General features: G+C 66.6%; 210 protein-coding genes, 1 tRNA gene and 1 pseudogene (1 of these 212 cut by a window edge). 129 read left to right on the top strand and 83 right to left on the bottom strand.

Annotation, left to right across the window (positions count from 1 at the left end; all coding sequences use genetic code 11):
* Positions 1–459 carry the 5' end (the start) of an NAD-dependent epimerase/dehydratase family protein gene (locus ACWFRF_RS10455; RefSeq protein ID WP_452449672.1) on the bottom strand. 468 nt of this gene lie to the left of the window's left edge, so only the first 459 of its 927 coding nucleotides appear in the window; its start codon is at positions 457–459; its stop codon lies off the left edge, out of view.
* A 162-nt stretch (positions 460–621) separates the two neighbouring features.
* Between ACWFRF_RS10455 and ACWFRF_RS10450 the strand changes: the two genes are divergently transcribed.
* Together ACWFRF_RS10450 and ACWFRF_RS10445 are read left to right on the top strand one after the other, a co-directional pair.
* Entirely contained in the window at positions 622–2,994 is a 2,373-nt protein-coding gene (locus ACWFRF_RS10450; RefSeq protein WP_378989284.1) for a lysylphosphatidylglycerol synthase domain-containing protein, read from the top strand.
* A 275-nt stretch (positions 2,995–3,269) separates the two neighbouring features.
* Positions 3,270–4,043: a GntR family transcriptional regulator gene (locus ACWFRF_RS10445; RefSeq protein WP_358185311.1), complete on the top strand. Its 774-nt coding sequence runs from the start codon at positions 3,270–3,272 to the stop codon at positions 4,041–4,043.
* A 10-nt stretch (positions 4,044–4,053) separates the two neighbouring features.
* Here ACWFRF_RS10445 and ACWFRF_RS10440 read toward each other — a convergent pair whose 3' ends face one another.
* The 5 genes from ACWFRF_RS10440 to ACWFRF_RS10420 all read right to left on the bottom strand — a co-directional run bounded on the left by ACWFRF_RS10440 (position 4,054) and on the right by ACWFRF_RS10420 (position 9,944).
* The gene (locus tag ACWFRF_RS10440; protein WP_379312122.1) at positions 4,054–5,490 is read right to left on the bottom strand and encodes a threonine/serine exporter family protein; all 1,437 of its coding nucleotides are present in this window, start codon (positions 5,488–5,490) and stop codon (positions 4,054–4,056) included.
* Positions 5,491–5,751: 261 nt separating this feature from the next.
* Positions 5,752–6,876: an NAD(P)H-dependent flavin oxidoreductase gene (locus tag ACWFRF_RS10435; RefSeq protein WP_379312121.1), complete on the bottom strand. Its 1,125-nt coding sequence runs from the start codon at positions 6,874–6,876 to the stop codon at positions 5,752–5,754.
* Positions 6,877–6,920: 44 nt separating this feature from the next.
* On the bottom strand, positions 6,921–8,273 hold the full coding sequence (locus ACWFRF_RS10430) for a WS/DGAT/MGAT family O-acyltransferase (protein ID WP_379312120.1): 1,353 nt from the start codon (positions 8,271–8,273) through the stop codon (positions 6,921–6,923).
* 287 nt (positions 8,274–8,560) lie between these two features.
* The gene (locus ACWFRF_RS10425; protein ID WP_379312119.1) at positions 8,561–9,427 is read right to left on the bottom strand and encodes a hypothetical protein; all 867 of its coding nucleotides are present in this window, start codon (positions 9,425–9,427) and stop codon (positions 8,561–8,563) included.
* A gap of 67 nt (positions 9,428–9,494) precedes the next feature.
* The gene (locus tag ACWFRF_RS10420; protein WP_379312118.1) at positions 9,495–9,944 is read right to left on the bottom strand and encodes a MarR family winged helix-turn-helix transcriptional regulator; all 450 of its coding nucleotides are present in this window, start codon (positions 9,942–9,944) and stop codon (positions 9,495–9,497) included.
* 106 nt (positions 9,945–10,050) lie between these two features.
* Here ACWFRF_RS10420 and ACWFRF_RS10415 point away from each other — a divergent pair, with 106 nt between their 5' ends.
* Positions 10,051–11,229, top strand: a complete 1,179-nt coding sequence (locus ACWFRF_RS10415; protein WP_379312117.1) for an MFS transporter — start codon at positions 10,051–10,053, stop codon at positions 11,227–11,229.
* 63 nt (positions 11,230–11,292) lie between these two features.
* Here ACWFRF_RS10415 and ACWFRF_RS10410 read toward each other — a convergent pair whose 3' ends face one another.
* Entirely contained in the window at positions 11,293–13,002 is a 1,710-nt protein-coding gene (locus ACWFRF_RS10410) for a cutinase family protein (RefSeq protein ID WP_452449668.1), read from the bottom strand.
* 88 nt (positions 13,003–13,090) lie between these two features.
* Positions 13,091–14,071: a LysR family transcriptional regulator gene (locus tag ACWFRF_RS10405; RefSeq protein WP_452449666.1), complete on the bottom strand. Its 981-nt coding sequence runs from the start codon at positions 14,069–14,071 to the stop codon at positions 13,091–13,093.
* A 79-nt stretch (positions 14,072–14,150) separates the two neighbouring features.
* Here ACWFRF_RS10405 and ACWFRF_RS10400 point away from each other — a divergent pair, with 79 nt between their 5' ends.
* The gene (locus ACWFRF_RS10400) at positions 14,151–15,065 is read left to right on the top strand and encodes an NAD(P)H-binding protein (RefSeq protein ID WP_452449665.1); all 915 of its coding nucleotides are present in this window, start codon (positions 14,151–14,153) and stop codon (positions 15,063–15,065) included.
* Between the two features lie 45 nt (positions 15,066–15,110).
* A complete protein-coding gene (locus ACWFRF_RS10395) occupies positions 15,111–15,476 on the top strand; it encodes a darcynin family protein (protein WP_452449663.1) in 366 nt (121 codons plus the stop codon).
* A gap of 83 nt (positions 15,477–15,559) precedes the next feature.
* Here ACWFRF_RS10395 and ACWFRF_RS10390 read toward each other — a convergent pair whose 3' ends face one another.
* Together ACWFRF_RS10390 and ACWFRF_RS10385 are read right to left on the bottom strand one after the other, a co-directional pair.
* Positions 15,560–16,699: a cation:proton antiporter gene (locus ACWFRF_RS10390; protein ID WP_452449661.1), complete on the bottom strand. Its 1,140-nt coding sequence runs from the start codon at positions 16,697–16,699 to the stop codon at positions 15,560–15,562.
* Positions 16,696–17,073: a hypothetical protein gene (locus tag ACWFRF_RS10385; RefSeq protein ID WP_379312123.1), complete on the bottom strand. Its 378-nt coding sequence runs from the start codon at positions 17,071–17,073 to the stop codon at positions 16,696–16,698. The genes ACWFRF_RS10390 and ACWFRF_RS10385 overlap by 4 nt, the downstream gene beginning before the upstream one ends.
* A gap of 59 nt (positions 17,074–17,132) precedes the next feature.
* Between ACWFRF_RS10385 and ACWFRF_RS10380 the strand changes: the two genes are divergently transcribed.
* Positions 17,133–17,561 carry an SgcJ/EcaC family oxidoreductase gene (locus tag ACWFRF_RS10380; RefSeq protein ID WP_452449659.1) on the top strand — a complete coding sequence of 143 codons (429 nt, stop codon included), beginning with the start codon at positions 17,133–17,135 and terminating at the stop codon, positions 17,559–17,561.
* Positions 17,562–17,584: 23 nt separating this feature from the next.
* Here ACWFRF_RS10380 and dnaB read toward each other — a convergent pair whose 3' ends face one another.
* The 5 genes from dnaB to rpsF form a co-directional block, all read right to left on the bottom strand.
* Positions 17,585–20,179: a replicative DNA helicase gene (gene dnaB / locus ACWFRF_RS10375; RefSeq protein ID WP_452449657.1), complete on the bottom strand. Its 2,595-nt coding sequence runs from the start codon at positions 20,177–20,179 to the stop codon at positions 17,585–17,587.
* Positions 20,180–20,762: 583 nt separating this feature from the next.
* The gene (rplI, locus tag ACWFRF_RS10370) at positions 20,763–21,215 is read right to left on the bottom strand and encodes a 50S ribosomal protein L9 (protein ID WP_378634861.1); all 453 of its coding nucleotides are present in this window, start codon (positions 21,213–21,215) and stop codon (positions 20,763–20,765) included.
* 17 nt (positions 21,216–21,232) lie between these two features.
* Entirely contained in the window at positions 21,233–21,484 is a 252-nt protein-coding gene (gene rpsR / locus ACWFRF_RS10365; protein ID WP_056823934.1) for a 30S ribosomal protein S18, read from the bottom strand.
* Between the two features lie 32 nt (positions 21,485–21,516).
* Positions 21,517–22,092: a single-stranded DNA-binding protein gene (locus ACWFRF_RS10360; protein ID WP_056823931.1), complete on the bottom strand. Its 576-nt coding sequence runs from the start codon at positions 22,090–22,092 to the stop codon at positions 21,517–21,519.
* Between the two features lie 89 nt (positions 22,093–22,181).
* Positions 22,182–22,469 (bottom strand): 30S ribosomal protein S6, encoded by a 288-nt coding sequence (rpsF, locus tag ACWFRF_RS10355; protein ID WP_056823926.1) that lies wholly within the window; start codon positions 22,467–22,469, stop codon positions 22,182–22,184.
* 170 nt (positions 22,470–22,639) lie between these two features.
* Here rpsF and ACWFRF_RS10350 point away from each other — a divergent pair, with 170 nt between their 5' ends.
* Positions 22,640–24,016, top strand: a complete 1,377-nt coding sequence (locus tag ACWFRF_RS10350; protein ID WP_452449654.1) for a hypothetical protein — start codon at positions 22,640–22,642, stop codon at positions 24,014–24,016.
* A gap of 60 nt (positions 24,017–24,076) precedes the next feature.
* Here ACWFRF_RS10350 and ACWFRF_RS10345 read toward each other — a convergent pair whose 3' ends face one another.
* Together ACWFRF_RS10345 and ACWFRF_RS10340 are read right to left on the bottom strand one after the other, a co-directional pair.
* On the bottom strand, positions 24,077–25,186 hold the full coding sequence (locus ACWFRF_RS10345) for a DUF475 domain-containing protein (RefSeq protein ID WP_378634866.1): 1,110 nt from the start codon (positions 25,184–25,186) through the stop codon (positions 24,077–24,079).
* 69 nt (positions 25,187–25,255) lie between these two features.
* Positions 25,256–25,831, bottom strand: a complete 576-nt coding sequence (locus ACWFRF_RS10340) for a TerD family protein (protein ID WP_062990541.1) — start codon at positions 25,829–25,831, stop codon at positions 25,256–25,258.
* Between the two features lie 194 nt (positions 25,832–26,025).
* On the opposite strand from ACWFRF_RS10340, the gene ACWFRF_RS10335 reads away from it, so the two are divergent.
* From ACWFRF_RS10335 to ACWFRF_RS10320, 4 genes are read left to right on the top strand one after another with little or no spacing between them, the layout of a single operon-like run.
* A complete protein-coding gene (locus tag ACWFRF_RS10335; protein WP_452449652.1) occupies positions 26,026–27,237 on the top strand; it encodes a hypothetical protein in 1,212 nt (403 codons plus the stop codon).
* A gap of 33 nt (positions 27,238–27,270) precedes the next feature.
* Positions 27,271–28,482, top strand: a complete 1,212-nt coding sequence (locus tag ACWFRF_RS10330) for an HpcH/HpaI aldolase/citrate lyase family protein (protein WP_378989268.1) — start codon at positions 27,271–27,273, stop codon at positions 28,480–28,482.
* Positions 28,479–31,079, top strand: a complete 2,601-nt coding sequence (locus ACWFRF_RS10325; RefSeq protein ID WP_452449649.1) for a phosphoribosyltransferase — start codon at positions 28,479–28,481, stop codon at positions 31,077–31,079. The genes ACWFRF_RS10330 and ACWFRF_RS10325 overlap by 4 nt, the downstream gene beginning before the upstream one ends.
* A gap of 38 nt (positions 31,080–31,117) precedes the next feature.
* Positions 31,118–31,912: an HAD family hydrolase gene (locus tag ACWFRF_RS10320; protein WP_452449899.1), complete on the top strand. Its 795-nt coding sequence runs from the start codon at positions 31,118–31,120 to the stop codon at positions 31,910–31,912.
* 46 nt (positions 31,913–31,958) lie between these two features.
* Here ACWFRF_RS10320 and ACWFRF_RS10315 read toward each other — a convergent pair whose 3' ends face one another.
* The 3 genes from ACWFRF_RS10315 to ACWFRF_RS10305 are packed head-to-tail and all read right to left on the bottom strand — an operon-like array spanning position 31,959 to position 34,062.
* Positions 31,959–32,723 (bottom strand): AIM24 family protein, encoded by a 765-nt coding sequence (locus tag ACWFRF_RS10315; protein WP_062990545.1) that lies wholly within the window; start codon positions 32,721–32,723, stop codon positions 31,959–31,961.
* Positions 32,724–32,727: 4 nt separating this feature from the next.
* The gene (locus ACWFRF_RS10310; RefSeq protein ID WP_378989266.1) at positions 32,728–33,429 is read right to left on the bottom strand and encodes an AIM24 family protein; all 702 of its coding nucleotides are present in this window, start codon (positions 33,427–33,429) and stop codon (positions 32,728–32,730) included.
* A 9-nt stretch (positions 33,430–33,438) separates the two neighbouring features.
* Complete coding sequence (locus ACWFRF_RS10305; protein ID WP_378989265.1) at positions 33,439–34,062, bottom strand: AIM24 family protein; 624 nt, start codon at positions 34,060–34,062, stop codon at positions 33,439–33,441.
* 184 nt (positions 34,063–34,246) lie between these two features.
* Between ACWFRF_RS10305 and ACWFRF_RS10300 the strand changes: the two genes are divergently transcribed.
* Both ACWFRF_RS10300 and ACWFRF_RS10295 read left to right on the top strand, forming a co-directional pair.
* Positions 34,247–35,602 carry a TerD family protein gene (locus ACWFRF_RS10300; protein ID WP_378989264.1) on the top strand — a complete coding sequence of 452 codons (1,356 nt, stop codon included), beginning with the start codon at positions 34,247–34,249 and terminating at the stop codon, positions 35,600–35,602.
* A gap of 20 nt (positions 35,603–35,622) precedes the next feature.
* Positions 35,623–37,176 carry a TerD family protein gene (locus ACWFRF_RS10295; RefSeq protein WP_452449646.1) on the top strand — a complete coding sequence of 518 codons (1,554 nt, stop codon included), beginning with the start codon at positions 35,623–35,625 and terminating at the stop codon, positions 37,174–37,176.
* A gap of 23 nt (positions 37,177–37,199) precedes the next feature.
* Here the strand turns inward: ACWFRF_RS10295 and ACWFRF_RS10290 are convergent, their stop codons facing one another.
* From ACWFRF_RS10290 to ACWFRF_RS10280, 3 genes are all read right to left on the bottom strand, one after another.
* On the bottom strand, positions 37,200–38,939 hold the full coding sequence (locus ACWFRF_RS10290; RefSeq protein WP_452449645.1) for a glycosyltransferase family 87 protein: 1,740 nt from the start codon (positions 38,937–38,939) through the stop codon (positions 37,200–37,202).
* 21 nt (positions 38,940–38,960) lie between these two features.
* Positions 38,961–41,141, bottom strand: a complete 2,181-nt coding sequence (locus ACWFRF_RS10285; protein ID WP_449967011.1) for a transglycosylase domain-containing protein — start codon at positions 41,139–41,141, stop codon at positions 38,961–38,963.
* A 942-nt stretch (positions 41,142–42,083) separates the two neighbouring features.
* Positions 42,084–42,500 carry a DUF5318 domain-containing protein gene (locus ACWFRF_RS10280; RefSeq protein WP_170112103.1) on the bottom strand — a complete coding sequence of 139 codons (417 nt, stop codon included), beginning with the start codon at positions 42,498–42,500 and terminating at the stop codon, positions 42,084–42,086.
* 123 nt (positions 42,501–42,623) lie between these two features.
* Here ACWFRF_RS10280 and ACWFRF_RS10275 point away from each other — a divergent pair, with 123 nt between their 5' ends.
* The 4 genes from ACWFRF_RS10275 (at position 42,624) to ACWFRF_RS10260 (ending at position 46,275) form a co-directional block, all read left to right on the top strand.
* Positions 42,624–43,682: a DUF1707 SHOCT-like domain-containing protein gene (locus ACWFRF_RS10275; protein WP_452449643.1), complete on the top strand. Its 1,059-nt coding sequence runs from the start codon at positions 42,624–42,626 to the stop codon at positions 43,680–43,682.
* An 8-nt stretch (positions 43,683–43,690) separates the two neighbouring features.
* On the top strand, positions 43,691–44,467 hold the full coding sequence (locus ACWFRF_RS10270) for a DUF1707 SHOCT-like domain-containing protein (protein ID WP_379312126.1): 777 nt from the start codon (positions 43,691–43,693) through the stop codon (positions 44,465–44,467).
* 148 nt (positions 44,468–44,615) lie between these two features.
* The gene (locus ACWFRF_RS10265; protein ID WP_056823890.1) at positions 44,616–45,173 is read left to right on the top strand and encodes a PadR family transcriptional regulator; all 558 of its coding nucleotides are present in this window, start codon (positions 44,616–44,618) and stop codon (positions 45,171–45,173) included.
* Complete coding sequence (locus ACWFRF_RS10260; RefSeq protein WP_378989260.1) at positions 45,166–46,275, top strand: inositol-3-phosphate synthase; 1,110 nt, start codon at positions 45,166–45,168, stop codon at positions 46,273–46,275. Before ACWFRF_RS10265 ends, ACWFRF_RS10260 begins: the two co-directional genes overlap by 8 nt.
* 59 nt (positions 46,276–46,334) lie before the next feature.
* On the opposite strand, the gene ACWFRF_RS10255 is transcribed toward ACWFRF_RS10260, so the two are convergent.
* The 6 genes from ACWFRF_RS10255 to ACWFRF_RS10230 form a co-directional block, all read right to left on the bottom strand.
* Positions 46,335–46,766: a GyrI-like domain-containing protein gene (locus tag ACWFRF_RS10255; RefSeq protein ID WP_452449641.1), complete on the bottom strand. Its 432-nt coding sequence runs from the start codon at positions 46,764–46,766 to the stop codon at positions 46,335–46,337.
* The gene (locus ACWFRF_RS10250; RefSeq protein ID WP_358066940.1) at positions 46,766–47,221 is read right to left on the bottom strand and encodes a GyrI-like domain-containing protein; all 456 of its coding nucleotides are present in this window, start codon (positions 47,219–47,221) and stop codon (positions 46,766–46,768) included. Before ACWFRF_RS10250 ends, ACWFRF_RS10255 begins: the two co-directional genes overlap by 1 nt.
* Before the next feature lie 177 nt (positions 47,222–47,398).
* Positions 47,399–49,672 carry a transglycosylase domain-containing protein gene (locus ACWFRF_RS10245; protein ID WP_452449639.1) on the bottom strand — a complete coding sequence of 758 codons (2,274 nt, stop codon included), beginning with the start codon at positions 49,670–49,672 and terminating at the stop codon, positions 47,399–47,401.
* A gap of 97 nt (positions 49,673–49,769) precedes the next feature.
* Positions 49,770–50,657 carry a carbohydrate ABC transporter permease gene (locus tag ACWFRF_RS10240; protein ID WP_378989257.1) on the bottom strand — a complete coding sequence of 296 codons (888 nt, stop codon included), beginning with the start codon at positions 50,655–50,657 and terminating at the stop codon, positions 49,770–49,772.
* A gap of 11 nt (positions 50,658–50,668) precedes the next feature.
* On the bottom strand, positions 50,669–51,646 hold the full coding sequence (locus ACWFRF_RS10235; RefSeq protein ID WP_378989256.1) for a carbohydrate ABC transporter permease: 978 nt from the start codon (positions 51,644–51,646) through the stop codon (positions 50,669–50,671).
* Between the two features lie 45 nt (positions 51,647–51,691).
* Entirely contained in the window at positions 51,692–52,969 is a 1,278-nt protein-coding gene (locus ACWFRF_RS10230) for an ABC transporter substrate-binding protein (RefSeq protein ID WP_056823877.1), read from the bottom strand.
* Between the two features lie 271 nt (positions 52,970–53,240).
* On the opposite strand from ACWFRF_RS10230, the gene ACWFRF_RS10225 reads away from it, so the two are divergent.
* A complete protein-coding gene (locus ACWFRF_RS10225) occupies positions 53,241–54,041 on the top strand; it encodes a DUF2786 domain-containing protein (RefSeq protein WP_452449897.1) in 801 nt (266 codons plus the stop codon).
* Positions 54,042–54,125: 84 nt separating this feature from the next.
* Positions 54,126–54,656, top strand: a complete 531-nt coding sequence (locus tag ACWFRF_RS10220) for a TIGR04338 family metallohydrolase (protein ID WP_387446098.1) — start codon at positions 54,126–54,128, stop codon at positions 54,654–54,656.
* Between the two features lie 12 nt (positions 54,657–54,668).
* Here ACWFRF_RS10220 and ACWFRF_RS10215 read toward each other — a convergent pair whose 3' ends face one another.
* The gene (locus ACWFRF_RS10215; RefSeq protein ID WP_379314156.1) at positions 54,669–55,634 is read right to left on the bottom strand and encodes an o-succinylbenzoate synthase; all 966 of its coding nucleotides are present in this window, start codon (positions 55,632–55,634) and stop codon (positions 54,669–54,671) included.
* Between the two features lie 73 nt (positions 55,635–55,707).
* The gene (locus ACWFRF_RS10210; protein WP_452449635.1) at positions 55,708–56,877 is read right to left on the bottom strand and encodes a thiolase family protein; all 1,170 of its coding nucleotides are present in this window, start codon (positions 56,875–56,877) and stop codon (positions 55,708–55,710) included.
* 84 nt (positions 56,878–56,961) lie between these two features.
* Here ACWFRF_RS10210 and ACWFRF_RS10205 point away from each other — a divergent pair, with 84 nt between their 5' ends.
* On the top strand, positions 56,962–57,492 hold the full coding sequence (locus tag ACWFRF_RS10205) for a winged helix-turn-helix transcriptional regulator (protein ID WP_378989252.1): 531 nt from the start codon (positions 56,962–56,964) through the stop codon (positions 57,490–57,492).
* On the opposite strand, the gene ACWFRF_RS10200 is transcribed toward ACWFRF_RS10205, so the two are convergent.
* Both ACWFRF_RS10200 and ACWFRF_RS10195 read right to left on the bottom strand, forming a co-directional pair.
* A complete protein-coding gene (locus ACWFRF_RS10200; protein WP_452449633.1) occupies positions 57,489–58,136 on the bottom strand; it encodes an NADPH-dependent F420 reductase in 648 nt (215 codons plus the stop codon). The genes ACWFRF_RS10205 and ACWFRF_RS10200 overlap by 4 nt on opposite strands.
* A gap of 146 nt (positions 58,137–58,282) precedes the next feature.
* Positions 58,283–59,362: an ABC transporter ATP-binding protein gene (locus ACWFRF_RS10195; protein ID WP_379314159.1), complete on the bottom strand. Its 1,080-nt coding sequence runs from the start codon at positions 59,360–59,362 to the stop codon at positions 58,283–58,285.
* A 136-nt stretch (positions 59,363–59,498) separates the two neighbouring features.
* Here ACWFRF_RS10195 and ACWFRF_RS10190 point away from each other — a divergent pair, with 136 nt between their 5' ends.
* From ACWFRF_RS10190 to ACWFRF_RS10170, 5 genes are all read left to right on the top strand, one after another.
* Entirely contained in the window at positions 59,499–60,293 is a 795-nt protein-coding gene (locus tag ACWFRF_RS10190) for an LLM class F420-dependent oxidoreductase (protein ID WP_452449631.1), read from the top strand.
* 122 nt (positions 60,294–60,415) lie between these two features.
* Complete coding sequence (locus ACWFRF_RS10185) at positions 60,416–62,197, top strand: ABC transporter substrate-binding protein/permease (RefSeq protein WP_378989248.1); 1,782 nt, start codon at positions 60,416–60,418, stop codon at positions 62,195–62,197.
* 76 nt (positions 62,198–62,273) lie between these two features.
* The gene (locus ACWFRF_RS10180) at positions 62,274–62,999 is read left to right on the top strand and encodes an amino acid ABC transporter ATP-binding protein (protein ID WP_301904090.1); all 726 of its coding nucleotides are present in this window, start codon (positions 62,274–62,276) and stop codon (positions 62,997–62,999) included.
* A 112-nt stretch (positions 63,000–63,111) separates the two neighbouring features.
* Entirely contained in the window at positions 63,112–63,408 is a 297-nt protein-coding gene (locus ACWFRF_RS10175; protein WP_378989247.1) for a hypothetical protein, read from the top strand.
* Positions 63,409–63,545: 137 nt separating this feature from the next.
* The gene (locus ACWFRF_RS10170; RefSeq protein ID WP_452449628.1) at positions 63,546–64,613 is read left to right on the top strand and encodes an alpha/beta hydrolase; all 1,068 of its coding nucleotides are present in this window, start codon (positions 63,546–63,548) and stop codon (positions 64,611–64,613) included.
* 4 nt (positions 64,614–64,617) lie between these two features.
* Here ACWFRF_RS10170 and ACWFRF_RS10165 read toward each other — a convergent pair whose 3' ends face one another.
* Genes ACWFRF_RS10165 through ACWFRF_RS10150 form a run of 4 tightly spaced genes read right to left on the bottom strand, consistent with a single transcriptional unit; the run spans position 64,618 to position 69,834 of the window.
* Positions 64,618–65,856: a CHAT domain-containing protein gene (locus tag ACWFRF_RS10165; protein WP_449966514.1), complete on the bottom strand. Its 1,239-nt coding sequence runs from the start codon at positions 65,854–65,856 to the stop codon at positions 64,618–64,620.
* Positions 65,857–65,900: 44 nt separating this feature from the next.
* Positions 65,901–67,415 (bottom strand): tetratricopeptide repeat protein, encoded by a 1,515-nt coding sequence (locus tag ACWFRF_RS10160; RefSeq protein WP_452449626.1) that lies wholly within the window; start codon positions 67,413–67,415, stop codon positions 65,901–65,903.
* Positions 67,415–68,524: a hypothetical protein gene (locus ACWFRF_RS10155; RefSeq protein ID WP_452449624.1), complete on the bottom strand. Its 1,110-nt coding sequence runs from the start codon at positions 68,522–68,524 to the stop codon at positions 67,415–67,417. Before ACWFRF_RS10155 ends, ACWFRF_RS10160 begins: the two co-directional genes overlap by 1 nt.
* Positions 68,524–69,834 (bottom strand): hypothetical protein, encoded by a 1,311-nt coding sequence (locus ACWFRF_RS10150; protein ID WP_452449895.1) that lies wholly within the window; start codon positions 69,832–69,834, stop codon positions 68,524–68,526. The genes ACWFRF_RS10155 and ACWFRF_RS10150 overlap by 1 nt, the downstream gene beginning before the upstream one ends.
* 158 nt (positions 69,835–69,992) lie before the next feature.
* Between ACWFRF_RS10150 and ACWFRF_RS10145 the strand changes: the two genes are divergently transcribed.
* From ACWFRF_RS10145 to ACWFRF_RS10070, 16 genes are all read left to right on the top strand, one after another.
* Complete coding sequence (locus tag ACWFRF_RS10145; protein ID WP_379315771.1) at positions 69,993–70,508, top strand: lipoprotein LpqH; 516 nt, start codon at positions 69,993–69,995, stop codon at positions 70,506–70,508.
* Between the two features lie 38 nt (positions 70,509–70,546).
* A complete protein-coding gene (locus tag ACWFRF_RS10140) occupies positions 70,547–71,347 on the top strand; it encodes a hypothetical protein (RefSeq protein WP_378989241.1) in 801 nt (266 codons plus the stop codon).
* Positions 71,348–71,502: 155 nt separating this feature from the next.
* Positions 71,503–73,563, top strand: a complete 2,061-nt coding sequence (locus ACWFRF_RS10135; RefSeq protein WP_449966506.1) for a PhoX family protein — start codon at positions 71,503–71,505, stop codon at positions 73,561–73,563.
* A 771-nt stretch (positions 73,564–74,334) separates the two neighbouring features.
* Positions 74,335–75,399 carry a cytochrome P450 family protein gene (locus tag ACWFRF_RS10130; protein WP_379316603.1) on the top strand — a complete coding sequence of 355 codons (1,065 nt, stop codon included), beginning with the start codon at positions 74,335–74,337 and terminating at the stop codon, positions 75,397–75,399.
* Between the two features lie 10 nt (positions 75,400–75,409).
* On the top strand, positions 75,410–76,648 hold the full coding sequence (locus ACWFRF_RS10125) for a condensation domain-containing protein (protein ID WP_452449621.1): 1,239 nt from the start codon (positions 75,410–75,412) through the stop codon (positions 76,646–76,648).
* A complete protein-coding gene (locus ACWFRF_RS10120; protein ID WP_452449619.1) occupies positions 76,645–77,916 on the top strand; it encodes an AMP-binding protein in 1,272 nt (423 codons plus the stop codon). Before ACWFRF_RS10125 ends, ACWFRF_RS10120 begins: the two co-directional genes overlap by 4 nt.
* Before the next feature lie 45 nt (positions 77,917–77,961).
* Positions 77,962–78,219, top strand: a complete 258-nt coding sequence (locus ACWFRF_RS10115) for an acyl carrier protein (RefSeq protein ID WP_379317822.1) — start codon at positions 77,962–77,964, stop codon at positions 78,217–78,219.
* On the top strand, positions 78,216–80,420 hold the full coding sequence (locus ACWFRF_RS10110) for a peptidase domain-containing ABC transporter (RefSeq protein ID WP_452449617.1): 2,205 nt from the start codon (positions 78,216–78,218) through the stop codon (positions 80,418–80,420). The genes ACWFRF_RS10115 and ACWFRF_RS10110 overlap by 4 nt, the downstream gene beginning before the upstream one ends.
* A gap of 103 nt (positions 80,421–80,523) precedes the next feature.
* Positions 80,524–81,585 (top strand): hypothetical protein, encoded by a 1,062-nt coding sequence (locus tag ACWFRF_RS10105; RefSeq protein ID WP_452449616.1) that lies wholly within the window; start codon positions 80,524–80,526, stop codon positions 81,583–81,585.
* A 3-nt stretch (positions 81,586–81,588) separates the two neighbouring features.
* Positions 81,589–82,260 (top strand): class I SAM-dependent methyltransferase, encoded by a 672-nt coding sequence (locus tag ACWFRF_RS10100; protein ID WP_379314637.1) that lies wholly within the window; start codon positions 81,589–81,591, stop codon positions 82,258–82,260.
* Entirely contained in the window at positions 82,257–83,324 is a 1,068-nt protein-coding gene (locus ACWFRF_RS10095; protein ID WP_379314638.1) for a glycosyltransferase family protein, read from the top strand. Before ACWFRF_RS10100 ends, ACWFRF_RS10095 begins: the two co-directional genes overlap by 4 nt.
* Positions 83,321–84,124, top strand: a complete 804-nt coding sequence (locus ACWFRF_RS10090) for a glycosyltransferase family 2 protein (RefSeq protein ID WP_452449613.1) — start codon at positions 83,321–83,323, stop codon at positions 84,122–84,124. Before ACWFRF_RS10095 ends, ACWFRF_RS10090 begins: the two co-directional genes overlap by 4 nt.
* Positions 84,121–85,152, top strand: a complete 1,032-nt coding sequence (locus ACWFRF_RS10085) for a nucleotidyl transferase family protein (protein ID WP_379314640.1) — start codon at positions 84,121–84,123, stop codon at positions 85,150–85,152. Before ACWFRF_RS10090 ends, ACWFRF_RS10085 begins: the two co-directional genes overlap by 4 nt.
* Positions 85,153–85,219: 67 nt before the next feature.
* Positions 85,220–86,614, top strand: coding sequence for a tyrosine--tRNA ligase (gene tyrS, locus ACWFRF_RS10080; RefSeq protein WP_379314641.1), 1,395 nt, complete (start codon positions 85,220–85,222; stop codon positions 86,612–86,614).
* A complete protein-coding gene (locus tag ACWFRF_RS10075; RefSeq protein WP_379314642.1) occupies positions 86,592–87,302 on the top strand; it encodes an HAD family hydrolase in 711 nt (236 codons plus the stop codon). Before tyrS ends, ACWFRF_RS10075 begins: the two co-directional genes overlap by 23 nt.
* The gene (locus ACWFRF_RS10070) at positions 87,299–88,282 is read left to right on the top strand and encodes a zinc-dependent alcohol dehydrogenase (RefSeq protein WP_452449611.1); all 984 of its coding nucleotides are present in this window, start codon (positions 87,299–87,301) and stop codon (positions 88,280–88,282) included. The genes ACWFRF_RS10075 and ACWFRF_RS10070 overlap by 4 nt, the downstream gene beginning before the upstream one ends.
* A gap of 1,578 nt (positions 88,283–89,860) precedes the next feature.
* Here ACWFRF_RS10070 and ACWFRF_RS10065 read toward each other — a convergent pair.
* A complete protein-coding gene (locus ACWFRF_RS10065; protein WP_387446108.1) occupies positions 89,861–90,595 on the bottom strand; it encodes a glycoside hydrolase family 25 protein in 735 nt (244 codons plus the stop codon).
* A gap of 130 nt (positions 90,596–90,725) precedes the next feature.
* Between ACWFRF_RS10065 and ACWFRF_RS10060 the strand changes: the two genes are divergently transcribed.
* Positions 90,726–91,412 (top strand): pentapeptide repeat-containing protein, encoded by a 687-nt coding sequence (locus ACWFRF_RS10060; RefSeq protein WP_449966503.1) that lies wholly within the window; start codon positions 90,726–90,728, stop codon positions 91,410–91,412.
* Here ACWFRF_RS10060 and ggh read toward each other — a convergent pair.
* Positions 91,409–92,749 (bottom strand): glucosylglycerate hydrolase, encoded by a 1,341-nt coding sequence (ggh, locus tag ACWFRF_RS10055; RefSeq protein WP_378989237.1) that lies wholly within the window; start codon positions 92,747–92,749, stop codon positions 91,409–91,411. The genes ACWFRF_RS10060 and ggh overlap by 4 nt on opposite strands.
* Before the next feature lie 54 nt (positions 92,750–92,803).
* Positions 92,804–93,346 (bottom strand): DUF6069 family protein, encoded by a 543-nt coding sequence (locus ACWFRF_RS10050; RefSeq protein WP_379318613.1) that lies wholly within the window; start codon positions 93,344–93,346, stop codon positions 92,804–92,806.
* Between the two features lie 85 nt (positions 93,347–93,431).
* Here ACWFRF_RS10050 and ACWFRF_RS10045 point away from each other — a divergent pair, with 85 nt between their 5' ends.
* Together ACWFRF_RS10045 and ACWFRF_RS10040 are read left to right on the top strand one after the other, a co-directional pair.
* The gene (locus tag ACWFRF_RS10045; protein WP_452449608.1) at positions 93,432–94,121 is read left to right on the top strand and encodes an SDR family oxidoreductase; all 690 of its coding nucleotides are present in this window, start codon (positions 93,432–93,434) and stop codon (positions 94,119–94,121) included.
* Positions 94,122–94,315: 194 nt separating this feature from the next.
* Positions 94,316–95,104, top strand: a complete 789-nt coding sequence (locus ACWFRF_RS10040; protein ID WP_378989536.1) for a polysaccharide deacetylase family protein — start codon at positions 94,316–94,318, stop codon at positions 95,102–95,104.
* Between the two features lie 116 nt (positions 95,105–95,220).
* Here the strand turns inward: ACWFRF_RS10040 and leuS are convergent, their stop codons facing one another.
* A complete protein-coding gene (gene leuS, locus ACWFRF_RS10035; RefSeq protein ID WP_449966496.1) occupies positions 95,221–98,061 on the bottom strand; it encodes a leucine--tRNA ligase in 2,841 nt (946 codons plus the stop codon).
* A gap of 95 nt (positions 98,062–98,156) precedes the next feature.
* Here leuS and ACWFRF_RS10030 point away from each other — a divergent pair, with 95 nt between their 5' ends.
* From ACWFRF_RS10030 to ACWFRF_RS10005, 6 genes are all read left to right on the top strand, one after another.
* Complete coding sequence (locus tag ACWFRF_RS10030) at positions 98,157–99,572, top strand: RNA-guided endonuclease InsQ/TnpB family protein (protein ID WP_452449606.1); 1,416 nt, start codon at positions 98,157–98,159, stop codon at positions 99,570–99,572.
* Between the two features lie 152 nt (positions 99,573–99,724).
* Entirely contained in the window at positions 99,725–100,132 is a 408-nt protein-coding gene (locus ACWFRF_RS10025) for an SdpI family protein (protein WP_378989233.1), read from the top strand.
* A 613-nt stretch (positions 100,133–100,745) separates the two neighbouring features.
* The gene (locus ACWFRF_RS10020; RefSeq protein ID WP_378989232.1) at positions 100,746–101,039 is read left to right on the top strand and encodes a hypothetical protein; all 294 of its coding nucleotides are present in this window, start codon (positions 100,746–100,748) and stop codon (positions 101,037–101,039) included.
* 75 nt (positions 101,040–101,114) lie between these two features.
* Entirely contained in the window at positions 101,115–101,420 is a 306-nt protein-coding gene (locus ACWFRF_RS10015; protein ID WP_449966488.1) for a hypothetical protein, read from the top strand.
* A gap of 494 nt (positions 101,421–101,914) precedes the next feature.
* Positions 101,915–102,166 (top strand): hypothetical protein, encoded by a 252-nt coding sequence (locus ACWFRF_RS10010; RefSeq protein WP_378989230.1) that lies wholly within the window; start codon positions 101,915–101,917, stop codon positions 102,164–102,166.
* A gap of 112 nt (positions 102,167–102,278) precedes the next feature.
* A complete protein-coding gene (locus tag ACWFRF_RS10005) occupies positions 102,279–102,614 on the top strand; it encodes a hypothetical protein (RefSeq protein WP_378989229.1) in 336 nt (111 codons plus the stop codon).
* A gap of 89 nt (positions 102,615–102,703) precedes the next feature.
* Here ACWFRF_RS10005 and ACWFRF_RS10000 read toward each other — a convergent pair whose 3' ends face one another.
* Genes ACWFRF_RS10000 through ACWFRF_RS09985 form a run of 4 tightly spaced genes read right to left on the bottom strand, consistent with a single transcriptional unit; the run spans position 102,704 to position 107,122 of the window.
* Positions 102,704–103,732 (bottom strand): aminotransferase class I/II-fold pyridoxal phosphate-dependent enzyme, encoded by a 1,029-nt coding sequence (locus tag ACWFRF_RS10000; protein ID WP_449966483.1) that lies wholly within the window; start codon positions 103,730–103,732, stop codon positions 102,704–102,706.
* Positions 103,729–104,742, bottom strand: a complete 1,014-nt coding sequence (locus ACWFRF_RS09995) for a 3-oxoacyl-ACP synthase III family protein (RefSeq protein ID WP_378989534.1) — start codon at positions 104,740–104,742, stop codon at positions 103,729–103,731. The genes ACWFRF_RS10000 and ACWFRF_RS09995 overlap by 4 nt, the downstream gene beginning before the upstream one ends.
* Positions 104,743–104,744: 2 nt before the next feature.
* Entirely contained in the window at positions 104,745–105,404 is a 660-nt protein-coding gene (locus tag ACWFRF_RS09990) for an SRPBCC family protein (protein WP_378989227.1), read from the bottom strand.
* Complete coding sequence (locus ACWFRF_RS09985; RefSeq protein WP_452449603.1) at positions 105,401–107,122, bottom strand: thiamine pyrophosphate-binding protein; 1,722 nt, start codon at positions 107,120–107,122, stop codon at positions 105,401–105,403. Before ACWFRF_RS09985 ends, ACWFRF_RS09990 begins: the two co-directional genes overlap by 4 nt.
* A 140-nt stretch (positions 107,123–107,262) precedes the next feature.
* Here ACWFRF_RS09985 and ACWFRF_RS09980 point away from each other — a divergent pair, with 140 nt between their 5' ends.
* The 3 genes from ACWFRF_RS09980 (at position 107,263) to ACWFRF_RS09970 (ending at position 109,648) form a co-directional block, all read left to right on the top strand.
* Complete coding sequence (locus ACWFRF_RS09980) at positions 107,263–107,790, top strand: EXLDI protein (RefSeq protein ID WP_378989225.1); 528 nt, start codon at positions 107,263–107,265, stop codon at positions 107,788–107,790.
* Positions 107,791–107,909: 119 nt separating this feature from the next.
* The gene (locus ACWFRF_RS09975; RefSeq protein WP_452449600.1) at positions 107,910–108,869 is read left to right on the top strand and encodes an ATP-binding cassette domain-containing protein; all 960 of its coding nucleotides are present in this window, start codon (positions 107,910–107,912) and stop codon (positions 108,867–108,869) included.
* On the top strand, positions 108,866–109,648 hold the full coding sequence (locus ACWFRF_RS09970; protein ID WP_378989223.1) for an ABC transporter permease: 783 nt from the start codon (positions 108,866–108,868) through the stop codon (positions 109,646–109,648). Before ACWFRF_RS09975 ends, ACWFRF_RS09970 begins: the two co-directional genes overlap by 4 nt.
* Before the next feature lie 52 nt (positions 109,649–109,700).
* Here ACWFRF_RS09970 and ACWFRF_RS09965 read toward each other — a convergent pair whose 3' ends face one another.
* The 3 genes from ACWFRF_RS09965 to ACWFRF_RS09955 form a co-directional block, all read right to left on the bottom strand.
* The gene (locus tag ACWFRF_RS09965) at positions 109,701–110,399 is read right to left on the bottom strand and encodes an anti-sigma factor family protein (protein ID WP_387446119.1); all 699 of its coding nucleotides are present in this window, start codon (positions 110,397–110,399) and stop codon (positions 109,701–109,703) included.
* Positions 110,396–110,905 (bottom strand): sigma-70 family RNA polymerase sigma factor, encoded by a 510-nt coding sequence (locus ACWFRF_RS09960; protein ID WP_067455024.1) that lies wholly within the window; start codon positions 110,903–110,905, stop codon positions 110,396–110,398. The genes ACWFRF_RS09965 and ACWFRF_RS09960 overlap by 4 nt, the downstream gene beginning before the upstream one ends.
* Before the next feature lie 67 nt (positions 110,906–110,972).
* Positions 110,973–111,611 (bottom strand): YqgE/AlgH family protein, encoded by a 639-nt coding sequence (locus ACWFRF_RS09955; RefSeq protein ID WP_378989221.1) that lies wholly within the window; start codon positions 111,609–111,611, stop codon positions 110,973–110,975.
* A 105-nt stretch (positions 111,612–111,716) separates the two neighbouring features.
* Here ACWFRF_RS09955 and ACWFRF_RS09950 point away from each other — a divergent pair, with 105 nt between their 5' ends.
* Positions 111,717–112,475: a lysophospholipid acyltransferase family protein gene (locus ACWFRF_RS09950; protein ID WP_378634992.1), complete on the top strand. Its 759-nt coding sequence runs from the start codon at positions 111,717–111,719 to the stop codon at positions 112,473–112,475.
* Here the strand turns inward: ACWFRF_RS09950 and ACWFRF_RS09945 are convergent.
* Positions 112,469–112,780, bottom strand: coding sequence for a GNAT family N-acetyltransferase (locus tag ACWFRF_RS09945; RefSeq protein ID WP_378634994.1), 312 nt, complete (start codon positions 112,778–112,780; stop codon positions 112,469–112,471). The two genes, ACWFRF_RS09950 and ACWFRF_RS09945, sit on opposite strands and share 7 nt — an antisense overlap.
* 158 nt (positions 112,781–112,938) lie before the next feature.
* Between ACWFRF_RS09945 and ACWFRF_RS09940 the strand changes: the two genes are divergently transcribed.
* Positions 112,939–114,075, top strand: coding sequence for a glycerate kinase (locus tag ACWFRF_RS09940; protein WP_452449598.1), 1,137 nt, complete (start codon positions 112,939–112,941; stop codon positions 114,073–114,075).
* A 3-nt stretch (positions 114,076–114,078) separates the two neighbouring features.
* Here ACWFRF_RS09940 and ACWFRF_RS09935 read toward each other — a convergent pair whose 3' ends face one another.
* Complete coding sequence (locus tag ACWFRF_RS09935) at positions 114,079–114,423, bottom strand: winged helix-turn-helix transcriptional regulator (RefSeq protein ID WP_378989533.1); 345 nt, start codon at positions 114,421–114,423, stop codon at positions 114,079–114,081.
* On the opposite strand from ACWFRF_RS09935, the gene ACWFRF_RS09930 reads away from it, so the two are divergent.
* Positions 114,345–115,481: an NAD(P)-dependent oxidoreductase gene (locus tag ACWFRF_RS09930; RefSeq protein WP_452449894.1), complete on the top strand. Its 1,137-nt coding sequence runs from the start codon at positions 114,345–114,347 to the stop codon at positions 115,479–115,481. The genes ACWFRF_RS09935 and ACWFRF_RS09930 overlap by 79 nt on opposite strands.
* Positions 115,481–116,143 carry an NAD(P)-binding domain-containing protein gene (locus ACWFRF_RS09925; RefSeq protein ID WP_452449596.1) on the top strand — a complete coding sequence of 221 codons (663 nt, stop codon included), beginning with the start codon at positions 115,481–115,483 and terminating at the stop codon, positions 116,141–116,143. Before ACWFRF_RS09930 ends, ACWFRF_RS09925 begins: the two co-directional genes overlap by 1 nt.
* A 46-nt stretch (positions 116,144–116,189) precedes the next feature.
* Here the strand turns inward: ACWFRF_RS09925 and ACWFRF_RS09920 are convergent, their stop codons facing one another.
* From ACWFRF_RS09920 to ACWFRF_RS09910, 3 genes are read right to left on the bottom strand one after another with little or no spacing between them, the layout of a single operon-like run.
* Positions 116,190–116,432, bottom strand: coding sequence for a helix-turn-helix transcriptional regulator (locus ACWFRF_RS09920; protein ID WP_056823747.1), 243 nt, complete (start codon positions 116,430–116,432; stop codon positions 116,190–116,192).
* Complete coding sequence (locus ACWFRF_RS09915; RefSeq protein WP_452449593.1) at positions 116,422–117,270, bottom strand: ABC transporter permease; 849 nt, start codon at positions 117,268–117,270, stop codon at positions 116,422–116,424. The genes ACWFRF_RS09920 and ACWFRF_RS09915 overlap by 11 nt, the downstream gene beginning before the upstream one ends.
* Positions 117,267–118,196, bottom strand: a complete 930-nt coding sequence (locus ACWFRF_RS09910) for an ABC transporter ATP-binding protein (RefSeq protein ID WP_379311834.1) — start codon at positions 118,194–118,196, stop codon at positions 117,267–117,269. The genes ACWFRF_RS09915 and ACWFRF_RS09910 overlap by 4 nt, the downstream gene beginning before the upstream one ends.
* Before the next feature lie 180 nt (positions 118,197–118,376).
* On the opposite strand from ACWFRF_RS09910, the gene ACWFRF_RS09905 reads away from it, so the two are divergent.
* On the top strand, positions 118,377–118,823 hold the full coding sequence (locus ACWFRF_RS09905; protein ID WP_387446124.1) for a nitroreductase/quinone reductase family protein: 447 nt from the start codon (positions 118,377–118,379) through the stop codon (positions 118,821–118,823).
* Here the strand turns inward: ACWFRF_RS09905 and aroQ are convergent.
* Both aroQ and ACWFRF_RS09895 read right to left on the bottom strand, forming a co-directional pair.
* Positions 118,820–119,266: a type II 3-dehydroquinate dehydratase gene (aroQ, locus tag ACWFRF_RS09900; RefSeq protein ID WP_449966449.1), complete on the bottom strand. Its 447-nt coding sequence runs from the start codon at positions 119,264–119,266 to the stop codon at positions 118,820–118,822. The two genes, ACWFRF_RS09905 and aroQ, sit on opposite strands and share 4 nt — an antisense overlap.
* A 201-nt stretch (positions 119,267–119,467) precedes the next feature.
* Positions 119,468–120,028, bottom strand: coding sequence for a hypothetical protein (locus ACWFRF_RS09895; protein ID WP_378635010.1), 561 nt, complete (start codon positions 120,026–120,028; stop codon positions 119,468–119,470).
* A gap of 396 nt (positions 120,029–120,424) precedes the next feature.
* On the opposite strand from ACWFRF_RS09895, the gene ACWFRF_RS09890 reads away from it, so the two are divergent.
* Positions 120,425–122,104 carry an NTF2-like N-terminal transpeptidase domain-containing protein gene (locus tag ACWFRF_RS09890; protein WP_378989214.1) on the top strand — a complete coding sequence of 560 codons (1,680 nt, stop codon included), beginning with the start codon at positions 120,425–120,427 and terminating at the stop codon, positions 122,102–122,104.
* Between the two features lie 73 nt (positions 122,105–122,177).
* Positions 122,178–122,534 carry a DUF3054 domain-containing protein gene (locus ACWFRF_RS09885; RefSeq protein WP_378989213.1) on the top strand — a complete coding sequence of 119 codons (357 nt, stop codon included), beginning with the start codon at positions 122,178–122,180 and terminating at the stop codon, positions 122,532–122,534.
* Here the strand turns inward: ACWFRF_RS09885 and ACWFRF_RS09880 are convergent, their stop codons facing one another.
* Both ACWFRF_RS09880 and ACWFRF_RS09875 read right to left on the bottom strand, forming a co-directional pair.
* A complete protein-coding gene (locus ACWFRF_RS09880) occupies positions 122,535–123,608 on the bottom strand; it encodes a lysylphosphatidylglycerol synthase transmembrane domain-containing protein (protein ID WP_378989212.1) in 1,074 nt (357 codons plus the stop codon). It lies immediately after the preceding gene.
* A 9-nt stretch (positions 123,609–123,617) separates the two neighbouring features.
* Positions 123,618–125,234, bottom strand: a complete 1,617-nt coding sequence (locus tag ACWFRF_RS09875; protein WP_449966440.1) for an adenylate/guanylate cyclase domain-containing protein — start codon at positions 125,232–125,234, stop codon at positions 123,618–123,620.
* Positions 125,235–125,273: 39 nt separating this feature from the next.
* Here ACWFRF_RS09875 and ACWFRF_RS09870 point away from each other — a divergent pair, with 39 nt between their 5' ends.
* The 5 genes from ACWFRF_RS09870 (at position 125,274) to ACWFRF_RS09850 (ending at position 131,433) form a co-directional block, all read left to right on the top strand.
* Positions 125,274–126,515, top strand: coding sequence for an AI-2E family transporter (locus ACWFRF_RS09870; RefSeq protein WP_378989211.1), 1,242 nt, complete (start codon positions 125,274–125,276; stop codon positions 126,513–126,515).
* Positions 126,496–127,674 carry a MacS family sensor histidine kinase gene (gene macS / locus ACWFRF_RS09865; RefSeq protein ID WP_378989210.1) on the top strand — a complete coding sequence of 393 codons (1,179 nt, stop codon included), beginning with the start codon at positions 126,496–126,498 and terminating at the stop codon, positions 127,672–127,674. The genes ACWFRF_RS09870 and macS overlap by 20 nt, the downstream gene beginning before the upstream one ends.
* Positions 127,675–127,690: 16 nt before the next feature.
* Complete coding sequence (locus ACWFRF_RS09860; protein WP_378916257.1) at positions 127,691–128,341, top strand: response regulator; 651 nt, start codon at positions 127,691–127,693, stop codon at positions 128,339–128,341.
* Between the two features lie 62 nt (positions 128,342–128,403).
* Complete coding sequence (locus tag ACWFRF_RS09855) at positions 128,404–129,075, top strand: DUF1707 SHOCT-like domain-containing protein (RefSeq protein ID WP_378653837.1); 672 nt, start codon at positions 128,404–128,406, stop codon at positions 129,073–129,075.
* 636 nt (positions 129,076–129,711) lie between these two features.
* Positions 129,712–131,433, top strand: a complete 1,722-nt coding sequence (locus ACWFRF_RS09850) for a DUF2339 domain-containing protein (protein ID WP_452449588.1) — start codon at positions 129,712–129,714, stop codon at positions 131,431–131,433.
* A 1,666-nt stretch (positions 131,434–133,099) separates the two neighbouring features.
* On the opposite strand, the pseudogene ACWFRF_RS09845 reads toward ACWFRF_RS09850, so the two are convergent.
* From ACWFRF_RS09845 to trmB, 3 genes and pseudogenes are all read right to left on the bottom strand, one after another.
* Positions 133,100–135,685 (bottom strand): annotated as a pseudogene (locus ACWFRF_RS09845) (MMPL family transporter); the annotation flags it as partial.
* On the bottom strand, positions 135,686–136,402 hold the full coding sequence (locus ACWFRF_RS09840) for an NYN domain-containing protein (RefSeq protein WP_082844190.1): 717 nt from the start codon (positions 136,400–136,402) through the stop codon (positions 135,686–135,688).
* Entirely contained in the window at positions 136,399–137,202 is an 804-nt protein-coding gene (trmB, locus tag ACWFRF_RS09835; RefSeq protein WP_378635039.1) for a tRNA (guanosine(46)-N7)-methyltransferase TrmB, read from the bottom strand. The genes ACWFRF_RS09840 and trmB overlap by 4 nt, the downstream gene beginning before the upstream one ends.
* A 133-nt stretch (positions 137,203–137,335) precedes the next feature.
* Between trmB and ACWFRF_RS09830 the strand changes: the two genes are divergently transcribed.
* The 4 genes from ACWFRF_RS09830 to ACWFRF_RS09815 all read left to right on the top strand — a co-directional run bounded on the left by ACWFRF_RS09830 (position 137,336) and on the right by ACWFRF_RS09815 (position 142,433).
* Positions 137,336–138,445, top strand: a complete 1,110-nt coding sequence (locus tag ACWFRF_RS09830; RefSeq protein WP_452449586.1) for a hypothetical protein — start codon at positions 137,336–137,338, stop codon at positions 138,443–138,445.
* Complete coding sequence (locus tag ACWFRF_RS09825) at positions 138,432–139,940, top strand: hypothetical protein (protein ID WP_378989206.1); 1,509 nt, start codon at positions 138,432–138,434, stop codon at positions 139,938–139,940. Before ACWFRF_RS09830 ends, ACWFRF_RS09825 begins: the two co-directional genes overlap by 14 nt.
* A gap of 249 nt (positions 139,941–140,189) precedes the next feature.
* Positions 140,190–142,019, top strand: a complete 1,830-nt coding sequence (locus tag ACWFRF_RS09820; protein WP_378989205.1) for a phosphoenolpyruvate carboxykinase (GTP) — start codon at positions 140,190–140,192, stop codon at positions 142,017–142,019.
* Between the two features lie 234 nt (positions 142,020–142,253).
* The gene (locus ACWFRF_RS09815; protein ID WP_378989204.1) at positions 142,254–142,433 is read left to right on the top strand and encodes a hypothetical protein; all 180 of its coding nucleotides are present in this window, start codon (positions 142,254–142,256) and stop codon (positions 142,431–142,433) included.
* On the opposite strand, the gene ACWFRF_RS09810 is transcribed toward ACWFRF_RS09815, so the two are convergent.
* Positions 142,430–143,884: an aldehyde dehydrogenase gene (locus ACWFRF_RS09810; RefSeq protein WP_379311891.1), complete on the bottom strand. Its 1,455-nt coding sequence runs from the start codon at positions 143,882–143,884 to the stop codon at positions 142,430–142,432. The two genes, ACWFRF_RS09815 and ACWFRF_RS09810, sit on opposite strands and share 4 nt — an antisense overlap.
* 211 nt (positions 143,885–144,095) lie before the next feature.
* On the opposite strand from ACWFRF_RS09810, the gene ACWFRF_RS09805 reads away from it, so the two are divergent.
* A complete protein-coding gene (locus ACWFRF_RS09805) occupies positions 144,096–144,392 on the top strand; it encodes a hypothetical protein (RefSeq protein WP_056823697.1) in 297 nt (98 codons plus the stop codon).
* On the opposite strand, the gene ACWFRF_RS09800 is transcribed toward ACWFRF_RS09805, so the two are convergent.
* Positions 144,393–145,193, bottom strand: a complete 801-nt coding sequence (locus ACWFRF_RS09800) for a class I SAM-dependent methyltransferase (protein WP_378989202.1) — start codon at positions 145,191–145,193, stop codon at positions 144,393–144,395.
* Between the two features lie 206 nt (positions 145,194–145,399).
* On the opposite strand from ACWFRF_RS09800, the gene ACWFRF_RS09795 reads away from it, so the two are divergent.
* The gene (locus ACWFRF_RS09795) at positions 145,400–146,566 is read left to right on the top strand and encodes a glycosyltransferase family 4 protein (RefSeq protein WP_452449582.1); all 1,167 of its coding nucleotides are present in this window, start codon (positions 145,400–145,402) and stop codon (positions 146,564–146,566) included.
* Here the strand turns inward: ACWFRF_RS09795 and ACWFRF_RS09790 are convergent.
* Positions 146,563–148,404: a hypothetical protein gene (locus ACWFRF_RS09790; protein ID WP_452449580.1), complete on the bottom strand. Its 1,842-nt coding sequence runs from the start codon at positions 148,402–148,404 to the stop codon at positions 146,563–146,565. The two genes, ACWFRF_RS09795 and ACWFRF_RS09790, sit on opposite strands and share 4 nt — an antisense overlap.
* 209 nt (positions 148,405–148,613) lie before the next feature.
* Here ACWFRF_RS09790 and ACWFRF_RS09785 point away from each other — a divergent pair, with 209 nt between their 5' ends.
* Positions 148,614–149,810, top strand: a complete 1,197-nt coding sequence (locus tag ACWFRF_RS09785; protein WP_452449578.1) for a polysaccharide biosynthesis protein — start codon at positions 148,614–148,616, stop codon at positions 149,808–149,810.
* A gap of 84 nt (positions 149,811–149,894) precedes the next feature.
* On the opposite strand, the gene ACWFRF_RS09780 is transcribed toward ACWFRF_RS09785, so the two are convergent.
* Positions 149,895–151,085 (bottom strand): DUF3068 domain-containing protein, encoded by a 1,191-nt coding sequence (locus ACWFRF_RS09780; protein WP_379311887.1) that lies wholly within the window; start codon positions 151,083–151,085, stop codon positions 149,895–149,897.
* Positions 151,086–151,231: 146 nt separating this feature from the next.
* Here ACWFRF_RS09780 and ACWFRF_RS09775 point away from each other — a divergent pair, with 146 nt between their 5' ends.
* A complete protein-coding gene (locus ACWFRF_RS09775; protein WP_452449576.1) occupies positions 151,232–152,425 on the top strand; it encodes an acyltransferase family protein in 1,194 nt (397 codons plus the stop codon).
* A gap of 7 nt (positions 152,426–152,432) precedes the next feature.
* On the opposite strand, the gene ACWFRF_RS09770 is transcribed toward ACWFRF_RS09775, so the two are convergent.
* The 4 genes from ACWFRF_RS09770 to ACWFRF_RS09755 form a co-directional block, all read right to left on the bottom strand.
* The gene (locus ACWFRF_RS09770; protein ID WP_452449574.1) at positions 152,433–156,770 is read right to left on the bottom strand and encodes an alpha-(1->3)-arabinofuranosyltransferase; all 4,338 of its coding nucleotides are present in this window, start codon (positions 156,768–156,770) and stop codon (positions 152,433–152,435) included.
* Positions 156,721–156,891, bottom strand: coding sequence for a DUF2613 domain-containing protein (locus ACWFRF_RS09765; protein ID WP_022566695.1), 171 nt, complete (start codon positions 156,889–156,891; stop codon positions 156,721–156,723). The genes ACWFRF_RS09770 and ACWFRF_RS09765 overlap by 50 nt, the downstream gene beginning before the upstream one ends.
* A gap of 67 nt (positions 156,892–156,958) precedes the next feature.
* A complete protein-coding gene (locus ACWFRF_RS09760) occupies positions 156,959–158,113 on the bottom strand; it encodes an isochorismate synthase (protein WP_452449572.1) in 1,155 nt (384 codons plus the stop codon).
* Positions 158,114–158,212: 99 nt separating this feature from the next.
* Positions 158,213–158,680, bottom strand: a complete 468-nt coding sequence (locus ACWFRF_RS09755; RefSeq protein ID WP_378989194.1) for a universal stress protein — start codon at positions 158,678–158,680, stop codon at positions 158,213–158,215.
* 114 nt (positions 158,681–158,794) lie between these two features.
* Here ACWFRF_RS09755 and ACWFRF_RS09750 point away from each other — a divergent pair, with 114 nt between their 5' ends.
* The 3 genes from ACWFRF_RS09750 to ACWFRF_RS09740 all read left to right on the top strand — a co-directional run bounded on the left by ACWFRF_RS09750 (position 158,795) and on the right by ACWFRF_RS09740 (position 161,892).
* Positions 158,795–159,973, top strand: coding sequence for a glycoside hydrolase family 3 N-terminal domain-containing protein (locus tag ACWFRF_RS09750; RefSeq protein WP_379311883.1), 1,179 nt, complete (start codon positions 158,795–158,797; stop codon positions 159,971–159,973).
* Between the two features lie 86 nt (positions 159,974–160,059).
* Positions 160,060–160,659: a TetR/AcrR family transcriptional regulator gene (locus ACWFRF_RS09745; protein WP_378989192.1), complete on the top strand. Its 600-nt coding sequence runs from the start codon at positions 160,060–160,062 to the stop codon at positions 160,657–160,659.
* Between the two features lie 60 nt (positions 160,660–160,719).
* A complete protein-coding gene (locus tag ACWFRF_RS09740; protein WP_452449570.1) occupies positions 160,720–161,892 on the top strand; it encodes a DUF5685 family protein in 1,173 nt (390 codons plus the stop codon).
* 60 nt (positions 161,893–161,952) lie between these two features.
* On the opposite strand, the gene ACWFRF_RS09735 is transcribed toward ACWFRF_RS09740, so the two are convergent.
* On the bottom strand, positions 161,953–163,812 hold the full coding sequence (locus ACWFRF_RS09735) for a VanW family protein (RefSeq protein WP_378989190.1): 1,860 nt from the start codon (positions 163,810–163,812) through the stop codon (positions 161,953–161,955).
* A gap of 303 nt (positions 163,813–164,115) precedes the next feature.
* On the opposite strand from ACWFRF_RS09735, the gene gnd reads away from it, so the two are divergent.
* The 4 genes from gnd (at position 164,116) to ACWFRF_RS09715 (ending at position 167,619) form a co-directional block, all read left to right on the top strand.
* Positions 164,116–165,147, top strand: a complete 1,032-nt coding sequence (gene gnd / locus ACWFRF_RS09730) for a phosphogluconate dehydrogenase (NAD(+)-dependent, decarboxylating) (RefSeq protein WP_378653866.1) — start codon at positions 164,116–164,118, stop codon at positions 165,145–165,147.
* Between the two features lie 319 nt (positions 165,148–165,466).
* On the top strand, positions 165,467–166,168 hold the full coding sequence (locus ACWFRF_RS09725; protein WP_378989189.1) for a hypothetical protein: 702 nt from the start codon (positions 165,467–165,469) through the stop codon (positions 166,166–166,168).
* Positions 166,169–166,283: 115 nt separating this feature from the next.
* Positions 166,284–167,252 (top strand): alpha/beta hydrolase, encoded by a 969-nt coding sequence (locus ACWFRF_RS09720; RefSeq protein ID WP_378989531.1) that lies wholly within the window; start codon positions 166,284–166,286, stop codon positions 167,250–167,252.
* A 58-nt stretch (positions 167,253–167,310) separates the two neighbouring features.
* Positions 167,311–167,619 carry a hypothetical protein gene (locus tag ACWFRF_RS09715; protein WP_379317908.1) on the top strand — a complete coding sequence of 103 codons (309 nt, stop codon included), beginning with the start codon at positions 167,311–167,313 and terminating at the stop codon, positions 167,617–167,619.
* Between the two features lie 76 nt (positions 167,620–167,695).
* On the opposite strand, the gene ACWFRF_RS09710 is transcribed toward ACWFRF_RS09715, so the two are convergent.
* The gene (locus ACWFRF_RS09710; RefSeq protein WP_379315042.1) at positions 167,696–169,033 is read right to left on the bottom strand and encodes an acetyl-CoA C-acetyltransferase; all 1,338 of its coding nucleotides are present in this window, start codon (positions 169,031–169,033) and stop codon (positions 167,696–167,698) included.
* 206 nt (positions 169,034–169,239) lie between these two features.
* Between ACWFRF_RS09710 and ACWFRF_RS09705 the strand changes: the two genes are divergently transcribed.
* From ACWFRF_RS09705 to ACWFRF_RS09690, 4 genes are all read left to right on the top strand, one after another.
* Positions 169,240–170,595, top strand: coding sequence for a 3-oxoacyl-ACP reductase (locus ACWFRF_RS09705; RefSeq protein ID WP_378989186.1), 1,356 nt, complete (start codon positions 169,240–169,242; stop codon positions 170,593–170,595).
* Positions 170,595–171,464, top strand: coding sequence for a MaoC family dehydratase (locus ACWFRF_RS09700; RefSeq protein ID WP_452449567.1), 870 nt, complete (start codon positions 170,595–170,597; stop codon positions 171,462–171,464). The genes ACWFRF_RS09705 and ACWFRF_RS09700 overlap by 1 nt, the downstream gene beginning before the upstream one ends.
* Before the next feature lie 494 nt (positions 171,465–171,958).
* Entirely contained in the window at positions 171,959–172,489 is a 531-nt protein-coding gene (locus tag ACWFRF_RS09695) for a hypothetical protein (protein ID WP_379315044.1), read from the top strand.
* A 532-nt stretch (positions 172,490–173,021) separates the two neighbouring features.
* The gene (locus ACWFRF_RS09690; RefSeq protein ID WP_452449564.1) at positions 173,022–173,435 is read left to right on the top strand and encodes a hypothetical protein; all 414 of its coding nucleotides are present in this window, start codon (positions 173,022–173,024) and stop codon (positions 173,433–173,435) included.
* Positions 173,436–173,490: 55 nt separating this feature from the next.
* Here ACWFRF_RS09690 and ACWFRF_RS09685 read toward each other — a convergent pair whose 3' ends face one another.
* Positions 173,491–173,880 (bottom strand): helix-turn-helix domain-containing protein, encoded by a 390-nt coding sequence (locus ACWFRF_RS09685; RefSeq protein ID WP_378989183.1) that lies wholly within the window; start codon positions 173,878–173,880, stop codon positions 173,491–173,493.
* 381 nt (positions 173,881–174,261) lie between these two features.
* Between ACWFRF_RS09685 and ACWFRF_RS09680 the strand changes: the two genes are divergently transcribed.
* The 12 genes from ACWFRF_RS09680 to ACWFRF_RS09625 all read left to right on the top strand — a co-directional run bounded on the left by ACWFRF_RS09680 (position 174,262) and on the right by ACWFRF_RS09625 (position 181,744).
* Positions 174,262–174,954: a hypothetical protein gene (locus ACWFRF_RS09680; protein WP_378989182.1), complete on the top strand. Its 693-nt coding sequence runs from the start codon at positions 174,262–174,264 to the stop codon at positions 174,952–174,954.
* A gap of 750 nt (positions 174,955–175,704) precedes the next feature.
* On the top strand, positions 175,705–176,274 hold the full coding sequence (locus tag ACWFRF_RS09675; protein WP_379316974.1) for an ImmA/IrrE family metallo-endopeptidase: 570 nt from the start codon (positions 175,705–175,707) through the stop codon (positions 176,272–176,274).
* A gap of 276 nt (positions 176,275–176,550) precedes the next feature.
* A complete protein-coding gene (locus tag ACWFRF_RS09670) occupies positions 176,551–177,318 on the top strand; it encodes an alpha/beta fold hydrolase (RefSeq protein ID WP_452449562.1) in 768 nt (255 codons plus the stop codon).
* A gap of 32 nt (positions 177,319–177,350) precedes the next feature.
* Complete coding sequence (locus ACWFRF_RS09665) at positions 177,351–177,581, top strand: hypothetical protein (RefSeq protein WP_452449560.1); 231 nt, start codon at positions 177,351–177,353, stop codon at positions 177,579–177,581.
* Positions 177,582–177,600: 19 nt separating this feature from the next.
* A complete protein-coding gene (locus tag ACWFRF_RS09660) occupies positions 177,601–177,855 on the top strand; it encodes a hypothetical protein (RefSeq protein WP_063005185.1) in 255 nt (84 codons plus the stop codon).
* A gap of 228 nt (positions 177,856–178,083) precedes the next feature.
* Positions 178,084–178,860: a peptidoglycan recognition protein family protein gene (locus ACWFRF_RS09655; protein WP_452449557.1), complete on the top strand. Its 777-nt coding sequence runs from the start codon at positions 178,084–178,086 to the stop codon at positions 178,858–178,860.
* Positions 178,861–179,035: 175 nt separating this feature from the next.
* The gene (locus ACWFRF_RS09650; RefSeq protein ID WP_378870702.1) at positions 179,036–179,176 is read left to right on the top strand and encodes a hypothetical protein; all 141 of its coding nucleotides are present in this window, start codon (positions 179,036–179,038) and stop codon (positions 179,174–179,176) included.
* On the top strand, positions 179,173–179,613 hold the full coding sequence (locus ACWFRF_RS09645; RefSeq protein WP_378989177.1) for a hypothetical protein: 441 nt from the start codon (positions 179,173–179,175) through the stop codon (positions 179,611–179,613). Before ACWFRF_RS09650 ends, ACWFRF_RS09645 begins: the two co-directional genes overlap by 4 nt.
* Positions 179,614–179,706: 93 nt before the next feature.
* Entirely contained in the window at positions 179,707–180,648 is a 942-nt protein-coding gene (locus tag ACWFRF_RS09640) for a hypothetical protein (RefSeq protein ID WP_378989176.1), read from the top strand.
* Between the two features lie 96 nt (positions 180,649–180,744).
* Entirely contained in the window at positions 180,745–180,906 is a 162-nt protein-coding gene (locus ACWFRF_RS09635) for a hypothetical protein (RefSeq protein ID WP_452449555.1), read from the top strand.
* Between the two features lie 35 nt (positions 180,907–180,941).
* On the top strand, positions 180,942–181,286 hold the full coding sequence (locus ACWFRF_RS09630) for a hypothetical protein (protein WP_379314739.1): 345 nt from the start codon (positions 180,942–180,944) through the stop codon (positions 181,284–181,286).
* Between the two features lie 161 nt (positions 181,287–181,447).
* On the top strand, positions 181,448–181,744 hold the full coding sequence (locus tag ACWFRF_RS09625; RefSeq protein ID WP_378989173.1) for a hypothetical protein: 297 nt from the start codon (positions 181,448–181,450) through the stop codon (positions 181,742–181,744).
* Positions 181,745–181,762: 18 nt separating this feature from the next.
* Here ACWFRF_RS09625 and ACWFRF_RS09620 read toward each other — a convergent pair whose 3' ends face one another.
* On the bottom strand, positions 181,763–182,179 hold the full coding sequence (locus ACWFRF_RS09620) for a hypothetical protein (RefSeq protein ID WP_452449552.1): 417 nt from the start codon (positions 182,177–182,179) through the stop codon (positions 181,763–181,765).
* 214 nt (positions 182,180–182,393) lie between these two features.
* Here ACWFRF_RS09620 and ACWFRF_RS09615 point away from each other — a divergent pair, with 214 nt between their 5' ends.
* The 19 genes from ACWFRF_RS09615 to ACWFRF_RS09525 all read left to right on the top strand — a co-directional run bounded on the left by ACWFRF_RS09615 (position 182,394) and on the right by ACWFRF_RS09525 (position 201,654).
* Entirely contained in the window at positions 182,394–182,540 is a 147-nt protein-coding gene (locus ACWFRF_RS09615) for a hypothetical protein (protein WP_379314742.1), read from the top strand.
* Between the two features lie 603 nt (positions 182,541–183,143).
* Positions 183,144–184,112, top strand: coding sequence for a DUF6301 family protein (locus ACWFRF_RS09610; RefSeq protein ID WP_452449551.1), 969 nt, complete (start codon positions 183,144–183,146; stop codon positions 184,110–184,112).
* Positions 184,113–184,887: 775 nt separating this feature from the next.
* Positions 184,888–186,912 carry a hypothetical protein gene (locus ACWFRF_RS09605; RefSeq protein ID WP_452449549.1) on the top strand — a complete coding sequence of 675 codons (2,025 nt, stop codon included), beginning with the start codon at positions 184,888–184,890 and terminating at the stop codon, positions 186,910–186,912.
* Positions 186,913–186,991: 79 nt separating this feature from the next.
* Positions 186,992–188,467 carry a hypothetical protein gene (locus tag ACWFRF_RS09600; RefSeq protein WP_452449547.1) on the top strand — a complete coding sequence of 492 codons (1,476 nt, stop codon included), beginning with the start codon at positions 186,992–186,994 and terminating at the stop codon, positions 188,465–188,467.
* On the top strand, positions 188,454–190,091 hold the full coding sequence (locus tag ACWFRF_RS09595; protein WP_452449545.1) for a hypothetical protein: 1,638 nt from the start codon (positions 188,454–188,456) through the stop codon (positions 190,089–190,091). The genes ACWFRF_RS09600 and ACWFRF_RS09595 overlap by 14 nt, the downstream gene beginning before the upstream one ends.
* 31 nt (positions 190,092–190,122) lie before the next feature.
* Positions 190,123–191,547, top strand: a complete 1,425-nt coding sequence (locus tag ACWFRF_RS09590; protein WP_379315090.1) for a hypothetical protein — start codon at positions 190,123–190,125, stop codon at positions 191,545–191,547.
* A gap of 51 nt (positions 191,548–191,598) precedes the next feature.
* The gene (locus tag ACWFRF_RS09585; RefSeq protein WP_452449543.1) at positions 191,599–191,916 is read left to right on the top strand and encodes a hypothetical protein; all 318 of its coding nucleotides are present in this window, start codon (positions 191,599–191,601) and stop codon (positions 191,914–191,916) included.
* 138 nt (positions 191,917–192,054) lie between these two features.
* Positions 192,055–193,569 carry a hypothetical protein gene (locus ACWFRF_RS09580; RefSeq protein WP_452449541.1) on the top strand — a complete coding sequence of 505 codons (1,515 nt, stop codon included), beginning with the start codon at positions 192,055–192,057 and terminating at the stop codon, positions 193,567–193,569.
* A gap of 34 nt (positions 193,570–193,603) precedes the next feature.
* Entirely contained in the window at positions 193,604–193,993 is a 390-nt protein-coding gene (locus ACWFRF_RS09575) for a hypothetical protein (RefSeq protein ID WP_379315092.1), read from the top strand.
* Between the two features lie 50 nt (positions 193,994–194,043).
* Positions 194,044–194,940: a phage tail protein gene (locus ACWFRF_RS09570; RefSeq protein WP_379315093.1), complete on the top strand. Its 897-nt coding sequence runs from the start codon at positions 194,044–194,046 to the stop codon at positions 194,938–194,940.
* A 5-nt stretch (positions 194,941–194,945) separates the two neighbouring features.
* On the top strand, positions 194,946–196,610 hold the full coding sequence (locus tag ACWFRF_RS09565; RefSeq protein WP_449966326.1) for a Gp37-like protein: 1,665 nt from the start codon (positions 194,946–194,948) through the stop codon (positions 196,608–196,610).
* 14 nt (positions 196,611–196,624) lie between these two features.
* Positions 196,625–197,032 carry a phage gene 29 protein family protein gene (locus ACWFRF_RS09560; protein WP_379315208.1) on the top strand — a complete coding sequence of 136 codons (408 nt, stop codon included), beginning with the start codon at positions 196,625–196,627 and terminating at the stop codon, positions 197,030–197,032.
* Positions 197,019–198,266, top strand: a complete 1,248-nt coding sequence (locus tag ACWFRF_RS09555) for a glycine-rich domain-containing protein (RefSeq protein WP_452449539.1) — start codon at positions 197,019–197,021, stop codon at positions 198,264–198,266. Before ACWFRF_RS09560 ends, ACWFRF_RS09555 begins: the two co-directional genes overlap by 14 nt.
* A complete protein-coding gene (locus ACWFRF_RS09550; RefSeq protein WP_452449537.1) occupies positions 198,266–198,865 on the top strand; it encodes a hypothetical protein in 600 nt (199 codons plus the stop codon). The genes ACWFRF_RS09555 and ACWFRF_RS09550 overlap by 1 nt, the downstream gene beginning before the upstream one ends.
* 16 nt (positions 198,866–198,881) lie before the next feature.
* Positions 198,882–199,157 carry a hypothetical protein gene (locus tag ACWFRF_RS09545; protein ID WP_378869907.1) on the top strand — a complete coding sequence of 92 codons (276 nt, stop codon included), beginning with the start codon at positions 198,882–198,884 and terminating at the stop codon, positions 199,155–199,157.
* Positions 199,154–199,489, top strand: a complete 336-nt coding sequence (locus ACWFRF_RS09540) for an LtfC-like domain-containing protein (RefSeq protein ID WP_364714266.1) — start codon at positions 199,154–199,156, stop codon at positions 199,487–199,489. The genes ACWFRF_RS09545 and ACWFRF_RS09540 overlap by 4 nt, the downstream gene beginning before the upstream one ends.
* Positions 199,490–199,575: 86 nt before the next feature.
* Positions 199,576–199,938, top strand: a complete 363-nt coding sequence (locus ACWFRF_RS09535; protein ID WP_378989152.1) for a phage tail fiber protein — start codon at positions 199,576–199,578, stop codon at positions 199,936–199,938.
* 13 nt (positions 199,939–199,951) lie between these two features.
* Positions 199,952–201,148 carry a hypothetical protein gene (locus ACWFRF_RS09530; protein WP_452449534.1) on the top strand — a complete coding sequence of 399 codons (1,197 nt, stop codon included), beginning with the start codon at positions 199,952–199,954 and terminating at the stop codon, positions 201,146–201,148.
* Between the two features lie 218 nt (positions 201,149–201,366).
* Complete coding sequence (locus tag ACWFRF_RS09525; RefSeq protein WP_452449532.1) at positions 201,367–201,654, top strand: hypothetical protein; 288 nt, start codon at positions 201,367–201,369, stop codon at positions 201,652–201,654.
* Between the two features lie 118 nt (positions 201,655–201,772).
* On the opposite strand, the gene ACWFRF_RS09520 is transcribed toward ACWFRF_RS09525, so the two are convergent.
* A complete protein-coding gene (locus tag ACWFRF_RS09520) occupies positions 201,773–202,354 on the bottom strand; it encodes a cysteine hydrolase family protein (protein WP_449966310.1) in 582 nt (193 codons plus the stop codon).
* A 74-nt stretch (positions 202,355–202,428) separates the two neighbouring features.
* Between ACWFRF_RS09520 and ACWFRF_RS09515 the strand changes: the two genes are divergently transcribed.
* Both ACWFRF_RS09515 and ACWFRF_RS09510 read left to right on the top strand, forming a co-directional pair.
* Positions 202,429–203,403: a GlxA family transcriptional regulator gene (locus ACWFRF_RS09515; protein WP_452449530.1), complete on the top strand. Its 975-nt coding sequence runs from the start codon at positions 202,429–202,431 to the stop codon at positions 203,401–203,403.
* Positions 203,404–203,678: 275 nt separating this feature from the next.
* Positions 203,679–203,942: a hypothetical protein gene (locus ACWFRF_RS09510; RefSeq protein WP_194829395.1), complete on the top strand. Its 264-nt coding sequence runs from the start codon at positions 203,679–203,681 to the stop codon at positions 203,940–203,942.
* A gap of 54 nt (positions 203,943–203,996) precedes the next feature.
* Here the strand turns inward: ACWFRF_RS09510 and ACWFRF_RS09505 are convergent, their stop codons facing one another.
* Together ACWFRF_RS09505 and ACWFRF_RS09500 are read right to left on the bottom strand one after the other, a co-directional pair.
* Positions 203,997–204,710, bottom strand: coding sequence for a helix-turn-helix domain-containing protein (locus tag ACWFRF_RS09505; RefSeq protein WP_378989147.1), 714 nt, complete (start codon positions 204,708–204,710; stop codon positions 203,997–203,999).
* A gap of 404 nt (positions 204,711–205,114) precedes the next feature.
* Positions 205,115–206,950: an acyl-CoA dehydrogenase gene (locus ACWFRF_RS09500; protein ID WP_378989528.1), complete on the bottom strand. Its 1,836-nt coding sequence runs from the start codon at positions 206,948–206,950 to the stop codon at positions 205,115–205,117.
* 211 nt (positions 206,951–207,161) lie between these two features.
* On the opposite strand from ACWFRF_RS09500, the gene ACWFRF_RS09495 reads away from it, so the two are divergent.
* Entirely contained in the window at positions 207,162–207,758 is a 597-nt protein-coding gene (locus ACWFRF_RS09495; RefSeq protein WP_452449527.1) for an alpha/beta hydrolase family protein, read from the top strand.
* Here ACWFRF_RS09495 and ACWFRF_RS09490 read toward each other — a convergent pair whose 3' ends face one another.
* The 3 genes from ACWFRF_RS09490 to ACWFRF_RS09480 all read right to left on the bottom strand — a co-directional run bounded on the left by ACWFRF_RS09490 (position 207,759) and on the right by ACWFRF_RS09480 (position 210,481).
* Positions 207,759–208,430, bottom strand: coding sequence for a class I SAM-dependent methyltransferase (locus tag ACWFRF_RS09490; protein WP_452449525.1), 672 nt, complete (start codon positions 208,428–208,430; stop codon positions 207,759–207,761). It lies immediately after the preceding gene.
* A 28-nt stretch (positions 208,431–208,458) separates the two neighbouring features.
* Positions 208,459–209,508 (bottom strand): DUF4185 domain-containing protein, encoded by a 1,050-nt coding sequence (locus ACWFRF_RS09485; RefSeq protein WP_378989144.1) that lies wholly within the window; start codon positions 209,506–209,508, stop codon positions 208,459–208,461.
* 223 nt (positions 209,509–209,731) lie between these two features.
* On the bottom strand, positions 209,732–210,481 hold the full coding sequence (locus tag ACWFRF_RS09480; protein ID WP_452449523.1) for a crotonase/enoyl-CoA hydratase family protein: 750 nt from the start codon (positions 210,479–210,481) through the stop codon (positions 209,732–209,734).
* A gap of 114 nt (positions 210,482–210,595) precedes the next feature.
* Here ACWFRF_RS09480 and ACWFRF_RS09475 point away from each other — a divergent pair, with 114 nt between their 5' ends.
* The 5 genes from ACWFRF_RS09475 (at position 210,596) to ACWFRF_RS09455 (ending at position 214,492) form a co-directional block, all read left to right on the top strand.
* Positions 210,596–210,913 (top strand): hypothetical protein, encoded by a 318-nt coding sequence (locus ACWFRF_RS09475; protein WP_452449521.1) that lies wholly within the window; start codon positions 210,596–210,598, stop codon positions 210,911–210,913.
* A 93-nt stretch (positions 210,914–211,006) separates the two neighbouring features.
* Complete coding sequence (gene sfnG, locus ACWFRF_RS09470; RefSeq protein ID WP_452449519.1) at positions 211,007–212,122, top strand: dimethylsulfone monooxygenase SfnG; 1,116 nt, start codon at positions 211,007–211,009, stop codon at positions 212,120–212,122.
* Positions 212,122–213,447 (top strand): acyl-CoA dehydrogenase family protein, encoded by a 1,326-nt coding sequence (locus ACWFRF_RS09465; protein WP_452449517.1) that lies wholly within the window; start codon positions 212,122–212,124, stop codon positions 213,445–213,447. Before sfnG ends, ACWFRF_RS09465 begins: the two co-directional genes overlap by 1 nt.
* Before the next feature lie 27 nt (positions 213,448–213,474).
* Complete coding sequence (locus ACWFRF_RS09460) at positions 213,475–214,002, top strand: NADPH-dependent FMN reductase (protein ID WP_378989139.1); 528 nt, start codon at positions 213,475–213,477, stop codon at positions 214,000–214,002.
* The gene (locus tag ACWFRF_RS09455; protein ID WP_194829384.1) at positions 213,995–214,492 is read left to right on the top strand and encodes a flavin reductase family protein; all 498 of its coding nucleotides are present in this window, start codon (positions 213,995–213,997) and stop codon (positions 214,490–214,492) included. Before ACWFRF_RS09460 ends, ACWFRF_RS09455 begins: the two co-directional genes overlap by 8 nt.
* Positions 214,493–214,602: 110 nt before the next feature.
* Here the strand turns inward: ACWFRF_RS09455 and ACWFRF_RS09450 are convergent.
* Positions 214,603–214,673, bottom strand: a tRNA-Gly gene (locus tag ACWFRF_RS09450).
* 157 nt (positions 214,674–214,830) lie between these two features.
* Between ACWFRF_RS09450 and dcd the strand changes: the two genes are divergently transcribed.
* On the top strand, positions 214,831–215,430 hold the full coding sequence (dcd, locus tag ACWFRF_RS09445) for a dCTP deaminase (RefSeq protein WP_067455312.1): 600 nt from the start codon (positions 214,831–214,833) through the stop codon (positions 215,428–215,430).
* On the opposite strand, the gene ACWFRF_RS09440 is transcribed toward dcd, so the two are convergent.
* Entirely contained in the window at positions 215,349–215,858 is a 510-nt protein-coding gene (locus ACWFRF_RS09440) for a hypothetical protein (RefSeq protein ID WP_378635220.1), read from the bottom strand. The genes dcd and ACWFRF_RS09440 overlap by 82 nt on opposite strands.
* Before the next feature lie 202 nt (positions 215,859–216,060).
* Between ACWFRF_RS09440 and ACWFRF_RS09435 the strand changes: the two genes are divergently transcribed.
* From ACWFRF_RS09435 to ACWFRF_RS09425, 3 genes are all read left to right on the top strand, one after another.
* Complete coding sequence (locus ACWFRF_RS09435) at positions 216,061–217,320, top strand: helix-turn-helix domain-containing protein (protein ID WP_378996910.1); 1,260 nt, start codon at positions 216,061–216,063, stop codon at positions 217,318–217,320.
* A gap of 155 nt (positions 217,321–217,475) precedes the next feature.
* A complete protein-coding gene (locus tag ACWFRF_RS09430) occupies positions 217,476–218,720 on the top strand; it encodes a pyridoxal phosphate-dependent aminotransferase (RefSeq protein ID WP_378996913.1) in 1,245 nt (414 codons plus the stop codon).
* Between the two features lie 435 nt (positions 218,721–219,155).
* Entirely contained in the window at positions 219,156–220,427 is a 1,272-nt protein-coding gene (locus ACWFRF_RS09425) for a YibE/F family protein (RefSeq protein ID WP_378996915.1), read from the top strand.
* Between the two features lie 61 nt (positions 220,428–220,488).
* On the opposite strand, the gene ACWFRF_RS09420 is transcribed toward ACWFRF_RS09425, so the two are convergent.
* Entirely contained in the window at positions 220,489–221,847 is a 1,359-nt protein-coding gene (locus ACWFRF_RS09420; protein WP_378996917.1) for an Hsp70 family protein, read from the bottom strand.
* 90 nt (positions 221,848–221,937) lie between these two features.
* Positions 221,938–223,260: a UDP-glucose dehydrogenase family protein gene (locus ACWFRF_RS09415; protein WP_378996920.1), complete on the bottom strand. Its 1,323-nt coding sequence runs from the start codon at positions 223,258–223,260 to the stop codon at positions 221,938–221,940.
* A 247-nt stretch (positions 223,261–223,507) separates the two neighbouring features.
* On the opposite strand from ACWFRF_RS09415, the gene ACWFRF_RS09410 reads away from it, so the two are divergent.
* Positions 223,508–224,038 carry a YdcF family protein gene (locus tag ACWFRF_RS09410; RefSeq protein WP_449966275.1) on the top strand — a complete coding sequence of 177 codons (531 nt, stop codon included), beginning with the start codon at positions 223,508–223,510 and terminating at the stop codon, positions 224,036–224,038.
* 67 nt (positions 224,039–224,105) lie between these two features.
* On the opposite strand, the gene ACWFRF_RS09405 is transcribed toward ACWFRF_RS09410, so the two are convergent.
* Complete coding sequence (locus tag ACWFRF_RS09405; RefSeq protein ID WP_378996925.1) at positions 224,106–224,831, bottom strand: hypothetical protein; 726 nt, start codon at positions 224,829–224,831, stop codon at positions 224,106–224,108.
* A gap of 457 nt (positions 224,832–225,288) precedes the next feature.
* Here ACWFRF_RS09405 and ACWFRF_RS09400 point away from each other — a divergent pair, with 457 nt between their 5' ends.
* Entirely contained in the window at positions 225,289–228,519 is a 3,231-nt protein-coding gene (locus tag ACWFRF_RS09400) for a (Fe-S)-binding protein (protein ID WP_452449513.1), read from the top strand.
* The last annotated feature ends 127 nt before the right edge of the window (positions 228,520–228,646 follow it).

Raw genomic sequence — 228,646 nt, 5'->3', positions numbered from 1 at the left:
ACGGACCACCTCGTCGGCCACCCCACCGTCGTACACCCCGAACTGATCGCGCTCGGTGACCAGCCTGTCACCATGGTCGTGGTACCCGTAGCCGAGGATCAGCGACTGGGTGACGAACCGACCGGCGCCCACCGCCGCCGCGGCGTCGAGCAGGTTGGCGGTGCCGACCGTGCGCAGCAGCCCGGTCGGATCGTCGGCCGGAATCCGGCGCTGCACCTTCGCGTCGCGCAGGGCGGTGGCCTGATGGATGACGGCCTCGGCGCGCAAACCCTCGACGGCGCGCAACAGGCCGTCGCGGTCGAGCACATCGGCGGTGACCGGGGTGGCGCCGAGCTCGCGCACGAGCGGGTGCGCACCCGGATTCCGGACGAGCGCCCACACCGTATGTCCGTTCGCGGTCAACGCGCGGATCAGAGGGCGGCCGATGGCGCCGGTGGCGCCCGCGAGCAGAACCTGCATGATCGTTCCTTCCGGCTGAGTGAGTGTTTCCCTACTTCCTGGACGGGGTACCGCCAGTGTTCGTGACGGCCTGTGATCGGCTTCACGGCACGCGGGAACGGCCGTGCCGATTGGGTGATGTCACGGCGGGTCTGCGGCGTGTCGGTGTGTATCGTGCGGCTCATGCGAGTCGACGGTCGGGAGATCCCGGTCACGGGGAAACTCCTGCAGCCGATGATCCGTCGTACCAGCGATATCGTCCGGGTGGTGCTGGCGGGAATCGGCGTAGCCGTGGTGATCGCGGGCTCGCTGATCACCCGGCCGGAATGGCTGGCGCTGGAACGCTCGGTCGCCAAGATCGTGGACTTCCTCAGCCAGGACCAGGCGACCATGGTCTACCTGATCTACGGAATGCTCATCCTGGCACTGCCGTTCGCCATCTTCATCGAACTCGTGTTGCGCAGGCAATGGAAGCTCCTGTTCGGGTACGGGGCGGCGGGCCTGCTCGCGGTGCTGGCCCTGTCGATCACCGGGGCGGGCATCTCCACGCCGAAATGGCACATGCCGGTCCCGGACCGCTTCGACACCTTCCTCTCCCAATTCCTCGACGATCCACGCTGGATCGCGATGCTCGCGGCGATGCTCACCGTGTCGAGCCCGTGGCTGCCGGTGCGGCCGCGACGCTGGATGTGGTTCCTGCTGTTGATGTTCGCGCCGATCCACCTGGTGGTCAGCTCGGTGGTGCCCGCGCGGGCGATGCTCGGCCTGGTGGTCGGCTGGCTGGTCGGCGCGGTGATCGTCTGGGTGGTCGGCACGCCCGCGCTCGAGGTGCCGCTCGACGGCGCGGTCCGGGTGCTCGCGGGGCGCGGCCACACTGTGAAAGCCTTCCGGGTCGATCGACCGGCCGGGCGCGGACCGCTGTTGCTCGCCACCGAGGTCGACGGGCCCGAAGACGAGATCATGGTCGAGCTGTACGGCAAGAACCAGCGCAGCTTCGGCGCGATCCGGCAGGTGTGGCGCTGGATCACGTTCCGCACCAGTGAGACCGCGCCGCTGCACGGATCGATGCACCGGGCGGTGGAACATCGCGCGCTGCTCGGCATCGCGATCGGTGACCTCGGGATGGCCGACAGCCATCAGGTGGCGGTGGCCGGTCTGAGTCGCGGCTGGATGCTGTACGCGCACACCATGCCTCGCGGTACCCAGATCGCGACGTTGTCCGCGCAGGTGCTGCCCGGGGTGTGGCGGTCGCTGCTGCGGCTGCACGAGAACCAGATCAGCCTCGGCGATCTGCAACCCGACTTCGTGCGAGTCAGCCAGGGCGACACCCTGTTCGGCGGCTTCTCGGCCGCCGAATTCGGCGCGGCCGAGGCGCAACGGCAGACCGATATCGCCCAGCTGCTGGTGACCACCACCTCGCTCTACGGAAAACACGAGGCGGTCTCGGCGGCGATCGAGGTACTCGGCGAGGACAAGGTGGCCTACGCGGCCCGGCGGCTGACGAAATCGGCCATGTCGATCGGCATCCGGAAGTCGGTGCCGCAGTGGACCAAAGTGATGGCCACCGCCCGTGAGGAAGTGCGCAGGCAGACCGGCCACGACCGCATCCAGTCCGAACAGATCACGCGGTTCTCCCGCAACCAGATCATCCAGCTCGTCCTGCTGGTCGCGCTCGTCTATGTGGCGTATCCGTTCTTCAGCCAGGTGCCGACGTTCTTCAGTCAGCTGCGCACGCTCAACTGGTGGTGGGCGCTCGCGGGATTGGCCGTGTCGGGGCTGACCTATGTCGGCGCCGCCGCCGCGCTCGGCGCCTGCGCGGACGGGCTGGTCAAGATGCGCTATCTGCTCGTGGAGCAGCTGGCCAACACCTTCGTGGCGACGACCACCCCCGCCGGTGTCGGCGGGTTGGCGCTGAGTGTGCGGTTCCTGCAGAAGGCGGGCATGACGACCCTGCGCGCGACCGCCGCGGTGGCGATGCAGCAGTCGATGCAGGTGCTCACCCACCTGGTGCTGCTCGTGGTGTTCAGCGTGGTGGCGGGCACCTCGACCAACCTGGCCCACATCGTGCCCGACGCGACCGTGCTGTATCTGATCGCCGGGGTCGGCGTGGGGCTGATCGGCGCGTTCATGTTCGTGCCGACGCTGCGGCGCTGGGTCAATCACTCGGTGCGTCCGCAGGTCAAGGAAGTGCTGGGCGAACTCGCCGACCTCGCCAAGGATCCGATGCGATTCGTGGTCATCGTCGCCGGCTGCGGCGCGATCACGCTCGGCCAGGCGCTGGCCCTGTGGACCAGCGTCGAGGCATTCGGCGGCGGCACGGACTTCGTCGCCGTCACCATCGTCACCATGATCGGCGGCACGCTGGCCTCGGCCGCGCCGACACCCGGTGGCGTCGGCGCGGTCGAGGCGGCCCTGATCGGTGGTCTCGCGGCGTTCGGCGTCCCGGCCGAGATCGCGGTCCCAGCCGTCCTGCTCTACCGCGTGCTGACCTGCTGGATCCCCGTAGGTTTGGGCTGGCCGGTCATGCGGTGGCTCGACAAGAAAGACATGATCTGAATTCTCGGAGGGCCGGCCCGAAGGCCGGCTCGCGCGGTTCCGCCCAAAATGTTTAGCTGCCCCGTTGCCTGCGTATTCAGTCACGGTGTCGCACAGCGCTGTCTGATCCAGCTGAACGGCGCGCCAGAAGGAAAGTCCGCTGATCGGAGGCAGGGCGGCGCATCGATAGCGATGTGATCGCTGAAAGTCTCGATTCGAGCGCACCAGCGCTCCAGGCATTCAGCGCCTAAACTGTCTGGGACGTAGCCGGATCATGACCGAGAGGTGTTGTTTCGATGGGATCCCGGACGGTGGTCGCCGACGTCGCCGATGAGTTGGCGCGCCGCGTAGCCACCGGTGAGTACCGGCCCGGCGAGCTGATGCCGTCGGTTCGCCAGGTCGCCGACGAGTTCGGGATGAACCGCGCTACCGCCCAGCTCATCCTCGGACGCCTCGAGTCCTACGGATTCGTCGAGGCCAGGCGAGGTAAGGGCTTCACCATCCGCGATGTCCGCGTCGAGGGCGGTATGGACGTCTACCGGCATCTGTTCCGGTTCTCGATCACCGCGCCCGCGGTCGCCGCCGAGATGTTCACCGACATCGTCGAGGTCGAACGCGGCATCGTGGGTGAGGCGCTGCTCGCCTATACGGCGGGGGAGAAGGTACTAGATCCGGCCGAGCTCGCCGCCGCCGTCGACGAGCTGGAGGCGATGGCACGTCAGGCCGTGCCCGACCACGCGCGCATCATCGCCGCCGAGATCGCGCTGGTGCGCAAGCTACTCGGCGTGCTCGAGATGAGTATGCAACGCGCGGTACTGAATTCGATCGCCGATATGGTCGTCGAGGTGCCGGAGGCGGTCGCCGCCTATTTCGCCGTCGCGCCCGATCTGCACGTGCTCGTCTGGCGCGCGCTGCTCGCGGTGTGGGATGCCGAATCCGCGCCGAGCGAGGCGCAACTCGCGCTGTTCGGTGACTTGTTCGCGCTGTACCACGAGAAGGTGATCGCCCGCTTCGGGCAACTCGTCGGCGAGACTCCGGTCCACACCGTGCCGCTGAGCTCGGCCGTCTGAACCGCCCCGGCTAGCTGTCTGAGTCGGATTTCTTCGTCGTCTCCGCGGTGTGCACCCACGGCAGATGGTGTGGCACCACCGTGTCGATGATGGTGCTCACGCGCGGTGTGTGCGCGGTGGCCAGACCGGAGCCGACCATCACGCCCAACGCGATCGACATCACCGACAGCAGCGCCGAGACCAGCACCTCCAGCCCGCCGGTCGACACCCCCGACAGCGAATGCGTGACGAGGTCGGAGATCCCGGTGAGGCTGATCCCGCCGGGCACCAGCATCCAGAACGCGGGCAGGAATGCCACCTGGGTCGGTGGCGCGTGCTTGCGGCCCTGGATCAGATACGCGGCGTTCACGGCGACCAGGCCGCCGAGGAACGTGCCGGTCAGCGGACCGGACACATGCTTGCCGAGGACCTGCGCCGCGTAGGTGATGTAGAGGACGAGCAGCAGCCAGCCCACCGTGTTCTGCGGTGCGCTCGACCGCCACGAATGTCCGTACCCGATCAGCAGCACCCCGACTATCGGTGCCCACCACCCCAATTGGGCACTGCTCACCGGCGGATCCGACAGCGGCCCGAGCACGCTGATCCCCACGTAGGAACCCAGCGCGAGCAGGAACAGCATGTTGATGCCGTAGACGACCCGGCTGGCACCGGCCACCATCGACCCGGTCGCCAACTCGATCGTGCCGTTGGTGAGCATCGCACCGGGCAGCAGCGTCGCGACCGCCGGAATCAGCAGTTGCTGCGGCTGCCCACCGGCGAGCGCGCCGGGAAAGCCGTACGCGAGCACCGCGACTACCGCCGACGCGACCACCGGCAACGCCATCGACAGCAGCCGCACCCGATCGGCGAGCTGAGTCAGCACACCGACGACCAGCCCGAGCACCACATAGCCGACCAGCGCCCGTGCGCCCGGGTTGAGCATCATGCCGATGCCGACGGTCAGCACGACCTGCCCGAGCAGGATCAGCCACGGTGGGCTGCCGGGTTTCTGGGTCAGGATCTTGTCGAGATCCCTCGATGCCCGGCTCGGCGGCGGCGCGTCCTGCTCGATCTGGTCGATCAGCCGGTAGAGGCCGTCGATCTGGTCGAGCGGCAGGGTGCCGACGCGGGCGTCGAGCATGTCGATGGCGGAGCTTTCGTCGGTGCGCACCCGGACGAAGACCGCGGTGGGCAGCACCATGAAGTGGATATTGTCGGTGCCGTAGCGCCGCGACAGCTTGTCGAGGATGACCTGCACCCGTGCGGAGGTCTCGCCGGCGCCGACCAGCGCCACGCCGATGCGACACAGCAGATTCAGCAGATCGGCGGGTACGGGCGGGTCGACGGGTTCGTGCTCGGTGGGTCGCGGCGCGGCCTTCGCGTATTGCTCGCGGACCTTGGCGATGGCGTGCGTAACCCGGGTTCTGGCCACGTTCCAGGTCTTGCTCGCGTATTCCTCCGAACCCATGTCACCGCCGTCCGCAACCGCTGGGCAATGCTGCGGGGCGATGTCCGAACACCGCCCCGCAGGGTAGATACGCCGAGTGTAGTGCCTCTTCCGCGCAATGAATGGACCCAGCAAACGGATGGAATCGGACCGCATCCCGAGATCTCGCGACTACATGGGTAACTCACCGGGAACGGGCTCACCGGCGAGGCTGGGAGCCTGCCGCGTCGCCGACTACCCCGCACTCGAGTCTGGCTAGAAGTTCCCGGAGAGGCGGACCAGCTAGGAGTCCCCGGCGAGGCGGACCAGCCGGTCGTAGGCGGTGACGTATTCCTCGACGAGGCGGTTGACCACGTCGGCGCTGCGTTCGACCTTGTTCATCATGCCGACCACCTGGCCGACCGGGTTGAAGTTCACGTCCTTGGCGGCCTCGGGGTAGCGGTGGCCGCGCTTGACGCCGTCGAGGGCCACCATCATCTGCAGCGGCATCGGCAGCGGGTCGGGGGTCTCGGTGGACTCCCAGGCGTCGGTCCAGTCGTTGCGCAGCATGCGGCACGGCTTGCCGGTCCAGGAACGCGAGCGGATGGTGTCGTGGCTGGTCGCCTCGAGGTAGGTGTCCATCTGGGCGGGCGGCACGTTGGCCTCTTCGACGGTGAGCCACAGCGACCCGGTCCACGCGCCCGCCGCGCCCATCGCCAGCGCCGCCGCGACCTGCGCGCCGTTGCCGATGCCACCGGCGGCCAGTACCGGTACGTCGCCGATCGCGTCGATCACCTGCGGCCACAGCACCAGCGAGGACACCTCGCCGCAGTGCCCGCCGCCCTCGGTGCCCTGGCACACCACGAAGTCGAGGCCGGCCGCCTTGTGGTTCATCGCGTGCTTGACCGAACCGCACAGCGCGCCGATCACCCGGCCGGAGTCCTGGATGCGCTTGACCACGTCGTCGGGCGGGGTGCCCAGCGCGTTGGCGACGAGCTTGGCCTTGGGGTGGTTCAGGATGACGTCGACCTGCGGTCCCGCGGTGGTCGCGGTCCAGCCGAGCAGCTCGTTGTGGTGCTCACCGTCGGGCAGCGCGGGCACGTTGTGATCGGTGAGGATCTGCTGGGCGAAGTCGCGATGGCCCTGCGGAACCATCTGCGCCAGCTGCTTTTCCAGCTGTTCGGGGGTGAGCCCGTCGACGCCCTTGCCTTCGTATTTCGACGGGATCACCAGGTCGACGCCGTAGATCCCGGTGACGTGTTCGTCGAGCCAGGCCAGCTCCACCTCGAGCTGTTCGGCGGTGAAGCCGACCGCGCCGAGCACCCCCAATCCGCCCGCGTTGCTCACCGCCGCCACGACGTCGCGGCAGTGGGTGAAGGCGAAGATGGGGAACTCGATGCCGAGCTGTTCGCAGAATTCGGTACGCATACCGAACTGTAACACGTTCTAGTTTGGTCGAGAACGGTTAATTTCTACAGCGCGGCATCCTCCAGCGCGGCCAGCGAATCCTCGAGGTGATCGAGCAGTCGATGCAGGTCGGGCAGCGTGCGACGGCAGCCGACCAGACCGAAATCGAGGTTGTCACCGCTGGAGGTGAGCGTGATGTTCACGGCCTGCCCGTCGAGCGGGATCGACAGCGGATAGGTGGCGTCCAGACGCGAACCGTTCCAGTACAGCGACTCGCGCGCTCCGGGCACATTCGAGATGACGATATTGAACGGCGGCGTCGCCACCGAGGCGAACCCGGGCAGCAGCATCGCCGCCATCGGACTCAACATCACCCCGGCCATCGCCAGCGTCTGCGCCGGGGTGAGCGAGTGGTACACCTCCTTGTTGCGACGCGTCGACTCGCTCACCACCCGCAGGCGTTCCAGCGGGTCCGCGATATCGGTGCCCAGATTGCACAGCAGCGCCGCGACTTTCACGCCCTGGCTGTCGACGTCGTCTTCCTCGCGCAACGACATCGGCACCATCGCGATCATCGGCTTGTCCGGCAAGGCGTCGCGCTCGAGCAGGTAGGCCCGCAGCGCACCCGCCGACATCGCCAGCACCACATCGTTCACGGTGGCCCCGGTCGCCTTCTTCACCTGCTTGACCCGATCCATCGACCAACTGCGCACCGCGCATTTGCGGGCACCGCCGATCGGCACGTTGAACAGCGTGCGCGGCGCCTCGAACGGCAAGGTGAGCTGCTGCTGCACCAGACCGGTGCGGGTGGCCTTCATCAACGCGGTGGTCGACGAACGCGCCGATGTGACGGTATCGATCAGGCTGCCGAGCCGGGATTTGCCGGGGCGCGGCGGGCCGAGCTTGCGCGGCAGGTTCCACGGCCGCCTGAGCTCGGTCGCGAACGGGTCGGTGGTCAGCGTGCGCCGCATGAGGCGCTGGGCCGACACGCCGTCCACCAGTGCGTGATGCATCTTCGAGTAGAGCGCGAAGCGCCCGTCGGCCAAGCCCTCCACGAAGTGCAGCTCCCACATCGGGCGGTGCCGGTCGAGCAGGGCGCTGTGCAAGGTCGACGCGTGGTCGAGCAGCTGGTCGATATGGCCCGGCCCGGGCAGGGCGCTGCGCTGGACGTGATAGTCCAGGTCGACGTCGTCGTCCTGGGTCCACGCCATCTGCGGTGCGCCCAGCCAGGTGGCGGGCCGCTTGCCGAACGTAGGCCGAACGGTCTTGTCGGCCAGCAAGGCCGCGCGGAACTCGCGCAGATAGTCGGGCCCGGCGTCCTCGGGCGGTTCGAATAATTGCAGTGAGCCGACGTGCATCGGGTGCTCACGAGATTCCGCGAGCAAAAACAGCGCATCCAACGGCGCGATGAGATCCATGAAAGATCGCCCCCTGACGAGAGTGGATCGGTGCAAAGTCTTCAGACGATCGACCACGCTGTCGGGTTCGGCACCCCTGCGTGCCGTATATCCAAGTTACCCGTCCGTCCGGGGTCACGTCAGCTGAACGCCCGGACCATCACGAACTCCATGGTGTTCACCGGATGTTCAGCTCGCGGAAGAGTACTGGATGCTCGAGCTGAGCGAACACGGCGCCCCGTGGATGAGTAGAGCTCGACGAAAGCAGGCCGCGACACTACATGTCGCGGCCCGATTTCCTGTTCGGGTCAGACTTTGACGGTCTGCGCTTCGCGCGGGTCGACGGCGTCGCGCGGATCGTCTTCCTGCGGTGTCTCATTCGTGAGCTGCGCCTCGATGAGCTGCGGTGCCTCGGTGGGCTGTTGCGGCTCGGTCGACTGCTCGGGCTCGGCCGTCGGCTCGGACTCGGTGGGTTTTTCGGCGGTGACTTCCTCGAATGCGATTTCTTCCGAACGGGTTTCGGCGACCACCGGCTGCGGCGCCGGAACCGGGTCCGCCCCGCCACCTTTCGAGGCGATCTCGATACCGAGCTCGATGCGCGTCGTCTCGACCAGCGCACGCTCCTGTTCGGCGGCATGGCGCATCGCCTTCTGCCACAGCGACGCCATCTGCTCCAGCTCCTCGACGGTCGCCTCCACGTCGATGTGCAGTTTCAGCCGCTGCATCGTGATGTGCTGGGCGGCGGTGAGGGTGCGCAGCAGGTCTTCGCACTTGTTGGGAATCCGGCGATGCGCCACCACTCGAAGGCGAGTCAGCGTGCCGCCCGGGCGATCCCAGATCACCTTGTGGATCTGCGCGCTGACGCTGTCGATCTCGTCGGTGGTGACCAGATCCCATTCACCGCAGGTGGTCAGGTCGGCGCGCACCGAGGCCGACATCTCCAGGATCGAGGCGACTGCGGCGAGCACCGCCTCGCGGCGCCACGCCTCGTGATCGCGCTGGTCACCCACCATGTTCGACAGTTCGACATTGCGCTGCGCGGCGTCGAGTGCCTGCCTGCCGCGCTCGTCGGCGGCCGCGATTCCTTCCCGGTGGGTTCGGTTGTTGGCGATGACGCCGACCAGAACTGCGCCGGCGACGGGGAGCGAGCCGAGGAGTGGGAGCCACTGAGTCACCCAGCGATCATTGCACCGGTGCTCGCAACAGTCACCATGATCGGCGCGTTGGTATCGATGTCGCGTGTCAGCTCGGCGCCGGAACCCGGTGCAGAAAACCGACCAGGGGGGCGAGTTCCGGGATCTGCTCCGCGTCGGCGAGTGCCTTCTCGAGTGCTCGATCGTGGGTCGGTTTCGCCTTTTCGTAGGCGGCCCTGCCGGTTTCGGTGAGCTCGGTGTAGATGCCGCGGCGGTCGTCGGCGCACAGTACGCGCACCAGGAAGCCGCGGTCTTCCAGCCGGTTGACCAGCCGGGTGGTCGCGCTCGCCGACAGTGCGGCCGCGCGGGCCAGCTGGGAGATCCGCATGTGCCAGCCGTCCTGCCGGGCCAGTGCGTCGAGCACGGTGAACTCGACGATCGACAGCTCGTGTTCGCGCACCAGCTCGCGTTCGAGCGTGGTCTCGATGTGCCCGTGCAGCGCGGCCAGGGTGCGCCAGCCGGTCGCCCGTACCTCGATGGCGTCATCAGCAATACCCATGCGCCGAGTATAGCTGGCGGTTGCAATATAGCGCGTGTGCAACTATCGTCGGTCAGCGTTAGTTGCATACGCGGGTAATCGGCCCCTGATGGAAAGAAGCGTTCACATGCCACTCGGTCTCATCGCTCTCGCGCTCGGGGGCTTCGGCATCGGACTCACCGAATTCGTCATCGCGGGGCTGCTCTCCCCGGTGGCGGCCGACCTCGGCGTCTCGGTGCCCACCGCGGGCTACCTCATCTCCGGGTACGCGCTGGCCGTCGTCATCGGCGCGCTCGCGCTGACCCCACTGGTCAACCGGTGGCAGCCCAAGCGGGCATTGCAGCTGCTCATGGTCCTGTTCACCGTCGGCAACGCGGCCTCGGCGCTGGCTCCCGGCTACGCCGCGCTGCTCGGCGGGAGGGTGCTCGCGGCCCTCGCCCACGGTGCGTTCTTCGGCATCGGGGCCGTGCTGGCCTCCTCGCTCGTCGCGCCCGAGAAGAAGGCCGGAGCCATCTCGATCATGTTCGGCGGGCTCACCGTCGCCAATGTTCTCGGCGTTCCGCTGGGGACGTTCATCGGCCAGCAGTGGGGCTGGCGGGCCACGTTCGTGGTGATCACCGTGGTCGGGCTGGTCGCGCTGGCCGGCATCACCGCGCTCGTCCCCGACGCGCCCGCCACCCGCGAACGCCCGAACCTGCGGGCCGAGTTGTCGGTCTTCCGCAACACCCAGGTCTGGTACTCGCTGGTCATGACCGTGCTCGTGTTCGGCGGGATGTTCGGTGCCTTCATGTACATCGAACCGCTGCTCACCCGCGTCACCGGCTTCTCCGAAGCGATGGTGCCCTGGCTGCTGGTGCTGTTCGGGGTCGGCCTGTTCTTCGGCAATCTGCTCGGCGGCCGCTGGGCCGACCGCGCACTCACCCGCACCCTGCTCGCGCTCACGCTGGCCCTCGCGCTCTCGCTGGCGGCATTCGCACTGCTCGCCGACTACCGGATCGCGGCACTGCTGTTGCTCCCCGCCATGGGATTCTTCGGCTTCGGCGCCACCCCCGGTCTCCAGATGCGGGTGCTCGACAATGCCGGTGCCGCACCGACTCTCGCCTCGTCGGCCAATATCGCAGCCTTCAACGTGGGCAACTTCCTCGGCGTGTGGCTGTCCGGGCTGGCGATCAGCGCCGGGTTCGGCTGGGTGTCGCCGCTGTGGGTCGGGATGGGATTCGCGGTCACCGGGCTGCTGGTGTTGGTCGCCGCGACTCGCGGTGAACGCGCCGTTCGGCCTTCGGTCCCCGAACCCGTCTCGGTCTAGACAGACGAAAATCCCCGGTGCGCAGCGGATAACGCTGCCCACCGGGGATTTCGTGGTTCGTGACTAGTTGGCCGACGGGGTGGTTGTCGGGGCAACGGTGGTGGTCGGCTCGACCGTCGTGGTGGGAGCCACCGTCGTGGTCGGTGCGACCGTCGTGGTGGGGGCCACGGTGGTCGTCGGGGCCGGAGCGGCCGCCTGGTTGGTCGCCGGTTCCGGTGTGGTCGTCGACGGTGTGGTCGTCGACGGGGCCACCGTCGTGGACGGTGCCGTGGTGCTGGTGCCCGTCTTGGACGTGGTGGTCGGCTTGGGGCTCGTCGTCGACTTCGCGGAGGTCTTGGACGTGCTGGTCGGCGCGGTGGTGGTCGTCGCGGGCTTCGTCGGAGCCGCCAGTGCGGCGGTCACCGAGGCATCGTCCGGCGCGGCCTTCGTGTCGATGGTCTCGCCCGCCTGCGCCTGCTTGGCCAGGTGCGTCAGCCAGGCTGCCGCGTACTCCGCCGAGGTCAGCGGCTTGCCGTTCGCGGCGTCGGAGTCACGCCAGTAGTCGAAGTGGTGACCGGTGCCGTTCGGGCCGAGAGTCAGCTGGTACGGATCGTTCATCACCACCGGGATCGTGTTCTGGTTCGTCACGATCAGCCCCACGATCTCGTTGAAGATCTTCTGCGGCAGGTACGCCAGCGGCGAGAGCTGCTCACCGGCGATCACGTCGGCCTTCGCGGGCGTGGTGGTCTGTCCCGGCTTGTAATCCGGGTCCGACACCTTCAGCAGCACGTCGAGGAAGGTTTCGTCGCTGGCCATCCAGTTCGGGTTCGAGCCGATGTCGGAGAACGCGGCCATCGCGATCCGGCCCAGCGTGAACGCCATGTCCTGGCCCATCGCCGGGGTGATCGCCGTGATGCCGTTGCGCTCCAGGTCGGCGCGCTGCAGTTCGTCGATATTGATCTGACGACCCACATTGGCGGCCAGCTGCAGCAGGGAGATGTTGTCCGGTGCCGCGCAGGTGAGGTCGCCCTCGGAGCAGAAGGAGGCGATCTTGCCGTTGAGCGCGCCGAAATCAGCGCCCGTGGTGACGCCCTGGCCCGAGATCGGGGTCTTGCCGTCCTGGTACTTCTGGTCGAAGTTGTCGGGGCGCGCGAACGGGTCGTCCGCACCGAGGAAGGTGCCGTCGCCTGCCTTGCGGCCCGGATCGGCGAACATCACCACGCCGAGCACGTCGTCCGGGTTCACGGTCGCGTACCCGTCGGCAGGGTCGTCGTTGCCGATGCCCTCGGCCACGCGACGCACCACGTCGGCGCCCTCGCTGTAGCCCACGATCGAGAATTTGGTGTCCGGGCAGGCCGCCGAGATCTCGCGCATCACCTGCTGGGTGTTCTCCACACCCCGGTTGACCGCGTCCTCATAGCTCGCCAGATCGGCCGGGTAGGCGATGTACACCGCCGCGTAGTCGCCCTCGGCCACGTCGTCACGCGGGGCGTTCACCACCGGATCCACCCACACACTGCTGTGGTCGCCCGACAGCGCGGCGGGCAGCGGATTCCCGTTGGCATCGAGCAGCATCGCCGTCGTGCCCTCGACCGGGGTGTCGTTGCGTCCGGCCACCGAGATGGTCACCATCTCGCGGCACTCCGTCACCGACGTCGTCAGCTCGTAGCTGGGTGATTTCGGCTGCGACGTCACCGCGAAGGACGCGGCGACAATCGCCGCGACACCCAACGCCGCAGGCGCGGCAACAGCTGAAGCAATGCGATGTTTCGCGAGAAACTCACGCAGATTCATATGTGATCCCGTTCGAATGACCTACAGGTGGGCAGGCCCCCCGACGGGCCGCATGTCACGAACAATGTCGCGCCCACCAGCAAGATCGTTACTGACGCAAACGGGAAGCCCTGCCCCCATTTCCTGGGTCATGCGCGATCGCTCTCACCGAGAAGGCCCGGCGGATGGCGTCGCGGAGCCACTGGTGGGCGCCGTCGGCGGTGTGACGGGGGTGCCAGGCCATGCCGATCGTGAGGGGCGGTAGGGCCAGGGGGATGTCGAGCAGATGCAGGCCGAGGGCGGTCGCGTCGTCGGTGAGGGGCGACGGTTCGGCGCCGGGGAGCGCGGCGGGGACCAGGCAGACGATGTCGGAGCGGGCGGCGAGGGTCATGGCGGCCAGGTGGCTGGGCAGGACGACGCTGACCCGCCGCCGGAGGTTCTGCTCGGCCAGCGCCGCGTCGAGCGGGCCGGTGAATCGGCCACGGCGGCTGACCGCGACGTGCTGGGCGGCAGCGAGCCGGGCCGGGGTCAAGGGTTCTTCGGTCAGGTGGTGGCCCGGTCGGACGGCCGCCACCATGCGCAGCGTCACCAATTCCTCGACCTGGGTTTCGGGATCGACGTGATCGATGGACCCGACCTCCAGATCGATCCGGCCGTCGCGCAGCGCGGATCCCGCCTCCCACTCTTCGGCCAGCAGCCGGAACGAGACCCCCGGCGCCTCCCGTGCGGCCAGCGCCAGCAGCCGGGGCGCCAGCGCCGCGCCGACCAGGTCGGCGGTTTGGAGGGTGAAGGTGCTGCTCAGACCGGCGGGGTCGACGCCGGAACCGGGACTGAGCAGTGCTCCGAGACTCCGCACCACCGCGGCGGCTTCTTCGCGCAGGGCCTCGGCACGTGGGGTGGGGACCATGGTCTGTCCGGCCCGGACCAGGAGGGGATCTTGGAGGATGCGGCGCAACCGGGCGAGGGTGCGGCTCATCGCCGCGGGCGAGGTGTGCAGGCGGGCGGCGGCGCGGGTGACGCTGTTCTCGGCCAGCAAGGCGTCCAGCGCAAGGGCGAGATTGGCGTCGACGACCGGATCAGAGCTGTTCACCAGCATCATTCCATTTCAGTCAATAATTCAGTGCTGAAATTCCTATTGTGGCAATACGTGGTTCTCCGCAGGATGACGGGTGTCCCGATTCACCACTACCTGCGAGGCGAACATGATCGTCATCACCGCTCCCACGGGGAACATCGGCCGTCCCCTACTCGCCCAGCTCCTGGATTCGGAGGAGGAATTGCGGGTGATCGTGCGTGATCCCGCGCGCCTGCCCGACACCCCACGCGGACGCGTCGAGGTGATCACCGGCTCGCACGCGGACGCCCACGTCCTCGATCGAGCCTTCGACGGCGCGGACGCCGTGTTCTGGCTCGTCCCCCCTGATTCCTCCCGACCCCCGCACGACGGCTGGAGCGGTTTCACCAGCCCCGCCGCACGGGCGCTCGCAGCCCACGGTGTCGGCTGGGTCGTCGCGGTGTCGGCACTGGGCCGCGGCACCCCGCTCGCCGACCACGCCGGCTTGGTCACCGCGTCCCTCGCCATGGACGACCTCATCGCCGGGAGCGGCGTCGCCTACCGGGCATTGGCCAATCCGTCCTTCTTCGAGAACCTCCTGGAGGACATCGACTCGATCCGCGACAAGGGCGTGTTCGTCGATGTCGTCGACGTCGACCGCAAGGCCCCGATGGTCGCGGTCGCCGACATCGCGGCCGTCGCCGCCGAGTTGCTGCTCGACCGCTCATGGACCGGTACCGACAGCGTCCCCGTCCTCGGCCCGCAGGACCTGTCACCCAACGACCTGGCCCGCATCATGACCGAACAGCTCGACCGCCCCGTCCGTTACGAACGTCAGTCCCTCGACGAACTACACACCACTCTCGTGGGCTACGGCCTCGACGCGGCGTTCGCCCAGGGAGTCGTCGACATGAAGCGAGCCAAGGACCAGGGCCTCGACGCCGGTGTCGCCCGCACTCCGGAAACAGCGTCTCCCACCAGCTTCGAGCAGTGGTGCGCCACCACCCTGAAGCCCGCTGTCTTCTCCTGAACCCACCCTCCGACCCGTACCACCAAAACCTTTGGAGACATTTTCATGCCCGCTGCGCACACCGAACCCCCGGTCACGGCATTCATGCTCGTCAAGACCACACCCGAATGGCTCGCACTGACCGTCCCGGAACGTGTGGACGCCTTCACCACCCACGTCCTGCCCGCCATCGAAGCCAAGACCACCGGTGTGCGGTCACGCTTCTACGACACCGAGTTCTACTCCGTCCGCGTCACCGATGTCTGGGTATGGGAAGCGGAAAGTCACCACGCCTACCAACTGCTCATCGACGCCCTGCGCGAAACCCCTTTCTGGGACCGCTATTTCGAGGTCGTCGACCTCCTCGTGGGCACCGAGAACGGCTACGCGCGTACTTACGGTCTCGATACCGTCGCCACTATCAGCACCTGAAACCGATTGTCCGACGCAGTGTTCGGGTGCGCAGTGCCGCCGATGCGGTGCTGTGCCACCCGTCCGGGGTGCTCTGGCGCGGCTCATGGACTGCTCGCCGGCGCTTTCGCCGCGAGTCGTCCGGCCGCTACCGTCGCCGCCGCGATGGTGCACAGCGCCGCCAGCATGATCGCCGAGCCCTCACCCGGCACGAGCACCCCCAGCTGACTGCCGACGGTCACCGCCGCGACCGGCACCCCGATCTGTGCCGCGGCGAGTGTGCCGTAGGCGACCGGCTGGCCGAGCAGTCGCGCCGCACAGTGCACGCCGACAGCCCCGAGGCCGAGTACCGAGCCGAGCACGATGAACCGCGGGTGTTCCCCGAACTCGCGCAGATCGAGCCGGGCGCCGAGCCAGACGAAGAACAGCGGAGCGAGCAGCCCATCGCTGATCGCGAACACCTGCTTGGCCACCCGACGTGGTTCGCCGACACCGGCCACGGCCAACCCCGCCGCGAACCCGCCGAGCATGATCGACACGTGCATCGCGCTGGCCACCCCGCACAGCGCGAACACCAGAACCAGACTCACCCGCAGTTCCAGCGTGAATTTCCGGTCCTCGGACACCTCGTGCACCTGACGCTGCGCACCCGATGTCTGGAGATAGCGCAGCACGAAGAACATCACGGTCGCGCAGAGCGCCACGACCACCGCGCCGATCGCGGCTCTGCCTGCGTTCGCCGGATCGATCACCAGCGGCAGCGCGACGATGCAGGCGGTGTCGGCGATGGCCACCTGCGCGGTGAGCGCGAGCACCGGCGGCCCACTCAACCGCATCGAGTCGATGATGGGCAACGCCATCGCCGCGGACGACGACGCCATCAGCACCGCGTAGACCGCCGCGTGCCCGACGTCGAACGCCTGCGCCACCGCCCAGCCCGCCACCGCCGCGACCACGCCGACCAGCACGGCACGCACCACGCCGATACCGAGCGCGGTCCGGACCCGCGGATCACGCACCGGCACATGGGTACCCGCGGCGAACATCACCAGCGCGAACCCCATGTCGGCAAGGAAGACGAAGATCGGATCGGTGGGGTCGAGGATGCGAAGACCGGTGGTGCCGAAGATGATTCCCGCGACGAGTTCGCCGAGCAGCACCGGCAGATACAGCTGTCTCGGCAGGGCGAGCAGTGGCCCGATCAACCCGAGCGCCACCACCAGCGCCAGGGTTGCGAACGTCATGGCATCGCGGCGATCTTGGCGGGGATCTCGACGTTCTCGTCGGCCCAGTACAGCGCGCACACACGGTGATAACCGTCGGCGATCAGCATCGGCACATTCGCGCGGCAGTCACCCCGCACCAGCAGGATCGGCGAGAGCTTCTTGCCCTCGTTCACCTTGAGCAGGTCTCTGCGCACATGCGGATTGTCCGGCGTGAGGGCTTCGAGCTGGGACGCCCGCAGAATGTCCTTCGCCTTCTTGACCACCACCGGCGCGGCCCTGAGCTCGGCCACGATCGCGTCGACCATCGCCTTGTCGCCCAGCAGATCGAGATAGTCGGCGGCAGCGGGATAGTCATGATCTTCCGGAGCGGACTTCCACTCCACCTGCAGAATCTGGTCAGCCATCGACCCATCATCCGCCGCACCCGACCGATTCCCCGGGAGGTCGCCGGATGTCGCCGATCGGTTTCGCGATCGGTATCGGCGTCAGCGAACTCGGGCGGGAAGGCCGGATCATCACCGACACGCAGACCGCCTACAACACCAACGACGCGGAACTCATGACCGCACAGTTCACGACGAACGCGGTGGTCGGCAATGCCGTCGGCATGCTGATCAGCGGACACGACGCGCTGCTCGACGCGAACCGGCGCGGGCTGGCCGGATTCCTGAAGGACGAATACGTCCGATACGACGTCGTCGACGTGACCTTTCTGCGCCCGGATGTGGCCATCGCCCACAAGACCGCACGCGCCACCACCGCCGACGGCACCCTGATCGACACCGAGCCGGCGATGGTCGCGCTGTACGTACTGGTCGAGCAGGACGGGCAGTGGTGGACCGCCGCCCGGCAGAACACCCTGGTCCCGTCAGCGGGGTGATCCCACCGTGGCGCGGCGGCTGGTCAGCCGCGGGCCATATCGACGAAACGGCTGAGGTGCAGCTGGTGGGCGACGGTGATCGTGGCGGTCGGACCATTACGGTGTTTGCCGACGATGAGGTCGGCCTCGCCGCCGCGGGGGTCGTCGCGTTCGATGGCATCCGGCCGGTGGAGCAGGATGACCATGTCCGCATCCTGCTCGAGCGATCCAGATTCACGCAGATCGGACACCATTGGCCGCTTGTCGGTTCGCTGTTCCGGACCACGGTTCAGCTGCGAGATCGCGATCACCGGAACCTCGAGTTCCTTGGCGAGCAGCTTGAGGTGTCGCGAGAATTCCGAGACTTCCTGCTGACGTGATTCGACCTTCTTGCCCGAGCTCATCAGCTGCAGGTAGTCCACCACAACGAGTTTCAGGTCATGACGCTGCTTGAGCCGCCGCGCCTTCGCCCGAATCTCCATCATGGTCAGGTTCGGCGAATCGTCGACGAACAGCGGCGCCTCACTGATCTCACTCATCCGCCGAGCCAACTTGGTCCAGTCGTCATCGCTCATCCGCCCGGACCGCATATCACCGAGCTTGATCTTCGCCTCGGCGGAAAGCAGACGCATCACGATCTCGGTCCGGCTCATTTCGAGCGAGAAAATGACGCTGGCCATGCCGTGCTTGATCGAGCAACTCCGCATGAAATCCATACCGAGCGTGGAATTGTGCGTCGGCACCATCGAGCGACCGGCCAGGTAGAGATGATCGGCATTGTCGACTTCGACGCAGCGCACGGGCACTGACTCGACGCGCCGCACATCGACAATGTAGCGGGAGTTCGAACGAGCCGTGCTCACCGCGGCGCGACGTTCCTTGTGCAGCAGCGCCTTCCGGTACAGACCGAACACCTCGTCATCCGTTGCGAACGTCAGTGTGTAGCACGTCGACGACTGCTCCGAACGGCCGCGCACCCGCTTTGTCGACACACCACAGCGATAGCCGAGGCTGACGACCAGTTCCTGAACATCGCGGAACAGTCGTTCGCTGGTGACCGCGAACTGGGCAGACCCGCCGTGGGTGACGGTCCCGTCGGTGTCGAGCAGACCTGCCAGGAGTGCCCGACGCTGAGATTCGGACGAGCGCAGGTAGGCAGTGGGAATGTGCTTGTCACCGAGTACCCCGAGCGTGCGGAGCCGGGCCTGCACGCTGCCGACCGAATTCCGGCACGACTGGCACAGACGCAAACCGATCGATGGGCCGCCGCACTGCGAGCAGGTCGGCGCGGGAACGGGTTCGGAGACGAATCGTGCCTTACCGCCGCAGGAACGGCCGCAGGTACGGACCTCACTGGTGAACGGAGTGAATTCGGTGCCGCACACCACGCAGGGGCGGGCCGCGACGGGTTCATCAGCGGGGAGCGTGAGCTGGAATCGCCACTGCGCCGATCGTGAAGGAACCGCCACGATGCCTTCGGACTCGATACGCGCGACGATTTCCGGGTCGACGCTGGTGATCTGAGCTGCCGCGGAGGTGCCGTCGCCCAACCAGGCGCCCAGTGTGTAGGGCGGGACGAGAAGCTCGCGCTCAGGTAGTTGCAGTGGCTCCGCGTTGGTGACGGAGTGGTTGATCCTCTTGTCCGCGGTATCGCAACGCACGGTGTCGGCAATCTGTGCCGTGGTGCGGACTTCGGCGAACACCTGCGCTGAACGGCGTGACGCGCGCGTCTCGGTCAACCACTGGTGTTGCTCGTCTGCGACGAGCACTGTCCCATCGGAGAACTCGACCTCGTAGCACGGCCGGTCGACCATGACCTCGGTCGCTGCGACGACGCGCGTCGGACGGCCCTGTGCATCGAGTAGATCCTCACCGACACGAACCTCACCCATGGTGGTCCAACCACCAGGCGTCGGCAGCGGAGTGTCCAGCGCCAGCGCCTTACCCACACCGGGTCGGGCCGCCACGATGATCATCTGCCCGGGATGCAGCCCGTTGGTGAGTTCGTCGAGTTCGGTGAAGCCGGTGGGGACGCCGAGGGAGATGCCGCCACGGGAGGCGATGGAGTCGATTTCGTCCATGGTGGGCTGGAGGAGTTCTTCCAGCGGGGTGAAGTCCTCGGTGGTGCGGCGTTCGGTGACTTCGTAGATTTCGGCCTGGGCGCGGTCGACCACCTCGGCGACGTCCTGGCCGTCGGCGCCGGCGTAGCCGAATTGGACGATGCGGGTGCCCGCTTCGACGAGGCGGCGCAGGATGGCCTTTTCGGCGACGATCTCGGCGTAGAAGCCGGCGTTGGCCGCGGTGGGGACGGTCTGGGTGAGGGTGACCAGGTAGGGCGGGCCACCGATGCGCTTGAGTTCGCCGCGGCGGTCGAGGCCTGCCGAGACGGTGACGGGGTCGGCGGGTTCGCCGCGGCCGTAGAGGTCGAGGATGGTGTCGTAGATCGCCTGGTGCGCGGGGCGGTAGAAGTCGCCGGGGCGCAGCACCTCCACCACATCGGCGATGGCGTCCTTGCTCAGCAGCATGCCGCCGAGGACGGACTGCTCAGCGGCCATATCGTGCGGAGGCTGACGACCGAAGTCCTCGCCGGGGGGTTCAGGCGTGAACTCGGTTTGCGCGCGGTCACCGGTGGTTGTCACCAGGGGAGTCCTCTCTGCCCGCAGAACCGGGGTTTCACATCGATGTTCTCGTTGTACTCCCGGACACCGACACGGATGTCAGCAATCGGTTGCCTGCGTGATTCCCGGGGCCGCGCGCAGGGCAATGCGACGAACCTAGGCGACGTTTTCGGGACTCGCCAACCCGACATGTGCACACAACTGTGGATAACTTGGGGGTAGTTCACCCGTTGTTGTGCAGCGCCTGTGGAAAACATGGGGAAAACCCAGGTCAGTACGGTAAAACGCCCTGCTAGACCCCGGTTTGCCCAACTTCGTCCCTGTGGATGAAAGAAGTTCCGGCGTGTCGGTCGAGGTGAACAGCCGGGCGTGTTGGGTTAACAGCGATGGTGCAGGCTATGACTGGAGTCACAAATCTGCCGGTCGGTTTCCGCAGTCATCCACAGGGTGAATAACCGGAGGTCGAGCGGTACCCGACCGTGAGCCGCGCAACACCACCCATACCGGTCGCGTTATCGGCTACCTACCAGTTATCGCAAAATCGCCCTGAAAAAGGCAAGCAGAAACCACCCCTGCGCACGCACAGGGGTGGTTTCCGGCGAACTCAGTTCGCAGCAACCTCGAGGTTGAACTTCGCGGCCACATCGGGGTGCAGGTGCACCACGATGCCGTGCTTGCCGGTCGCCTTGATGTGCGACTTCGGCAGCTCGATGCTGCGCTTGTCGACCACGGGGCCACCGGCCGCCTTGATGGCCGAAGCCACGTCGGTGGTGGTGACCGAACCGAACAGCTTGCCGCTGTCGGCGGTCTTCACGGTCAGCGAAACCGCGGCGAGGCCCTCGATGGCCTGCTTCAGCTCGTTGGCGTGATCCAGGTCGCGCACCTTGCGGGCGTCCTGGGCGCGACGGATACCGTCGACCTGCTTCTGGGCGCCACGGGTGGCCTGAATGGCCAGACCGCGGGGCAGCAGGAAGTTACGGCCGTAGCCGTCCTTGACCTCGACAAGGTCGCCGGGGGCGCCGAGGTTGTCGACATCAGCGGTGAGGATGAGCTTCATCTGTGTGACTCCCTTTCTCAGCGAGCGGTCGACACGTAAGGAAGCAGAGCCACCTCACGCGAGTTCTTGACGGCGACAGCGATGTCACGCTGGTGCTGCACGCAGTTGCCGGTGACGCGGCGAGCGCGGATCTTGCCGCGATCGCTGACGTACTTACGCAGCAGCGTGGTGTCCTTGTAATCGATATTGACGATTCCGGACTTTGCTTCCTTGCAGAAAGCGCAGGCCTTCTTCTTCAGTACCTTTTCGCGCGCGGGCGCTTTAGGCATGGGTTTCTCTCCGTACTATGAGTGCCGTTCGATCAGAACGGCGGTTCGTCATCCATGCGGCCGCCGCCCCCGAAGGAGCCGGCCGCGGGCGCGCTACCCCACGGATCGTCCTCGCCACCGGCATTGCTGCCGCCGGCCGGACGTCCGCCGCCGTTGTTGGCGTTGTAGCCGCCTGCGCTAGATCCACCACCGGCATTACCGGAACCACCACCACTGAAGCCACCACCGCCGCCTCCGCCACCGCGACCGGCCTTGGAGACCTTCGCCGTCGCGTAACGCAGCGAGGGACCGACTTCGTCGACCTCGAGCTCGACCACAGTGCGCTTCTCACCCTCGCGGGTTTCGTAGGAGCGCTGCTTGAGCCGGCCACTCACGATGACGCGAGCGCCTCGGGTCAGACTTTCGGCGACGTTCTCCGCTGCTTCACGCCAGATGTTGCAGCGCAGGAACAGAGCCTCGCCGTCTTTCCATTCGTTCGAATTGCGATCGAACACACGGGGAGTCGACGCGACGGTGAAATTTGCCACCGCCGCACCTGCGGGCGTGAAACGAAGCTCCGGGTCTGCCGTCAAGTTTCCGATGACGGTAATGACCGTGTCGCCTGCCATGGGGGTTCCTCCTGCTCGGGGTGCAGTCCGCATCTCGGGGATTTGCGCTCGAGCCTAAAGCCAGGCTCTGACAAATTCGAGGGTGCGGACTACTTGTCGTTGCGCAGAACCTTGGTGCGCAGCACCGTCTCGTTCAGGCCCAGCTGGCGGTCGAGTTCGCTCACGGTGGCCGGGGTCGCGGTCAGGTTGACGATCGCGTAAATGCCTTCGGCCTGCTTGGCGATTTCGTAGGCGAGCCGGCGGCGGCCCCAGATGTCGACCTTGTCGACGTTGCCGCCCTCGGTCTTGACGACCGTGAGCAGGGTATCCAGGGACTGCCCGACGATGCGCTCGTCCAGGCTCGGGTCGAGGATGACCATTACTTCATATTGACGCACGGACCAATCACCTCCTGTGGACTAGGAAACGGCCATGGACTCTCCATGGCAGGAGGGTTCGTTGCGTCAGCAACCCGCCAAGGCTACATGAGCGGGTGGTGACCAGCGAAATCGATGCCTGCCGCGGGTGTACCCGGGTGATCGGGACACCGCCGCATAATGTGGTCGCCATGACCACAGTCGGCCCGCGGCAGCGCGCAGCACGACGCGGCGCGACGTGGGCCGCTGCCTTGAGCATCTTCGTGATGCTGCTGTGTGGCCTCACTCTCGCGCTGGCCTATGCCAACAAGGCCCGGTGCGCGGGCGGCGCGATCGATGAATCCGGTCGCAGTCTGGTATTCGAGGAGCGCAAGGATTCGGATGTCTGCTATTCCGACATCCAATTCCTGTGGCTCGGCCGCGATATCGACAATCACGTCTTCCCGTACGTGGACGGCGCGATCACCGAAGACGGTGCGCTGACCGGCGGCGCGGTGGAATACCCGGTGCTCAGCGGCGTGCTGATGTGGGCGGGCGCGATCGGGGTGGACAACGACGCCGACTTCCTGTGGCACTCGGCGCTGCTGCTCGCGCCGTTCGCCCTGCTCACAGCGTGGATGCTGGCCAGGCTCGCCGGCCCGGCGGCGCTGCTGTGGGCGATCGGCCCGCCACTGGTGTTCTATGCCTTCCACAACTGGGAACTGCCGGTGGTGTGCACGGCGGTGGCGGCGGTCTATGTGATGACGATGCTGACCGGCCTGTCCGTGCGCACCCGCGGAATCATCGCCGCGGTGCTGCTCGCGCTGGGTTTCTGTCTCAAGCTCTATCCGGGAATCTTCGTGCTCCCGCTCGCGGTGTTCGTGCTCACCGAGGGGGCACCGCGCGGTCGTCGCCCGATCGGTGAGCTGGACGTGGCGGGTGCCGCGCAGACTCTGCTGGCCGCGATGGGCACGGTGGCGGCCGTGAATCTGCCGTTCGTGCTGGCCGGGGTGGAGGGCTGGCGCGCCTCGATCACGTTCCAGCAGCTGCGTCAGGCCGACATCACCACCAACTCGATCTGGTACTGGGGTCACCAGCTGATCTTCGGCCGCGCGGCGGAAACGACCCAGACCTGGCACGACGCGGTCGCGATCGCCTCGCCCGTCTTGATCTTCGGCGGATTCGGGCTGGCCCTGTGGCTGGGCTGGCGGCGCTGGACCCCCACTTCGGCGTATCCGTGGGTCGGCGTGAGCGCGGCGATGCTGGCCGCTTTCATGCTGTTCCACAAGGTGCATTCACCCCAGTACACCCTGTGGATAATTCCGTTCCTGGTGTTGCTGGAGGTGCCGTGGTCGCTGGTCGCGGCCTACCTGGTGGCCGACGCGGCGGTGGGCGTCGGGGTGTTCCGGTACTTCGCCGCGCTGGGCGAGGGCGAGGGCGTGGAGTTGATGGAAGGGATCGTCCAGTTCGGCGTGTGGTTGCGCACCGCGCTGTTGATCACCCTGTTCTTCCTCTTCCTGCGGGCGAGGGTGCGCGGCCCGCGCGTCGAACCGAGCACCGCGCTCGGTCGCCAACTGCAACCCGCGTGAACGACAGCGGCGGCGAATCCCCGAAGGGACTCGCCGCCGCTGTTGATCTTCGGCTGTGGATCAGCTGACCGGAGCGGACTCCTTGGCGTCCTCCACGGCGTCCGGCTCCGCCTTGCGGTTGCGCAGGACGCTGGAGACGAGCGCCGCGCCGATGAACGCCACGCCGATCAAGCCCGTGATGAGCTCGTTGACGTGCACGCCGATCGAGACGAGCAGGATCGCCGCCAGCGCACCGATCGCCCAGTGGGCGCCGTGCTCGAGGTACACGTAGTCCGACAGCGTGCCCTGGCGAACCAGGTACACCGTGATCGACCGGACGAACATCGCGCCGATCAGGCCGAGGCCCAGCGCGATGATGATCGGGTCGGAGGTGATGGCGAACGCGCCGATGACACCGTCGAAGGAGAACGACGCGTCGAGCACTTCCAGGTAGAGGAACAGGAAGAACGCGGCCTTACCGGTCGCCTTGACCAGCGTGGACGGGCCACCCTGCGGGCCCTCTTCGAACTCCTCGGTGTGGAACATCGAACCGAGGCCGTCGACCAGGATGTAGACGATCATGCCGAGCAGACCGGAGACCAGCACGGTGGAGCGATCGTCGGCGTCGGCCAGGAACTCCGCGACCAGCACCAGACCGGTACCGGCGACGACCACCGACAGCATGTCGAGCTTGCCCGCCTTGGCCAGCGGCTTCTCGAGCCAGCTGAGCCAGGTGATGTCACGCTCTTCGAAGATGAAGTTCAGGAACAGCAGCGCCAGGAACATGCCACCGAACGCCGCGATCTGCGGGTGCGCGTCGGTGAGCAGGGTCTCGTAGCTCGGGCTGCCGTCAGGGAAGTAGGCGGCGTCGTCCACCGGCGGGTTCAGCGCCAGGTCGAAAGCCTCGACCGGGTTCAGTCCCGCGGTGACCCACACGATGGCCAACGGGAAGATCAGACGCATACCGAACACGGCGATCAGCACGCCGACAGTCAGGAAGATCCGCTGCCAGAATTCGCTCATCCGTTCCAGGACGGTGGCGTTGATGACGGCGTTGTCGAACGACAGCGACACCTCGAGAATGCCGAGGATGGCGCACAGTGCGAGAGCGGTCAAGCCACCGTAGAGGTAGGCCACGACCAGCGAGAACACCGTGATGACGATGGACAGGCCGAAGATGCGCGTTATCACGCGGAGGGACCTTTCTGTTTCGCACGAACAGGGGGCCCGATGTGTCGAGCCCCCTGTTCGCGAGGGTGACTAGACGTTGACGCCGTAGTCGCGAGCGATGCCGGACAGACCGGAGGCGTAGCCCTGACCGACGGCGCGGAACTTCCATTCGGCACCATTGCGGTACAGCTCGCCGAAGACCATAGCGGTCTCGGTCGAGGCGTCCTCGGACAGGTCGTAGCGGGCGAGCTCGGTGCCGTTGGCCTTGTTGACCACGCGGATGTAGGCGTTGCGTACCTGACCGAACGACTGTGAGCGAGTCTCGGCATCGTAGATCGATACCGGGAAGAAGATGCTCTCGATGGTCGGCGGGGTGTTGGCGAGGTCGACGTCGATGACCTCGTCGTCGCCTTCGCCCTCACCCGTGGTGTTGTCGCCCTTGTGCTCGATGGCGCCCTCGGGGGACTTCAGGTTGTTGAAGAAGACGAAGTGCTTGTCGGAGACGACCTTCTTGTCGGCGCCGGTCGCGATGGCGCTCGCGTCGAGGTCGAAGTCAGTGCCGGTGGTAGTGCGCACGTCCCAGCCGAGGCCGACCGAGACCGCGGTCAAGCCCGGAGCCTCTTTGCTCAGCGAAACGTTGCCGCCCTTGGACAGACTGACACCCATGCGGGAATCCCTTCGATTAGTCCGGTGTGTCGTTTCCCAGCATGTCCGAATCGCCGGGTACCGCTACGACAGTAATAGGTTTCGTGGATCTTGCGTAGGAACCGTCTGCAGCCCAGGTTAACGGGGTGAATCTCCTACCATCGACGGCAGTGAGTGGGCGAACCGCGGCCGTGGTTCGGAAAGGGGATGTGCCGGTGACACCTCGCAGACGCGGATGGTTCAGATCGGGGGCGGATCATGAGTGGATCAGCGGGGCGCGGGCCGCGGCGTCGGCCGCCTTCCTGGATATGGATCGCAGGCAGACGGCGGCGGAGGCGGGCGTGGTGGCCAGTGAGCAGGTCTTCCCCGACCGCCGGATCGGCGCGGTCTGGGAGCCGGTGCGGGCGCGGTGCTACGCCGCGGCGGGCGCGTATCTGAGTTTCACCGAGGAACTCGACGCCGCCGAGGCCGCGGGCACCCCGATCGCGGACGGTCAGGCCAGGGCGGACGCGTTGGTCCGGCAGCTGAACGAGGCCGCGCGTGGGGTCGACGATTTCTATAACGCGCACCGCGCCGGCCTCGCCGAAGCCGCGACCGTGCGAGCGTCGGTGCCGCAGTTGCTGACACACGTGCGGGCCGAGGCCGAGCAGGTGCTGGCCGCCGCGGCGTCGTCCGGATTCGCGAATTACCCCTCGATCTCCGCGGGTGTAAGGAGGCTGAATGAGGCTCTGATCACAGCCTCTTCCAGCGATCCCGGCACGTCGGTCGCGGCCGCGCGCGAGGCTGCGAATACGGTGCAAGAGGCGACGGCGGAACTATCGAATGCGTTGGCGCAGGCCCCTTCTCGTGCCTCGGCTGCCGCGAACGCGATCGCGTCGGTGACCACCCGCCTTGCTGCCGTCGGCAACCGTGCCGGCGCGCTCGGACCGGCCTACTCCGCGCTGCTGCGTGAGTTCAGTGCTGCGAGTTCGGCGGACTTGACCAACAATGAGCGGGAAAGCCGTCGTGGCATGGACGCCGCCGACGAAGCGCTGGTCGGCGCGCGCGTCGCGGCAGCCGATCGTGATCCGGAGACCGCCCTTGATTTGACCGCCACCGCACGCGCGTACCTCGCCGAGGCCGAGCAGTTGGTCGACGCCGTCACCCGGCGCCTCGAATTGTTACGTGAGGTACGTACCGACCCCGAAGCTCAGGCCCGCACCGTACGATTCCGGCTGCGGGACGCGCAGATGCTGGCGGTAGACCGAGGACTGGTCGCCGAGTGGGGCTCGGTTCTCGATGCACAAGCAGAACGCCTCGATCGCATCACCGCTGGACTTACTGGTCGCCACCCGGACTACTGGGCGTATGTTACCGAGCTGGGTACCGTCGCAGAGTTCATCGCGGGCGTAGTCGAGCGCATCAGAAAACACGCTTCCGAAAAGTAGAAATGACATGGGTCGACAGATGAGGTGGGGGGAATGACCGCGGGCTACGCCATCGCACCGGAAGTTTGCTTGCGTAAGCAGGTACCGCTGCGCCATTTCCAGCAGTTGCAGGGTCCCCGCCGCCGGGAGTTGTTCCTGGTCGAACCGGAGCCGATTCAAGGCCACGACGACCGGGAGCTGCTGGCGACCGCGCTCGGCGCGACCCTGTATGTGCCCGCGACCCGCCCCGATCTGGCCGCCACGATTCGCCGGCGGGCCGCGCGCGGGGTGTGCTCGATGGTGATCGACCTCGAGGACGCGGTCGCCGATCACCAGGTGGAGGCCGCTAAACAGCACGCGGTGGACACCCTGGATCTGCTCGCACGCGGCGAAGACGCGAACCCGATGCTGTTCATCCGGGTCCGCGACGCGGCCTCGGTCGGCGAACTGGTCGCCGCGCTCGGACCGGGCGCCGACGTGCTCACCGGATTCGTCTTCCCCAAGTTCGACGCCGTCAGCGGGCCCGCCTACCTGGCCGCGCTCGACGACGCCAACCGCAGCCTCGGCCGTCCGGTCTACGCGATGCCGGTGCTCGAATCGTCGAACCTGGTGCACCGCCAGACCCGTGACGAGCAGCTCTCGCGCATCGCCGATCTGCTCGCCGGACACCGTGAGCAGCTGCTGGCGGTGCGAATCGGCGCCACCGACATGTGCTCGACCTTCGGCATCCGCCGCGACCGCGACCTCACGATCTACGACGTGCGGGTGGTCGCCGACGTGATCGCCGACATCGTCAATTACCTCGGCCGCGTCGACGGCACCGGCTTCATCATCACCGGACCGGTGTGGGAGTACTTCGCCGATCACGAGCGGATGTTCCGGCCGCAGCTGCGCAGCGCGCCGTTCGAGGAATCCGACGCGGTGAAGTTCCGCCAGTACCTGGTGAGCCGCGACCTCGACGGCCTGCTGCGCGAGATCACCCTCGACCGCGCCAACGGCATTCAGGGCAAAACGGTGATCCACCCCTCGCACGTGGCCGTGGTGCACGCGCTGTCGGTGGTGACCCACGAGGAGTACGCCGACGCGCTCGACATCATGGCGGCCGATGTCGGTGGCGTCGCGGCCTCGGAATACCGCAACAAGATGAACGAGATGCGCCCGCACCGCAGTTGGGCCCGCCAGACGCTGGTTCGGGCCCGTGCGTTCGGGGTCGCGAACAAGGGAGTGTCTTTCGTGGACTTGCTGACAGCGATGATCGCCGAATGAGTGCGTTCGAAACACCATGGGCGACGGTGAATCTCGGGATCGAGCTGCATCACGGTGCGTCCTTCGCCGCGCGCTCGGCCGAGGGCACGGCATCGGGTGAGGTGCTTGCCGCGCCGTCCGTCGATGACGTGTCGACCGACGGCGGATTTGTCGCGTTGTCCGCCGAAAGCGTGCTGACGGGCGAGCTTTCGATCGGCGCGCTGGTGCAGCCGGGGTTGCGCCGCAATCCGCGCCGGGCGCACCTGCTGGTGTCCACGGTGCTGGGCAAGCACCTGCCCACCGATCCGCGCATCGTGATCGGCGCGGGTAACCGCCTGGCCGATCTCGTGCGCGAGGTACTCGGTGATCGTGAAGCCGTCGTGCTCGGATTCGCCGAGACCGCTACCGGTTTGGGCCACTGTGTGGCCGCGCGGATCGACGCGGGCTGCTACCTGCACTCCACCCGCCGGCACGAGTCGCGAGCCACCACGCTGACCGGTTTCGAAGAGGGCCACTCGCACGCCACCTCCCATCTGCTCCAGCCCGCGCCCGCCGCGATCTTCGCCAACGATCTGCCGCTGGTGCTGGTCGACGACGAGATCTCCACCGGCGACACCGCCATCGACGCGGTTCGCGCACTGCACACGTTCGCGCCGCGTTCGCACTATGTGCTCGCCTCGCTGGTGGACATGCGTACCCCTGCCGATCGGATCAAATTCGAAGCTGCCGCAGCCGAACTCGGTGCGCGGATCGACACGGTCTGCCTGGCCTCCGGTCGCACCGAGCTGCCTGCCGGGCTGATCGATACCGTGACCGCCCTGCCTGATCCGCAGCTGAATCCGGTAGGGGTCCGGCCCGGTTCGTACGGTCGCATCGAATTGACCTGGCCTGCTGATGTTCCCGAGGGCGGCAGGCACGGGATCCTTCGTTCGGATGGCGCCGCCTTCGACGTCGCGTTGAAATCCATTGCCGGGGAGGTGAACACCCGCCTCGATGCCGAGTTCGCCGGCCGTCCGGTCATCGTCATCGGCCACGAAGAACTCATGTACCTGCCCCTGCGCCTGGCCGCCGACCTGGCCGATGCCGGCACCCCCACCCGCTTCCAAACCACCACTCGCTCACCGGCATACGTCCTCGACGAACCCGGCTACCCCCTGCGGCGCGGCTTCCGATTCATCGCCCCGGAACCCGACCCCGCCGCCCAGCGCTACCTCTACAACGCCCAGTGGCCTGATGACGACGCAGTGCTGTTGGTCGTCATCGATCCGCCCGCCGACACCCCGGAGCTGGTCGCCCCCGGCGGCCTGGTCGATGTCCTCACCGCGTCGGGCGCCGACGTTCTGATAGCTGTGCTCCCCGGCGCCGATCCCCGTGCGCTGCACGCGGGCCGCACCGCTGAGCCGGTAGCCGTGACAGCGTCACTGTCGGCGCCCGATTCGGCGGACCGGGACGGCCACACCGAACACGGCGGCGAAGCGAGCTCCGGTGCCGGTCCGCTCCCCGTGGCCCTGCACGGACCCGAGTTCGGTTCGTATGCGCCCGAGGATGTTTCGTGGCTGCTCAAGGATCTCTCGGAAGCCGACCTCGAAGCCGATATCGCCGACCGTGAACGGCGCATCCAGGCCGGTGTGGCCCATTACGCCGAGTCGCTGCCGGTCGAGTTCCAGCCGGATGCCGAATACCGTGAGCTCTTCGATCGCGTGCTGGCCGACAGTGCCGAACGTCTGGCGCTGGCCGTCGCGACCGTGGCGGAGCTGGTTGTCGCCGAACGCGGTGAGGATGTTGTCCTGGTCTCGCTGGCCAGGGCGGGTACCCCCGTCGGCGTGCTCATGCGTCGCTGGCTCGTCAGCGGGATCGGCCGCGAGCCTCTCACCGTGCCCCACTACGCGGTCTCGATCGTGCGCGATCGGGGTATCGATGCGGTGGCACTGGACTACCTCGCCCGCCATCATGATCCGTCTTCGATCGTCTTCGTCGACGGCTGGACCGGCAAGGGTGCGATCACCCACGAACTCACCGCCGCCCTCGACGCCTATCACGCCGCCGGCGGCGCCAGATTCAACGACGAGCTCGTGGTTCTGGCCGACCCCGCCAACTGTGTACGCACCTACGGCACCCGTGACGACTTCCTCATCGCCTCGGCCTGCCTCAATTCGACGGTGTCCGGCCTGGTTTCACGCACCGTCTTGAACGGCACCCTGATCGGCCCCGGCGAGTTCCACGGCGCCAAGTTCTACCGCGACCTGATCGACGCCGATGTCTCGAACCAGCTGATCGACACCGTCACAGCGGCTTTCGGCGCGATCAGCGCGAAGGTGCCTGCCGCCGTCGCCGCGATCCGGAATTCCGACCGCACCCCGGACTGGTCCGGGTGGGCGTCGGTGGAGAAGGTCCGCGCCGAATACGGCATCAGCACAGTCAATTACGTGAAGCCCGGCGTCGGCGAGACCACCCGGGTGCTGTTGCGCCGGGTACCGTGGCGAGTGCTGGTCCGTGAGGCAGACGCACCGGAGCACGCCCACATCCGCCTGCTCGCCGCGGCGCGCAATGTCCCGGTGGAAGTGGTCCCCGACCTGGCCTACTCCTGCATGGGCCTGATCAAGGAGCTACCCCGGTGACCGCCGAGTCCCTCTTCGCGACCGATTTGGATCGGACGATGATCTTCTCCCGCAACGGCTTCGGTGGTGCCGAGGCCGTCGCGAAGGAGTGCGTCGAGTACTACGAGGGTGAACCGCTCTCCTACATGACCGTCAGCGCTATCGCGGCCCTGCGCGAGCTCGCGGCAGGCGCTCCGGTGATTCCGGCGACCACCCGCACCATCGAACAGTTCCAGCGCATCGCCCTCCCCGGTGCTCCGTGGCGGTACGCCATCACCAGCAACGGCGGCAACATCCTGGTCGACGGCATCCCCGACCCCGCGTGGCGCGTGGCCATCGACGACCAGGTCAACGCGTCGGGCGCTACCCTCGCCGACGTGGGCGCCGAATTACGCTCCCGCATCGACGATTCCTGGGTCACCAAGTATCGCGAGGCCGACGAGCTGTTCTGCTACCTGGTGGTCCGCCCCGACCTGGTCCCCGCGGGTTTCCTCGCCGAATGGGACACCTGGTGCCGCGCCAACGGCTGGTCGGCGTCCCAGCAGGGCCGCAAGATCTACACGATGCCCGACGCCGTCTGCAAGAGTCTCGCTGTCGCCGAAGTCCGTCGCAGGCTGACCGAATCCGGCGAATTATCCGACGGGGCAACGCTGTTCACCGCGGGCGACGGCGCACTGGACGCCGAGATGCTGAAGGCGGCCGATGCCGCGATCCGCCCCCGCCACGGCGAGCTGGAAGAACTGAACTTCACCGCCCCCAACCTCACGATCACCACGTCCTCGGGAATCCTGGCAGGCGAGGAGATCCTCGGGTGGTTCCACGCGGCGGCTGAGCGCGCCACGGTCCCCGCGTAGGCAACCGAAAACCCGGGCGCAGCAACGGCACCCGGGTTCGACGTGCTCAGTAGTGCTGCTGCTGACCGGCCAGCTGCTGGGCGATCACGCCCTGAATACGCTGGAGACCGCCCACCGTGACGCCGCTCTGGAGCTGCCCCTCGATGGTGCGCACCAGGGCGTTGTCGCTCATGATCTTCTCGGTCGACTGGATCAGCACCGTGCCTGCTCCGGTGAAGTCGAACTGCCGTTCCTCACCGGAGTTGGCGCCCATCCTGGCCGCACCCGCCGCGAGGAAACTGCCGATCCAGCCCTGGTCGTAGTGGTGACTGGGCGACGGGCAATCAGCCCAGCCCACCAGGGATTCGGGGTCGACGCGAAGGGGCGGTTCGGCGAACATCACCGGCCCGTTCGACGACGCGAGGAACTTGCCGGTGCCGATCAGCGTGAGGAATCCGGGCACGATCGACTGCTTGAGCGCCAGTCCGGGCTCGAAGGCCAGCAGGTTCGCGCCGCGGATGGTGAGGTTGCCTTCTTCGAGGTCATAGGAATTGATGTCGTAACCGCGGTCGCCGATGATCAGCTTGCCGTGACCCTGCGCCACCACGTAGTCGCCCGCGAACAGCGGCGCGGAGAACTGGCTGCTCACCATGTGCATCAGGCCGCCCTGCAGCCCGTGCGTGAGCATCTGGAACTCGATCTGCCCGTAGTAGGCGATCATCGCGCCCTTGCGCATGAACCAGGGTCCGGTCAGGTCGATGCAGTAGGCGTAGCTGTTGCCCGGAATGTTGTCGCTGGCACCGAGATTCATCGGCGAGAGGATTTCGCTCATCGGTTCACAACTTCTCTTCGGAGGCCTGCACGTACACCACACCCTGTCCGTGGCAATGCAATTGCATCGCCTCGCCCGCGCCGCGACCCACCGCGTCGCGCCAGCTCATCGCGGACTTCAGCTCGGTCTGCACGTTGCCGTACGCGGCGACGAACGCCTGCGGGTCGACAACGATCGGATTCGGTCCGCCCACTTGCAGTTCCAGGAAGCCGCCGTGCGCGAGCAGCACCGCCGAACCCTGTCCGCTGAGCTGGGTGGTGAACATGCCCTGCCCGGTCGCGACGCCCGCCGCGGCGCCGCGCAGCGCGCCCATCAGACCTCCGCCGCCACCACCGCTACCGCCCGAACTGGCGACCGACACCACCGAAGCCTGCAAACCGGCCGACTGCGCGAGCAGGCGTGAAGCCTCGGCCCGCAACACCGCGCCCGGTTGCATCTGCACCACGTGCACCTCGAGCCCGGCGAATCCGTAATGGACCTCACCGTTGCCCTGCGCCAGCATGGTCCGCTCGTGCTCACCGGCCATCATCTGCCCGGCCATCCGCATCAGACCGCCGCCGCCCATGCCCTGACCGGCGCCGGGAATCTGGTGCGGTGCGAACGCGACCTGACCCGTGTAGAACAGCATCGCGCCGGAACGGGCGACGACGCCACCCGCCTGACCGACGTTGACTTTGACTACCTTGCCGTTGACCTTCTCGAACATCGCCTGTCCCTACCGTTCCGCCGGCTGGATCAGCACGACACCCTGGCCGTCGAACCGCAGCGAGAACGCCTCGCCCGCATCCTGTCCGACCATCGACCGCCAGGAAACGTCGGTGATGAACGACTGGTTGAGATTGCCGCGCGAGGCGACGAACGCGTCGGGATCCACGATCAGCGGAAACTGCGGCGACACTTCGAGGTGGATCAGCGGCCCACCGGCCGACAGCAGCGCCACCTGGCCCTGCCCGCTGACCGTGGTGGTGAACAGCCCGCTGCCCGCCGACATCCCGCCGACCCCGGCGAACCGCACATCGGTACGCAGATTGCCCGCGAAGGCCAGCAGTTGCTGCGACTCGACCTGGAGCGTCTCGTTGTTCAGGTTCACCACGGTGACGTTCTGGCCGTTCACCGCCAAGAACACGCGCCCGTTGCCGGTGCACTCCATCAGTGACAGTTTCTCGCCGGTGGCGCGGCGCTTGAGGCCGTTGAGCACGCCCTCGCCGCCGCCGAACCCGGCCGATTTGAACTGGACATTGCCTTCGTAGGCCACCATCGAGCCGGAGATCGCGCGGATACTCGTCCCCGCGAGCTGCGCCTCGATCACCTTCTTCGACTGTTCGAACAATTGCGCCATGACAGGTGTGTGCCCGTCCCCTCTGCGAAGGCGGTTCTACCGCCCGTTCCGACTGCGACGTCACCCTAACCGATCAGGGGAAAGTACGCCCGGGCCACAGAGCACGGACGCGTGCGGCCGGTTTCTCGTAGAGTGGCAAGCACTGCCGTGGAACACCCACCAAACGACAAGCGAAGGGTCTAACTTGTCTGCAACACTCGCCAAGGGCCAGAACGGCCCGTTGGCCGTCAGTGACGTGGTGATCTCGCTCCAGGTCACCGCACCGGCCGACCTGTCCGCGCTGCTCGTGACCGAGCAGGGCAAGGTCCGCACCGACGCTGATTTCGTCTTCTACAACCAGCCGAGTGGGCCGGGTGTCGATCTGCGGCCCGGGCCGACGGGTCAGCCTGCCTCACTTGCTGTTTCGCTGTCCGCGGTGCCCGCCGACATCGATCAGATCCGCGCGGTGATCACCCTCGACGACGCGACCAGCAATTTCGGCCGCTTCGCGCCGCCCACCGCGCTGGTCTCCGATGCTTCGGGAAACCAGCTGTTCAGCTACCAGATCGACGGCCTGAACGCCGAGTCGATCGTGATCGCGCTCGAGCTGTACCGCCGACAGGGCAGCTGGAAGGTGCGCGCGGTCGGCCAGGGTTACGCCGGTGGTTTCGCCGCGCTGGTCACCGATCACGGTGTGCAGGTGGATGATTCACCCGCCCAGGCCGCCCCGCAGCAGGCCGCGCCCCCGCCGCCTCCGCCGCAGCAGGCCCCGCCCGCCTACCCGCCGCAGTCCGCGCCCAGCTACCCGCAGCAGGCCGCGCCCGCCTACGCGCCGCCCGGCGGTGGCTACCCGCCGCCGCCCGGCCCGGCCCAGCAGCCGCCCGGTGGCGGCTACCCGCCGCCGCCCGGACAGGGTTACCCGCCGCCCGCGCAGGGTGCGCCGCAGCAGCCCGCAGGTGAGATCAGTTTGAGCAAGGATCGCCCGGTCAGCTTGCAGAAGGGGCAGCGGGTCACGCTGCGCAAGGAGGGCGGCGCCGCGCTGACCTTCGTGAAGATGGGCCTCGGCTGGGACCCGGTGCGCACGCGCGGGATGTTCGGCAACCGCACCGTCGACATCGACCTCGACGCCTCGGTCTGCCTGTTCGCCGACCAGAACCTCGTCGACGTGGCCTACTACGGCCAGCTGTCGTCGAAGGACGGGTCGGTGCGCCACCAGGGTGACAACCTCACCGGTGAGGGCGACGGCGACGACGAGATGATCCTCGTCGACCTCACCCGGATCCCGGCGCACATCACCACGCTGCTGTTCATCGTCACCTCGTACAAGGGTCACTCCTTCGAACAGGTGCAGAACGCCTTCAGCCGCCTGATCGACGGCGCCACCAACGGCGAGCTGGCCCGCTACACCCTCGCGGGCGGAATGCCGTTCACCGCGATGGCGATGGCGAAGGTGTACCGCGTCGGCGGCGACTGGAAGATGCAGGCGCTCGGCGAGGGCTTCAATGCCAAGCACCCCGGTGAAGCGGTGCCGCAGCTGGGCCGATTCCTCGGCGGTAATTGAACCAAGACAGGGCAGACACCGTGATTCACCTGAAGGCAGGGCAGAACACTGCGCTGACCGCTGATTCCGTGCGCTTCACCGCGCAGACCACCGGCGCCGTCGAACTCGGGGCGCTGGTGGTCGGCGAGGATCTGCGGGTTCGCGACGTGCACGATCACGTGTGCGCGTCGCGGCCCTCGGCCTCCGGCGTGAGCTTCGCGGGGGCGGCGGTGGAGCTGACGCTGTCGCAGATCAGGTCCGACGCGCATGCTGTGCTGCTGTTCGTCACGGGCGGGCACGCGCTCGGTACGGTGACGGCGTCGCTGCACGAAAACGGTAGTGCCGCCGCGGAATTCGTCATCTCGCCGACCGCCGGTGAGAGTGCGCTGATCTGCCTCGAGGTGTATCGGCGCGGTGGTGGCTGGAAGTTGCGGGCGCTCGGTCAGGGGTACGCCGGCGGCTCGGCTCAGCTGCTCACCGCGCACGGGGTGAGCACACCCGAGCCCGCCCCCGCGCAGGCCTGGCAGGCGGCGCCGCTCGCGCCGCCGAGCGCTCCCACCGAGACGGTCGCGAGACCCGCACCCACATCGGGCATTCCACTCGAAGTCGAGCACGGTCTGCAACGCATGTGGATGATCTTCGAAGACGCCGCTCGCTCGGCCGCCGCCCTGGTCTCGGCTCGCGACTACGCGACCAAACGCCTGGATCAGGAACTCTCCGAAGCGGTGTCGAATCCGGCGACCCGCAACACCCCCGCCGCCGACGCGGCCCGCGCGCAAGCGCAACGTCGCCACGACGACCTGGTTGCCCTCGCCGACGCCGATCATCGCCGCGACAGTGACCAACTCGGCCTCGAGATCGCCGAAGCCGACGCCGCCATGCCCGCCGCGCTGGCCTCCTGGCTCGCTCCCGCGTGGACCACCCGCGCCGCCCGCAGCGACGGCATCCGGCTCGGCGAGCTGTACGCGCTCGACCGCGGTGGCCTGCGGGTGCCGTATTGCGTTCCGGTGCCGCTGAACCGGCCGCTGTGGGTCGACACCGAATCCACCGCCGCGGCCGCGCGCGTGATCGGCGCCCTGGTGGCCCGGCTCGTCGCCGCGATCCCCGACAAGCCGACCAAGGTCGACCTGATCGACCTCACCGGCGGCCTGCGCACCTTGGCCGCCCCGCTCGCCCCGCTGTTGGCGGGCCCGGTGATCGCCGATCACGGCGACATCTCCGCCCGCCTCGCCGAGCTCGCCCACGCGGCCGAGCTGGCCGACATCGCCTACAACAGCGGACAAGCCGTACCCCCGACCGAACACCGCATCCTCGTCGCCGCCGACTTCCCCCACGGCTACCAGGGCAGCGACGTGGTGCGCCTGGGCCAACTGATGGTCCGCGGCGACCTGATCGGCTTGTCCCTGGTCATCGTCGGCAGCGGCGGCGGCGAATTCGGCGACGGCCCGGTAGATCTCCTCGCCCAGTCGTGCAGGCACCTCCCCACGCTGCCCGGCACCCCCCTGTTCGACCCCTGGACCGGCAACGCCTGGGAGCTAGACCTCGACATGCTCCCCGCCGAACCCGAACTCCAGGCCCGCTACCTGCGGATGTAGACCCGCACCTCCGCCCGCTCGGATCAGTTCAGCACCGATATCGGTCGGGCGCTGATCGTGGCCTGTTTCGGGCGCAGGAATTCCGGGAGCCAGGGGAGTAGCGGGTCGAGGGCTCGGTCGAGGACCCCGCCCGCCGGGTCGTCGACGAAGTCGCGGCGGACCACGTCGTTCTGGGGGCGCAGGATCTCGTAGACGATCAGCGCGCACAGGCCGAGGACTGCCAGGTCGCGCAGGACGACGGTGCCGGTGAACCACTGTTCGGGCAGGCCCTTGTTGTCCTCGCCGAGGTAGTAGTACATGCGCGGCACCCAGACCAGTGCGTCGATCGTCATCCAGGCCAGCAGGATTCGTCGATGCGGCAGCGCGAGGACCGCCAGCGGCACCAGCCACAGCGAGTACTGCGGGCTCCACACCTTGTTCGTCAGCAGGAAGGCCGCGACGACGAGGAAGCACAGCTGGGTCAGGCGCGGCCGTCGTGGCGCGGTGAGTGCCAGGTAGGCGATGCCCGCGCAGGCGGCGACGAAGGCCAGCAGCGAGACCGTGTTCAGGACGGTCGGGGGTACACCGTGTCCGATCGGCCCGTCGAAGCCGGTCCAGCCGGTGAACGAGGTGATCACGTTGTAGATCGAATCGGGGTCGGCGTGGCGAGTGGTGTTGAGCCGGAAGAACTCTCGCCAACCCTGCGGGTACAGCGCCGCGATCGGCAGATTCACGGCCGCCCAGGTGCCCACCGCGGCGATGACCGTGAGGGTTGCCGCGCCCAGTGGCCGCAATGCGAAAAGATGTGTCCTCGCGGGCGTTTCACGCAACCAGGTGCGGGCGGAATCGAGACTGTCGACATCGCGCAACCGCAGCCCGGCCCGCGCGGCGGGCTGACGCTGCATCGGATCCACTCGCAGACACAGCACCACGATCGGCCCGAGTAGCAACAGCGGATACAACTTCGCCGCCCCGCCCAGTCCGAGCAGGATGCCCGCGAGCACCGGCTTACGCCGCGCCCACGCCAACAGCCCGGTAGCCGCGAAAGCCGTTGCCAGCGCATCGAAATTCGTGAACATGTGCACGATCACCAACGGCGACACCGCGATCAGCGCGGCATCCCACACCCGTCGCCCGGCTAATCGCGACGAGGCCCAGACGGTGATCAGCCAGCCGACCGAAAGGCCGAGTGCGACCACGTTGAAATACACCACCACCGACATCGCGCCGGGCAACGGCAGGTGATCCCAGACGTTGCCGATCTGCATCGCCGCGTACTGGTACAGGCCCGACAGCACCGGATACTCCATGTATCTGGTCTCGGTGCCGCCGTCGGGCGTCGATTCGGTCCAGGACTTCTTGTACGGGAACGCGCCCTCGTTGAGCCGTTCGGCACCGTAGAGCGGAACGGTGTCGGAGTAGCACATGGCCACGTACTGGCGGCCGTTGTTCCAGTCCAGCATCAGACCGCCGTCGCCATCGCTGGTCTGCTGGATGCAGCCGGCCTTCGCCGACCAGCCCAGCGCCAGGAAGATCACCGTGAAGGCGAACATCACCCGCAGCGGCGTCCAGAACCGCACCCGCCCGATCAGCGCGTGATCGCCGACCGGGCCGCCGACCACGGTGGACAGCTGCGCGGTCAGCGAGTCGTTGCGGCTCGGCCGGTCGCGGGCATCGATCGAGCGCAGGTCGGGCGCCAGCCGGGCGGGCGCCACGTACCCCGCCTCGCGGCCCGGCCGGGTACCACTCGACGCCGGCTGGTCCGCGAGTTGCTGATCGGTCACGACATCCGAGGCTACCGGTGGTTACCGGGATCGGGTCGGCGTGGTTCCCGCGCCGCTGCTCTCGTTGTCGTTGCCGTTGGCGCCATTACCCGGTCTGTTCGACCCGCCGTTGCCGTTTCCGGGGGTCGCGGGCGCGCCGTCCGGCCCCGCCGTCGGCTGGCCGGGCAGCGGGCCCGCACCGGTCTCGGGCGTGGACTGCGACTGCGGCACCGCGGGCTGCTGCTGCACCCCGGGCACCGGAATCCGGATGCCGGGCAGGATCTCGACCTGCGAGGGCACGATCACCGGCGGCACGATCGCGGGCGCGGTGGTCGACGGCGCGGTGTAGGGCGCCGACCATTCCGGCACACCGGCCTGGCCCTTGATCGGGGCGGGCTTGGGGAACGACTCGTTCGACGTGCCCGACAGCGCGCCGTCCATCGTCGCCTTCCAGATGTCGGAAGGCAGACCGGAACCGTAGATGCTGCCGCCGCCGTAGTTCTTGAGCGCGTCGCCCTGCTCGGTACCGACCCACACCGCGGTCGACAGCGACGGGGTGTAGCCGACCATCCAGGCGTCCCGGTTGTTGCCGGTGTCGCCGAGCTGGTGGGTACCGGTCTTGGCGGCGGATTCACGGCCGCCGGCCAGGTTGTGGTTGCGCGAGTAGGCCGCGATCGGCTTCATCGCCGCGGTGACGTTGTCGGCCACGGCCGCGCTGATCCGCTGCTCACCGGCGGGCTCGCCACGATCGAGCAGCACCTCACCCTTGGCGGTGACGACCTTCTGCACGAAATGCGGTGCGTGGTAGACGCCCGAGGCCGCGAAGGTGGCGTACGCCGAGGCCATGTCGAGCGGGCGCGACTGGTACTGGCCGAGCACGATGCCGTTGTTGGGGCCGACGCCGCCGGGCTCGGTCAGCGTGGCGCCGACGCCGGGCAGCTCCGTCGCGATACCGAGCTTGTGGCCCATATCGGCGATCTTCTGCGGACCGTTCTGCATGTCCAGCTGCATGCGGTAGAAGCTGGTGTTCAGCGAACGCTTGAGCGCCTCGGCGATGGTGCACATGCCACAGCCCTCACCCTCGACGTTGCCGATCTTGATGCCGTTGACGGTGATCGGCGAGCTGTCGTAGAGCTGCGAAAGCGGGACGCCCTGTTCGAGATTCGCGGCCAGACCGATCGCCTTGAACGAGGAGCCCGTCGGCAGACCGGCATTGGCGAAGTCGTAGCCCTGCCCGTCGTTGCCGCCGTAGTAGGCGCGCACCGCACCGGTGCGCGGGTCGACGGAGACCACCGCGGTGCGCAGGTTCTCCGGCTCACCGTCGAGCTTGCCCTGTGCGGCCTTGATCGCGGCGTCCTGCGCCTTCTGATCGATCGTGGTGGTGATCTGCAAGCCCTCGGTGTTCAGCTGCTGCTCGCTGATGCCCGCGGTCGAGAGCTCCTGGAGCACCTGGTTCTTCACCAGACCGTTCGGGCCCTCGTCGTTGTTCTTGTCGCCGAGCGAAGCCAGCGACACCACCTGTGGGTACTGCATCCCCTGACGTTCCGTCGCGGGCAGGTTGTTCTCCGCGACCATGCCGTCGAGCACGTAACTCCAGCGGGTCTTGGCGCCCTCGGGGTTCTTCTCCGGATCCAGCATCGAGGGCAGCTGGATGGTCGCGGCCAGCACAGCGCCCTCGGCCACGGTCAGCTCCTGCACCGGCTTGCCGAAGTAGGCCTTGGACGCGGCGTCGATGCCGTACGCGCCACGACCGAAGTAGATGGTGTTCAGGTAGGCGGCGAGGATGTCTTCCTTGCTCCACTGCCGCGCCATCTTGGCCGAGATCACCAGCTCGTGCATCTTGCGCGTCATCGACCGCTCGTCACCGACCAGCGCGTTCTTCACGTACTGCTGGGTGATCGTGGAACCACCACCGGCGCTTTCCTTGCCGAGGACGTTGTCGCGGGCGGCGCGGGCGAAGCCCGAGACCGAGAAGCCGGGGTTGGTGTAGAAGTCGCGGTCCTCGGCGGCGATCACGGCATTGCGCACATGCGGCGGGATCTGATCGATCGAGACCTCGGTGCGGTTGCCCTGCGGCGGGACCACCTTGCTGATCTCGGTGGAGCCGTCGCTGGCGAAGATCGTCGCCACCTGGTTGGTCTCGAGATCGCCCGGCTTGGGCACCGACACCGCCGTGTAGGCGACCAGGAACACCGCGCTCGGCACGACGATGGCCAGGGCCATCAGGACATAGAGTGTCCGGCGCACGATCCGCCACGGCGATTTCTTCACCGCACCATCACTACCGGAGCCGTCGTCGCCCCCGCCACCGTCGCGGCGGTTGCGCGGACCGGTCGGCGGCGGGGTGCCGCCCACGCCGGCGGCGCGACGTTCACCGGTGGTGGGACCACCCGGCGTGGTGGCGCGACGTTCACCGGTGGTGGGCCCACCGGGGCGCCGACCAGCGCCGGCCCGTGTGGCCGCGGCGGCACCGCCCGCGCGAGCCGTCCTGGCTACGTCGTCGTTCGCGCCGCGCACGGTCCGCCCCGGCTGATTCGCCCGCACGGTCGACTCGTCGGGGCTGCCGGGACGCGGCAACTTCTGTGTGGCGCCCGCCGCGGGCGGCGCGGCCCGACCCGGCTGCGGGGGCCTACCCTGCGGCGGCCTGCCCTGACCGGGCACACCCTGCGGAGGCGGTCCGCCCTGCGGACCACCGGGACGCTGGGGCGGCTGACCCGGCCGACGCGGCGGCATCCCACCGGGCGGCGGCCCCTGCTGACGATTCGGCGGCGGTCCCTGCGGACCGCGTCCACCAGGCACCGGGCCGCCACCCTGCGGGCGCCCGCCTTGCGCGGGAGCACCGGGCGCACCCTGCGGGCGCGGACCGGTGGGCGGCATCGGCCGACGCGGCGGGGGACCACCGGGCCGATCACCCGACTGCGGGGGGAGACCTGATTGCGCACCCCGAGCCGGACGGCCGCCGCGCGGATCATCGCCGTGGGGGGAGGACTCGTAGGGCGAACTCACTGACCAGATCTCCATAACTTGTAAGGTTCGGGCACACGACATCCGCGCCGGAGTACCGGCGCGGAGAGGGTGCACCCCGAACAGTGGCGCATCACGCGGTGGCCACCATCACTTGTTCGGGCCGCCCGTCACTGCGCAGCCGCGTCGCTCCACACGCCATCATTCGGCAGCAGAGCGCCGGGCTCGCGAACTCGTCCGTCGCCGGGCGGGGGCGGGCGCCGTGCCGAGCACGTACGACTGCACCAGGTGGTTCCAGCTGCACGAGCGACAGACCTCGACGACATGCACCGAGAATTCTTCGTTCGACTCGGCCATCCGAATCAGTTCCTCGGGCGTCCGCGCCGACCCGGCCGCTTGGCCGAGCCCATCGCCGAACACCCACGAAACCAACGTCAGCTGCTCTTTCCGGCAGATCGGGCAGGTCGCCTCACTACCCCGGCCGTGAAACTTCGCGGCCCGGAGCAGATACGGGTTCGCGTCGCACACCTCGGCGACGCCGACCCGCCCCGCGTAGACATCGGCCAGCAGCGACCGGCGCCGGAGCGCATAGTCCACCACCTGCCGCTGAATTCGCACGATCACCAGAGTAGCGGGGTTCGGATACGCGTGCCCACGGCATCGTTTGATCCGATCTCCCGGACTAAACTCCCGATACCGGGGTTCATCCGGGTGTTTTCGCAGGTGAGGTGACCCACGGCCATGGCTGAATCCGGGCAGCGACGGGCAGCCGTCGATTCGGTGCTGCGCGCACGTGACATCGATCGCGCACAGGCGTCGACCGTGCTTGACGCGGCCTACGCCGAGGGGCAACTCGGCGCGCAGGAGTACCACGACCGCGTCGCGTCGGCGAGCACCGCCCGCACCGTCGGTGACCTCGCCCGCCTCACCGCCGACCTGCAATCACCTGCGGTTTTCAGCGAGAATCCACCCTCCCGGCGCCCGCGTCGCCGGGCTCGCGCCGAGTACCCGGCCCACACGAGAGCCCGATCGAGCGACCGCACCGCGACGATCGAAGCGCTCGACACCGCCCGCGCCGACGGCCAACTCGACGCCGACGAACACGCCGCACTGGCCGAATTGGCCACAGAAGCACGAACATTGGGTGATTTGTCCACTTTGGTGGCAGAACTCCACCAGCGCCCGGACGCGCCGACCAAGCCCCGCGTCCGACGCGACCGCAGGCGACTCGTCGTCATCGCCCTCGCGTCGGTCGCCGCTGTCGCCGCCTTCGTCGTCACGGTGCGAGACCGGGCCGAGCCCCCGCCGGTAACCCACTACAACTCCGCCGCCCCGCTGGTCCTGGCAACCCCGTCCCCGACCACCATCGCCGGATTCCTGCACATCCGCGACGGCCTCGACGCGAAGTTCGGCAACGCCGTCGTCGACGCGATCACCTGCCACCCCGAGTACGCCAGGCTCACGCGCGAGGCCACCGGCCAGGGGTCTTTCTCGGCCGACTACACCTATTACGGCGGCTTCCAGCGCTCTACCGGCGCGATGCCCGTCCGCGCACGCGCCACTGTCTCGATCGACCTGGCCACCGTGAACACCGACGCCCTGGCCGCGACACTGGCCGATGCGGCCACCACCCTGTCCGTCCCGGACGGCAAGGTCCAGCATTTCTCGATCGCCGCCGACACCACCACGAAGCGGCCGGTCATCACCATCCACGTGGGCAACGAACACTCCCAATCCGGCTTCCTGACGACGACCCTGTCGGGTGAGTTGATCCGCGCCCACCCCTACGAAGAGAAGTAGTCGCGCCGATGTCGAAGAAACCCGACCAGCTGCGCGCCCGCGACGCCGACCGCGCCGACGTGTGCGCTGTGATCGACGCGGCCTCGGCCGACGGCCAGCTCACCGCCGACGAACACGCCGCCCGCTCCGCACAGGCGATGCGTGCCGAAACCTTCGCCTCTCTCGATCGGCTGATCGATGACCTCCAGCTCACCGACGAGTTCGCCGCCGCTACGCCGACGCGCGGCGCCGACCGCACCCCACGACGCTGGTGGATTCCGGTGCTCGCGATCCTGACCGCAGGTGTCGTCGGCGCGGTCGCCGGTCTGATCGGCCGTGCCGCTGCCGACGAAGCGCTGCCCGACCTCACCACGGCCGACGGCCTCGCCTATTTCCTCGCCGAATATCGCGCGGAGTTCGGTGCCACCACCCTCGACGAGGCCACGGTCTATCCCGGGTACGTCTCGTTCGAGCGGGTAGGGGCGTCGGGCAAGCAGGACAGCTACGTCTACCGGGGCGATTTCGATTCCAGCGGTACCCCGGCCGCCCGCCCGGCAGGCACCCCCGCGTTCGACCTCGCGGCGATCGACCTGGCCCGCTTCGCCCCGCTCGTCGCGGGCGCGCCGCAGACGACCGAGGTGCCCCGCGGTCGCGTCGCCTACCTCGGCATCGGGTTCGCGCCGGGCGCGGAGGCGGATGCCGAGCCCCTGATCACCGTCTATGTCAGGAACGACGACGACGAGTCCGGCCGTCTCGAACTCGCCTTCGATGGCGAGCCGCGCGCGATCCGTCCGCTGACCCCCTGATTCCTGTCTCCGCGCTGACCTGCGTCGATGACGCATGCGTCACATTCGACTGTGCGTAGATGTATCGCTCCGATATAGTTGGAAGTCGCATCCACGGTTAGGTCTGTTCGGCCTTTCAGGTCGACATAGTCAGGGAGTGAGGTCGGCAGTGCTCGAATTGGCGATTCTCGGCCTGCTCCTCGACGCGCCCATGCACGGTTACGAGCTGCGCAAGCGGTTGACGGGCCTGCTCGGAGCGTTCCGGGCCTTCTCCTACGGTTCGCTCTACCCGACGCTGCGCAGAATGCAGGCCGACGGGTTGATCGCCGAGGAGCTTCCGGACGGCGCGCTCGCGCGCCGTGCGCGCCGCGTCTACCGGCTCACGCCGGTCGGCCGGGAACGGTTCTCCGAACTCCTTGCCGACACCGGTCCGCAGAACTACACCGATGACGGCTTCGGCGTTCACCTTGCCTTCTTCAGCCGCACTCCCGCCGAGGCGAGAATGCGGATTCTGGAGGGCAGACGTCGTCAGGTCGAGGAGCGCCGAGAGGGTCTGCGGGAAGCGATCAAGAAGGCCAGCGGGTCACTGGATCGCTACACCAAGCAGCTCCACCAGCTCGGATTGGAATCAAGCGAGCGCGAAGTGCGCTGGCTCAACGAGTTGATTGCGGCGGAGCAATCGACGAAGGCGGCACCACAGAAAGAGGGAAAGAGCGGCCATGAGTGATGTCAACAAGGTTGGATCCGGCGAAGTTCGCGTCGCGATCGTCGGTGTGGGCAACTGCGCATCGTCGCTGGTGCAGGGCGTGCAGTACTACAAGGATGCCGACGAGAACCAGGTCGTTCCCGGCCTCATGCACGTCAAGTTCGGTAGCTACCACGTCCGTGACGTGAAGTTCGTGGCCGCGTTCGATGTCGACGCCAAGAAGGTCGGCTTCGACCTGGCCGAGGCCATCTTCGCCAGCGAGAACAACACCATCAAGATCTCCGACGTGCCGCCGACCGACGTGACGGTCCTGCGTGGCCCGACCCTCGACGGCATCGGCAAGTACTACGCGCAGACCATCGAGCAGTCCGAGGCGCCCGCGGTCGACGTGGTCAAGGCGCTCAAAGACGCCGAGGTCGACGTGCTGGTCTCGTACCTGCCCGTCGGTTCCGAAGAGGCCGACAAGTTCTACGCGCAGTGCGCGATCGACGCGAACGTCGCCTTCGTCAACGCGCTGCCGGTCTTCATCGCCTCCGACCCGGTCTGGGCGCAGAAGTTCGTCGACGCCGGTGTCCCGATCGTCGGCGACGACATCAAGTCGCAGGTCGGCGCGACCATCACCCACCGCGTGATGGCCAAGCTGTTCGAAGACCGCGGCGTGGTGCTCGATCGCACCTACCAGCTCAATGTCGGCGGCAACATGGACTTCAAGAACATGCTCGAGCGTGAGCGTCTGGAGTCGAAGAAGGTCTCCAAGACCCAGGCCGTCACCTCGAACCTCACCGGGGCGCTCGCGGGCAAGGTCCACGACCGCAACGTCCACATCGGTCCCTCGGACTACGTGGAGTGGCTCGACGACCGCAAGTGGGCCTACGTGCGCCTCGAGGGTCGTGCGTTCGGCGATGCTCCGCTGAACCTGGAGTACAAGCTCGAGGTGTGGGACTCGCCGAACTCGGCGGGCATCATCATCGACGCTGTCCGCGCGGCGAAGATCGCCAAGGACCGCGGCATCGGCGGACCCGTCATCCCGGCCTCGGCCTACCTGATGAAGTCCCCGCCGGTGCAGATCGCCGACGATGTGGCGCGCACACAGCTCGAGGCGTTCATCATCGGTGCCGATTAGTCACTGAACGAAAAGAGCCGGTGCGCACGAACTCTCGTGCACACCGGCTCTTGTCGTCTTCAGTCCAGGGAGACGTACACCTCGACCGAGGTCGGACCGGTGTAGCGCTCCAGCTCGGCCGTGTGCGAGCGGGTGATGGTGCCGGCGTTCTCGGCCTTGATCACCTGCGCCCACGCGGTGCGCAGCAGATCGTAGGGCTTGTCCGCGACCACGAACTTGGCGTAGCGACCCGCGGGAATGCGGGTGAGCACGTCGCCTTCGTCGATGTCGTCCAAGCCGCCGACCTCGTAGCCGAGCACGGCCACCGCATGATCGTTCTGACCGATATAGGCGGCCGCGCGAGGCACCGACTTCTCCCGCGACAGGTACCGATCCCAGGTGAAGTTCACCAGGTCGAGATCGCGCGCGGTCACTTCACGCCCGGCCAACGGCACGGTGAGACCCGCGATCAAACCGTCGGCGAGGGTGACGATTTCGAAATCCACGGCCATCAGCTGTCCTTCTCCTCGGTCAGCGACACGAAGATCTCGACCGTGCGTTCGTCGGGATACTGCTCGCAATCGCCGGTATAGGCACGCACGAATTCACCTGCGGCCTCCGCGTCCCACACCTGGCGCCAGAGCCCGACGATGGTGTCGCCGAGGTTGTCTCCGCTGGCCACGAATCGCGCGTAGCGTCCGGCCGGAATCCGGCCGAGCACGTCGCCTACCTCCAGGTCGGCGAGAGTCTTGCACTCGTAGCCGACGATGTGGGTGAGGTAGGAATTGATCTCCGGCGCGAAATCGACATACCCCGTCGCGACCGGTCCCGGTAACGTTCTCGCCCGCAGGTTCGCCCACGCCTCGACCACTTTGGCGCGGCGCGGCCCCTCGACGGCGAGCGCCGGACTGCGAAGCACCGTGCCCGCGATCAGCGTCTCGGGACGGTCAACGACATTGAAATCCACCTGCGTAGCCCCTATGTCTAGTGTCGTCGCATGTCGGTACCGACCGCACATCCTCCCGTATCGGTCCGACAGGTTCCGCGCCGGGATCATTCGACCCCTGGTCGGGCGGTTCGCGCTCTGGGCAACGATGTTGCCATGTCCTCAGGGTAGTCGGGTCCGGCTGCGCCAACTCGTGATCTATCGCGGCCCTTCGCCGCCGAGTCCGGGGAACAGCTCACCGGGGACGACGGGCGTCGGTGCGGGCGGGATGATGATCAGCGGCGGCGGCGCGGGGCGCGGTGAGTTCGTCGGCGGACCGAAGATGTCGAAGCCGCCGCCCGGTGTCGGCGCCGGTCCGGTGCCCGGCGATGGCACCAGCGGCGGGCTCGGCACCGGCTGCACTTCGAACTGTTCGACCGGCGTTCCGGCCAGCGCGGCGTCCATCGACTGCTTCCAGATGTCGGCGGGCAGCCCTGAACCCCAGACAGCCCCACCGCGACCGGTGCGCAGCGGCTGGGGGTGCTCGGTGCCCACCCACACCGCGGTGGACAGCGAGGGCGTGTACCCCACCATCCACGCGTCCTTGTTGTCCTTGGTCTCGCCGAGCTGGGTGGTTCCGGTCTTGCTCGCCGACTGCCTGCCGTCGGCGAGGCCGTGGCCGTTGGAGTAGTTGGCGATCGGCAGCATCGCGGCGGTGGTGGCATCGGCGATCGCCGGGGTGATCCGCTGTTCAGGCTCCGAATGTCGCTTGCCTGTCGCGGTTTCCCAGGTGCGGTCGAGCAGCACCCGCCCGTCCCCGGTGCTCACCTTCTGCACGAAGTACGGCTGGTGATAGACCCCCGAGGCAGCCAACGTCGCGTACGCCGACGCCATGTCGATGGGTCGCACCAGGTACTGGCCGAGCACGATCCCGTTGAGCGGGTAACCGTCCGGCTCCGACAGGCTCATGCCCTCGACGCCGGGAATGTACTCGGGGATGCCGGCCAGGTGCGCGGCCTCGGCGATCGAGCGCGGGCCGTCGGCCATCGTCATGGTGAGCCGGTAGAAGCTGGTGTTCAGCGAGCGTTTGAGCGCCTCGGCGAGCGAGCAGCGTCCGCACGAGTCACCCTCGACGTTGGTGATCTCGGTACCGCGGTCGGTGATGGGCGAGCTGTCCATCGCCCGCGTCACCGGGATGCCTTGCCGCTGGGCGGCGACGAGCGCGAAAACCTTGAACGCGGAACCGGTTTGGAGCGGCGCCTGCGCGAAATCGAACCCGGTCCCGTCCTCGCCGCCGTAGTAGGCCCGCACGGCCCCGCTGCGCGGATCGATCGACACCACGGCCGAGCGCAGCTCCGGTGGTTGCCACGACAGCCGCTCACGCACCGAATCGACCGCGCCTGCCTGGGCCGCGGCGTCGATGGTGGTGGTGATCTGCAGTGCGCCCGTGTTGATGTCGGCGTCGTCGAGGCCCGCGGCCCGCAGTTCGCGCAGCACCTGGGTGCGGATATGGCCTTCCGGTCCGAGCGCGGCCGACTCCGCGGGCACGTCGTCGAGCGGGATGATCGGCGGGAACACCGTCGCGTCCCGGTCGCCGGGCGCGAGCGCTTTCATCTCGACCATCCCGTCGAGCACGTACTGCCAGCGTGCCCGCAGCTGATCGAGATGGTTCTCCGGGTCCAGCACCGAGGGCGAGCGGATCACCGCCGCCAAGACGGCCCCCTCCGCGAGCGTCAGGTCCGGCACCGGCTTGTCGAAATAGGCCTTCGCCGCGGACGCGATCCCGTACGCCCCGCGCCCGAAGTAGATGGTGTTGAGGTAGGCGGACAGGATCTCGTCCTTGCTCCACTGCCGCGCCATCTTGGCCGCGATGATCAACTCCCGCATCTTGCGGGTGACGGTGCGCTCGGAGCTCAGGAAGGCGTTCTTCACGTACTGCTGGGTGATCGTCGAGCCGCCGCCCGCGTTGTCCTGACCCGTCACATTGTCGCGAGCGGCGCGCAGGAAGCCGCTCGTCGAGTAACCGGCGTTCGTATAGAAGGTGCGGTCTTCGGCCGCCAGCACGGCGTCCCGCACCGGGAACGGCACATCGGTGAGCGGGATGGGAATCCGATTGCCCTGTGGCGGAATGAATTTGGTCAGCACGGTGGTGCCGTCGGCGGCGAGGACGGTCGCGGGCTGTTCGACCGCGACCTCCGCCGGTTCGGGGATCTCCGAACTCCAGTACACCGCGACGAACAGCAGCGCGGGCACACACACGAAGATCACGAAGAGCGCGAGCAGCAACCGCCGGATGCGCTGACCCCTGGTGCGTGGCTTGCGTTCCGGGGGCGGGTCGCCGGACCCGTCGGTGGCGGCCAGTCGGGCGGCCTGTGCCCGTCGCGCCGCGCCCTTGGCCGGCTTCTGCTCTTTCGCCAGCGGATCGCGGAACCCGGCAATCGAGGTATACGGAACGTCCCCATCGGAACGCCCGCGCCCGCGCTGGGAGGCCACACCATCTCCTTTCGGAGCGAGCAGAAGAACTCACCTGCACCGACGTCGATATCGGTGCAGGCGACTCTACCCGGCGTGGGCGGCAGAACCCGGCAGGTCAGCTCTTGACGCCGCCCGCGGTGAGACCGGAGATGATGCGACGCTGGAAAATCAGCACCATGATCACCAGCGGCACGGTGACGATCACGCCCGCCGCCATGATGGCCGCATACGGCTGCACCAGCGGGTCGTTGCCCGAGAAGCTCGCGATGGCGACCGTCACCGGCTTGGTGTCGTCGCCCGAGAGCAACCGGGCCAGCAGGTACTCGTTGATCGAGGCGATGAACGCCAGGATCGCGGTGGTGAACACCGCGGGGGCGGCCAGCGGCAGCATGATCAACCGGAAGGCCTGGAACTTGCTCGCGCCGTCGATGCGCGCGGCCTCTTCGAGCTCCCACGGCAGTTCGGCGAAGAACGAGGCCAGGATGTAGACCGTCATCGGCAGCACGAAGGAGATGTTCGGGATGATCATCGCCTGGTACTGGCCGATCCAGCCGATATCGGTGAACAGCTGGAACAGCGGCGTCACCAGCACGACGGCCGGGAACATCGACGCCGACAGGATCAGTCCCGAGACCAGGTACTTGCCCGCGAAGGCCATCCGGGCCAGCGCGTAGGCCGCGAGCACGCCGAGGATCAGCGCCACGGCGGTGGTCGCCGATCCGATGATCACGCTGTTGAGCAGTGCCTTGCCGAAGTTGTTGCCGCGGCTGGTGTCGAAGGCGTTGCGGAAGTTCTCCAGCGTCACGTGGGTGGGCCACGGGGTGCTGTCGAAGGTGTGGGCCGGGTCGCGGAACGCCACCACGGCCATCCAGTAGAACGGGCCGAGGCCCCACACCAGCACGATGGCGACACCGAGATAGAGCCGCACCGTGCCGATCCGCTTGCGCCACGACACCGGCTGCACCGGCAGCGTCTTCGATTCCGCGACAGGTTCTTTCGTCATCGACATGCTCATCAGTTCGCCTTCCGCTGGTCTTCTTGCGTGCGAACAGCGTTGGCGCCCAGCACCTTCACCAGGATGAACGCGATCGCGAAGACGAGCAGGAAGGTGATCACCGACAGTGCCGCGGCGCTGTTGGGCCCTTGGCGCACCTGCTCGACCACCAGGATCGACAGCGTGTTCGTCGCCGGGTTGCCCAGCGTCATGATCGCGGGCAGGTCGTAGATGCGCAGCGTGTCCATGGTGCGGAACAGGACCGCGACCAGCAGCGCGGGCTTGAGCAACGGCAGCGTGATGTGGACGAACCGCTGCCAGGCAGTCGCGCCGTCGACTTTGGCCGCCTCGTACACGTCGGCCGGAATCACTTGCAGCCCAGCCAGAATCAGCAGGGCCATGAACGGCGTCGTCTTCCACACATCGGCCGCGATCACCGCGAACCGCGACGCCCACATGTCCGAGGTCCACAGGATGTGCGTGCCGAGCACCCGGTTCACCACGCCGTCGTACTGGAACATGAACTCCCACAGTCGCGCTGTGACCGCGGTGGGAATCGCCCACGGGATCAGCACGGCGGCGCGCAACAGCGCCCGGCCGCGGAAGGTCTTGCCCATCACCATGGCCATGCCGAGCCCGAGCAGGGCCTCGATCGACACCATCACCACGGTGAAGAACAGGGTGATCCCGACCGCCGACCAGAACTGCGAGCCGAGCGTGCCGGTGGGGCACGACACCGTGCCGTTCAGCGACCCACACTGCTGCAGCAGCCAATGCGTGTAGTTGCTGAATCCGGCGCTGCCGCCCTCGACGAACATCCCGGTGGCCGGGTCGATGCCGGAGTCCTTCGAGAAGGACATCCAGATCGCCTCGACCACCGGATATCCGATGACCACGGCCAGCGCGACAAGCACGGGCGCGACGAACAGCCACGCCTTGCCGGATTGTCGCAGTTGCAGCGCTAGCCCGCGCTGCTTGGCTCCCGAAGGATCCGACACCGTTACTACTCTCCTACGGTCTGGTCGGGTCCGCTGCGCGTACCGCTACGAACCGGCGGTCTCGATGCCCTTTTGCATGCCGGCGACCGCGTCGTCGACGGACTTCGTGCCGTTAAGGGCAGCATAGGCGTTGTCCTGGATGGCCTTCGACACCGCGGGATAGAACGGGGTCACCGGACGCGGCACGGCGCTGGCGATGGATTCCTTCAGCGTGGGCAGGTACGGCATCTTCGCGATCAGGGCCGGGTCGTCGTAGAGCGAGGAGCGCACCGAGGGCAGCGAGCCCGAGGCGATGATCTGCTGCGCCTCTTCGCTGATCAGGTAGCGAACGAAGTCGGCGGCGGTGGCCTTGTTCTTGGAGAACGCGCTGATCGCGGCGTTGTAGCCGCCGAGGGTGGAGGCGCCGACGCCGGTGTTGCCCGGCAGCGGGGCGACGCCGAACTTGTCCTTCACCGCGGAGCCCTCGGCGGAGGCCTGGGCGAAGAGGTAGGGCCAGTTGCGCAGGAACAGCAGCTTGCCCGACTCGAACGCGCTGGCGCTCTCGCCTTCCTTGAAGGTGATGGCTTCCTTGGGGATGTCACCGTTCTTGTAGGCGTCGACGAGGACCTTCAGGCCCGCCTTCGACTCCGGGCTGTTCACGGTGGGGGTCTTGCCGTCGGCGCCGACGAAGCTGCCGCCGAAGGCGTTGATGACCTCGGAGGTGTTCACGGTCAGGCCCTCGTAGGGGGCGAGCTGACCGGCGTAGCAGCCGATGTTGTTGTCGCGGGCCACCTGGCACTGGCCGAGCATCTCGGTCCAGGTCTTGGGCGGGTTGGGCACCAGGTCCTTGCGGTAGTACAGCAGACCGCCGTTGGTGTTCTTCGGCGCCGCGTACAGCTTGCCGTTGTAGGTGGCGCTGGCCACGGTCGGCGCGAGCAGCGGCGCGGTGTCGATCGCGAAGCTGTCCTCGAGCGGCTGGATCCAGCCCTTGGCCGCGAATTCGGCGGTGTTCGGCACGTCGAGGGCGACCACGTCGTAGCCGTCCTGCTTGGCGCGGAAGTGCTCGGCTAGGTCGTCGTGCTGCTGGGTGCCGTCGGCCGACTGCTCCTTGAACGTCACCTGCTCGTTCGGGTGCGCGGCGTTCCAGCGGTCGATGAGCTGCTTGACCACACCGGTTTCGGTGGTGTCCTTGCCCTCGACGTAGGTGATCGGGCCGCGGCCCGTCAGGTTCTGGTCGAGTGCGTTGCCCCCGTCGTCACTGGAACAACCGCTGGCGAACGTCGCGGTGAGCAACGCGATCGAGGCAGCAGCCATCGTCGCTCTGGGGACAAACTTCAAGGCCATCGCAGACACTCCAGGGTCAAGACGTGAGCAGCAGCACACCGTGCGGTGCAACAGGCAACATACAGGATTCTCGGCGGCGCGGGCGCCGCGTGTTCTCGGCCTGGGAGGCCTCGATCTTCCCTTCCTACGGGCACTCCGTCGTCGCACCCTTCGGTCGGTCCGGATCGAGGCTGCCGAGAACGGGCACAGACTTGCACAGTTTTTCTGTCAGTGTGGTGGCTTAGGGTCATTGCTTGTGACAAGTCCCTCGCCGGCCGCTACGCCCGATCGGATGCTCACCCGCATCGGCGGTTTGCTGCGCAAGGCCGAGTCCACCGACAACGCGCACGAGGCCGAGGCATTCCTCGCCGCGGCGCAGCGACTGGCAACGAAATCCTCGATCGATCTCGCGGTGGCGCGCTCACATGTGGCCTCGCGCGAGCGCAGGTCGGCGCCGGTGCAGCGGATCATCCCGATCGGCGAACCGGGCCGAAAAGGTCTGCGCACCTACGTCCAGCTGTTCGTGGCGATCGCTACGGCCAACGACGTTCGCTGCGATGTCGCCCGTACTTCCGCCCAGGTCTACGCCTACGGCTTCGCCGCCGACATCGACACCTGCGAAGCGCTCTACGCGAGTCTGCTCATCCAGATGGTCCGCGCGTCGGACCACTACATCAAATCCGGCGCCTACCGCGAGGCGACAGTGGTCAAGGTCGTCACCGAGAAGCGTCTCGGCCGTTCTGTCCGCCGCAAGGTGGAGGCGCCGGTCGCGGGCGTCACCGCGCGGCTCAACTTCCAGATGGCCTTCGCCGCCCGCATCGGTGCGCGGTTGGCCGAGGTGAAAGCCGAAGTCGTCGCCGAGGAATCGGTGGCCGAATCGACGGGGACCGCCCTGGCATTGCGGGACAAAGAAGTAGCCCTCACGGACTTCTACACGGCCACCTCCGAGGCGCGCGGAACCTGGCGTGGGCCGCAGACCTCCACCGGGCACTCCGCCGCGGCTCGTCGCGCGGGCGACCGAGCGGGCCGTACCGCCCGCCTCGGCACCTCACCGGAACTGCCTGCCGCACGCGGAAAGCTGTCGGGCCGATGAGATCGACCGGGCTGTCGGCATTCCGCCGGGCCGTCGGCGGCCCGCTCGGCGGTGCGTTCCCGGTGGGGAGCGGCGGGCAGGGCTGTGGCGCCAGGTAGTTCGCCACGGCCGCAGCGCGACAGCCAGCGTGCCAAGGTCTATGACGGTGAGCAGTTGGTGCGTGGGGTATTCGATCGTGCCGACGAGTTCGGCCACCGGACGGTCGAGGTCTACGGTTCGCAACTGACGTTGCCGGTGGAGCGACGCTTCGCCTCCGTGGAGTCGGTACAGAGCTATGCGGACAAGGTGCTGGCACTGAATTGGGTTCGCGCGCAATGGGAGCGAGCCACGGTATCGATCAGGGTCCGGGCCCGGGGTGGCGCTGCGGCCGCTCACTACGAGCCGGAGAGCGCAGTCCTCGCCGTCCCGCTGCACACCGGCTCCACCGCATGGGCGCTTCGCGAACTGGTGGTCCTGCATGAACTCGCCCACCACCTGGCGCCCGATTCGGCGCAGGCACCACACGGACCCGAATTCTGTAGCCGCTATATCGAATTGGTGGACGGTGTGATCGGCCCGGAAGCCGCATTGCTGATCCGGGCCACTTTCGCCGGATGCGGTGTTCGGTTCGGCTAGGGATTTGCTCGCTCAGCGGTCCTCGAGCAAGGCGCTGACTCGCTCGTAGCGTCGCAGCCACCAGTCGGCACGGTCGGGATCGGGGTGTCGGTATTTGTCCAGCAATGTGGGGTCGGGCTCCGGTGGCGAGGCCGGGACCGGCAACCATCCGTCGACCGGCAGCAACGACGCAGTGACGAGATCGCCCTCGAACAGTGCGAGAGTGCCCAATCCACAGGCGAATTCGAGCTCGGGCAGCGCGCCCGCCAACGCCAGCTGCGCCGACAGGCCGACGCTGGTCTCGAGCGCCGACGAGACGACGGTCGGCAGCCCGGCCGCCCCGGCGACCGCCAATGCCCGCCGGACTCCACCCAGCGGCGTGCACTTGAGTACCGCCACGTCAGCGGCGCCGGCCACCGCCACCCGCATCGGGTCCTCGGCCCGGCGAATCGACTCGTCGGCCGCGATCGGCACCGAAACCCGCCGACGCACCTCGGCCAATTCCGTCACGGTCCGGCACGGCTGTTCTACGTATTCCAAACCCCCGGCGGCTTTGTCGATCTCTCCGATATGCCGGACGGCGGTTTCCACGTCCCACACCGCGTTCGCGTCGATCCGAACGGCCCCTGATTCCCCGATCGCTTCGCGCACCGCGGCCACCCGAGCCACATCCTCGCCCAGTGAGTCGGGGTGATCCGCCACTTTCACTTTCGCGGTCGCGCAACCGGATTCCCGAACAATTCGGCGGGCTCGGGTGGGATCCACCGCGGGCACAGTGCAATTCACCGGAATCCGATCACGCACCGGGGCCGGCCACCCCACTGTCACCTGTTCGACGGCGGTCGCCAACCACCCGGCCGCTTCGCGATCGTCGTATTCGGGAAACGGGCAGAACTCGCCCCACCCCAATTCGCCGCGGATCAACATCCCCTCGCGCACAGTGATCCCCCGAAACCGTGTCCGCAACGGAATCGCATAAACAAACAGTTCGGTGCTCACCCGACCGATCGTAGATCTCGCTACGCGGGTCGAGACGAACGGCGGCGCTCACGGTGAGCGCCGCCGTCCGGTGTCACAGGCGCTCGATGATGGTGGCGTTGGCCAGGCCACCCGCTTCGCACATGGTCTGCAGCCCGTAGCGCGCTCCACGCTGCTGCATCGCGTGGACCAGCGTGGTCATCAATCGCGCCCCGGAAGCGCCCAGCGGATGCCCGAGCGCGATCGCCCCACCGTGCACGTTGACCCGGCTCATGTCCACCCCGGTCTCTTTCGCCCACGCCAGCACAACCGGCGAGAATGCCTCGTTGATCTCGAACAGGTCGATGTCGCCGATGTCCAGACCAGCCCGGCGCAGCACCTTCTCGGTGGCCGGAATGACCGCGGTGAGCATCAGCAACGGGTCGTCGCCCGCGACCGAGAAGCTGTGCAGGCGGGCCAGCGGCCGCAGGCCGAGCTGCTCGGCGCGTTCGCCGGACATGATCAGAACGGCGGAACTCCCGTCGCTGACCTGGCTGGCGGAGGCGGCGGTGATCTCCCAGCCGATCTGCGGGAACCGCGCCGCCATCGCGGGGTCGTAGTAGGCGGGCTTCAGTTTCGCGAGGGTGTCGATGGTGCTGCCGACCCGGATTCCCTCATCCGTGGTCAGCCCGTTGATCGGTGCGAGTTCCGCGGTGAAGAGTCCGTCTTTGGTTGCCCGAGCGGCCTTTTCATGGCTACCGAGGGCGAATTCGTCGAGCTGGGTTCGCGTCAGACCCCATTTCGCGGCGATGAGTTCGGCGCTGATTCCCTGTGGGACGAGGTCCTCGGGATATCGCTGCGAGAAGGCGATGCCCGACAGGTCGGTGGCGCCGACCAGGTTGGCGCCCATGGGAACTCGCCCCATCGATTCCACGCCGGCGGCGACCACGATGTCGTACGCGCCCGCGATAACCCCCTGTGCGGCAAAGTGAATCGCCTGCTGACTGCTGCCGCACTGCCGGTCCACTGTCGTGGCGGGCACGGATTCCGGATATCCGGCGGCCAGCGCGGCCCGCCGGGTCATATTCGATCCCTGCTCCCCGACCTGGGTGACGATGCCGCCGATCACATCGTCGATGAGCGCCGGATCGATCCCGCTGCGCTCGACCACCGCCCGCAGGCTGTGGGCCAGCAGATCGACCGGATGAACGTCGTGAAGTGCGCCGTTCGGCTTGCCCCGCCCGATCGGGGTGCGTACCGCTTCGACGATGACCGCGTCTCGCATGGAAGTCCTCTTTCGCCAACGCTGGCTCTATCTGACAATAGCCAGCTTAGATCCTAACTATCATCGACTCAAGTCAGATTGGCTATGATGTCTCTCATGGCAGCCGTGATGGAAGGACCCCTGGCCGATCTCAGCAAATGGGAAACGGCGGGCTGTTCGATCGCCAGAGCCATGGACCTCATCGGCACCCGCTCCGCGATGCTCATCCTGCGCGAGGCCTACTACGGCACCCGCCGCTTCGACGGCTTCGCCCACCGAGTGGGCATCACCGACGCCGCCGCGGCGGCCCAACTCCGCAAACTCACCGCCGCCGGCCTCCTGGAAAAACGCCCCTACCAGGAGGAAGGCAAGCGCACCCGGCACGAATACGCCCTCACCCAGATGGGCCGGGACCTGCTCCCCGCGGTCGTGGCCCTCTGGCAATGGGGCGACGCCTACCTCCAGCCGGGCCCCCCACCCCTGCTGCGGGTAGACGCGGAAACCGGCGAACCGGTCCGCGTCGACCTGCGCACCTCCGACGGCACCGAGATCCCCCTGGAACGCCTGGCGGTCCGAGTCAACGAGGACTACCTCCGCGACCGCGCCGAACGCCGAAGGAAGAACCCGGACAGCTAGGCGCTGAACACGCCGATCGTCACGTCCTCCGTGCCGAGGGCCTGGAACAGGCTGACCCACAGCAGGACGACCGGCTCGGTGCTGCGGGCCGTGTTGAGCGCGCCGAGGTCGATCAGCTGTTCGTCGGCCCAGCCGAAGGAGTTCAGCAGCCGCGCCACCTGCGACTTGGCATCGGCGTCGTCACCGCTGAGAAAGATGGTGTGCTGTCCGGGAATTCGGGCCGGGTCGACCATCACCTGGTTGTTGGTGGTGTTGAGCGTCTTCACCACGCGGGTGGCCGGAAAGGCCCGCTGGATTTCCTCGGCGACGCTGCCCGCCTCGGGGACAACGAGTTTCGGCGGAAAGCCCTGCGAGAAGTCGAGCGCGTTGGAGACGTCGACGATGATCTTGCCCGCGAGATTGTCCGACCCGGCCGCGGTGAGCGCCACCACCGATACCGTGCCCGATGTCGCATTCACGATCAGTTCGGCCGCTGCCGCCGCCTCGGCGAAAGTGCCGTGCGCCCCGCCGGTTTCGGCTGCCCACGCGGTGGCGTCGGCATTGTCGGCGGTCCGCGACCCCATCGTCACCGTGTGCCCGACCTCGACCAGCTTGCTCGCCAGCCGTCGACCGACCTGGCCGGTGCCGAGTACTGCTATGCGCATGTCACTACCCCATGTCGACAAAACCGCCCGGCGATCACCGGGTCCGAGCATCAGCATAGGGCCGCACCGGAATCGAGCCGAGCGTCTACGCGCACAGCGCAATCGTGCGCGGGCGACTCGAGCCACGAGCCGCCCGCGCATCCGAATCAGCGCAGGCGCTTGCCGTCCACGCTGAAGAAGTACACGTGTTCGGGGTCGGTGGTCAGGCAGAGGCGATCGCCCTTGGACGGCGGGTTGCGCCAATCCACGCGCGCCACAATCGTTTCCCCGGTCTGCCCGCCGGCGCCCGCCGAGAGGGCGCGACCGTAGACGTAAGCGTCGGAGCCCAGCTCCTCCACGACGTCGACCTCCAATTCGAGGCCGCCGTCGCCGACCTCGAGATGTTCGGGGCGGATGCCGAGGACCACGGAGCCCTCTCCCGCGTCGGCCACCGCGCGCGGCACCCGTACCGGGTAGCCACCGATGGTGACGGCGCCGTCGGTGACGGGGAGGGTGAACAGGTTCATCGCGGGCGAACCCATGAACCCGGCGACGAACATGTTCGCCGGATCGCGGTAGAGGTCGCGCGGCGAGGCGCACTGCTGGAGCAGGCCGTCCTTGAGGACCGCCACCCGGTCGCCCATCGTCATCGCCTCGACCTGGTCGTGCGTGACGTAGACGGTGGTGGTGCCGAGCCGGCGCTGCAACTGGGCGATCTGGGTACGGGTCTGCACGCGCAGCTTCGCGTCGAGGTTCGACAGCGGCTCGTCCATCAGGAACACCCGCGGCTGCCGCACGATCGCGCGCCCCATCGCCACGCGCTGCCGCTGTCCGCCCGAGAGCGCCTTCGGCTTACGGTCGAGGTACTGCTCGAGGTCGAGGAGCTTGGCTGCCTCGAGCACCCGCTCGTCGCGCTCGGCCTTGGACACCTTGGCCAGCTTCAGCGCGAAGCCCATGTTCTCCGCGACCGACATGTGTGGGTAGAGCGCGTAGTTCTGGAACACCATCGCGATATCGCGATCCTTGGGTTCGGCGTTGGTCACGTCCTTGTCGCCGATCCGGATGCACCCGGCGTTGACCTCTTCGAGGCCGGCCAGCATGCGCAGCGAGGTCGATTTGCCACACCCGGAGGGTCCGACGAGTACGAGGAATTCGCCGTCGGCGATCTCCAGGTCGAGTGCGTCGACCGCGGGTTTGGTGGCACCGGCGTAGAGCCGGGTAGCGCGGTCGAAAGTGACGGTAGCCATGCGTAGATCAACATCCCATCCCGGCAGGAACGTGCCGGACGATCCGAGTAGTGGGTCGCTGGGATCGTAGCGGCCCACAACGGTGCCGGGTAGCCTCGGTCGCGGTGCCAACCCGAGCCATCGAGGAGCCAGCGAGATGAGTCGTCCGGTCCGTATCGGAGTCCAGCTTCAACCGCAGCACGCGCCCGATTACGGTCTGATCCGCGACGCGGTGTTGCGGGCCGAGGACGCCGGAGTCGACATTGTCTTCAACTGGGATCACTTCTTCCCGCTCACCGGCGACCCGGCGGGCGCGCATTTCGAATGCTGGACGATGCTCGGCGCGTGGGCGGAGCAGACCGAGCGAGTCGAGCTCGGCGCGCTGGTCACCGGCGGCGGCTACCGCAATCCCGACCTGCTCGCGGATATGGCGCGCACGGTGGACAACATCAGCGGCGGCAGGCTGATCCTCGGCATCGGCGCGGGCTGGTTCGAGCGTGACTACGACGAGTACGGCTATGAGTTCGGTACGCCGGGCAGCAGGCTGACCCTGTTGAAGGAGAGCATGGCGCGCATCACCGCCAGGCTCGAGAAGCTGAACCCGCCGCCGGTCCGCGACATCCCGATCCTGATCGGCGGCGGTGGTGAGCGCAAGACGCTGCGCCTGGTCGCCGAGTACGCCGACATCTGGCACTCCTTCGCCGACGTGGCGACTCTCGGCCGCAAGAACAAGGTGCTGGCCGAGCACGCGGCCGTCGTCGGTACCGACGAGTCGCGGATCGAGCGTTCGGTGCAGTGGCAGGGTCGCGACGAGGCGAAGGCGCTGCACGATGCGGGCGTCACCCTGTTCACCGTGGGTGTTTCCGGCCCCGGCTACGACCTCACCGAAGTCCGGCGCGCCATCGAATGGCGTGACGAGACGAACCCGGCCGTCCTGGAGGGCCTCGCGTAGTTTCGATCACGCTGCGGCGAACCCGCTTCCGGGCCTCGACCGGCTGTCGCCGTGGATCGACACCGTGAGCCGCAGCGCTGCGTAACCTTCGCTGTGCAAGGTTGCGGCTAGGGTCTATCGGCATGGCAGGTGTACGAACTCGGGCGCGGATCGCTGCCCTCTTGCTCCTCGTCGGCGTCGCGGCGACCGGTTGCGGCGGCTCCGAGAGCAGCTCCGCGCGCGACCTCTGTTCGCCACCGGGACCGAGCGCCGCCGCTGCCGCGCCGACCAATCTGGCCGCGGGCGAAACCGCGGGCGCCGATCGCTACACCACCGCGACAACGGCGCCGGTCGACTCGATCGACACCACGAAGCTCGGCCTGCTCAACCCGGGCACCCTGAGCGTCGGCACCCTGTCCGACGCGCCGCCCAGCATCTGTGTCAACAGCGAGGGCGCCTTCACCGGCTTCGACAACGAACTCCTGACCGCGATCGGCGCGAAACTCGGTCTGCGCGTCGAGTTCTCCGGCACCGAGTTCGCGGGCCTGCTCGCCCAGGTATCGGGCAAGCGTTTCGATGTCGGCTCGTCCAACATCACCACCACCGATGCCCGCCGCGAACTGGTCGGCTTCACCAACGGCTACGACTTCGGCTACTTCTCCCTGGTCGTTCCGCAGGGCAGCGCGGTGAAAGGCTTCGGTGACCTGAACCAGAGCTCGCGCATCGCCGTGGTGCAGGGGACCGTGCAGGACGAGTTCGTGGTGAACCAGCTGAAGCTGGATCCGGTGAAGTTTCCCGACTACAACACCGCCTACGCGAATCTGAAGTCCGGCCAGGTCGACGCCTGGGTCGCACCGTCGGCGCAGGCCGAGGGCGCGATCAAACCGGGCGACGGAATCGTGGTCTCGCAGAACACCTTCAGCCTCGACAACTTCGTCGGCTACGCGGTGGCCAAGAACAACCAGCCGCTGATCGACGCACTCAACTCCGGCTTGGACGCGGTGATCGCGGACGGCACCTATGCCCGTCTGTACGCCGATTGGGTGCCCCGTGAACTCCCGCCGGGGTGGAAGCCGGGCTCCAAAGCGGCGCCCACACCCCAGCTTCCGGACTTCAAAGCGCTCGCGGCCGAAAACCAGCCGGGCGAGACCGAACAGGTCGCGCAGAAGTCGACGCTGCAACAGTTGAAGGACACGTTCTTCGACTGGTCGTTGTACCGCAAGGCTTTTCCCGATCTGATCAAGACCGGTCTGCCGAATACCCTGATCCTGGCCTTGGTCTCGGGTGTCCTCGGCACCGCGATCGGCATGTTGCTCGCGGTGATGGGCATTTCCCGCACCCGCTGGTTGCGCTGGCCCGCCCGCGTCTACACCGACATCTTCCGTGGCCTGCCCGCCGTGGTGATCATCCTGCTCATCGGTCTCGGCATCGGCCCGGTGGTCCGCAATATCACCGGCGGCAACCCGTACTGGCTCGGCGCGGTGGCGCTGGCGCTGCTCTCGTCGGCCTATATCGGCGAGATCTTCCGCTCCGGTATCCAGTCGGTGGAGCCCGGTCAGCTCGAAGCCGCGCGCGCGATCGGCTTCGGGTACCGCCAGTCGATGACGCTGGTGGTGATCCCGCAGGGTGTGCGCCGGGTGCTGCCCGCGCTGATGAATCAGTTCATCGCGCTGATCAAGGACTCGTCGCTGATCTATTTCCTCGGCCTGCTCGCCTCGCAGCGCGAACTGTTCGCCGTCGGCCGCGACCTCAACGCCCAGACCGGCAATCTGTCCCCGCTGGTCGCGGCGGGCCTGATGTATCTGGTGCTCACCATCCCGCTCACCCATCTGGTCAACTACATCGACCAGCGCATGCGCACCGGCAGACCCACTCCCGCCGACCCGATCGAGCAGGCAGTCATCACAGAAGGGCGAGGCGCATGAGCGAGCGTAGCGAGCGGCAGACCAGCACAGCTGCATATGCAGTCATGGCGGAACCGAGCGCCAGCGAGGTGGCGGCATGAGTGCATCGCTGACCGGCACCGGGCTCAACCTGACGCTCGGCAACAACCACATCCTGCGCGGTGTCGACATCCACGTCGAGGCGGGCCACGCCACCACCGTCATCGGCCCGTCCGGCTCGGGCAAGTCGACGCTGCTGCGTGTGCTCAACCGCCTGCACGAACCCGATTCCGGCGATGTGCTGCTCGACGGCAAGTCGGTGCTGAAGGACAACCCCGACAAGCTGCGCCAGCGCATCGGCATGGTCTTCCAGCAGTTCAACCTGTTCCCCCACAAGACCGTCGCCGACAACATCGTGCTCGGCCCCCGCAAACTGCGCGGCCTGTCCGCCGACGAGGCCCGCGCGCTGGCGATCGAACAGCTCGAGATCGTCGGCCTGGCCGACAAGGCCGACGCCCGGCCCGCTTCGCTGTCGGGTGGCCAGCAGCAGCGCGTCGCCATCGCCCGCGCGCTGGCCATGAAACCGGAGCTGATGTTCTTCGACGAGGCCACCTCGGCGCTGGACCCCGAGCTGGTGAAGGGCGTGCTGGCGCTGATGGCCGACCTCGCCTCGGGCGGCATGTCGATGATCGTGGTGACCCACGAGATGGGGTTCGCCCGCGAGGTCTCCGACAGCGTCGTGTTCATGGATCAGGGCGTCGTCGTGGAGACCGGCACCCCCGACGCCCTGTTCGACGACGCCAAGACCCCACGCCTGCGCCGCTTCCTCGATCAGGTCCTCTGACCAGGTAAGGGGCCTCACAGCAACGCATGCGCAACTGCTAATGTCGGAAGTGCTTGGAGCTCCATTCGATCAGTACCGGACCGAGTTCCGGGAAACCGGAAAGAGAGAGCCGATGACCACCACGCACGCCGAACACCCGCAGCACACCCATGTACACGGCCCCACCTGCGGCCACGTCGCCGTTCCGCACGAGGACCACGTCGACTACGTCCACGACGGCCACCTGCACCGCGAACACGACGGCCACTTCGACGAGTGCGAGACCACAGCACACGTCGAGCACACCGCCCACACCCACGAGCACGGCCCCGGTTGTGGTCATGTCGCCGTCCCGCACGGCGACCACGTCGACTACATCCACGACGGCCACCGCCACGCCGCCCACGCGGACCATTACGACGATCACTGACCACCAGGCCGACCCCGCCCCGGCGGGGTCGGCTGCCCGTATTACCTCTGGCTCGACGATCGATCGGTTCCCCGGATAATGTCTGTGCCTGCGGCCTGCGTCATGCCTGCCGATTCACGGATGGGGATTCTCGGTCGATGGGCAGAACAATCAGGCGCACAATGGCTTTCGGTGTCGTCGGCAGCATGCTGGCCGCGTGCGCGGCCACCTTCGGCGCGGGCAACGGCCTGGCCGACGGGCGCGATCCGATCGTCGAAGCCAAGAAGCTCCTCGCGACGCCGACCACCGCGAACGGCTCGAACATCATCTCGAGCAGGGTCGATGATCGAAATCTGACCATGCTGGTCTTCTCCGCCGCGATGAACAAGGGCATCACCGTGAAGGTGCAGCGTCCGAAAGACGCCTCTGTGCCGCGCCCGGCGCTCTACCTCCTCAACGGCGCCGGGGGCGGCGAGGACCGCGCGACCTGGTGGCAGAACACCGATGTCGGCGATTTCCTCGCCACCAAGGACGTCAACGTGGTGATGCCGATCGGCGGCGCCTGGGCGTACTACACCGACTGGCAGCAAGACGACCCCGCGCTCGGCCGCAACAAATGGCGCACCTTCCTCCTCGACGAACTCCCGCCGCTGGTCGACGCGGCACTGGGCACCAACGGCGTCAACGCCATCGCCGCCAACTCGATGACCGCGACGGCCGTCCTGCAATTGGCCGAGGCCAAGCCGGGCTTCTACCAGTCCGTCGCCGGCTACAGCGGCTGCGCGCAGATCTCGGACCCGATCGGCAAGCAGTTCACCAAGCTGGTCGTGGAGACCTACGGCGGCGGTGACGTCGGTAATATGTACGGTGCCGACGACGACCCGGCCTGGGTCGCCAACGACCCGGTCGTCCACGCCGAGAAGTTGCGCGGCACCAGGCTGTTCGTCTCGGATGCCTCCGGCCTGCCGGGCCCGCACGACCGCATCGACGACCCGTACATGATGAATCCGACGCCGTTCGGCCTGGCGAACCAGCTCGTCGTCGGCGGGATCATCGAGGCCGCGGTCAACTGGTGCACCCGCAACCTCGAGTCCCGGCTGGACGAGTTGGGGATTCCCGCCACCTTCGACCGTCAAGCGAGCGGCACGCACTCCTGGGGCTATTGGCGTGATGCGTTCTATCGGTCGTGGCCGGTGCTGGCCGCGGGTTTGGGACTGCCCGAATAGCCGGTCAGTCGGTGACGGTGGCGAAGGCGGCCCAGAGCAGGGGCGAGTTCTCGGCCGCCGGAGCGTCCCGCCATGCGGACAACTGTGATCGCTGCCAGGTCAGCAGGGTGGGGACGGGTGTGGAGGAATCGTGAGCGGTGTCCACGGCGCAGACCGCGGCTTGCAGCGGGTGGCCCGTGGTGGGGGTGAGAGTGTGGAAGGCGTGGTCGGTGGGCAGCGGCCAGCGGGTGGCGGTGACGAGTTCGGCGCCCGCCGAGAGGGCCGCGGTGGTGAGGCCGAGGGCCTCGGTGAAACGCAGATCGCCGCCGCTTTCGCAGGCGATGAGGGCGACGCGGCTCGGCATCGGCCACCGGTCACGTCCGGGGACGGGGGTGGAGTCGAGCGTATGGGTGCCGAGGAGGAGGTCTTTCGCCGAGAGCGGGCGATGGGTGCGGTTCGTCGCCGCGAAGCCCCGGGTGTCGGCGGTGCAGCTGAGGTGGAGCTCGGCGTGTTCGCTGCGGCCCGATTCCGGTGCGGGAGCGGTGACATGGCCGACGTAGACGAGTCGGCTCGCGCCCGCCCGCAGCGCCTCGGACAACCAGTCGCGGTCGGTGTCGGCGCGACGGAAGAGTTCCACCGCGTCGTCGACACGGGGAACCACGCGCTCTCCGTAGCGGCCGAAGTGTTGTGCCACCAGGGTTTCCGCCGACGGCCTGCCGAGTACCGAGCCGAGTTCGGAGTCCGCGCGAAACCCGGGCACGCGCGGATCGAGTACCGCAACCACGGGCAACTCGCGAGTGTCGTTCCAGCGGTGCGCGATTCGATCCGGCGCGTGCACCACCGAGACCGGTGCGAGCAGGCTGATGTCGGCGATGTCCAGCAGCCGAATCCCCGCATCGGGGGCGAGGATCTCCCACGGCACCTGCGCCAGCCTGGGCGAAGGCTGGATCCGCAGATGTGGCCGAATCCCACGCTGCGACAGTTCGTACAGCTGCACGGCGAGCCCATAGGGCAGCAGGGTGCGTGACAAAGCCTGCGCCAGAGCACTTTCCGCCTCGGGATCGACCAGTGCCCCTGCGGTCATGACCCGCCGCAGATCGTCGGGTCGCGCGGGGTCGGGTACCGCGTCGGTCAGCAATCGCAGTGTCTCGCGCACGTGGTCTCGGGGCAGTACCGCTACGCCACGCGCCAACGCGTCGTCGGCCCATCGCCATGACACGTACACGTCACCCGCGTCGGCCAGCCTGATGAAAGCTGTCGGCACACTGCTGAGTTCGGCAGCCGAAGGCGTTCCCGTTGCCGGCTCGTTCACAGCGCGATCACCCGGCTGTCGCGGACGGGGCGTCCGTAGCGCTGCTCGGCGTGGGAGATGAAGTCCGCCAGGACGATGCGGCCGCGGTCGGTCAGCCGGGGTGGTGGCGCGACGGGGATGCCCGCGGCAGCGGCGACATCGGCGAGCGCGGCGCCGAGTTGCAGGGCCGGTGTGGTGATCTGCTCGGCGGGCTCGGGATCGAACAGCTGGAATTCGAGGGTAGGCGCCGTGACGTCGGTGTACGCGGTGGTATCGAGAGTGGTTCCAGCGCACTGCGTCTCGATCAGATCGCTCACCAGTTGACCGTTTCCGGCGAGCGCGGCGCATCGGAAGGCAACGCGCATGGCGGGTTCGGCGACGGTGCGGTGCCAGTGTTCACGCTGGTTGCCGTTGGGGAGGGTGTGGCGGACGGCGTCGATGGCGAGGGCGGCCGGGACCGCCAGGGACACCGCGCGGGCCACCAGGTCCGGATCCGGTTGTGCCGCTTGCTCGATCGAGGCGTGGAGGAGTTCGGCGTGCCAGTAGTCGAGCTGGGCACAGTGCATCCCGAGCCCCTGGGCGGCGTAGGCCGCGAACGAGGTGTCCAGTAGCTGTTCGGCGGCAGCGATATCGCCTTCCGCACAGGCGACGGTGGCCAGGCGCAGCCGCACGTCCGCCGCGTCCACCACCGCGCCGGTGGAGTCGAACCGATCCAGTGCCCGTTCGTAATACGCACGCGCCGTGGCGAAGTCATCGCGGCGTTCGGCGAGAAAACCCATCGTCTTCGACCCGATCCCGGACCAGTGGCCCAGTTCACCGGCCTCGAAGAACTCCTGACTGGCCAGCAATGGTTCCTCGGCCTCGTCGAAATGCCCGGCCCGCACCAGCATCGTGGCCAGATTCTGCTGCGACTCCGCGACCGAGGCGGCCTCGCCCGCCGCGGCGAAGGCGGCTACCCCTTGCCGAGCGAAGTCGATAGCCAGTTCCCAGCGACCGGTCTCGAAGGAACAGGCCGCCAGGTTCATCAACGGGTGACCGGCCAGCTCCGGCGCGAAACGCTCGGTCACACCGAGAGATTCGACCGCCAGCTCACCGGCGCGCGCCCACTGCTGCCGGTGCAGTGCGACCGCCGTCAGCGACAGCAGGCACGCCACCCGCAGCAGCCCCTGATCGATGCTGTCGGCGAGCAGCACACGCGCCTGCTCGAGCACATCCTGCGCGGCATCGAACTCGCCCAGATGCTGGAAGGCCTGCGACAGATTCACCAATGCCGCAGGTCGCTGATGTGCGGCATCGTCGGGCATTTCCGCCAATGCCGTTCGGAACAGCACCACCGAGCGCCGATGCTCACCGAGCTCGTCGGCCATACTCGCGGCGTTGATCAGCGCGGCACTGCGCAATCGCGGCGCCGCACCGTCGGCCGCCCGCTCGAAGATCTCCAGTGCCGCGACCACATCGCCACGCTGATAGGCCGCGTACCCCGCGGTGAGCTGGGCGTCGTCGCGATCGGATGTCCTGCCCGTGGCTGCCATCAGAAGTCCTCGTCTGTTTCGGCGGCCGCTGTTTCGGCGCTCAGGCGCTGGTCGCCGGTGTGTTCGGTGAGCCGGGCGCGGGCGAATCGGCGGATCCGATCCCGGGCGGCCGACTCGTCTTGCGGCGGATCGGCAGGACCGACACCGGGCACGAAAACGGTGATCTCCGGGGTGCTTTCCGGTGTGCCGGGGATTCGCGCGGAGCCGGTCCAGGCATCGCCCCGCAGGTGCAAGGGCATCTCGACATCGGGTCCCGGCCGGTCGTGCTCGGTGTCGGCGGGCAGCCGCACTCGAACCCGCGCGTGCGGCCGAAGGTGTTCGGGGACGAGTCGCCGGCAATCCGGCGCGGCGACCACGCTGACCCGCACCGTCGATACCCCGGCCGCGCGGGACACCTGCCACGACACGGCGTGCTCGCCCGCGTCGAGAATGCCGGGCGGGCACCGTCGCCAGTCCCAGCCACCACTGCCGCGCGCCACGATCAGCCCATCGGAGGAGTCGGCGCCGCCGGCCGCCAAGGCGTAGTCCTGCGCGCGGCCCCGTGATCCTGTCGACTCGCCCAGCGGCCGTCGCTCGTCGGTGGAGTCGGATAACCTGAAGTCTTCCTGCGTGCCCGACCCGCGATTCCCCGAGCCGGCGTCGCGCTCCGTGCCGTGCTCGCCGTCATCGCCGTCGACCGCCATCTCGCATTGCGCGGTGAGCATTCCGATTTCCTCGACCAGCAGCCGTGGATCCAGGGCGGGAATGCCGTCGATGGTCGACGCGGGCCACCACCGGCTCGCCCAGTGCGCGTAGGCGAGTCGCCGCAGGGCCGCCGCCGGCGCGCGTCGAGCGGGCGCGGCTGTCAGCGCTGCGGGCCGGTTGTCCGCGAGCGCCGAGGCGACCTCTTCGCCGTACACCGCCCACACCCAATCCTGTGCGGCATCGACGTCATCGAGTACCGCGGCGGGCACCGATTCGTCGTCGAACAGGCTCCAGCTCAGATGCCCGCCCACGACCTCGAGAACCAGCACATCGAGCCCCGGCGCGGCATTGGTGACCAGTGGCGTCCGCTCCGGAGCGATCACGAGCAAGCCCGGCTCCGCACGGCGAAGGTGGACGACTGTCATCAGCTGGCCCTCGCTTCCACATCGGCCACGGTGTCGGCGGTCAGCGCCTGTTTCACCCGGGTGCGGTGGTCCAGGATCACCGACCGGGCGACACCGTCGAGCAGATCCCACAGCTCACCGGGATCGAACACCGGCAGCTCGCGCACATCCCGACCGTGCAAACGCACCCACAACCTGCGCGAATACGGCCGCCACGGCGCGTGCAACTCGGCGGCCACCGCCGCGAGCGGTCCCGTCTGCCCGTCGACCGCGTGCACCGCGTACCGACGCGCCTGCAGCACATACCCTTCCCGCCGCCAGCGACCGTTGACCACGTCGTGCGCACGCGACGAAGGAGCCGGGTCGACCGACGCCGGGGCACCGAACGGAGAGAGACCCAGCGCCAGTTCGGTACCCGCCGCCGCGGCGACCCGCAGCGATTCGTCGAGCAGTCCCCATGGCGAACAACTGCGCGAGATCTCCCGCGTGACCAGCTCCGCAATCTCGGGGAGGTCGGTCCGATCGATGCTGCCCTGCAACACCGTGAAGACCCGCTCGTACACGGTCCGGTCGAAGGGCAGACCGAGGCTCGCGGTCGACGCGGACGCGCCGAGCTCGGGGCGCTGTGGGCTGGAACAGCTGGTGAGCCCCAGGTCGTCGGCGCCCGCGTCGGGATGCGCGAGCCACAGGGCGATCCCGCGCCGGGTGCCGGCACCGCTGTCGACGATGTCGTCGAACAGCGGCCCCGCATCGGCCGGATCTCCCGAACGGGCGAGCGTGCAGGCTTCGAGCAGCTCGGTCAGTTCGGCCGCCAGATCCCTTGCGCCGTAGGGGGCGAGCGGGCGGCGGGCCCAGGCGATGTCCAGCAGTTGCGCCAGCTCGGCCGCGCGAGCCGGGTCGGTCACATGGTGTTTCAGTGCGGCGGTGGTGCGCCCGCCGGTGCTGTCGTGGACTTCGCGCAGCGTCGCCTCGGCCCTCGCGTGCGCGCGGTCGCCCACAGGCGCACCGTCTACGGTCGCCAGCTCGAAGCAGCGCTGGAAGTACAGATCCTGGGCGTTGCCCTCGGTGATCCGCAGCCTGCGCCGCACCTGCTTCAGGACGACGAACCACGCCGCACACGCCCGCAGTGCATCGGACTGCGCGTGCAGCAGCGCCGTGAGCAGCGCGATCCCGTCCTCGTCGAGCATGCTCGACGACAGCCCGGGATGCTGCATCGGCCGCAGCACCAGCGGATCGAGAATCAACTTCACCGTCCGCCGCAACGGTCCGCCGTCGGCCCCGCTCAGCGCGTCGACTCCGTCGAGCCCCCGCCACACCTCATCGAGCACCATGGCGCGCGGTCTCCGCATCCGACCAGGTTATAGGTATTTTCGGCGGCTGGTGCGGCGGTTGCCGAGCGCGAAAGTTGGGATCGGTAGGCGGGGAAAGATTTCTACCTTTCTCTCAACGGGTTACCAGCCCGGTCACACCGAGAGAAACGGAAACCACCATGAACACCAAGCTGATCGCCGCCCTCGCCGCTTCCGCCGCCGCCACCGCGCTGTTCGTCACCGGTTGCAGCGACGATGCCGGCACCGCCTCCCCGAGCACCGCCGGATCGGCCGCTCCGGCCCCGGCCGCGGGCAAGTCCACCGCCACTGTCGACGGCAAGGAATTCACCGCGAAATTCGACACCACCTGTGCCAAGCAGGGGGGCACCCTCGCCCTGGCGCTCACCGACACGGCCAACGCCACCTACGGCAGCCTCTCGGTCAGCGCGTCGGTCGAAGGCGACAAGGTCCAGGCGGTCGCCATCGGCGGTAGCCAGGGCGGCGCCAACGGCCTGCCCTACGCCGTCGGCTACGGCAACGGCCAGCCCGGCGGTTCCGCGACCCTGGCCAAGGACGGCAACACCTACCGCATCACCGGCGAGGGCATCAGCGCCGACATGACCAACCCGCTGGCGGGCCCGTCGACGGCGAAGTTCGACATCACCTTCGCCTGCTCCACCATCGTCGGTGCCTGACCCTTCGCGACCCGGTCGCATCCATCCAAGGAGAAATCATGAAATCCAAGCTGCGTGCGGCCGCGGTCGCCTTCGGAATCCTCGCCATCGGCTACTACCTCTTCTACGGCCTCACCTACACCCCCGACGAATACACCGGAGCGATGCTCGGCTGGGTCGGTCCCCAGATGGCCCTGCCGATCATCGCGCTCACCATCGTCCCGATCGTCTTCGCCTTCACCGGCGACGGCATCCTCGAAGCCTTCACCGGCCGCAACAGCAGCGAGTTCCGTGACGGCGCGGTCGGTATCGGCACCATTACCTCGTTCCGGCAGACCGGCGTCTCGGTGAACGACCAACCGCAGGTCAAGATCGCTTTCCGGGTCGAGGGGTCCGACGGAAAGGTCTTCGACTCGCACGCCAAGATGATCGTGCCGCTCACCGAACTGGCCCTGCTGCAGCCGGGCGTCGTCCTGCCGGTCCGGTATCTGCCCGGCCGCACCGACAAGGTCGAGGTCGACCGCTCCGGCGACAACGGCGCCGCCCAGCGCGCGATGAACGAATCACTCATCCGCAAGGGCATCACCACCCGCGGCAAGCTCGACATCGCCGAACGCGGGCTGGCCGCCCAGGCCGTGGTCCGCAGCCTGGACGTCCCCGGCCGCATCCGCGGCGGCTATACCGAGATCGCGCTCGGTCTGGTGGTCACCCGCCCGGACGGCACCACGTTCGAGACCCGCGCCGAGAAATACCTGCCGCCCACCGCGGTCGGGCACGTGCAGGTGGGCCGGATCGTGCAGGTGCACTATCTTCCGGGCAACGAGCAGGAAGTGGTGATCTCCCTTCCGGTCAACGCCTGATGACAACTCCCGCGCACTCGGCGCGCGCTGTGGCTGATCCATCCGTGATCGGTCACAGCGCGCGCCGAGTTTTGGTCGTCCGTTCATCTACGCGTTCCCGATGGCTCGCTTGGGCTGCTTACGGTGCCCGGAGTCCGTTCTACTCAGGAGTCACCGTGAGTCCGAAACCGCTCGCCCTGTTCGTCAAGCACGACGGTCAGTCGGCACGCGCCGCCCTGACCTGTGAATACAAGTGCGGCAACGCCTGCTTTCACGAGCCCCCGAACACCTCCGAGGGTGCCTACTTCGGTGACATCGTCAGCGGCCTCAACCGCCGTGGCCTGATCAAGGGCGGCGCGGCCGCGGTGCTGGCCGTCGGCGCCGCGAGCGCGCTGGCCGCCTGTGGTGACGACTCCGAGGCCGCGAAGACCCCGGCCCCGACTCCGGCCGGAACCCCCGGCACCGGAACGGCGTTCACCGCGGTGGCGCCGAACAAGGAAGACGCGCTGACCATTCCGGAGGGCTACGACCAGCAGGTCGTCATCCGCTGGGGTGACCCCCTCTTCGCCGACGCCCCCGCGTTCGACTTCGACAAGCAGACCGCCGCGGCGCAGCTGAAGCAGTTCGGCTACAACAACGACTTCGCCGCGCTGATGCCGATCGAGGGCCAGGCCAACAGCTACCTGCTCGTGGTCAACCACGAGTACACCACCGGTCCGATGATGTTCCGCGGGTACAACAAAGACGCCCCGACCGACGAGCAGATCGCGATCACCAAGGCCGCCCACGGCATGGCCGTGGTCGAGGTCAAGGGCGAAGCGGGCTCGGGCAAGCTCACCCCGGTTTTCGGCAAGTACAACCGCCGCATCACCGCCGACACCGAGTTCCTGCTCACCGGCCCCGCCGCGGGCAGCGCGTTCACCGTCACCGGTGCCGACCCCTCGGGCAAGAAGGTACTCGGCACCTTCGCCAACTGCGCCGGTGGCGTGACCCCTTGGGGCACAGTGCTTTCCGGCGAGGAGAACTTCAACGGCTACTTCGCCAACGGCGACAAGGCCTCCGACCCGCAGGGGCGCGTCAAGCGCTACGGCTTCCCCAAGGGCGGCACGCCGAACCAGTGGGAGCGCACCGACAAGCGCTTCGACCTGAGCCAGGAACCCAACGAGGCCAACCGTTTCGGCTATGTCGTCGAGGTCAACCCCTGGGACGCCGCCGCCACGCCGATCAAGCACTCCGCGATGGGTCGCCTCAAGCACGAGGGCGCGTCGATCTACGTCACCGACTCCGGTGATGTCGTCTCCTACACCGGCGACGACGAGAAGTTCGACTACATGTACAAGTTCGTGTCCTCGCGCAAGATCCAGTCCGGCACCGGCGCTTCCGCGATGCGGCACAACCTGACCATCCTCGACGCGGGCACCCTCTACGTCGCCAAGCTCACCGGCGACCACGCCGACAAGATCGACGGCAGCGGCGCGGTCCCCTCCGACAAGGGCTTCACCGGCAAGGGCCAGTGGATTCCGCTGCTCGAGACCGGCGACGACGGCAAGGGCAAGTCCCTGGTCGACGGCATGTCCGCCGCCGAGGTGGCGGTGTTCACCCGCCTGGCCGCCGACAAGGTCGGCGCCACCAAGATGGACCGCCCCGAGGACTTCGAGGCCAACCCGTTCACCGGCAAGGTCTACGTGGCGCTGACCAACAACGACAACCGCGCCAAGGACGACAAGCCGGGCGTCGACGAGGCCAACCCGCGCAAGCTGAACAAGAACGGCCAGGTCCTCGAGCTCACCGACAACCACACCGGCACCGACTTCACCTGGTCGCTGCTGCTGGTCTGCGGTGACCCCGCCGCCGCCGACACCTACTTCGCCGGCTTCGACAAGACCAAGGTCAGCCCGATCTCCTGCCCGGACAACCTGGCCTTCGACCCGTACGGCAACCTGTGGATCTCCACCGACGGCAACGCCCTCAAGACCAACGACGGCCTGTTCTCGGTGATCCTCGACGGCCCCAACCGCGGTGAGACCAAGCAGTTCCTCACCGTGCCCAAGGGCGCTGAGACCTGCGGTCCGATCGTCACCGAATCCCACGTCATCGTGTCGGTCCAGCACCCCGGCGAGGCCGACGACGCCACCCCCGACAACCCGCAGTCCCACTGGCCCGACGGCGGCACCTCCCAGCCGCGTCCCGCCGTGGCGGTCGTCTGGAAGAAGAACGGCGGACGAATCGGCGTCTAGCCGGCTCCCGATCCGCTGACGAAACCGCTACTCGGCTGGGCGAGTGGCGGTTTTGTCATGTCCGGGGTCCGGCTTAGATCAGTCGACCGCTACTCGCGCCCGGGCCTGCACTCGCTACCCGTGACTTCAACGTCTTCGTCGATGACGCGGAACCCAACCTGAACAAGCTAGAGTCGGCGTTCACCGACTTCCAGAAGTTCGGATAGGTGTCGAGGGCAACACCGTTGCTCGGTTCCGCCTGCGCCGCCACCGAGTCCATCCCGGTCAGCGTTGCGACCACCGCGAGCCATCGAACTCCAGCGCCGTGTCCGAGGTGCACGACCCTACGCGATTGATACCGCGTGTTGTGTGAGGTCGACGAGGTGTCACACTGATCCGCGAAATCAAGCCCGAGCCGCGTCAGACGGCGACCGGTCCACGCGCGAGATCGACGCCCCCGCCATCGTTTTCCCCATCCTGCCGCCGATATCACGCCAGCCGGAGGGCCCGACATCGGCAGTACGGGCATGTCCGGACCGGACAGTAAAATCTATGCGCCCACCAGCTACGTCGATCTGATTCGGCCTCAGGTTCATTGCGACACCGACATGACCACACTTACTGTCGATCGCGAATAGTCGGAAATCCCACGAACAAAGGCCATATCCAGTGGATCAAAGTGTGCGACATTCGGCTGCCACGAAGCACTTCGGTCCGTCCGAATTCGTATCACAGCAACATGAGGTCTTCGCCCAATACCGTCGAGACGGACGTATTGTTTGGAATGGGACGATGGAGGCATGGTATGTCTGTCGCGCGCATGATGTCCAAGACCTCCTGATGGATTCCCGGATAGGTCACCTAGACCATGACAGCGCGCGCGACGATACGCGGGGTAGGCTCCAGAAGCTCATCAGTAGCTGGCCCGTTTTCACCGATGATCCGATGGCGGGTTCGCTCAAGCGCGCCCTCGCCCCGGTTTTCGCGATCGCCGCGATCGCCGAGATCACGCCTCGAATCGAGCAGCAAGCAGCGCGGCTCTGCTACGACACGGATCCAGCCGATTTCATCGCTGGAATAGCACGTCCGGCAGCAATATCAACATTGTCCTTTACTTTCGGAATAGCATACGAGAGGGCGGAATACCTGGCCGCCGCGTCCGACGACATAATGGAATATCTGATGTCGGACGACCGGAACGACCAGGTTGTGGAGATCGCGTATGCCGCGGCTCTACGGATCAGAGCATTTGCCGAAGACGCGATGCGAGCTGCTGATCCCTCCCCGCTCGTCGCCGCGTTGTCTGAATTCGCATCCAATACGGAAAGATGTGAAACCGCGTACGCCATGTTCACCCAATTGGTCACCGGTACAGTAGAACCACTGATCTCAGGTCTGGTTACCGCTGCACTGCACTACCGCTCCGATCCCGAGGCCGATCGAAGCGACCGGGATTGGGTCGAGCTAGGCCTGCTCTACGATGCGCCGTTCCACTACGCTCCGCGCTACGCACTCGACCGCATACCCGAACTGGATCCCGGCATCGAACCGGGGGACCGAATAGCACTGGTCATCGGCTCTGCGGCGCGCGAAGTGCACGGGTGTCGTATCTCAGGCGACACTGCGTCATCATCCAGGTACTCGAAAATCGCCTTCGGTCACGGCAGGCATTTCTGCCTGGGTATGCAGCTTGCCTTCGCTCACCTGGAGGCTCACTTCACCGCCGCGAGAGAGGCCGGAATCCTGCGCAGTATTCAACCGTCGAATCTGGTTCGCAAGTATCAGGACGGCGGTGCCAAGTACGTGGCGCTTCCCGTCGGCGAGAAATCGTCCGACTGCGACGAACCCACCATCTGAGGCAGGCCGGATGAATACCAACGAACATGGCGGCACCTCGGAGCCGTTCGATATCACGCCTGGTCAGGCCGAGGTCATATTCTTGCACACCGCCGTCGCGGATCTCAGCATGCCGATAAGCATCCGTTATCTTCTCCGCGGCAACGTAGATCCCGAGGCGATGATTCGAGCTCTCACCGTGCTCGTCGACTCCAATGAGACATTGAGGGTCAAATTCGAGCGTGACGGCGAATCGGTCCGTCAACGCGTCATGGACAGAGTCTCGGAGCCGAACATAATCGCGCGTGATGTGGGTAGTGCCTCCGTATCGGAAATGATGCGGTACAGCACATTACTACTGCGCACCGATGCGATCTCCTGGAACATTTGGTCAGGTCCTCCTTATCGTTTTCACCTCATTCGCAACGACGCGGGTGTTTATCTACTGCTACTCACCTTTCAACATTCGGTCGTCAATGCCCGAAGCGTCAGCCGCATGGAAACAGAGCTGTTTCGCGCGTACGCCGCGGTCGATGCCGCACCGGCGACACGCGAGCCCCGGCTACGCTCGGCTATCGAGGCCCAGCGCCAAAGCAGCGCAGCTTCGGCGAGCGCCGCAGCTTACTGGTCCGAAACGATGCGAGAACTGGCGAACTCCACGGTCGCTCCTCGAGTTGGAGTGGAGCACCGGAGCGTGGGTGTACGGCTCCATACCGCCGTAAGCGCATCGGTGGATGGCCGGAACAGAATGGACAGACCGGCCGCTGCGCTGAGCTGCTACGCCGACTTCCTCGGTCAGGGACGCACGGGCACACTCGATCGGGTCGCCGTGGATATGCATTTCGAGCATCACACGTCGCGATATCGCGACGTGGCCGGGATGTTCTCGGTGCAACGACCGGTCGTGATCGACCGATCTCCGCACGGTGCGAACCGTCGGGCTGTCGCAGATCGAATCATGGAAACGATGCGCCACAAAGCTGTCGACAGTGCACTGCTGCGAAACCTGGCAGACGAGCATCAGGTGACACGCGAGAATTTCGCCGATTTCAACTATGTACACAGTGAGCCGACTGGCGAGCTGGCACAGCCATTAGGCCTAGAGGTAGAACGATCGTGGTTCACCCCACGTCACCTGTCGACTCGTCCGGCGCGACTACAGGTCAAGGATTACGGCACATCCGCGAGCGTCGTGCTGACCTGGAATCCTGACATATATTCGGACACCGAGGTGGAAACCCTCCTTCGATCGCTGAAGGAAATTTCATGAATCCGTTCGTGTGGTCGCCATGGGAGAGCATACGCAGCTTCCCGGAAGACCTGGCCATCGTCGACTCGTCCGGCGCATACTCTTGGCGCTATTTGGTGGAGCGAGTCGAATCCAGGGAACGGGAGCTTGTTGAAATCGGCGTTGCTCACGATGATCTCGTCTGCGTGGTCGGCACTCCAGGAATCAATACTATTCCGACGATACTGGCATGCCTCAGGCTAGGTCTCGGTGTTTTACCGCTGCTCGATGTCCAGTTGCGGACACAGAGTGATGTCATGGGCGAAACGGCCACCGTGCTCTGTGCTGGGAACGAGGTCACTCGCCTGCGCCCGAATGTGGCAAATAATTCGGTGATGTTCGAGAAGTCTGGCTACATCGTCTACCTGAGTTCGGGTACTACAGGAACGCCGAAGCTCGTGCGGCAGGAGCGTCGACGAGGACGCTATCGGGGCGTCGCGGTATTCGATCGCTATGGGGCAGGTCCCGGCCGAGGTCCCCACATCATGGGCAATCCGGTATTCCACCTGGGCACCCTCGGTCCTGCACTGTATGCCCTCCAAGCGGGAAGCACGGTTCATATCCTGGATCGCTGGTCCGCGGAGCAGTTCCTCGAAACTGCTGCCGATACAGGTGCCACGAGCGGGTTCGTTTCGTCGGGCGATCTTCTCGATCTCGTCGAATGCGACAAGCCTGCTACGCCTGACCTCCGTGCGCTACAGCACGGAGGCAGCAGAACTCCGTCGTGGATCAAGCGCGCGGCGATAGAACGGTTCGGCGGTGGCCTGATCGAATACTACGGAACGTCGCATGGACCGGTGTCCGAGATAACAGGGTCGGAGTGGTTGCGTCATCCGGGATCGGTAGGTCGACCGTATTCCGGAATACAGGTTCGGATCATCGGTGAATCGGAGCCCGGTCCGCTCCTGATCACCCATCGCCGTGGAAACGCCGAGACCTCGGCCGAGGAAAATCCAGGGGATATCGGATGGATCGACGACGACGACTATCTCCATGTGATCGGACGAAGCGGAACGCCGGACGCAGTACGGCTGCAACATGAGCTTTCCGAGCTGCTCGGCGTGTCGAACGCAATCGTCGATGAATCTGGAGATGCGCCGGTCGCTGTCATTGAATTATCGTCGCAGGCGCCGCGCCTCCGGATAGAACAAATGCTCGCCGAGAGTCCGTTGGACGTCGAATGTCGGTTCGTCGAACGCGCATCGCTGCCACGCACCCTGTCGCGCAAAGTATCGCGGTTACCAAAATAGATCCAAGCTTGATAATTCTGCTGGAAAACAATTCTCGAAAGGCACGTGGAGTTGACAGACAACCATTACCTGAGCGCAGTTGTCACGGCGACTGAAGTTGTATTGGAGCATCGTGTCCGCCCCGAAGAGAATTTTTTCGATATCGGCGGAGATTCGGTATCCGCCCTGGAACTGGTCGCCGTGTTGGAGTCCGAGCTGCGCATTACCATTCCGCTCCAAGATGTATTTCATTCAACGAGTCTGACTGATATCGCAGCCAGGCTTTCGGCGCGTACGCCGGGACGAGGTTCAACGGTCAAGTGAGCGAGCAAATAGACACCACTCGGTCCGCCGTACCCAGATTCCGGCCTGCGGCGACGACGAAGCGTGGTGGTGACGGGATATTCGGCGCCCCGACCTTTCTCTGCGGTCGCGACCCGCTGCGCAGCTCCCTGGGGCTGCGTGCGCTACGGTGGGGTACTGCGCGAATTCCGCATTTTCCCCAGGTCGGATACGCGGACTGTGGACCTGCCAGTCTTCGAATGATGCTGGCTTCGCGGGGGATCGACGTCTCGCTTCAACAATTGCGGCAGGAAACCAGCAGTGGGCGCAATGGGACGTCCGCGGTATCCCTGCTGAATGTCGCGCGTCGCCATGGGGTCGATGGTCGTGGAGTTCGCACCAGCCTGGCCGGGCTCGAACATCTCAGCCCCGGAGCCATTCTATTCTGGAAACTCAGCCATTTCGTCGTACTGGAGTCCGCGAATCGTGGCGGTGTAACGATCGTCGATCCGGCGGTCGGGCGCCGCAGGATCAGCTGGCGTCAAGCTGACTCCGAATTCACCGGCGTAGCTCTGGAGTTCACCGAGGGCAATTCTTCGGTCGCCCGACCGAGATACCTCGACCGCCGTATCGGTGAGGCTCGCGCGGTTCTCCAACTCTTGCCGCGAACCACTCGTTGGCTGTGGGCTGCCGGCTTGTCGGCGTCGTTGCTCGCGTTCAACCTGATCTTCCCACTACTGCTGGGGCAGGCAGCTTCACACAGCGAAGCATTCGCTGCTGAGAATCTACCCCGATTCGCCATACTGCTACTCACCGTTGTCGGAGGGTACGGTTTGTTGCAGTTTTCAAGGTCACGCCTCATCGTGACAATTCAGAGTTTCGTCGAGTCCCACGTCGGGCATATGGTGGCCGGACATCTGCTTCGACTTCCGCTCGAATACTTCCTCACTCGCGACCCTGGCGACCTCACCTATCGCACTCGATCCGCTTCCCGGTTGAAACACATTGCATCGGTGACCACCATCGGAGCTGCATTCGACGCGGTTCTCGTAGTCGCGTACATCGCGGTGGTCGCTTCTCGGAACATTTGGCTGTCATTGGTTTCAGGTTTCTGCGTTGCGCTGTTCGCGATCATCATCCGAGCATCCTGGACTCGGCAGCGTGAGTTGTCCGCTGATGCGCTCGAAGCGCAGATCGCCGCATCGAGCAATTCGCAGGAGATCTTGTCGAATATTCAGACAGTCAAGGCTCTCGGGGCGGAGCGCATAGCCCGAGCCAAGTGGTTCAATGCCTTCTCCGACGAACTATCCGCCGGGACCCGAAAGCGACGACATGAAGGCGCGATGTCCGCGTTGATATCGACGTTGCAATTCGCGACGCCGCTGGTGATACTTCTGGCCGGCTGGGTCTCTGCGAGCTATTCGACCGCCGGACTTGCCGATGCGGTGACCCTGAGCGCGGTGAGCGCGGGCCTGTTCGTCTCTCTGAGCAATATTGCGTTCGCGGCGTCCACCCTGGTCGATATGATGCCAGAGCTATCTCGCATCGATGACGTTCTGAGTGCACCGAGCGAGTCGGCGGCAGGCGAGTTCCCCGCCCTCGACATTGCCCCCGAGGTGACAGTATCCGACCTGAAATACACCTACCCGGGCGAGGTTGATCCCGTTATTTCCGGGTTGAACGGGAGATTTGGACGTGGCTCCTTTGTCGCGATCACCGGGCCGTCCGGAGCGGGAAAATCAACATTCGGACTACTGATGGCCGGGCTTCTGCAGCAGCAATCCGGCTTCATTCGCATCGAAGGCGTCAGCCTCGATGAGATCGATCGTATTGCTTTCCGTCGACGCATCGGTTATGTAGATCAGAACAGTGCGGTGCTCGCGGGCAGTATTCTGAATAACATCAAAATGGGTAACGAAAATGCCTCGCTAGAAGAAGTTCGCGAAGCTGCTCGAATAGCGTTGATCGATGAATTCATTATGGCGCTGCCGATGAAATATGAAACTCTGCTCGGATATGGTGGTTCAGGCATATCCGGTGGACAGCGGCAACGCATAGCGCTGGCGCGGGTGCTGGTAAGGAAACCCTCGTACCTGATACTCGATGAGGCTACCAGTGCGGTCGACGCCGAGAGCGAGCGCAGAATTTTCCGAAATCTGAAGTCGCTAGGAATGACGGTGGTCGCGATAGGGCACGGCGAATCAGTAGTCGAGGAAGCTACCGAGATATTTTCCTTTCAATGAACGCGCTCGATCATGTGGAGTAACAACAGTGAAAATCGAGAATACAATGACTGCCGAGAGTTCGAAGATTCGCGCACGCGCATCTGGATCGCGGAGCGTACATATGCTGCATTCCGGAGAACTGCCGGATGAGGTGCGTGCAGTATTGGTGTCGATCGCGGTCGGTGATCAGGTTGCCGCTGAACAGTACGCGGATGCCTTCGCTCGCACCGTTTCTCTGGCTCCCCCGACCAGAGACGTCGTCCTTGGATCGCTGATGACGGCAGTCATGGCCCGAGGTCCGGAGCCAGATGACGTCGAGGCACTGCTGCGGGCGGCCTTGGCGCTCGATGACCGCCCACCGGCTTCGGAAGTCGGCGGTGCGGGCCCTCCGGTGCTACTGCTGGCGGGCAGCGGGAAGAAGGGCGCGCGCACCCTGAATGTGTCGACTCCCGCCGCGCTTGTCGCTGCGACTGCTGGAGCCAAGGTGATCAAGGTCGGTTCCGCGGCGACATCCTCAGCGCTCGGATCGCGTGATCTGGTGCGCGCTCTCGGCGTGCACGAGCGTCGGACAGCTGAGGAGGTCCGCGGTGATCTGTCGCGCACCGGGTTCTCGTTCGTTGCGATCGAGCCGGAAATCCCTGTCCTGGACCAGCTGTACGGGGGACGTTTTCACGCGCCGAACCCGTTTTCGATGGGTTTGGCCGCTCTCGCCAGCCCGGTTCGGGGTGATCGAATGGTGTTCGGCTTGGCGCATCCACGAGTAGACGTAGCGGCGCGGGTGTTGAGGCGATTCGGTATGGCAGATGTCGACGTAATCGGTACGCGTCTGCCCGACGGCCGCTACATCGATGAAGTCGGAGCCTTCGGCGAGTTCCGGCGCTGCCGCGTACGAGATGGTCGTCTCCGACCGGTCGAAATCGAGACGATCACCGGCATTCCGGTGTCCGACTTGCCCGCTCCTGTGGCTCCGGAGGAGGCGATCGCGTTGACCGGTGATCTGCTCGCCGGCGCGGGGCTGGACAGCCACCGAGATCTGGTAGCCGTGAACGCCGCACACCTTCTCGTCCTCGGCGAAATCGTAACTTCCCTGGCTGCCGGGATCCGAATCGCAAACGACATCATTCGAACCGGCGCGGCATCGAAATACATCTCGGAGCCGAACAAGATCGATCGGAGCGCGTGACCAGTGGAACTCGATCATGAAAACCATTTCCTTGCACGTGGATACACCCAGCGTGTTCCTCCCGAGTACTTCGTGGATATTGATGACTCCGGCATCATCTGGCAGCCGGACGTCTACCCCGTGGCGCTGAAGGCTGCATACGATCACGGGTGCGATGTCGTCATAGATTTGGGTTGTGGCCGTGCTGGGAAATTACTCGAGCTCCATGAGTCCGATCTTGATATGGGTATTGTCGGCGTCGATTTCGGCACGAATATCGACTGGTGCCGTGCGAATCTATCGGTGGGGACCTGGCTGGAGGCCGACCTGGAGCATACCGTGACCCTGCCGCTGTCGGCCGAACTTATCGGCCGTGCGGTAGTGGTCTGTTCAGATGTGCTGGAACATCTGATCGATCCGCGTCCGACGATGCAGCTGATCTGCTGGTTGCTCGATCAGGGCGCGGCTTGTGCGGTGCTGAGCACGCCTGCGCGGGACAAGCGCGTCGGCGCACAGCATTTGGGCCCACCGTTCAATCCGTCCCATGTGCGGGAGTGGACCCGAGACGAGTTCCAAGCCTTCTTGCAGAGTTTCCCCATCTCGATCCAGCAGTTCGAACTGACCCGCAGCGATGATGCGGGCGGTGGGCAGACTACTCAACTGGTCGTCTTGGGGCCAGGGCCGGAGCCGACATGACAGCAGTTCGGGTGCTCCACGTCGCCGGCCGCACCCCGTACGCACGCAAACTGCACGACGCGAATATCCGCATAATCAACGGCACCACTGTGGACGGCCTGGAGATTCCTCGGGACGTCACCCTCGACTGGGTCCTGGCGCACCGACCGTGGGAACTGTTGGATGCGGTGCACATGCACCACCCGGACTTCGATACGGTCGAGCACTTACGACTCGCAATGTCAGAATGCCGTCGAGCGGGAAAGCGCTCTATCTTTACAGTTCATGATCTCGATCCGATCTTCGGTAGTCGGGTATCGCACCAACGCAGGCTGCGTGCCCTCGCTAAGTGTTGCGCGCAATTGGTCTGTCTTACACACGAAGCCAACGAGAATGTTCGCCGCAGATTCGGTACGAATACCGTCATGGCGCCGCATGGCTATGTAAGCGCACCTGGGACTTTCGAGCGCCGCCCGGATCGCGAATTCGGTGCGCCGACTCGCTTTCTCGTCTATGGTTCGCTGCGGCAAAACCGGGATGTCGAACTTTTGGTCGCGACATGGCGGTACGCGCGGAATCTGAAGGACACGACGCTGCATCTGTTGTTGCGCGCGCCATCACGTGCGAGCCTGGTCGAGGACCGGGATGCGTGGCGGGCAATTCGCGAGCACTCTGCCGACCCACGGCTGAGCGTGGATGTCCTTCCGTTTCCGAACGACGCCGACGTGAACGAGGCTGTCGCGGCATCGGACTGCCTGGTTCTACCCTATCGGTGGGCGAGTCATTCAGGCCAGCTCGAGCATGCGTTCGACCTCGGGGTGCTGCCGGTCGCTTCCCTCACCGGCTATCTGGCCGAGCAGGTCGCTTTGCACGACGGTCTCGCGCCGGAACCGGTATGGTTCGACTGGACCGCTACCTCCCCGTTCGCTCACGGCGCTGAACTGTTGCGGGCTTTGCAGACAGCGCATGCCATGATCCAGAACGGTTGGCGCGCCGAGTATGCCGACAAATTCGCCGATCATCGTCGTCGCGAGCACCTGGACATAATGGGTATCCATCACGCGGTGTACGAGAGTGTGCGATGAGGAGGAGCAGCGTCGTACCGACCGTATCGATCATCGTGCTGAATTTCAATTACGGTCACTATCTCGGCGAGGCGCTGGCGAGCGCGCTGGCGCAGCGACCGGGAGGCTATCACCTATCGGAGGTGGTGGTGATCGACGATGGATCGACCGACCACAGCCACACCGTGTACGCGGATTTTCCCGAGGTTCGGGTCGTGCGCAAGCAACACGAGGGGTTTCCCGCCACGCTGACGAGAGCCGTCGGTGAGTCGTCGAGCGAATGGTTCGCACCGCTGGATGCCGACGATGCGTTCGTGCCCCACAAATTGCGCACACTTGCGCCCTATCTCAGCGACCCGGACCTCCTCGTTATCCAACACGCGGAGTTCGTAGTAGATTCCGAGGGCCGTCCATTCGGTGCGGGCACACATCCAGGTGGCGCCACGAGCACATTGTTGGTGCGCACCGATGTGGCTCGTGACCTGCTGCCGGTCACGAACGAATTGTTCTTCCATGTGCCAGCGGAGCTCGGGCATGGAATACGCCTTCCGAATCCGCTCACGCGATATCGAGTCCATGACGCGAGCATGACGGATAGGCGGAACCCCGGTGTCTTCGCCGACTATATGGCCGACATACACACCGATGTAGCCGAACGCCTCGAGCGCCTGTCCCTGACCCCGCCGAGCTGGGCGGGACCCACAGAACTCGCCTCACTCGGTCCCGGGCATCGGGAACGAGCTGCGCGATTGCGCGCGGACGCACGAGACCGACGCCAGCACGAAGCAATGACATCCGCCCACAAGGAGAACCTCCGATGAGCCGAGCCGTACTCTTCTCGGAAAACTATTACCGCAGCGTTCTCGACGAGTTCGGCTATCAGCCCTTCGACCTGCGGCAGTTCGACTTCGACCTGTCTGGGTTAGCCTCGGAGACGCTCAACGCCCGATACCTTTGCCACCATCACGCCGAGCGGTTTCTGGATACGCCTGCCGAGCGCCGCATTGTGACAACGGGATTCGGCATGTCCGGCGTACCCCATCTGGCCACCGTGTCACACATACTCAAGATGATCGAACTGCAAGGCGGTGGTGAGCAGTGCCAGATCGTCCTCGGCGATCTCGACGCCTACAATGGGAAAGCGAAGCCGTACAACGAAGTTCACGAACTGGCGGAGCGTTTCCGGGAGTACAGCGTGCGGCTGGGCTTCGACCCCGCGGCCGGCATCCTGCGATTCCAGGAGGGCCAGCTGCGAGCCCTGGAGACGACGTATCTGCTGGGACGCTACGTAGACCAGGCAGACCTGGATGCGGCGGAGGAGGACAATCACCGCTACTACGCGGCCCGAGGACTGGTCGATACCACGATGACCTTCCGTCGAGCGTTGTCGCTGTCGCTGATGGCCGCCGACTTCGTCACGTTGGGGCAAGATTACGATGCCGTACTGGTGATGCTGGGTGTGGACGAGCATCGCTACGTGCGCTTTGCTCAGCAGATCCGCGCGAGGTTGGACGGACACTCGCCACTACGGTCGGAATTCGCGCTGAGCGCGACCTACACGCGCATGGTTCGCGGCTTCGGTGGCCATCCCAAGTTCAGCAAGAGTATCCCAGGTTCGGCAGTCGACGTATCGACACGGCCTGAGGAGGTATACCCGCTGCTGGCCAGCGAACCGCCTGTACCCGAGGAATCGGCAACGTATCAGCTGATGTGCCAGCTGCCGAAGTACGACGGTGAGAGGTTGCGCGAGCTGCATGCCTGCTGCCGAACGGGCGGATCCGCATGGGATCGGTCGGTGCGCGAGCTCAGTGACTACGTCGTCGAAATGATTGCCCTGTGGCCGCGCTGACTGAGCGCGAATCCGCCTGTGCCGACAGATACTATGTAGCGACATCCAGTTGTCAGGAGACTATTTGATGACGCGACTGAGCCAGTCCGTTGAACGCGTTACCGACCTGCTCCAGAACAAGGACCTCGCGACCGAGGTCATCGTTCGCGAGGTGCTGACCGAGACCTGGCAGCGCCGCAACCTCGATCTATCGGATCTGTCACCGGCCGATCAAGCCGACTTGATCGGCTCACGCGCCCAGGAGTTGCAGCCCTCGGTAGGCAGTCTTGCCGAACGTATCGTCGCTGCGCGCGATCAGGGTCGACAGTTCATCGCCAAATTCGGTATCGATCCTACGGGCGCCGACGTTCATCTCGGTCACGCCGTTCCGATGCTGGTCCTCAGCCGCTTCCTGCGAATGGGCCACCACGTGGTCTTCATCGTCGGTGACATGACGGCCAAGATAGGTGACCCTTCGGGCCGGTCCGACGAACGCCCCGCGCTGACCGACGACGATATCGAGCGCAATCTCGCCACCTACCGTGATCAAGTCACCCCTTTCTTTGATTTCGATCGAGCACAGTTCCGCCGCAACGGTGATTGGTTGCGCGCGATCACGCTGCCGGAGATAATCGGGATTACGGCGCAGATCCCGGTATCGATGTCGCTGCAGCGGGATGACTTCCGGAAGCGTCTGGAGGCCGGCCACGGACTGTCACTGGCCGAGTTGTTGTATTCAGTCGTCATGGCTTTGGATTCGGTAGAGATTGCCTGTGATGTAGAGATCGGTGGGATCGACCAGTTCCTCAACATGCAAATGTGTCGAAAGGTCATGGACATCTCTGGTCAGACTCCCGAACTGATTGTTGCCACCTCGCTGGTCGAGGGCACCGACGGGACCGGTGCCAAAATGAGCAAGTCCAAGGGTAACTATGTGCCGCTAACGGCTGCGCCGGGGGAAATTTTTGGAAGGATCATGTCGGTTCCAGATCGCCTCGTGGAGCCCTATTTTCGAGCGCTCTCGGAATGGCAAGATTCCGAGTTGGCAGTTGTTGCGAAGAGCATCGGATCCGATTCGCTGCACCCGATGGAATTGAAGAAGCTGCTGGCCGGGGAGATCACTGCGGCTATTCACGGCGTCGAAGCGGCGATGACTGCGCGCACGGAATTCGTGGCCCGCTTCTCTCGGCGTGCGTTCGGCGAGGTTGCGAATCTGCCCACCATCGATGATCTTTCGCTCCCGGTCATCGAGGTGGTGAAAGCTCTCGGTTTCGCGAAGAGTAACAGTGATGTCCGCAGAATCGCACAGCAGAATGGGCTGAGGCTGGTTTCCGAGTCCGGGGACGGGCAGATTCAGATCACCCTGAGCGAGGACGACGTGCGCACCCAATTGGCGACTATCGTCGAGGGGAAGGCCGAGCACCGCGAGGGGGAGCTCTATCTCAAGGTCGGTCGTAACCTTGCCCGCATCGCCACCGTGTGAGAGGCCCATCGGAGCCATCGTTCTCGATCTGTTCGGCACGCTCGTCGATGCGCCCACACCGATCGAACTCGCCTCCATATCAACTAGATTGGGAGGTCGGCTTGATCGCCGAAGTACGGTGATCGAGGACTACTTTCGCAGTACGTGGCTGGTTCGGCACGACGGAAGGCTGGCCGGCCTGAGCGATCTCGCCGCCCACCTGGTCGAAGCCGTAGCTGCTCCGAAATCGGCGATCGAGATCGTTGTCGACGAACTGTACGCAATTGCCCGGTGTCGGGTGACGCCTCACGAGTCGGTTCTGCGCACCCTGGAATCGCTTCGCGACAATGGAATTCGGCTTGCAGTTCTCAGCGATGCCGATGCTGGCGTGGCTGCGGCGTGGCCCGCGAGTCCCTTGGCGGCGCTGGTCGACACCGCGGTGTTCAGCTGTAGGGCAGGTGCGACGAAACCTGATCCACGGTTGTACGCCCGAGTGTGTACAGACTTGGAGGTCGCACCGAGCCGCGCGCTGTTCGTGGGCGATGGCGGTGGCGACGAGCTACATGGCGCACTGCGCGCAGGTTTGAGCGCGCTAGCGGTACGGCGACGGGGCAGCGAAGACGCCCTCGTCTACGGCGCCGTCGACTGGTTCGGCCCGGTCATCGGTGCCGTCGAGGTGCTACCCGAGTACCTGGGTTGTTCGATATGAGGGCTTGGGAGATTCGTGCGGGCGTGCTCGGGCTGCGAACGGTGCAGCCCGCCGAGCCGAGCGATGATGAGGTCACAATCTCCGTTCATCTGGCCGGTTTGTGCGGAAGTGATGTAGCGAAACTGGTGAATCCCGGCGCATTCCACCTACCGCCTACGTGGCGCCCCGGCCACGAGATCGTGGGCGCCGATCCGACTGGCCGCCTTGTGGTGGTTGATCCGTTGATATCGTGTGCCGATTGTTCTCGATGCCAGGCCGGGGATGTTCACTTATGCTCGTCGCTACGTCGAATCGGGTGGGATCTTCCCGGTGGGTTCGCCGAGGAAGTCGTGGTTCCTCAGCGCAACCTACACGCCGTGCCGACGGGAATGGATCCGCTGTGTGCCGTGCTGACCGACCCCGCCGCGGTTGCGGTCCACGGCCTTCGGTGCAATTCACTCGGAAATTTGGGACGGCTCGCCGTCGTAGGCGCGGGAGTTGTCGGCTTGTTGACTGCGCTCTATGCCGATTCGCTCGGTTGGCAGGTCACGATTCTGGACCGAAACGGCGTTACTCTCTTCCGGCCAGACGATCCGGTGCCCTCGGTCCGAAGTTCGCCGAAGACGTCGGCCATGCAGGCGAGTTTCGACGTCGTGGTCGACGCGGCTTCTGGTGCCGATTCAGCTCCGCTGGAACTCGCGCTGTGGCTGGTGACCGACGGCGGTACGATCATCGTGCAGAACGCTTACCACCCTGCTGTGGGACTACCTATTCCGCTGCGTGACATATTCCGCCGATCGATCCGATTGGTCGGGTCGTTCTCGTATTGCCGACGCGGTGACGATGACTTCGAGGTTGCTCTGCGGCTGTTGCGTTCCCACGCTGCCACCGTTGAGCGCTATGCCACCCGGGTTGCCGGGATCGAAGGGCTACAGACCGCGATCAATGATGACGCGATCCGACTGATTCGGCGAGTACTCGCGATCGGCGATCGTCGTTAACGGCGGTAGCGTTCGTCCTGTATGCGGGTCGGCCGGCGGACCGAGTTGTTACCTCCGTCGAGGACGACCGCTACCGGCCCTCAGACTCATTCGAAGACTCCGAGTCGAAGAGACCGGTACGCGACGGGTGGGTAGATGTTCTCGAACTACGAGGCCGTGAGCCCCTCGAATCGCCCCCCGTATTGATCGCCGATCGCGAGTTTCCAGCGGAAACGACGATACTCGGCCAGCGATTCGCTCAGTAGACCGAGGTCGCGGAGGCCGAGCTCCGCCGTCGAGGCGCGCGGGATCCCGCTTGTCCAGGCGTCACGTCGGCGAGAGCGGAAGGCGGAGGACCACTCGTCGCGATCTGGCCGCGCTGGCATCTGGCGCGATGTTGACCGTATTGGAGCCTTGAGAACGAACCAGCTCGTCGAGCATATCGAGCAGTGACCGGATTGCGGACACCTGTCCGGTGAGAGACGCTGACGTCGGTTGATGCGGATTCGGCCGATCGGAGGGTGTGGGGCGGTCCTCCGCGACCGAGTTTCGCGCCTTCGTCCACAGAATTCGCCAGGCACGGTGACTCATCAGATCTGCGGGTACGTCCACCTGCCTGCGTGCACGCACCGTCAGAAAGCGCAAGACCGGAACCAGGCTTTCGAAACGGGCGGGAAGGCTCCGCCCGGCCTTCCAGTCACTTATTCGCTGGAACGAAGCTGGTGCCGCACGATTTGATCCATCGGCCCTTTCCGCGTGTCGCCGCACTGACAGAGCAACACTTCGCAGCGAAGGGGACCCGGCTGCTCGATGTAGTGAATCGAGTCGATGGGCGAACTCCTCTCGGGCTGAGCGTGTTCCGTTGATCGTCTGCGTCGGTGCAATTGTTGATGCGTCCACTGTGTCTCCCCCAATCTCGACCATCCCGTGGGCTCACGACGCGATCCCACGCATAGTTGGTCTGTTCACTTACCTAGACGCTCGGAAACCCCGGACGGTTCCTCCGGAAAATGTGATCTACGCAATAGTGGATAGCTCCGTCTTGTCGAATCGGCAACCACCCGTCCGTCGTCCGGTACTTGAATCGAAAGGGCGCCGCAGCACGAAAGTGGGCTGCCCACAACTACTTGCGAAGCTGTCGGCCACTGTCCGGCCCGGACAGTCATTTCACCGCCGCGAAGTGCGGTCATGACTGATAGCTATCAACAAAGCGTTGCCGAAGCTGTGGTGGTGAACCTAGCGTGGTGGAAGCACGAACCACTCACACAAGATCTTCCCGAGAATTATCGCCGCAAATCCCCTGCGGGGGTTCGCGGTTCTCGAAGTCTTCCGCCTCGGCTGGTTTCGCGACCACCGAAGGTGGAGTCCATACCCATCTGTGAATACGAGGAGGTGAAACCATGAAGTTCGAAAAGGTGACCATCAACCTGCTGTCCGATGAAGAACTGTTCGACATCGTCGGCGGTGTCGGCGTTCTCAGCGGCCTGTCGGCGGCTTAAGAACACGGATGTGGTCCCGGGTCCGGAGCCGGGACCACATCCGATCCGCTGACGAAACCGCTACCCCGGCTGGGCGAGTAGCGGTTTGTCATATCTGAGTTCAGCTGCTGCCGAACATTCCCGACATGTTGGCGAAGCGGGCGAGGTCGCCTTGCGCGCCGCTGTAGATGTTGACGTCGGTGCCGCCGTGGATGCCGGGGACCGTGCCGCGGTCGGTGGTTTGCCAGAAGGTCCAGGCGGGCCAGTTGCCGGGGACCTCGGGCTGGTCGTTGCCGCTGTAGTCGGCGATCCAGAGCGGGTATCGGGTGAAGGCGCTGGTGTCGGCCATCGCGGTCTTCCAGAAGTGCGGGTAGGTATAGATGATGGGCGTGCGGCCGGTGAGGGTTTGCAGCGCGTTGAGATAGCGGTGGGTCCAGTCGATGAGCGCGGCGGAAGCCAGACCGCCCGAGGTTTCCAGGTCGAGCACCGGGGGCAGGTCGAGGGGTCCGTTCTGGCCGAGGACCGTCGCCGCGTACATCGCGGCCTGCGGTTCGGGCGGCAGTTCGGGTCGCGCGAAGTGGTACGTCCCGCGCGCCACCCCGGCGGTCCGCATGAGAATGCTGTCCTGCACGAAGAACGGATTGATGTAGTGCAGGCCCTCGGTGGCCTTCACCATCGCGAACTGGTGTCCGGCCGCGCGCACCGCGTGCCAGTCGATCATCCGGCCGTCCACATGCTGCCAGGACGACACATCCGGCCCGCTGGGCTCCGCCTGCGCGGTAGCGGGAAGTGCGCAGACCAGGGCGATGAGCGCAACACAACCACGAACCGTCGAACTCCAGCGCTTGGTGTCCATGGCCGTCGACCGTAGTGACTTGTTGCCTGTGTGACCAGTGGTGTTGGTGTGTGTCTGTGAATAGTTACCGAAAGCCTGTCGGCCCGTGCCCGTATCTTGGTGCGGACATCGGCTGACAGGGAGTGGTGGCATGGCGCGCAAGCGTGAGGTGCGGTTCGAACCGGCGGTGGCGAAGCCGGGGGCGCTGCGACCCGCGGTCTCGCCCGGCGACGATCCGATCGACGAACTGACCGTCACCGACGTCGAATATCGTGACGCGGATTTCGCCGAGCGTCACGTCTCCGGCATGAGCGTCGAGGCCTGCCTGTTCGACAGCGTTCGGTTTCCGAGCACCCTGCGCCACAGCACCATCGCCGAATCCACGCTGCGGGTCTGCGATCTGGCCAACGTTCAGGCCGATGACTCCTCGATGATCGAATCCCTGATCGAGCACGGTCGTCTCACCGGATTGTCGTGGACCGCAGGTGTTCTCCGCGACGTCCTGATCGACTCCACGCGCGCCGACCTGTCCTCCTTCGCCCAATCCCGCCTGCGCACAGTGGTGTTCCGGGACTGCGATCTACGTCAAGCCGACTTCCAGAGCGCCGAGTTCCGCAACGTCCGCTTCGAACGCTGCAACCTCGTCGGAGCCCGTTTTGCCGGCGCCCGCATCCAGCAGAACCTGCGCTTCGAAGACTGCGACCTCACCGGCATCTACGGCATCACCGCCCTGCGCGGCGCCACCATCAACGGCGGCGACCCGGAGGGACTGGCGTCGACTCTCGCGCGCGAACTCGGCATCACCGTCGAATGGCACACCGACATCGCGGAGAACTAGCCGAGCCAATCGAGCACCGAAGCGGCAGTCCAGGATTGCTGCATACTCCCCAGTGGAGCGCCGGTGAACGGCTCGTAGTACTCGGCGAAGCTGCCGTCACTGGCTTGGCGCAGGCCTTCGGCGCGGAGCATGTAGGAGCGCTCCGCCCAGCCACGGCGGGCGAAGGCCCAGGAGAACAGCCAGCTCATCACCGGCCAGACGGGGCCGCGCCAGTATTCGCGGGAGCGGAAGTCCTTGGCGACCGGCGAGGTCGACGGTGGCAGGGCGTAGCGCAGGTCGGGGTGGCCGCAGAAGCGTGGGCCCTCGAAGGTGTTGAGGAGGGCGCGCTCGGCGTGGCGGGGCAGGCCACCCGAGATCAGCGGAGCGAACATGGCGAGGGTCTCGGTACTGATCCAGCGTTGCAGGCGGACGTCGTAGTCCTTTGCGGCGCCGGTCCGTTCGTCGGTGGTGGCGACCACGCCCTTGCGGAAACGGTCGGCCCAGCCGTGTAGTTCGCGGACGTCGGCGTGCGGTTGTTTGTACTCCTCGCCGATATCGGCGAGCACCTCGCAGGCCAGTGCGAAGATCGCCGACACGAACACGTCCTCCACGGCGAAACTCATCACCGAGGTGAGCTGGAAATCGTCGTAGTTCGCGCGCCGCATCTGCTCGACCAGCCACAGGTAGCGGTCGTACTCACGGTCGCTCGGCCGCTGGGTGGGGTCGGAGATGATCGAGGTGTCCGCGCGCCGGTACGGCGGAAGATCCGTCCCCGGAACAACATTGGCGTAGGCGCGGTCCCAGCGCGGCGAGTTGTCCATGCCGGATTCCCAGCCGTGATACAGCGTGATCCGCCCGGTTTCCTTCGGGTCGCGGGCATGCGCGAGCCAGCGGTGCCAGCGCACCAGATCAGGCCAGCGGCGGTTCAGGAATTCCTCGGCGACCGCGCGGGTGGAGCGGCCGTGCCTGCGGGAATGATCGAGGATGCGCTGCACGGCGATGGCGTGGACCGGTGGCTGAGTGATGCCGGAGGTGTCGGGCCCGTCGGGGGCGTTGCTGGCCAGCTTGCGACATTCCCACCGCGCGGGCCCGGGAAAGTATCCGTCGACACCGTTGGCGAACACGATGTGCGGGATCATCCCGTTCTTCCACTGCGCCGACAGCAGCGTGTCGAGCTCGACCACCGCCCGCTCCACGCTCAACGGCGCCAGCCCCACCGCCACGAACGCCGCGTCCCAGCTCCACATGTGCGGGTAGAGGCGGGGCGCGGCGCTGGTCATCGTGCCCAGGTCGTTGCCCCGCAGGAGGTAGGCGGCGCGGGCCGCGAGCTGCGTCGAGGTGAAACCTGGGTCGGTCATCTATCTATTCTGCGGTGGAGCAGGCCCGGTGGCATCTCGACGGCACTGTGACGATCAGTACCCGGCTTGACGCGACCCGTTCTGCGCCGCCGACCCGACCGAGCTGAGCATGGTGGTGATGCACAGCCCGACCAGCAGGTTGATCGCCGCGGTCGCGATCTTGGCGTCCAGGTCGGCGACCAGCGTGAACGGCAGAATCACCGCGACGGCCGTCAGGAGCAGGCAGATCCAGGTGAAGAAGGTGAGCGGGCTCGGCATCGCCAGCAAGAGCACCATCAACAGTGCTGTCGCCAGCAGCGCGGCGCCCGCGGCGGCGATGGCGTAGGAGGTGGTGGAGACGGTGCCGTACGCACCCGCGCCCTCGGGCGAGAGGATCGCGATGCCGAGCACACCGCGGATCAGCATGATCGCGACGACCACCAGCAACGCGGCCACGACGGCCGTGCCGATACCGCCTGCCCACAGCTTGCCCACATTGACCTTCGGCTCCGGCTCGCCCTGCGGATACTGGGGCTGGCCCTGGCCGTATTGGGGCTGGCCCTGGTGCTGGGGGTACTGCGGGTCCGCTGGTCCGTAGTTGTACCGGGGATCGGTCATAGTCCGACGGTACTAGTCGGTGCTGTCATCCGCGCGCGGAAACGGCCAGGGTGTCGAGATCTCCGTGCCCGCTAGCGTGGGATGTATGACGGTGACCAGTACTCCCGCCCAGACCGCTCTCATCACCGGCGCGAGCCGTGGACTCGGTGCCGCGATCGCCCGCGAACTCGCGCCCACCCACGACCTGCTGCTCGGTGCCAGATCCGCCGACGCGCTGAAGCCGATTCTCACCGAGCTGCCCGAGGCGACGGGCTGGCCGGTCGCGCTCACCGACTACGCGGCGGTCGCCGCGGCCGCCGAGCCGATCTCGCGACTCGATGTCCTCGTGCACAACGCGGGTATCGCCGACCTCGGAACGGTCGCCGAGTCCTCGGTCGAGCAGTGGCGCGAAACCCTCGAGGTCAACCTGATCGCGGTTGCCGAGCTGACAAGGGTGTTGCTGCCCGCACTGCGTGCCGCGAACGGGCACGTGGTGCTCATCAATTCGGGCGCGGGATTGCGCGCGCATCCCGGCTGGGGCTCCTATGCGGCCGGCAAGTTCGGGCTGCGCGCCTTCGCCGACGCGCTGCGTCAGGAGGAACCCTTGCTGCGGGTGACCTCGCTTTTCCCCGGTCGCATCGACACCGATATGCAGCGGGCGATCGTCGCCGACGAGGGTCGCGAGTACCGGCCGGAGGAGTTCCTCACCGCCGAAACGGTGGCCGGTGCCGTGCGAACGGCCGTCGACACCCCACGGGACGGGCATCCGACCGAGATCGTGTTGCGGCCGCGCTGACCGCGACGGGGCGATTCGGTATGGTCGCCGATAGCTGCGTCCAGGGGGTCGGCGCTGGAATTCGCACAGAGGTATCCGCTGGTTCAGGCGCTCGATGGATTCGGTGGGTACCGTGCCGCTGATTTGATCGTGCCCTGGCTCGTGGCGAGGTGCACCCGGTTCGAGTAGGGGTTCGGTAAGTGGATAGACGTCGAATGCTGGCGATGTTGGCCGCGGGTACCGCCGTGGCGCTGACCGGCTGCGCGACCGCCGAGGGCGAGACCGTCGCGGCGGGTTCCGGCGGCGAGATCCCCACGCCGCCGCCCGCTCCGACCCCCGTCCAGCCACTGCTCCCGCCCCCGCCGGGCGGGCCGAAGTCGATCATTCCCCCGAAGCCCATCACCGCGCTGCCCGGCCAGGGGCTCACCATGGCACTGACGGTCGACGACGGCGCGAGTGCCGAAGTCGTCGGCGCGTACGTGAAATGGGCGAAGGACACCGGCGCCCGCTTCACCTTCTTCGTCACCGGCTACTACGACTCCTGGACCATCCACCGCGACGCGCTGCGCCCGCTGGTGGAATCGGGCCAGATCCAGCTCGGCAACCACACCTGGGACCACGCCGCCCTGACCAAGATCAGTACCACCGAGGTGGCCGACCAGCTCGGTCGCACGAAAACGTTCCTGCGCAACAACTTCGGCGTCGACGGTACCCCGTACTATCGACCGCCGTTCGGATACCACAACGCCACCGTCGACAAAGTGGCCGCCGACCTCGGCTACACCGTCCCCGCCATGTGGTACGGCTCCCTGTCCGACTCGGGTCTCATCACCGAGGAATACCTGATCGAGTGCGCGCACAAATACTTCGCCGCCCAGTCGATCGTCATCGGCCACGCCAACTTCCCACCGGTCACCCACTGCTACGGCCAGCTGGTCGACATCATCAGGTCACGCAACCTGGCGCTGGTCACGCTGAACGACGTCCTGGAAGTACGAAGCTGATCTCGCAATAACATGGGTAACTCACCGGGCACGAGCTGACCCGCCCACCTCACAAAGCTTGCCGCGTCCCCGACTCTCCCCGTACCCGGGTCTGGCCGACAGACCCGGGGAGGCGGCTACGGCACGATGTTGACCATCTTCCCCGGCACCACGATGATCTTGCGGGGCGCCTGACCGTCGAGCAGGGCGATGACCTTCTCGTCGGCCAGGGCGGCGGCCTCGATCGACGCGGGGTCGGCGTCGGCGGGGACCTGGATTCGGCTGCGGACCTTGCCCTTCACCTGGATCGGGTATTCCACCGAGTCCGCCACCAGCAGTGCGGGGTCGGCGGCGGGGAAGGGGCCGTGGGCCAGGGAGGTGGTGTGGCCCAGGCGTTCCCACAGTTCCTCGGCGATGTGGGGAGCCAGCGGAGCGAGCATCAGCACCAGGGGTTCCACGGCGGCGCGGGGGGCGCCGGTGGGGTAGTTCTTGGTGAGATGGTTGGTCAGCTCGATCAGCTTGGCGCCCGCGGTGTTGTCGCGCAGCGCGGCCAGGTCCTCGTCGACGCCGGCGATGGTGCGGTGCACCAGGCGCAGGGTTTCATCCGAGGGTGCGGCGTCGGTGGCCTTCACCGTGCCGGTTTCCTCGTCGACCACCAGGCGCCAGACGCGCTGCAGGAAGCGGTGCGCGCCGACGACGTCCTTGGTCGCCCACGGGCGCGAGGTGTCGAGCGGACCCATCGACATCTCGTAGAAGCGGAAGGTATCGGCGCCGTAGAGGTCGCACATCTCGTCGGGCGAGATGGCGTTCTTCAGCGACTTGCCGATCTTGCCGTACTCCTGGGAGACCTCGATCTCGACGCCATCGGCCCCGGTCCAGAAGAACTTCGCGTCACGTTCGACGACCTCGGCGGCGGGCACATACGCACCGCGCTCGTCGGTGTACGCGTAACCCTGCACGTAACCCTGGTTGTACAGACGGCGGTAGGGCTCGCTGCCCGACACATCGCCCAGGTCGAAGAGCACTTTCTGCCAGAACCGCGCGTACAGCAGGTGCAGCACCGCGTGCTCCACCCCGCCGACGTACAGGTCGACACCGCCCGGATCGTTCGGGCCGTGCTCGGCCGTGCGCGGGCCGAGCCAGTACTTCTCGTTCTCCTCGGCGCAGAACGTCTCGGCGTTGGTCGGGTCGGCGTAGCGCAGCTGGTACCACGACGATCCGGCCCAGTTGGGCATCACATTGGTGTCGCGTCGGTACTGCTTGGGCCCGTCGCCCAGATCCAGCTCCACGTTCACCCAATCGGTGGCCTTGGCCAGCGGCGGGGACGGCTCGGAGTCGGCGTCGTCGGCGTCGAAGGTGACCGGCGCGAAATCTTCCATCTCCGGAAGTTCCACGGGCAGCATGGATTCCGGCAGCGCGTGAGCCACGCCGTCGGCGTCGTAGACGATCGGGAACGGCTCGCCCCAGTACCGCTGACGCGCGAACAGCCAGTCGCGCAGCTTGTACTGGACGGTGCCGGTGCCGTGACCCTCGGCTTCGAGGTGGCCGATCATCGTCGCCTTGGCCTCGTCGACCGAAAGCCCGTTCAGGAAGCCGGAATTCACCAGCTTGCCCTCGCCGGAGTGGACCGCTTCGGCGACGTTCCCACCGTCGATCACCTCGATGATCGGCAGATTCAGCGCTGTCGCGAAATCCCAGTCACGGCTGTCGTGGCCGGGCACCGCCATGATGGCGCCGGTGCCGTAGCCGCTCAGCACGTAGTCGGCGATGAAGATCGGCACCTGCGAGCCGTCGGCCGGGTTGGTGGCGTAGGAGCCGAGGAAGACGCCGGTCTTCTCCTTGTTCTCCTGACGTTCCAGATCCGACTTCGCCGCGATCGACTTGCGGTATGCGGCAACGGCTTCCGCGGGGGTGGCGCTGTCGTTGGTCCAGCGGGCATCCGTATCGGCGGGCCAGGCGGCGGCCGTCAGTTTGTCGACCAGCTCGTGCTCGGGGGCCAGCACCACGTACGTCGCGCCGAACAGGGTGTCGGGGCGGGTGGTGAACACCTCGATGGTCTCGCCGTCGGCGTCGAACCGCACCTGGGCGCCACGCGAGCGCCCGATCCAGTTGCGCTGCATGGACTTCACATTGTCCGGCCAGTCCAGGGTGTCCAGGTCGTCGACCAGGCGGTCGGAGTAGGCGGTGATGCGCATCATCCACTGCCACATGCGCTTACGGAACACGGGGAAGTTCCCGCGCTCGCTGCGCCCGTCGGCGGTGACCTCTTCGTTCGACAGCACGGTGCCGAGTCCCGGGCACCAGTTGACGATCGAATCCGATTGGTACACCAGGCGGTACGAGTCGATCAGCGCGCCTCGCTCAGCCGCCGACATGGTGTTCCAGTCCCCTTCGGGGACCGGCCGCGCGCCGGTGGCGAACTGCTCTTCCAGCTCCGCGATCGGCCGGGCCCGACCGGCTTCCTGGTCGTACCAGGCGTTGTAGATGCGCAGGAAGATCCACTGCGTCCACCGGTAGTACTCGGGGTCGGTGGTGGCGAACGAACGCCGCGGGTCGTGGCCGAGGCCCAGCCGGTCCAGCTGACGCTGCATGGTCGCGATGTTGGCCTCGGTGGTCACCCGCGGGTGCGCGCCGGTCTGTACCGCGTACTGCTCGGCGGGCAGACCGAAGGCGTCGTAGCCGAGCGCGTGCAGCACGTTGCGCCCACGCATGCGGTGGTAGCGGCCGAAGACGTCGGTGGCGATATAGCCCAGCGGGTGGCCGACGTGCAGGCCCGCGCCCGAGGGGAACGGGAACATGTCCTGGATGAACAGCTTGTCGGCCGGCGTCTCCCCGGCGAGCGGCCCGACCGGGTTGGGCGCGTTGAAGGTGCCGCGCTCGGTCCAGTTCTGCTGCCAGCGGCGTTCGATCCGCCCAGCCAGCTCGGCGTTGTACCGGTGCTGAGGTACGTCAGTCTCGGTTGCACGAGTGTCCTGCACGGTCCTGCCTTCTTGTTCTCGCCGATCCCCGGTAAACATCGTCTAACAGAGTATCGGAGCAGTTATTGTCGGTACGTCCTGGCAGACTCCGGCGAATGGCACGCCACACGACGTTCCGATATCGCCTCGAACCGACGGTCGAGCAGCGATCGGTCCTGTCGCGGCATGCCGGCGCTGCGCGGTTTGCGTACAACCATTGCCTGGCCGGGGTGAAAACAGGCATGGACAAGCGCAGTCGAGATCCGGCTGTGAAAGTCCCGTGGTCAGGATTCGACCAGATCAACGCGTTCAATACGTTCAAGCGGTCTGAGCGGGCCGGACGGATGATCGCAGTGGATACGGCTGGTACAGCCGAGGTTGTAGAAATAGGATTGACCTGGCGAACGGCGGTTTGCCAGCAAGTGTTCGAGGAAGCCGCAGTAGACCTCGGCCATGGCCTGGCCGCATGGGCGACGGCCCAGTCCGGTACCGGCAACAAGGTCGGTTTTCCTCGGTTCAAGAAGAAGTCCGGGAAGCGATCGTTTCGTCTGCGCAACAAGTACACCAGCGGCAATCGGCCTCCGATCCGAGTCGGTGCGGACACCACACCGCGGTCGGTGCGGTTGCCCGGGATCGGGGTAGTCGGGGTATCCGAGGACACCAGGCCGTTGCGGCGAATGCTTGCGAAGAACCGGGCGAAGATCGTGTCCGCGACCCTCGTCGAGAAGGTCGGCCGGTGGTCGGTCTCACTGACTGTCGAAGCCTGCGACCGGCACGTCGGATTCAAGCATCCGGCTCGTGGCCAGAACGATGCTGGTGGTTGGGTCGGGGTCGACCGGGGTTTGTCGGCATTGATCGTCGCGGCTACGGCCGACGGCAGCGAGGTGGCGCGGGTTGTCGGCCGGCCCGCTCGCCTTGCAGCCGGGACCCGAAAGCAGCGGCAGCTGGCTCGGGATGTGAATCGCCGGGTGAAAGGATCACACCGCCGTCGAAAAGCTGTCGCGTGCCTTGCACAGCATCATCGCCGTGTCCGCAATACGCGCGCCCACGCGCTGCATCAGGTGTCACATGATCTGGTCAAAACCCACGACCGAATTGTGTTGGAGAACCTGAACATCGACGGGATGCGTCGCAATCGCCACCTCGCACGTGCGATCAGTGACGCTGGATGGGGTGAGTTCGCCCGCCAAGTCCAATACAAGCAACAGTGGTACGGCGGGCAGGTATTGATCGCCGACCGGTGGTTTGCCTCCAGTAAGACCTGCTCGGGCTGTGGATCTCGTGTAGCGGCATTGTCGCTGGCCCAGCGGGTTTTTACCTGCACCGATTGCAAGCACAGTCTTGATCGCGATCTCAACGCCGCGGTCAATCTCGCCGCCTGGGGCGAAAGACAACACCAGGCTCGGGAGCCCGAAGCGCGAGCCCCGGTTATCAATGTCCGTGGACGGGAAGGCTCTGGCCGACACTCTGGTGTCGGTGAAACCAGCCCGGAAGAAGCGGAAACCGACACTGACCCGGCATCAGCCGCGTAAGCGAGGACGTCCGAGAAGGACGGTGCCAGGAATCACCACCGTGATTCTCGGACACGCTGGAACAGCGTAGAACGTCGTAAGGATTGTGTGGGCCGTCACCCTGCCGGGGAGCTCTTGATCAGCCATTCGTACGGGTGCGCTAGCCTGCATGAATGGTCGTCGTCGCTCTCCTGTTGTTCGCGCTGGCCGCGGTCGCGATTGTGACCGGCGTGCTCGGACTGCTCGGCAAACTGCCCCGCAACCGCTTCCTCGGTGTCACCACCGAAGCCGCGCTACACAGTGACGACAATTTCCGCATCGCCAATCGCATCGCCGCCCCCACCTCCGTCGGCGCGGGTGCTCTGCTGTTCGCCGGCGGACTGGTCGTGCTGGTCGCCGGTGGTCTTGCGAGCGTCGGCGTAGCCGCACTCGTCGCGGTCATCGCCATTTTCACCCTCGGCGCAGGCGCCAACGCCGCCGCCCGCACAGTAGAACCCCTCCTCCCGCCCGCCCCCGTCGGCGGCTGCGGCTCCTCCTGCGGCGGCTGCTCACTCCGCGACACCTGCGCCCCCGCCAACTAACCCTCTAGCGGCAGGGTCCTGCGTTCCGGTACAACAGGAGGCAGGACCTTGATCGGGGGGAATTGTGAAGGTTGTTGGGGCTGGGCTTGTTCTTGCGCTGATCGGGGCGATCACTACCGGCTATTCGGCGACCGCGGGGATCGTGCTGATTGTCGTCGGGGCGGTCGCTGTGGTGGTCGGTGGCGTTCTCGCCTTTCGCGATCCCGGAGGTTCTCGGAAGTCGAAGCGGTGGTGGGCCGCGGGGTCGACCGCGGGCGGGGTCAGCTGGTTCGGTGACGGCGGCGGGCAGTCGCACGGCGGCGGTGGGGGAAACAGCGGCAGCGGCGGGCACGGTGGCGGCGGTTGTAGCGGTGGCTGCGGAGGCGGCGGGTGTGGGGGTGGCGGCGGCGAATGATCGCTGACCGCACCCTCGTCAGTGGTTGAACCACAAGGGGATTGCAAGGACGCGCGGTTACGGTCGGCCTCGACATACCGAAGGTAGGGCTCGTGCGTCTCAGCAATGTCGCCGCCACTGTTCTCGTCCTCTTGTCGGAGGGCTCGGCGTGGTGGGAATCGTGGCCTAGGTAATTCGGTGTCGCCGGTCTGCGGCGGCGCTCATCTCGGGGGAGGAACCATGGTCTTTGTCGTGGCGTTCATCGTCGCTGTAGTCGGGCTGTTGCTCGGCGGTGGTATCGGAGCAGTGCTGCTGGCGACCACGATCGTGCTGGTGCTGTTCGGGCTCGTCATGCTCGGTGCCACACCGGAAGCCAGAACCGAACGCGACGCGGCCGCGGTTCGTCGGGCGCGTCGGCGTGCGACGTCGGGGCAGGTGCGGCGTGCGACGAGCCGGAGACGGTCGGCGTGGTCGAGTGGAGGTGGCCGCAGTGATTCGTCGAGCGGTGACTATTCGTCGACCAGTGGTGATTGACGGTCGCTGCTGCGACATCGTTTCGCGCGGAAAGCGTTCGGGTACAACGTAGTAACAACTGATCTGGGGGGAATCATGAAGGTATTCGGGCTCGGACTGGCACTGTTCTTCGTCGGATTGTTCATCGGCGCATTCGAACCGGTGCTCGGTGTGCTGGTCATCTTGGTCTCGGTGGGCTTCATCGCGACCGGTTGTGTCCAGCTCAACCGCGCGTCCGGACATCGACAGACGCACTCCGGCGGCCGCCGCGATCGGGGTTGGGCCGCGGGCGGAGCCGCTGCTGCGGGCACGTACGGCTCCGGCGACAGCGGTAGTAGCGGAAGCAGTTGCGGCGGCGGAGGCGGCGGCGGTTGTGGTGGGGGCGGCGGCGGGGGCTGCTGACCGAGCGTTCTCACCGCTGGTCGACCGCAAGGGGATTGCAAGAACGCGCGGTTACGGTCGGCCTCGACATACCGATCCAGGTAGGGGGTCCCCATGAACTTCATCGATGTGATCGCCACGTTGCTCGCGATCGTCGTAGTCGCGGTATTTGCCGTTCTGGTCATCGGAGGTCCGGTGGTGATCATCGGGATGATCATTCGGGCGACCGATACCCCGGCCGACAGGACCAGGCGCGCGCAGCGGGCCGCGAATCTACAGCGGGCGCGCACCCACTCGCGGGCACGGCGCTCGGGCTCGAGTGGCTGGAGCTCCACTGACAGCAGCTGGTCCAGCGGCAGCGCCTGGTCGGCGAGCAGCGACTCCGGATCCAGCAGCGGCAGCAGTTGCGGCGGCGGCAGTAGCAGCAGTTGCGGTGGGGGAAGTAGCTGCGGTGGGGGAAGTAGCAGTAGTTGCGGCGGCGGAAGTAGCTGCTGATATCTGAACGGACAATCCTCATGCTCTACGCTGCGGGAATTCTGGTAGCTCTGGTCGGGCTGATCGCCGCCGGCCATTCGCCGCTGGCCGGCCTCGGCCTGCTGGGCTTCGCGGTGACACTGCTGACGATCGGCGGTGTGCTGAGTTTCCGGAATTCGCGCCGCTTGCGGTCGAAATACCAGCGTCTGCGGATCGATACCGGCGGCAAGGCCGGTCGACGAGGGATCGACGACGCGGACTCGCTGAGCGCGACCTACGGCGGCGGCGACTGAGGACTGGTTGCCGCGTCGGGCTGCCCGAAAGCGAATTGCAAGGACTCGCGATTACGGTCGGTCCAGACATACCCGGTCGCACCACGCGATCGACATTCGCAGGAGGTTTCCGATGGCAGCTACGCGTTCTGACCTGCGGGGGAGCAGGGAGTACATGGCCGGGGCGCTGGTGCTGCTGATTGTCGGGCTGATCTCCGCGGCATACGGATGGATGTTCACGGCGGCGATCCTGTTCGGCTCGCTGGTGTTCTTCGTCATGGGCGTCACCCGGATCGTGCTGCGGCCGAAGCGGGGCACCGGTGGCGCTGCGCGCAGGTCGGGATGGCTTGCCGCGGGGAGTGCCGGTGCCGGGTTCGCCGGGACCGGTGACGGTGGCAGCGGGGGTAGCTGTGGTGGCGGGAGTGGGTGCGGCGGCGGGGGCGGCTGTGGTGGTGGCGGCGGGTGCTGAACCGCGGATGACCGGGACCTGGTGGAGGGGGCCGGGTCCCGGTCGTGGTGACCCGGCCGGTGGCCGGGTCGGGTTCCGTTGTCGAAGGGTTACCGCAGGTCGACGAGGGCGGCGTGGACGGCGTGCCCGGCGGCGGGATCGCCGACCGTGATGCGAGCGCTGCCGTCCGGGTAGGCCTTCGCTTTGATACCGGCGCGGCGCAGGGCGGTGGCCACGCCGGGTCCGGGTAGGTAGAGGAAGTTCGCGTGACTGGGCGGTACGTCGATTCCGCAGGCACGCAGAGTGATTCGCAGGCTGTCGCGTTCGCGGTTGATGCGGTCCACCCGGTCGCGGAGTTCCGTGCCCGCCGCGTAGGCGGCGCGCACCGCGGCGATGGACGCGGTGGGAGTGCCGAAGGGCAACTGCTGGTGGCGGATTCGTTCGATCAGTTTTCCGCGGCCCACGCAGTAGCCGATCCGCAGCCCGGCCAGTCCGTACGCCTTCGAGAAGGTGCGCAGGATCAACAGATTCGGGTGACGGTGCAGCAGGGTGTGGATATCGAGACGGTCCGCCGGATCGAGGAATTCGACGTAGGCCTCGTCGAGGAGCACCGGTACGCGGTGCGGTATCGCGGCGAGGAAGGAGCGCACCGCCGTCGCGTCGAGGACGGTGCCGGTGGGATTGTGCGGGCGGCACAGCACGACCAGGCAGGTGCGCCGGTTCACCGAGCGGCGCATGGCGGTCAGATCCTGATTGCCGCCGGAGTCGAGGGGGATCGGGACAAGGGTCATCCCGGCCATCTCGGCCATGATCGGGTAGCCGTCGAAAGTGGGTGTGCCGGTCAGAAGTTCACCGGTGCCGAGCGCCCGCATCACCTGCATGGCGACACCGGTGGCCCCCGCGCCGACCACCACATCGTCGGGCGAGACCCCGAGGTGGTCGGCGATCACCCGCGGCAGTTCCTCCGGCAGGAACTCCGGATACCGGTTGGCCTGGGTGAGCGCGGCATTCACCGCTGCCAGCACGGAGGGCAGTGGGGGAAAGGGGTTCTCGCTGAGACCGAGGTCGAACAGCGTGGGTGTCGCCGTGGCATGGAACCGACGGGAGGGGATCGTCGGTTCCACCAGCCGCACAGTCATCGCGCCGCGCCCCAGCGAATAGCCGCCGCACCGGCGAAATCACCCGCGTGCGCGAACGCCGACAGCAGAACCACCGACCCGTTGCGCAACCGGCCTGCTCGGTTCTCCGCATCGAGAGTGACGGGAATGCCCGCGGCGAACAGGTTTCCGCACTCGTCGAAGGTATCGGGATGACGTTCGGCGGGCAGCTCCAGCGCGTCGTGCCAGTTGCGCAGGAACAGCCGGTTGGGCTGATTGGTGACGAAGGTGTCGATATCGCTGCTCTTCACCCCGATCCGCTTGCAGACCTCCAGCGCCACCTCCGGCACCAGCCGATTGCCACGCGCGAACACCTTGGTGATCTTGGATTCGGAGAAGCTCACGCAGCCCTGGCCCTCGCCCGGCTCCCAGTACTTGCGGGGACCGTTCGTGGAAAAGTCCATGTCACCGGCGAATTCGGGATAGGTGCGGGTTTCGATATCGAGGATCGGGCCCGAATCATCCTTGCGCAGCAGGCCGATTCCGCACCCGTCGCCCGGCACCGGCGCCTGCGCCAATTTCCGGATATCGGGCTGGGTGAACACCGGGCCCGCACAATTCTGCGCGGCGACGATCAGCGCGGTCTTCGCCTCGCTGGTGGCCATCATCATCCGGGCCATCGCCATCATCTGGACGAACGCGGCGCACCCGCTGTTGTGCACATCGAGTACCTGCGACGGACGAGCGCCCAGCCGGCGAGCCAGTTCGGGGCCCGCGCCCAGCACCGGATTGTCGGGCAGTTGGGTGTGGGTGATGATGATGTCGATCTCGGACGCGAGGTCGGCGCCGTGGCGTTCGCGCAGCTGGGCGAAAGCCTGCTCGGCCATGTCGACGGCGGTTTCGTCGCGGCCGATGTGATGACGGCCGGTCGGCGAACGGAACATCACGTTCTTCGCCATCCGCTCCGAGCGGGAGAACTGGGTGAAGTAGTCGGTCGGGACGGGGTCGCCGGGCAGATAGCTCGCGACGTCGATCAGACTCACCTGCGGCATGTTCACTGCATCCACTCCGGCTTGATCGGCAGCCCGTTGGCCGCGCGGTATTCACAAATGGCTTTGAGGTTGTCCAGCTCGAGCTGGTGTCCGGCGGAGAACATCTCCCAGAAGTCGCCCACCCAGACGGGCCGCTTCGGCGGCGCGGTTTCGGGGTAGCCGTTCTCGTCGTAGAAGGGGTGCTTGCAGTTGATCCACGTCACCACCGAGCCGGGTTTGTTGAACACCACCTGGGCGTCGACCACCCGCATCAGGTAGATCATCCAGAGGTGCTCGGACTGGTCCCACGCGCAGTGATAGTCGACGGTCATCGCGTCGGGATGGGCGACGGTGCGGGTGAAACACTTGGTCGCGTCACCGAGACGGTCGTAGGACAGCCACAGGCCGGGCTCCTCGGTTTCGGTGAATCCGCGCAGGCTGTAGGTCCATTCCTCGAGCGAGCGGGTGTCGGCGAGGTATTCGTAGACCTCACGCGGCGGGGCCGCGATGTAGGTCTGCACGGGGCAGTAGTCGCCGAAGATCTGGTCGTGCGGATACACCGACCTCAGCATGTCCATGATGATCGGCGTTGTGGTCTCGCGGTCGGAGTTCTCGATGCGGAGGACGCCGGGCACCACCTCCTCGGGGATGTCGGACAGGGCAGGCAGGGCGCTGGTGGTCACGGTGTGCTCCTGGATGATTCGAGGGCTGACAGAAAGGGAAGGAAAGGCGGGACTTCGTCGGGGTCGCAGAGGATTTCGAGGAACGACGGCCCGGTGGCGGCGAAGCTGAGATCCAGTGCGCCGGACAATCGGGGGGCGTCGGAGACGGTGCGGGCGGGCAGCCCGGGGAACATGGCCGCGATGCCTGCTCCCAGATATGACGGCTGAAAACGGTTGAAGCTGTAGCGGTCCCGGTAGTAGAGCTGTTCACGGGTGACGCACATGGCGTGCGCGTTGTTGTTGAACACCACGAAGGTGATGGGCAGGTCGTGTTCGATCGCGGTGTGGATTTCCATGCCGTGCATGAAGAACGAGCCGTCACCGGCGATGACGACGGTGCGGTGCGGGCCGTCGGGCGCGGCGCGGCGGGCGAACGCGGATCCGATACCCGCACCGAACGCGTAGCCCATTCCGCCCATCCCGAGTGCGACCGCGAAACGTCCGCGCTCGGGTACCCGTAGGTAATGCACCACTGAAGCGCCGGTGTTACCCGCGTCGGCGAAAATGTCGGCGCCCTCGGGCAGCGCGCGCTGGATCGCCTCGACGACGGTGCGATAGCGCAGGCCGGGTCCCGCCGCTGCGGGGACGGGCATCGGCGTGAGCTCGGCGGAGCCCCGGCTCGTTGTGGCCCCCGCTCCGATGTCGGCCAGCAGCGTCGCGATGGTTTGCGCGAGATCCGCGCTGGTGGCGTGGGTGGCCGCGAGGTACGGCGCATGTGCGCCGATGCTGAGGACCGGCAGGTCGGCGAGGGCCGCGTCGAGCCCCGCGCGGGCAGTGACCGGGAGGCGGGTGCCGACGAGCAGGCAGGCGCTGGCCGCCGACAGCGCTTCGACCAGCTCGGCATGGCCCATGCTGCCCGCCACACCGCAGTAGCCGGGACCGGTGTTGGAGTACACGTCCTTGGCATCGGGGGCCACACCGATGGCGGCATCGAGTGTGGCGACCAGTTCGGCGAGTTCCGCACGGGCATCGTCGCGGGCGACCTGATCACCGGCGATGATCACCACTTTCCCGGTGCGCTGGGCGTTGGTGAGTTCGGTCGCGATCGTGTGCGGAGACGTCGCTGCCGGCGAAATCGGCGAGGCGCGATCTGGCCGTGCTCCGTCGGATGGGGTCACAACGGCGTCGAACTGTCGCGCGACGATGACCTCCGGCATCAGTTGCTGCTGAACATCTTTCGGTATCAGCAGCACCGCCGGTCCACCACTCTCCGCGGCTGTGATCGCCGCGGCGAGCTGTGCGGGCAGCTCGAGCGGATCGGTCACCCGAGCGCAGTACTTGCTGATCGTCGCGAACAACGCTGCAGCGTCGATGGATTCGGACAAGCCGCTCGAATCCTGAAACGCGCCGAGACCTTCCAAGCTGGTCGGTGGCTGTCCGATCAACGCCAGCACCGGAACCCGGGATGTGAACGATTCGGCTAGTCCGGCAACGAGATTCACCGCACCACCGCCGGACGTGGCGGCCACGACACCCAGCCCGCCGGTGCTGCGCGCATATCCGTCGGCCATGGTCGCCGCGGAGAACTCGTGCTTGGCGACGATGCCGGCCGGTGCGCCGTCCGCCTCGAAGATCGCGTCGTAGAGGTCCTCGATATTGGCGCCGTCGACGCCGAAGATCTGGGTGATTCCCCGGTCGGCTACCGTTCGTACCAGGTAGTCCACCACTCTGTCCGGCATCGGACCTCCTTCTCCGCGACGAAATGTGACGCTGTGGTGCACCGCGTCTGATGGGGTTACGAGGCGCGCCGAGGGGGAGTTCAGAGGGTGGGTGAAAACCACCCCTTGTGTGTACGTACACATATACGTATAGTGGGTTCATGCCCAACAAGACGATCTACGTAGCCGACGACGATCTCCCCGTGTTCCAGCGGGCGCAGGAGCTCGTCGGCGGAAACCTCTCCAGCACCGTGGTCAGCGCGCTGCGCAGGCTCATCGAACTGGAGGAAGGTCGTGAGGCCGGCTTCGAAGAGGTTGTCCTGCAGGTGGGTCGCGACGGTGTCCGGCAGGTGCGCTTCCAGGGCGTGCTGCTGGGTGAATGGCGCGATGTCGGCGACAAGCGGGTGCTGCACCAGCAGGTCTACCGCAGCCGCAAGGGCAAGCTCGTGCTCCACACGCACTCGGCGCTGTGGTCGGAATACCCGACCGGGGACGCCGCGGGCGACATGAAGGACTGGAAGTACTGGCGCCGCATGTTCGGCATCGGTGACCGGCCGTGGGACTGGGGCGACTACGAGTACGAGATCCTCGACGACCTGAAAGCCCTGAAGGATCGCGTGCCCGACAAGCTCTATCGCAAGGTCGAGGACATCACCGCGCACCCGCAGATCGAGGAACTCGACATCTAGCTCCGTCCTCGGACGAACAACCACACACCGCACACATCAACCGCAGCCCCTGGGGGCTGTGTCGATAACTCATGCACTTATTCGCAGCAATGAATGTAATCCTGTGGAAAGGGACGATCATGGTCAACTCGGCCATCACCGCACGCGGTCTCCAAAAGGCCTACGGCGACAAAACAGTTCTCGACGGCATCGACATCACCGTCGCCGAGGGCACCGTGTTCTCGTTGCTCGGCCCCAACGGCGCGGGCAAGACCACCACCGTGCAGATCCTCACCACACTGATCGCCGCCGACGGCGGCGAGTGCACCGTGGGCGGCCACGATGTGGCGACCGACCGAGGCGGGGTGCGCGAGCTGATCGGCGTCACGGGGCAGTTCGCCGCGGTCGACGAGCTACTGACCGGCCGGGAGAACCTGCACATGATGGGGGATCTGAACCATCTGCCGCGCCGCGAGACCCGCACGCTCGCCGACGAATTGCTGCGACGTTTCGACCTGGTCGAGGCAGCCGACAAGCCCGCGAGCACCTACTCCGGCGGCATGACCCGCAGGCTCGATCTGGCGATGACGCTGGTCGGCAATCCACGGGTGATCTTCCTCGACGAACCGACCACCGGCCTCGATCCGCGCAGCCGCCGCTCCATCTGGGAGATCATCCGCGGCCTGGTCGACGATCTCGGCGTCACCGTCTTCCTCACCACGCAGTACCTCGAGGAGGCCGACCAGCTGGCCGATCGCATCGCGGTGCTCGACAACGGCCGGATCGTCGCGGAAGGCACTGCGGCAGAACTGAAGCGCCTGATCCCCGGCGGCCACATCCGCATCGACTTCACCGATCAGCCCGATGTGGACGCCGCTCAGCGCGCGTTCGGCTCGACGGCGAAGGTGGTCGAGGGCACCGACGGGCTGACCCTCGCCGTGCCCAGCGACGGCGGCGTGCGTTCCCTGCGTGCCGTCCTCGACATCCTTGATGCCGAAAACATCGAAGCGGGCGGCATTTCCGTGCACACCCCCAACCTCGACGACGTCTTCCTCACCCTCACCGGCCGCGCCACCACCGAGCAGGAGTCTCTGCGATGACCACTCAGATCAAGTCCAAGTCCTACGCCGTCGCCGACACCATGACGATGCTGCGGCGCAACATGATTCACGTCAAGCGCTATCCCAGCATGACGTTCAGCATCATCATCATGCCGATCGTGCTGATGCTGGTGTTCAAGTACGTCTTCGGCGGGGCGCTCGAGAAGTCCTCGGGCGGTAGCTATATCGACTATCTGGCGCCCGGCATGATGCTGCTGTTGCCCGCCTACCTGACGGTGTCGGTAGCGGTCTCGATCGCCACCGACGCGAGCAAGGGCATCGTGAATCGCTTTCGGGTGATGGCGATCTCGCAGTCGTCGGTGCTCACCGGGCATGTGCTCGGCGCGCTCATCCAGGCGATGGCGGGTGTTGTCGCGATGACCGCCGTCGCGATGCTGGTCGGCTTCCGGCCGAACGCGAACGTCGTGGAGTGGGTCGGCGCGTTCGGGCTGCTCGCCCTGGTGACCTTCGCCTTCACCTGGCTCGCCATCGCGCTCGGCCTGCTCTCGCCCACCCCCGAAAGTGCCAGCAACGCACCGTTTCCCATCGTGCTGCTGCCCTTCCTCGGCAGTGGTCTGGTCGCCACCGACACGATGCCGGTCGGCATGCGTCAGTTCGCCGAATACCAGCCCTTCACCCCGATCACCGAGACGCTGCGCGGACTGCTGATGGGTACCGAGATCGGCGCCAACGGCTGGGTCTCGCTGGTCTGGTGCGCGGTCATCGCCGGCGGCGGCTTCCTGTGGTCGAAGTCGATCTTCCGCAAGCAAGCGAAGTAGCCTGTCGCGCACACGGTCCGGTCTCCCCCGCGGAGACCGGACCGTGTCGCGTTCAGACCTGGGCGACCAAGACCGTCCGGCCGGAATCGACGGACGTGATCTCCACTGTGCTGATCGAATCCGGCGGGGCGTCGATGGTGCGATCCACCGTCAGCTCAGTGCCGGGGCCCGCGGGCCACCGGTCGAGTTCGAAGCGCTGCTCACCCGCGGTCACCACCAGCCCGTAGGTGCGGGTGTAGCCGGAGCCGTAGGCGCTCGGCGCGTAGCTGCAGGTCATCACCAGGCGCGTGCGGTCACCGTCGCGCACCAGCTTCACCTGCGCGCTCACCGGCGTCTGCTCCACCGCCTGCATCTGCTGCTCCGCGACGATCTGCTCGGTCGGCGTCTCCGAGCGCGCCACGGTGACGGTCACCGGAATCGCGATCGCCACCGCTGCCGCGGCAGCCGCCACCGCGCTGCCGATGCTCGTCCAGCGCCGCCGCCGCCTGCGCCGTTCGGCCGCCGCGGCCAGCGACGGGAGCAGATCGGGGACCTGTGACGGAGCCGGCTCGGGCGAGGCGATCATCGACAGCGCGGTATCGCGGTCGACCAGGGCGAGCATGCCCGGCAGCCCGGACAGCTCGGCGACGGCCTGCTGGCAGGGCGCGCAACCGAGCAGATGCGCCTCGTATTCGCGCCGCTCGGCGGCGCCGAGCGAACCGAGGACATAGGCCGCGTCCCAGGTGCTGTACTCGTCGGCGAGGTCGGTCATCGGTTCGTCACCCCCATCTCCTGTAGCGCGAGTCGCATGGCGCGCATGCCGTAGTGCAAGCGCGATTTCACGGTTCCCGGCGGGATGCCCAGCTCGTCGGCGATCTGGGCCATGCCGAGGCCGCGATAGTAGGCCCGCACGATCACCTCGCGATGATCCGGGCTGAGCGTGCTGAGCGCGTCGGCGACCAGCCAGCCGTCGAGCGCCCGATCCGATTGGTCGGGGCTCACCTGCTCGGGTGGGTTGTCGGTGCCGAACTCGCGGCGGTGCCTGGCACTGCGATGCTCGTCGACCGCGAGATTACGAGCCACGGTGAACAACCAGGCGCGCGGTGAGGTCTCGGTCTGCTCCAGCACGGCCGGGCGTTGCCAGGCGCGCAGCAGAGTCTCCTGCACGATATCCTCGGCCCGGCCGGGATCGCGTACCAAGCCGAGGGTGAAACGCCACAGCGCGGGTGCGTGCTCGGCGTAGAGCGCGCGCATCAGTTCGTCGCGACCATCGTTCATCGGCGGCCCTGGTCACTGCTCGTCGAAATTCATATGTCACTCCTGCTCGTGTGAAGGAGTAACGGGATCAGTTGCGTTCGAGTTCAATCGGGTGTGTCGCCAGCAGGGCCAGCGGCAACGGCTGACGGCGCAAGACCGCGGACCACAGGTCGTGGCGGTCGGTGGCGATCGGATCCGACGGCAGCGCCGAGACCACGATCCAATCGTCGTTGTCGAGTTCGCCGTCGAGCTGGCCCATCGACCAGCCCGCGTAGCCGGCGAAGATCCGGATCTTGTCCAGGAGCGGTCCGATCTCGGCGGGATCGGCGTCCAGATCGACCAGCACCACCCGGCCGTCGACCCGGCGCAGGCCGCGGATGTCGGAGATGTCGACGCCGGCGCGCAGCACCCCCAGGCACAGCGCCGCATCGCGTTTGACCGGGCCGCCGATGTAGAGATCGGTCGGGGTGGCGGCCAGGTCCGCCCAGGCGGGCAGCACATCCACGACCGGGGTCTCACTCGGCCGGTTCAGCACCACGCCGAGGCTGCCCGCGTCGTTGTGCTCGATCACATACACGACGGTGCGCCGGAAAGTAGGTTCCACCAGGTCTGTCGCGGACACCAGCAGATTGCCCGCGCGGACGTTCACCGCCGGCTGACCGCGCCGCCGATCGTCGCCGTGCCCGTCGCGAGTCCGGCGCTCGTCCGGGTCGTCTCCGCCTGCCACCGAGCCATCATCGCATTGGAGCGGCGGTGCGCGCTTCCCGCGCAGCGGATCGGAACCGGAATTTCTTCGTGCGTGGACCCCGCGATCGACCGGTAGGGTCGCGCTATGCACTCGCCCGAAGTCCTGCTCGACGACAACGACGCTGTGTACGACTACTACCTGCGGCATCAGCAGAACAGGTGGAAGGCGCTTGCCTCGTACGCGGTGCTGGCCCGGCGGTTCCGGCCGCGCGTGACGTTCGCCGAGGGCGCGAAACAGCAGTTGAAGGCGCTGATCCGTAGCGGTCGGCCGGTGATCTACGCGATCAACCACCTCTCGACCAGCGACCCGTACACGGTCGCGGCGACGGCGTGGCGCTCACCGCTGCGCTCGAAGATCGGGCGGGTGCGGGTGCTGGCGAAGGACGAGCTCTTCCTAGATCCCGAGCAGCGGCGCAAGGTGGACATGATGGGCGGGATCCCGGTGTTCCGCGGCAAGGACCACGGCATTCGCGCGGTCAATGCCGCAGGTCAGCGGATGATGGATGTGTGCGCGCAGCGGTTGGCCGCCGGTGATCACCTCGCGATCTTCCCCGAGGGGACGTGCAATGAGGTAGATCACACCAAGGTGCAGGCGGTCGGCAGCGGAATCGGGCATATCGCGTTCCGCGCGGCCAAACTGGACGCCGCGCCCGCGCTGGTCGCCATGGGGATGAACTACGGGTCCTATGCGGCCGGTGTCGAACCGACCGCGGCCGAGGTGGTGTCGGGCAGCGCCTACTTCCGGGCGCCGATTCTCGAGTTGCCGCAGCGACCCGCCGACATCGCCAGGCTGGTCAAAGACGAGCTGCAACTGGCTGTCGACGGGGCCGTCGCGCGCTACTGAGGTAGACCGAACAACTCTCTGGCTCGTTGCGGGACGTAGGCGATGTAGTCGGGGCGGGTGGTGATGAAATGCAGGACGACCGGGCACATCGGCAGGACGCTGAAACCTTGGTCTCTGCTCGTGTCCAGCGCGGCTTTGACCAGGGTGTTCGCCAGTCCTCGGCCTTCGAATCGGGGGTAGATCTCGGTGTGCACGAGGGCGCGTTCGTCCCCGGTGTCCTGGTATTCGATGTAGCCGGCGGGTTGACCGTCGGCGGTGAGTTCGAACCGCTCGAGCGCGGTGTTGTTGCGGACCTCGGTCGCCATAGGTCGACGCTACCGTGTTCGGGAGGACAACCCACTGAGCAAATGAGAACATGGGTCACTCCCCGACCACCTCCGAGCCGTTGCGCGCCTGACGAAAGGCCGAGAGCGAACGGTCGAGCTCGGAAACGACACTATGAATACACGGAGAGGCGGAACAGATGGCCGGCGAACCGCTTGTCGTGCTCGCTCCCGACAAGTTCAAGGGGTCGTTGACCGCGCCGGAGGTGGCCAGGGCTCTGGCCAGGGGAATCGCTCGGCGTGCGCCGAAGGCGCAGGTGCGGTGTGTGCCGGTGGCCGACGGTGGTGACGGGATGGTCGACGCCTTCGTGGCGTCGGGGTGGAAGCGGGTGGAGGTCGCCGCGCCCGGGCCCACGGGGGAGCAATCGACGGCGGTGTACGCGGTGCGGGGGGATACCGCGGTGGTGGAGTTGGCGGCTGCCGTGGGGCTGGTGAAGTTGCCCGGTGGGCGGCTGGATCCGCTGCGGGCCGATACGTTCGGGCTGGGGGTTGCCATCGTGCACGCGCTCGACGGCGGGGCGCGGGAGATCGTGCTCGGGCTCGGCGGCAGCGCTTCGACCGACGGTGGGTCGGGGTTGCTGCGGGCGCTCGGGTTGCGGTTGCTCGATCAGGAGGGGCGGGAACTGGCGGGCCGCGGGGACGTGGCCGCGTTGCTCGAGCAGGTCGCCTCGGTGGATCGAGGTGGGTTGCATCCGGCGGTCGCGACGACGCTGTTCACGCTGGCCTGCGATGTGGACAATCCGTTGCTCGGGCCGGCTGGTGCGGTAGCGGTGTACGCGCCACAGAAGGGCGCCAGTGCTCGGCAGATGCTGAAACTCGAAGCGGGGCTTACCAACTGGGCGGCCGTGCTGGGCAGGGGCTATGCGGAGATCGGTGGGGCGGGCGCGGCGGGCGGCACCGGGTTCGGGGCGCTCGCGGTGCTGGGCGCGCAGGTGCGCAGCGGGATCGATGTACTGCTCGAGCTGCTGGAATTCCCGGCCCTCATCGGCGGGGCCAGGCTGGTAGTCACCGGTGAGGGCTCACTGGATCACCAGAGCATGCATGGGAAGGCGCCGGTCGGGGTCGCGGCGGCGGCGAAGAAGGCGGGCGTGCCGGTGATCGCGGCGGTAGGGCGAACCCTGTTGTCGCCAGGGGAGATTCGAGCCGCGGGATTCGCCGCGTGTTATCCGCTCAGCGACCTCGAGCCCGATCCCGCGCGCTCGATCATCGCGGCGGCCGACCTACTCGAACGCATCGGCGAGCGGATCGCCATGGAGCACTTGTGCCGGATGCGCTGACGGTTACAGCGCGATTCGGGAGGACGAAGGCTGCGGGGCAGTCGGCCGGGTAGTGGTGGCCAGCGCCTCGCGATTCTCGTCGCCCCAGGTCTCGAGCGGTTCCAGCGCGAGGCGAAGGGCCTCGCCGAGCGGGGTGAGCGAGTACTCCACCCGCGGCGGGATCTCGGGGAAGATCTCGCGGTGCACCACGCCGGTGCTCTCCAGGTGCCGCAGGTTCTCGGCGAGCACCTTCTCGCTCACACCCTCGAGCATCCGCCGGATCTGACCGAATCGCTGCGGCCCGGCGCCGAGCACCCACATCAGGTGCAGCTTCCATTTACCGCCGACGACGTCGATGGCCAGGCTCATACCGCACACATCGTGATCTGCGTCACTGCTCAACGTCGCCACACCCTTCTGACCGTATTTCGAACCTCAGGGTAAGCAACCACACCCGAACGTTCGGTCTTCCCGACGATACTCGCGCCGACCACCATGGAAAGCGGCGCCGAACCAACCAGTATCGAGAATCGAAGGGCCACACCATGTCCGAGCAGACCGCTCCCCGTTCCGTTTCCGTTCTCGGCCTCGGCCCGATGGGCCAGGCGATGACCAGGGCCTTCCTCGAAGCGGGCGTCGAGGTGACGGTGTGGAATCGCAGCACCGCCAAGGTCGATGCCATGGTGGCGCTGGGTGCCGAGCGCGCAGGCACCGTCGCCGAGGCGCTCGATGCCAACGAGGTCTGCGTGCTCAGCCTCACCCATTACGACGCCATGTACGACGTGCTCGGCCAGGCGATCGACCACCTGCCCGGCAAGGTGATCGCCAACCTGTCCTCCGATTCACCGGACAAGGCGCGGGCGGGCGCGCGGTGGGTTCGCGAGCGGGGCGCCGAATTCCTCTCCGGCGGCGTGATGTCGGCGGGCGACAACATCGTCCATCCCTCGTCCTACATCTTCTACAGCGGCCCGAAGACGGTCTTCGACGCGCACGCCGAGCTGCTGCGCCCGCTCAGCCCGCAGGAATACCTGGGCGCGGACGACGGCTTGGCCCAGATCTTCTACCAGGCCCTGCTGATCACCTTCCATCCGTGGTTGCTGGCGTTCGACCAGGCGTCGGCGATGATCGCGAACTCCGGCCACAGCATCGACCAGTTCGTACCGTTCGCCGTCCGCTCCGCCGGCGCCTACCCGTTCTTCATCGAACAGTTCGCCGAGGCGAACAAGGCAGGCGGCTTCGCGGAGCTCTCGCACCTGAAGATGATGGACGCGGGCGCCCAGCACATCATCGACGCCAGCGAAGAGGCAGGCGTCGACGCGAGCCTGTCTCAGCTCGCCCAGTCGTTCTGGCGCAAGGCCGTCACCGCGTCCGAGGCGACAGGCAGGCAGATCTCGCCGTACGCGTTGTTCCGCGGCGAGGCGTCCTGATGTCGGCTTCGGGCCGAGCGGCCGGGGCGGTCACCGTCATCGGCCTCGGCCCGATGGGGCAGCAGATCGTGCGCACCTACCGCGCCGCGGGTTTCACGGTGACGGTCTGGAACCGCACCCCCGGCAAGGCCGACGGCCTGGGTGCCCATCGCGCCGAGACGGTCGCCGACGCGGTGGCGGCGGAGCTCATCGTGCTCAGCCTGACCCACTACGACGCGATGGACGAGATTCTCGGCGGCGCCGATCTGACCGGCAAGGTTGTGGTCAACCTGTCCTCGGATTCGCCGCAGCGGACTCGGCAGGGGGCGGCGTTCGTCCGGGCTCGCGGCGGCGAATTTCTCGCCGGTGGGGTGATGGCTCAGCCGCACGAGCTGGCGCTGGCGATCATCGACCGGTCCGGTTCCGAGATAGCCCGGTTCATGCCCTACGCCCAGCGGTCACTGGGCAGTGTCGGCGCGCTGTACGCCGCGTGGGCGGGAATCGCCGAGGACGGGGGTCCGCCCGATCCGGCGTACCTGCGAATGATGACGGCCGGCGCGCGACATGTGGTGGCGACCGGTGCCGAGGTCGGCGTGGACACCGTTCTGGCCGAATCGGTTTCGTCATATTGGGAGCGAGCTGCCGGTACGCCCGAATCGACGTTCCAGGTATTTCGCGGATGACACGCTGAAACCGTTCGGCACGGTGGTGCCGAACGGTTTTCGGTGGTCACGCGGTCTCGGCGCCCGATCCCAATCTGGGGAACGGCTCGGTGGAGAACACCACTTCCACCGCTACCTCGAAGTAGGCCGCGAGCCGCAGGGCCAGGTGCAGGCTGGGGCTGTATTCGCCGCGTTCGAGGTAGCCGACGGTCTGGTAGTGCACACCGAGCGCTTCGGCCAGGTCCCGCCGCGAGATGCCGCGCTCGGCGCGCAACATCGCGATGCGGTTGTAGATGACCTCAGAAGGCACGCTGCATCGCTTTCTCGCGGCGCACGGCCACGCTGGATCCCGACTCATGGCGGGCCGCCCGCCGCAGCACGATCGGCGCGAGCAACAACCCGACGATCGACCATACGCCGAGTACCGCGGCGGTCTCGAGGTGCCGCCACGACCCGTCGATCTCGATGGCCGCCGCCTCGGCGGGGAGCAGCCCGGAGCGCATGCCCAGGCCGAGCCAATACATCGGGAACAGCTGGGCCAGGCCCTGCACCCAGCCGGGGAGCGCGGTGATCGGGTACCAGATGCCGGAAATGGCGATCAGTCCCATCAGCGGCAGTGTCAGCAGGAAGATGTCGCGGGCGCCGACGATCAGTCCGCCCAGGATGGCGCCGATCGGCAGGGTGGCCAGCAGACCGAGCAGGATCACCCACGCCAGCGTGACCAGGCCGCCGCCGGGCATCGAGAATCCACCGACGATCACGGCACCGATGGTCAGCACCACCACCAGCTGGACGAGTACCGCGGCCGCGGTCGTGCCGATCTTGCCGATGAAGTAGCCGAGGATGCCGTTGGGAATCGTCTTGGCGCGCAGCAAGGTTCCGTCCTCCCGGTCGAGGGCGAGGACCTCGGCGATGCCGTACAGCCCGTTGAACGCGATGATGCTGCCGAGCAGGCCGGGCACCGCGAGTTCACCGAGTGACAGCTCGGTGTCCTGGTAGGTCCGGTCGCGCAGGAAGAAGATCGCTATCAAAAACAGTGTGGGAGTGAGGAACTGGGCCACCAGACTCGTCCCGTTGGTGTAGAGCTGCCGCAGTTCGATCCACATCGCGGCCAGGCCGCCCCTGACCGCTACCAGCGTGGGATTCATCGCGTGACCTCCTGCAGTGAGCGAACGGGTTCGGCGGCCGTGCCGGATTCGAAACGGCGGACCAGCGCCATATAGGTGTCCTCCAGCGACGCGCGCTGCACCTCGAGGTCCTCGATCAGGTCGCCGTGCTGTTTGAACAGTTCGTGGACGTACTTCGTCGACTCGGTCGTCGTGTGGACGAAACGTTGGCCGTCGCGGGTCCAGCGCACCTCGGCCTCGCCCGCGGTGGCGGCGCTGAGCTCCTCCGGCGAGCCGTCGGCGATGATCCGGCCACCGGCCAGGATCAGGATCCGGTCCGCCAGTTTCGCGGCTTCGTCCAGGTCGTGGGTGGTGAGCAGGACGGTGGTCTCGTCCAGATCGGCCAATCGATGGACCAGATCGTGGAAGTCGCGCCGGGCAGCGGGATCGAAGCCCGCGGTCGGCTCGTCCATGAAGAGCAGTTCCGGTCGGCCGACGATGCCGATCGCCACATCGAGTCTGCGTCGCTGCCCGCCGGACAGGGTGGCGATCTTCGCATCGCGCTGATCGGTCAGCCCGACCAACTCGATGAGTTCATCGGTGTCCCACGGTCTTGTCACCCGGGCCGTGGAATAGGGGCTGTAGTACCCACCCAGATGGCCGAGCAGTTCGGCCACTCGCCATTTCGCGTGGTCACGCCAGGATTGGAGCACCACGCCGATGCGGGCGCGCCAGAGTTCGTCACCGTGTTCGGGATCGGCCCCCAGCACCTCGACCTGGCCGGCCGACCTCCTGCGGAACCCCTCGAGGATCTCGATCGTGGTGGTTTTGCCCGCGCCGTTGGGGCCGAGCATGACGAGCACTTCCCCGCGCTCGGCTTGAAATGTCACATCGTGCAGGACGTCGGTCTCGTCGTACCGCATCCGTAGTTGCGCGACATCGAGAACAGCGTTGTTGTTCGAAGCCATGAGTCCTCCCAGTCATCGACCTTCGATGAGTTGTAGCATACGTACTACATTTCATCGTGGCAATGCTTCGCCGAAATGGGACATTCCGAAAATTGTGAGCACTGCTCTTGACTTCGGCTCGTGGAGCGCGCATGCTTGTACTCAACAGAGAGCAGTGCTCACAGTTCAGGAGTGATCAACATGGACAACGCGACCCGCCACCTCCCCCCGACCGGCATCGACCCGATCGTCAACAAGATCGCCAACCTGCTGCCCAAGCTGGGGATCAGCATCATGGGGTCGCGGCTGCTGGCGGTGCGCGGCCGCAAGAGCGGGGAATGGCGCACCACCATGGTCAACGTGATGACGGCCGCCGACGGTGAGCGCTACCTGGTCGCGCCGCGTGGGCACGTCCAATGGGTGCGCAATCTGCGCGTGGCGGGCGATGGCGAACTGCGCCTCGGCCGCAAGACCGAACGGTTCACCGCCACCGAGGTCGCCGACACCGACAAGGTGCCGCTGCTCCGGCTGTACCTGGAGAAGTGGGGCTGGGAGGTCGGCAAGTTCTTCGAGGGCCTCACCAAAGACGCGACCGATGCCGAATTGATCGCTATCGCACCGGGTTTCCCCGTCTTCCGGCTCAGCTAGGGCTTGCTCAGGTATTCGATCGCGGCGGCATAGCCCTGGATGCCGAGGCCGGCGATGACCGCGGTCGCGATCGGGGAGACGAACGAATGGTGCCGGAACTCCTCGCGCGCGTGCACATTACTGATGTGCACCTCGACGATCGGCACCTCCGGGATCACCAGGGCGTCGCGCAGTGCCACCGACGTATGGGTGAGGCCGCCGGGGTTGATGACGATGGCCGACACCTCGCCGCGGGCCTGGTGGATCCGGTCGATCAGCGCGCCTTCGTGATTGGACTGGAACGCGATGACCTTGCGTTCGAATCGGGCGGCGGTCTGCTCGCACAGTGCGACGACATCGTCGAGGGTGTCGGCGCCGTAGATCTCGGGCTGACGGGTACCGAGCATGTTCAGGTTCGGTCCGTTGATTACCAGGATGGGACCAGTGGCCTGCTCGGTTTCCATGCAGGCCACTGTATCCAGGTTGGACCCGTCCCGGATCGTGTGGTGGCTGTGTTTTTGGAGCGCTGGCGCGCTCGAGCGGGCCCCTGGGGGCCCTGATCTTCCCTCCCTCCGGGTACTCCTTCGTCGCACCCTCCGGTCAGTCCAGATCAGGGCGGGGCCCTTTGGGTAGGGACATACGGGCTTACCCGTTTCGCTGGGGGGCTACAAGCCCGTGGGGCCCTCCGAGCGCAGGTCGTCGACCTTGCGCATGGCTTCGCGGAGTTCGGCCAGCCAGGTTTCGGCGTGTTTGCCTGCGAGTTTGACGGTCCAGGCCAGGGCGTCGGCGCGGGAGCGGGCGACGCCCGCGTCGATCAGGGTGTCGAGGACCTGGCGTTCGGGCTGACGGAGACGGGTCATCACGGGGACGGCCAGGTGGGTGAACAGGATCCGTTCGCCGTCTACTCGCACGCCCCACGCGACGCTGCGGCCGTAACGCCGCTGGGCCTCGTCGGCGATCTGCATGCGGGCCGGGCGGGTCGACTCGCGGAAGCGGGCCAGCGCGCCTTCTTTCGTGGCCGCCGGGGTGCTCGCGTCGCCGGGTACGGGCAGTTCGCCGACCACGACGATCTCGTCGCGGTCGATCTCGATGTCCACCGGCCCGGTGAACCAGTCGGCGGGCAATCGTCCGGCGAACCAGTCGGGGGCGTCGGCGGGATCGGGAAGGTCGGCTTGCTGCCATCCGCCGGGTCGGCCGAATCCGCGCTCGCGTCGATCGTTCCGCATGGAAATCACCTGCTATCTGTCTTGCGCACGTTGCGTTGATTACAAGATTACGCCGATATCAGCGCGGTGAATTCCGCTCTGCGTGAACGAGTGCGTATCGACTCGGTAAAGGCGATGCCGTGCGTGTGGGCGGAGGCGGCCTGGGTACCCTCGCGTTGAATCGCCGGACAAATGCGAGATCCGCACCACCTGGCGCGGCTGTCGGTACGGTTGGCGCAGCAGTTGTTGCCGCTTACTGGGCGAGGTTGGAAAACGGACCCTCATCGGGGCGAGATTTCCGGCACAATCGAGGTGTCGAGGTCGGGGAGTATCCCGACTGACCGGGGCATTGGAGACGGGTCAACTTCCGGTACGGTGGATTTGTTACCGGAGTGGCAAGAGTGAAGAGTGGGCGATATGGATGTGTGGGGATCCCGCCGCTTTCGCGTCCGGGGCGCAATGGCGATCGCGGGGGTTGCGACCCTCGCCATCGCGCTGTGCTCGTGCGGAGTGGGTGGGAAGACGAGCGAGTCGGAGACGGTGGTCCAGCGGTTCACCGAGTACCTCGACGATCAGGACTACGGCAAAGCCGCCGACCTGACCTCGTACCCCGCTGCCGCTTCGGCAACCATGAAGCAAATGTTCGAGGGCCTGCAAACGGGCACCGTCGACTACGAGGCGTCGCAGGTTATCGACCTCGACAAGCAGTCGGCGATCTTCAGCATGGAAGTCGCCTGGAACTTCGGCGAGAAGAAGGACTGGACCTACACACTGCAGGGCACCGTGCGCAAGCTCGCCATCGGCTGGCGGATCTCCTGGGAGCCCGCGGTGGTCATGCCGCAGCTGACGAACAATCGCACCGTCAAGCTCGTGCGTACCACCGCGAAGCCGCCGCCCAAGGTTGTCGACCTGCCCGGCGAAACGCTGATGACCGAGCAGACGCTCAACGTCATCAAGATCGACCCGAGCCGCACCGGCGACCTCGTCGGCACCACCAACGCGCTCGCCGACGCCATCGAGCCGGTCGCGCCCCTGATCACCGGGCCGTCGCTGATGCAGCAGCTGGCAGGCTCGCAGGGCAAGCCGATCGTCGCGGTGAACCTGCGTGACGGGGATTTCGCGATCCTGGAACCACGGATGGCCAAGGTGCCGGGTGTGGTGATGGAGAAGCAGCCCAAACTGATCTCGGCCGACCGGCGCACCCGTTCGCCGATGCTCGACGCGCTGCGCGAGGTGTGGCAGGACAGCCTCGAGGCCACCGCGGGCTGGGGTGTGCAGATCTTCGAGGCCGACGGCAGGTTCGTCAACCAGGTGGCCGGATACCAGGGACCGGCCGGGCCGGACATCGCCGCCACGATGGATCAGCGACTACAGCGCGCCGCCGAAGACGCCGTGGTGAGCGCGGGGACCGCGGCCACGGTCGTGGCCATTCAGCCGTCGACCGGTGCGGTCGTCGCGGTCGCGCAGAACTCGTACGCGACGGAGAAGGGACCGATCGCCTTCACCGGACTGTTCCCGGCGGGCGGCACGATGGAGCTGTTCCGCACCGTGGCCGCGGCGATCAAGAACAAGCCGCCGCAGGACGTCACCGTGCAGGAGGCGGCCGAGGCGGCCACCGCGCTCGGCGTCGGCGTCGACTTCAAGGTGGCCGGGCTCGACGAGGTGACCGGGCGGATCAGCACGCCCGGCCGCAGCACCGAGCAGGTGCGTCAGGGTGCGGGCGCCGACGCGGTGCAGGTGAGCCCCTTCGGGATGGCGATCGCCGCGGCGGCCATTTCGCGGGGGTCGGTGGCGCCGCCGATGATCGAGGCGGGCAAGCCGGGCACCACCGATACGCCGGTTCCCGCGCTGCCCCAGCCCGCGGTCGACCGGCTGCGCGGAATGATGAACGAAGGCATCGGCAAGCCCGAAACCGCCGCCCTGCGCGGATTCCGCGATATCACCGCCTTCGCCGCGACGGGCGGTGCCGACGGTTGGCTGCTGGCGACGATGGGCGACCTGGTCTTCGCGGTGCACATCGCCGATGTCGACAGTGGTGACGCCACTTCACGACTCGCGGCCGTGCTGCTGAAATCGCTGGCGACGCCGGAGCCGTAAAAGCGAGAGTTATCACTGCTCAGTGGCTATGAACCCGGTCTCGAAGTCGATCTTGACCGGTTACGCTACGTCGGTGAAGAGATACGCGCCGTTCGGTATCGATGCTCTATTGGTGATCGTCTTCTGCGCGATCGGGAGGCGCAGTCACGACGAAGCCGTCATCGCCGGTCTGCTGAAAACGGTGTGGCCCTTCGGGTTAGGACTGATCCTCGGCTGGATTTTAGCGGTCTACCTCGCACGGAACACGCGGTTCGACGCAACGGCGTTGTGGCCCACCGGAATTCTGATCTGGGCGAGCACCCTGGTCGGCGGGATGGTGTTGCGCGCCATCAGCGGTCAGGGCGTCGCGCTGAGTTTCATGATCGTCGCGGCCTGCGTCCTCGCGCTGTTCCTGCTGGGTTGGCGGGCGGCCATTCGCGCGCTGCGTTGATCAGATTCGTCGCTGCTGCTTGAACTCTTGCTCGTACTCTTCGTCGTCGGCCTGTGGTGTGCGGAACAGGAACGCGAAGACGATCCAGCCGACCACGGCGACCAGGATGAAGCTGACCAGCCGGTATACGAACGCGGCCGCGACGGCCTGCGCGGCGGGCAGGCCCGCGGCCGCGGTGAGACTGTAGATCAGCGTCGCGTCCACGTAGACGATGCCGCCCGGCGCGAACGGAATCGACCCCACCGCCTTGCCCGCCGCGAAGGCGATGAGCAGCCCGGACAACTTGGGATCGGCGCCGATCGCGTAACAGGCGGTGCCGAGACACGCCACGTCGGCGAACCGGTGCACCAGCGCCCACACCCCGACGAGCGCCGCGTCCTTCTTTCCCAGATCGACCGACTCGAGTTGCGCCCGGATCTCGGCCAGCTTGGCGATGCCGTGATCGGCGGGTTTCTTCCGCAGCCGATTCACCAGCGCGAGTACCCGCCGCAGCACGGCCTCGAGCGTGCCGGGATGGCGGGCGAGATAGTTGCCTGCGAACACCACCAGGGCGAGGACCACCAGCGAGACGACGAATTTGAAGCCGATTCCCTGTCCGACCAGCGCGGCGCCGGCGATCCCGAGCAGCGCCAGCCCCGCGGCGGCGACCACGCCGGAGAAGACCAGCTGCCAGGAGGCCACGATCGGGCTCGCGCCCCAGCGCCGGGTCTGGCGGTAGGTGAACGCGGTGGAGAAGACCTGTCCGGCGGGCAGCGTCAGCGACATCGCGGTCGCGCCGTAGACCACCGATACCGATTTCCCCTGACTGACGTCCACCCCACCGGCGTGCAGCAGTTGTTTCTGCACCCGCCCGAAACCGCTCATCGACATCGCCTGCAACACGATGCACAGGAACAGCCAGCCCCAGTGGATCTCGGTGAGTGTGCGCCAGGATTCGTGCAGGCGGGGCCACAGGTACACGCCTTCGCCGACGAGCAGCGCGAGGATCACCGCGCCGAGCACCCACTTGACCCACCGAAAGCGGCGGCGGCGGCGCTCGGCCGGTGCGCCTGCTAGGTCGCCGTCGGCCGTCACGGTCTCAGCCTAGTGAACACAGTCGGCTTCCGGCCGTCCGCAGACTGCGCACGGCCGGAGCGAAGGCGCAGGTACGCCCAACGAACGCATCTGTTCTTCCTCGTCCCCGCGCGGCGCGGCGATCGCCGACTTCGGCCAGGCCAGGCGGGTTTTTCTGCGTCTGCCGCGCAATTGGACCTCGTCTCCGGTTATCCAATGTTCTTGCTCGCTTTCGTCGGCGAAGTAGAGCGCGCTGCCCGAAGCGAGAACGCGGCCGGGATGATCTTTGGCCAATTCGGTGAGCCGCGACGCCTCGTTGACGGGGTCGCCGATCACGGTGTATTCGAAACGATTTGCGGCGCCGATGTTTCCGGCCACCGCCAGGCCCGCCGAGACGCCGATGCCGATATCGAGGCTGGTCACCTCGCGCAGGGCCTCGCGCAAGTCGCGGGCCGCGGCGAGGGCGGCGCTCGGCGCGTCGGGGCGATCCAGCGGGGCGCCGAAGATGGCGAGCGCCGCGTCGCCGACGAACTTGTTGACGAAACCGTGGTGGCTGTCGATCACGTCGACCACCACCCGGAAGAACTCGTTGAGCAGGCTCACCACCTCGGTCGGCGGGCGTTCGGCCGCGGCGGCGGTGGAACCGACCATGTCCACGAACAGCACCGCGACGAATCGGGTCTCACCACCGAGTTCGGTGCCGTAGTCCAGTGCCCGCTGCGCCACGTCCTCGCCGACGTGCTGGCCGAACAGTTCCTGCAGCTTGCGGCGCTTGGCCGCCTCGTCCATCATCCGGTTGAAGCCGACCTGCAACAGCCCGATCTCGCTCCCGTCGTAGACCTCCACCTGCACGTCACGCGAGCCGGCCTGCACCCTGTTGATGGCCTGGGACAACTGCCGCACCGGGTCGGAGATCGAGGAACCGGTCAGCATCGACAGCGCCAGCGCCTGCAGGATCACCACGCCACACAGCAGCAGGATCGAGATCGCGAGCGACTTCGCCGAGAACTTCACGTCCGAGGAGATCTGGGTGACGCACAGCAGCACGATCGCGATGGTCGGCGCGAAGGTGCCCATGCCCCAGGTCATCGCCATCCGGGTGCCGACGCCGGGGGTGAGCGTGTGGTCGAAGGTGCCCTCGGTCAGCGCCTCCGCGGCGACCGGGCGCAGGATGCGTTCACCCAGCATGTAGGTGAAGCCGAACACGATGGTGGCGGCCATACATTCGGTGACGATCACCGCCCCCGCCAGTTCGGGCGATTCGGTGATGATCAGCGCGGCCAGGATCCCGCCGCCGATGATCCACAGCACCAGGTGCACGATCGACTGCCGCAGCGGCACGTGCAGGGCCGCCATCTGCTCGCGTCTGCTCGGTGGCCCGCCGCGCATCTGCCAGCGCATCACCGGCCGCAGCATGAGCGCCGCGGCGAAGATGCTCAGCACCGCGGCCACCCCGAAAACGAGCAGCGGCGCGAGCAGACCGGTCTGGCGCACCCCACCCGGATCGCCCTCCGGAACCGGCAGGCCGTATTGGATGAAGGCCCACACCAGCACCGCGCCGAAGGCGTTCGCCAGCAGCACAGACGTCAGATACAGCGGCCAGCGCGTTCGCATGGTCTGTTTGACCGCTTCCAGGGGCGCCGACACGACCACCAATCTAGCGTTCGGACCGATAGGCTCTCTCGAGTGACCGACCAGAAGGTAGATTCCGGGACCGCGTCAACGCCGTGGCGCTCGGACGCCGAGGCAGTTCATCCCCTGGTCCGCAAAGCCGCCGCGTGGAGTTGGCGGCTGCTGATCATCTTCGGCGCCCTGCTCGCGGTCGGAATGCTCGTGCAGAAGTTCGCCACGGTGGTGATCCCGCTGGCCATCGCGCTGCTCGCCGCCGCGCTGCTCGCGCCGATGGTCGATTGGATGCAGCGGGTGGGGATTCCGCGTTCGCTGGGCGTGTTCGTCGCGCTGCTGGGGTCGATCGGTCTGCTGGCGGGGGTGCTGACCTTCGTCGTCGAACAGTTCGTCGACGGTGTGCCGGGGCTGTCCAACGAGGTCACCAACAGCGTGCACAAGGTGCAGGACTGGTTGATCAACGGTCCGCCGCATCTGAGCGATCAGCAGATCCGCAGCGCGGGCGACACCATCGTGCGCACCATTCAGGACAACCGCGAGAGCCTGACCAGCGGCGCGCTGACCACCGCCACCGCCATCGGCCACATTCTCACCGGTGCCTTCCTGATCCTGTTCATTCTCATCTTCTTCCTCTACGGCGGAGATCAGATCTGGAACTTCGTCACCCGGATCATCCCCACCGCGCACCGAGAAAAGGTCCGCACCGCCGGTGAACTGGGCTTCGGAACGCTGGTCGGGTTCGTGCGTGCCACCGTCGCGGTAGCCGCCGTCGACGCGATCGGTATAGGAGCAGGGCTGGCGATTCTGCATGTGCCGTTGGCCTTGCCGCTGGCCTCGCTGGTGTTCATCAGCGCGTTCATCCCGATCATCGGCGCGTTCTTCGCCGGGTTCGTCGCCGTGTTCATCGCCCTGGTCACCAAGGGCCTGGTGACCGCGCTGATCGTGCTCGGCATCATCATCGCGGTGATGCAGCTGGAAGGCCATGTGCTGCAACCGCTGCTGCTCGGGCGGGCCGTGAGTATCCATCCGCTGGCCGTGGTACTGGCCATCACCGCGGGCTTGGTCGTCGGCGGGATCGCGGGCGCACTGCTCGCCGTGCCGTTGATCGCGGTGGGCAACACGGCGATTCGCTATCTGCTCGCCGACAGTCCGGAGGAGGCCTTCGGCGAGCTGGTCGCCACCGAGGAGCGAAAACGGTTCAGCGCCGAACCCGACAAGCCGGAGCCGCCGGGCCGCTTCGATGTGGCGAAGCGGCTGCGCATGGAAGAAGCCGAGTCCGGCGATGCGGACTCACACCGCTGAGCTGAGCTCGGCCGACGCCGCCACCGCGCCGCTGTGGCGGGCGGCGCAGGCGTTTCGGCTGGTCACGCTGCTGTACGCGATCGGTCAGCAGATCGCGTCGGTGTCGTATTACGAGCATCCGCGACTGAGCTGGATGCTGATCGCGGTGATGGCGATCTGGTCGGGCAGTTCGGCGCTGCTGCTGTCGCAGTGGTACTTCCCCGAGGCGACCGGGAAGATCCGCGGCTGGGTGGTGTTCGGCGACCAGGTGGTGACGATCGCGCTGATCGCCTCGACTCGGCTTGTCGCGGACTACGATTGGTACCACGGACATCAGACCCTGCCGACGACGTTGTGGATCGCGAACTCGGTGATCTCGATGGCCATTCTGCGCGGACCTGTCGCGGGTGTTGTCGCCGGACTTGCCATGTCGGCCGTTGTGGTGACCGTGCGCGATCAGTGGGGACAGGACGTCTGGGGCGACGCGACCGCACCGGTACTCGTTTCGGTCGGGTTGGCGCTCGGGTTGGCCGCCAATACCGCTCGACGGGCGCAGGGGCAGCTCGAACGGGCGTTGCGGATCACGGCGGCGGCGCAGGAGCGGGAGCGGCTGGCTCGCGAGGTGCACGACGGGGTGTTGCAGGTGCTGGCGTTCATCAAACGCCGTGGAAGCGAGATAGGCGGGCCCGCACAGGAACTCGCGCAGCGGGCCGGAGAACAGGAGGTGGCGTTGCGGGTGCTGCTGTCCGAGCAGGCGGAGCTGCCAGATCCGGGGTCGGGCGACGTGGATCTGCGGCCACTGCTGACCGCGCACGCCACGCCGAAGATATCGGTGGCCACGCCGGGCGATCCGGTGCTGGTAGGACGGATGGTCGCCCAGGAGATCGCGGCGGCGGTGAACACCGCGCTGTCGAATGTCTCGCTGCACGCCGGCGCCGACGCGAAAGCCTATGTGCTGCTCGAAGACACCGGTGACGGCTTGGTGGTGAGCGTGCGCGACGACGGTGTGGGGATCGCGACGGGACGGCTGGAAGCGGCCGAAGCCGAAGGGCGGATGGGGGTTTCGCGGTCGATCGTCGGCCGGATCGAGGCGCTGGGCGGCAGTGCCGAGTTGTTGACCGAGGGCGCGGACCTCGGTACCGAGTGGGAATTCCGGATTCCGCGCCATCCGGCGCGCTGAGAAGAGGAGCTGGGCGATGCCGGTGATCACGGTGATGGTGGTCGACGACCATCCGATGTGGCGTGAGGGTGTTTCGCGCGATCTCGCCGAAGCCGGTTTCGAGGTACTGGCGACCGCCGACGGCGTCGGCACGGCCTCCCGCCGGGCCGCGGCCGTACAGCCGGACGTGGTGTTGATGGATATGCAGCTCACCGACGGGAACGGGGCCGCGGCCACCGCCGAAGTGCTGCGGGTGTCGCCGCACAGCCGGGTGCTGGTGCTGTCGGCCTCGGCCGAGCGCGACGATGTGCTCGACGCGATCAAGGCCGGGGCCAGCGGATATCTGGTGAAGAGCGCGTCCGCCGCCGAGCTGATCGACGCTGTGACGGCCACTGCCGCTGGTCAGCCGGTGTTCACGCCCGGGCTGGCCGGGTTGGTGCTCGGCGAGTATCGGCGGATGGCGACCGCACCGGCGGCTGCCGATCAGCCGCATCGGCCGTCGTTGACCGAGCGGGAGACCGAGGTTCTGCGGATGGTGGCCAAGGGGTTGTCGGCCAAGCAGATCGCTACTCGATTGAATCTCTCGCACCGGACCGTGGAGAACCACGTGCAGGCGACGTTGCGCAAGTTGCAGCTGGCGAATCGGGTCGAGCTCACCCGCTACGCGATCGAGCAGGGGCTCGAGTAGCCACAGTGATTAGGGGTTTGCCCTGATGTGCTCGGTAGGGGTGTCTGGCTACCCTCGATGACATGGGCGGTCCTGAATCCCTCTTCGTACCCGGTGCCGCGACGGCTGGTCCCGTCGGTGACCGTGAGCTGCGTGTTTCCGATGCCGAACGTGAGCATGTCGGTCAGCTGCTGCAGCGTGCCGTCGGGCTCGGCATGTTGTCGCTCGGGGAGTTCACCGAGCGGATGGACACCGCGCTGGCCGCCAAGACCCGCGGTGAACTCAACGCCGTGCTGGTCGACCTGCCCGGTATGCGGGTGGCGGGCACACCGCAGCCCGCCGCGATGCCGCGCCCACGACACATCCCGGTTCCGGCCGGTGGATCGAATCCGAGCGCGATCCGCAGCCGGTTGTCGGGGGTGCATCGACGCGGGCCGTGGCAGGTGCCGCCGGTGCTGCACCTCAACAACCTGATGTCCGGGGTGACCTTGGACTTCACCGAGGCGGTGATGCAGACGCAGATCGTGGAGATTCAGGTCGACGACTACTGCACGAGCCTCACATTGCTCGTCCCAGCGGCGGCCACCGTCGACCTCAACGGTCTCGATCTGGTGGGGTCCTCGGCCAACAACAAGGTGCGTACGGGGCCGCCGATCGGACCTCTGCACCTTGTCGTGCACGGACGTATCCGGTTCGGGTCGGTGACGGCGAAGTATCCGTTGATGGTGCAGTGGCGACGGTTTCTGGGGTCATGATCCCGGGTAGTCGGGGAGACATCGAGGGCTACCCGGGCTGATTCGGGTAGGAACCGGGGGCTGACGGGGGTTTCTACTCATGTTCGGCGGGTGTCGGGCGCCGACGATGGGGATATGAGTACCGCTATTGATCCCGCGCTCGTAGCGCGGCTCTCGGGGGAGTTCACCGCGCTGGGCGCCAGGATGGGTCAGCTGGGGGGCGATCTGGACGTGCTTTCCGCGCAGTTGCGGGCCGAAGAAGCGCTGCGCGAGGGCAAGGTGGTGCCCTCAACGTCGAGTGCGGCTGTTGCGGGGCCTGCGACTGTTGCGGGGTCGCCTGCTGTGGGGCCTGCGGCTGTTGCGGGCCCGCCTGCTGTGGGGCCTGCGCCCGTCGCGGGCCCGCCTGCTGTGGGGCGTGCGCCCGTCGCGGGCCCGCCGACTGTTGTGGGCCCGCCGACTGTTGCGGGCTTCGGGCCTGGTCACGGCGGTCCGCCTCGGGGCGCTGACCTCGGTCAGGCGGGGTGGGCAGGTGTTGGCCACACAGCGACCTACGCGCCGGCGCAGGGAGCGGCTGTGCCCGTGGGCGCGGGGCAGGGGCGTCAGGTTGGGTCCGGGTGGGGGCAGGGAACTTATCCGGCTGGTCGACCCTTCGCGCCGATGCCGATGCCGATGCCGATGCGTGGGCCGGGGCGCGAGGCTCGGGTGCCGTGGTGGCAGCGGGAAGGGGTGATTTCCCGGGTGCTGGCGGTGGCCGGGGTCGGCGTGACCTTGGTCGGCGTGCTGATGCTGTTGGTGTTGGCCGCACAGGCGGGGTTCTTCGGCCCGATAGCGAGAGTCGTTGCTGGGGCAGGGCTTTCGGTGGTCCTCGTGGGCCTCGGGTGGCGGGTCTTCGGTCGGCCCGGCGGCCGGGTCGGCGCAATCGCGTTGGTGGCCACCGGTATCGCCGGGATGTATCTGGATGTCGTTGCGGTGACGGGATATTACCGATGGGTCCCTGGCGGGGTGGGGCTCGCGGTGGCGCTGGTGGTGGCGTTGATCGGGGTGGGAATCGCGGTGCGGTGGCAGTCACAGCCGCTGGCCGTGGGGGTGGTGGTGGGGGCCGCGGTGCTGTCACCCGCGTTGACCACCGAGTTGATGTTGCTCGGGTTCCTGGTGGTGTTGCAGGCGGCCGGGGTGCCGGTGCAGATGCGCAGGGATTGGCCGGTGCTCCACGTGGCGCGCACTGTGCCGGTGGTGCTCGCCGTGCTGGGGATGGTGGCGTTCAGCGGGATCGAAGGGGTGATCTCCGGCTCGGAGGCGCAGCAGCGGCAGGGTCTGCTGGTCGCCGCGATCGCCTGTGCGGTGGTCGGTCTGGTCGGCGCGCTGCTCACGGTGCGGCGCAGGCACGATGACATCACCGCGAGCATCACGATCGCGCTGACCGCCCTTCCGGTGCTCGCCGTCGCCGTACTGTTCGACCGAATGGTGAGCGCCTCGATCACCGCGGCTCTGGCCGCTGTCCTGCTCGGCCTCGCGGCCACCGCGGTGATTCCCCGCCTGACGGGAGTGGGCCCCGCCGCGACGCCTCCCCGCCCCGCGAATGTTCCTGATGCCGAGGATGTTCGGCCTGTCGCAGTGTTGCGGATCGCGCGGCACACGGCACTGGTGGCGGGTCTGACCGGTGCCGTAGCTCTGTCGCAGACCTGCGTGGCGGCGACGAGCGGTCACCCTCGACTGCTACCGACCACGCTGTTCGCGGCCGGTCTGGGGTTTCTCGCGGTGGCCGCCGTCAGTCGCACCCGGGTGGCCGCCGGGCTCGGTATCGCGTTCGCGTTGCTCGGTGGGCTGGTGATGCTGGCGACAGCTACGCCGGAAACACTTGCGCTGCAGGGGCTCGCGGAGCGGGAACTCGATGTCGCGACGGCCGTGGCGGCCGTGGTCGGGTTGGGCGTGGCGGCGATGGTGGCGTGGACCGTGCCACGGTTGCCGCGGTGCGACGATCCGGCGCTCGTCACCGGGGTGTGGATCGCAGTGAGTATCGCGGGGCTGTACTACGTGCTGGTCGCCGCGGTGTCCCTCGGCGTATCTCTGGGCGGTGCCGATGGTTTCATCGTCGGGCACAGCCTCGCGACCATCGTGTGGATGGTGGTGGCCACCGGCTCACTGTTCTACGGTTTGCGTCGCCTCGCCAGTTCGCCCGCCGTGGCGAAAGTCTGCCTGGTGTCCGGCCTGCTGGTCGCCGCGGCCGCACTGGCGAAACTGTTCCTGTTCGATCTGGCGACACTGTCCGGCCTGGTCCGCGTCACCGCGTTCCTGGCCGTCGGAATCCTGTTGCTAATCACCGGAACCCGCTACGCACGTGCCTTCGCCGAGGCAGCACCACCGCGCCAGGTCTCCTAGAAACAACGAACCGGCGGGGCTCGAAAGCCCCGCCGGTCGCGTGTCAGCACTGCGAACGTCAGTCGTCCTCGCGTCGGCGCAGCAGTTCGTTCACGCTCACCGTCCGGCCCTCGTTGCCGTGGTGGCGACCCTCATCCGCGGCCGTACCGCGGCGCGACGAGCGCAGCTGCGCCATCCAGTTCTCGATCTCGTTGCGCGTATCGGCGGGGGATTCCGCTGCGGTGGCATCGGTTTCGGCGGCAGGAGTATCCAGGGACGCATCGTCGGAAGGCTCCGCAGGCGATGCGGGCGGCGTCGGAACAGCGGTGAAACCGGAAGGCGCCTGCCACTGACCGGGGGTGCCGATCTGGTCGGTCGGCGGTGCCTCGCCGGCCGGTTCCCCACTGGCGGCCGATGTTTCGCCGGTTGCCGAATCCGGCTGCCGGGGTGAAGGCGCGGCCTCGGGTCGGACCTCGGTGAATCCGGGCGGCGCGATCTGCGGACGCACCACGTTTGCCGGTCGAGCCGAAGTCGGCTGGTCGCCGGAGGAATCGACGACAGGACGATCACGGTTCGCCTCGTCGGCCGAGGACGGGGTGACCGGAGAGAAGCGAGGTCCGCTGTCCTGGTCGGACGAGGTGAAACCGCGTGGTGTGCCGGGGCCGGTCATGCCGTTGTTCCACGGGGAGCTCGGCTGCGGTTCCACAGGTACCGCGGTGCCGAAGATGCCCTGCGGCGGGATCGGCGACTCGGGTTCCGTTTCCGCGCGAGCCGGACTGCCCTGGTGAGACTCGGCGCGATGCGAGCCGGGCGCCGCTGTGAAGTCAGGGCTCGCTGTATCGACCTCATACGGGCGCGAATCAGTCTCGCGCACAGGGGGATCGGCCTGCTCCGTCGGACGGCTCTGTTCGAACGGACGGCTCGGCTCGGTCGGACGGCTCGGCTCGGTCGGACGGCTCGGCTCGGTCGGACGGCTCGGCGCGAATGGACGGCTCTGTTCGAACGGACGACTCTGCTCTGACGGACGGCTCGGCTCCGCCGGAGGGGCCGCATCGACCGGATCGGGCGCGGTGGAGTCGGGCGTGACCGGCCTGAGGTTCGACGCGGTCACCGGGCTGAACCCGTTGAAAGTTCCGCTCGACGGAGTCTCGCTCGCAGGCGCGGGGGGTGTCGCGTTCGGGGGCGTGTTCACGATCCTCGGCGCCTGCGGCGGGACGATCCCACGCGGCGGCGGTGTCGCCGTGTTCGGCCTGGCCGGGGGCACAATGCTGGGTCGCGGCGGCGAATCGGCAGGGGGGGTGCCGAATCCGGCGCTGTCGCCGGTCTCGTCGGGGGTCGACACCCGGGGCACCGGCGGAGTCTCACCGATCACGCCGGAGGTGTTGTAGCCCGAAGGCGGCTGTACGCGTTCGGAGCCACGCGGCGGAACCCCGGTGACGATGCCGGGCAGATCGAGGCCGGACCCGGTGTCGACCGGTCCGGGTCGCGAGATCGACGGGCCGGTGGGGGTTTCGGCGGTGCCGTTCGTGCGTCCGCGCCCGTTGGTCGAGCGAGCGGCACCACCGGGGCCGGTTCGGGGATCGCCGAGATCGGCGAGGGGGATGGGGGGTGTGCCGAAGCTCGGCCCCGAATAACCACGGTCTTCGTCCTCGGCGGTATCCGTGGTCGAATCATCAGGTCCCTGAACGGGATTCGGAGCATCCGGCTTCACGATCGGCAGCACCTGGGTCGGCTCGCCGGAAACGTACTTCGGCAGGTCGGGACCGGAGTCCTCCTGCTTCGCCGTGTCCTCCGGAGCGACTTTCGCCGGCGTACCCGGCTTGACCACGGGCAACTCCCGGGTCGGCTCGCCCGAGGACAACACCGAGGCGCGAGGACGCGTCGGATCGGGCGACATCGGCTGGCGCGAACGGGCAGGTTCGGCGGCGTCGGTGTCGGTGATCTTGTCGATGCGCTGGGTCGGGGCCTCGGCCTCGATCTCGGCGACCGTGCGCGGCCTGCGCGGGGTGCGGGCCAGCTTGGAATCGGGGACCACCGTCATCTGCATGGTCGGCGGGTCGGTGATCGGGGTGGTCTTCACCAGGTCGACCACGCCACCGTGTTCCGGGCGCTCGTCGTCGAGGATGGGTTCGCCGAGGCCGATCTTCTCCTGGATGCGCTTCATCCACTTCGGCGCCCACCAGCAATCGTCGCCGAGCAGCTTCATGATCGCCGGGACGAGCAGCATGCGCAGAATGGTGGCGTCGATGAACAGCGCCGCGATCATGCCGTAGGCGATGTACTGCATCATCACCATGTCGGAGAACGCGAACGCGCCGGTCACCACCAGCAGAATCAGTGCGGCAGCGGTGATGATCCTGCCGGTTTGGGCGGTGCCGATCCGCACGGCTTCGGTGGTCGACGCGCCTTGGGCGCGTGCCTCCACCATGCGGGAGAGCAGGAAGACCTCATAGTCGGTCGACAAGCCGTAGATGATCGCGATGATCAGCATCAAGACCGGTGCGCTGATCGGCTGTGGCGTGAAGTTCAGTACCCCGGCGCCGTGGCCGTCGACGAAGATCCACGTGAGGATGCCGAGGGTCGCGCCGAGACCGAGCGCGCTCATCAACGCGGCCTTGATCGGCAGCACCAGCGAACCGAACGTCAGGAACATCAGCACGGTGGTGGTGACCAGCACGAGCAAGATCATCCACGGCATCAATTCCAGCAGCGTGTCGATGCTGTCGGCCATGAGCGCGGGCTGACCGGTGACGTACATCGTGACGCCGTCGGGTATTTCGATCGAGCGGAGATAGTCGATCGTCGGTTCGGCGCCGCCGGTGGGATCGACCAGGGTCGCCGAGGTGCGGAACACCTCGGGGTTGGTCGGCGACTTGACCGGCACCTCGAACGGACCGACCAGCCCGGGAGCCTGGTTGGCTTCCTTCCAGACCTTGCCGATCGCGTTGGTGTTGTCCGAGACGAAGACCAGCTGGATCGGGTCGGTCTTCTTCTGCGGGAAGACCTCGTAGAAGTGCTCGAGTGCGGACCGGGTCGTATTGTCCGGCGGGAGGTACTTCTCGTTGATGCCGCCGAACGCCAGGTCCTTGACCGGGATGATCAGCAACAACAGACCGACGGTGATCGGAATAGCGATCTTGAGCGGGTGCTTCATGACCCAGCGGGTCGTGTTGCCCCAGAAGCCGTTCTCGATCTGCTCGGCGGTCTTGGTCTTGCGGAACCGCTTGAGACCGAGCGCGTCGACGCGGGGGCCGAGGATGCCCAGCATCGCGGGCAGGATCGTGATCGCGGTCAGTGCCGCCAGCGAGACGGCAGCGATGGTGCCGTACGCGACCGACCGCAGGAAGCCCTGCGGGAAGATCAGGATGCCGCCGAGGCTGGCGATGATCATCGTCGCGGAGAAGACAACTGTTCGTCCGGCGGTCATCACCGAGCGCCGCACAGCGGCGGGCGTGCTGTACCCCTCGGCCAGTTCCTCGCGGAAACGGCTGACTATGAACAGGCCGTAGTCGATCGCGAGACCGAGCCCGATCATCGAGACGACGCCGGTGACGAAGATGTTGACCTCGGTGAAATTGGTCAGCACCGTCACGATGCCGGTGGCACCGATGATCGTCAGACCACCGATGATCAGCGGCAGCGCGGCGGCGACGATGCCACCGAAGATGAAGAACAGCAGGATCGCCACCGCGGGGAAGGCCAGCACTTCCATCCGCTTGGAGTCGTGGTCGAGGGTGTCGGTCAGCGTGACCGCGATGGGCTGCAGGCCCGAGACCTCGACGTCGACGCCCGGGATGTAGAAGACGTCTTGCACGGCACGGTAATTGGCCATCATGACCGTGTCGTTGTCACCGGCGATGGCGATCGAGGCGAACGCGTGTTTCTTGTCCTTCGACCCGAACGCCGACGGCACAGCGGGCGCGTCGCCCACCTTCCAATAGGTGCCGTTGATCTTGCCGATCTGATCGGGATGTTCGGCGACAACCCCGGTCAGGCTGGCGACGATCTTCTGCTGGAACTCCGGGTCATCGATCGTTTTGCCCTCGGGGGCGTTGTACATGACGATCACGTCGGCGTTGTGGTCGCGCCCGTATGACCCGTCGGCGATCTCCGCGCCCTTCACCGACTCCGAGCCCGGATCGAACCAGCCGCTCTGAGTCAGGCGGGGGCCGAGCCCCATGCCGTAGGCGCCCAACGCCAACATCGCCGCACCGACGACAACGATGACGACGAAGCGGAACCGGTAGACCAGATCGCCCCAGCGGGTGAACACTTAAGCGACTCCTTGACCAGGGCGAGAAGTGAGTAGCGCAGACAGCGGCCGGAACGGCTGCAGCCAAGCGCCCTCGTCGGGCAGCGACTCGAGACTCACCCGCGGTAGCGGTTCGCGGAACACGCCGGGGATGTCCTCGAGGTCGACGAACCCGAGGGTATCCGAAGTGACCGCCCAACTCGCGTGCTCACGGAATCCGAGCACCTGAGCTGGGATTCCCTTGGCCGCGATGGCTTCCAAGGGTTCACGGAAGGCTTGGCCGTCGGCCGAGGCGACCATGATGCCGGCTAAACCACCGTCGCGTTGCCGGGTCGCGATGTGCGCGAGCATGTCGGCGTCGACATCGGAGTCTTCATCGATCTTGGGCTTGGCGAACACCGCGAAACCGACATTGCGCAGCGCTTCCACCCACGGGCGAACCACGTCGGCGGTACCGGGCGCGATATTGGTGAAGACGGTGGCCTCGGCCTCGATGCGCCCCTTGGAGGCGACCGAGATCTCGGCGGTGCGGGCCAGCAGCCAGCGGCCGAGGGCGTCGAAGCGGGGGCGGTAAGCGGCGGTGGGACGCCCACCGAGGATGGCGCCGAGCCCCATGTCGAGGTTCGGCGCGTCCCAGACCAGCAGGACACGTCGAACATCGGAACCGCTCAACGCCTCGGAACCGGAGCCTGCCTGGGCGGGCACCGGCATCTCGGGGGCGATCTCACTCACGCTCATCTGTCGATCTTCCCCCATATGAACTCGTTGATGGCGCTACCGGCACGCAGGCCTTTGCCTTCGAACTTGGTGACGGGCCGTTCGAAACCGATCGGCGCGGTAGTGCGGTTGGCGGCGCTGTCGCCGCCGGTGGTGTCGTTCAAGCCGGTGAACAGCGGTTCCTTGGAGCCTACTTCGAGAATATGTTCGGCGTAATCCGCGTGGTCGGTGGCCACGTGCAGCACGCCGCCGGGCTTGAGTCTGCTGGCGATCAGGGCGAAGGTCGGCGCCTGGAGCAGCCTGCGCTTGTGGTGGCGGGCCTTCGGCCACGGGTCGGGAAAGAACACCCGAACACCGATCAGCGACTCCGGGGCAACCATGTTCTCCAGGACGTCCACGGCGTCGCCGCGCAGCAACCGGATGTTCTCGATCTCCTCGCGCTCGATCTGCTGGACCAGCTGGGCCAGTCCGGGCTGATACACCTCGATGCCGATGAGATTCAGGTGCGGTTCGGCCTTCGCCATGGCGGCCGTCGCCGTGCCGGTGCCGGTACCGATCTCGATCACCAGCGGCGCCTCGCGCCCGAACCAGGCGTCGGCTTCGACCGGATCGTTGGACACATCGCGCCCGATCACCGGCCAGGTGCGGTCCCATGAGGTCTGCTGATTCGGCGTCAGCGCGCCTCGCCGCGAGCGGAAGCTCGTGACGCGCGGGTACAGCCGGGAGCCGGTGAGCGAGCGCCTGCCCGCGTCGTTCGGCATCTCCGACAGCTTGTGGCTGGTCGGCTCGGCGTGGTTGGCGGCGTCGTTCACGTCGTCCATTGTCCAGCATGCGCGGAGCTACGTCGCAGGCGAGTTCGGGGGACCGCTGATCCGCCCAGGTCGGCAGAAGGTTCGCCCCGCCCCGGCTCGGCGCGGATCTGACACAATGCCCTCCGAAAAGGGGGTGTGCGCAATGCCGACAGCCACTGAATTCGCACAGACACGACCCGCGGACCAGCTCGACGCGCTGATCTCGGTTCTAGGTGCAGGTCGCGGGGGTGATCCGGGAATCGCCGAACAGCTCGCCGCGGCGGCTGCGCGCCGTCGTCGTCCGCTGCACATCCAGATCACCGGGCGTGCGCTGAGCGGGCGGACCACCGTAATGGCCGCGCTGGCCCTGTTGTCGGCGCAGGAGACCGCGCCGGTCGATCAGCCCGAGCTGCCCGACCCGGTCCTCGACGGCGATCTGGTCATCTATGTGCTGGCCGGTGCGCCGCAGGCCGCCGACTACCGCCTGCTCGCGACCGTGCCGCAGGGTCGCGGCGTGGTGGTGCTCAACAAGGCCGACGCGGTGGGCGCGCGCTGGGGCGAGGCCGTGGCCGCGGCACAGCGGCACGCGCAGGAGCTCGGCCTGCCGATCGTGCCGATCGTCGCCTCGGTCGCCGCCAGGACCAGGTCGGGAGCGGTGAGCGCGGAGGATCTGAGCGATCTGCGCAGGCTCGCGGTCGGCCCCGATGTGCCGTCGGTGCTCGCCGCCGATCTGTTCATCGGCGTCGGCTCCGACCAGGAAGCGCGCAGACGGCTGATCGCCAACTGGGATCTCTACGGTGTGGACTGCGCGCTGTCGGCCCTGCGCGCCGATCCCGATCTGCCCGCGTCGGCGATCATCCAGATCCTGCACTCCGCGAGCGGGGTCGATCCGCTGCACAAGCTGGTCCACCGCCGGTACGAGCAGGTGGAAGCGGTGCGCGGCGGCGAATTGCTCGACGAGCTGACCCGGCTGGCCGCCCGCGCGGTCCCCGGCGACGGCGGCCGCGCGCGAGAACTGATCGAGCACTATCTCGCCGGAGACGAAGCGCTCTGGGCCGGTCTGTGCGCCGGATTGGCCTGTCCGCAGGTCTCCCACCTGGCCGCCGGCTACCCGTCACCCGCGCCCGGCGACGCCGACGAGGCGCTCGCCCGCGCCACCCGCTGGCGTGCCGTCGTGTCCAGCGACATGCCACCCGCTGCCCGGCGGGCCGCGCTGCGCGTGCACAACGGCTATGTCAGAGCCTGGGAGCGGATGTCCAGTGCAGGCCTCTGAGGTCCCGCCCGGCCAGCGCCCGGCCGTCGACGCGAGCGGCGATACGAGTGCCGCGTCCGCCGACGACCCCGGTGCCCTACCCGCGGCGGTGGACACGGTGATCGACCGGTGGAATCCGCAGGGTGGCGCCCTGCTCCGGGCGATGGCCGCCGCGGGGGAGGGCAGCAGCGTCGACTTCTACGCCCCCGACGACGCCAACACCACTCTGCTGCGCACCGAACTCGCCCGCTTCGAACCCCATATCGACCTGGCCGATCCGACCGTGGGCAACGACCCGGCCGCGGCGCTCATCCTCTTCGACGCGGGCAGTGTCCTCGGCGCCGGCATGTTCGCCCTGATCGACCGTCTGCGCGCCGCCGATCAGCGAATCCTGCTCGCCATGAACGGCTTTCACGCCTATCAGGACTGGCGCGCGACCCGCGACCGCAACCTGGAACTGCTCGCCGCGCGCGGCATCACCGACCTCGACATCGTCGCCGTCTCGGCCCGGCTGGCCGCCGCCGCCCGCGCCACCGACGATTCGGCCCTGCTCGATCGCTCCGGCGTGGCCGGACTGCACGCCACCCTGGCCGCGGCCACCGCGAAGGGACCGGCCGACGGTGCCCAGCGCCGCACCGCCGTCCGCACCCGGGTGCTCACCGACACCAGAGCGAGAATCGACGAACAGATCACCGCACTGCGCTCCGGCACGGACACCGCACGGATCAGGGAGGAACGCATCGGACTGGTCGCCGAGCGCGACGGCGGTCGCCAGACCGGTCTCGCCGCCGTGCGCAGCCAGGTGCAGCTCGCCCGCGTCGACCTGACCACCGAGCTCGGCGCGATGGTGCGCGCACTGCACACCCGCTCGCGCGCCGAACTCGACCGCTGCGACCGCGCCGAACTGCGCGCCTACCCACAGCGTTTGCAGCAGGCGGCCGGTGAGCTGTCGGTCTCGGTCGACGCCGTCATCGACGAACGGGTCAGCGAAGCGGCGCGCCGGATCGGTACCGCCGCGCCGACCACCCGGCGCCGCGATCCGGCGCCGCGAGTCGGTCCGGATCCCGGCAAGAGACACCGAGGTGTCGAAGATCACCTCATGATCGCGCTCGGCGCGTCGGCCGGCGTCGGTCTCGGCCGATTGGTCGTGGCACCGCTGTCGCTGGTCCCGACACTCGACGTGGCGAGCGTCCCGGTGACGCTGCTGCTCGGCGCGGGCGCGGCCTACTGGGTCGTGCGCGCCCGCGGCCAACTCGCCGAACGCAACCACATGGCCCAGTGGGTCTCCGAGGCATTGGTGAACGTCAAAGCCCAGCTCGAACAGCGTGTCGCGGGAGTGCTCGTGGACATCGAGGCCGAATTGGCCGAGCACGTGGTGCGGGAATCGACCGCGCGAGCGGTGGCCGTGGATCGGCGTGTCACCGAACTCGACGCGCTCGCGCGCAGGCTCGTCGCCGAGCGTCCCGCACAGCTGACGGCCTGTGAGCGTGACATCGCCACGCTCGATCGACTGTGAGCGCGGGATTGACCGATACACCGGTGGGTACCTGTTAGGGAGCCCGATGCCATATCGGTCGTCATATCGCGTTAACCTTGAGGCAGGAACCTGGGCGTCCGCTCTTGCCAGTCGATGCGCGGCCACCGTCCGTGTACGGCCTTCCTAGCCGTCTATCGGGGTTGTGCGACGGTTGGTCACTGCGGACGCCTTACCCGCCCATGGTGGCGATCGATGGATCGAACAACCGCCCATCTCAGGAGAGTTTTCATGACCTCAGCGACCATTCCTGGTCTTCGTGGATCCGACGGCACGGCGCCGACCGAGCACAGTGAACTGCTCGCCTGGGTACAGGAAGTCGCAGAGCTCACTCAGCCCGATCGCGTGGTCTGGGCCGACGGCTCCGACGCGGAATGGGATCGCCTGACCACTCAGCTGGTCGAGGCAGGCACCTTCCAGCAGCTCGACGAGAAGAAGAAGCCCAACTCCTTCCTCGCGCTGTCCGATCCCTCCGATGTGGCCCGCGTCGAATCGCGCACCTACATCTGTTCCGCCACCGAGGCCGACGCCGGTCCGACCAACAACTGGGTCGACCCCGCCGAGATGCGCGCCACCATGACCGAGCTGTACCGCGGCTCGATGAAGGGCCGCACCATGTACGTGGTGCCGTTCTGCATGGGCCCGCTCGGCGCCGAGGACCCCAAGCTGGGCGTGGAGATCACCGACTCCGAGTACGTGGTCGTCTCGATGCGCGTGATGACCCGGATGGGCCAGGCCGCGCTCGACAAGCTGGGCGCCGACAAGCCGTTCGTGAAGGCGCTGCACTCCGTGGGTGCGCCGCTGGCCGAGGGCCAGGCCGATGTGCCGTGGCCGTGCAGCGACACCAAGTACATCACCCACTTCCCCGAGGACCGTGAGATCTGGTCCTTCGGTTCGGGCTACGGCGGCAACGCGCTGCTCGGCAAGAAGTGCTACTCGCTGCGCATCGCCTCGGCGATGGCCCACGACGAGGGCTGGCTGGCCGAGCACATGCTGATCCTCAAGCTGATCTCGCCCGAGAACAAGAACTACTACGTCGCCGCCGCGTTCCCGAGCGCCTGTGGCAAGACCAACCTCGCGATGATCCAGCCGACCATCCCCGGCTGGCGCGCGGAGACCCTGGGCGACGACATCGCCTGGATGCGTTTCGGCAAGGACGGTCAGCTCTACGCCGTGAACCCGGAGTTCGGTTTCTTCGGCGTCGCACCGGGCACCAACCACAGCTCCAACCCCAACGCGATGGCCACCATCGACGCGGGCAACACCGTGTACACCAACGTCGCCCAGACCGACGACAACGATGTGTGGTGGGAGGGTCTCGAAGGCGACCCGCAGCACCTGATCGACTGGAAGGGCAACGACTGGACCCCCGAGTCGGAGGGCCACGCCGCGCACCCGAACTCGCGCTACTGCACCCCGATGTCGCAGTGCCCGACCCTCGCCCCCGAATGGGACGACCCGCAGGGCGTGCCGATCTCGGCCATCCTGTTCGGCGGTCGCCGTAAGACCACCGTTCCGCTGGTGACCGAGTCGTTCGGCTGGGAGCACGGCGTGTTCATGGGCGCCACCATGGGCTCGGAGCAGACCGCCGCCGCCGAGGGCAAGGTCGGCACCGTCCGTCGCGACCCGATGGCGATGCTGCCGTTCCTCGGCTACCACGTGGGCGACTACCTCAACCACTGGATCGACCTCGGCAAGAACGCCGACGCGAACAAGCTGCCGAAGATCTTCTACGTGAACTGGTTCCGTCGTGGCGACGACGGCCGCTTCCTGTGGCCCGGATTCGGTGAGAACTCCCGCGTGCTGGAGTGGATCGTCGGCCGCATCGAGGGCCGCTCGGGCGCCACGGCCACCGCGGTCGGCAATGTGCCTTCGGCCGCCGATCTCGACCTGGACGGCCTCGACGTGGTCGCCGCCGATGTCGACGAGGCACTCGCGGTGAACGCCGACGAGTGGCGCAAGGAGATCCCGTCGATCGAGGAATGGTTCGAGTTCGTCGGCGACAAGCTGCCTTCGGGCGTGCGTGACGAGTTCGAGGCACTCAAGGAGCGCCTGGGCTAGTCGCCCCGCAAACACTGAACCGCCCGTACCGTTTCGGTACGGGCGGTTCTGTTCGTCTCAGGTCGTCGGACGATTTCCACAGTCTCGTTCTGGGTACATCTGTCGGTGTCAGAGAGTCGCGTGTGGCGGCAGCGTTACCTTCGCCTATATTTCCTCTCGAGCTGATACCCCTGCGAGACTCCTGCACCGCCATGCGGTCAACGACGAGATCGACGCTGAGAGGTGGTTTGACGCATGACAGATCTGGTGACCGGATTCGAGTCCGACACCTATTCGAGCACGCCCATGCAGCGCGTGGCGGGCCGACTGGAACGGGCCCTGCCCCCGGGCTGGCGGGTCGAGGTCGTCGACCTACCCGCCCGGGGTGAGGTGGCCGCGCAGCCGGTCCTGCGGGTCCATATGCCGGAGAACTAAGCCGTGGAGTCGGTCCATCCCATGGGCATGAGGACCGACTTCTGCTCACAGAACGCGTCGAGGCCCTCGGGGCCGTTCTCGCGGCCGATGCCCGAGTTCTTGTAGCCACCGAACGGTGCGGTCGGGTCGAAGGCGTACCAGTTGATCGCGAAGGTACCGGTGCGGATCCGGGCCGCGACCTCGACGCCGTGCTCGATATCGGTGGTCCAGACCGATCCGGCCAGACCGTAGTCGGAGTCGTTGGCGATGGCGATGGCCTCGTCCTCGGTCTCGTACGGGATCACCGAGAGCACCGGGCCGAAGATCTCCTCCTGGGCGATGGTGCTCGCGTTGTCGACGTCGGCGAAGATCGTCGGCTCGACGAACCAGCCGCGGTCCACGCCCGCGGGCCTGCCGCCGCCGAGTACCAGCCGCGCGCCCTCGGCCTTGCCCTTGGCGATGTAGCCCTCCACGCGGTCACGCTGCTTTTCGCTGATCAGCGGGCCGAGCTGGGTGGCGGGATCGGTCGGATCACCGGTCTGCATGGTCTTGACGTGCGCGACCAACGCCTCGACGATCTCGTCATAGCGACTGCGCGGCGCGAGGATTCGGGTCTGCGCCACGCAGCCCTGCCCGCTGTTCATCAGCCCGGAGAACGCGAGCACGGGAATGCTCGCGGCGAGGTCGACGTCGGGCAGCACGATGGCGGCCGACTTGCCGCCGAGCTCCAGCGACACGGTCTTGAGCTGCGCACCGGCCAGCGCGGCCAGCTTCCTGCCCACCGGGGTGCTGCCGGTGAAGGTCACCTTGTCGACGCCGGGGTGGCCCGCGAGGTATTCACTGGCCTCGGCGTCGGCGGGCAGCACCGAGAGCACGCCGTCGGGCAGGCCCGCCTCGGTGAAGAGGTCGGCGAGGATGTTCGCGGTCAGCGGAGTCAGTGGCGACGGCTTGAGCACCACGGTGCAGCCGGCCAGCAACGCGGGTCCGAGCTTGTTCGCGGCGAGGAACAACGGGACATTCCAGGCGGTGATCGCGGCGACGACACCGCGGGGTTCCCGTGAGACACGCGAGGTTCCGAACAGGCCGACTCGAGTCTCGTTCCAGGCGAACGTCTTCGCGAGCTCGACGAGGGCGTCGAGTGCCGCGACGGCGGGAATCTGGTTGAGTGTCAAGGCCGCTAACGTCGGCGCGCCCATCTCCGCGGTGAGCGCGGCGAGCAATTCGGGCGAACGCTGCTCGATCAGCCGCGCGACCTTGCTGAGTACCTCCGCTCGTTCCAGTGGAGGCGTTGATGGCCACGGCCCGCTGTCGAACGCGTCGCGCGCCGCGGCGACCGCGGCGTCGACATCGGCGTTCGTTACCGCCGGCACGCTGCCCACGGTCTCCTCCGTTGCAGGGGAGACCACCGAAATGCGGTCACTACCGGCCGGGGTGGTCCACTTCCCGCCGATGAACAGACTGTCGTAGTGCATGAGAACACGTTACAGTTTTGCGGGCGAATTGTCTGCAACCTGTTCTAATTCGCTGCGGCGCAACGACTGTGAAGATGGTGAATTCCAACCTGTCGGTTCGCTTTTCGGGGAAACGCACTATTGCGTTCCGCTGGTGAAAAGGGGATGCTTTAGCTACTGATCAGCTCGCTCGATTCATCGAACATTAACAGCGAATTGGGGAGACCGACTCATGGCTGTGCAAGTGATCGGCCGATCGTTGATGACCAGCGACCAGACCGACCATCAAGCGAAAAGTGTGGGCAGTGGCGGATGGGTTGTCTCATTCCTGCCCGGCCGCACACTCACGATCGAGCAGGCGACTGCCGCTATCCAGGCCGCTGAGGCGGTCGCGATGGTCGGCGCGCTGGCCGATCAGGTCGGCCTGACCACGTTGGAGACCGTGGGCCTGGCGATTCAGGAATCGCCGTGGGTCAGGGTGTTGCCCGAGCCGATGCGGAGGTCGCGGCGCTTGAGCTGGCTGGCGTGATCATGCTTTGGTAGCCACCACCACCAAGTTGCTGACCAGTAACTCGCGAATGACCGGAACTCGGACGAGCCACCAGGCCCAGTGTGGGTGATAACGCGGAAAAATAGTCCGCACGTCGGCTGAAGTCGTTGCTGCCCAGTGCAACCCATCCGCCGCGGTCACCGCGAACAGTGATCGGCCGAACCTGTTCTTAGGTTCGTGTCCGTTCTTGCGCCGGTACCGGCGGGCCGCGTACTCGCCACCGAGGTAGTGCCAGAGGCCGGTCTCGTGCCCACCGAACGGTCCGTGCCACACCGTGTACGAGTACACGATGAGGCCGCCGGGCTTGGTCACCCGCACCATCTCGTCCGCCATCAGCCACGGCTGCGGCACGTGTTCGGCGACGTTGGAGGAGAAGCAGACGTCGACGGAGTTGTCGAGGAACGGCAGCGCCATCCCCGACCCGCGTACCGAACCCGACACCCGCAGCCCGGCCGCGTGCATCTCCGACGGGTCGGGCTCCACCGAGACGTAGCGGGCGCCCACCGCGGTGAACTCGTCGGCGAAGTAGCCGGGGCCGCCGCCCACGTCGAGGACGACGGTGCCGGTGAGGTCGCGGCCGGTGATATCGGCGTAGAAGTCGCCGATCAGCTCCGCGCTGTCGGTGGCGATGCCGCCGTAGAAGCGGGCCGGGTCGGACTGCTCGAAGCGGAAGCTGGTGAGCAGGCGCAGCGAGCGGCGCAGAGAGGCCCGGCGCGCGAACCTCGATCGGTCGCGTCGATGGACGGGCTGCTCGGTTGTCGGCTGGGTGGCGATCGGCACGGGCAGGAGTTTATGGGCAGGCCCTTCGGTCGCGGCTGGTGGTGGGGGCGTTGGGTGGGTGGGTTGGGTTCGTCTTCACGGGGTCGGCTCGGGTGCGACGGGCTGATCTGGGCGGGCGCGGTCGATACAACCGTGTTGCGTGGAGCACACCCGCTAGTGTGGGGGCCGACGTTTGTCTGCCACCGAACCGAATGCGAGCCCCGACCGTGCGTGAAGTCCTCCTACTCTGCTGGCGTGACACCGGGCACCCACAGGGTGGCGGTAGCGAACGGTATCTGGAGCAGGTAGGCGCCCAGCTGGCCGCGCGTGGCATCAAGGTCACCCTGCGGACGGCGGGGTACCCGGGCGCCCCCAAGCGTGAGCGGATCGACGGCATCGACATCAGTCGCGCGGGCGGCCGCTTCACCGTCTACCCCCGCGCGCTCGCCGCCATCGTGGCCGGTCGGCTCGGTATCGGCCCGCTGCGCGGCCTGCGCCCCGACGTCGTGATCGACACCCAGAACGGCATTCCCTTCTTCGCCACCGCGACGGGTGTGCCCTCGGTGGTGCTGGTGCACCACGGACACCGTGAGCAGTGGCCGGTCGCCGGTCGCCTGGTCGGGCGGATCGGCTGGTGGATCGAATCCACGTTGTCCCCGCGCGTGCACCGCGACAACCAGTACCTCACCGTGTCGCTGCCGTCGGCCGAGGAGCTGTCCGCGCTCGGTGTGGACCGTGAGCGCATCGCCGTGGTCCGCAACGGTGCCGAACCGGTCCCCGCCGCGGTCGTCCCCGGCGACGACGCCACCCGCGCCACCCACCCGCGCATCGCGGTCCTGTCGCGCCTCGTCCCGCACAAGCAGATCGAAGATGCCCTCACCGCGGTCGCCCACCTGCGCGAACGCTTCCCCGACGTGCACCTCGACGTCATCGGCGACGGCTGGTGGGCCCCCAACCTGCGTGCCTGCGCCGACGCACTCGGCATCGCCGACGCCGTCACCTTCCACGGCCACGTCGACGAACGCCGCAAACACGAGATCCTCTCGACGGCCTGGGTCCACGTGATGCCCTCGCGCAAGGAAGGCTGGGGCCTGGCCGTCATCGAAGCCGCCCAGCACGGCGTCCCCACCATCGGCTACCGCAGTTCCCGAGGTCTCACCGACTCCATCGTCGACGGCGTCACCGGTCTGCTGGTCGACGACGCCCCCGCCCTGGCCGCGGCCGCCGGCGACCTCCTGGCCGACCCGGATACCCGCCTGGTGATGGGCGAGAAGGCCAGGGCCCGTGCCAACGAGTTCTCCTGGGAACAGACCGGCGCCGGTGTCTTCGAGGTCCTCGCCGCCGCCGCGCGCGGCCGCACCGTCAGCGGATTGGTCTCCCCGGCCCGGGTCTAGTCGACTCGGTTACCCGCTGCCTCTCGATCTCGCCGGGTGCCCGTCCGGTCCGGGCGCACGGCCGCGGCAATCAGTCCCGTGAGTAGCAGGGCCGCCCAGAGCAGGTGGGCCGCGGCGGAGGTTCGGCGCTGGGCCGGGGTGGCGATGTCGAGCAGGGTGGGGGAAGGCACGCGGTAGAGCGCCAGGTCTTTGTCCTGATACATCAATTCGGCCGTGGTGAGAGTTTTCTCGGAGGCGCCGAGCGGGCCGGGGGTGGTGCGTTCGATCAGGATCCAGCCGACGCCGAGGGTCGCTAGTTCGGTGGCCGGGGCACCTTCGAGGAGCGCTTGCTCGACGGTCCGGGCGCGGTTGCCCTCTCCGGTCACCGCGTAGCCGCGAACTCGGAGTTCGCCGGTCTGCAGGACATCGTTGGGGAGGATGCGGGGAGCCGGGTCGAGGACGGGAGCTGTTCCGCTGTACGGGAATCGGCGGAACATCCCGGCGGGAAGTACCGCTATGTCGCCGGGAGCGTCGATGTGGTCGACGACCTGTTGCCAGCCCGCGGGGTAGTGGACGGGGCGCACGGCGCCGCCGACTCCCCAGGCGAGGTCGGCCAGCGGGAGGGTGAGCAGAAGAATGAAAAGGATTGCGGCGGGGCGAAATCCGGTCCGGCCCTCGCGAATTTCCGGGTGCCCTTCGGCGGCAGAAGCTTCCGGGTCGTTGGCCAGTACTCGGCGGGCTGCCACGGTGACCGTTCGGCACGCGGCCGCCGCGCACAGCGCGTAGGCGGGCATCGCCAACGCCACGTACTTCTGCGTATCCCGCAGCAGCCCGGCCCCGGGAACGTGCACCACCAGCCATTCTCCGGCTGCCAGTCCCCAGCTGGTCGCGCCGAGGGCGGGCAGCACGATCGCCACCGCCGCGATCACCAGCAGCGCTCGCCCGTCACGTCCGAGCGCCCATACCGCCCGCACCCCGCACGCGACGATGCCGAGCAGCAAGAGTGTGCCGAGCAGGGCGAGCGGGGTCGTGCGGCTCGCGGGGACCGCTTCGCCGTTCCAGATCCCGCCCAGCCCGGCGAGGCTGCCGAGCGTGCCGAGCCACGGTTCGGCCCGGGCCGCGAACGCCGAGACGCCGGCCGGGTCCGACGGCTCGGCCCCCGATCCGAGCGCGGTCGCGGTCAGCCACGGCGCGCAGGTCACGATCCACAGCGCGACGGCGGGGAGGAAGGCCCGCCGCCCGACCAGCGCGAGCCCGATCACCGCGGCCAGCAACGAGCCGGTCGGCGTCAACCCGGCAGCGGCGAAACTCGCGGTCAGCGCCGCCCATCCACCGAGCGAGGCGACGAATCCGAATCGGCTGCCCGACCCCGCATCGTCGCCGGATTCCGTTCTGCTGGTGGCTGTTCGGATACGCGCGGCGGCGAGCGCGGTCCACGGGAGGGCGGCGTAACCGGCGAGCAGGCTCCAGTGGCCTTGAAGAAGTCGTTCCGCCACATAGGGATTCCACAGCGCGAGGGTCGCGGCGACCAATTGTGCTCCGGTAGAAGCGGAGACGAGCCGTCGCGCGAGTACCGCGGCGCCGTACCCGGCCGACCACAGCGCGACGATCAGAATCGCCTTCACGAGAATTCCGCCGTCGATCACCGGCGAGAGCACGGCGAGCACGGCGTCCTGCGGAACGGCGCGAGGTGCGGCCGCGCCCACGCCGAGTGCCGAATCGGTGAGGAAGGAACGTGGGGTGCTCACCGCGTCGCGCAGCAGCAGGTAGCCCGATCCGGCGAGCGGTCCGACGATGATCATCGTGAGCAGAGCGCAGTATCCGGCCACCAAGGCCCTTGCTCGCCCGCTACTCGTCACGTCCACGCACCTTACGTCCCGTCGGGCTGCGCCGTGGCCGGGGTCGAATAGGCGCTGTTCGGGGCTGAATCGCTCGAAGGTGAGTCCGCTTGGACTCACATTTTCGGGGTGGGCGTGATGGCGAACACAGTGAAGTGCGACCATGAGGCGTGTCCTCAGTCCGCCGCCCGCCTGTCGTTGCCGATCTGACCTGGGTGACGGCTGGCGCCATGACCGCCAACGTCGCCGGGTACCTGCTGCAATTGCTGGCGGCGAGCTGGTTGGGAGTCGAGGGATACAGCGAGTTCGCGAGTCTGCTCGCGGTGCAGTTGCTGTGCGCGGTCCCGGCGCTTGCCATGCAGAACGTGGTGGCGAGGGAGGTGGTGCGCGGGGCGTCGCTACGTGCGGTGCGGGCGATGATGTGGCGGTGTGCCGCGTTGGTCGCCGCGGTCGCGGTGGTGCTGATTCCGGTGGTGGCCGTGGTGCTCGACGTGGGCGTGTGGGCCGCGGCCGCCGCCCTCGGCGCGGCACCCGCGTTGGTGATCCTCTCGGGTGAGCAGGGAATTCTGCAGGGCGGCAATCACTTCCGCGCGCTGGCCACCGTGCTCGCGATGGCGGGTACAGCTCGGGTGGCGCCCGCGCTGCTCGCACTCGCGCTGGGCGGTGGTGCTGCCGGTGCCCTGTGGGCGGGGGCCGCGGGCATCGTCGGCGCGGCGATCGTGGCCGGTCGCATCGCGCGCTCGACGACCGAGTCGGCGGATCCGCCGACCGATGACAGCGGCGATGCCGGAAACAGCCGGGAACCGATGACGAAGACCGTCGGCGTCCTTCCCGTGTTGCGTGCCGTGCAGGTGCAGGCGGCGCTGATGGCGCTGTCCTCGGTCGACCTGATCGTGGTCCGCATCGTCCTCGACGAGGTCGACGCCAGCCGCTACTCGCTGGGCACCATCGCCACCAAGATCGCGTTCTGGCTGCCGCAGGCGGTCGGCGTCGTGCTGTATCCCCGGATGGCCCAGCCCACCCATTCCGCCCGTGCGATCCGCGACGCCCTCTCGGTGCTCTCGGTGATCGGCGTCGTCGCGGTGCTGGGCGCCGCGCTGGCCGCTCCCTTGGCCCCCCTGTTCGCCGGCGCCGACTATGCCCCCATCCAGGGCATGCTGTGGCTGTTCGCCCTGCACGGTGCGATCCTGGCGGTCCTCCAGGGCGCTCTGCTCTCGGCCATCGCGGTCGAACGCACCGCCTTGGCGGCCGTCACCTGGATCGGCCTGGCCATCGAGGTGACCCTGATGCTCGCCTTCGCCCGCACGATCGAATCCCTGATCGGCACGGCTGTCTCCGTAGCGGCGGTCACCACCACGATCGTCGCCGCCGTCGTTCTTCGCGCGGCCCGCAGCCACCCCGCTCCGGCCGACTCGGTCCTGCACTGACCGAACCGGCCGGTTCGGCGGAGGTGTCCCGGAAAAACACAACAGCCCCGGCCGAAGACCGGGGCTGTTGTAGAGCGTGTCCGCCTAGGGACGCTTGTCGATGTCGATCTGCTCGGTAGGCGCGTCGTAGTCCCCACGGGGGAACTGCGTGGTCGGCGCGTCGTCGCCGTCCCACCGAGTAGTCGCGGTGTCATCCGGCGCGGCGGTGGGCGCGGGCGTCGGACGCGATCCCCGCGGACTCGCATGAGCCGCGGTGCCGCCGCCACGCAGTCCGAGGAACAACCCCGCCAGCAGCGCCAGTACACCCAGCACGCCGAACACGATCGGCACCACACGCCCGAACAGCGAGAGCTTGTCGGTGTTCTCCTTGGCGATGGCGATCTGCGACTCGACGGTCGCCTCGTCGAACACCAGGTGCGACTTCAGCGCGGTGACCTCGGGCTTGTCCCCGGACCGCGCGTAGAACAGGTGGATCGATTCCCCACCCTTGATCACGGTGCCGGTCTGCGGCTCGACCCACAGGTCACGCACGTTGGTGTAGTAGCGCGTCATGGTGACCGGGGTGTCGCCACCCTCCACGCCCCACTTGGCGGCGGGCAGGGTGAGCCGGTTGGTCGGCGACTGCACGACGTCCCAGGTGCTGGTGACCGGCGCCTCCATCTGGAAGCGGTACACCTTCATGTTGTTGATCTCGGTCTCTTCGATGAAGTTCGCGTCGAAGGACTTTCGCACGTTGATGTCGAAGTACGGGTAGGTCTTCTTCTCGGTGCCGATCGGGAAGCGGTAGCCGATGCCGGTGTGCTGCACCGGCTCCATGACGCTGCCGTCCTTGTTCACGGTCACCGCGATCGACCCGTTGGGGTCGGTGTCCACCGGCATGCCGGTGGTGCGCGAGATGGTGACGCGGTCGATGGCGGCGGTGAGCAGACCGGTATCGCCCTGCACGTCGGTGCGCCGCAGTGTCTGGCCTGCCTGCAGCGTCATCTCGTCGGCGTCGGAGGGCTCCTCGACGGTGACGAAACGCTGGGAGATCAGCGGCACATCCTTGTTCACCACGGCGGCACCGTCACCGGAGGTCAGCGACTTGGAGTCGAGGACGAGGCTCTCCTCGCCCTTCTGGTTCTCCGCGATCGTCGTGATCTCGAGATCGAGTGGAGTCTTGGCGACTTTGCTCACCGTGTAGGTGGGGATCATCAGCGCGGCGACGAGTAATGCCGCGCCCAGACCCACGAGCACGCAGGCGACCGTTCTTCTGGTACCGGCACTCAGTGCCATGCAAACTCTCCTCGTCGTTCGAACACGGATGGCCCGGTGGTCTGGTATTGCACCACAGGCACTCGTGAGCCCCGACACTAACAGCCCAGGCCGCGAAGGTGCGGTGCTGTGCCGTGGAAATCGCCGACACGGCAGACTGGACCCCGATGACGACCGCCACCGCCCCCGTTTCGCGCCCGCGCGCCTTCATTCCCGCCCTCGAAGGGATGCGCGGGATGGCGGCGCTCGGTGTGCTGGTCACGCACGTCGCGTTCCAGACCGGAACGACCGGGGTGCCGGTCCTCGGCCCGATCCTGGAACGCTTCGATATGGCGGTCGCGGTGTTCTTCGCGCTGTCGGGTTTCCTGCTGTGGCGCCCGCACGCGGCGGCCGCGCACGGGCACGGCCGCGCACCGCGGACCTCGCGCTACCTGTTGCACCGGGTGGCCAGGGTGATGCCCGCGTACTGGGTCGTCGTCGTGTTCGTGCTGCTGTTGCTGCCCGGCGCGGCGCATTCGGCGAACCTGCGGGTGTGGGTGTCGAATCTGTTCCTGCTGCAGGTGTTCGTGCCGTTGACATTGACCGATGGGCTCACCCAGATGTGGAGCCTGTCGGTGGAGATGGCTTTCTACCTGGTGCTGCCGGTGCTGGCCTGGCTGGTCGTGCGACTGCGCGGCTCCGCGGCGCGGTGGCGGGTGCCGGTGCTGTGCGGGCTGGTCGCGGTGAGTCTGACCTGGAATCTGTGGCCGATCCCGACGCCGGAGGCGATCCACGCCGACAACTGGCTGCCCGCCTACCTGCCGTGGTTCGCGGCGGGGATGCTCCTGGCGGAACTGATCCACCTCGTGCGACCCGAGGTCCGGTGGGCGCGAGTGCTGTCGAGTCAGCCGCTGATGTGGGCGGTGGCGCTCGCCGCGTTCCTGCTCTCGGCGACCGAGTTCGGCGGCCCGGCCGGCCTGGAACGCGCGCAACCGTGGCAGTACGCGATGAAGATGGCACTGGGCATGATCTTCGGGTTCTGTCTGCTCGCACCCCTGGTGCTGCGGCTGTCCGGCGCCCCGCACCGCTGGCTGGAATCGCGCACCGCCGCGATGCTCGGCCGCTGGTCCTACGGCATCTTCCTGTGGCACCTGGTGGTGCTCACCGTGGTCTTCCCGGTCTTCGGCATCGTGCCCTTCAACGGTGACTTCCTCTACGTGATCACCCTGACCACCGCGCTCACGCTCCCGTTGGCCGCCGCGAGCTTCGCCCTGATCGAGGAACCGGCCCGCCGCTGGGCGGCCCGGTGGGATCGGCGGACCGGGTCCGCGCGAGTCGACGAACACCGGCCGGAATCGGCGCGGCGTCCGGCGGTGCGCTGAGTCGCGCTCAGCGACGGCGGGGGAGGGCCGCCACCCCGACGGCGACGACCGCGATGACGGCCGGTGCCTGGGCCAACAGCGAGCCGCCCATGTATTCGGTGCCGGAGCGCCAGGTCCCGGTCGACAGTGCCGCGGCCGAGGCCAGCGTCCCGAGGCCCGCGAGCCAGGGCAGGGTCCGCTCCGTCAGCGCGGGCCGGAAATAGTTGCAGCCCAAGGTGATCAGTGTGAACGCCGCACCGAACGGCCCGGAGATCACCGCGATCACACCGGTCAGCCCGATCGCGGCGACCCAGCCGACACCCCAGGTGCTCGGTGCGGGCACGGCGTCGGGCACGGCACGTCGGCGCGGAACGGCGAGCAGCACCAGGGGGATCAGCAGCAACAGCCCGCCGAAGATCGCCAGCCGATACCAGCGGTCAGCCGGGAACGAGACGGTGATCTCCCCGTTCGTTCCGGGCGGAACGAGCCAGGCCTGCTGCCAGCCGTCGACGACAACAGGCGACAGCTCCTGTCCGTCGGCGGTGTGCGCCTGCCAGCCGACGTTGGTGCTCAGCGGAAGGACCAGCAGTTGAGTGCCCGGCTTCTGCTCGGTCGGGTCGGCGGGAGTAGGTGCGGCTGAGGTGGTTTCGCCGGGGTTGGAGGGTTCGCCGGTTTCACCGGGGTTGCCCGAAGTCTCGTCCGTCGGCGCGCTGGGTGCGCCGGGGTAAGGGTCGGTGCGGGGGAGGCGGAGGCGGTCGACGGTGAAGAGTTCGGTGGGGACCACGGTGAGGTCGGGACGGCCGGGGAGCAACTCGATGTCGGCTGCGTCCTCGGGGCAGGCACGCGCGGAAACCGGTGCACCCGAACGGAGTTCGTCGGCGGTGGCGGTGATCGTGGTGTGCACGGCGCGTCCGCCGATGGCGATCACCGGGCCCGCCTCGCAGCCGATGGTGATGAGCCGGTCGCCGGGAGCGTGGGCGGGATACTCGGGACCGAGCACGTCGACCTCGGCCAGGCCCGCGGGCTGGGTGAGGACGAAGCCGAGTGCGGTGCGGTCGAGCACCTCGTTCCAGCTCTGGATGCTGATCTCGATGCGATCGGTCTCGGTGGGGTACAGCGAGATTCGGGCCGGTTCGCCGTGGTCGCGTTCGGGCAGTTCGCGGATCTGCGGGCCGTTGCCCAGGTTCACCGCGACGGAGGTCGCCGTCGCGGGCAAGCCGCCGAGCGCGGTGGTGATGTCGAGTCCGGTCACCAGTGTCGGTTCCGGAAGTTCCAGTACCAGCGTGGGTTTGCCGCCCGCCGGTTCACGCACGGTGGACTCGGGTGCCGTCCAGGTGGTCTTCGGATCGCCGTCGGTAGCGGCGAAGGCGGCGCCGCGCAGGTCGGCGACATCGGCCTGACCCCGTGCCACCGGCCTGGTCGGGTCGGTGAGCAGCGCCTCCAGCGCGGGCCCCGGCCGGGTGCGCACGGTGAGGTCGGTGCCGACGGTGAGTGGTTCCGGCACCGACAGCGTGCGCCCGAAGACGCCCGGCTCCTCGGCGGGCAACCCGAGCCCCTTGCTGCAGTGCACGCGGTCGGGGCCGTCGAAACAGTTACCGCGACCGGGGAATTCCTGTCCGAGATCCCACCCGCTGACGACGGTTCCCGCGGCCACCTCGGGCAGCACGACCCGGTGCCGAATATCCACGCGCTCCGGCGCTTCCCGGTTGGAGTAGTCGTCGAGCGTGAGTTCGCTGATCCCGAATTGCCCGCCACGAGTGCCTGTTTCGGTGCGAGCGGCACTGATCATCACCCAGTCGGATTTGCCCGCGGGCAAAGCCACGGACACGGGCTCACCGGGTTCGGTGATCCGCGCCGACACCGTTCCGCGCGAGGTGCGGACCTCGACCCACTTCACCGGATCACCCAGCGCCGCCGCCGTGGTGGTGAAACGCAGCGAGCCGTTGGCGATCGGCTTGTCGAGATCGAGTCGAATCCATTGCCCGAGAGCGGATTCGGAGCCGTTGCTGATCCACGCGGTGCTCGGATCGCCGTCCACGGCGGCCGCGGTGGAGCTGCCGGGCGCCGCTCCGCCGATCTGGGTGGCATCGGCGGCGGAGCTGGACGCGGTGACCTTCGCGCCCGACCATTCGCCCTGCACGAGTTCGGCGCCTTCGACCGGGTAATCGGGGACCAGGTTGTGGGTGCGCCGGGCGTCGTCGGCGGCGCGGACCGCGGAGTTGTGGTTGTCGACCCGGCCGAAGTCGGACTCGCGATCCATCGGGGTGTCGGTCAGTAGCACAGGCCGCGGAGGTAACCCGGCACGTCGCGCGTCGGCGTCGAGAAGCACCGGCGCCGTGGGGTTCCCCGCGTCGCGGCGCACCCGCTCCAGCACTTCGGGGCCACCCTGGACAACGGGGGTCGACTCCAGCGGGACGGTATACGCGCCGGGGAACCCTGGCGGCGCGCCGGTGCCGCTGCGCACGTCGACGGGCGTGCCGGGCGGCGGTACGTCGACCCGGTAGATCTCGACGGCCGGGTAGGCGGGCTGGAGATCGTTGTCGACCACCAGTCCCGCATCCGCCGCGCGCGGCCCGATGTTCGCGCCGAACGAGGTCACCCTGGTGAGGCCCGGCGAGCCCTCGATCGCGCGGTGCGCCAGCATCGGACGCGTCGAACGCGAGGTCTCGGGGTCGAGGTCGTTGCGCAACACCAGGATTCCGATGCCCTGGTCGGCGAGGGTGGCGGCGAGGCCGGTAGACGGCCTGCCGTCGGCGATCAGCCGCTGCACCGAGTCCATCGCGCGAATCGTGCCCGGCGGGTTCAGGGGAACCGAATCGCGCACGGCCCAGGGGGTACTGGCCAGGGCTTGCAGCGGCTCGTCGCGGGTGAGTCCCCAGATCTGGCTGCCGAACGGCGCACCGGGTACCACCAGTGCGCGGGTGTCGGCGGCGTTGTCGGCCAGCCAGTCGGCGGCGTCGGTCCAGTAGGCGGGCACCCGGTCGTAGGCGCCGCGCGGGGCCAGCCGCCCGGTCCACGCCAGTGAGGTCGCGAGGGTGAGCGCGGCCAGGACCAGCGCGGCGACCGCGACGAGCCGGTCGCGTTCGGGATGGGCGAAAGAGCTGCGCCACACCGGCATCGGCACGGAGGCGGGCAGGGCGACCCGGCCGAGCAGATGCGCCAGCCCCACCACCAGCGGCAGCCGGATCAGCGGTTCGAGCTTGTGCACATTCCGCAGCGGCGCACCGCCGGAGTCGAGGAAGATCCGCACCGATTCGGCGAACGGCCCACCGAGTGTGCCGACATATCCCGCGCAGATCCCCGCGAGTCCCACGCACAGGATCAAGGCGAACCTGCCCCGACAGGGCATCGTCGACCGCGCGAGTCCGGCCATCCCCGCCGCCGCGAGCAAGCCGGTCGCGAGTACCGCGGCAGGCTGGGTCACCAGCACCGCGCCGGCGATTCGTTCGGGCGAGACGAACGGCGTCCAGCTATCGGTCCCGCGCAGCACCTCGCTCAACGCGGCCCACTGCGTCGTCACCCCGGACGACTCGATGAAGTCGAGGAACGGCGGACTCACCTTGCCCAGCAGCAGCAGCGGTACGACCCACCAGAACGTGGCGAGGACCAGCAGTGGAATCCACGCTCGGGTGAACCGCCACCACTGCCGATTCGGCCGATAGGTTGCCCACCACAGTGCCGCCGGCAGGAACGCCGCCACGGTCGCGACAGCGTTCACCGAACCCATCAGCGCCAGCGCCAGCGCGCTTCCCGCCGGTGAGAGCGGGCCGCCGCGCCGCCGTTTGATCGCGGTGCCCAGTGCCGCGGGCGCGAGCAGCACCCACGGAGCCAGCATCATCGGCAGGGTTTCCGAGGAGATCGAGCCGAGCGTGGTCAGTACCCGCGGCGACAACGCGAACGCGATGCCCGCGATCACCCGTGACCCGCGCGAGCCGATGCCGAGCGTTTCGCACAGCTTGACGATTCCCCAGAACCCGGCGAGCAGCAGCAGCGCCCACCAGACGCGCTGGGTGACCCACGCGGGCAGGTGCAGCAGGTGCCCTGCGGAGAAGAACGCGCCGTGCGGGAAGAAGTAGCCGTAGGCCTGGTTCTGGACCTGGCCCATCGGGGCCTGGCTGCTCCACAGGTGCGACGCTCGCGCGAGGAAACCGAGGGGGTTCTGCGCGAGGTCGTATTTGGTGTCGGCGACGGTGAGGCCGGGCGCCTGCGCGAAGGTCAGTACGAAGGCGGCTACTACCGAGCCGACGAGCCAGCGCCAGCCCAGTGGCGCCTTGTCCGGTTGCCCCGATGCGGGGCGCGACGCGCGGGCGTCGGCCTCAGCGGCTGCCGTATTCAGGGGCGTTGAGCAGCGACGAGTCTTTGTCACCGCTGCGGTCGATCGAGGGCGCCGTGTTCTGCTGCACCGCCGCCGTGATGGCGAAGACGGCGATCGCGCTCAGCAGGGCGCCGCCGACCGCGCTGGCAACAGCCGGAACAGCAAACTTCATCGCGCACTCCAATACGCTCGACGACGGGGCCTGTCTCCGGCCAACCTAGCAGGTCTACCGGGCTCGGTCAGTCGTTGGGCAGCTCGCAACGCAGGGCGCTCAGCAGGGTGCGAAGTTTGACGGTCGTCTCGGCCAGCTCGGCGCGCGGATCCGACGCCGCGACGATCCCGCCGCCCGCACTCGCCCGCAGCGTCCGCCGATCGGCGGAGAGCTCGCCGCCGCGAATCGCCACGACCCATTCGCCGTCGCCGTCGTCGCCGCACCAGCCCACCGCGCCGCCGTAGAAGCCGCGTCGCGGTTCGTCGGTCGCGATCGCTTCCAGGGACGCGGTGAACGGGGTGCCGTTGACGGCGGGGGTCGGGTGCAGCAGCAGGGCCAGGTCGAGGGCGGTGGTAGACGGGTCACGCAGCACGCCGTGAATGGGTGTGGCCAGGTGCCAGACCTGTTCGGTGCTGAGGAGCTCGGGCGCGTCGGGGATGCGCAGTTCCGTGCAGACGGGGGTCAGTTGCTGCCGGATCCAGTCGATCACGAAGGCGTGCTCGTCGTGATTCTTCGTGCTGGACAGCAGTTCGCGCGCCTGGGCCGCGTCATCGGCCGGATCGGTGCGGCGAGGCAGGGTTCCCGCCAGCGGATTCAGGCTGACGCGGTCGCCGTGCCGCGCGACCAGCACCTCGGGTGTCGCCCCGATCAGCGTCTCGCCGGATCGACCCGCCGCGGACAGGTCGACCGCGTACACCGCGGCATTCGGATGCCTGGTGAGCAGATGTGCCGCCAGTACCTCGGGATCCAGCGGCGCGTCGGCCTCCAGCACGATCGACCGTGCGGCCACTACCTTGCGCAGCTCGTTCGCCGGGTCACCCAGTTGCTCGACCAGCTTCGTCACACGCGCGACATGTTCTGCCGCACTGGGTATTTCGGCCACCACGCGGACGCCGGGCAATTCCGGGAGCGCCGCGGGTCGCCACGGTCCCGCCGTGTGTAGCACCGTCTCCGGTTGCCAGAGCGCCGCGGGTTCGCGCGGATCGAAGGGGAGCGCTCCGACGATCAATGTCGGTGCCGCGCCGGACGAGTCGTGCTGTTTCTCGACCGAATCGGTGACGTGGTCGGGCCGTTTCTGCCACACACGCAGCGCCGCCACTGCCCGCCGAGGGTCGGAGTACGCCTGGCGCACCCCTGACGTCCGCAACACCGCGTCGGGTCGAGCGAGCAGGAATTCGTTCATGGTGCTTCGACCATAACGCCGCCGATGTGGCGCCGATCCGGGAGAGCGACGGAACTCTCACCGCGCGACGGCGCCACGAAGTTCCGGTGTGGCGAACCGCTACTGCTCCGGTGGCACCAGGAAGACCGGCCGGTGCCCGTGCTTGAGAACGGCCTCGGCGACGCTGCTGTGCAGCAGCGCGCGCAACCCCGTGGCACCGCGCGTACCGGCCACGATGATGTCGACGTCGAGCTCATCGGCGCAGTCCACAATGGTGTTCCAGATCGTGGTGGTGCACTCGGCGGTGCGCGGTTCGGCGTCGATTCCGGCCAGTTCGGCCAGGTGCACGCCCTCGGCGTTGATCTTGCGGGCGTCGGAGTAGGCGATGTCCTCCACCTCCTCGTCAGGCACCCAGTCCGGCTGCATCACCCCGGCGAGCCCGGAGATGCGCGCGGCCTGGCGCACCATCGGTTCCCATGCGGTGAGCAGAATCGCGCGTTCGGCGGTCAGGAATCGTCCCGCGTACTCGATGGCTCGTTTGGCGTGTTCGGAACCGTCGTAGGCGATGAGCATCCGATCGCATGCCATGACGACCTCCTGCGCTGGTCGGAGCAGCTTTTCCCTCAGGTTACCCGCGGATGTGTGTATCAATCCGAACCACCGTGGTGGGGTTCGCGCCGGGAGCGGGCTACCGTGGAGCGCATGCGGAAATCGCCTGTGGTCGTGTTCGCAGTCCTCGCCGCCGTTGCCACCGCCTGTTCGGGAGGTTCGTCGAACGAGACGACGCCCGCGGCGGGTAGCAGCGGAGTGGCCGCCCCCTCTGCCGCCGGAGAGCCGAGTTCGCCAGGGTCGGCGACTCCGACCCAAAGCAATTGCGGTGCAGACTATCTCGCCAAGCTCTCCCAGCGGGAGAAGCTGGCCCAGCTGCTGACCGTCGGCATCACCGGTTCGGCGGACGCGTCGAACGTGGTGAGTTCGGAGCAGGTGGGCGGCATCTTCGTCGGCAGCTGGACCGATCCGAGCCTGCTGGACAAGTCGGCGCTCGACGCGGTGAAAGCGCAGGCCAAGGTCCCGCTGATGGTGACCATCGACGAAGAGGGCGGGCGGGTCTCGCGCGCGAAGAACGTGATCGGCGCCGCGCCGTCGGCCCGTGAGATCGCGCAGACCCAGACCCCTGAGCAGTACTACCAGTTCACGCTGACCAGGTCGAAGGCGCTGAAGGATCTGGGCATCACCGTCGATTTCGCTCCCGATGTCGATGTGAGCAGCCAGCCCGACGACAGTGTGATCGGCGACCGCTCCTACAGCGACGACCCGAAGGTCGTCACCGAATTCGCGGGCGCCTACATCCGCGCGGCCAACGAGGTGGGCCTCGGCTCGGTGATCAAGCACTTCCCCGGCCACGGCTCCGGTTCCGGTGACTCGCACACCGGCGCCGTCACCACCCCGCCGCTGGACCAGATGCAGAACACCGACCTGGTGCCGTTCCGTGAGCTGGTGAACTCCGGCGCGGCGGTGATGGTCGGCCACCTCGACGTGCCCGGCCTGACCGAGCCCGACGTGCCCGCCAGCATCAGCCCGGCCGCGATGACGCTGCTGCGCGAGGGCAAGGGCTACGGCGCCGCCCCCTACGACGGCCCGATCTTCACCGACGATCTCAGCGGCATGGCTGCCATCACCGCCCGGATGTCCATCGCCGACGCGGTCGAGGCCACGCTCGTCGCGGGCGCCGACAACGCGCTGTGGATCAGTAGCGATGCGGTGCCGCAGGTACTCGACCGTTTGGAACAGTCGGTCGCGAGTGGCAAACTGCCCGCCGACCGGGTCGACACTTCCGTACTGCGGATGGCGCGCTACAAGGGCGTAGCGCTGGGCTGCTGATCGCACCCGGCGACTGTGCGGCAAATGAGCGCGGGTGAACTTACCTTGGAGTAAGATAGGTGGTTCACCCTGCGGTAGGAGAGTGGATGGCAGGCGGGACCAAGCGACTTCCCCGGGCAGTTCGCGAGCAACAGATGCTCGATGCCGCCGTCGAGGTATTCGCACGCAAGGGCTTCCACGACACGTCGATGGATGCGATCGCCGCCGAGGCGAAGATCTCCAAACCCATGCTCTACCTGTACTACGGCTCCAAGGACGAGCTGTTCCGCGCCTGCATCCAGCGCGAGGGTCTGCGTTTCATCGAGGCCGTCGCGCCCGCGGGTAACCCGCAGTTGACCCCGCACGAACAGGTCCGCACCGCGCTGGAGGGTTTCCTCGATTTCGTCGACCGCAATCGGCAGTCCTGGCAGGTTCTCTACCGTCAGGCTATCGGTCAGCAAACTTTTGCCGCCGAAATCGACAATGCCCGCGAGCGCGTCATCGAGCTCACCGCGAAACTGCTGGAATCCAGCGCCAAGAACGCCGACCCCGGCACCAATTTCGAGGTCGTCGCGGCGGCGGTGATCGGTGCGGGTGAGGCCATCGCCGACCGGGTCGCGAGCGGGCGGATCGAAGTGGCCGAGGCGGTGGACCTGCTCGACGATCTCGCCTGGCGCGGTCTGGCCGGCCGGAAGAAGATCGACTAGCGGTTGCGCCTGGCCCCGTCGGCTGCGATCGTGCACGGTTGACGTTTCACGACAGACGGGGTGGCAGTGTTCGGTGTGTTGAAGCCGTGTGCGCACGGCGCGGCGAAATATGGCATCGATCCGGGGCAGTGGCAGGCACACATGTGCGGGCTGTGTCTGGGTCTGCGAGACGGGCACGGTCAGTTGGCCCGCGCCGCGACCAACACCGACGCGATCGTGCTCAGTGTGCTCACCGAGGCGCAGTCGGGCGCGAGTGCGCGCACGAGCGCCGGTCCGTGTCCGCTGCGCGGGATGAAGCGCGCGTCGGTGGTCGCCGCGAACGCGCCCGGTGTGCGGTTGGCCGCCACGGCGTCACTGCTGCTGGGCGCGGCCAAGATCGGCGATCACGTCGAGGACGGGGACACCTCCGTCCTCACCCGCCGACCGATGCGCCGGGTGTCGAACGCCTGGGCCGCACGAGCTCAGCAGCAGGCTGATCTGATCGGGCTCGATGTGGGGCCCATGCTGACCGCGATCGCCACCCAGTCCTCGATGGAGTCCCGCGCGGCGGTCGAGGTGATCACGCTCGAGGAACTCACCGGGCCGACTCAGCTCTGTGCCGCGACCCTTTTCGGGCACACCGCCACCCTGGCCGGGCGTCCGGAAAACGTTGCGGCCCTTCAGGAGATCGGTCGGCACGTCGGCCGCATCGCGCATCTGGCCGACGCCATCGAAGACCTCGAGCGCGACCGCGCCCGTGGCCGTTTCAATCCGCTGGAGGCCACCGGCACGGATATGCCCCGCGCCTACGATCTGTTGCGCGAGAGTGAATCCCGCATCCGGCAGGCCGCGTCCGAGGCCGAACTCGACCAGCTGCCGACGGTGCGCTGGGCGCTGCTCGATCCGCTGGCGAGCCTGTTGCGCAGCCTCGGTCGAGGTCTCGGCATCGTGGTCGGCCATGCCTGCCGTACTTCAGTTACGGCGCAACAGCATTCGCCGTACGAGTTCCCGTCCCCGCCCGGACGGCGCCCGGGCAGACCGGGGCCGTTCAAGGCGAGTGGACTCGTGCTCGGCGTCTACTGCACCGGCATGGCCTGCTGCGTCGACCACACCAGCCCGTGCACCGGCGAACAGAAGGACGCCTGGGCCAAGAAATGCGACTGCGGCAGTTGCTGCGATTGCGGTGAGTGCTGCGGCAACTGCTGCGGCGAGGACTGCTGCTGCGGTGACTGCAGCTGCGATTGCGGCTGCTGACGAAAAAGGCTCGCGCGGTGGCGAATCCGCCTACCGCGCGAGCCTTCTGCTATCGAACCCCTACTCGCACTTGACGATCGGGATGGGGTCGTACTTCACGGTCCGCGTGTGCCGCGACACCTGCGCGCCGGACTTGGCGTCGGTGATCACCCTGGTGTCGGAGATGGTGAAGCCGGGCGCGCCCTCGGAGGCGATGCAGTCCTTGCCCTTGGGCAGCACGACCTCGTTGGGTTCGGTCGGCTTCGACTTCTCACCCGTAATCGATTCCACGTTCACGGTTTTGGTGCCCCACAGCCGCACGGTGATCTCGGAGCCGGTGGCGACCGCCTGGATGTAGACACCGGTCGTGCCGGTATTGCGGAACGCCAGGTCGATCGCGCCGTCGAACACCGTCGCCTCGCGCGCGGCCGGGTAGCGCGAGATGTAGTAGCTGTGCTCGGTGTGTCCGCCGTCTTCCATCCCGGCGAAGTACGCCGCGTTGTAGAGCGTGGTGGCGAACTGGCTGATGCCGCCGCCGACCGCGGTGCTCGGCCTGCCCTTGTCGATGATGCCGGACTCCACATAGCCCTCCGCCGCGGTGCGCGGGCCGGTGAACTCGTTGAGCGAGAACGTATCTCCCGGCTTGACCACCGCACCGTCGACCTTGGCGGCGACCGTGCGGATATTCACCCCGGAGGGGCCGCTGAAGCCGCCGGTGGTGAACTGGCCGATCGTCTCGTTGACCCCGAGCGCGTTCGCGGCCTCGGTGGTGAGCTTGGGCTCGATGCGCTGATACACCACCGGGCTGGTGCGCGGGCCCGGCTGCGTGAGCAGGGTGGGCAGCTTCTCCAGCGTCTTGGGCCAGTCCACCTTCTCGCCGACCACGGCGGGCACCACGGTCGGTTTGCCCGCGCCGACGGTGAAGGTGGCGTCCTTGGGTTCCACCTCGGACTTCGCCAATTGTGGTGCGAGCAAGGCGATGACGGCGTCGTTGTTGAACTGGGGTGCCAGTCCGCCGTTGCCGTCCGGCACGAAACCGAGCACGTCGGCGATCTGGCCGCCGGTCAGCGTGGCCTGAACATCCTTGCCGGACACAGTGATCGGTGACGCGACGGCCGGTGTGGCGATGTCGCGCACCGCCGCCTGCACGGCGTCGGCGCGCACGGCGACCGGCGCGGCCACCACGGGCAGATCCAGTTGGCTGGTCGCCGCCCAGCGGTCGGTGATCGTGGTGCGCGCGGCCTCGGTGTCGAGCACCCGGCCCGGCACCGGCGCGACCGCGACCGGCCTGCCGTTCTCGAACCGCACCGTACCTTCGACAGTCGGATTGTCGTGGACGCGGAAGCTCTCGAGCTGTGCGTCGAGGGCCGCGGTGTCGACGGTGCTCGACACCGGAACCTCGCGGGTGCCGAAGAGTGAGATCAGTCGGCTCACCGGGTTCAGCGGCTGGCTGCCGACGGCGTCCCAGGTGCGGTCGTAGTCCACCGACAGACCGGCTGTGGCGGGCACCATGCTGGCCTGCACATCGCCGATCCGCACGGGTAGGGGTCGCTCGGCCTTGGGCCCGAGTTCGGTGTGCAGCAGCGCGTCGGCTTCGGCCTGGTCCATCCCGCCGATGTCGATACCGGCGACGACGACGCCGCGCGCCACCTCACCCGTGCTCAACGCGAGGTCGGCCAGGTAGGCGGCGGTCCCGACGGCCAGCACGGCGCCGACCGCGATCCCGATCCGCTTGACCAGCTGCTGGTTGCCCGGCGGGGCAGGCGGGGGTGGGCCCGCCGGGCCGGGGGTGGGTGACCAGCGATCGCGGGTCACGGTGTTCAAGGGCTGCGTAAGGGCGGTGGTGTCCGGATCGAAAGTGCGATTTGATTCGAGCAGCTTGCGTAATCCGACCTCGCCCCTTCGGTCGGCCGGTTGTCCGGCGGTCGACTCGCTGGGCACGGAGGTCCTTCCGTTAGGTTGGCCCCGAATGTTTGCGGGGTCCGGCCCGAGGGTAACGCGCTTCGGCGCGCTCGGCAGCTCGGCAACCGGGTGGGGGCAGCAGAAAGGCTCCGCGTAGTTGCCGGGTCGGGGGTCTGGCAACTACACGGAGCCGATCTGTTTATCGGGGCTAGGAGCGGGGCGTTACAGCCCATTCGGAAGAATTTCGGCGCGCGGGCCGACGCCGCCAGGACCGACGACCCGGCGGCGCGAGACAATCGGGGTGAGACTCGACACCACGGACCGGACGAACGAGGAGAACTGATGCAGCTGGGAATGATCGGCCTCGGCCGGATGGGTGCCAACATCGTGCGCCGGATCGTGCGCGACGGGCATACCGCCGTCGGCTACGAGCGTCACCCAGGGCCGATCGCCGAGATGGAGTCCGAGCTCGGCGGCAAGTTCCGCGGCACGACCGACCTGGCCGAGTTCATCGGCATGCTCGAGGTGCCCCGCGTGGTGTGGGTGATGATTCCCGCCGGTGCCACCGGCAAGGTGATCGAGGACGTCGCCGAGCTGCTCGAGCCGGGCGACATCATCATCGACGGCGGCAACAGCCGCTACCACGAGGACATCAAGCGCGCGAAGGCATTGGAGCCCAAGGGTATTCACTACCTGGACATCGGCACCTCGGGCGGCGTGTTCGGCCTACAGCGCGGCTATTGCCTGATGATCGGCGGAAACGCGGCCCAGGTCGACTACCTGGAGCCGCTGCTGGCGACCATCGCCCCCGGCTACGAGTCGGCCCCGCGCACCCCTGGCCGCACCGGTGAGCCGTCGCAGGCCGAGAAGGGCTACCTGCTGTGCGGTCCGCACGGCGCGGGTCACTTCGTGAAGATGGTGCACAACGGCATCGAATACGGCGCGATGGGCGCCTACGCCGAGGGTCTCAACATCCTGAAGCACGCCAACGCGGGCTCGGAGTACCTGCACGGTGAGCACTCCGCGGAGGAGACGCCGATGGAACACCCCGAGTACTACATGTACGACCTGGACATCCCGGCCATCACCGAGGTGTGGCGTCGCGGCTCGGTGGTGGCCTCCTGGCTCCTCGATCTCACCGCGTCGGCCCTGGTCAGCGACCCCGACCTGGACTCCTACAGCGGCCGCGTCTCCGACTCCGGCGAAGGTCGCTGGACCATCGACGCCGCCATCGACACCGCGGTCCCCGTCCCGGTCCTCTCCGCCGCCCTCTACCAGCGCTTCTCCTCCCGCGGCCAGGCCCTCTACGCCGACAAGATGCTCTCGGCCATGCGAAAGGCGTTCGGCGGCCACAATGAGCTGCCGCAGAAGTAGCCAGACGCGTATATCCCGAAAGGCGTTCGGCGGCCACAATGAGCTGCCGCAGAAATAGCCCCCTAGACGCCCGCAACCGGCCTTTCGTCGCCAGACGGAGGTCGGTTGTCGCGTTTCCGGGTCGAATCGAGTGGATCGAAAATCCTCGGATGCTACCCGTGCCGGAGAGTAAAACAATGATGTTCCACAAAATAAGAACACGTTCTTCTTTTCCAGGACAAGCGTCCAGTCGGACCTATACCTTGTGGTCAGAGGGGGGAAAGCCCACCTGATGAGGAATTCGCCCCGGTCGTCTCGCCCGGGGCTTTGGAGGAAAAGCATGTTCCGGACTTCGCGTATCGCCGCGGGCGTCGCCACCACCGCCCTGGTCGTCGCCGGTGTCGGTGTCGGCCTTGGATCCGGCGTCGCCGCCGCCGACGCCAGCTGCGCGGTGAGCAGTCACGCGCAGAAGAAAGACGCGAGCACCGTCGGCGTCACCCACGTCTACGACAAGATCGCGAGCGCCGAGCAGATCGGCGTCGGCACCTCGGTCACCTACAAGGTGATCGTGGGAACCACCGGGATCGGTAACCCGTACGTCAACACCATCACCGACTTCCCGCCGGTCGGCTTCGGCGCGCCGACCAAGGCCACCATCACCGCCTATCATGCGATCGGCGGCCAGGTCACCGAGGACGTCACCGCCGAGCCCAACGCGGGCGGCTGGAAGGTCACGAGCACCGGCTGGTTCGTCAACTCGGGCAACCCGGTCACCCTGACCATCACCTACCCGGTGCCGAGCAGCGTCAAGACGGGTCAGATGGTCACCAGTGGTGGCGTCGGGGTCGCGGGCACCGTGGGCGTCGGCAATGAGATGCCCGGTCTCACCGCCTGTTTCACCGCGCGCGGCGCCAACGCCGGCGAGACGGTGATCGGCAGCCTCGGTGACAACGGGCTGGGTTCCGATGATGGCCAGCTGAGCTCCACCGGCTCGCTGAGCGACATCATCTCCGACGTGCTGGGCGATCTGATCGGTAGCTGATCGTCTGGCACCTGGTCGCCGGGACGGTCTCGCGCTGCCGTCCCGGCGAACCATTCTCTGTGTGGCGCATTCTTTTCGAACTCTGTGAGGACTCGTGTTCCCCTGTAAGCGGACGGTGCTGACCGCGCTCGCCGTTGTCGCGCTGTCGGTCGTCGCCATCGGAACGGCCGGTGCGGACGGATCGCGGCTGGATCGGATCGAGCGGCCCGGCCAGCGGCAGCAGACGCTGCACGTGTACTCCGCGTCCATGGACCGGGTGATTCCGCTGCAGGTCATCACGCCGCACGACACCAGCGCGCCACGTCCGACGCTGTATCTGCTCAACGGCGCGGGCGGCGGTGAGGATATCGCGAACTGGTACAACCAGACCGACATCGTGCAGTTCTTCGCCGACAAGAACGTCAACGTCGTCACGCCGGCGGCGGGCGCGTTCTCGTACTACACCGACTGGCTGCGCGACGATCCGAAGCTCGGCCGCAACAAATGGCAGACCTTCCTCACCGAGGAACTCCCGCCGATCATCGACGCCACCCTGGGCACCACCGGCGTGAATGCCATCGCGGGCCTGTCGATGTCGGCCACGGCGGTGCTCAACCTGGCCATCGCCGCCCCTGATCGTTACCGCGCCGTCGGTTCCTACAGCGGCTGCGCCTCGGTCGACGATCCGGTCAGCCGCGCCTATATCGATTTCGTCCTCGCCCGCGGTGGTGCCGACCCCGCCAACATGTGGGGCCCGCCCGGCGACCCCGCCTGGCGTGCGAACGACGCCTACCTCAACGCGGAACGCCTGCGCGGCAAGGCGATCTACCTGTCCAGCGCCAACGGGCTCCCCGGCGCCGCCGAAACTCTCCCGCCCGGAGCGACGCCAGGAAAGGTCATCGGCATGACCGACCAGATCCTGCTCGGCGGCGCCATCGAAGCCGCTGCCAACCAGTGCACCCAGCGCCTCGCTGCGCGCCTGGCGGAGCTGAACATCCCCGCCCACACCGAATTCCGCCCCGCCGGCACCCATACCTGGCGGTATTGGGAACAAGATCTGCACAACTCCTGGCCACTTCTCGCCGCCGCTATCGAAGCGAACTGACAGTGCGGTGTGCAACTCGAATGTCTTGTAGCACTGAATAATTCGAGGTGTCAAGCCCATGGAAGCTATAGATAACGCTCTTATCGAGGCACCCGATGTGGTTATCAGCTTCGCTCAGTTTTCCATTGAAAGGCTTGTTATGCACCGTCGAATGATCCGAGTCCTTGTTGCCACCGCGGCTGTCGCCGGTATCGCCGCAGGCGCGCCAACAGCGCTCGCCGCCCCCGCGCAACCGACTGTGGTAGCCGAATCGGGTTCCGCCGGAACCGGTTCCGCCGCGATCGACATTCCACTCGGCTTCCTCAAGCTCATTCTCTGCGGGCCGTGGGCGTCCACGGAGCCGCACCCGAACCCGACGTGCCGCTGAGGTCTGACAACGAAACGGCGGGTGTTCTCCGAAGAATCGGAGAACACCCGCCGTTTCTGTGCGTGATCAGCGCGGACTAGCGCTCGATGATCGCCACCACACCCTGGCCGCCCGCGGCGCAGATGGAGACCAGCGCGCGGCCGGACCCCTTCTCCGCCAGCATCTTCGCGGTCGAGGCGACGATGCGGCCGCCGGTCGCGGCGAACGGGTGGCCCGCGGCGAGCGAGGAGCCGTTGACGTTGAGCTTGCTACGGTCGATCGAGCCCAGCGCGCCGTCGAGGCCGAGGCGCTCCTTGCAGTAGGCGTCGGACTCCCACGCGGCCAGGGTGGCCAGCACCACGGAGGCGAAGGCCTCGTGGATCTCGTAGTAGTCGAAGTCCTGCAGGGTCAGGCCGTTGCGGGCCAGCAGGCGCGCGACCGCGTAGGTGGGCGCCATCAGCAGGCCGTCGGGGCCGTGGATGTAGTCCACCGCGGCGACCTCGGAGTCGACCAGGTGGGCCAGCACCGGCAGGTTGCGCTCGGCCGCCCACTCGTCGGTGGACAGCAGCACCGCGGACGCGCCGTCGGTGAGCGGGGTCGAGTTGCCCGCGGTCATGGTGGCGTCGCCCGCCTTGACGCCGAACACCGGCTTCAGGGTCGACAGCTTCTCCACGGTGGAGCCGGGACGCAGGTTGTCGTCGCGGGTCAGGCCGAGGAACGGGGTGATCAGGTCGTCGAAGAAGCCACGGTCGTAGGCGGCCGCCATGTTCTTGTGCGAGAGGTAGGCCAGCTCGTCCTGCGCTTCGCGGGCGACGCCGAATTCCTTCGCGGTGATGGCGGCGTGCTCACCCATCGACAGACCGGTGCGCGGCTCGGCGTTCTTGGGGATCTCGATGCCCAGCATCGAGGGGCGCAGCTGGCCGACCAGCTTGACCTTGTCCTTGGTGGTCCGGGCGCGGTTGGCGGTGAGCATCCACTCGCGCATGTCCTCGCTCACGCCGATCGGCGCGTCGGAGGTGGTGTCGGCGCCGCCGCCGATGCCGGACTCGATACGACCCAGCGCGATCGCGTCACCGACGGTGACGATCGACTGCAGGCCGGTGCCACAGGCGAGCTGCAGGTCGTGGGCCGGGGTGTAGGGCGAGAGCTTCGAGCCGAGCACGCTCTCGCGGATCAGGCTGTGCTCGCCGACCTTCTTGAGCACAGCGCCGCCGACGACCATGCCCAGGCGCTCGCCCTGCAGACCGAACCGGCTGACCAGCCCATCGAGGGCGGCGGTGAACATGTCCTGATTGGACGCCTTGGCGTAGGCCTTGTCGGAGCGCGCGAACGGGATGCGGTTGCCGCCAACGATGGCAATCGGGCGCTGGGTCTTCGCGGCCTTGGCAGGCTTAGCTGCGGCCTTGGCCGTCGCCGAGCGGGCTTTGCTTGTCACTCGAGTTCTCCATGGTCTCGTCGGTTCCGGGTAACGCCGGCCGCTGGAATCGGCCCCCGTGCGGTCGCGGCGTCGTATCGGTTTACATTAAACTTACTCCGGAGTAAGTTCGTTGTCGACACCGTACCCGCAAGTGTGCGCTCACACGGGGGACACTGGGCGGAGCACGGTCACCACACTCGTCGAGCACAGAGAAGGTAGGAACAGTGGCAGCCAAGAGCAAGGGTGCACCGAACCTCTACGGATCTTTCATCCACTCCGCCCCCGGCGCGTTCCTCGCGAGCAAGCTGGGCCTCCCGCAGCCGGCCGAACTGCGCCGCTACAAGGCGGGCGAGCCCGCGCTGCCCGGCCCGGTGCTGCTCGGCGGCAAGGGTCGCCTGGCCGAGCCGGTCCGCGCGCTGCTGTCGGACTACACCGTCGCGGACTCGCTCGAATCGGGCACCAAATACGGCGCGCTGGTCTTCGACGCCACCGGCATCGATTCGATCGACAAGCTCGCGCAGCTGTTCGAGTTCTTCCAGCCGGCCATGCGCAGCCTCGCGCCGTCGGGCCGTGTCGTGGTTCTGGGCACCACCCCCGAACTGGTCGGCTCGGTCGACGAGCAGATCGCCCAGCGCGCGCTCGAGGGCTTCACCCGTTCGGTCGCCAAGGAGCTGCTGCGCGGTGCGACCGGCCAGCTCGTCTACGTGCACCCCGAAGCGGGCGCATCCGCGACCGGCCTCGAGTCGACTCTGCGCTTCCTGCTCTCCGGTAAGTCGGCCTTCGTCGACGGCCAGGTCATCCGGGTCGGTTCCGCCGACTCGGTCGCCCCGGCGTCGTGGGACAAGCCGCTCGCGGGCAAGGTCGCCGTCGTGACCGGTGCCGCGCGCGGTATCGGCGCCACCATCGCCGAGGTGTTCGCCCGTGACGGCGCCACCGTGATCGTCGCCGACATCCCCGCCGCGGGTGAGGCGCTGTCCGACACCGCGAACAAGATCGGCGCCACCGCGCTGGCCCTCGACGTCACCGCACCCGACGCCGCCGAGCGTCTGGCCGACTTCGCCACCGAGCGTTTCGGCGGCATCGACATCGTCGTCCACAACGCCGGCATCACCCGCGACAAGCTGCTCGCCAACATGGACGAGGGCCGCTGGAGCTCGGTGATCAACGTCAACCTCGCTGCCCCGCACCGCATCACCTCCGGCCTCGTCGCCAAGGGCGTGCTCAAGGAAGGCGGGCGCGTGATCGACGTGTCCTCCATCGCGGGCATCGCGGGCAACCGCGGCCAGACCAACTACGGCGCGTCCAAGGCGGGCGTCATCGGCATGGTCGACGCCGAGTCCCCGCTGCTGGCCGAGAAGGGCATCACCATCAACGCGGTGGCGCCCGGCTTCATCGAGACCGCGATGACCGCCGCCATCCCCGTCGGCACCCGCGAGGCCGGTCGCCTGATGAGCTCGCTGCTGCAGGGCGGCCAGACCGTCGACGTCGCCGAGACCATCGCCTACTTCGCGAGCCCCGCGTCGAACGCGGTGAGCGGCAACGTGGTTCGCGTCTGCGGTCAGAGCCTGATCGGCGCCTGATGACTCAGACGATCACCCTCACCGAGGTTCCCAAGAACGGCGGCCTGTACGCCAAGGCGGCGCTGGGCGCCATCCCGCTGCCCGCTCCGCTGTCGGCGCGCAAGCCGACCCTGCCCGACCGTCGAGTAGTCCTCGAGGGCGTGCGGGTCGACCCCGACCATCTCGCCGCGTACTGCCATGCCACCGGCCTGCGTTTCAGCGACATCTTGCCGCTGACGTACCCGTTCATCCTCAGCTTCCCGCTGGCGATGCAACTCGTCGTCGCACGGGATTTCCCGTTCAGCGCGGTCGGTGCGGTGCACTTCGAGAACGTCATCGAACGCACTCGCGAGATCTCGGTCGCCGAGCCCCTCGATTTCTCCACCCACATCGAGAACCTCCGCGAACACCCGAAAGGTCTTCTGGTGGACGCGATCACGGAGATCAGCGTCGGTCGTGAACTCGTCTGGCGGCAGGTGACCACCTTCCTGCACCAGCAGCGCACGTCGCTATCGGGCGGTCCCAAGTCGGCGCCCCCCGCCGATGAGGTGCCCCCGCCCCCGTTGCGCGTGCAGCGCGTGGATCAGAAGATGATCAACCGCTACGCCGCCGCGTCCGGCGACCACAACCCGATCCACGTCTCCGGGATCGGCGCGAAGGCAATGGGTTTCCCGCAGACCATCGCCCACGGCATGTGGTCGGCGGCAGCGATCCTCAGCACCATCGAGGGCCGCGTCCCCGAAAAGGCCACTTACGCGGTCAAGTTCGGCAAGCCGATCTTCCTTCCGTCCTCGGTGAACATCTACGCCGACCAGGTCGGATCCGGCTGGGATCTCTCCATCCTGCATCCCAAGAAGGGGTACCCACACCTCACCGCAACCTTGCGCTGAGTCTCCACCGGCAAGGGCCGCACACTCCAGGGGGGTGTGCGGCCCTTACTGGTTTCAGGGCACGGTGAATCGGTCGTCACGACGGATTGTGTTCGGGGCCTTACGCTTTCGAGGATCTCGCCGATCGTCATCCCGATAGGTGTCGTTACGGGCAATTGCTGTGACTTTACTCATCGACATAAAATGATTCGCTATGAAGTTGCCATAAGGAATTCTGGCGCCCATTTTGGTCTACCGTCCGGTGTTTTCTTCTGCGTGCTAAGAAATTGCCCGGGGCACGGAGGGCTGACTTTGTAGTGTTGCCCGGCTGTCAATACCGCGGGCTCGCGCCACCGGGCAACTATTCGGCATCTGAACACCGTGGTGGCCGAATTTCGAGCATTCCGGTTCCTCTGAAACGCGTGTAGAACTTCTCTTGCCCAGCGATCGTTCGGTCGCGTCGGCGGGTTCACCTGATCCAGATCCGTGGCGAGAAGTGTTGTGGAGGAAGCGTTGTGAACAAGATCAGTCATTCGAATCGGGGGATTCTGCGCGCGGTTGCTCTCGTGGGGGCGGCGCTGTCGCTGGTCGCGAGCGCCGGCGCGGCGGCAGGCGCGGACACCGGAAGCGGCGAGACCGGAAGCGGGGTAATCGACACGGGCAGCGGGATTCTGGGGGATCTGCTCGATACCGGCAGTGGAATCCTCGGCGGTAGCTCGAGCGGTGGGTCGTCCGAGAGCGTGCAGCCGTGCAACCGCTCGACCAAGTCCGGCGGGGCCGGCGTCACCAACACGACGCATCAGCTCGGCGTCACCGGACCGACCTCGTTCGTCCTGACCTACGAAACCCTCAACATTCCCGACCGCATTCAGGTCTTCTACGAAGGCGGGCAGGTGCTCGACACCGGCTATGTCGGCGACAATGCCAACCAGGGCACCGGATCTCGGGTCGTTTCGTTGCCCGCGGGGTCGTCCTCGACGGTGAGCGTTCGGGTTACAGGCCCGAATGACACCCAGTGGGAGTACACGGTCAACTGCCCGTCTTAGCGCGACCGGTCCATCCCGGTCGATATCGCACGTGTCGGGGCCGCATACCCGAAAAGGCATGCGGCCCTGAGCAAACAGCTATCTGACAGAAAACTGACAGCACATATTCCGGTAAGCGCAGCGCACGGCGGGAAAACATGAATATGGCTGCCGCCCAATCGGTTACACACCGGAACTCGTTACAGGTTTTCATGGTGATATCACTCATGGACTAAGCCGATCAGTAACTGGGTATACAGCAAGGTTCGGCACAAGCGTGATGCTCTGCCTCGATCCTTCGCTGCGGGGATCTTGCCGCGGTTCGCGTGATTGATCGATCGTCCAGCGGTAATGATCTTGTTCGAGCTCCCGTTCGTTGTGCCGAACGGCGGTCTTCGAGCAATCGATATGAGATCCCCGAAACGAGTTCTGCCGTCAGGCACTCAACGGGCAAATGTGCAGCAATGGTTCGGCGAATGCCCCGAATGTCGCGGGCTAGGGAGCCGCCGCCGACCGTGTTAGAAACTTTCAGTCGGCAACAAAGTCGGCAATCATGGTTAATACCAAGGGGTTTCATTTCATGAAGAAGATTCGCACGCTCGGCTTCGGCATCGTCATCGCCGCCGGGATGGCCGTGTTCGGCACGGGCGTCGCCACCGCGGACGAGGTCCCGCCGGTTGTCACCGAACCCGGCACCGGCGGCACGGGCGAGGAGGCCACCACCGGTTCGGCCGGCAGCCTGGCGGCGATCCTGAAGGCGCTCACCAGCGGCTCGTCGGCGGCGGAGGACCCGGCGGACACCGAGACCGGCACCGAGGTCGCCGACGAGACCGAACCCGGCACCGGCGGCACGGGCGACGACGCCTCGACCGGTTCGGCCGACAGTCTGGCCGCGATCCTGAAGGCGCTCACCAGCGGCTCGGCAGCGGCTGAGGAGACCCCGGTGGAAACTCCCCCGGCCTCCTGACGCAGTACGCGAACGACGAATGCCCCGCGATGAGCGGGGCATTCGTCGTTCGAGCTCAGCTGTGTCTGGCCGCGCGAAGTCCGTTGACGTAAGCGGCGACAATTCGCAGATCACCTTCGGACAACCCGGAGAGATCGACGATTCCCTCGGTGGATTGCGGCCGAACCTGCTCCGTCTCGATCGGGTCCAGCCCCGCCTGTGTCAGCAGCGGTTCGGCATCGAGACCGACCGCCGCCGCCATGGCCTGCAAGGTCTCGGCCGTGGTGCTGGCGGGGACCTTCTGTCCGCGCTTGTACTGGGTCCCGTTCTCGACCTGTGTCCACAGGCTCGTACTGATCCGTGCTGCTTTCGCGGCGCGGTCCATCGACATCTCGCGCTCCTTGCGAGCAAGTCGCAGGGTGGCGCTGACCTCGGCGGGGACCACCGCGCTCCGTTGTCTCACCATGCATCGAGGGTAGCAGATTGTTTGCACTGATGCATGAAGTGTATGTAGTCATCGGCTGCGAATTTGCGAATCGAAATCCTGCACCGGATGTAGACCGTAACAGCGAATGGCGAGTTTGTTTGTGGTGGTACGTGACTGGGTACAGCACTCTGCCGCCTCGGCTTGACAGACGCGTTGCAACAACGTTGCATACAACGGGTGTCCGATTGTGGGTCCCAGTAGGAGCCACTCCTGGACACCGCCCGGGGGCGCGCCACTCGATTTCGGCCGCGTAGCAGGGTACGACCGGGGCTCCGGCCCGCTATCGACCGAAGGAGCAAGTACATGGGCCCATACGATGCCGTCACGGCGTCGAACCGCATTCGTGAGGATTCATGCGGCGTGACCCCCCTGGACAGGTGGGCCGATGACAACCACCTGTACCTGGATCGGGAAGCCGCGCGGGATCTGGCCCGGATGCTCGGGGACATCCCCGACCTGGCCGAGGACCTGTCGGACGCGCGCACGCGCCAGACCCGCTTCGGCGCGGTGGACTACCGCACGCGCAATGGCTCACGGGAACAGCGACTTCCGTTCAATCCCGTCGCTGCTCGCGCGGCCGACCACCTCCAGTCGGTCTTGGTGGCCTGGGTTCGGTTGGTCTGCGAACAGCGCGGCATCGACTACACCGGGGTCGCGACCACCAGCGGCATGGCGGAATGGTTGCAGCGCAACATCGTCGCGCTGGCGATGACGGAAGGTGTGGAGGCCGCGCCCGCCGAGTTCGCCGCGGCGATCGAGGCCGCGGAAGCGGTGGTGTGTCCGCCGGTCGATCTCGCTCCCGCCGATGCGGCTCTGGTCCTGCGCGCCAGGGCGGTTCGCCTCCATGCGGCCGCGATCGGCAAACTCGCCGAAGAGCTGGGTGACGGTTTCCGCAACCTCACCGCTCGGCGGGTGCGCACACTGCGCAAGGCTGGTCTGATCAGTCCCGTCCCGGGGCCCTGGTCGCCGGACTGGCCGGAGCTCTTCATCGTGGGTGAGGTTTTGGATGCGCACCGTGCCCTTCCGGCGCGGCACCGGGCGAAAGATGCATAGCGAACAGAGTGACCCAGCGGGGCGTCGGCAGATTGTTGCCGGCGCCCCGCTGGCGTTGTGGGGACCCGAAACGGCTGGATCCGGGTGCCCGAAGTGCTTAGGCCGCATGAAGTTCGGGCTCATCTCGTCGCGTCGGTGTATCGAAATACCCACGCCTACCTGGGATTTGGCATCGTGTGAAAGTCGGTGTTGACAAGTTGTGGCCGATGACGCAAACTAGTGCCAGCGGGATTCGTCGTGCCCAAAATAATTTCGGCACACCGCGATTCGATGTCAGCGAGCGCTGATCCCGCAGATCCTGACCGGGACTCGGTTCACGTCAACGCTAGAATGGGCGCGTGCTCTCGACCGAGAGTCTCGACATTTCGGCTGCTGGGTGAGGTTCTACTTGTGTCAGGTGCATTCGATGCATTTACTCCCGATGAATCCGGTAAGCCGACCGGTGAGAGACCTACTCGCGAAGGCGAGTCCCTCTATCGAGTAGACGACTCGATACCAGGCCGAAGGAACCGTGTCGGCCATGTCGATCTGTCCGACATCTGCGTAGAAGACCTCCAGGTTGTCGCTGGTGCGGTGGATCGCTGGCGCTCGCTCCGGGCGCCGACCACGGTGACGCGTACCACCTCTCGGTGACCTGACACACGGCATCTGACACCGTCTCCGGTGGTGATGATGCGACGGGTCGTGGTCAGTTCCGAGTTGTGAGAGTTGTGTATTGCCATGGGTGATGAAGGTGAGTCGGATGCCTCGATGCCGGACCGACAAGATATCGCGGTGCAGCGCAATGGGTTCAACGCCCAAGAATCTGCGTTCAACCAGGGAATCCGGGTCGATTCGGCCGTGGTCTTCGACTTCGTGTCGTATTGGTCGGTAGTCGACCGCGCAGTCCTTATCCAGGCCGACCTGTCCGGTCATGTACGAAACGAAGTCATCGCCCACGCCGTCGCCCACATCGAGATGGCCGAATCACGCGAACTGGCAGCAGCACTCGACGGCGAGCGATGGCGGGGCCGGATCGAGATGCAGGTGCACGATGTGGTGGCACAACGCCTCATCCCCGTCGCCCACCTGCGTGACGCGCTGGAGGTGGGCGACAACCTCACCGATGTCTCCGCGCTCCTCGGGGTCACCGAGTTCCTGCTCGGTTGGCGATTGCAGCACCTGGCGAACGAGGAGTTCGCGGTGATCCCGGTGCACCTGCTGAACCGCCTGGGCTGGCTGCCCGGGATGCCCTCCGAATACCCTTATCGGTGCTTGTGGCCGACATCCAGCTCGGGTGAGATGCTTCGCCAGCTGGCACCCGGCCGACACCACCGGTAGCCACAGTCTTCCTCAGCCCTCGTTCCGTGAAAACGGCACGGGGGCTTTGTCGTTGGCGCGTGCCGCCGATTCAGAACTCATGCGGCAGGCCCCCGGTCACGAACACCTCGAGCCAGCGGGTTCAGAGCCCGCCGCATGCCCGCCCCTGACGCGCCCGTCTCCCGCAGCTCGCTGTGGTCGAAAGGCGTTGTCGCAGCGCAGGGGCGCATCGGTCCCGCTCCGGCGGAGCACTCCGTCGGAGCGGGACCTCCACTCACGTCCCAGAGAGGTACGAACATGTCACTGTGGTCTCCGAAAGGATCGCCCCGCACGATCGATGTACTCGTGGTCGGCGGAACCTGGAATCCTGGCGGCGACGGCGTCACAGCTGCCTTCACCGACGCGCTGAACAAGTCGATGTTCACCCCTCGGATGGTCCCGTATCCCGCCGACTACGGGTCGCAGGTGAGCTACGCCGAGAGTGTTGCCGAAGGTAAGCGCGCGCTCCTGGCGGCTGTCGACCGGTCGCCGAACCCTGTGGTGCTGGCCGGATATTCGCAGGGTGCGGCGGTTGCCGGTGACCTCGCGGCGGAGATCGGCCGCGGTGAGCATCCGGGCCGTGAGGTGATCGCCTGCGCGTTGATCTCCGATCCGCGCAGACCGGCGGGCAAGTACCTCGGCGACACCGACCCCGGCGGCTACGGCGTTGTCGGTGAGCGGCCCATCGACGGTATCCCCGCCTATTGGGCCGCGGCGCCAGGCGATCCCATCACCGCACTGCCCGCCGGCAACCCCTTGCGGACCATCGCGGATCTGAGCGCCTTCTTCAGCTTCGCCAGCGCGAACTCGGCGGTGCGCTGGGCACAGCGGATGCTCGACACCGCCACCCGAAATCAACTGCAGCGCTGGTGGTCACCGTCCAACTGGAGCCACTGGACCGGAGCCATCGCCTATGCCCGCGGCTACCTGTTCGACGGCAGGCACACCAGTGACTACGTCCGATACGGCCACGCCCGCGCTCTCGCCCAGGCACTGAACCGCGATGTCGCCGAAGGGCGCATCTGAGACCCGCGAAAACCTGTGGGAAGGAACACATCATGAGAATCAGCAGAACCCCAGAGCCCGCGCTGGTCCGGTCGGTGCTCGTCGCTGTGACGGGTATCCTCGCCTATCTGCTCGGTCGCGAGATCGACACGGCATGGATCGAAACACTGCTCACCCTGTACGGATTGGCGACGCCGCTGATCGCGGGCGTGCTCATCAGGCCCGCCGTTACCCCGATGACCGGATCGGTGGGTGAACCGGATGGCATCGTGGTTAAGCCCTGAACTCGTACAAGCGGCAGGTATGGCCCTTGCGACAGTCATCGGCGCGGTGACCGCATGGCAGGCCCGTGAAGTCGCCAAGTTGCGTGAGCGGGTAGTCGCGCTCGAGGAACAGGCCGCCGACGATCACCTCCGATTCCGCGACGCGATCCGGCTGATCCGCGCACTGCAGCGACACATCGACGAACTGCTCGGCTTCCTGCGCCTGCACGTCCCTGGCATGGAGCCCCCGGTGGCGGACTACAAGATCCCCGCCACCCTCCAAGAAGAAATCTGACGGCGACCCCGCCGTTCCCGAACTGCATGCGGTCGGCCCCCGGAGAACACTCGATACGGTGCGGGATTCGAGCCCGCCGCATGCCGCGCTCCTGACGCGCCCGTCTCCCGCAGGTGGTCTGCGGTCGTAGACGTCGCCGCTGCGTCAGGAGCGAAGGTCCCGCCCTCGGCGCTTCCCCTCGTCCACGAGGGCGGGACCCCGAACCTTCACTCACACAAGGAGATACCCATGGCCTGGACAGGCGACCCGGTATGGCTGGCCGATGTGCTGCGCGCTGCCGGGCTGGACGTCATCGAACACGAGGGCTGGCGCGACCGGGGCCACGGCGACTTCCGTGACCTGCGCGGCGTGCTCTGCCACCACACCGCGGGCGGCGGCAAGAACGACTGGCGCATCGTCCAGGACGGCCGCGCCGACCTCCCCGGCCCGCTGGCCCAGCTGGTCCTCGAACGCGACGGCACCTTCCGCGTGATCGCCGCAGGCGTGTGCTGGCACGCGGGCCGCGGCTCCTGGCCCGGCTGGCCCACCGACAACGCCAACTACCACGTGATCGGCATCGAAGCCGTCTCCCGCGGCGACGGAACCGACTGGACCCCAGCCCAACTCGACGCCTACAAGCGCGGCTGCGCGGCCATCCTGGCCCGCATCGGCCGCGACGCCGAGGACTGCGTGGCCCACCGCGAGTACTCCCACGAAGGAAAAATCGACCCCGCCGGCATCGACATGGACGAGTTCCGTCGCGAAGTGCAGGCATTCATCGACGGAGAGGACGCTCCGATGAGCGCATCCGAAGTAACCCAGATCCAGGATTTCATCACCGCGTTCTGCGGCCCGATCGGCACCGATGTCAAGGACATCCGCGAGCAGCTGTGCGGTAGCCGGCAGCGGGATGCGGGCATGTTCGCGGGCTGGGAACAGCTCGACGGGATGACCGTGGTCGACGTCCTCGCCGACATCCTGGACCGCCTGAAGGCCCTCGAAACGCCCGCATCCGAGGGGAGGTGAATCCATTGCTTCCCATCCTTCTCGAACTGCTCGAGCTGGCCATTGTGCTCGCGCCGGTAGTCCTGCCGCTGCTCGGCCTCTGACCCCACAACGGACCGCCTCGATGGCCCGCACCGCCACATCGCGAATGCGGTTGATTCCCAGCGGCATCCGTTCCCAACTCCCGGAGATCACCATGACGGAATTGACTACGTTCGCCGCGAGTTCCGCGCTCGGCGCTGAGGAAGCCACCGCGTCGGAGCCATCGGAATCCTCGACGGGCGTACTTCACGCCGCTGTCGAGATCGCCCCGGCACTCGACGACGGTGTCGCATGACCAGCCCATACGCCGGGCAGTTCCCGGACTTCGAGCAGTTCATGATCGGGCTGCTCACACCTATCGCACCGACCGTGAGTTTCCTGCCTGCGCTGGCGAGCCAAATCACGCTGCCGCTGATCTGGGTTCGTACGACGGGCGGCACGCTCGATCACAACGCGATCACCTACCAGGCGAAGGTGCGGGCGGCCGTTTTTCACAGCAGCAGGCAGCAGGCGCAGACCATGGCGATTCAGGTGCGCGATGCCTTTCTGAACGCCTCGGCCGCACGCTTCAACGGCGTGCTGGTCGATTACGTGGAGGAAATCGCTGCTGCTGAACCGCGTTTCAGTGCCCCGAATCTGCGTCGCAGCCGCGGGACGAGCGAATTCCCAGACCTCGACCCGCTGCACCAGATGGTCGAGCTCGCCTTCGCCATCGACGCTCGCCGTCAGTAGACGGCATATCACCGGCACCCACGCACATATTCGATCGCGTGGGTGCCCTTCCTTGTCCAGCCCGTTTCACCGGGCACATGAATGGAGAAAGTCTTGCCTCCCATCTCGTCCACCCCGTTGACCACGCTGAAGGCCGCCCAGCGCCAGCTGCTGCTCAAGCCGCTGGATGCCGCGGTGTTCCTGGCCCCGTGGCCGAACTCGACCCCCGTCACCCCGGGCAGCATGACCGACGCCACCGGCAACCTGCTCGCGCTGCCCGCGTCGTACCAGTCGGTCGGCCTGATCGACAAGAAGTCCGGTGTCAACTTCGCGCGCGCCGTGACGGCATCGCCGATCGAGGCGTACGGCGAGATGCAGCCGGTCCGCGACGACATCACCAGCGATATCACCACCATCGAGTTCGAGCCGCAGCAGACCAACCTGCTGAATCTGGCCTTGACCAGCAACACCAACCTGGCCTCCACCCAGGCCGCGGCCAACGGCGAGGTCGGCTTCTGGCAGCCCGCGACCCCGCAGATCAACTACTATTCCGCGGTCGTGATCGGCAAGGACGGCACCGACGCCAGCCCGATCTACATCTTCAAGATCATGCCGAAGGTCGCCGTCACCAAGTGGGGCGGTGAGCAGTGGACCCCCACCAACCTGATGGGCGAGAAGCTCACCCTCACCGCCTTCAAGGACGACACCCTCGGTTACGCCGTCGCCCACGGCTTCGGCGGCACCGGCTGGCAGAAGCTGCTGTCCGCGACCGGCATCAAGTACACCGTCTCGGCGATCACGCCCGCGCCGATCAGCGTGACCCGTGGCACCACCACGTCCGCGCCGATCGTGGTGACCGACCAGTTCGGCGGCATCCTGCCGAACGCCAACTGCGCCTTCACCCCGGCCGGTGGCTCGAACATCACCGTGTCGGCGTCCGGTTTCGTGACCGCCGCCGCGAACGCCACCGTGGGCAACACCACCGTCGGCATCGTGTACACCCCGACCGGCGGCACCGCGCTCGCCTCGGTGAACTGCGTCGTCACCGTCGCGTAACCGACGCCCATGAAACGTGGTCGCGTGCCGTGCTTCTCCGGTCGCGGCACGCGGCCACTTCCTTGTCAGTTTCCGGAGAGAAAGCGGGGCAACCCCGTGTCCTTCATCCCCACCCAGTTCCCGGTCACGATGACCGACGGCACGCACGAGTACCAGGTCTTCGACGCCTCGGCGTTCGGTGACGCCAAGTTCGGTCTCGGCCACCGCGTCGCCGAAGACGTCAAGCAGGCCGTCGCCGCGACCAAGCCCGCCAAGTAACCACGTTCCACCACTACGAAACCGGAGATCCCCTGATGGCAGCACCCCGCAAAACGTCAACGGCCACAAAGGTCGCCGGCGGTGACGAAGGCCGCTTCTACGAGATCCAGCGTGAACTCGCAGCCAAGCGACGCGGCCCCTACCACCTGACCGCCGACATCGCGATCCAGCCACTGACCCGCCGACAGGCGCGCCTGCTGGCCGAAACCGACGACGAAGAAGACCAGCTACAGATCCTGCTGGGCGAGGCCTACGAGGCGGTCGACGACCTGTTCGCCGACCGCCCCATCGACGAATGGGTGGCCTTCCAGAACGATCTGTACGCCCACTTCTACGGCGAAGGCGCCATGGAGCTGCCGGGGGGATCCGAGGGCTCGTAGAGTTCTGGGACAAGTTCGGTGCCGCGCTCGAATACGACCTACTCGAGCGCGGCATCGACGTCCGAGACTGCTTCGGGCCCATCGAGTTCCGCACCCGCGACTGGCGAACCATCTGGCGCTTCAAGGACCGCCTACCCCGCGGGTCGCACTACAAGACGGCCTTGGCGTTGGACCGTGAACTCGCCGAGTACTGGCTCGACATGGAGGAATCCGACCCCGATCCCGACGCCGAAGAGCCACCGACCCCGGAGGGCTACACGCTCGACACGTATCTGCTCCTGTCGATCATCGACGGGTTGCAGGGCGTCCAAGCGGCCGTGATCGCGGCAGCCGGCGCGGATCCACCCCAGGTGAAGCCGATGCCGCGTCCGCAGACAGCAATGGACGTAGTCCGCGAGGAACGGCGCCTGTCCACGATGAACAGCATCGTCGACATCTTCAAACCGGCCGCCGGCTAGTCCCGCGCCAGCGGTCGATCAGAACGCCCCGCCGGAGAAGCACTTGACGACCGGCGGCTGACCGCTGGCGTCCGCGTCCGGCATCGGAGCGCTGCTGCCGGTACTGCCACCGACCACCCCGCCGATGATCGCGCCGGGAAATGCTCCGATAGCCGAACCCGCGACAAACCCGCCGATGGCGCCCAGGCCCATGCCGATCAAGCCGTTCGTGGTGATGTTCTGGCAGTAGGCCCGTTGCTCGGGCGTCAGCGCGATCGGTGCAGCCTGAACCGGGCTACTGGTGAGTGCGCTGGGATCGAATCCAGGTGCCGGCGCGGCGTGCGCAGTACTGGCGAACGTCGCTGTTGCCGCGATCGCAAGACAGGTCGCGGCAATAAACTTCTTCAATTTTCTCGAACTCCCAGAGAGATAGCCATCAAACACGTTGTCTCCCAAAACATCTCAGCCTTGAGAGCACACGAAGCTTAAGCTGATACGGCCGCGCCGACACAACAACGCCGATCAATTGTGGGGCTCATCACGTTTACTGTGAATTATCCTCGCTACCAGCCAGTTTCGTTGTGATGCTGATGATTCAGTCGAGCGATCGTCCACGCCGCCCCGCCCAGGTTCCATGGGCTCACCGCGGCACGCAGACAGTGATGTGTCGATGAAATCTGACGACGATCCCGATGTCGAAGAGTCGTCGACATCTGGAGGGCTACACCTCGGCACTTACCTGCTGCTGTCGATCATCAATGGGCTGCAAGGCGTTCAAGCCGCCGTCATCGCGGCGACCGGCACCGACCGCCTGTGATTAGGCCGATGCCGCGTCCACAAACGGCGCTCGACACCGCCCGCGAGGAACGTCGCCTAGCTGTCATGAACAGCATCGTCGACATCTTCAAACCCCCTGCGGGTAGGTCCGCACTGACGGTTGACTACACGGGCGCCCCGACGGGTAATTGACGTCGGGCGAGCCACTCACGGATACACCCCTGTCTGTCGGCCGCGACGCCCCGAGTTCCTGTCGGGCTTGATCGCTGAGCCATTGCCAACGGACGAGTGCCACAGCAATATTCATCAAAACGTAGTGGATGTCGCTGCGGCGTTCCACTGGATCGCCAAGCGCCGGACTGGTGAAGCGGGGCGATTCTCTGTTCCACGATTCACCGACCTGCGGTGACTTGTCTCGGGTTCCTTGCCAGGGGTGTATCGAGTGATCCCGCGCTGTCGTCGTAGCCCTTGTCGGTGTTCAGGGTTTTTGAACCAACGCCGGGGAGCAGCTCTATGCAGGCGGTCACTCATGTCATCCGTGGTCCACAACCGGAGCCACGCATCGCGGGTTCGGCCGGACCGATCTCCCAGACTGAGTCGGACTTGGCCAACGGCCGTCCTTGACAGGAAGTAGTATCCAAGCATGCACGCCGACATCGAAACTGCCGTCAGTATCGCCCAATTGGCGGCTGGCTTCGACTGGCAGTGGACGACCGAGAACGCTGAGGAATTCTATCGATTGGCTGGCTGGCAGCCCAAGTATTCCACTGAGAACTTCTCGGTGTTATGTGCCGTTCCAGGTCAGGAGTTCCCGCTTGCGCTAGTGGAGTGGCTACCATTGGCTTCGCCTGATCACGTGGATCCTTCTCGAGATCTGGCACAGATCTCGATCGCCTTGGTGGACCCTGAGCTATACGAAAACGGCGAAAACTCGGCCGAGTTAACTGATTTGTTCGTTGAGATTTCAAACCGCCTTCGCCTTGAGTTCGGTTCTCCGGATGATTTCAGGCCGGGGCAATTTGCGAGTCTGCGATGGGAGCGTCCCAGCCTTGTGATTCGTCTCGCGACATCAGATTCTGGTGTTTCCGTGGACCTCGTGAATCCGGCCTATCAACGATGGCGCGATTCGCAGTCTGACATATTTGAAGTGGGCGTCGATACTGTGGATGGTCCGCGCTCAGGGAACTGCGAGCCGAGATCATGGTTGGAATTTGAAGAGAATCTTCTAACTACTCTTCGTGCGATGAAGCTAACCAGCTGCATCAGGTTGCGAACATGCGAAAACGGTTATGTCCAATTCCAGATGGAGTATGGACAAAGTTCAATCTCGATCACGCATCCACCTGCGTCTTCCTCCGCTTCCTTGGATCGTGAGTGTCTCGGAGATCCTGCCGGTTGGGAATTCTATGCGGTCGAGGGTGGCGAACAATGGAAGCGGTCTGTCGAATGGCCTGCAAAGCAAATCGAATATCTGTCGATGGCAAAAATTGCAGTAATGGCACTTCGTCGGCAAAACAAAGCCGCGTCGCCGGAGGATGTTCACTTCGACGTCTGGGCTGACTACGACGCCAATACGCCAGATGTGAGCGCGATCGCCCAACTCGTTGAGTGATGCCCTATGAATGGATGCATAGAAATACTATGCCCTGGACCGTGACCTCCCAGCGCTAGTCGGTGCGAACGCCTGGCGCCTTTGCGATCATAAACGCAGAATAGCTGGCTGGCCTTGGCTGGCTTGGCGTGGCGCGAGGAACTGCGATTCGTGCCAGGACGATGAGTCTTCGTACCAGGCGGGGTAACAGCGGCTGAGTCGGCGTGTGGCACTGTCAAATTTTCCCGAGCAGCCTATTTGTCACATCTATCAAACAATAGGGCCTCGCTCATTGGTGTACTGAGCTCGGCTCAGTGCCATCTTCGAAGACGTCTTGCGCACCACTGACCAAACGGCGACAATGCTTCGATCCGATGTGAATATACTGCTCGATTCTTGAGTCAATCCCATCAGCTAGCTTTCGCCCACCGGAGAATATGTCCATCCTAGTGACTTTTGCGACCGCGACTCCGATTTAAACGCGGTTGATCGCCAATTGGGCAACCGAGTCATGATTCTGAATGACTAGAAACCTCCCATCGCCCAGCTCAGGTTCTATTTGACGACGAGAATTCAGCCTGCCTCAGGGGCAAGATTCTGTGCGCTGTAGGAGATCGTCTTTGGGTGTAGCGGATCTATTCACCGCGGGTTTCTCTAAGATATTAACTATAGGAGCACCGGTGTGACCAGCGTAAATAGATGTAGTTGTCATATAAGTCAGGAATCGGCGAATCTGTGTACCCACCCTGGCGGCGTATCAAAAGCCATTCCGGAATCGTCATTTGACGTCCCGAGCGTGTTCGAAGATGATGTCAACAACTATGTTCGTACGAGAACCGAATCGAATAGAAGAACAAGGGCACAACTTCCAAGCCGTATCGACGATCAGATTGCGCGCCTCCACGCCGGCTTGAGAAATCCAGCGGAGGAAGTACCGTCTACGTTCAAAGACCTGAATAGAGCGGACTACAAGAAAAGCATCGTAGCTGTCCTCTCTCAGATTACTGGCCTGACGTACCCTATTCCCAGGGATCGCGAATCTCTTGAAGTGCTTCTGCGTGATCAACTCACAAAGAATGCGGCAAATATCAGAAAACTTGGTCAAATCGATCAATTGATCAGCCTAACCACGCAGTATCTTCAGTATCGAGATACTGGCCCGAATCGATTTCCTCAACGTCTTGGCGAAGAGGTGGGGATGAAGTTCGCGCGCTTGCGGTTGAAGCAAATGGGTGCGCGGATCATCTATGAAGGCGAGGGAGCCAACACTCTCGATCTGGTCGCCGTATTGGACGGCCGCTTAATTGTGGTCGAGGCTAAAGGTGGCTCGGGAAAGACTGATTTTGCCTGGGTTCGTGATGAGGCAAACCAATGGCATTATGTTAAACAAGGTTCCAGGCTGTACCTTGAGTACAAGCTCGCGCAAGACTATAAATTCCAAAGAGTATTAGCCAACGACCCAGAGCTTTCGCATATTCTGGTGTCGCTGTGGCGAAAGGAGGCGAATGTTGAATATTACTTGGCAGAATCTCCTTATAGGCGTGAGCGCGTACGTGGCTTCAAGGTATTAGGAAGGTTGAAATGGTCCAGGTTTGATATCGGCGACGACCCGGTTGGGTTCTTCAGGCCGCCGCGCGGAGACGTAAGGGAGCCAAGACCAGCGGTTCCACCTAAAAAGTCTCGTAGTTCGACTACTGTAAGTGCCAATACTTTCGCCGGATTGGCCCTGGGTGGTTTGGGAGGTATCGCAGGCGTTGGCTATGCCCTACGTGACTCGCCCAAACCTAGCTCGGAAGTAGTTCAAGTTGCGGTAGCAACACCTTACACAGGACAGTCGCCCGGTGACGGAGTTGTCCAACCTGAAGACGACGCTCCGTCGTCGAATTCTGGCCAATTCGTTGATGGAATTTTGTCAGGTTTGAAGTCGACTATTGCCGAGTTTTCGCGAATGGCGAGTTCATTTACTAGCTACGTTCAGAATGGTCTGAATGATTTGGCGGTGATGGTCGGGGGTGCTGTCGCGGCGGTGTCGGGGTTTGTGACCGACGTTATTGATTCGGCGGGGGCGCAGAAGATTATTGATGAGATCTCCAATGACTGGGCATTTGCGCAAGAGCTGCTGAATATTGCGATGTTGTTCTCGCCGGTGGGGACGGTGGCTGCGGCTATTTCGGCGGCGGTGCCGATTATTCAATTGATTGTGGAGCATTGGGATCAGATTCGGGCTGCGTTCGATTGGGTGTTGAAGAATGTTTTGACGCCGGTGTCCGAGTTCTTTATGGCGGCGTTCAAGGTTTATATTACGCCGTACCGCTTGGCTTTTGACGCGGTGATGGCTGGGTTCAATGGGATGGGCGGGGTTGTCGGTACCGCGGTTGGTGCGGTGCGGTCGACGGTCGTGGGGATTGTGAAGGCGATCGGTCAGATTTTCCAGCGGCTCGAGATCAATATCGGATTCCCGGTCAATAAGTCGTTCGGGTTGAAGAGTTTCGGTGATGCGATGGTTGCATGGGCTTCCGAGCGGATGGCCGATGGTGGCTTGGTGGGTGGGCAAAACGGGCCCGCGCCGCGTAGGGCATCCGGTATCGAGGTGATGGCCGTGATCGATCGGTCGGTGTTGCGTGCCGCCCAGGCTGAGGAACGCAAGATCGGGTACGCGTATCGGCCGCCGTTCCTGCACGACGGTGCGTTGCCTCGTATCGATAGCGGGCCTGGTCCGCGCACGTTTGATGTGCGGGTCGCTGATGTCGACGCGGCGTTCACGCAAATTCGGATGTTGCAGGCCGTGCAGGATGCGCGGTTCAGCCCGGTTGGCGTGTAGCCAGGCGACTGCTGTTCGGCTGACTCGGTATTGACAAGTAGACAGCGGAAATCCACGAGAGATCGGAAGGTTGGAAACGATGAGTGATCCGAAACCGGAGGGTGTTCCGGACCCGTTGGCCGGCTTCGACATCGAGATCCATCCGGTCTCTTTGGACGGGCTCAACGATTCAACGGACCAGAGGCCGAAAAAGGTTGCGGCGGAGGATAATAAGAAGCCGAGCAAGAGCAGGAGCCGTTCGCACCGGCCTTCCGCATCCAAACCCGCACGGCGGCAGCCGAAGCCGCCCAAGGCCGATGATTACCCGAAGGGCACACGCCCCACAGCTCGGCCACCAAAGAAGGCGATTCAGCCGAGTAAGACCGACAAGCCGATGCGTGGCGCTCCGCCGATGCCACCACACGGAGGTGGTCCGCGCGCGAAGCCCGGTGTCGACTGGAAGCAGGCCGCCACAAGCCAGAGGCCGGCGGCAGCGGGTCCGAAAAAGACCGCGGCACCACCGAATAGGAGCAAGCCGGTTGACCTGGCGAAACGTCCACCTACTAAAGCCTCGGCGGGGGGTAAACCTGGAGGCCCGAAGGGAAGCAAATCCAAGGGCGGCAAGGTCGACACCAAAGGGCTCAAGGATGAGGCGACCGCCCTCAAGAACCTCGGCGGTGCGTTCAAGGACAGCCTCGCGGCCATCAAAGATCACACGGGCGCCGGCAAGAAGGTGGTCGGCAAGGTCGGCGGCGTCGCCAAGAACCTCAAGAAGCTGACGAAGGCGATTCGCACCGCGTCAACCGTGCAGAAGATCATCGGCGGCGCTTCCAAGCTGTGGTCGGTGGCGCAGACCGCGTTGAACCTGGTGTGGAACGCGTCGCCGGTCGGCTGGTTCACCCTCGCCCTGGGTGCCGCGATTCTCGCGATCACGCTCATCGTCGAGCACTGGGACGAGATCAAGGCGGCGTTCAGTGTCGTCAAGGAGAAGGTGCTCGATCCGGTCGGTGAGTTCTTCCGGGATCAGTTCGGCGAGGTCCTCAAGCCGTTCACCCACATCAGCACGGCTGTCTCCGGCGCGTTCAAGGCGCTGTGTTCGACCGTGGGCGGGGTGTTCCAGAAAATGGTTCATTACGTCGCCGTGGTCGTTGACAAGGTCGCCAGTCTTCTCGGTGAGTTTCGGTGGTTCCCAGGTGTAGGCGGCATCGCCGATGCCATGTCCCAGTGGGCGCAGGCGCATATGGCGGACGGTGGTCTTGTTGGGGCGAGCCGCGCCAAGTCGCCGGCCAGCTCGACCGATGAGATCGTTGTTGACGCCGGGGGCCCGAAGCGAGCGGTGATGGCTGCGGTCGACAGTGATCACCTGCGGGTAGCAGGTACCGACGCCGGCCGGTCAGCGCTGAGCAAGAGCCCGCATATCGCCCCACTGCGCGGCGTGCGGCGGACCGGCGCGACAGTTCGCGCGATCGACCATTCGACCACCATCGCGCTCAACCGCGGGACCGACACCAGCTTCGCGCGATCGCGCGCCGTGCACGCGCAACGCGCGCTCACCTACGCGGGTGGGTCGCGCTAGCCCAACCTTTCAGACACCTCAGGGAGTGGTTAGAACGATGAGCAGTAAAGGCGACGCGCAGTTCGACGCCGCATTGCGCGCGGCGCTGGCCGCGAGCGATCCACTCGATGCCGGCGACAAGGGTAAAGGCGGCGCGGCCAAGTCCGATGGGAAGGGTTCGGGGGAGTCGTCGAAAGCCGATGTGGCTCACTCCGATCATCCACGGGGCGGCCAGCCGAGCATCGAAAGGCACGACGCACCAGTACGAGACGAGAAAGAGCACCGCCCGGCTCCGGCCGAACCGCCGAGAGGTGTGCGACCAATCGCTACACCGCCGATCCGGTCGGTCAAGCCGCGCAGGCCATCGAGGCCTCAGGGCAGACCTCGGGGCGGGCTCGGCTCGAAGGTGCGCGGCGGCGCCGGCCTGGCCGGCGGTCTGGCGATGGGCGCGATGGCGTCAGGAGTCGACTGGCGCCAGGCCGGCGCCGACCCCAAAGCCGCGCTGGGCGGGCTGGGTGGCGCCGCCCTCGCACAGGGCAAGGACTATCTCGCCGGAATGGCTGATCCGGCGAATCTGTCGGACGCATTCTCGCAGGTCAGAGACACGGCGAAGGATAAGGCGTCGCCGGGCAGGTCGAATGCGGGTGACGCGAAACCGATCACCGATGAGACCAAGGCGCTCAAGGATCGAACTTCTGCGCTGCGCGGCGACGTCAAGAACCTCGGCACCCACGCGGCGACCAGCCAGAAGATGACCACGAACGTTGACAAGTCGTCGAAGGGTTTCGACGATCTCGCCAAGGCGCACAAGGACTCAGCGGGTGCGCAGAAGAACGTCGAAGGCGCGACGAACAAGTGGGACAAGTCCCAGGGCAAGCTGAACAAGGCCGTCGGCAAATCGGTAATCGGCAAGATCGTCGCGGCGATCGAGATCGCGATTGTCGTGATCGGGCTGCTGATCGAGCACTGGGACTCCGTGAAGAAGGCCTTCGACACGGTGAAGAAGAACGTGCTCGAGCCAGTCGGCGACTACTTCAAGAAGGTGTTCGCCGCCTGCCTAGCGCCGTTCACCACGGTGATCGACGAGGTGAAAGACGCGCTCGGCAAGTTGGGTAGCGGGATCGGGGGCCTGTTCAGTGGGGTGGTCAACCAGGTGGCGGAGATTGTTGCCGCGATCGGTTCGGTGGTCGCCAAGATCGAGTTCAGCCTCCCCGGTTGGCTCGGTGGCGCGACGCTCAGCCTGGCTGGGCTCGGTGGGGCGATGACGTCGTGGGCGGCGTCGGTACGGATGGCCGATGGCGGCGTGGTGCGTGGCCCAGGTGGACCGCGCGAGGACCGGGTGCCGGTGCTGGCGTCCAATGGCGAGTTCGTGGTCAACGCCGCGGCGACGGCGCGCTACGGGCCGCTGTTGGAATCGATCAACAAAGACACCCTCAATATCGGCGGTCGGGATGCGCAAGTTGTTGCCTCGCTGGGCCTTTCGCGTGTCAAACCGGCGCAGGCGCTACCCGCTGTGGCGACCACACACCGATTCGATCGGTCAACCACGATCAACCTCACGACGACCCAGCACGACGGCGCCTACCTGCGCGCGAAAGCCGTGGCCGCGCAGCGAGATATCACCTACGCGGCCGGACGGCGGTAGCCCACGGCGACGCATGACCAAGGAGTAGACGATGGACCGATCCCTGCCCGAAGACGACCTCGACGCGGACGAAGAAGAACTCTACGATCTCGATCCCGAGGATGACGAACTCGATGACGACGGCGACGCCGCGGCCGAAGACGAAGAGGGTGTGGCGGCGGCTGGTGGCGTCGCCGGTGCCGCGGCGCTTGCCGCAGCGGCACCGATGGGTATGCGGGCGCGTCAACAGCAGTCTCCCGGGGGCGCGGCCAAGTCGACGGCCACACCTGCTCAGCCGGGTGGGAAACCGCGCGCCGCGCGTCCGGCACCGGGGGTCAAACGGCCCGGCGGAAAACAGCCGGCCGCAGCCGGCAAACCGCAAGCCCCGAAGAAGCCGCTCGGCAAGGGTGGCCCCGCGGATAAAGGTAATGGTCAGGGTGACGATGCCAAGGCGATAGCGACCGCGCAGCAGGAACTCGACGCCGCGCAAAAGGCCAGCGATGCCCTCGAGGCCCCGCACACCACAGCGACGAAGAAGCTGGTCGACTCGGCGAAGGCAGCCGCGACCGGCATGTCGCCCTTCGCCGCCGCGGTCAAGCACTCGAGCGGCGATCACAAGAACGCCGCGAAGGACCACGGCGAGCACGAGAAGCAGCAAGGCGAGCTGGACAAGGCCCTGAGCGAGGGCGGTCTCGGCATGATCATGAAGATCGTCGACGACCTCAAGCCATGGATCGACAAGATCATGAACTGGCTGAACAAGCTCAAGGACGCACTGGTCAAGGCCTTCGAGAAGGCGCTCAAACCGGTCATCAACTTCTTCGAGAAGGTATGGAGCCAAACGGTTGTCCCGGCGTTCAAGAAGACCGTCCAGGTGGTCTCGGGAGCGTTCAAATCTGTCGGCGAAGTCGTCGGCAAGGTCTTCGATGCCCTGAAACGGGCGTGCACGACCGTACTGAAAGCCGTTGGCGAGGTACTGAAGAAGCTCGACTTCACCGTTCCCAGTTGGGTTCCCGTCGTCGGCGGAAGCAGTCTCGGCTTGGCCAAGATCGGCGACACCCTGATCGAATGGTCGACCAAGATGCGCGATGGTGGTCTGGTCCGTGGACCGGGCGGACCGCGCGAGGACGCGGTCCCGGTGCTGATGTCCAACGGCGAGTTCGTCGTCAACGCGGCTGCCACCGCCAAGCACCGCAGTGTGCTCGAGGCGATCAACAACGAATCCAGGTCGACCACCGGGTCCGGCTACGCGGCCACCGCGCGCTCATTGCCGGCGACCGCAGGCGCCCAAGCCCGGGCACTGGCCCTCGCCGACCGCCCTCAACTGGCGATTGTCAGCCCGATCACGCCGAGCGGCGATCGCCTCGACCGCTCCCTCTCGGTCAACATCAGCGCGCCGACGTCCGGTCACGCGCATACCCACGACACCGCGCTGGCAGCCCGAAAGGCATTGACCTACGCCGCGGTTCGACGTTGATATCCTTGGTGCGAGCTCAGGATCGCGACGACTCTGGAATTAAGGATTGATATGGAGTTCAAGGCGCTCTACAACATGGTGCAGGCTTCATGTTTCGATGGCGTGGAACGAATTCGCCGACTTCCCACGGAGTCGTATATTCCGACGAAGTGCTACAGCCAGGTGCTCGATGCCTACATCGAGAACGGGTGGCGTGTCGTATACGGATACGACGGACCTGATGCGGGTATCGATTACAACCGCACCCACTTGAAGCGCGGAAAGAGCCTACTCAGATTCAGCTGGTGGCCCGACGAAGGGGGCCGAGTGGCTGGATCCAAGAGTGATATCGAGGAGATTTCCCGGTACATTCGCGACCACTGCGCATAAATCTAACTAAACTCACACCTCTAGCAGTCGGAGAGCGGTCTTTCGGATCGCTCTCCGACTGCTTTTCTACGCCCTGTGACGGTCCGTGTTGTTGTCGGATGTGAAACGCGGCGATGAGGTCACATAGGGAGTGTCGTTGTGACAACCATGGATTCGGACGAGGGAAGCGGCGCTGACCGCCCCGCCGATCGCTCATTGAGTTTCGAGGGCGCTCGACGGTGGTATAACGCCGAGCTCGCGAAGGCTTCGCCGCTCGATAAAGCGTGGGAGGATGCCGGTGTTTCGCTGGAGGAACGTGCCAGAAGACTGCAAGATGTTCGGCATAGAGCGCGCCTCGACTCGCGAGATATGATGAAAAGCAGGCTGGGCGTTCGCTGGCTTCAGTTCAGAGACTGGAGGAAATACCGCAATAAGGATGGTCCCACCTTCGACGGGATGGTGCGTCGCCGGCAAAAAGCCGGACTCTCCGGTGACAAGCTGTATCAGTCGATTATCGACAGCTACGATAAAACGGATCCGAAGACAAATAAGAAATATGATCCCGAGACGGCCGATAAGCGCGGCGGAGGCAGCGGGAAGGTTGACACCGGCAAACCCGTCCCTGGTGGAAAGCAGAAACCACCCGGTGGCAAAGGTAAACCGAATGCCGGTAAGTCCGGCGCCGCGATCAAGGCGATAAAAGCAAAAGTTACGGCGCTGAAGGGTAAGGCGACGGCGCTGCGGGATAGCATCAAGGCGATGGCCGGCCACGGCGTCGCGCACGCGAAAATGGTTGGGGGATGGGCGAAGGCGCCTAAGGGGCTCACGAATCTGACCAAGGCGATGAAGAATTCGTCGACCGCGCAGAAGAATGTGCAAGGTGCCACCAAGTCGTGGATCGGCGCCCACGGCAAGATCAACGCTTCGATGATGAAGTCCCCGTTGGGCATGATCGCGCTGGGGATTACGGCGCTGATCGGCGTGGTGACGCTGATCATCGGTAATTGGGGCACGATCGAGAAAGTTTTCGAGGCCGTGCGTAAGAACACGCTCGAACCGGTGGGCAAATTCTTCCAGGACGTCTTCGCCTCGGCGACCGCTGGGCTGAGCAACGTGACGAAGGGTATCTCGGACTCGTTCAGCGGCATGGGCTCGGGGGTCGAAGGCGTGTTCAAGACGGTGATCCACTATGTCGCGGTCGTCGTGAACGCGATCGGGTCGGTGCTCGAGCGCCTCAATATTCCGCTGCCGGACTGGCTCGGCGGGGGCAGTATCGGATACGGGTTCATCGGTGACGCGATGGTCGAATGGGCTGCGGCGCATATGGCCACCGGTGGTGTCGTGCGTGGTCCGGGTGGTCCGCGCGATGACCAGGTGCCGATTATGGCGTCCAACGGTGAGTTCGTGGTGAATGCCGCGTCTGCCAGTCGGCATATCGCCTTGCTGGAAGCGATCAATAGTGACTCGCTCACCATCAGTGGTCGGGACGCGCAGGTGATCGCGGTACGGCAAGGCGCCTTCGCGGTCCCGTCCCGGGCGCTGCCGCACGTGGTCAACCGGCATCACTTCGATCACTCGACCACGGTCAACCTCACGACCAATCACCTCGACAGCGCGCATGTTCGCGCGACAACACTCGCGGCACAACGCGAAGTCGCCGCGTCGTGGGCGTAGCAGCGATGTCGCGACAACAGAGAACGGAAAACACATGATCTATTCGGCAATCCTGCCCGCGCAGGCCGCCGGCGGTGCCGACGTGATCGGCGTCGCCGGGGTGTACAGGTCGGCCTTCTATAGCGGCGACACCGTCACCGACGTAACTCTCGTCGCACCAGCCGGATTCGTCACTGTGACGGGCGCGGTGACCAACAATGCCACCTTCACAGTTCGGCACTTGCGGGCGGGAGTGGTGCAGCAGAGCTTCGCCTCGCTCACGCTCACTGCCGGCACCAACTTGGCCGCCGAGATGCCGTTGACCGTGCCGATCACGGTCGCGCCGGTACTCCAGGCCGATGACGTGATCGACGTGCAGATGCACCAGAACGGAACCGGACTCGCGGTCGGCGCGGGCGTCATCGCGGCCGTCTACGTCAGCTGATGGCGCAACCACATTCATTGCAGCACAAGGGAAAGAGTTGAGGTGAACCAGTGGGGACTAGTCCTGCGCTGATAACGATCACCGGCGTCGATGGTTCGACGTGGACGATCAGTGGACAAGGCCGCGGCCGGGAAGGCGTCGATCTCGGGACCGCGCCGAGCGGACTCTACGACGCGCCGGTCACGACGATCTGGAACCAGACCGCGTTCCAGAACGGCGCGACCTACGGCGGGTACAGCACCAACCGACGCGAAGTTGTCTTCGGCGTCAACATCTTCGAAATCGCCGGTCGCTCCTGGGAATCCGTTGACAGTGCCTGGCGCAAAGCCTGGGCTTACGACGCGGATTCGATCATGACGGTGACCACCAGCTACGGCTCGCGCTCGCTCGCGCTGCGGATGTCGCAGCAACCCGACTTCAAACCGAACAAGGACCCGCACCTGAACCTGTGGGGTCAGGTCACCATGACCTGCACCGCCGGATTGCCTTGGTGGGTGGAGGAACCCGCGACGAGCACCTGGGTCTCGACCATCAGCACGACCAACGGCACCACACAATCCGGCGCGGTGACCGTCGCCAATCCGACCGATCAGCCGATGTACCTGCAATGGGTGTGCTCGGCGCCGGGACGCTGGACCTTGCCCGACTTCTCTTTCGGCAACAACTACCACAACCGCGCCGAAGAGGACGCGGATCGTGTTGTGGTGCTACCGAACACGGTCGTGGGTCAGGATCTGGTCGTCGACACCGACCCGGCGCGTGAAACTCTCGTCGCGGCCGACCGATCGCAGATGTGGGCGCTCATGGGTGGCCGTGGATTCGAGTACATGATCCCGCCCTACACGTCGGCAACCGTTGTGCCGGTGAAGGTGACCGGCGCGCCAGCGGGCGCCTCGGTCATGGCCGTGCAACCGCGCAGCTGGTCGCGGCCCTGGGGGCTGCAATGACAACGGTGAACGACCTGCCTGTTATCTACAAGAACGCGCTGAAAGACAAGGCGCAGCGTGAGGTGTTGCGAACCAAACCGCCGCTCATTCGGTTCTGGGATGGCGACTGGCAGCTGCGCGGAACCTGCGCGGGCGAGATCAGCGCCAATTTCACCTGGATGCTGAATGAATCCGGGACCGGCGTCATCGTGCTGCCCTACGAGCATCATCTTTCGCAGTGGGCGATCTCGCGCACGCGGACCACCCAGAACATCCACATCACCGTTGACAAGGATGGCGCGCGCTGGGACGGCCGTCTGTCGAAAGCCGTTGTCAAACAAGACGAATACGGCGTCACCACGGTCGAGATGTCGTTTCTGCACTCCTATGAGGAGCTCAAGCACATCTGCGTCTGGGCTAACCCGCTGCTCCCTGCCGCCCTGCAGATTCCGCAGCACTTCATCCTGGCTGGGCCATCGGCCTCCTCGTTGAAGCTCGCCCTGTTCTTGAACGTGCTGCGGCTGGAAACCTCATTGTGGGCGCTGCCGGACAACCCGCTCGATGCGTCCGAGTGGTTCAACCTGGACATGTCCAACTGGTCGATCGTGGTGAAACCCCATGATCTGCTGACGGATTCGTCGGTGTGGACGTTGCTCAACTCCCGGTTCAAGATGTTCCACGACCTGGCGAAGGACACCCTGGCCACCGCGCAGTTGATGGTCACCACCCGGCGGTGGCTGGTCGGCGATCCGCCACCGTGGCCGGGGGCGAATCTGCGCAACGGCGCGCTGGTGGTCGACATTGTCGACAAGAGTGGATTCACCACTGGCACGAGCGAGGGCGGCAGCGTCCTGGACGGGCTGGTCTACACCGCTCAGGTGTACACCGAGGATTACCTCGGCACGACGCGGAATGTCCTGCCCGATCCCAATGCCGAGGAGTACCAGCAGCCGGGCTGGTTGGGAACGTTGTCGAAGGCGCCATGGGTGATCTTCCGACCTGACCGGAACACGGGTGTGCAGACGTCGTCGTTCACGATCACGCCGTTCACCGATGTGCAGATCCTCACGGGTGGGCATTCGCCAGAGCAGGTGAACGCCGGCGTGAAGCAGGCCATCACCTCGGCAGGTCAGCTCGCGGGCGGTTTGCTGCAGATCGCCACGGCGGGTCTGGGCGACTGGTCGGCGATCGGCGGTCAACTCGCTGAGACCTGGCTGTATCCCGGGTTCAAGGACACGTTGCTCGCCTGGGTTTCCTACAAGGATCCGATCCGCGCGGCGCAGGCCGGCTGGTCGCACTACTACGAGCATTTCCAGGACGGCGCGGACGACGCTTACAGCTTGAACTCGCTGACCGCGTTGAGCTCGGCGCTGTGGGCGACGAGGTCGTTCTACTCGCACGAACTCACCGTCGCTGACGGTCAGCCCTACTTCATCGGCGATCAGGGCCACGGCCACTTCTTCCTCGGTGACCGAGTGGGGGCCACCGTCCATGGCATGCCCCCGGACGAGATCTACATCGACCAGGTCACTCAGCTGGAACTGGCCTGGGCCCGCGACCAGACCCCAGCCTGGCAAATCACCATCGGCACCAATCAGGAAGTCGAAGAGCCGCTGGTGAAGTCGATGCGCAAGATCGACGAAATCAAATCGACCATGCACGACCTCGGCGTGAAAATCAACTTTGACTAGAGACGGCGATTCCCATGTCAATTCCACAGCAGCACGAATGTGATCCGAACAATCCCGAAGAGGCCATTTCCTGGGCGTTCGTCGGTTTGCCCGGTCCGAAGAACGCCCCGATGATCGTTCATCCCATGGTACTCAAGCAGTGGTCGAAACATCTGTGGGACTTGGGGTTCCGGCATCACCCCGATGAGCAGACCAAGGAATACCACCCGCCGATCCGGGGCCACCACCATTGGCTCAACTCCGCGGGCACTTGGGTGGAGAAGGGAACCCCGCAGCCCGCCCGGATCACCGCGCCCGATGTGGCGATGTTGACCCAGCAGGAGCGGGCCGACCTGGTCAGCCAGTTGCGTGAGCACGGCGACCTCAACCATCTGCTCACCCGATCCATCCAGGCGGAGGCGACCGAGCATGACCGCGCCTGACCGGAAGGTCCCAGACGGGGCTCAAGTCGTCGGCAGCTTCGGTGGACTCACCGACTCCCGTGACATCGCGTTCAGCGGCAATGAAACCCAGATCAGCAACTACAGCCAGCAAACCTTCCAGGCGATGACCAACGCCGCGGTCTCGAGCGTGGTGCGCAAGGCCGATGCCCAACTGGGTTCGTATGTCGGCGTGGCGATCGACCGCATGCTGGCCAATCTCTGCCGGGCGCTGGCCGGGGTCGAGGTGCTCGGCATCCATCCCTTGGCGTTCCTCAACGACTGGGCCACCCAGCTCGATGCGAAGGCCAGGGAGGCGCTGTCGGGTGTGGACTCGATTTCCAAAGGCATCACGGGCCCGATCACGGGCACGGCGTCGGGGAATCCGTCAGATGTGCTGCCGGCGATGACGATGTTGCAGACGAGATTTCAGCAGATCTTGTTGCAGGGCAATGCGACTGTGCTCACCGCGTCGGAGAACTACAGGCCGACAAAGGGAATCCTGTCCCTCGATGTCATCCTGATCGGCGGCGGTGCGGGCGGCGCCGGCGGGCGATGGGATGTGATCGCGGGCAGTCGCGGATCCGGTGGTGGTGGCGGCGGCGGTGGTGAGGTGCACACCAATATCCCCGCGTCGCTACTACCGGTCGACAGCAATGGCGACTTCCTCCCGATCCCGATCACCGTCGGTGTCGGCGGGGCGGGTGGGGCACCCGGTGGCTCGAATGGCTCGAACGGGACCAACACCTCCTTCGGCTCGTGGCTGATGGCAGGAGGCGGACTCGGCGGCCTGTTCCAATTCGGTATGGCCGGCCCAGGTGGAGCCGGTGGCTCCGGCATGATCCCGGGTGGAGCCGGCGGGAAAAGTGGTGCGTCCGGGGTCGGGGAACCCGACCCGGCTCCACGCGCCGGCGGCAACTCCATTTCCGCTTACGCGCTGTACGGCGGTGGCGGCGGCGGGGGCGGCGCGGCCGGATTCACGGGCGGACTCGGCGCGCCCGGCGGCCAGGGCGGGATCTCGCAGGGGGGCGCCGCCGGCCACGCCGGTTCGCCTCCTTCCCCGATCGTCGCGACAGGCGGTGGTGGCGGCGGCGGCGGAATTACCGGCGGTGACCCCGGCGGCCCCGGCGCATTTCCCGCAGGTGGTGGCGGCGGTGGCGGTGGAAACGGCACCAGTGCGGCCCAGGGCGCACATGGAGCCGGCGGGATCGTGTTCCTGATCGAACGGACCAGCTGATGTTCGCTGCCAACCTCTGTGTGTTCACCGCATCGGGCACCTGGACCCCGCCGCTGAACCTGTTCGCTGTAGAGGTCATCCTCCGCGGTGGCGGCGGAGCGGGAAGTGCGACCGTGGGTGGCGGTGGGGGACAGGCTATTCGGTCCGCGCGGCGGATCCCGGCTGCTGTGCTCACCCAGCCCGTGCCTGTTGTCGTCGGCGTAGCCGGCAGTGGGGGCGGTGACGGGGGCACGTCCAGTTTCGGCACCTGGCTGGTAGCAGCAGGAGGCAGCGGCGGAGGCAGCGGTGGGACCGGGGGCGGACTCGGGTTTCAACGAGGCGGCAACGGCGGTCCGAACGGTCAACCCGGCGAATCCGTTTCTGGTGGTGACATCACTCTGCTGGCAGGCGGGGGCGGTGGCGCCGGTGCGGGAGCTATCGGCGGCAGATCCGGGTTGGTCGCCGCCGGCACCAGCAATCCGCCGCTCTGGCAGGTGACTCAGTCGGGTGGCGGTGGAAACTCCGGCGCCAGTGGGGGCTTCCCGGCAGGCGGCGGTGGCGCCGACGCAATGGGCGCCGCCGGACTTGTCACCGTCATCGAATATCACTTCACATATTGAACGGAACTTTTGCGACATGAATACAGCGACAACGATTTCCACCACAGTGAGCGGATTCGCCGGCCCCGCTCGGCTCTTCGAACTCTCGGAGCCGCTCTTGGGTAACCACCATGTGATCGTGTGGACGCAGCAAGCGTTCGGTCGACAGGCCGCGGAGGCGGTAATCGTGCCGGCGCGACCCGACGGTTCGGCAGTCACGATGACAAAGCTGCCCGGCTCCTACGTTCATCCCGACGCGACTCACGAAGGCGCCCTCTGGCTGGCCGGCTACGAAACAAAGGAAATGCCATGACATCACCGGTCGACCCCGGTTATCTGGGGTATCAGCCCACCGTCGAACCTCTCATCCTGACCACCGGCGCGAGCTTCGTGCAGACGATTCAGCCGTCGGGCGGTGCGGTATTTCCCACTGGCACCACCATTTCCATCGGGTTGACCGCACCGAGCGGTGTTCCGCTGGCCGCTTGGTCCGCGACCGTCACCCCGACCGCCGCCTCCTGGGCGGTATCCAGCGCCATCTGCGACGCGATTCCCGCAAATTCGCGGTACACGATGCTCGTGACCTATCCGACCACGCCCGCGACCACTTACGCGTGGTACGTGGGCTCGGTCATTCGGACATAGAGCATCCGCGTCGCTTGAAAAACGTTGAGATGCAATGTCATCTCAACGGCAAACTCACCCTCGAATATCTGAAATTAGGAGCTGTCATGGCTATCGCCGTTGCTACCACTCGCCAGGCTCTCGCCGACGCTTACAAGAACGTCGCGGGCTCGAACACTGTCTACATCAGCGTGCACATCGCCGATCCCGGCACCACTGGCGCCAACGAGGCGAGCGGCGGTTCGCCCGCCTACGCCCGCAAGCAGTCGGCCTGGACCTCCGGCACCGGTGGCGTGGTCACGGGTTCGCAGGTCACCATCGACCTTCCGGCCGGCTCGTACACCTACGTCGGTCTGTGGAAGACCCTCGCCGGTGGCCCCGCGGACTTCATCGACAAGGTCGCGATCAGCTCCACCACTCTGGGCGCCCAGGGCCAGCTGCTGATCACCCCCACTTTCACCCAGAGCTGACGGAGGGCGCCGCATGGCTACGCAACAACCGACGCGGGCCACCCTGCCGGCGCCGTCCACAGCCGCGGTGGGACTGCCCGGTGTCTCCGTCACCACATCGAGGGCGCCGGCGGTGCCGACGGTCGTTCTGCGCGCCGTTGTGCCGATCATCAAGCCGTACATCGTCGCCGGGTATGTCGGACATGGCGGCGTCGCCGCACATCTGGACAAGGTGCGAGCTCAGGTTTCGTTGTCTCCGACCGCGCTCGGTCAGGCCACCGCGGCCATCTCGCCTCGTTCCGAGGCTCTCGGCGCCGCAGGCGCTCTGGGAAAGCTGGTCGCCAAGGTTGTGGTCAAATCGGGGAAGGTTCTGCTCGGGGCGGGTCTCACCGGGGTCGGTGGCTCCAGCGCGTCGCTCAACACGCACCTCCCCTTGGCCTTCCGAGCCGAAGGAACCGCAAGTACAGACCTGGTCGTGATCGGCAGCGCGGAAGCGTTGTTCGGTAGTGATGGTAGGTTCTCCGGTCTCAAACCGTTCGATCTCGCGTTCGCCGGCGGCGGCAGCCTGGGGGTCGAGGCGGCGGCAGCCGGGGCTGTGGTCGTGCCCGGCGACACTGCGGGAGAAGGCTGGTTATCGGTGTCGACGGGACAGCCGATCGCGCTCGGCGGCGGTGGGCAGCTCGCGGTATCTCAGGGCGCGCCCGTGGACACCACGGGTTCCGGTGGGCTGGTCGCGGTGACCAGTGCGAAGGCGGGCGTCGACATGGCGCATACCGGTATCGGGCAGCTGTCGATGGTCACGGTGCCGAGTTTCGCTCCCGCGGGGATGACCAAGTCGACGCCGGCGTGGACGCAGATGGCCAATGACTGGTTGACGGTGGCCGGGTGGGCAGCCGATACCGGCACCTACCCCGGATCGACGGTCAATACCGACGGCATCGTCGCTCAGGCGGCGAAAGCCGCAGCGACGCTGGCAGCCTCGATCGTTTTCACCGCGGCTGGAGCGGTCACGGTCAATGTCACGTTGCGGCTGACAGTCAACGGAGTCGTTGTCGCGACAGGTACGGCGACGCCCGTTCCCGCCAGCACGTCGGCCACCGTGACTGTCTCGATGGTCCGTTCCATCGCGGCCGGCGATGTGGTCCGGGTCCAGGCAATGGGCAATCAGTTCTTGAATGTGTACAACCCGACAGCGCAGGTGAATTCGGCGTCGTACGTGCGGATCACCTGAGGCCGAGAGTTCTCGGTTGTCGGCCACATTGCTGGTGATTCGGAAGACAAACTTCGCCGATAGGCCAGCGCCGGCGACATTCCGGCTGCTCTCATTCGATAGAAAGGAATCGAGTAATGTCGAAACTTGTTCGTATCGCAGTGAATTCCAATCCTGAATGGACGACCATTCGGGTGCCTCGGCAGGCTCGGCCGGTTAGGGCGCGGCGTGCCGGTGGCGTGGTCGTCGGCTGGCCGCCGGGCTCTGAACCTACTTCCGATGTCGTCGTTTACAGCACGTACTGGGAGGTTCCGAGTAACGCTCTGGCGGGTGAGGAGACCTATCTGATTCGTCGCGGTGTTCTGCCCGACCAAGCGGCCGGCCACCCCGGTGAGCCGCCGAGCGACGAGGTGAGTGAATCCGGGATGTCCGGTGCCACGGCGTTTTTCGCGGAGGACTCCGAGTTCTTCTGGATCTATCGTGACCTGTTCCAGTCCGGTACCGGCTACCCGCCCAACCGCGTCTGACAGATCAGAATCGACAGTTTCGCGACGGAACTGGTGTGCACTGGAATCAGTGCTCGGCCCGCACCCCATGACCGGGTGTGGGCCGTTTCGTCGTTTCCGCACTTGGAGTCGGGCGGGATCAAGAGCTGAGGTCGGTGGGGGTGGGGACGACGATGCCGTAGAGGTCGGTGATGGTGGCCAGGGCGCTGGTGTGGAGTTGAGCTGCGGGGATGTCGCCCAGGGGGCGGGTGGCGCAGGCGTTGGCGACCACGGTGGGGGTGTTGCCTCGGAGGAAGGCGCCTTCGGTGGTGAAGGTGACGCACATGTGGGTCATGAAGCCGGCGATGATGAGGTTGGTGTTGCCTGCGGCGTCGACCAATTCGGCGAGGTCGGTGTTCACGAAGGCGTTGGGGACGGATTTGACGACGGTGGGTTCGTTCGAGGTTGGGGACAGTTGGGGATGGATTCGGCCGATGTCGGTGGTGATGTCGTAAGGGGTGTCCTTGCCGCCGTCGTTGATGACGTGGATGACGGGGGTGCCCGCCGCCCTGGCCGCGGTGAGGAGTTCGGCGGCCGCGTCGAGGGCTTGCTTCCAGCCGGTCAGTTCCATGACGCCCTGGGTGTAGGTGTTCTGGTAGTCGACCAGGACGAGGGTGGAGTTGGTCAGGGAGGCGGGGGTTTCGTCGAAGCCGTTGAGTGCGCGCAGGGTCGTGGAGGTCATGGGATCCACGGTATGGACGCCGCGGGATGTCGGCAATGTCATGTAACCTGCAGAATCGGACATGGAGGTGGTGGGTGGCTGAGCGGCTCGTGGTGATCGTGTTGTTCGATCGGGTGGATCTGCTCGACGTCACGGGGCCGCCGGAGGTGTTCTCGCTGTTGCAGCGGGAGATGGACGAACCGACGGGGTATCGGGTGGTGCTGGCCGCCGAGTCGATGGAGGCGGTGACCACCTCGGCGGGGGTGCGGATTCTGCCGGATGTGATGTTCGCCGAGCTGGGGCGGGTGGACACGGTGGTGGTGCCGGGGGCGGTGGAGACGGACAGTCATCGGCGGGTCAGCGCGGTGGTCGATCCGGGGGTGGTCGCGGCCGTGTCGCGGTTGGCCGAGGGTGCTCGGCGGGTGGCTTCGGTGTGCGTCGGTGCGCATATTCTGGCGGCTGCGGGGCTGCTCGACGGGAAGCGAGCGACCACGCATTGGTCGACCGCGCAGCAATTGGCCGCCGAGCATCCGGAGGTCATCGTCGACGCGGACCCGATCTACATTCGCGACGAAAATGTCTGGACCGGAGCGGGACTCACCGCGTGCCTGGATCTCACGCTGGCCTTGGTGGCCGACGATTTCGGGGACGAATTGGCGTTGCGGGTTGCTCGCCAGCTGGTGATGTATCTGAAACGGCCGAGTGGGCAGAGTCAGTTCAGTGTGTCGCTCGAGCCGGTGTCGACCACGCGCCGGATCGAGGATCTGCGGCACTACATCGCGCGCAATATCGCGAAACCGCTCACGGTGACCGACCTCGCCGAGCAGGTCCATGTCAGTGAACGTCAGCTCACGCGCATCTTTCGCACCGAACTCGGGATGACGCCCGCGGCCTATATCGAGTCGGCGCGGGTGGAAGTGGCGCGCCACCGGCTCGAGACGAGCGACGAAACGCTCCAACGGATCGCTGCCGCTTGCGGTTTCAACACCATCGACACGCTCGCTCGCGCTTTCCGTCGCCAGCTCGATACGACCCCCAACGAGTACCGCCGCCGATTTCGTATCGGGTGACTCACTATGATCTCTGTCGGGACGTTTGCCGGTGAGGATATGAGTAACAAGGGGTTTCGAGTATGGGAACGGGTATCGCGGAGGAATGGTCTACGGGCTCGGCTACGCCGGTGTTGTGGGGGTTGACGAACTTGATTCAGCTGGTGGCGGGCCTGTTGGCCTCTTGAGGATTTGTCTTGCCCCCCTTTCATCGGTCTTCTGGCGGGGGTTCCTTCGCTGTTAGACATCTTGTGCGGCGGAAATCCGCGGCAAATCTGAACAACGAGGGGTTCACAATGAGCAAGATTCGTGTCTTCGGTGTGGCTATGGCTGCGGCGGCGAGCATCGCCGTACTCGGTGCGGGTACGGCGTCGGCGGAAGAGCCCGCACCCAGCACCGGGTCGTCGGAGCAGCTGGCCGCGATCCTGGCCTCGCTGACCTCGGGGTCGGGCGAGGAAGCCGAAGACGTTGTCGAGGAAGAGGCCGAGACCGGGTCCGCCGACGGTCTCGCCGCGCTGCTGGAGCAGCTGACGTCCGGGTCGGGCGAGGCTGCCGAGTAACTCCCGAGGATTCGCGGGCCCCTGTCGCTGCGGCGATGGGGGCCTCGCTCTGTTTCACCGCACCGGGATCAGGCGGTACAGCCACCAGGGGCGGCTCGGGAACGCGGGGTCGTAGATGCGCAGCATCATGCGGCGCTCCAGGCCGGTGCTGCGTTCGCGCAGGCGCAGGTGGCGCCGCGCGATGTCCTGTGGGCGAACCTCGCTGGTCCAGATCGGATCCCAGTCGGGGGACTGGCCGCACGATTCGGTGATGGCGGTGACGCGCTGGGTGGGGGCAAGGGGGGCGAGCATGCGGAAGGCGTGGACCAGGAGCTGGGCTTCGGTGGTCCAGTCGAGGTAGACCTTCTTCGCCACGGGGTTGAGGAACATCCACTCGAGCACGTTCACGCCGGCGCCGAGACCGGGGAAGAGGCGCTGATAGTCGGAGTTCGCGGCGAGCATGTCCATGGTGGGGAAGCGCGTGAGGCAGGCGGGGTGGGTGAGGCTGGCGAGGTCGGCGAGGTCTTCGGCCGACGGAGCGGTAGGGGCTGCGCCGGATTCGACGGCAGGTAATCCGAGAACCAGGATGGGCTTGCGATACCAGAGTGGCACGTCCAGGCCGTCGAAAAGTCGTTGCAGCATGGCGGGATTCGGGACGAGGGTCCCGGATTCGATCTGGCTGATCAGGAGTGGTGCGAGCTGTGTGCGGTGGGCGAGCTCGGTCCGCGCGAGTCCCGCGGCCAGCCGTCGTTCGCGCAAATACACACTGAGCGCCGTGCTTTCAGCCATCCCAACCCCCGAGCCTCACCCCGACCGACGGTAGATCCCAGGGTACGCCGGGTGGGTCGCCGGACGGCGGTGAACCGGCGTCCGAAGAAGCTGCTCGGTGGCCCGACCGTCAAACGCGTCCGCCCGCTGTGTCCGGGTGCTCACCGCGTCGAAAGCGGATTGAGCGGGCATGTTCGCTCGGCGTTCATCTCGTCAAGGTTGTACGTAACCAGCCCGTGATAGGAATGGCCGACCCACTTCGAAGGAGATTTTTCATGGATGGCCTGATGTACTTCCTCACGACGCTCGCGGCACTCGGTAGCGGCTCCGCTTAGAATCGCGCGACACCACCGTCCCGTGAGGGAGACAAAACGGGCCGGAGCTGAATGCTCCGGCCCGTTTTTGCGTGGATCAGGTGAGAAACCTCAGAAGGCGGCCTCGTCCAGTTCCATGATGTCGTTGTCCAGGTTGGCGAGGATCGCGCGGGTGGCGGTCAGCTCGGGCAGGACGTTGCGGGCGAAGAACTGCGCCGAGGCGACCTTGCCGGTGTAGAAGGCGACGTCGGAGCCGGTGGCGCCGTTGTCGAGGGCGGCCAGCGCGATCTCGGCCTGGTTCAGCAGCATCCAGCCGATGAACAGGTCGCCGACCGACATCAGGAACCGCACCGAACCCAGGCCGACCTTGTACAGCTCGGTCGGCTGCTCCTGCGCGCCCATCAGGTGGCCGGTCAGGGTGGCGGCCATGGTCTGCACGTCCTCTAGCGCGGTGGCGAGCAGCTTGCGCTCGCCCTTGAGACGCTCGTTGGCCGAGTCGGACTCCAGGAACTTCTGGATCTGGCCCGCCACGTGGGCCAGGGCCACACCGCGGTCACGCGCGATCTTGCGGAAGAAGAAGTCCTGCGCCTGGATGGCGGTGGTGCCCTCGTAGAGGGAGTCGATCTTCGCGTCGCGGATGTACTGCTCGATCGGGTAGTCCTGCAGGAAGCCCGAGCCACCGAAGGTCTGCAGCGAATCGGTCAGGTACTGGTAGGCGCGCTCGGAGCCGACACCCTTCACGATCGGGAGCAGCAGGTCGTTCACGCGGAACGCGACGTCCTTGTCGGCACCCGAGACGACCTCGGCGATTTCCGGGTTCTGGTGCGCGGCGGTGTAGAGGTAGATCGCGCGCAGGCCCTCGGCGTATGCCTTCTGGGTGGCCAGCGAACGACGCACGTCCGGGTGGTGGGTGATGGTCACGCGGGGCGCGGCCTTGTCGGTCATCTGGGTCAGGTCGGCACCCTGGACGCGGGTCTTGGCGTACTCCAGCGCGTTCAGGTAACCGGTCGACAGGGTCGCGATGGCCTTGGTGCCCACCATCATGCGAGCGTTCTCGATGACGTCGAACATCTGCGCGATGCCGTTGTGCACCTCGCCGACCAGCCAGCCCTTGGCGGGCACGCCGTGGCCGCCGAAGGTGACCTCACAGGTGGCCGAGGCCTTGATGCCCATCTTGTGCTCGACGTTGGTGACGAAGACGCCGTTGCGGTCGCCGTAGGTCTCGGTCTCGAAGTCGAAGTGGGTCTTGGGCACGTAGAACAGCGACAGGCCCTTGGTGCCCGGTCCGGCGCCCTCGGGGCGAGCCAGCACCAGGTGCATGATGTTCTCGAACATGTCGTCGGAATCACCCGAGGTGATGAAGCGCTTGACACCCTCGATGTGCCAGGTGCCGTCTTCCTGCTTGATCGCCTTGGCGCGGCCGGCGCCGACGTCGGAACCGGCGTCGGGCTCGGTCAGCACCATGGTGGCGCCCCAGTTGCGGTCGGCGATCTTGGCCGCCCACTTCTTCTGCTCTTCGGTGCCGTTGTTGAAGAACACCTGCGCGAAGCCCGCGCCCGCGGCGTACATCTGGATGGGCGGGTTGGCGCCGAGCACCATCTCCGACAGGGCCCACGCGACGGCGGACGGGGCGCCGAGGCCACCGAGCTCCTCGTTCAGCGGGACCTTGGCCCACTCGCCGTCTTCGAGCGCCTTGTAGGACTTCTTGAAGGACTCGGGGATGGCGACGGTGTGGGTGTTCGGGTCGAACACGGGCGGGTTGCGGTCGGCGTCGGCGAAGGACTCGGCCAGCGGGCCCTCGGCCAGGCGGCGGACCTCGGAGAGCATTTCCTTGACGGTGTCGGTGTCCAGGTCGCCGAAGGCGCCTGCGTCGAGCACCTTGTCGATGCCGAGGACCTCGAAGAGGTTGAACTCGAGGTCGCGAACGTTTGCCTTGTAGTGGCCCATGTGAGTACTCACTCTCCATTGAGTTCTGGTGCGGTCGGTGGTGTGCCGTTCCCGCCCGTCGCCGGTTTTCCGCATGCTACTCGCGGGTAACTTATTCACCATATTACCGGTGGGTAATCGTCTCGGCAAAGGGGTGGGCAGCAATGTGATGTGAAAAACACGCGCGGCTGCGGAAACGTTGCTCGCCGCGACCCCGGGGCTACCGTGAGATGTGCGCATCGAGACGACTGTGGGACCGGCCGAGATCGAGCTCGACGAGGTGGGTGATCCGGCGTTCCTGCTGGTGATCACGCACGGGGCCGGTGGCGGTGTCGATGCGAAAGACATTCTGGCCGTGCGTGACTCGGCTGTCGAAGCGGGCGGGGCGGTAGCTCGGGTGGTGCAGCCCTATCGGGTTGCCGGGCGGCGGGCACCGGGGAACGCGGAGAAACAGGACGAGGCCTGGCTCGAGGTCGTCGCGGCTTTGAAGGCCCGGTTCCCCGGAGTACCGATTGTTCAGGGGGGTCGCAGCAACGGGGCCCGGGTGGCGTGCCGGACGGCCGAGGGGGTCGGCGCGCGGGGTGTGATCGCGCTGTCGTTCCCGCTCCATCCGCCGGGCAAACCCGAGAAGAGCAGGCGCGATGAACTGCTGGCGCCTGGGGACATCGCGGTGGTGGTCATCAACGGGGGTAGCGACCCGTTCGGGGTGCCCGACGCCTCCGACGCCGCCGAAGTGCGCGTGATCCCCAAGCAGGCGCACTCGTTCCGCACCGGATTCGACGTCATCGCGGCGACCGTTGCCCCCTGGTTCGCCCGCTGGGCGCAGTGATCAGACGGTGGGCTCTGGGACCGGGCGTTCCGCGATGAGCAGGGAATCTATGGCGTCAGGGCCTTCGGTGGGACGGAAGACCTCGTGGGCGACGGTGATGATGACGTCGTCGCGGGCCAGGTCGTCGCGGAGGTCTTCGGGCGAGAACAGGATCTCTGGTTCCTGCGGGCCGCCGTAGCCGTCGGCGATGTTGCGAGCGGCGTGACCGAGGACCAGGAGCATGCCGCCGGGGGCGAGCATGGCGGACAGCTGGTGCAGCAGAGCGCGGCGCTCGTCGGCGGGGAGGTGGACGAACACCATGAGGATCAGCTCGAACGGGCCGGTGATGTCGGCGGCTTCGAGGTCGGTGATGTCGGCCGTCTGCCAGTACACCCGGGAGCGGACCGATCGCGACAGGCGAGCCGCGACTGTCCGGCCCTTGTCGATCCCCACCTGGGAGAAGTCGACAGCTGCCACCTGCCACCCATGAGTCGCCAGCCAGAGGGCGTGACGACCCTCGCCGCAGGCCAGATCGAGGGCGCGGGGAAGCGGCGGCACCACCCCCGACTCGTCGGGAAGCAGGGAGATCCGGCGGTCCAGCCCGTAGACGTGTTCGACAACAGTGCTGTTCGGCGGTGCGCCCCACACCAATTCACTCCGCGCGTACCGCGCATCCCAATCCGCCGCGTCCATGAGTCGAGTGTAGGACCGGCGAACGCCGTCAGAGGGTGGTGCGCATCAATACGACGTTGTACTGGGTGTGGATGGTGGTCATGAAGTACAGGTCGCGGCCGGTTTGGTACGGGAAAATCGACGGGGCGTACGCGGTGGGAAGTTCACGGGCGTCGATCAGGACTTCGGGAGCACTCCACGGGCCCGCGGGAGAAGCCGCGCGGCGCATCACGATGGAGTTGAACGGGTCGGTGGTGAGGGAGATGAACTGGCCGAGGTACTCGTTGTACATCACCGAGAGTTCGCCGACGCCGCCCATGATGGGGGCTGCCGCGTTCACGTCGTTGAGCTTCCACTCGTGGCCGTCCCAGTACTCGTAGGCGGCGAGGTTTTCGATCTGGGCTTCGGGAACGCGGGCGATGAAGGCCTCGTTGTTGCGGCCGGCGCGGGTGCCGTATTCGTAGACGAAGCCGCCGTCCTTCACGAAGCTGTTCATCTGGAAGTTGGCGTTGCCGCCCTCGTCGGGACGGCGGGTGTGGCCGAGATCGGCCCAGGTCTCCCCGTTGTCGGCCGACGCGGCCAGGCCGGAGAAGCTCGTGGTCCACTCACCGGGGGCGTCCCAGGTCTTCACCGACATCAGCGACATGTACTGCACGCCGTTGGCCGAGATGCCCGCGGTGGGGATGCGGCTGATCTCGAGGAAGGGGATCTTGGGGCTGGGGATCAGGTCGCGCGCCTGGCCGATGACATCGCGCACGACACTGTCGAACATGACCCCGTCGGCCGGGTTCTGGTCGTGGCTGCGGACCAGGATGTTCGAACGCCACGCCCAGGTGCTGCCCGCGAGCAGGTTGGGGAAGCCGATGCCCGCGGTGTCGCCGAAGGCGGTGAGCATCTCGCCGCGCCCGTTGTCCCACATGATGCCGAGGTCGGTGCCGAGGACGTTGTAGTTCTGGGTGTTGTTGGGGCTGGCCATGCCCGTGACCTGGAACACCGCCTGGGTGCGCCCGTGCAGGACGGGCAGGCCGTTGGTCCCGTTGAGAACGGGAATCGGGTTGATGGCGTTCGGGTTCGCGACGGCGGGAGGTGCTGTGCTCATCAGCAAGGCCGTAGTACCTGCGAGTGCGGAGAGCAGGATGGATCCGGTCTTGTTCACAGGTGCTCGAGCCTCCGGGTCGGGCCGAAATCCGGGAACGTTCCGGGTTTGCCGTCACGTACCACTCTTCGACTGGTCAGCGATCGAAGCGATGCTAACAGCCGCTAACAGTGATGTGCGGTACATCCGGTGGGTAGCTGACATGAATTCGCAGGTCGATTGCTTGTCAGTCGCTACTACTCATGGCCTTACGCAGCAGCAATGGCAGTTGGGCCATTCGCTCGGCGGCGAAGGTGGCGCGCGCGCTGCGGTGCCACGAACGGTCGAACAGGTGCTTGGCGGCGGCCACGGCGTTGCGGTCGCGGGCGGTGACGCGGTCGGCGAGGGCTTGCGCGGCCTTCACCGGGTCGTCGGCGACATCGGTGATCAGGCCGATGCGCAACGCGTAATCGGCGTCGATCGGGTCGGCCGTCATGGCCAGCAGCATGGCCTGGTCGATGCCGATGAGCTGTGACAATGTGGCGGGGCCTGTCATATCGGGAATCAGGCCGTGGGCGGCTTCCATCACCGAGAATTCGGTCGTGGGGGCGGCGATCCGGAAGTCGGCGGCCAGTGCGATCTGGAGGCCGCCACCGAAGCAGCGCCCATGGACCGCGGCGATCACCGGGACGTCGAGGCGGCGCCAGGCCCAGCAGGCTTCCTGGAAGGTGTTGGTGCCGCGCAACGGCCGCGGAAGGAATTCTCTGACGATAGCCACCGGATTGCGAGTGGCCGCCGCGATATCGAGTCCGCTACTGAAACTCGGGCCGTTCCCGGTGATGATGACGGCGCGGGTTGTCTTGTGGTCGGCCACCTTTCGGGCCGCGTCGACAAGATCGCGGAGCATTTCCAAAGTAAGCCCGTTGTGTTTGCCGGGCCTGTTCAGCTCGACATAGGCGCGGTTGTTGTCGAAGCGGACGGTGATGTGGTCTCCCATATCGCTATCTTACTCGCGAGTCAGTTCGAGTGGGTGGCCACGCGGACGATGGTGCGGCATGATCCGAACCGCATCGCGCGTCGTCGGCGCGCGACGATCGAGAGGACTCACCGAATGCGGATCTGTCTGATGGCCGCGGCGCTGCTCGCGCTGCCCGTGCTGGCGGCCTGTGGCAGTGGCGACGAAGCACCGGCGGTTACTCAGGCCGAGCTGTCGAAATCGTTGCAGGACAAGGGTTTGAGCAATCCCGCGCTGGCCGACTGCGCCGCGCAGGTGTTCCTCGACTCCGGAATGTCGCAGGACGGGCTGCGGGTGATGGTGTCGAACGCGAAGTCCGACGATCCGGCCAAGCTGCTCAGTGAGGGCGACGCGGCCAAGGTGAGTGCGGCGCAGTCGAAGATCGCGGCGGACTGCGTGCGCGTGGGCAGCTGACCCGCGCCCGTATCGATCGCGCCGATTCAAACCCTCGTCGGGGTCGGCTGCCGGTGTTGCACTGGAACAGCCGACGACGAGGAGGAACTGCCCGTGACCACGGAGAGAATCGCCGACCAGGTCTCGTTCGCCTACTGGGTACCCAACGTCAGTGGCGGACTGGTGACCAGCGATATCGAGCAGCGCACCAGCTGGGACTTCGACTACAACAAGAAGCTCGCCCAGACCGCGGAGCGCAACGGTTTCGACTACGCGCTCACCCAGGTGCGCTACACCGCTTCCTACGGTGCCGAGTTCCAGCACGAGTCGACCTCGTTCAGTCTCGCGCTGCTCGCCGCCACCGAGCGGCTCAAGGTGATCGCCGCCATCCACCCCGGGCTGTGGCATCCGGCGGTACTGGCCAAGTTCGGTGCCACGGCCGACCATCTGTCCGGCGGGCGGTTCGCGATCAACGTGGTGTCGGGGTGGTTCGCCGGCGAGTTCAAGGCGCTCGGTGAGCCGTGGCTCGAACACGACGAGCGGTACCGGCGCAGCGCCGAGTTCCTCGAGGTGATCCGCAAGATCTGGACCGAGGACGCGGTGAACTTCGGCGGCGACTTCTACCGGATCCGGGACTTCACCCTGAAGCCGAAGCCGCTCAACACCCCCGAACGCCCCAATCCCGAACTCTTCCAGGGCGGTAACTCGACGGCGGCCCGGCGCAACGGCGGCCGCCATGCCGACTGGTACTTCTCCAACGGCAAGGACTTCGACGGCGTCACCGAGCAATTGGACGATCTGCGCGCGGTGGCCAGGGAAAACGATCGCGAGGTGAAGTTCGGGCTCAACGGGTTCATCATCGCCCGTGACACCGAGAAGGAAGCGCGCGACACCCTGCGCGAGATCGTCGAGAAGGCGAACAAGCCCGCGGTGCAAGGGTTCCGCGACGCGGTGCAGCAGGCAGGCGCGTCCACCGGTGACCGCAAGGGCATGTGGGCCGACTCCACCTTCGAGGACCTGGTCCAGTACAACGACGGATTCCGGACCGGGCTGATCGGCACGCCCGAACAGATCGCCGAGCGGATCGTGGCCTACCGGGCGCTCGGCGTCGACCTGATCCTGGCCGGCTTCGTGCACTTCCAGGAAGAGGTCGAGTACTTCGGCGCCAAGGTGCTGCCACTGGTGCGTGAACTGGAGGCCGCCGCGACGCCGGTCGCGGCGGGACGCTGATGACGGTGGTGACCGCCGAGCGGATCACCACGGCAGACCAGGCGGTGCGGATCGCGACCGAGTTGGCCGAGGTGTTCGCCGCCGGCGCCGCCGCGCGTGATCTCTCGCGTCGGCTGCCGCACGAAGAGCTCGATCAGCTTTCGGCCAGTGGGTTGCTCGCGATCACGGTGCCCGCCGAGTTCGGCGGGGCGGACCTGCCGCCGAGCGTGGTCGCCGAAGTGGTGCGGATCCTGGCCGCGGCCGATCCGAACATCGCGCAGGTGCCGCACAGTCACTTCGTGTATCTGAACCTGTTGCGACTGGCCGGAACTCGGGCCCAGCAACGCGACTACTTCGGCAAGGTGCTCGCGGGTGCGCGGATCGCCAATGCGCAGTCCGAGCGGAGTGGGGCGACGGTGGCCGACATTTCGACGGTGCTGCGGCTGGACGACGAGACGAGCGCGGGCGATGCCGAGTCGTCGCGGGCCGTTGTCACGGGCGGTGCCGATGCGGCGCGTATCGAGGCTCGGCGGTTCGTGGTCGAGGGGACGAAGTACTACTGCACGGGTTCTCTGTTCGCCGACGTGCTCGCCGTATTGACCAGACTCGACGACCCGCAGGGTATTTCGGGGCTGGAGCCCGGGGAGTATGTGGCATTCGTGCCCGCGCTCGAACCAGGGGTACGGATCGTCGACGACTGGGATGCGCTGGGGCAGCGGACAACCGGCAGTGGGACGGTCGAGTTCGCCGCGGTGAGGGTCGGGCACGAGCAGTTGGTCTCGCGGGCATCCGCGGTGAACGCGCCGACCGGATACGGGGCGTTCGCGCAGCTCCTGCACGCCGCGATCGACGCGGGTATCGCGCGCGGCGCGCTGGCGGCGGCGGCCGAGTTCGTGCGCACGCGCAGTAGGCCGTGGTTCGAGGCCGAGGTCGCGCACGCGGCTGACGATCCGCTGGTCGTTCAGCGGTTCGGGGAATTGGCTGTCGCTGTCGCGGCCGCGGAATCGACGTTGATCGTCGCGGGTGCGGCGGTGGACGCGGCGGTCCGGCCGAGGACGGTGGCAGAAGCGGCGGACGCCCATCCCGATGCTTCCATCGATGGTGGCGCACACGCGTCGATCGCGGTCGCGACGGCCAAGATCCTCGCCGATCGTGCTGCGAACGAGGTGTCCGCGGCGATATTCGAAGTAGGCGGCACCCGCAGCGCCGCGGCCGGCCATCGACTCGACCACTTCTGGCGCAACGCGCGCACCCACACGCTGCACGACCCCGTTCGCTGGAAATACCAGCACATCGGGCGGGCCGTCCTGCACAACCGGCCGCCGCCGTTGCACGGCGTCATCTAGAACCACCACGCGAGACAAGGACAGCCCATGACAGTGACGGTCGTCGTCGGAAACCCGAAACCCGCCTCGCGCACCCTCGCCGCGGCGGTGCAGGTCGCGCGGGCGCTTCGCCCTGATGCCGAGCCGCAGGTGATCGACCTGGTCACCCTCGGGCCCGGCCTGCTCGGCTGGGGTGACCCGGCGGTCGCGGCCGCCGCGCGCAGCGTCGCGTCGTCCGAGCTCGTCGTGTTCGCCAGCCCGACCTTCAAGGCCACCTACACCGGACTGCTGAAACTGTTCCTCGAACAGTTCGACGGCGGCACCGGGCTGGCCGGTGTGGTGACCGTGCCGGTGATGCTCGGCGCGGGTCCGGCCCACGCGCTCGCGCCCGATCTACTGCTCAAGCCCGTGCTGGTCGAAATCGGTGGCACCGCCGCGCTGCCCGGGCTCTATCTGTCCGACCGGACTTTCGGTGAGGACGGCGTCATCGAGGAATACGCCCGGCGATGGGGACCCGTCGTCGCGGCACTGACAGACCCGGCCGTGCGGCCGGTGGAGGCAACGAATCATGCATGAGCTCTTGGACTTTCCCGCCGACGGCAACGGCTTACGCCGAGCCTTCGCCAACTTCCCCAGCGGTGTGGTGGCCGTGTGCGCAGAGATCGACGGCGTACCACACGGTTTGGCGGTGAGCACCTTCGTGCCCGTCTCCCTCGACCCGCCGCTCGTCTCGTTCTGCGTCCAGAACTCGTCGTCGACCTGGCCGAAACTGGCCGGCGCCGGCCACCTCGGGCTCAGCCTGCTCGGCACCGATCAGCAGGCCGCGGCCAAGGCACTCGGCGCCCGCAACGGCGACCGCTTCCGGGAAACGGCGCTACATCGCGGAACCGGCGAGGCGGTGTTCATCGACGGCGCGACGGCCTGGATCGAAGGGGTGCCGGAAACGCAGGTCAGCGCGGGCGACCATCTCGTGGTGATCCTGCGCGTGAACCGGGTCGCCGCACGTGAGGACATCGACCCGCTGGTGTTCCACGGCAGCAAGTTCCGGACTCTGCACACCGGCTGAACCCGCCGCGACGACGGTGCGGGATCGAGCCTGATCGGCGCTTGCGAGCACCTCGACCGGACCGACAGAAACAACAAAACCCCCAGGATGACCTGGGGGTTTTGTCGTTGAGCCGATGACGGGAATCGAACCCGCGCCATCTGCTTGGGAAGCAGAAGTTCTACCATTGAACTACATCGGCACTGCGCCACTGGGGGCGTTCGCGACTCTATCAGAAGTCGTGCCGTGCGATGCAAGTGTTGATCGTGCTCGTGCTGGTGGCCGGGGTGACGCGGGTACGGGTCGGGTGTCGTAGGGGTGGGGGTCCTACCTGGGCTGTAGCTGCCTACACTGGGCCGGTGCTGCTCTCCGATCGTGACATCAGGGCCGAGATCGCCGCTGGGCGTCTCGGTGTCGAACCGATGCTCGAGTCGATGGTTCAGCCGTCGAGCATCGACGTGCGCCTCGACGGGTTGTTCCGGGTGTTCGACAACAGCCGCTACACCCATATCGATCCGGCGCAGCAGCAGGACGAGCTGACCAGCCTGGTCGAGCCGAAGCCGGGTGAGCCGTTCGTGCTGCATCCGGGGGAGTTCGTGCTCGGGTCCACGCTCGAGGTGTGCTCGTTGCCCGACGATCTGGCGGGGCGGCTGGAGGGCAAGTCGAGTCTGGGGCGGCTCGGGCTGCTCACGCATTCGACGGCGGGGTTCATCGATCCGGGGTTCAGCGGGCACATCACCCTGGAGCTGTCGAATGTGGCGAATCTGCCGATCACGCTGTGGCCGGGGATGAAGATCGGGCAGCTGTGCCTGATCCGGCTGTCCAGCCCGGCCGAGCACCCGTACGGCAGCGCCAAGGCCGGGTCGAAGTATCAGGGTCAGCGGGGGCCGACGCCGTCGCGGTCGTACCTCAACTTTCCTCTCTCGCCGGATTCCCTGAGCGCGGTCGAGACCCGCTGAGGGCCCGCCGCCACGGCGATGCTCAGCACCAGCGACAGCGCGGGCAGGGTGTCGCCGCCCCCGGACGGCGGCCGCACCCAGTGACAGCCCTCGCGACTCCAGCGGCCCAGGTTGGTCGGCAGCATCACGGCGCTGCCGGTGCCGGGGATATCGATATCGAGCCCCGCGAGCTCGGCGGCCTCTTCCTCGGAGGGCCGGGCGTCGGGTACGGCGAGCACGCTCCAGCGGATCTGACGCGCCAGCACCGGACCCTCACAGCGTTGCTCGCGCAGCGCCATGAGCACCTTCTCGGCGCGTGTGGTCGGTAGATGCACCACGCACAGCCGGTCGGTGATCGGCAGCATCACAAAGCCGCCGCGCTCGCGGACGGGCAGCCGGAATTCACGCTGGTAACACCGCACCCAGTCGTCGACAGTTCTGGCTTCCACGCTTCCAGAATCGCGCACGCACGTGCGCGTGACCACTGCCCCGCACCGCCCTTTCACTGCCTCTGGCAACCGATTCCACGAACTTGTGGCGTGTCTCACTGTCACGCTCGTACTCTGGGGGGAGTTGTCCGTCGGATGAGGTGACGCCGTGGTCGGGGAGTGGACAGGGAGAGAGGCCAGAGCTCTTCGCGATGCCAAACGAATGAGCATCCGGGAGTTCGCGGCTCATCTCGGTGTGCACGAACGATTGGTGTCGAAGTGGGAGGCGGGCGGGGTGCGGGTTCGCCCGCGTCCGGTGAATCAGGCCGCGCTGGATACGTCACTGGCCCGATCCGATGATGTTGTGCGCGCACGATTCTCGACCCTGCTGGCGCCCGCGGGTGATGCCGACCTGCTCGCGTTCGTCGATGCGGGAACTGTCAAAGGTGCTGTGCCCGAGGTGTTGTCGGAGAGGGAGTTGATCATGGCGGCTGCGCACGAGGCCAGCGAACACGCGGCCGCCGCGGAGGGCACCAATGTGGGGGCCACGACGCTGGCCCAGCTCGACGCTGACGTGCGGCGCATCGCCAACGAATACGTCCACGCCGCACCGGCACCGATGATGGTGGAGATGCTGCGGGTGCGCAGGCGGGTGTATCGACTACTCGACGGGCAGCAGAAGCCGGTCGACACCAGCCACCTATATCTGCTGGCGGGGACACTGTCCGGGCTGCTGGCCAACGCGAGCACCGACCTCGGCTACCTCGACGCCGCGGGCGAACAGATCAGAGCCGCTTGGGCTTACGCGGAACTGAGCGGGCACAACGGGTTGCGCGCCTGGACGCGCGGCATGCACGCGCTGATCGAGAACTGGTCCGACCGGCCGCGCAACGCCGTCCAATTAGCGCGCAGCGGGCAGGAATTCGCCGGGCCGGGACTGGGGCGGGTGCGGCTGCTCAATATCGAGGCGAGGGTGTGGGCGCGGCTCGGCAGTGATGCCGAGACCGACCGGTGCCTGCGCGCGGCCGAGGTGGCGGCCGGTGACCGCCGCGACGAACTGCACGACGAGATCGGCGGGGTGTTCGGCTTCGGCCCGCCCAAGGCCGCCTACTACGCGGGCGCCACCTGCATCCAGCTCGGCCGCGCCGAACAGGCACTGGCCGCCACCGAACGCGCGATCACCCTCTATTCGAGCGGCCCGCCGCTGCAACGCTCCTACGGCGCCGAATCGCTGGCCCGCGTCGACAACGCGGCCGCCCACCTGATCAACGGCAGCATCGACGGCGCCGCCGACGCCCTGCGCCCGGTCCTCGACCTGCCCGAGGACAAACGCATCGCCCAGCTCGGCGAACGCCTCGTCGGTCTGCGCCGCCGCATCGCCGCCCCGACCTATCGCGACGCGGTGGAAGCGCGCGGCTTGGACGAACGCATCGAAGAATTCTGTGTGGCGACCGCGGCGCTCGGCAGCCACCCCCGACCGTAGCTGATCACGTAACGCCTGGTCACCCACGAACATGGGTAACTCGCCGGGTACGAGCCGGCTGCCCGTCAGCCGTCAACACGCGTCTCACCGGCCCAGGCCCGGCCGATAGCCGCGGGGAGGCGGAAAGAGTTTGCCCCGGATGGCAACATGGACGCGTGAGTCCTCAATCGCCGCATGTGCCCCCGCGCGTTCTCGAGCAGTCGACGAAACTGCAGAACGTGGTCTACGAGATCCGTGGGCCGGTTCACGCACAGGCAGCACGCCTGGAGGCCGAGGGCCACCGCATTCTCAAGCTCAACATCGGCAATCCCGCCCCGTTCGGGTTCGAGGCCCCCGATGTGATCATGCGCGACATCATCGCCGCGCTGCCGTATGCCCAGGGGTATTCCGAGTCCAAGGGGATCCTGTCGGCGCGGCGTGCCATCGTCACCCGGTACGAGCTGGTGCCGGGCTTCCCCGAGCTCGATGTGGACGACGTCTACCTCGGCAACGGGGTGTCCGAGCTGATCACCGTCACCATGCAGGCGCTGCTCGACAACGGCGACGAGGTGCTGATCCCGGCCCCCGATTACCCGCTGTGGACGGCCATGACCAGCCTGGCCGGCGGTACTCCGGTGCACTACCTGTGCGACGAGGAGAACGGCTGGCAGCCCGATATCGCCGATATCGAATCGAAGATCACCGACAAGACCAAGGCCCTGCTGGTGATCAACCCGAACAATCCGACGGGTGCGGTGTACTCGGCGGAGGTGTTGCAGCAGATCGTCGACCTGGCGCGCAAGCACCGGTTGCTGCTGCTGGCCGACGAGATCTACGACAAGATCCTCTACGACGACGCCAAGCACATCTCGCTGGCTTCGCTCGCTCCCGATCTGCTGTGCCTGACGTTCAACGGTCTGTCGAAGGCGTACCGGGTGGCCGGTTACCGCTCGGGCTGGCTCGCGATCACCGGGCCGAAGGACCACGCGGCCGGTTTCCTGGAGGGGATCGACCTGCTCGCGTCCTCGCGGCTGTGCCCGAACGTGCCTGCCCAGCACGCCATTCAGGTGGCGCTCGGCGGCCATCAGAGCATCGACGATCTGATCCTGCCCGGCGGGCGCTTGCTCGAGCAGCGCGATGTGGCGTGGGAGCGGCTCAACATGATCCCCGGGGTGTCGTGCGTGAAGCCGCGTGGCGCGCTGTACGCGTTCCCGCGGTTGGATCCGAACGTGCACGAGATCCACGACGACGGGAAGCTCGTGCTGGATCTGCTGTTGCAGGAGAAGATCCTGATGGTGCAGGGGACCGGCTTCAACTGGCCTGCGAACGACCATCTGCGAATCGTGACGCTGCCGTGGGCGCGGGATCTGGCCGTGGCGATCGAGCGGTTCGGTAATTTCCTGTCCAGTTACCGGCAGTAGAGTTACAGGCGATGCTCACCTGTCACGGCTTTGACCAGTGAGTTTATGGGCTCTGGGCAGGATGGTCATCCTGGTATGCCAGGAAAAACAGACTGTGAGTTCGGAATGTTGGATGTTTTGAAGATCTACTAGTGCAAAAGTCCATCTTTTGTGTACAGTAGACCTCGGCGCTTCGGCGCCCTGGCCCGGTTGTCTACCCCCCCTGGACAACCGAGAGCCTTAGGTACGCGCGCCTACCCCCCTGGGCGCCTGCCTCCGGCGGCGGAGACACCCCCCTGCTCTCCGCCGCCCACAAACCCGCCTCCCCGGGTCCAGGTCAGACCTGGACCCGGGGAGGCTTTTTTGTGCGACCAGGGGTACTGGAGTTGTCCATGTTGTCGCGAGATCTGGTGTTGCGGGCGTGTTATTGAAAACGAGGTCCTTTAAGCTCTGGTCGTGAGCGAGCATCATCACCATCACGACCATTCCGGGCCCATAGCCATCAGTGACACCGCGGCGAAGGTTGTCGTCGGGTTGTTGGCGATTATCGGGGCGGTGGTGTTGGTCGCGACGGTGATTCTGTGGCCGAGCGCGCAGCACGTCGAGATTCCGCTGCCGATGCAGACCATGTCCGGTGGGGCCGTGGAGACCGAGGCCGGAACCGTTGTCATGCAGGACATCGGTCCCTGCGGGAGTCCATCGAACGGCAAGGTGTTCGCCGACAAGCCGGAACCGCCGCGGACCTCCTCCTACACCTGTCAGCGCAGCATCATCGATATCAGGTCGGGACCCGACGAGGGCAAGAAGACGCTGTTCGAGATCGCGCCGGGGCCGGGGCAGCCCGATCTACGGACAGGTGACGACATCCGGGTGGTCCGTGCCGCGGATCCGTCCGGGGTCACCATGTACGCGTTCGAGGACTACTCGCGCGGGCTGCCGCTGACCTTGATCGTGCTCGCCTTCGTCGTGGTGATCTGTGTGGTCGCGCGGTGGCGGGGATTCCGGGCACTGGTCGGGTTGTGTTTCGCGTTCGGTGTGGTGGTGATGTTCCTGTTGCCCGCGTTGCTCGACGGGAAGTCGGCGATCCCGGTCGCGCTGGTGTCGGGGGCGCTGATTCTGTACGTGGTGCTCTACCTCGCCCACGGGGTGAATCTGCGGACAAGTTCGGCATTGCTCGGCACGCTCGCGTCGATGGTGGTGGCGGCCGTGCTGTCCTGGCTGGCGATCGAGGTCACCCATCTCACGGGGCTGTCCGAGGAACAGAACACCAACGTGGCGACCTACATTCAGCACGTGAGCATCACCGGGTTGCTGCTGGCGGGATTCATCATCGGCTCGCTCGGTGTGCTCAACGACGTGACCATCACGCAGGCCTCGGCGGCCTTCGAACTCGCCGCGCTCGATGAAGGAGCGTCGCGGCGCGAGATCTTCACCGCGGCCATGCGAGTCGGGCGCGACCACATCGCCAGTACGGTCTACACGCTCGTGCTCGCCTACGCCGGTGGGGCGCTGCCGTTGCTGCTGTTGTTCAGCATCGCGGGGCGATCGATCACCGATGTGCTGACCGGCGACGCGGTGGCCATCGAGATCACGCGATCGGCGGTGGGCGGTATCGCGTTGGCGTTGTCGGTGCCGTTGACGACCGCGATCGCGGTGATGCTGGCCCGGCCGTTCGGTGCGAAGCAGGCCACTGTGGCGCCCGCGCGGGCCCGGCACGCGCGGAACTGAGACTGTTCGGCGCCGGACCGGCTCGCGGAGCTCGGTTCGGCGAACCGGGAAGCAGGAACGGTTACTGACCGGCAGGCGGGAAGCCGGGCAGGACCACCGGGGGCAGGGTGGGCAGCACCACCGGGGGCAGCCCGGGGACGACGGTGAAGGTGTTGGGACCCTGCGACGGCGGCGCGGCGGTGGTTTCCTCGGCTTGGCGCGGGTTGACCGGTGGCGCGGCAACGGTTTCGTGCTGGGCCTCGGTCGTCGCGACCGAGGCCGTCGTCGGGCCGACGGCGGTGGGGCGCGGCGCGGTGGTGGCGGGGACGGCTTGCGAACCGTCGCTCGACGAACCGCGCTCGAGTACTTCGGGGCCGTAACCGAGGCCGAGGCCGATCGCCGCGACCACCACCAGTGAACTCACCGTGAGCACCGCCACGTTCAGTTCCCGGCGCGAATGCGCGCGGCTGGTGAGTGCGCTGAGCGGGCGACGACCACGGGTCGGCGCGGTGAGCCAGGCGGGGGTGGCGTCGTCGTGGTCGCCCATCGGGATCGGCGCCGGGGCGACGGGTGCCTGCTGGACCTGGGCGGGGCGGGCCAGCAGCGCGGCACCGCGGGCCAGCGCCGTCTCCGGCTCGGCGGGCACGATCACCGGCACGCCGATCGTGCGCTCGAGCACGCGCGCGATCAACGGAATCCTGGCGCCACCGCCGAGCACCAGCACCGCCTGCACCGGATGCTGCGCGCGGATGATGACATCGCGGGTCATCCGGGCCGACGACTCGATCGCCAGCATCATCAGCGCTTCGAAATTCTCCTGCGTGAGCAGCACCAGGCCCTGCTCGCTGGGGAGGGCCACCGCGTTGCTGTTGGACAGCTGCTCCTTGGCGGCCCGGCACAGACCGTCGAGGGCGGCCAGGCCCGCCGGGTCGGCCGGATGCGCGATCCGGCCCGAGGCGATCTGCTGCTCCCTGATCAGCGAATCCAGGTAGTCGCCGCTGATATCGCTGATCCGCTCGCACTGGTACACATCGCTGGTGCGGGCGTTGATCACGCTCACCGTGAGACCCGAACTGCCCAGGTCGTAGACGGCCAGGGTGGACACTTCCCGCATATCGCTGGTGGCATGGGCGAAGTGCACGGCGGCAACGGCTTCGGGAACGAGCTGGTAGTTCGTGAGCTGGCGTCGCGCCATCGCCGCGCGGACCGCCCTGGCCTGCGGTTCGCTGCGGAAGGTGATGGTGGTGGCGGCGATCTCCGGCGACGCGGCCAGCGTGGCGGCGATCGCGTCGGCGGCGGACTCCTCGGCCTGCTGTTCGGGCATCGAGATCGATTGCACCTCGAACGAAGACGGCGGAACGGAATCGTGCGGGCCACCGTGCTGCGGACGAGCGAGGCGCACCGTCCCGGCCCCCACCGATATTCCCAGAACCGAACTCATCCGCTGCCCATCTCGTCCGTGCTGCACGACATGCGAGGGACTGCGATAACGCGGACCGAAATCCGCCCAGCCCCCGCTTGGCTCGTTACTCTACGGGGTGCCGAGTCCGGCGTATACCCACCCGGCCGCACGCCAGGTTGTGCTGTCCAAGCAGTTGCGACCGTCGATGATCGAACGGGACCGTACCACCGGGTCGAGGTCGGCCGGCGTCAAAGCGGTGAATTCGTTCCACTCGGTAAGGACCAGCACCACATCGGCGCGATCGCAGGCCTCCGAGACCGAGGTGGCGTAGTTCAACGTGGGGAAAACCCGGCGCGAATTCTCCACTGCCTTGGGGTCGTACACGGTGACGACGGCGCCGTGCAGCTGGATCATCCCGGCCACGTTCAAGGCGGGCGAATCGCGCACATCATCGGATTCCGGCTTGAAGGCCGCGCCGAGGACCGCCACATTCGCGCCGAGCAGGGAACCCCCACAGGCGCGGGCGGCCATGTCGACGACCTTCGTCCGGCGGCGCATGTTGATGTTGTCGACCTCGCGCAGGAACGCCACGGCGTGATCGGCGCCGAGCTCACCCGAGCGCGCCATGAAGGCGCGGATGTCCTTGGGTAAGCAGCCGCCACCGAAACCGAGTCCGGCATTGAGGAACCGGCGGCCGATGCGGGCGTCGTACCCGAGCGCGTCGGCCAGCATGGTCACGTCGGCGCCGGTGGCCTCACACACCTCCGAGACGGCGTTGATGAACGAGATCTTCGTCGCCAGAAAGGCGTTCGCCGAGACCTTCACCAATTCGGCGGTGGCCAGATCGGTGAGCAGGAAGGGGATCTCGGCGGCGATGAGGTCGGCGTAGATCTCGCGGATGTGCTCCTCCACCCACGCCGAGCGTTCGCGGCCGTGATCCAGTCCGAGGACCAGGCGGTCGGGGCGCAGGGTGTCCTGCACCGCGAAACCCTCGCGCAGGAACTCGGGGTTCCAGGCGACCTCGACGTCGACCTTCGCCTGCTCGCGAGCCCGAATGCCGAGGGCCGCGGCGGTTCCCACCGGAACGGTGGACTTGCCGACGATCATCGCCGGGCGTTCCAGCATCGGGGCGAGCGTATCCACCACCGCGTGCACGTATTTCAGATCGGCGCCGTACTCGCCCTTCTTCTGCGGTGTCCCCACCCCGAGGAAGTGGACGTCGGCATGGGCCGCGGCATCGGAATAATCCGTGGTGAACCGCAAACGACCGGCGGCGAGGTTGCGTTGCAGCACTTCCTCGAGTCCGGGCTCGTAGAACGGCACCACACCATCGGCCAACTTGGCCACCTTGCCGGGATCGATGTCCACCCCGACCACGTCGTGTCCCAACTCGGCCATACACGCTGCATGCGTGGCTCCGAGGTACCCCGTTCCGAAGACTGTGCATCGCATAGTTCTGTTGGTAAGCGGCGCGCGTGGCTACGCCGCGTCAGCGAGGCAAGAGGGGGCGCAACATCTGGTGTACAGGGGGAAACGCGAGCGGAGGTGATCGGCGTGCGGGGCTCTCACCTGCGAAAACGCGATAGCTGCCGGGTGCACGGTTCGAATCGTGGGCCTGCACTCGTGGCGTGCCGCTCGGGTTCGCGGGGATTGGCATAATCGTGCGGGATCGCCTGAATACGCCATCGCGGATGGAGCATTGACTGTGCGTCGGGTCCTGTTCGCCACGGGTGGAGCGCTGGTGGTGGTGCTGATCGCGGTGGTCGCGTTGTGGCCGGTGTACGTGCGCCCGCGCACGGACGACCCGCAGATCGCCGACGCGATTCTCGTTCTCGGTGGGGCGCACGACGGGCGCGAACAACTCGGGCTGCGGCTGGCCGCGCAGGGGTACGCGCCTCGGGTGCTGGTCTCCAACCCCTACGAACGCAGCCCGATGGTGAATCGAATCTGCCACGGGGGCTACAGCTTCGAGGTGATCTGCTTCGATCCGAGTCCGCGCACGACCCTCGGCGAAGGCCGAGAGCTGGCGCGCCTGGGGGCCGGCTGGGACCGCGTCATCGTGGTCACCTTCACCCCGCACATCTCCCGGGCCCGGTACATCCTCGGTGAATGCTGGGATGGCGAGTTGCTGTTCGTCGACCCGGAACCGCGGCTCTCGCCCGCTCGCTGGGCTTGGGACTACGCGTATCAGTCGGCGGGATTCGTGAAGGCTTGGTTCGCCGACTGCTGAACGCGTAAGGCCCCGCTCCGAAGCGGAGCGGGGCCTTACGTGGATAACCTGTGGGGGGTAAGCCCTATCAGTTGGCCGGAGCGAGCTCGGGAGCCGGAGCCGCGACTGCCTTCGGCTTGTCGGCCCACACGGTGGTGCCGTCCGGAGCCTGCAGCACCTGCAGCAGCTCCCAGCCGGTGACGGCCATGGTCGGACCGCCGATGGCGATCATGCCCACGATTCCGCCGACAGCGGCACCGACGGTCAGACCGGGGATGCAACCGACGGGGATGGTGACGACGCAACCGATCAGCGCGCCGACAGCGGTGCCGACGAACGTGCCGATCGCGGTGCCGATGCTGAACTTGCTGGAGAAGTCGTTGATCGCCTTCTGGTTCTCCTGCGCCGACGCGATGTCCTTGAGGACCGGCTTCGGGCTGACCACCTGCTGGCCGATGGCCACGCCGGCGGGCTTTTCCGGAGTGAGCTCCAGAACAGTGGAGTCCTTGACGACCTCGGTCTTGGTCGGGATCTCCGCGCCACCGATCGAGAAGGCGATCGGCAGGGCGATCACGACCGCGCCGCTGGTGTCCTTGATCTCGGCGACCTTGGTCTTGGGTGCTTCGGGGGTCTCGCCGTCCTGCTCGACGATCGAGAAGGTGCCGTTCTTCACGGTGGCGACAACGGTCTTGTCGACCAGCTTGACCGAGTACTTGATGTCCTGCGGCGCCTCTTCGGCATGAGCGGTGCCCATGGCCACGGTCATCGCCCCGATAACCAGTGCGGCAGCCGCAGTGGTCCTACGGAAGTTCATTCAGGTTCCAATCCATCAGGTGTGGTGCGGAGTGCGATCCAGCGACACGCGAGACTCGTCAAGCGAGGCATCTCTATGAGATGTCCCCTACTTCTCCCCGAGCAGTGTGAAGACCGGCACAGCATGCAGAACAGCTGGAGCTTAATGGACCGAATCCCCTGAGGCCAGAACGAATTTCGATGGACTTAGTAAGCCTGACCTTAGCTTCGCCGCAGTTCACGGACGGTTTACGGTGTTCAACAGTCGCTACGGGAACCCCGTAGCAAACATTTTTGTGATATTGCTCACAGGCAAACCACAGGTCAAGTCCCAGTAAACAAGGTCAGACGGCAAATGCCGATCCTACGGTGGACAGCGGTAGTTACTGGCCGGTAACTTAGTGGCGGTTACGATACGAGCAACCGGGTGAGGTCTCCTCGCTCAGACCCTCGTGTTGCCTCGAAAGAAAGGTCGCGACATGAATGCCCTGACTATCACGTTGGGCACGATTGGAGCTGTGCTCAGCCTGTTCTGTTGGGCGTCGTTTATCGGCGGCGCATGGAACATCGGCAAGGCCATCACCATCGGCCAGACGGCCCCCGATCGTTGGCGACCGTTCTTCCCACGGTTCAAGAACATGTTCGTCGAGGTCGCGGCCCACACGCGGATGAACAAGTTCCGCACGGTCGGCTGGGCGCACTGGCTGGTGATGACCGGCTTCATCCTCGGCGCGATCCTGTGGTTCGAGGCCTACGGCCAGACCTTCGACGGCTCGTTCCACTGGCCGATCATCGGCAACTGGGCGATCTACCACCTGGTCGACGAGATCCTCGGCATCGGCACCGTGGTCGGTATCGGCGCGCTGATCATCATCCGTCAGCTGAACCACCCGCGGATTCCCGCGCGCCTGTCGCGGTTCAGCGGCTCCAAGATGGCGCCCGCCTATGTCATCGAGACGATCGTCTTGATGGAGGGCCTCGGCATGATCTTCGTCAAGGCCGGCAAGATCGCCACCTACGGCCACGGCCACGCCTCGACCGACTTCTTCACCATGCAGATCGCCAAGCTGCTGCCCGCGAGCCCGACCATGGTGTCGATCTTCGCGTTCATCAAGCTGATGTCGGGTATGGCCTTCCTGTACCTGGTCGGCCGCAACATCACCTGGGGCGTCGCCTGGCACCGGTTCTCGGCCTTCTTCAACATCTACTTCAAGCGCGAGGCCGACGGCAGCGTCGCCCTCGGCGCGGCCGCGCCGATGATCTCCAACGGCAAGGTTCTCGACATGGAGAACGTCGACCCCGAGGTCGACACCCTGGGTGCGGGCCGCATGGAGGACTTCTCCTGGAAGGGCTGGCTCGACTTCACCACCTGCACCGAGTGCGGTCGCTGCCAGTCGCAGTGCCCCGCCTGGAACACCGGTAAGCCGCTCTCGCCGAAGCTGCTGATCATGTCGCTGCGCGACCACGGTTACGCCGCCGCCCCGTACCTGCTGGCCGGTGGCCGCAAGGACGCCGGTGGCGACGAGGTCGGTCTGGTCGACGCCGACGGCAAGCCCGACGAGGCCGCGCTGGCCAAGATCCCCGAGGCCGCGCGTGCGGAGGCGGATCGTCCGCTGGTCGGTGGCGAGGATGTCCACGGCATCATCGATCCCGAGGTGTTGTGGTCGTGCACGACCTGTGGTGCGTGTGTCGAGCAGTGCCCGGTCGATATCGAGCACGTCGATCACATCATCGATATGCGCCGCTACCAGGTGTTGATCGAGTCGGAGTTCCCCTCCGAGCTCGCGGGTTTGTTCAAGAACCTCGAGAACAAGGGCAACCCGTGGGGGCAGAACTCCAAGGACCGCCTCAACTGGATCAAGGAAGTCGATTTCGACATCCCGGTCTTCGGCAAGGACGCCGACAGCTTCGACGGCTACGAGTACCTGTTCTGGGTCGGGTGCGCCGGTGCCTACGAGGACCGGGCCAAGAAGACCACCAAGGCCGTGGCCGAGCTGCTGGCGACCGCGGGCACGAAGTTCATGGTGCTGGGTGCGGAAGAAACCTGCACCGGTGACTCGGCGCGTCGTGCGGGTAACGAGTTCTTGTTCCAGCAGCTGGCGTTGCAGAACATCGAGGTCATCAACTCGGTGTTCGAGGGTGTCGAGCAGTCCAAGAAGAAGATCGTTGTCACGTGCGCGCATTGCTTCAACACGCTCAACAACGAGTACCCGCAGGTCGGTGGCACTTACGAGGTTGTGCACCATACCCAGTTGCTGAACCGGTTGGTGCGCCAGAAGCAGCTGGTGCCGGTCGCGACGGTCTCGCAGAACATCACCTATCACGACCCGTGCTATCTGGGTCGGCACAACAAGGTCTACGACGCGCCGCGTGAGTTGATGGAGGCCTCGGGGTCGAATCTGATCGAGATGCCGCGCCATGGCGAGCGGTCGATGTGCTGTGGTGCCGGTGGTGCCCGGATGTGGATGGAAGAACAGCTCGGTAAGCGGATCAATGTCGATCGGGTCGATGAGGCGTTGTCGACGAATCCGACGAAGATCGCGACGGGTTGCCCGTTCTGCCGGGTGATGCTCAACGATGGGGTGACCGCGCGTCAGGAGCAGGGTCAGGGCGAGGGTGTCGAGGTTGTCGATGTCTCGCAGTTGATGCTGGACTCGATCACCCGTATCGATTCCGCGGCACTGTCGGCGAACCTGGTCGTCGTCCAGGAGCCCAAGGCCGAACCGGAACCCGAGGTGGAACCGGAGCCGGTGGCCGAGGTCGCGACCGCGACCACCGCCGCGCCGAAGGCCGCTCCCGCCGGTGGCGGCCTGGGTATGAAGGGTGCTGCCAAGGCTCCCGGCGGTGGACTCGGGATGAAGGGCGCTGCCAAGGCGCCGGGTGCCAAGGCATCCGCTGAAGCGCCTGCTGCTCCGGCCGCAGCTGCTCCGGCCAAGGGTCTGGGCATGAAGGGTGGAGCGAAGGCTCCCGGTGGCGGGCTCGGTATGAAGGGTGGCGCCAAGGCCCCTGGTGCCAAGGCTCCTGCGGCTGACGCAGCTCCGGCAGACGCGGCTGCGGCCGCTGAGACCGCGGCCCCTGCGGCTCCGGTCAAGGGGCTGGGGATGAAGGGTGCTGCCAAGGCTCCTGGCGGGCTCGGGATGAAGGGTGGGGTGAAGGCTCCGGGGGCGAAGGCTGCGGCTGCTCCTGCCGCGGAGGCTTCTGCCGCCGAGGCTGCTCCCGCCGAAGCCGCTCCCGCTGCGGCGCCCGCCGCGCCGGTCAAGGGGCTTGGCATGAAGGGCAAGGCTAAGGCGCCTGGTGCCAAGGCGGCAGCTCCCGCTGCTCCGGTAGCTCCGGCAGCTCCGGCAGCGGAGGCGGCTTCCGCTGAAGCGCCTGCTGCTCCTGCGGTTTCGGCTCCTGCCGAATCGAAGCCGTCGGTTCCCGCCAAGGGGCTGGCTATGAAGTCCGGATTGAAGCGTCCGGGGCCGAAGGCGCCCGGTGCTGCGGCTCCGGCTGCTGCGGCTCCGGCTGTGGCTCCGGTTGAGGCGGCTCCGGTTGAGGAGCCGGCTGCGGCCGAAACCGAAACTGCTGCGGCGGAACCGGCTACTCAGGCCGAGCCTTCCAATGGCAGTGGCAATGGCAATGGCAACGGCACCTCGGTGGCGCCGCCGACTGCCAAGCCGGGCGGTCTCGGGTTCAAGTCTGGTGCGAAGTCGCCGGGGCGTAAGAACTGACAGCTGAAGACGAACTATCAGTGAGGCGCGGATTCTTCGGAATCCGCGCCTCACTGGTTTTCTGCGGAGGTACTCGGGTGTGCCGGGTGGGTGGTTCTGTGGACAGTTGTTCGGTAGTCCCAGGACC

Source organism: Nocardia sp. NPDC055165 (assembly GCF_053606985.1).
The sequence above is the reverse complement of the archived record's forward strand: the minus strand, read 5'-3'. Positions and strand labels throughout refer to the sequence as shown.

Bases quoted from the DNA above. Each gene is read 5' to 3' on its own strand.
- ACWFRF_RS09860 (WP_378916257.1), top strand. From the start codon at position 127,691: ATGCCGGTGATCACGGTGATGGTGGTCGACGACCATCCGATGTGGCGT.
- ACWFRF_RS09755 (WP_378989194.1), bottom strand. From the start codon at position 158,680: ATGGCATGCGATCGGATGCTCATCGCCTACGACGGTTCCGAACACGCC.
- ACWFRF_RS09980 (WP_378989225.1), top strand. From the start codon at position 107,263: ATGCCCAACAAGACGATCTACGTAGCCGACGACGATCTCCCCGTGTTC.
- ACWFRF_RS09405 (WP_378996925.1), bottom strand. From the start codon at position 224,831: ATGAACTTCCGTAGGACCACTGCGGCTGCCGCACTGGTTATCGGGGCG.
- ACWFRF_RS09650 (WP_378870702.1), top strand. From the start codon at position 179,036: ATGACGGAATTGACTACGTTCGCCGCGAGTTCCGCGCTCGGCGCTGAG.
- ACWFRF_RS09670 (WP_452449562.1), top strand. From the start codon at position 176,551: ATGTCACTGTGGTCTCCGAAAGGATCGCCCCGCACGATCGATGTACTC.
- ACWFRF_RS09975 (WP_452449600.1), top strand. From the start codon at position 107,910: ATGGTCAACTCGGCCATCACCGCACGCGGTCTCCAAAAGGCCTACGGC.
- ggh (WP_378989237.1), bottom strand. From the start codon at position 92,749: ATGACCGACCCAGGTTTCACCTCGACGCAGCTCGCGGCCCGCGCCGCC.
- ACWFRF_RS09985 (WP_452449603.1), bottom strand. From the start codon at position 107,122: ATGCCGGACAGAGTGGTGGACTACCTGGTACGAACGGTAGCCGACCGG.
- ACWFRF_RS09560 (WP_379315208.1), top strand. From the start codon at position 196,625: ATGTCAATTCCACAGCAGCACGAATGTGATCCGAACAATCCCGAAGAG.
- ACWFRF_RS09965 (WP_387446119.1), bottom strand. From the start codon at position 110,399: ATGACCGACCTCGCCGACGAGTACAGCACCTGGGACGCGGCCTATGTC.
- ACWFRF_RS09485 (WP_378989144.1), bottom strand. From the start codon at position 209,508: ATGAGCACAGCACCTCCCGCCGTCGCGAACCCGAACGCCATCAACCCG.
- ACWFRF_RS09850 (WP_452449588.1), top strand. From the start codon at position 129,712: ATGCCGATGCCGATGCCGATGCGTGGGCCGGGGCGCGAGGCTCGGGTG.
- ACWFRF_RS09960 (WP_067455024.1), bottom strand. From the start codon at position 110,905: ATGAACGATGGTCGCGACGAACTGATGCGCGCGCTCTACGCCGAGCAC.
- ACWFRF_RS10430 (WP_379312120.1), bottom strand. From the start codon at position 8,273: ATGGATCTCATCGCGCCGTTGGATGCGCTGTTTTTGCTCGCGGAATCT.
- ACWFRF_RS10005 (WP_378989229.1), top strand. From the start codon at position 102,279: ATGGCAGCTACGCGTTCTGACCTGCGGGGGAGCAGGGAGTACATGGCC.
- ACWFRF_RS09945 (WP_378634994.1), bottom strand. From the start codon at position 112,780: ATGGCGACCGAGGTCCGCAACAACACCGCGCTCGAGCGGTTCGAACTC.
- ACWFRF_RS09590 (WP_379315090.1), top strand. From the start codon at position 190,123: ATGGACCGATCCCTGCCCGAAGACGACCTCGACGCGGACGAAGAAGAA.
- ACWFRF_RS09660 (WP_063005185.1), top strand. From the start codon at position 177,601: ATGGCCCTTGCGACAGTCATCGGCGCGGTGACCGCATGGCAGGCCCGT.
- ACWFRF_RS09855 (WP_378653837.1), top strand. From the start codon at position 128,404: ATGGGCGGTCCTGAATCCCTCTTCGTACCCGGTGCCGCGACGGCTGGT.
- ACWFRF_RS09480 (WP_452449523.1), bottom strand. From the start codon at position 210,481: ATGGGAGACCACATCACCGTCCGCTTCGACAACAACCGCGCCTATGTC.
- ACWFRF_RS09750 (WP_379311883.1), top strand. From the start codon at position 158,795: ATGCGGAAATCGCCTGTGGTCGTGTTCGCAGTCCTCGCCGCCGTTGCC.
- ACWFRF_RS09645 (WP_378989177.1), top strand. From the start codon at position 179,173: ATGACCAGCCCATACGCCGGGCAGTTCCCGGACTTCGAGCAGTTCATG.
- ACWFRF_RS10195 (WP_379314159.1), bottom strand. From the start codon at position 59,362: ATGGCTACCGTCACTTTCGACCGCGCTACCCGGCTCTACGCCGGTGCC.
- ACWFRF_RS09910 (WP_379311834.1), bottom strand. From the start codon at position 118,196: ATGGCTTCGAACAACAACGCTGTTCTCGATGTCGCGCAACTACGGATG.
- ACWFRF_RS09420 (WP_378996917.1), bottom strand. From the start codon at position 221,847: ATGAGTTCGGTTCTGGGAATATCGGTGGGGGCCGGGACGGTGCGCCTC.
- ACWFRF_RS10030 (WP_452449606.1), top strand. From the start codon at position 98,157: ATGGCACGCCACACGACGTTCCGATATCGCCTCGAACCGACGGTCGAG.
- ACWFRF_RS10040 (WP_378989536.1), top strand. From the start codon at position 94,316: ATGCTGGCGATGTTGGCCGCGGGTACCGCCGTGGCGCTGACCGGCTGC.
- ACWFRF_RS10270 (WP_379312126.1), top strand. From the start codon at position 43,691: ATGTCGAAGAAACCCGACCAGCTGCGCGCCCGCGACGCCGACCGCGCC.
- ACWFRF_RS09970 (WP_378989223.1), top strand. From the start codon at position 108,866: ATGACCACTCAGATCAAGTCCAAGTCCTACGCCGTCGCCGACACCATG.
- ACWFRF_RS10380 (WP_452449659.1), top strand. From the start codon at position 17,133: ATGTCGCCGATCGGTTTCGCGATCGGTATCGGCGTCAGCGAACTCGGG.
- ACWFRF_RS10360 (WP_056823931.1), bottom strand. From the start codon at position 22,092: ATGGCAGGCGACACGGTCATTACCGTCATCGGAAACTTGACGGCAGAC.
- ACWFRF_RS10060 (WP_449966503.1), top strand. From the start codon at position 90,726: ATGGCGCGCAAGCGTGAGGTGCGGTTCGAACCGGCGGTGGCGAAGCCG.
- ACWFRF_RS09890 (WP_378989214.1), top strand. From the start codon at position 120,425: ATGGATGTGTGGGGATCCCGCCGCTTTCGCGTCCGGGGCGCAATGGCG.
- ACWFRF_RS10440 (WP_379312122.1), bottom strand. From the start codon at position 5,490: ATGGGTTCGGAGGAATACGCGAGCAAGACCTGGAACGTGGCCAGAACC.
- ACWFRF_RS09500 (WP_378989528.1), bottom strand. From the start codon at position 206,950: ATGGGCCACTACAAGGCAAACGTTCGCGACCTCGAGTTCAACCTCTTC.
- ACWFRF_RS09780 (WP_379311887.1), bottom strand. From the start codon at position 151,085: ATGGCACTGAGTGCCGGTACCAGAAGAACGGTCGCCTGCGTGCTCGTG.
- ACWFRF_RS09665 (WP_452449560.1), top strand. From the start codon at position 177,351: ATGAGAATCAGCAGAACCCCAGAGCCCGCGCTGGTCCGGTCGGTGCTC.
- ACWFRF_RS09940 (WP_452449598.1), top strand. From the start codon at position 112,939: ATGGCCGGCGAACCGCTTGTCGTGCTCGCTCCCGACAAGTTCAAGGGG.
- ACWFRF_RS10340 (WP_062990541.1), bottom strand. From the start codon at position 25,831: ATGGGTGTCAGTCTGTCCAAGGGCGGCAACGTTTCGCTGAGCAAAGAG.
- ACWFRF_RS10140 (WP_378989241.1), top strand. From the start codon at position 70,547: ATGAAATCCAAGCTGCGTGCGGCCGCGGTCGCCTTCGGAATCCTCGCC.
- ACWFRF_RS09545 (WP_378869907.1), top strand. From the start codon at position 198,882: ATGAATACAGCGACAACGATTTCCACCACAGTGAGCGGATTCGCCGGC.
- ACWFRF_RS09905 (WP_387446124.1), top strand. From the start codon at position 118,377: ATGGACAACGCGACCCGCCACCTCCCCCCGACCGGCATCGACCCGATC.
- ACWFRF_RS10190 (WP_452449631.1), top strand. From the start codon at position 59,499: ATGAGTCGTCCGGTCCGTATCGGAGTCCAGCTTCAACCGCAGCACGCG.
- ACWFRF_RS09455 (WP_194829384.1), top strand. From the start codon at position 213,995: ATGCATGAGCTCTTGGACTTTCCCGCCGACGGCAACGGCTTACGCCGA.
- ACWFRF_RS10175 (WP_378989247.1), top strand. From the start codon at position 63,112: ATGACCACCACGCACGCCGAACACCCGCAGCACACCCATGTACACGGC.
- ACWFRF_RS10200 (WP_452449633.1), bottom strand. From the start codon at position 58,136: ATGCGCATAGCAGTACTCGGCACCGGCCAGGTCGGTCGACGGCTGGCG.
- ACWFRF_RS09520 (WP_449966310.1), bottom strand. From the start codon at position 202,354: ATGACCTCCACGACCCTGCGCGCACTCAACGGCTTCGACGAAACCCCC.
- ACWFRF_RS09435 (WP_378996910.1), top strand. From the start codon at position 216,061: ATGAGCATCCGGGAGTTCGCGGCTCATCTCGGTGTGCACGAACGATTG.
- ACWFRF_RS09540 (WP_364714266.1), top strand. From the start codon at position 199,154: ATGACATCACCGGTCGACCCCGGTTATCTGGGGTATCAGCCCACCGTC.
- ACWFRF_RS10150 (WP_452449895.1), bottom strand. From the start codon at position 69,834: ATGGTGCTCGATGAGGTGTGGCGGGGGCTCGACGGAGTCGACGCGCTG.
- ACWFRF_RS10020 (WP_378989232.1), top strand. From the start codon at position 100,746: ATGGTCTTTGTCGTGGCGTTCATCGTCGCTGTAGTCGGGCTGTTGCTC.
- ACWFRF_RS10310 (WP_378989266.1), bottom strand. From the start codon at position 33,429: ATGTTCGAGAAGGTCAACGGCAAGGTAGTCAAAGTCAACGTCGGTCAG.
- ACWFRF_RS09685 (WP_378989183.1), bottom strand. From the start codon at position 173,880: ATGGTGAGACAACGGAGCGCGGTGGTCCCCGCCGAGGTCAGCGCCACC.
- ACWFRF_RS10210 (WP_452449635.1), bottom strand. From the start codon at position 56,877: ATGCGAGACGCGGTCATCGTCGAAGCGGTACGCACCCCGATCGGGCGG.
- ACWFRF_RS10010 (WP_378989230.1), top strand. From the start codon at position 101,915: ATGCTCTACGCTGCGGGAATTCTGGTAGCTCTGGTCGGGCTGATCGCC.
- ACWFRF_RS10315 (WP_062990545.1), bottom strand. From the start codon at position 32,723: ATGAGCGAAATCCTCTCGCCGATGAATCTCGGTGCCAGCGACAACATT.
- ACWFRF_RS10205 (WP_378989252.1), top strand. From the start codon at position 56,962: ATGATGTCTCTCATGGCAGCCGTGATGGAAGGACCCCTGGCCGATCTC.
- ACWFRF_RS10320 (WP_452449899.1), top strand. From the start codon at position 31,118: ATGATCTTCTCCCGCAACGGCTTCGGTGGTGCCGAGGCCGTCGCGAAG.
- ACWFRF_RS09925 (WP_452449596.1), top strand. From the start codon at position 115,481: ATGTCGGCTTCGGGCCGAGCGGCCGGGGCGGTCACCGTCATCGGCCTC.
- ACWFRF_RS09655 (WP_452449557.1), top strand. From the start codon at position 178,084: ATGGCCTGGACAGGCGACCCGGTATGGCTGGCCGATGTGCTGCGCGCT.
- ACWFRF_RS10435 (WP_379312121.1), bottom strand. From the start codon at position 6,876: ATGCGTACCGAATTCTGCGAACAGCTCGGCATCGAGTTCCCCATCTTC.
- ACWFRF_RS10000 (WP_449966483.1), bottom strand. From the start codon at position 103,732: ATGACTGTGCGGCTGGTGGAACCGACGATCCCCTCCCGTCGGTTCCAT.
- ACWFRF_RS09950 (WP_378634992.1), top strand. From the start codon at position 111,717: ATGCACTCGCCCGAAGTCCTGCTCGACGACAACGACGCTGTGTACGAC.
- ACWFRF_RS09535 (WP_378989152.1), top strand. From the start codon at position 199,576: ATGGCTATCGCCGTTGCTACCACTCGCCAGGCTCTCGCCGACGCTTAC.
- ACWFRF_RS09475 (WP_452449521.1), top strand. From the start codon at position 210,596: ATGCGGATCTGTCTGATGGCCGCGGCGCTGCTCGCGCTGCCCGTGCTG.
- ACWFRF_RS10445 (WP_358185311.1), top strand. From the start codon at position 3,270: ATGGGATCCCGGACGGTGGTCGCCGACGTCGCCGATGAGTTGGCGCGC.
- ACWFRF_RS09675 (WP_379316974.1), top strand. From the start codon at position 175,705: ATGCCGGACCGACAAGATATCGCGGTGCAGCGCAATGGGTTCAACGCC.
- ACWFRF_RS09830 (WP_452449586.1), top strand. From the start codon at position 137,336: ATGCCGACAGCCACTGAATTCGCACAGACACGACCCGCGGACCAGCTC.
- ACWFRF_RS10180 (WP_301904090.1), top strand. From the start codon at position 62,274: ATGAGTGCATCGCTGACCGGCACCGGGCTCAACCTGACGCTCGGCAAC.
- macS (WP_378989210.1), top strand. From the start codon at position 126,496: ATGCGGACTCACACCGCTGAGCTGAGCTCGGCCGACGCCGCCACCGCG.
- ACWFRF_RS10085 (WP_379314640.1), top strand. From the start codon at position 84,121: ATGAGCCGAGCCGTACTCTTCTCGGAAAACTATTACCGCAGCGTTCTC.
- ACWFRF_RS10415 (WP_379312117.1), top strand. From the start codon at position 10,051: ATGCCACTCGGTCTCATCGCTCTCGCGCTCGGGGGCTTCGGCATCGGA.
- ACWFRF_RS10450 (WP_378989284.1), top strand. From the start codon at position 622: ATGCGAGTCGACGGTCGGGAGATCCCGGTCACGGGGAAACTCCTGCAG.
- ACWFRF_RS09715 (WP_379317908.1), top strand. From the start codon at position 167,311: ATGGAAGCTATAGATAACGCTCTTATCGAGGCACCCGATGTGGTTATC.
- ACWFRF_RS09840 (WP_082844190.1), bottom strand. From the start codon at position 136,402: ATGAGCGTGAGTGAGATCGCCCCCGAGATGCCGGTGCCCGCCCAGGCA.
- ACWFRF_RS09995 (WP_378989534.1), bottom strand. From the start codon at position 104,742: ATGCCGCAGGTGAGTCTGATCGACGTCGCGAGCTATCTGCCCGGCGAC.
- ACWFRF_RS09600 (WP_452449547.1), top strand. From the start codon at position 186,992: ATGAGTGATCCGAAACCGGAGGGTGTTCCGGACCCGTTGGCCGGCTTC.
- ACWFRF_RS10260 (WP_378989260.1), top strand. From the start codon at position 45,166: ATGAGTGATGTCAACAAGGTTGGATCCGGCGAAGTTCGCGTCGCGATC.
- ACWFRF_RS10090 (WP_452449613.1), top strand. From the start codon at position 83,321: ATGAGGAGGAGCAGCGTCGTACCGACCGTATCGATCATCGTGCTGAAT.
- ACWFRF_RS10185 (WP_378989248.1), top strand. From the start codon at position 60,416: ATGGCAGGTGTACGAACTCGGGCGCGGATCGCTGCCCTCTTGCTCCTC.
- ACWFRF_RS09505 (WP_378989147.1), bottom strand. From the start codon at position 204,710: ATGGCTGAAAGCACGGCGCTCAGTGTGTATTTGCGCGAACGACGGCTG.
- ACWFRF_RS10325 (WP_452449649.1), top strand. From the start codon at position 28,479: ATGAGTGCGTTCGAAACACCATGGGCGACGGTGAATCTCGGGATCGAG.
- ACWFRF_RS09700 (WP_452449567.1), top strand. From the start codon at position 170,595: ATGACTCAGACGATCACCCTCACCGAGGTTCCCAAGAACGGCGGCCTG.
- ACWFRF_RS09805 (WP_056823697.1), top strand. From the start codon at position 144,096: ATGGCTGTGCAAGTGATCGGCCGATCGTTGATGACCAGCGACCAGACC.
- ACWFRF_RS10045 (WP_452449608.1), top strand. From the start codon at position 93,432: ATGACGGTGACCAGTACTCCCGCCCAGACCGCTCTCATCACCGGCGCG.
- ACWFRF_RS10160 (WP_452449626.1), bottom strand. From the start codon at position 67,415: ATGGCAGCCACGGGCAGGACATCCGATCGCGACGACGCCCAGCTCACC.
- rpsR (WP_056823934.1), bottom strand. From the start codon at position 21,484: ATGCCTAAAGCGCCCGCGCGCGAAAAGGTACTGAAGAAGAAGGCCTGC.
- ACWFRF_RS10015 (WP_449966488.1), top strand. From the start codon at position 101,115: ATGAAGGTATTCGGGCTCGGACTGGCACTGTTCTTCGTCGGATTGTTC.
- ACWFRF_RS09820 (WP_378989205.1), top strand. From the start codon at position 140,190: ATGACCTCAGCGACCATTCCTGGTCTTCGTGGATCCGACGGCACGGCG.
- ACWFRF_RS09765 (WP_022566695.1), bottom strand. From the start codon at position 156,891: ATGAAGTTTGCTGTTCCGGCTGTTGCCAGCGCGGTCGGCGGCGCCCTG.
- ACWFRF_RS10120 (WP_452449619.1), top strand. From the start codon at position 76,645: ATGAATCCGTTCGTGTGGTCGCCATGGGAGAGCATACGCAGCTTCCCG.
- ACWFRF_RS10070 (WP_452449611.1), top strand. From the start codon at position 87,299: ATGAGGGCTTGGGAGATTCGTGCGGGCGTGCTCGGGCTGCGAACGGTG.
- ACWFRF_RS09510 (WP_194829395.1), top strand. From the start codon at position 203,679: ATGAGCAAGATTCGTGTCTTCGGTGTGGCTATGGCTGCGGCGGCGAGC.
- ACWFRF_RS09935 (WP_378989533.1), bottom strand. From the start codon at position 114,423: ATGAGCCTGGCCATCGACGTCGTCGGCGGTAAATGGAAGCTGCACCTG.
- ACWFRF_RS09690 (WP_452449564.1), top strand. From the start codon at position 173,022: ATGGTTAATACCAAGGGGTTTCATTTCATGAAGAAGATTCGCACGCTC.
- ACWFRF_RS09550 (WP_452449537.1), top strand. From the start codon at position 198,266: ATGTTCGCTGCCAACCTCTGTGTGTTCACCGCATCGGGCACCTGGACC.
- ACWFRF_RS09530 (WP_452449534.1), top strand. From the start codon at position 199,952: ATGGCTACGCAACAACCGACGCGGGCCACCCTGCCGGCGCCGTCCACA.
- ACWFRF_RS10390 (WP_452449661.1), bottom strand. From the start codon at position 16,699: ATGACGTTCGCAACCCTGGCGCTGGTGGTGGCGCTCGGGTTGATCGGG.
- ACWFRF_RS10275 (WP_452449643.1), top strand. From the start codon at position 42,624: ATGGCTGAATCCGGGCAGCGACGGGCAGCCGTCGATTCGGTGCTGCGC.
- ACWFRF_RS10230 (WP_056823877.1), bottom strand. From the start codon at position 52,969: ATGGCCTTGAAGTTTGTCCCCAGAGCGACGATGGCTGCTGCCTCGATC.
- ACWFRF_RS09610 (WP_452449551.1), top strand. From the start codon at position 183,144: ATGCACGCCGACATCGAAACTGCCGTCAGTATCGCCCAATTGGCGGCT.
- tyrS (WP_379314641.1), top strand. From the start codon at position 85,220: ATGACGCGACTGAGCCAGTCCGTTGAACGCGTTACCGACCTGCTCCAG.
- ACWFRF_RS09585 (WP_452449543.1), top strand. From the start codon at position 191,599: ATGGAGTTCAAGGCGCTCTACAACATGGTGCAGGCTTCATGTTTCGAT.
- ACWFRF_RS09630 (WP_379314739.1), top strand. From the start codon at position 180,942: ATGGCAGCACCCCGCAAAACGTCAACGGCCACAAAGGTCGCCGGCGGT.
- ACWFRF_RS09490 (WP_452449525.1), bottom strand. From the start codon at position 208,430: ATGGACGCGGCGGATTGGGATGCGCGGTACGCGCGGAGTGAATTGGTG.
- ACWFRF_RS10065 (WP_387446108.1), bottom strand. From the start codon at position 90,595: ATGGACACCAAGCGCTGGAGTTCGACGGTTCGTGGTTGTGTTGCGCTC.
- ACWFRF_RS10155 (WP_452449624.1), bottom strand. From the start codon at position 68,524: ATGACAGTCGTCCACCTTCGCCGTGCGGAGCCGGGCTTGCTCGTGATC.
- ACWFRF_RS10095 (WP_379314638.1), top strand. From the start codon at position 82,257: ATGACAGCAGTTCGGGTGCTCCACGTCGCCGGCCGCACCCCGTACGCA.
- ACWFRF_RS09775 (WP_452449576.1), top strand. From the start codon at position 151,232: ATGACGACCGCCACCGCCCCCGTTTCGCGCCCGCGCGCCTTCATTCCC.
- ACWFRF_RS09895 (WP_378635010.1), bottom strand. From the start codon at position 120,028: ATGCGGAACGATCGACGCGAGCGCGGATTCGGCCGACCCGGCGGATGG.
- ACWFRF_RS10305 (WP_378989265.1), bottom strand. From the start codon at position 34,062: ATGGCGCAATTGTTCGAACAGTCGAAGAAGGTGATCGAGGCGCAGCTC.
- ACWFRF_RS10420 (WP_379312118.1), bottom strand. From the start codon at position 9,944: ATGGGTATTGCTGATGACGCCATCGAGGTACGGGCGACCGGCTGGCGC.
- ACWFRF_RS10170 (WP_452449628.1), top strand. From the start codon at position 63,546: ATGGGCAGAACAATCAGGCGCACAATGGCTTTCGGTGTCGTCGGCAGC.
- ACWFRF_RS09915 (WP_452449593.1), bottom strand. From the start codon at position 117,270: ATGAATCCCACGCTGGTAGCGGTCAGGGGCGGCCTGGCCGCGATGTGG.
- ACWFRF_RS09745 (WP_378989192.1), top strand. From the start codon at position 160,060: ATGGCAGGCGGGACCAAGCGACTTCCCCGGGCAGTTCGCGAGCAACAG.
- ACWFRF_RS10125 (WP_452449621.1), top strand. From the start codon at position 75,410: ATGAATACCAACGAACATGGCGGCACCTCGGAGCCGTTCGATATCACG.
- gnd (WP_378653866.1), top strand. From the start codon at position 164,116: ATGCAGCTGGGAATGATCGGCCTCGGCCGGATGGGTGCCAACATCGTG.
- ACWFRF_RS09760 (WP_452449572.1), bottom strand. From the start codon at position 158,113: ATGAACGAATTCCTGCTCGCTCGACCCGACGCGGTGTTGCGGACGTCA.
- ACWFRF_RS09725 (WP_378989189.1), top strand. From the start codon at position 165,467: ATGTTCCGGACTTCGCGTATCGCCGCGGGCGTCGCCACCACCGCCCTG.
- ACWFRF_RS09785 (WP_452449578.1), top strand. From the start codon at position 148,614: ATGACCGCCAACGTCGCCGGGTACCTGCTGCAATTGCTGGCGGCGAGC.
- ACWFRF_RS10145 (WP_379315771.1), top strand. From the start codon at position 69,993: ATGAACACCAAGCTGATCGCCGCCCTCGCCGCTTCCGCCGCCGCCACC.
- ACWFRF_RS09465 (WP_452449517.1), top strand. From the start codon at position 212,122: ATGACGGTGGTGACCGCCGAGCGGATCACCACGGCAGACCAGGCGGTG.
- ACWFRF_RS10025 (WP_378989233.1), top strand. From the start codon at position 99,725: ATGGTCGTCGTCGCTCTCCTGTTGTTCGCGCTGGCCGCGGTCGCGATT.
- ACWFRF_RS10330 (WP_378989268.1), top strand. From the start codon at position 27,271: ATGACCGCGGGCTACGCCATCGCACCGGAAGTTTGCTTGCGTAAGCAG.
- ACWFRF_RS09400 (WP_452449513.1), top strand. From the start codon at position 225,289: ATGAATGCCCTGACTATCACGTTGGGCACGATTGGAGCTGTGCTCAGC.
- ACWFRF_RS10240 (WP_378989257.1), bottom strand. From the start codon at position 50,657: ATGACGAAAGAACCTGTCGCGGAATCGAAGACGCTGCCGGTGCAGCCG.
- ACWFRF_RS09575 (WP_379315092.1), top strand. From the start codon at position 193,604: ATGATCTATTCGGCAATCCTGCCCGCGCAGGCCGCCGGCGGTGCCGAC.
- ACWFRF_RS09555 (WP_452449539.1), top strand. From the start codon at position 197,019: ATGACCGCGCCTGACCGGAAGGTCCCAGACGGGGCTCAAGTCGTCGGC.
- ACWFRF_RS10255 (WP_452449641.1), bottom strand. From the start codon at position 46,766: ATGGCCGTGGATTTCGAAATCGTCACCCTCGCCGACGGTTTGATCGCG.
- ACWFRF_RS09415 (WP_378996920.1), bottom strand. From the start codon at position 223,260: ATGCGATGCACAGTCTTCGGAACGGGGTACCTCGGAGCCACGCATGCA.
- ACWFRF_RS10410 (WP_452449668.1), bottom strand. From the start codon at position 13,002: ATGAATCTGCGTGAGTTTCTCGCGAAACATCGCATTGCTTCAGCTGTT.
- ACWFRF_RS10350 (WP_452449654.1), top strand. From the start codon at position 22,640: ATGACCACAGTCGGCCCGCGGCAGCGCGCAGCACGACGCGGCGCGACG.
- ACWFRF_RS10050 (WP_379318613.1), bottom strand. From the start codon at position 93,346: ATGACCGATCCCCGGTACAACTACGGACCAGCGGACCCGCAGTACCCC.
- ACWFRF_RS10225 (WP_452449897.1), top strand. From the start codon at position 53,241: ATGCTCACCCGCATCGGCGGTTTGCTGCGCAAGGCCGAGTCCACCGAC.
- ACWFRF_RS10285 (WP_449967011.1), bottom strand. From the start codon at position 41,141: ATGGCCCTGGCCATCGTCGTGCCGAGCGCGGTGTTCCTGGTCGCCTAC.
- rplI (WP_378634861.1), bottom strand. From the start codon at position 21,215: ATGAAGCTCATCCTCACCGCTGATGTCGACAACCTCGGCGCCCCCGGC.
- ACWFRF_RS09615 (WP_379314742.1), top strand. From the start codon at position 182,394: ATGAAATCTGACGACGATCCCGATGTCGAAGAGTCGTCGACATCTGGA.
- ACWFRF_RS10105 (WP_452449616.1), top strand. From the start codon at position 80,524: ATGCTGCATTCCGGAGAACTGCCGGATGAGGTGCGTGCAGTATTGGTG.
- trmB (WP_378635039.1), bottom strand. From the start codon at position 137,202: ATGGACGACGTGAACGACGCCGCCAACCACGCCGAGCCGACCAGCCAC.
- ACWFRF_RS09815 (WP_378989204.1), top strand. From the start codon at position 142,254: ATGACAGATCTGGTGACCGGATTCGAGTCCGACACCTATTCGAGCACG.
- ACWFRF_RS10130 (WP_379316603.1), top strand. From the start codon at position 74,335: ATGGAGGCATGGTATGTCTGTCGCGCGCATGATGTCCAAGACCTCCTG.
- ACWFRF_RS09810 (WP_379311891.1), bottom strand. From the start codon at position 143,884: ATGCACTACGACAGTCTGTTCATCGGCGGGAAGTGGACCACCCCGGCC.
- aroQ (WP_449966449.1), bottom strand. From the start codon at position 119,266: ATGGAAACCGAGCAGGCCACTGGTCCCATCCTGGTAATCAACGGACCG.
- ACWFRF_RS09460 (WP_378989139.1), top strand. From the start codon at position 213,475: ATGACAGTGACGGTCGTCGTCGGAAACCCGAAACCCGCCTCGCGCACC.
- ACWFRF_RS10395 (WP_452449663.1), top strand. From the start codon at position 15,111: ATGCCCGCTGCGCACACCGAACCCCCGGTCACGGCATTCATGCTCGTC.